Below are 164,502 nucleotides of genomic sequence, written 5' to 3' on the forward strand. Positions count from 1 at the left end.
GGCGTGTACTTCTGGTTCCCCAAGATGACGGGCCGGATGTACGACGAGCGGCTCGGCAAGATCCACTTCTGGTTGATCTTCATCGGTTTCCACACGACGTTCCTGGTACAGCACTGGCTGGGCAACCAGGGCATGCCGCGCCGGTACGCCGACTACCTGGATTCGGACAACTTCACGGTCCTCAACCAGATCTCCACGGTCGGTTCGTTCATCCTCGGCATCGCGATGCTGCCGTTCATCTGGAACATCATCAAGAGCTGGCGCTACGGGGAGATCGTCACGGTCGACGACCCGTGGGGCGCGGGCAACTCCCTCGAGTGGGCGACCTCGTGCCCGCCGCCGCGCCACAACTTCGTGACGCTGCCCCGGATCCGCTCCGAGCGCCCCGCGTTCGAGCTGCACTACCCGCACATGAGCGAGCGGATGCGGGCGGAGGCCCACGTCGGGGGCCGTCGCAAGGCCCGGGACCCGGACTCGGCCAAGGATGTGGCCGACCGGGGACCATCCCCGCAGAAGGGCTGATCGCCCGCCCGTACTCACCCACGGGCGTAGGTCCCGGGAACCCCGTCGGCGGCTCGTCCACCGGCGGGGTTTCCGCTTGTCAGGCCCCGCAACATCAGCACCGCCCTCCCCGATCACCTGTCAGGAGTACATGTGAGCACCACCGGCACCCCGGCTCTCCTCACCGTCACCGGGCCCGACCGCCCGGGCGTGACCGCGCGGGTGATGTCCGTCCTCGCGTCCCACCACGCCGATCTGGTCGACGTGGAGCAGGTCGTCGTCAACGGCCATCTGTCCCTGGGGCTCATGGTCCGGGTGGACGACGGCGCCGATGTGGTCACCGTCGTGCGGGAGCTCACCGAGCAGGTCCACGACCTCGGGATGCAACTCGAGGTCCAGTTCGACGACATCGCCCCCGCGGCCCCGCCCTCGACGCACGCGGTCGTGATTCTCGGCAGCCCCGTCCCGGCCTCCGCGTTCTCGGCCGTCGCCGGCTCGCTGGCCTCCATCGGCGCGAACATCGACACGATCCGCGGGATCGCCGACTACCCGGTCACCGGTATCGAGTTGCACGTGTCCACCGCCGGCCGGGACTCGGCCGACGATGCCCGCCTGCGCGAGACCCTCGCCCCCCTCTCGGACGCCCACGGCGTCGACATCTCGGTGGACCGGGCCGGGCTCGGCCGTCGGTCCAAGCGACTGGTGGTGTTCGATGTGGACTCCACCCTCGTCCAGGGCGAGGTGATCGAGATGCTCGCCGCGCACGCGGGCAAGGAGGACGAGGTCCGGGCCGTCACGGAGCGTGCCATGCGCGGAGAGCTCGACTTCGCCCAGTCCCTGCACGAGCGTGTCGCGACGCTGGCAGGTCTGCCCGCCACCGTGCTGGACGAGGTCGCCTCGAGCATCGTGCTCACGCCCGGGGCCCGCACCACCATCCGCACGCTCAAGCGGCTGGGGATCCGTTGCGGGGTGGTCTCCGGCGGCTTCATCCAGGTGATCTCCGGCCTCGCCGAGGAGCTGGGACTCGACTTCGCCCGCGCCAACACCCTCGAGATCGTGGACGGCACGCTCACCGGCCGGGTGGTCGGCGAGGTGGTGGACCGCGAGGCGAAGGCCGCCTACCTCCGCGAGTTCGCCGACGAGGTCGGTATCTCGCTGAGCCAGACCGTCGCGGTCGGTGACGGTGCCAACGACATCGACATGCTCACCACCGCCGGGCTGGGAATCGCGTTCTGCGCCAAGCCCGCCCTCCGCGAGGTGGCGGACGCGTCATTGTCCAAGCCGTTCCTCGACACCGTTCTGTTCGTGCTGGGGATCACCCGCGACGAGATCGAGGCCGCGGACACCGCCGCCGGCACGTACCGCCGCGTCCCCCTGACGTGACCGGCACGCCCGGGGCGGGGGAGGGCGGTCCCGAGACCGGTGGGCCCGTGATCGGCGGCCCGGCGACCGGCGCCGCACTCGACTGGTGCCACGCCCGGCTCCGGGCGGGCTCGGCCGGCGCGGAGGACCCCGAGGATCGTGCGACCGTTCGGTCGATGCCGATCGTGCTGCACCTGCCCAAGGCGGACCCTCCGGCCCGGACCCCGCTGCTCGAGTCGGTGGCCGGCGCGGTCGCGGCGCTGTGCCTCGACGAACGGGTCGCGCCGGGAGGGCCGTGGCACGAGGCCTACGCCGCGTGGTTGGACGCCCGGATGCGCAAGATCGCCCGACGTGCCCGCGGCGCCCAGTGGCGGGCCTCGCTCGAGGTCCCCGGGGTGACCCGGGAGATCGACGGCGCCGCCGCGAGGGCGTTCGTCCCCGGCCCGGTGGACGAGGTGGACCCGCGGCTGGCGAGACTGCAGATCGGCGGCACCGACCTCGAGCGTGACGAGCCCGGCGCGCCGCCCGAGGGGACGCCGGTGGTGTGGATCGACGGTGCGCTCGAGATGTCGACGGGAAAGGCGGCGGCGCAGGTCGGCCACGGGGTCATGCTGCTCATCGCCGCGATGGAACGCGATCGTCTCGATCGCTGGTTGGCCGACGGGCTCCCGGTCGCCGTCCGCGAAGCCGATCCCTCCCGGTGGCAGGACCTGGCCGAGGCGGTGGCCGCCGGGACACCGGGAGTCGCCGCGGTGGTGGACGCCGGCTACACCGAGGTGGCGCCGGGGTCGCTCACGGTCATCGCCGTCGACGCCTGAGCGGCGCCCCGGGGAGCGTTCAGGCGTCGCGCAAGCGCTCCAGGGCGCCGGTCACGACGTCCTTGTCGGTGGTCTGCCAGAACGGCGGCAGCGAAGCGCGTAGGTATCCGCCGTACCGCGCGGTGACCAGACGGGAGTCGAGCACCGCCACCACGCCGCGGTCCTCGGTGCGGCGGAGCAGCCGGCCCACGCCCTGTGCGAGCAGGAGGGCGGCGTGGTTACCGGCGACGGCGAGGAACCCGTTCCCCCCGCGGGCCGCCACCGCACGCTGACGCGCCGAGAGCAGCGGATCATCGGGACGGGGGAACGGGATGCGGTCGATCACGACCAGCGACAGGGTCCGTCCCGGGACGTCGACGCCCTGCCACAGCGACAGGGTGCCCACGAGGGTCGTCTCCTCGTCGTCGGCGAACGTCGCGACGAGGTTGGCCGTGGAGTCCTCGCCCTGGCAGAGGACGGGGGTGTCGAGTCGTTCGCGGAGCAGTTCGGCGGCGGCCTTCGCCGCGCGCATCGACGAGAACAGTCCGAGCGTGCGGCCCCCGGCGGCGGTGATGAGATCGACCAGTTCCTCCTCGGCCGCGGGCGACGGGCCCTCCCGGCCGGGCGCGGGGAGGTGAGCTGCCACGTAGAGGATGCCGTTGCGCCGGTAGTCGAACGGGGATCCCGCGTCGAGGCCAGTCCAGCGCAGTGCACTCGCGTCGTCGTCGGAGGGCGGTTCGAGCGACACCGCGCTCGCGGTGTCCGGGCGTGCCGACGAGGCGGGCGGCAGTCCCCAGGTGGCGGCGAGCCCGTCGAACTTCCCGCCCGTGGTGAGGGTCGCGGAGGTGAGGATCACCGTGGACTCGGCGAACAGGCGGGCACGCAGGAGCCCGGCGACGGACAGGGGAGCGACGCGCAGGATCCGTCCTCGTCGTTCCTCCACGCTCATCCATACGATCTCTAGGCGCTCGGTGACCGGCCGCTCGAACGAGGAGAGGATGCGGTCTGCGGCGTCGGCGATCTCGTCCAGCGCGGCGAGGGTCTTCTGACGGTCGGAGGCACCCTGTGGGTCACCGGCGGCCTCTCCGGGCTTGGGACCCGGGACCGCGCTGCGACAGTTCTCGGCGGTGTGGCGGACAGCGGCCAGCGCGAGGTCCGCGCCCTCGGGCATGAGGTCCCATCGCGCCTCGGGACAGATCTCCAGCAGCGTGGCGAGACCCTCCCCGGCGGCGACCATGCGGTCCGCGGTCTGCTGGTCGACGAGCTTCGCCGCCCGGCGCGCGGCCTGGATCACGGCCGCGCCGGTGAGTTCGGCGGTGGTCACGCCGGTCACCCGGTCGGACAGCTCGTGGGCCTCGTCGATCACCACCGCGTCGTGTTCGGGCAGCACGGAGACATCGGTCATGGCGTCGATCGCGAGCAGCGCGTGGTTGGTCACCACCACGTCGGCGCGGCCGGCCTCCTGGCGTGCCAGTTCGGCGAAGCATTCGGAGAACTCGGGGCAGACCTGCCCCAGACACTCGCGACTGGTCACCGACACCTGCCGCCACGCCGCGTCGGAGACACCGCGGGGCAGGTCGTCGCGGTCGCCGGTGTCGGTGTCCTGCGCCCAGTCGTGCAGGCGGGCGATCTCGCGGCCCAGCCACGAGCTCGGGCCGGTGTCCCGGGGGGTGGCCTCACGTGGGGTGCGCGCGGCCGTGGACTCGCCGCCGAGGGGCAGGTCGAACAGTTCCTCGGTCTCCACCTCCTCCGGGTCGGCCTCGTCGACCGGCCCCGAGCTCACCCGGTGCAGGCACAGGTAGTTGCCCCGGCCCTTGAGGATCGCGTGGGAGGGACTCACGCCGAGTTCCGGGCGGAGCGCCTTGGACAGCCGCGGCAGGTCGCGGTCGACCAGCTGGTTCTGCAGCGCGATGGTCGCGGTGGAGACCACCACGGTGTTCCCGGTGGCCACGGCGTGGCGCAGCGCCGGCACCAGGTAGGCCAGGGACTTACCGGTGCCCGTCCCGGCCTGGACTGCGAGGTGTTCCCCCGTCGCCAGGGCGTTGCCCACGGCCTCGGCCATCGTCACCTGGCCCGTGCGTTCGCTGCCGCCCAGGCCCGCGACCGCGGTGGCGAGCAGGTCGGAGACGGGGGGGAGCGAGTCGGTCACGCGGATACCCTAGCGGCCGCACCGGACAGTGGCCCGGGCCGCCGGGCGGCTCGGGGGCAGACCTGGCCGGCTCGGGGGCAGACCCGGTCGGCTCGAGGCCCACCCGGATGCGTCGGCGGACGACCGACAGCTCCGCTCAGCGGGTGGCCGGGGGGATGACCCTCACGGGGATGGCGGGGTCGCCCTGACTCAGCGCGAGCCCCTCCCACGGCAGGGACACCATCACGGCGGCGTGGTGGGCGCGTGACTGCTCGAGGGTCGGGAGCCCGGGGACGGTCTCGCCGCCCCGGATCAGCGGGACCATGAGATCGCGCGTCTCGAGACCGGGCTCCTCGGGGGCGTCCCCGGACCACGGCAGCAGCAACTCCTCGACGGCGGTGCCCGAGCGGCGGTGGTGGCGGACCGCGCGCTTGGCTCCGGGCAGGGACTCCTTCTGTGCGGAGCGTTTGGCCACGGGGATCCCGTCGACCTCGACGAGTTTGTAGACCATGCCGGCGGTCGGGGCGCCCGAGCCGGTCACGAGCCGGGTGCCGACGCCGTACACGTCGACCGGCTCAGCGCGCAGAGCGGCGATCGCGTACTCGTCGAGGTCCCCGGAGACCACGATCCGGGTGTTGCGGGCGCCGAGGGCATCCAGCTGGCTGCGGACCTGCCGGGCGAGCACCCCCAGGTCGCCGGAGTCGATACGGACGCCGCCGAGTCCGTGCCCGGCGACCTCGATCGCCGTCGCCACGCCCGTCGCGATGTCGTAGGTGTCCACCAGGAGGGTGGTGTCCACACCGAGGGTCTTCACCTGCGAGCGGAAGGCGGCCGCCTCGTCCGGACCCTGCGGGCCGGTGTGCAGCAGGGTGAACGAGTGGGCGGACGTCCCGGCGGAGGGCACGCCGTGCCGGCGCGTCGCCTCCACGTTGGAGGTGGAGTCGAACCCGGTGAGGTAGGCGGCCCGGGCCGCGGCGACCGCTGCTTCCTCGTGTGTGCGGCGGGACCCCATCTCGATGATGGGGCGGCCGTACGCCGCGGAGGTCATCCGCGCGGCGGCGGAGGCGATCGCGCTGTCGTGGTTGAGCACGGACAGGACCAGGGTCTCGAGTACGACGCACTCCGCGAACCCGCCCCGGATGCTCAGCACGGGCGAGCCGGGGAAGAACAGTTCGCCCTCCGCGTAGCCGTCGACGTCACCCGTGAAGCGGAAGTCGCGGAGCCAGTCGGTGGTCCGCTCGTCGAGCGAATCCGACAGTGCCTCGATCTCCTCGTCGTCGAACCGGAAGTCCGCCACGCGTTCGAGGAGCCGACCGGTGCCTCCGACCACCCCGTACCGACGGCCGGAGGGCAGGCGTCGGGCGAAGACCTCGAACACACACGGCCGGTCGGCGGTGCCGTCCGCCAGGGCCGCCCGGATCATAGTGAGCTCGTACTTGTCCGTGAGCAGGGCGGTGGACGGTCGCCCGGTGGGGGGCGTGACATGGGAGGGAGTCGGCGGGGTCACGGGGGCGACTCTACGGCGTGGCCTACCCGGCGGGAACCCGTATCCTGGGTTCCATGCACCCTGTGACGACACCGCTTGCGGCCGTCCGGAGCACCGCCCCGGTGATGGCGATGCCGTCGGCCGCGCCCGTGGAGTCCACGGACGCGGACCTCGACGGTGGGGTGGACAGCCCCTGGCTCACCGTGGTCTGGGACGACCCGGTGAACCTGATGAGTTACGTGACGTACGTGTTCCAGCGGGTGTTCGGCTACAGCAGGGAGAAGGCGCATGGCCTGATGCTCAAGGTCCACAACGACGGTCGGGCGGTGGTGTCGTCCGGCAGCCGCGACAAGGTCGAGAACGACGTCCGCAAGCTGCAGGAGGCCGGACTGTGGGCCACGATGCAGCGGGATGCGTGAGGCGGTGAAGGCGTGGCAGCGCAAGGCGTCCCTCGGTGGGGCGCGCATCAAGTCGGTCATGGAGAACCATGAGGTGCAGATCCTGCACGCCCTGGTCTCCAACGTGGTGGACATGCTCGAACAGCGCCGGGACTCCGCCCCGCGCGATGAGCTGGCCGAGATCACGGGGATGCGCAGTGGCCACTCGCAGGTGCCCGCCGAGGCGCCCCTGGCGCGGTTGTTGCCGGACTTCCACCGCCCTGAGGCGGCCGACCGTGCGGACGGGTCCGACACGGACGGTGCGGCCGTCGCGCGGGCCCACAACTCGGGCATGCGGATGATCCACGAGCCGGCGATCATCGACGCGAAACTCGGCTGCGCGGGCGTGGTGTTGCGTTCGTTGCCGTCGCGGGGCGGGACGGTGTCGCTGACCCTCGAGCAGGCGAGCTCGTGGATGCGGTGCCTCAATGATGTGCGACTGGGACTGGGCGCGGTCCTGCTGGAGGCGGGCTCATTCGACGGGGTCGCCGCCACCGACATCCCCGAGTACGTGCCCGACGATGACCCCCGGTCCGCCCAGTTGGACGTGTACCACTGGCTGACCTTCATGCAGGACTCCCTGTGCACGGCCCTCGACGGGCAGTGAGGAGAATATCGTGAACCGAGACCCCCGTTCGCCGTGGCCGGGGACCGGCGCCGGCCCGGTAGACCCGGGACCGCGGCGCTGGCCGGCCCTGGTCCTGCTGTGGTCGTTCGTCGCCCTGATGTGGGTGGTCGAGGCGGCGGACCAGGTGATCATCGCGGCGATCGGACCCCAGCAGACCCTCGACGGCTACGGGGTCCAGCCGCTGGCGACGGACGGGCTCCTCGGCATCGTGTTCCAGCCGTTGCTGCACGGGGACTGGGCGCACCTGATCGGTAACTCGATCGCACTGCTCGTGCTGGGGTCGATCATCGCCCTGTCCGGGATCCGACCGCTGGTCGGCGTCACCCTCGTGTCGTGGCTGATCTCGGGAGTGGTGTCCTGGTTGCTCGGCGGCACCGGGACCGTCCACATCGGGGCCTCCGGGATCGTGTTCGGCTACATCTTCTACGTCATCGTCCGGGGCTTCTTCTCCCGGCGCATCCTGCACCTGGTGATCGGACTGGTCATCGGCTTCTACTACGGGCTCGAGGCGCTGGCGGGCCTGTCGCCGATGCTGGACGGGGTGTCCTGGCAGGGTCATCTCGGGGGCGCGATCGGCGGCGTGGCGTCGGCGTACGGCCTCAAGCGCGACCGGAAACCGCAGCAGCGGCAGCTCGCCACGCAGCCGCGGTGGTCCGCCGGACCGCGGAGGTGACGCACCCCGACCCGCAGGCTCCCATCGGGGTGTTCGACTCCGGCGCCGGCGGTCTGACGGTGGCCCGGGCGATCGTGGACCAGCTCCCCGACGAGTCGGTGGTCTACGTCGGTGACACCGCCAACGGGCCGTACGGTCCGTTGCCGCTGGCCGAGGTCCGGGCGCACGCCCTCGCGGTGGCGGACCAACTCGTCGACCGCGGGGTCAAGGTGTTGGTGATCGCGTGCAACACGGCGTCGGCGGCGATGCTCCGCGACGCCCGCGAGCGCTACCCGGTACCGGTCGTGGAGGTCATCCAGCCGGCGGCCCGGCGCGCGGTGGCCACCACCCGCTCGGGCCGGATCGGGGTCATCGCCACCCGCGCGACAGTGGCGTCGCGGGCGTACGACGACGCGGTGGCCGCGGCCGCCGGGATCGAGCTGACGTCGGTGGCGTGTCCGAAGTTCGTCGAGTTCGTCGAGCGCGGCATCACCAGTGGCCGTCAGGTGCTCGGGTTGGCGGAGGGGTATCTCGCCCCGATCCGCGACGCCGACGTCGACACCCTGGTGCTGGGGTGCACCCATTACCCGTTGCTGTCCGGTGTGGTGCAGTTGGCGGCGGGGGACCACGTCACGCTGGTCTCGAGCGCGGAGGAGACCGCCAAGGACGTGCTGCGGGTACTCACCGCGCAGGACCTGTTGCGGCCACACGACGCGGCCGAGCCGGCGACTCACGAGTACCTCGTCACCGGTGATCCCGACGCCTTCCGCCGGGTGGCGTCACGGTTCCTCGGCCCCGGTCTGGTGACCGTCGGGCGGGCGGTGTCGGACTGATGGACGGTGACACGCATCGCGGGCACAGCCGCGAACACCACGACACGCGGTGCGGCGTGGCACGATGGTGCCCATGTTTCTGACTGTCCTCGGGTGCTCGGGAAGTATCGGTGGACCCACCTCGCCGGCGTCCGGGTATCTGGTGGAGGTCGACGGTCTCGCCCCCGTGGTGATCGACATGGGGCCCGGTGTCCTCGGCGCGCTGCAACGACACGTGGCCCCCGAGGACGCGACCGTCCTGCTGTCCCACCTCCACGCCGACCACTGCCTGGATGTCCCGAGTCTGTTGGTCCTGCGGCGCTTCGGCCCCGGTGCGAAGGGCGCGGGCCGCGTGCCGCTGGTCGGGCCGTCCGGGACGGCCTACCGGATCGGGGTGGCGTCGGCGGAGGAGCCGGGGACGGTCGACGACCTGTCGGACACGTTCGACGTGGCCACGTGGGACGTCGCGCCCGAGGTGGAGATGAGGGGCGACGACGACGAGGTGGCCCTGAGCGTGCGGGCCGACCGGGTGGAGCATCCTCCGGAATCGTACGGAATGCGCCTGACCTCCCGTAGCGGCCGGGTCCTGGCGTACAGCGGCGACACCGCCTACTGCGACGCCCTGGTCGAGCTGGCGGTCGGCGCGGACGTCCTGCTCTGTGAGGCGTCCTGGACGCACGAGGAGGGACGCCCGCCGGGCATCCACATGTCGGGGGCGGAGGCGGGCCTGACCGCTCACCGCGCCGGCGTGGGTCGTCTCGTGCTGACCCACATCCCGCCGTGGGTGGACCGCGAGGCGGTGCGCGCGGAGGCGGCCGTCGAGTTCGGCGGGGAGATCCTGCTGGCGGAGCCGGATCTGCGGATCACCGTCTAGCAGTCGGTCGACGGGGGCGCGGCGCGGCTAGGATCGGCGGTCGTGACCTCATCGAGCATCAGCAGAGCAGACGGACGCGGCGACGCCGACCTGCGTGACGTGACCATCACGCGGGGATTCACCTCGCACCCGGCTGGGTCGGTCCTCGTCACCTTCGGGCAGACCCGCGTCATGTGTACGGCCAGCGTCACCGAGGGCGTGCCGCGGTGGCGCAAGGGTTCGGGCCTGGGGTGGCTGACGGCGGAGTACGCGATGCTGCCGGCCGCGACCCACGAGCGCTCGGGCCGGGAGTCGGTCCGCGGCAAGGTGGGCGGACGCACCCACGAGATCAGCCGCCTGGTGGGCCGCTCCCTGCGGGCCTGCATCGACCTGTCCGCGCTGGGGGAGAACACCATCGCCCTGGATTGCGACGTCCTGCAGGCCGACGGCGGGACACGGACCGCGGCGATCACCGGCGCGTACGTGGCCCTGGCGGACGCGATCACGTGGCTGCAGGCCAAGGGCGCGGTCACCGGCAACCCGCTCACCGGGGCGGTCGCCGCGGTGAGCGTCGGCGTCGTCGACGGCCGCGTCCTGTGCGACCTGCCCTATGAGGAGGATTCGCGGGCCGAGGTGGACATGAACGTGGTGTGCACCGACGGAGGCAAGCTCATCGAGGTCCAGGGGACCGCCGAGGGCGCGGCGTTCGGCCGCGACCTGCTGGACGCGATGCTCGACTCGGCGCAGGCCGGCTGCGAGCGACTTTTCGAGATACAGCGCGAAGCCCTCGCGGCGCCGTACCCGGGCGAGTTGCCCTCGCCGCCGGCCGCACGGAACCGGGGGCGGTAGTCGTGACCGTTCGCCTGGTGGTCGCGAGCCGTAATGCCAAGAAGCTGGCCGAGCTGCGCCGGGTGCTGGAGTCGGCGGGGATCGTCGGCATCGAGCCGGTGGGGCTGGACGAGGTGCCGGAGTACCCGGAGGAGCCCGAGGACGGCGCCACCTTTGCGGACAACGCGCTGATCAAAGCCCGGTCCGGTGCGCTGGCGACCGGCCTGCCGTGCCTGGCGGACGACTCGGGACTGGCGGTGGACGCCCTGAACGGGATGCCCGGGGTGCTCTCGGCGCGCTGGTCCGGACGGCACGGCGACGACGCCGCCAACAACGAACTCCTGCTCGCGCAGTTGTCCGACGTCCCGGACGAACGCCGGGGGGCGGCGTTCGTCTCGGCGTGCGCGCTGGTCGGACCGGGCGTGCCCGGCGAGGTCGTCGAGGAGGGCCGCTGGCCGGGGCGCGTGCTGCGGGAGTCGCGCGGGGAGGGCGGGTTCGGGTACGACCCGCTGTTCCTGCCCGAGGGGTCGGACCGTGCGGCAGCCGAGCTCAGCTCGCAGGAGAAGGACGCGGACTCACACCGCGGCCGTGCCCTGCGCGCCCTCGTTCCGGCCCTGCGCGTGCTCGCCGAACGCGGCTGACAGCACTGCGGCCTGACAGCACCCCGGCCGGACATCACTTCGACGAGAAGGACGTTCCGCCCACGTCGCCCGCGACGGGAGGGTGCGGAACGTCCTTGTCGATGAGGGGGTGGGTCAGACCGCGTACTCGGTGCGCACGTCGCGGGTCCGCCTGTGCTCGAACCAGAACGACAGGAACGGGATCGTCCCCGCCAGCGCGGTGAGCAGGGTCCGAGACGCGGGCCAGCGGGCCTTGATCGCCAGGTCGAGCGTCATGAACAGGTACAGGATGTAGAACACTCCGTGGGCCTGACCGATGTAGGTGAACCAGTCCGGGGCGTCGGACGAGTTCTCCAGGATCAGGTACTTGTAGATCATCTCCACGGTGAGCACGAGCAACCACACGCCGGTGATCCAGGCCAGGACCCGATAGCGCTTGAGCGCGCCGGCGATCCTGCCCCCCGGATCAGGCTTGCGGTTGTCGGTCTGCTGGGTGGCTGCGGCGGTCATGAAGCAGGCTTCTCCTGGTGGGTGCCGTCGGCCCGGTCTTTCCGGGCGAGTTCGGCGAGATAAGAGTTGTAGGCGTCCAGACCTTCGTCCCGGACCGCCTCGTCCCGGGCGGGTCGACGCGTCGGCAGCAGGTCCGAGGGGATCTCCGTCATGACGCCGAAGCGGTCCCGGCCCGTTCGGTTCTTCCCGGCGGCCGGATGGTCGGGCGCGCGGTGGTCGGCCTCGTCGTCGTCCTCGTTGTCGGTACCCGGTCCGTCCGCGGCACCCGCCGAGGCGGAGGCCCAGTCGTCCTCACGGGCCTCCATGCGCACGTACTTCAGGTACGCGTAGACGAGGAACCCGGCGAGGAACGGCCACATGAACGTGTACCCGAGGTTCTGCGCGGTCCCGGTGGCCTCCTGGTAGCGGGCGAGCTGCCACAGTCCCATGCCCATGCAGAAGATCGCGCCCAGGACGACGAACGCGATCCACCCCGGGCGGTGCTTGACCCTGGTCCGCGCCGGGTCGCCGGAAGCCGTTGCACTTCCGGTCGCGTGGGAGCCAAGGGTGTCGGACACGCCTCCACGGTACCTCTGACCACACGGTAAGCTCATCTCGCCCGGTACCCCCGGGTGACGCGCCCGTGGCGGAATTGGCAGACGCGCTGGATTTAGGTTCCAGTGTCTACGGACGTGGGAGTTCAAGTCTCCCCGGGCGCACCGAGTTAGGGCAGTGAACTGCCTGCTAGACGACCTGCTTGGCCTCCGGTGGCGGTCTTCGTGCCCACATCTTGCCCACAATCCCGGTGCATCTGATTCAGGGCATCGGCGACTGAATCCAGGTCCGAGTCGAAGAGGTCGGAGTACACGTCCAGGGTCATGCTGGCCTTCGCGTGCCCGAGCATTCGCTGGAGCGCCTTGACATTGGCCCCAGCAGACACTGCCAGGGATGCGCAAGTGTGACGAAGGTCGTGGATGCGGACCCGGGGGAGCTCCGCCTGACGCTGCGCACGAGCGAACCAACCCCGTCTCACGTCAGGGGAGGGCAGATAGTCGCCATCGTGCCCAGGGAAGACGAGATCATCCTCCCCAATGCTCAGAAGGTGTTGCTCCAGGCGCTGAACGAGGAACTCGGGAATGGGTACCTGACGGACTCCGGTAGATGTCTTGGGTGTCCCCTCGACCAGCCTGGACCCAATCTGTGTCACGGAGCGGTCCACATGGATGCGCCGGGCCTCCAGGTCCACGTCCCTCCGACGTAGGGCAATAGCTTCACCCCATCTAAGTCCTGTGTAGGCCAGCGTCAGGACGAGCTCGGCACGCTCACCACTGTGCGAGGCAAGCAGCGCCACTTGGCGTGCGGTCAGATACGTCCTGCGCTTAGGTTGCCGGGCGGGTACCTCGGCACCGCGGGCCGGGTTGGAGTGCAGCAGCTTGTCCGCCACCGCCACGTCCAGGATGGACAGCAGAACGGTGTAGGCCCGCTCGATGGTGGCCGGGGCTGGCTTGCCCGCCCGGCCGTCCTTGCGCTCCATCGTGGCTAGCCACCTGTTGACTCCGGTCAGCGTCACGTCGCCGATAGCCGTGGAGCCCCATGTCGGCATGACGTGGACCCTCCAGGCGGTCTCGTATGAGCGCCACGAGGATGGGGCCTTGCTGGCCTCGGAGATGGTCATCCACTCCGACGCCACCTGGGAAATCGTCGTCCGGGAAGCACTGTGCGAGACGTATCGGCCTTCCAGCTTGGAGACCTCGACTGTGTTTAAGAACGCTTGAGCTTCGCGCTTCGTCGTGAATCCCCGCTTGTCCGTCTGGCGGCGGTCAGGGGTGCGGTACCTGACGCGGTAACGGGGGCCGGACTTCGTGGAGTACCGCTCAATCGTCGCCAAGGTTCAACGCCTCCCGAAGCTCTCGACGCAGATCCTTTCCGACGCGGGCCTTGCGCTGTCTGGTGGAACCCTTGCCAGCCCTGCGGGTGCGCTCCTCGGTGTAAGAGGCCCCCCACAGCTCTGCCATGGCCTCCTCCAGCTGATCGATACTCACCCCGAGGTCTCGGGCGACCTTGCGCTCGACGTCGGTTCTACTGAGCTTTACGAGCACGAGGGCACCGTTTACCGTCGGTGCGATCTTCTCCCCGGTATGAGCATCGGTCAGCGTGGTGCGGAGATCTGCCTTCACCCGCTGGCCCGTGAGGAGGCGTCGCCGTTCCTCTGCCGGGATGGTCAGCTGCTCGGTCACCTCCAGATCCTCATCGGTCTCCAGTAGATCGCTCAGTGAGACCCCTTCGGGGTCCAGCTCCGATAAGGCATGGGCAAGGGCCAAGAGGGTAGGCAACGTGGCCTGCACCTTGCCTCTCTCCAGGTCTCCGACGCGACCGAATGACCAGCGCAGTCCGTACTTCTGGCATTGCGTAGCGACCTCCTGGAGCGTGGCTCCGGCCTCAAGGCGGATGGCTCTTGCATTGGCCCCGATCGTGGCGGGGATCGACACTGACGTCACGAACTCAGCGTACACGATAGTCGGGAGCACTACCGGACTCTCAGTAATGCTGCTAGTATCTCGGTAACAGCGGGTAGGCCGCACGGGAACACGACGACGAAAGTAGGAGAGACATGGAGGCGACAAGGCAGCTCATCCCCGCGAGGGAGATGCCCAACTACGTACCCGGGACCAGTGCGTCCTTTTGGAACCAGCGCAGGTATATGGGCACCGGTCCGCAGTTCATAAAGCTCGGGCGCAAGGTCTTCTATCGCCCCGAGGATGTTGACTCCTGGATTGCGACGAATGCCCACACGCACACATAAGACGACGAAGCCCCCCAGGCGCTCACTCGGGGGGCCGTCCTACATCGTGAGAGAGAGTTCTCAGTGATTGAGTTTACCATCGCCTCCGAGCTGGTGGCGTCTCCTAAAGCGCTGTCGATGCGTGAGCACGCGCTCGGGTATGCCCAGCGAGGATGGTCCGTTCTGCGGCTGGTCCCGAGGGGCAAGAATCCCATGACTCCCAATGGGCTCCACAACGCGACGACGAACCTGGACACTATCGACCAGTGGTGGTCCGAGGTCCCCGATGCCAACATCGGAGTCCGGCCTCCCGAGGGGTACGTCGTGCTTGACGTGGACCCTCGCAGCGGGGGCGACTTGGACGAGTTGGAACCGATCCGTCGGACGTTGATGATGCTCTCAGGTGGCGGGGGAGCGCACTTGTGGTACCGCTTGCCCTGTGAGGGCAGGGTCCGAGGAGCTCTTACCGGTGCCAGGGGCATCGATGTGAAGAGCAACTCGGGCTACCTGGTGATGCCCCCGTCGCTCCATCCTGACGGTGGCCGGTACGAGGTCGTGGTCTCTAAGGAGATCGCCGTCCTTCCCGAGCACCTAGTGGGCCGGGTAGTGCGGCTCCCTGAGCCTCATGTGCCTACCCAGGTGTCTCCAGCGGCCGCGCCCTGGCTCCGCCCTAGGGGTAGCTTCAATTCGCTGATACGAGTCGTTCTGGCCGCTGAGGTGGGCCAGCGGAACAACGTCTTGTACTGGGCCACCTGCAGAGCTCTGGACGAGGACGCGGGCGAGTATGTTCTCGACCTTCTGGCCGATGCTGCCGCGCGCAACGGGTTGGACCCCTACGAGATCGAAGCGACGATGAACTCTGCCCGTCAGGCACCTGCCCGTGTGGAGGTGGCCCGATGAGCTCCTCGGTCTACCACTCACCCAGTGCCCCCGCCTCGGTCGCCAAACAATTGGTTCGCGAGCACTTCAGCTCTGACGGGACCATGACCCTGCGTTGGTGGCAGGGCGAGTTCTACCACTGGACCGGGACAAGGTGGAAGGAGTTGGACCGAGGGGGTTTGCGCAGTCAGCTCTACGAGATCCTTGATCCAGTGGTCTATACCGACGCCGGGGGCACTCACCAGCCGTGGTCGCCGAACAGACACAAGGTTGGCAACCTCATCGAAGCGCTGCAGGCCGTCTGCTACCTGGACACTGACACCGAGCCCCACAGTTGGATCGACGGTTCCAATCACCCGCCGTCAGGGGAGTTCGTCTCGTGCGAGAACGGCCTGGTCCACATCACGAACAGGGAGCTAAACAGCCACACCCCCGCGCTGTTCAACTTCGTCACCGTCCCGTTCGACTACGACCCCGAGGCGACCTGCCCTGTCTGGGACAGCTTCATGAGCTCGATTTGGCCCGAGGACGAGGAGGCTGTGCGGGCGCTCCAGGAGTGGATGGGATACGTCTTGAGCGGGCGCACCGACCTCCAGAAGATATTCATGCTCGTTGGTCCACCGCGTGCGGGTAAGGGGGTAATAGGTCGCATCCTCACCGCCCTGGTGGGCAGGAAGAACGTCTGCGGCCCTTCCCTGGCATCCCTGGCGACTGACTTCGGTCTGGCTCCCCTGGTAGGTTCCTCGCTCGCGCTGGTCTCCGATGCCCGTATGCGCAAGGACTCGCAGGTCCTCGTGGAGCGGCTGCTGACGATCTCGGGCGAAGACACCGTGGCGGCTAACCGGAAGTACAAGGAACCGTGGATCGGGAAGCTACCTGCCCGCCTGATGCTCATGACTAATGAGCTGCCACGCCTGGGGGACGCCTCACAGGCCCTCGCCAAGAGGTTCCTCATCGTCTCGATGACCCGATCCTTCGTCGGTAACGAGGACACAGGCATGGAGGGACGCCTGAGGGCAGAGCTCGCCGGAATCTTTAACTGGGCGCTGGACGGGCTGGATCGTCTCGACGAGCGTGGCGCTTTCGTCCCACCACTATCTTCACTAGAGGACCAGGAAGTGATGGATGACCTCTCCTCACCTGTTGCTGCCTTCTTAACCGAGGAGCTCGTGGAGGTCCCCGGGGAGCGCGTCAGCACGGATGCCGTCTTCGATAGGTGGCGCATGTGGCGGGATCGCAACGGACATTCTCCGACGTCCAAGTCGGGGATGACCAAGGACATTTGCGCCGCGCGGCCTCACCTCAAGTCAGTCTCCCAGTACGACCCCGACATGGGTCGGACCAGGCGGTTCTTTAACGGCGTCCGCCTGGCAAGCAGGGTCCGGGCTGCAGCAGGGGAGGTGTGACTGTGGCCCTCACACAGGTTTCAACCGAGGTCTGCGTGGAAGTGAGAGAGCAATTCCGCTGGTCGGAGGGGCTCACGCTTCTCACGCGATCTTTCGGAAACCGTTTCCTATTATGTATCCCTTCTCCCTGTATCTCCTTTTTTGGGGAAAGTGTGAGAAGTGTGTTGAAAGCGTCCTGAACTGGGTATATGCCCCCGGATGTAAGTGTGAATCTGACGTGAGACCCCGTGAGAACTGTGACAGGGTCGCTAACCCGCGGTTGTCGGCGCAGCTGCTAGAGACGCAGGTGTCGGATGCCACATCGTCTTCGCTTCCCGGCGGGGGTCACCGGCTCGATGGTGGAGGCCCTTTCGACGAGCCCGATGGCGGCGATCTGTGATGGGCCCGCGGTGCTAATAAGTCCCCGAGTCGCCCAGCTCAGGCCCCACTTTCCGGAGCCCCTGCGTCAGGGAGAGCCGGGACGCCGGGACGAGCCGCTCAAGTACGTGGAAGTCGCTACGGAGAACCTCACAAGCCCGCACAGGTTTGGTCGGGGAGGCAGACCGTGCCAACTTCCAGCTCATCGTGATGCAGGAGGTCTTCTCGACTACATCGGCGGCCACGACGCCCGCCTGGAGGTGCTGGAGCTGCTGGAGGATCCTGAAAACATGATCTCGGACATCGAGGTCGCAACCGGCTGGGAGGCCGTCTGATGAGCGCAGTAGTAGCTATCGTCACCAAAGATCAGTTTGACAGGGGCGACGTGGAGCGGGACTGGCAAAACCAGTATATGGCCGTTCGTGCTCTCCCTGAGAACGACGAAGTCATCGAGCACATGTTCGGTGACTTGGTCGTCAAGGGCGGGGACTCCGACGCCTACGAGTGGCGGATCCTGCCCCATCTCAATGCTGGCTGGTACCCCCCGGCCTTTCGGTACGGCGCTTACAAGGGAGCGGCTCAGCAGGACGTGCAGCGGGGTGACTGGATGATCCTCTCGGTGTTCGGTCTCATCTACGGCTCCCACCCCAGCAAGTTCGAGGCCGAGTGGGTCATTACCGACTCCGTCCCAAAGCCTCGGGTATCCGAGGCCATCAGCCCAGATCATCTGCCTCCGAAGTCCGAGTGGCAGAAGCCGAACATCGACAACCTTCCTCCGAAGTCTGAGTGGCCCAAGATCTACTGGAAGGAAAACCAGTAGGGGTGTGCACCATCGTGAGACCGACTTCTGGGACGTGTTCGTCCGGCGATTCATCTCTCCGAAGAACGGGGTCAGCTACGCCTTGTCCAAGCGGTGGGAGGTCACCAGCAAGCGGTTATGGGCCGAGCAAGAGCGGGGGGAGCAGGCCGAGAAGGAGCAGTCGTGACTTGCCCCCCAGACCATGATCGGCCATTTTGGACCCCTCCCACCACCACAAGAAGATCCCGCACGGCTACCCCGCTCCGGGGAGCGTCGGCTACCTACCGAATCCCAGGACTCCGCTAAGGATCGGTGGTGACCGAGTCTTTCGGTCTGAACCTCTCGGAGCTTGATCTACCGGGCATCGCGGAGGCTGGTGAGCAGACCCCGAGGAAGCTCCCGGCCACTTGGCTGGCGCGCGTGGGGTTCGTTTGGTGCGTGCTTCCGGGACCAAATTAGTGAGGTCTTGTCGTAGGCATAGTGCAGAATCCGCTGTCATCAGTGCTCCTAAGTACGAGGATGGGAACGAGTGACTACCTCGGAAGGCCCAATCATGATGAAGATCGTCTTGCTGGCAGCGACAACGATCTTGGTCTTCGCAGGCTGCGGTAGCGGCTCCGGCGAGTCGGAGGCTCCGGAGATCGCCGCTCCCGCTACGACCGAAGTGGACGTCGCCGAGCACGAGATCGTGGTGGGGGAGCCGTTCACGATCAACAGTCCCCACTACGTCGCGCATGTCACCGTCACCGACGTGTTCCGCCCCGAGACCTGCGGGCCGGTTCCATACTCGGACGGAGCGGAGTACCCCACCCACATCGGCATCGAGATGGAAGTCGAGGTCGAGTCGGGCAACGGCGAGGGGTTCGTCCCTAACGGCGTCAACGAGCGCACCGCAGATGGTTTCATCGAGAAGAACCGGAGCATCGCTGCCGTCAACTGTGAGGGCTACGAGGAGCTGTCCGCCACCCGCGTGAGGACCGGCGAGAAGCATCGCGGAGTCCTCTGGCTCCAGGAGGACGTCGACCCGAGCTCGGAGATCATCTTGGAGCCGCACGTCTCCGCTGAGGAACCGGTGCCGACGGAGATCTACGTTCTCGACCTCTCGCAGTTCGATCTGGCGGGCGAGCCGGAGGCGACTGAGTCGGCAGCTGAGCCCACATCCGAGGTTGCTTCGGCACCCGCTCCGGGTGCCGCTCCCGCTGCTCCGACATTCGTCCGCTGCTACCTTGCTGACGGGACCGCGCTCATGTCGGACGGCTCGACGACCTACATGGACTCGTGCAATGAATCGGCCGGCGGACCTCCCCGACTCGCTGACGGGCGGTCGATCTACGAGCTCGACGCTCCTCCTCCGGCCCCGGTGAAGCCCCCGGAGGTCGAGGCAGAGAAGCGGGCCGGCCACGATTGGTGGGCTGAATGCATCGCTGCCAACACAGCGGAATACTGCCGAGCGAACGACCCGTGGCAGAACTGACTGGAGCTAGTGAAAGGGCTAAGTTCGAATGAAGTTTTTCCGTCGCTTGAGCCGTCCGGCCGCGCCTGCTTCGTCACCGCCGACTGTGCCATCTGCCCCGCTGCAAGCATCCTCGGCAGGGCCGAATGGAAAGTCAACCGATTATGCTCCGTCGGCTTCCATGACTGTGAGGGGGAGCGTTCACCCAGGGGCGGGCTGGGACGACTCGGAAGTCGTGCCCGCCGAGGTACGGGCACGTGGAATGTCACCAGACTCGTTCGGGTTGTATCCGCACGAGTTGCTGATGTTGAGCTACGCGCCGACCTTCACCACTGACCACACCGACTTCCAACAGTTTTGGTGGTCGCAGTACGGCGTCCAAGACCCACGAGAGCTACTGACATCCTTGACTGAGCGTGGTTTCGTGGAAGTCGGCGGCCCTGAACAGGCAGTAGCGCGGCAAACAGCGGCCTCGCTAAAGGACCTATTGCGTGCGCATGGTCTCAGGCTCAGCGGCACTAAGGCTGAGATCGTCGAACGGGTGCTGAGCTTGCTGCCGCACGACACGATTAACGAAGCATTCCCTCAGCGCTGGTACGTCCTCACCCAAGCCGGTGAGGAGGCGCTGGCTGCTAACGACCACATCGATTACATCCATCGACACAGTAAGCTCGACAGCCTCGACATCTATTCGCTGTCGGCACTGCGTACCGAGCAACCGCAGCGAGCGTGGCGAGACCTTGTGTGGGGCCACTTGAACGAGATGAGCCTTCGGCACGCACAGGAGCATCAGTATGGTCTCTATCGCAACGCCCGGTTGAACATGGCGAGGTTCTGCGCCGAGGAACGACGCCACCGGGACGCACTTGGGTTGCTGACCGAGGTTATCTACTACGACTTGTCCGGGATGGACAACGGTTTTTCGCCTCAGAGACCAACGCCCGCTACGGAGTATCTGTTCCCTTACGAGCGGTCGTTAGCGACTATCCCACCAGGAATTACCGACCTGACCTTAAAGTGGGCCGCTGCCGGAGAGGTTGACGACGAGGAGCTGCGTCAGCTGATGGCCACTCGTCTGGACCGGCTGAGCACGCGGTTCCATCCATTCACTAAAGACGAGGTCTTGCAGATCGTCTATCTCGAACGTGCCAAGGACACCGCCGCATTGACCGCCCTGTACGACCAAGCGGAGCTTCGCTTCAGGCGGGCCTGAGAGCTCTGTCGGCAGCGGCGAAGAGCAGGGCAGCAAATTTGCTCTCGGCGCGGCTCAGGCCTCGGAGGGGGGGCGGCGGCCAGGCGTGTGCCTAGCGGGCTTGCGACTTTCTCGCGGCGTCGACAGCCTCAAGCAGGACCTTCCCCAGCCACTCAGCCTCATCGAGATTGAGACTGAGGCCGTGAGTGAGCCCTTGGACGTGAACCCACCCCTCAGAGTCGGCGGACACCTCGCCAGCGGCGTTGGTTTCCTCGGTATAGACCCTCATGCGTTGCGCCTCCTAGTTGCGGGGATCGTCGCGCGGCGGTCGAACAGGTCAAACCTTAACGGTCTTCTTCGCCTTCGAGCTGGTGAGTGTCTTGGCTTTGGGATTGAGAACCCGGATGACGGTGGACCGGGACACTCCAAAGGTCTCCGCGATTGCGTCGAGAGTTTCGCCTCCGTCGCGCATCCTACGTACCTGCTCAGTCTGTCGCGGGTTGAGCGAAGGCTTACGCCCTCCTTGCCGACCACGGGCCTTGGCCGCTGCGAGTCCGGCGCGGGTGCGCTCAATTGTCAGCGACCGCTCCATCTGTGCGACCGCCGCCATGATCGTGAACAACATCTCTCCCGCCGGGGTGGCGGTGTTAATTCCGTCGGTGATGGAGTGGAACCCGATCCCCTCGTTACGAAACTGCTCGACCAGGGTGACGAGGTGGGCAGTTGAGCGACCCAGCCTGTCGAGCTTCCACACAGTGAGCGTGTCGCCGTCCCGGAGGTGGCCGAGTGCCGCGTCCAGACCGGGGCGGGCCTTCGTCGAGCCGGAGATGCCATGGTCCCAGAACACACGGACACACCCCGCGGCCTCTAAGGCATCGAGCTGCAATGCGAGGTCCTGGTCTCCAGTGGACACGCGGGCGTATCCAACCTTGGTCGGGTCGCCGCCCTCGTAGCGGATCGGGTTCTCGGCGGGGAGTTTATTGGCGATCATGCTTCTACCGTGTCACATTCCATGTCCGAATTCAATAGATAACGGACACCAGTTTTGAATCGTTTCCGCCTGCGGGAACAGTCGCGGCCTGGATGGGTGTCACATTCGGTGGATAGCGGACAGCTCGATTTCGTATCCTGCATGGTCGGTCGCTGCTGCGGCCGGTCCACTAGCTCCTATTCCTCCTCGTCACTGTCCAGCAGGCCGAACTTCTTCGCCGCCTCAGCGACTTCGGCCAGTCCCGCCGCGAGTGCATCGAGTAGTTCGGGGTTGGCGAGCGCGGCGGTGCCCATTTCCTCGGTCGAGGTCATGTGCTCGAACAGAACTCGTTGCACCTTGCCCTTGAACTTGGCCGACTTGCTCATCTGTTCGCCGGTGTTCTCTGCCGCCATGTCGGAGATCTCGGTATCAACGGACAGGGCTCCCCACATGGCGGTGACGAAGCCCTGCTTCTCCCGGTCGTTCGCGGTAATTCCGGCGGCGGCGAACCGCGCGTTGACCTCCTCGATGACCCGCTCGAACGTCTCCTTCACCGGGGCGGGCATCGCCCCGGTCTGAGGCAGGAACTCAGGGCTCGTCAGCGGATCCTCGCTGCCCTCGGTCAGCGCCATGTCCGCCTCGATCCGGTCAGGTACAAGCCCCACACCGGACAAAGTCACACCGCTCACGTAGTCCTCCTCTTCGGGGCGGTCGGTGATCTTGAGGTTGCGTCCCAGGATCATCGCGAACGCGGCCCGCTTGGCGATCTCGATGTCGGCGTAGTCGACGATCTGGGTTAGGAACTCCCAGGCGTTCTTGTACTTGATGAGGTTGGTTCTAAAATCCAGGATCTCCTGTGCCCGTTCCTTGTCGCCAGCCAGCTTCGCCTGCCTGTATTCGCCGTTCCAGGCGTGGACTATCGGCGTGATGAGCTTTCGCAGCGTCTCACCGTTCTCGCCCGCCGCGTAGGCGTCGGCCACCTCAATCATCTTTTCGGTTGAGTAGAAGCCCGCCGTGTCCAGTACGTCGGCCAGGTCGTGAAGGGTGTTGGGGTCGACCTCGCCGTGGACCTGCGCGTCCGAGTAGTAGACCTTGAAGTCGGACTGGATGTCCTCGGGGGTATTGATGAAGTCCAGGATCATCGGGGTCGGCTTATTCGGGTAGACGCGGTTGAGCCGAGACAGGGTCTGGACGGTGGTGATGCCCGAGAGCTTCTTGTCCACGTACATCGCGCACAGTCGAGGCTCGTCGAAGCCGGTCTGAAACTTGTCCGCCACAATGAGGACTCGGTACTGGTCGTCGGTCTTGAAGGCGTTCTCGGTGTCGCCGCGTTGGTTCAGACCAGCCTCGGTCAGACCGGTGGCGGTCGGATCGTCATCGAGGTCCACCGAGCCGGAGAACGCCACAAGGGTGCGCATGTCCCCGTAGCCCTTCTTGGCGATGTACTCGTTCATCGACAGGGACCACTTCACCGCCGCCTGACGGGATTGGGTGACGACCATGGCCTTGGCGTGTCCGGCGAGGTGGTGCATCACGTTGCGCCGGAAGTGCTCGACGACGACCTCGACCTTCTGGGCAATCGAGGTGCGGTGCAGTCGGACGAACCGGACCAGATCCGAGACGGCCTCGCCGCGATTGACATGCTCCTCGCGGCCGAGTTCGTCGCGGACGCTGGCGAGCATGTCGTAGGTGGTGTAGTTGCCCAGTACGTCGAGGATGAAGCCCTCACCGATGGCCTGGGCCATCGTGTACGTGTCGAAGGCCAGGTAGGTGACATCGTCGCCGTCGCCGTGCTTGGACCCGAACAGGCGCAGTGTCTTCGCTTTCGGCGTGGCCGTGAGCGCCACGTACGTCAGGTTGATCGCCTGCGACACGGCGGACTCCTGTGCGGTGAGCAGATCGTCTCCGGTCAGCGGCTCACCGTCCTCGGACTCGGCCACCGCATCGGCCAGCAGTCGGCGCAGCGCGAGCGCTGCGGAGCCGGTCTGGGAGGAGTGCGCCTCGTCGGCGATCACGCACCACTTGCGGCCCTCCAGGTCGCTGCGGTCCCCGATGAGCTTGAGCACCTCGGGGAAGGTCTGGAGGGTGCAGGATATGATGTGCCCGCCCTCGGTCAGCGCCTGGAGGAGCTGCGGAGACTTCGCCCCACCGGCTTCACCGACGGGAACGATCAGTCCCTCGGATGCCTGGAGCAGTGCGATGTCATCGCGAATGTTCTGATCCAGCACCGTGCGGTCGGAAATCATGATCACCGAGTCGAACAGCTTGATACCGCCCGCGTCGTGCCTGCGGATGAGGTTGTGCGCCATCCACGCCATCGTCTTTGTCTTGCCCGACCCGGCGGAGTGCCAGATCAGGTACCGACCACCCACACCTTTATCGAGGATGTCGGAGACCACGGCCTCGGTGGCGCGAAGCTGGTGAAAGCGCGGGAAGATCAGACGACCGGCGGAGCCGATGGCCTTGCCCTTCTTGTCCCGCTTGGCAGGCTCCCACAGGGCGTAGTCGTTGAGGAGCCGCAGGAACAGGTCGCGGTCGAAGACCTGCCGCCACAGGTAGTCCGTATCGGACCCGGTCTCCGACGGCGGATTGCCGGGCTGACCGTCTTCGGTTCCCCGGTTGAATGGGAGGAAGGAGGTGTCCGCGCCTTTGAGTTCGGTGGTCATGTAGACCTCCGAGTTCGACACCGCGAAGTGGACCAGGCATCGGCCCGGTGCCAGTAGTGGCCTGGACTTTCCTCGTCCCGGCTTGCGGTCGCGGCGGTACTGCTTCTTGGCCTCGTCGACGGCTTGGGTGTTGTCGGTCTTGAGTTCCATCGTCACCACGGGAACGCCGTTGACGCACAGCACCAGGTCGATGGTCTCGTTCGTCTCGGCGTCGAACCGGACCTGGCGGATCACCCTGAGACGGTTGGTTTTCGCGGCCTCGACAGCGGAGGTGAGGATCGGGTTCGCGGGCGGGTATGCCGCCATCGCACCGAAGGAGGAGGTCATGTGCCCGGCGCGGGTGTACTTGAACCCCTCCCGCAGCGCGCCGAGGAGACCACCCCGGATCTTTCCGTGCGCAGCGTCGTACTTGACCGCACCGCCAAGCACACGCTCCGACAGGTGCGTGAGAAGCAGGTGCTCGGCCAGCGAGCGTTCCACAGCCGACCCGTTGTCCGGGACAGCCTTGGCGTACTCCCTCGGCTGGCGGTACTTGAGCCAGGCCAGTGCGTCAGGGCCGTGCAGGGCCAACTCGGGATCCCAGCCGGTGTCGGATGGGTCGTAGACCCACCCCCGCTCGGCGAGCGACTGACAGATGTTGTCCTCGAACTCGCGCTCCATCAACACAGCAGTGCTCATCTAGATCTCCTCGACCTTAGGAGTCGCAGAATCTGCTCCATTGAACGTCTCTGCAATCCTGTGTTTTGCCGCCGAATAAATAGACGGATCAAGTAAGAATGTCCCTACGTAATCTGCCTTTCGAGCTTCATCTGAATATGAGAATGTTACCTTTGTCTTTGGCGAGAGGCCGTCTATGGCGTAGACATATATATCTGGATCGACCCCGACCCAATATGTGTAGGTGGTAGAGAGCCCCGGAGGCCACTCTGCGATGACTTGGTCCTCCACGTGGCGCAACGCCTGACTTGGCAAATTGACCATTTTGTAGTCTCCGAATGGGTGCTTTAGGTCGCTTACTCTCACCTTCGGTAGGTCCGGACTGAAGGCGACACTAATGTCAATCGCCGAGGTGCTTCCTGCATTCATTATTTCTAGACCAATAATCTCTGGGTGCTCTATCGAAGGAGAAGTTAGTCTGGCGATCATTCGTGGCCGTGTAGTTGTTCTGAGTGCATCAATTTGTACTGCTAGTGTTTGTCGCATCTTAATGCTGCTATATATTGATGAGACGACGGCCACCAGTGCGATTGCTATTGAAGAAATCGAAACTACATCAGAGCTCACTAGAAAACACCGCCTTGCGGCCAGTGACGACCTCGGTGATGAGCGCAGAGCGGCGCTCGGCCAGCAAGGCTTTTAATTCTTTAGCATCGGCAATCATCGAATCGATTGCGGACGACGCCGACCTCCATTCGTCCAAGATCTTTGACTGGACCGCGAGGTCAGGAACCCTAAGTCTAAGGGACTTGGCGATCTCTGTGTTTAGTCGGGAGCGGGTGGATCCCCGAGATTGAAGGGAAGCTATTTCCCTAAGCGATGGGCTTGAAAGCGCCCAGGCGAGGTATCCACTACTGATCAGCTCCGTCCGAGGGCGCAGTCGGTAGCAATCGGCCTTGACAATAGCAGGGAGGGCCGTCTCAGGGATAACGCAGGCCCGTCCAAGCGGCATCTTATCGTCGCCGAGGCCCGCCATAACTACGTCCCCCGTGGTCACTGAGTGTCGGTCTAGCTGTTTCCCGTACATCTCAGGGATGTACGCCTTGTCAGCGTCTCTGTACTCGTTGATTCCCAGGTTTCCCAACCGAATGACGCGGTATCCGGAATCCGAGTAGTGGGATGAGGTAAGTGCTGATCCGAATGGACCATCTGCGATGGACTCAATTAGGTACTGCACTGCGATTTCGGGTCCGGAGACGCCCCTGTACAGGCTCTCCCACTCGGCATCTCGCCTACTGGATAGGGTGTCCTCAAGCCCATCCAGTTCCGCCGCCATGGCGTCAATCTCCGCCGTCTCCCGATCCAGGTAGTCCGCGATGGCGCGTTGGGTGGGGAGCGGCGGGAGCGGTACCGGTATCTGTCGCATGCTCGTGAAGCGAGTCGACCAGAGATCCCAGTGAATACCGGTGCCAAACCGAAAGAACTCCTCCTGGAAAGGAACTGACCGAAAGAGATGGTGGGCATACTCCTTGTCGAGTAGGTGGGGGTTTGGCGTCATTACCGAGTAGACAACCGATATCGTCCCATCTTGTCTGGCGAGCCCCGCCGCGCCCCGCCTATCAGACCTGGAATTGATGGCAATGTCGCCCGCGCGGACTACTTTTCTGCTGGAAGTGTTCGCAGACTTGGCTACACCCGCCAACTGTGCAGTTACACCCTGCTTTCCGACAGATAGCGGAGCGAGGTCTGCTGCGTCACCCGTCTCGGAGCGTTCCTCAACAAGTGTGCCGAGGGGCCAGAGTTCGTACCCGCTCCCCGCGAACGCTGAATTATCGGTGTAGCTCATTCCCGCACCGCCTTGAACTTCGCCTCTAGGCTCGCCATGACTCGGGCGATGTCGGCGTCGATTTCCTCCAGGGGTCGGACCGGTTCTGGCGTGTAGAACAGGCGGGTGAAGGGGATCTCGTATCCGACCTTGGACGCGGCCTCGTCCCACGTCACGTCGGGCGCGAACGGCAGCACCTCGCGGCGCATGTGCTCGTCCACGTCCTCGGACAGCGGGATGCGTTCGGTCATCGAGAACCCGTCCACGAGGACGGGCTTGCCGGTGCGGGACTTCGCCGGTGGAGCCTCGGGATCGTCGTGGGCGACTGCGTTCATGATCGCGTCGATCAGGCCGGTGGGCATCTTGGCGCCTGCGGCCTTGGCGCGGGTCTTGAGCAGGGTCGGCAGGCTGTTCCAGACCACCCCGTCCAGTTTTTCGATGATGGCGCGGTGGCCCTCGACCGCCGCCGCGTGTGCCATGGCCTCCTCGACGGCCTCGGGCGTGACCCTGGTGACGTAGTGCTTCTGCTTGACCACGGGCACGTCGCGGTAGCCGAGGTCGTCGGCGGTGACGATCTTCGAGTGCTCGCTGTCCTCGAACTCGGTGTAGATCTCCAGTACGGCGGCGCGGTCTGTCTCACTCATCTCGCGGGTCTTGTCGCCCATACCTTTGCGCATGGGGGACCAGAACGGCGCGGCGTTGATGAGCTGGATCTTGCCCCGGCGGTGCTCCTCCTTGTTGTTGTCCAAGATCCAGACGTAGGTCGAGATGCCCGTGCCGTAGAACATCTTCTCCGGCAGCGCGATGATGGCGTCCACAAGGTCGTTCGTGAGCAGCCAGGCGCGGATCTTGTCCGGCCCGGACCCGGCCTTGCCGGTGAACAGGGGTGAGCCGTTGGAGACGATGGCGGCACGTCCTCCGGCACCGTTCGGCCCCTTCGGGGCCATCTTCGAGGCCACGTGGCTCAGGAACAGCATTTGCCCGTCAGATACGGCAGGAAGTCCGTGGGAGAAGCGGGAACCGGGCACCTCCGACTGTCGCATGACCTCGGCCTTGGAGACCGACCAGTCAACACCGAATGGTGGGTTGGACAGCACGTAATCGAAGGTCTCGCCCTCGTAGCGATCAACGCGCAGCGTGTCGCCCTGTTTGATCGACTCAGGTCGCCCGCCCTGGATGAGGAGGTCAGCCTTGCCGATGGCGTAGGCCCAGTCCATCATCTCCTGCCCGTAGAGGGTCACGTCGATGTTGGGGTTCATCTCCTCCAGCGCACGCTGCGCGACCAGGAGCATGCCACCCGTGCCGGCGGTCGGATCGTATACAGATCGTGCCGGTGCCTTACCGGTCAGGCCGTCGTCGTCGGAGGCGAACAGTACGTCGACCATGAGCCGGATCGCATCACGCGGGGTGTAGAACGCACCTGCGCCCTTGCCCTTGGTCGTGAAGGCCCGGAACATGATGTCCTCGAACAGATCGCCCATGCTCACGTCGGGGATCGTCTCGGGGTGCAGGTCCATCGCCGCGAAGTGCCGGATGATCTGCCAGAGGCGGCTGTTCCGCTCCAGGGTGGCAATCTTCTCCCGGAACTTGAACGCATCCCAGATGTCGGCTACCTGCTCGGAGAACCCGTCCAGGTACTCCAGAAGCGACTCCTGCACATGGTCATCGGTCGTGCCGATGACCTCCAGATCAAAGCGCGAGGTGTTGTAGTAGCCGAGCCCGAACTTCGAGTGGACAGCCATGTTCAGCAGCTCGCCGGTGAACTTTCCGGACTCGGCCAGCTCCACGACCTCGTCCTTGGTGTCGGCGAGCAGACACTCAAGACGGCGCAGGATGAGGAACGGCAGGATGTACTCGCCGTAGTCCTCGGGGTCCACAACGTTGCGCAGGTACTTGTCAGCGGTGTCCCACACCGCTGACTGGCTGATCTTGGCAACTTGAGCGCTCATGGTCATCATTGTCGATGATGACCTAAGTTGCGTCTCATAGACCCCAGGGACGGGAAGGTGCGAGAAGGTCTGCAGGTAGTTGTCGTTGTCTCTGGGCTGCTTGTCGGTAGCCCTCGAGAATTGGCAACCCATGCCCACAAATTGCCCACATTCTGCCCACAAATTCGTAGAAACCAGCAGGATTGGCAGCGATCTCGAAAGGCTTAAACTGCAGCTAGGATCGATTTCAGCGCTATGGACCTGCAGCGTCTAGCGAGTTCAAGTCTCCCCGGGCGCACAGGTCTTCCCTCGGATCGGGTGATCAGGATGAGGAACCGGATGGCCGCGAGAGCATCGGCCGCGTCGCTGATCCTCGCGGCCTCGACGATGGTGGCCGGCTGCGCGCAGGTGGATGTCGCGGTGGACCGGGGCCTCTCGTCGAAGGCCCCCGGGGGTCAGTCTGCGGTCGAGCCCCCGGCGGAGCCGTCCCCGGTCGAAGGGGAGACGAACGTACAGCGGAGCGAGAACGGCCTTCCGCCTCTGGACGCCAGCGAGAGGCTCCGCGACAGTGCCTGCGCGAAAGCGGACGACATGATCGCGAGGGACTACTGGGGGCACACCGCGCCTGACGGCAGCGGCGGCCCGTCCACGTTCATCCGGGAGGCCGGTGTCGACTACTCCAGGGCTGCCGAGAACCTGTTCTATTCGTCCACGGGCGGTCCGGATCCGGTCGCCAACTGGATGCAGAGCCCGGGCCACAGGGAGAACATCCTCGACCCGGACCTCACCCGCGTGGGTGTCTGCCTGCGGACGGCCGCGTACCAGGGTCTCCCGGAGGCTCATCTCTACGTCCAGCACTTCGCCACCCCGATGTCGGAGAGGTAGAAGGAACCGTCGTGGTCAGTACGGTTCGGGCATGTGGTTCGACAACTGGTCCGACATACTCCGGATACTCCTCGTGGGCACCGCGGCGTACATCTTCCTCGTGGTGGCGATCCGGGCGTTCGGCAAGCGCACCCTCGCGCAGCTCAACGCCTTCGACTTCATCGTCACCGTCGCGCTGGGTTCGACGCTGGCGACCATCATCCTCAGCTCCGACGTGTCGTGGACCGAGGGCGCGGTCGCCCTGGCGCTGCTCGTCCTCCTGCAGTACGTCGTCTCCCAGTTGAGGCGACTGCCGGGCGGGCGCAAGGCCCTCACCGCACAGCCGACTCTGCTCGTCCGCGACGGGATCATCCTCGACGACCAGCTGGCGCGGCACCGGCTCACGCACGCCGACATCCGCCAGACCCTCCGCTCCTCGGGTATCGGGGACCTCGGCGAGGCCGCCGCCGTCATCCTGGAGAGCGACGGGAGCAGGAGCGTCATCACCGGTTCGCAGCTGGGCAACGGCTCCGTTCTCGACGACGTCCCGGGGTGGCCGCGACGCGACGCGGACTGACCCGCCGGCGGGGCGCGGAGTGACCCCCCGGCGAGGGGGCGCGTCAGAGGGCGGCGAGAACAGGGTCAGAGAGCGGCGAGGACCTCGTCCGCGATCTCGGACGCCGGCAGCGTGATCGGGCAGACGATCCCGGTCTCGTCGGCCTCGAGCGGCTCCACTGTGCTCAGCTGGGACTCGAGGATCCGCTGGGACGCGAAGTGCCCCCGGCGGGCGGCGAGTCGGGCCGCGATGAGCTCGGGGTCGGTGCCGAGTTCGACGAAGAACACCGGGCGCTCCACCTGCCGCAGTATGTCGCGGTAGGCACGTCGCAGCGCCGAACACGCGACGACGAGCCCCGGGCCGCTGCCCGTCGACCGGTCGCGTTCCCGCATGCCGTCCCGGACCGCGGCCAGCCAGGGCGCGCGGTCATCGTCGGTCAGGGGCTCACCGGCGCTCAGCTTCCGGCGGTTGGCGGGCGGATGCACGTCATCGGCGTCGAGGAACGGCGCACCGAGGCGGACGGCGATCACACGGGCGACCGTCGATTTCCCGGCACCCGAGACGCCCATGACGACGATGTGGGGTCCGGACACGGGCGACGGCGGCGTCAGATGGTGAAGGCCAGCGACCCGAGGATCGTCCGGCCCAGGTCCTCGTCGCCACTGATCTCCACGCCGCTGCCCGGTTCGGCGACGATCCGGCCGGTCGCCGCGCGGACGAAGGTCGGGGTGTCGAAGACCAGCTCCACGGTGGGCTGCGCGGTGTCGTCGACGTCGGCGAGGGCTGCGCGTCCGTCCACGATGACATCGGTGGCCAGCGGCAGATCGGTGCCCGCCTCACCCGTGACGCGGAACCGGACCCGGGAGCCGTCCGGCGCGGCGGCCTTCTTGCCGACGATGCGGGGCAGGGCGCCCACGATCTCCCCGACCGCGAACCGTCCGATGTCGCCGCCGAGGTGATGCTGCATCCCGATGGCCTGCCGGATGTCGTCCTCGTGGATCCAGCAGTCGAAGACCCGCACGCCCATGAAACGGCGGAACGGGACGCGGCCGACGGGGGAGTCGGTCTCGGCCTCGAGGTCTGCGGCGCTCATCTCGGAGAGCTGCTCCGTGCGCTCGGCGACGACGTCGCGGAAGTCCTCGAACGCGTCCTCGACAGCCAGCGGACGCGCCTCCTGGACGAACTTCTCGTTGAGCTCCGCGATCGGGTTGAGCACGTACTCCCGGGCGGAGGCGGGCACCTCGATGTCCGGGACCTCCTCACCGGCGAGCAGGTGCTCGGTGCCCGCCACGTGCGCCACCACATCGCGGACGGTCCACCCCGGAAGAGGGGTCGGTGCGATCCAGTCGTCCCTCTTGAGCCCGGCGAGCAGTTCGTCGAGACGCTTCCACTGTTGGATGAGGTGACGGATCTCCGCGGGGGCCTGCCCGGCGGGCTCGGCGGCGGGGGCGTCGGTCGTGACATCGGGGCTGTTGGTGTCCATGGTCACACGCTACTGCGGCGCCGCCCCGCGGGTAGCGTCTGCGGCATGTCGCCGACCACGACCGACCGTCCCACCCTCGCGATCCTGGGAGCCGGTGGCGACCTCACCGAGCGACTCCTGCTCCCCGGGTTGGGGACCCTGCTCGCCACGGATCCCGACCGCGACGTCACCGTCATCGGCTCCGGGCGGTCCGGGATGGACGACGGCGACTGGCGCGACCTCGTCCGCAGTGCATTGCGCGCCGGGGACCGCTCCCCGGAGCAGATCGACGGGATCGTGGACTCGACCCGGTTCGTCGAACTGGACGTGACGGACGCCGACGCCTTCTCCGACTTCGTCGACGGGCTGGACGGACCGGTGGTGCTGTACTTCGCCCTCCCTCCGGCCGTCACGGCCGCAGCGTGCGAGGGCCTGCGCGGACTCCCACTGCGCGACGACGTGCGGTTCGCGCTGGAGAAACCGTTCGGCGACGACCTCGCCTCGGCGCGCAGGGTGAACGCTCTGCTCGCGGACCTCGTGCCCGAGGACCGCGTGTACCGGGTCGACCATTTCCTCGGGGAGGCGACCGTGCTCAACATCCTCGGCATGCGGTTCGCCAATCGCATCCTGGAGCCGGTGTGGACCGCGGAACACGTGGAGCGCATCGACGTCGTCGCCGACGAGACGCTCGCCCTCGAGGGCCGCGCCGGGTACTACGACTCCGCGGGCGCGCTCGTCGACATGCTCCAGTCCCACCTGCTGCTGGTGATGGCGCTGGCGACGATGGACGCACCCGCGCGCCTCGACGCCACCGAGCTCCACGACCTCATCGTCACCACGCTGCGTGCGACGCACGTGTGGGATGACGATCCGCTCGCCTCCTCGCGCCGGGCCCGCTACACCGCCGGGCGGACGGGCGGCAGGGACGTGGCGTCCTACGCGGAAGAGGACGGCGTCGACCCGGCTCGGGGGACCGAGACGTTCGCCGAGGTCGTCCTCGAGATACGGAACCAGCGGTGGGCCGGGGTACCGGTGCGCCTGCGGTCGGGCAAGGCGCTGGGCGAGGACTCGATGCGGGTGACGGTGACGTTCCGGCCGCCGCGCCACGTGCCCGGGGCGTTCTCGGGGGATGTTCCGCCGACCCGCCTGACGATCGGGATCGCGCCCGACCGGGTGTCCCTCGACCTGGCGACGAACGCGGCCGACGACCGTTTCACGCTCGGAAGGACCCGCCTGGCCGCTGACCTGGGGGACAGCGAGCTGCTGCCGTACGGGGAGGTCCTCGGACGCATCCTCGACGGCGACCGACTGCTGACGGTCCGCGGTGACGTGGCCGAGGAGTGCTGGCGGATCCTCACTCCGGTGATCGAGGCGTGGGAGGCCGGCGGGGTCCCGCTCGAGGAGTACGAGGCGGGTTCCGACGGCCCGGCGGTGGGCGACCGCCGGGAATGACCCGGCCCCGGGTCCGTGGGCGGAACCGGGGCCGGGAGCTGCGGTCGGGCGGGGTCAGCCCCTGCCGCGTTCCGCCGCTTCTCGGACGGCACCCTCGTCGACCCCGTCGGGGTGGCCCACGTAGTGGACGATGCTGGCGACGAGTCCGCCCCAGATCACGAGCAGGAACAGGACCATCATGATGATCGCGGGAGCATCCATTGCTCAGGCCTCCTTGGTCTTGCGCGGGGACGCCGTCGCACCGGACGGGCGGTCGGCGGCGGGAGGGGTGAGGCCCTCCTCGTAGGCGAAGTCGCTCGGGTCGTCGTCGACCGTCGGGGGGCCGTCGAGCTGACGGGACCCGCGCCACGGCAGGAGGGACAGGACCACCGACAGCACGAGGATCGTGGCGATCATGCCCCAACCCCAGACGCCTAGGACGGACGCCTCGTACCCCTCGTACGGTTCGGCGATCAGGGTCATGATCTCGCGGATGAGGGAGTAGCCGAGCACGAGCGGCGTGATGACGGCCAGGCACACGATCCAGAACGTGCCCACCCTCCACGAGGACACCGAGTTGAGGTGATCGCGCAACCGCGGGGCGAGGCGCATGCCGAAGATCACCACGACCAACGCGATGAGCGAGATGCCGACGATGCCCAGACTGTTGACGAACTTGTCGAGGATGTCGAGATTCTGCAGGCCGGTCTCGGTGGGCATGAGAAGCAGGGAGATGGCGGCCATCGGGACACCCACCGCCAGCGTGGCCGCGGTGCGCGAGGACCCGATCTTGTCCTGGAAGGACGAGATGACCACCTCGGTGATGGAGATCAGGGAGGTGAGGCCCGCCAGGATGAGGCAGACGAAGAACACGACGCCCCAGATCGGCCCGCCCGGCATCTGAGAGATGAGGGCGGGGAAGGCGATGAACGCCAGGCCCGGGCCGCCCCCGACATCGTCCCAGCCGGCTCCCGCCGACGTGGTCACCAGGAAGCCGAGGGTGGCGAAGACGCCGATGCCCGCGAGGACCTCGAACGCCGAGTTGGAGAAGCCCACGACCAGGCCGGAGCTGGTGAGGTTGGTCTTGCGCTTGAGGTAGGACGAGTAGGTCAGCATGATGCCGAAGCCGACCGACAGGGAGAAGAAGATCTGACCGTAGGCGGCGATCCACACGGACGGCTCCGTGAGGACGCCCCAGTCGGGCGTGAAGAAGTTGTTGAGACCCTCGAGCGCGCCGTCGAGGAAGAGGGAGCGGACCACCAGGGCCGCGAACAGAGCGACCAGGAGCGGGACGAAGAACATCGCGGTTCGTCCGATGCCCTTCTGGACGCCGGCGAGGAGGACGCCGAGGGTGGCGATCCAGACCACCGCGAGGACGATGGCGATGCCCGGCACAAAATCGATGCCGAACCCGCTGCCCGCGCGGAGGAAGTCCTCGGCGAAGAAGGTCGCGGACTCCTCGTAGGTCGAGCCCCACCGCTCATCGAGGGAGAACCAGGCGTAACTGGCAGCCCAGGCGATGATGACCGCGTAGTAGACCGCGATGACGAAGGAGACCAGGACCTGGATCCACCCGATGGGCTCGGCGAACCGGTTCATCCGCCGGAAGCTCAACGGGGCGGATCCGCGGAAGCGGTGACCGATGGCGTAGTCGAAGAACAACAGGGGGAGACCCGCGGTGAGAAGTGCCACCAGATAGGGCAGCAGGAAGGCGCCGCCACCGTTGTCGTAGGCGACGAAGGGGAAGCGCCAGATGTTGCCCAGGCCGACGGCGGAGCCGATGGCGGCGAAGACGAAGACGGAGCGACGGGAGAACGTCTCCCGGGGCTTCACCCCGCTCCGGGTGGTTGGTCGTGTCATGGGACGACTCCTTGTCGACGGGCGGGCCCGCGGGCCCGCGCGGTCCTGTCATGGGACGGTGCGTGCGTCCCCGGCGTGTACCAACTTCTAGCCCGGCCGTTGCGTGTTGGTGACCGGATCGACGCAATCTCTGCATCGAGATGTGTGACTCGTGGGAATACGGTAAGCCCATGAGGACCGATATCGGCACACGAAGCGCGGAGAATCGCACGTCTGCATTCCGCGCGGTGGTGTCGGCGGTCGTCGCCGGTGTCCTCGCCGTGGGGGCGGTGAATCCCGCGATCGCCTCCGCTCCGAGCACAGCAGGCCCGGCAGGCCCGGTCGGCTCACCGGCCCCCGTGGTGGCGCCGGTCCCGGTGGCGACGCCGGTCCCGGGGCCTGCGGACCTCGTGGGGGAGACGGGGTCGTGGTTCGCGCACGGATACACCCTGGATCTCCGCTCGGACGGGACGGGAACCTTCGCGGTGTGGGTCGGCGCCTTCGACGGGACCCGGATCGACGTGAGCCTCATCCCCGCTCCGGGACCCGCGACCGTCGCAGAGGTGGTGGGTGTCGAGACGGTCGGCGCCGGCGCCCTGGGGCCGGACGGGACACCGGGCATCGGGGGACTGGTGACCATCGCCTTCGGCGCTCCGGTGCGGACGGCGCACGTCGAGTGGACGTCGGGGCCGCGACGACTCTCCGCCGATCTGTGTCCCGCTGAAGGCCTCGACGCGGTCGCCATGGCGATCCTGCGCTGCGGCGCCTGACGCAGACGGGCCCGGGCCCGGCCCGCGACACACTGCGGGCCCGGCCGCGGCACGCTGCGGGGGTGTCCGCGACACGCCGTGGGGGGTCGGAGAACCCCTGAGAACGAGATAACGATCGGATAACGGGGGCGTTGGGAAACCTGAGGGGCCCCTCACCTGTCGATATGAGGTTCGCGTCATGTCTTGATGTGGTGCGGATCACTCGGCGCGCGGCGAAAGAGCCCCCTGTTCCGGTCGCGCGTACCCCCTCAAGCTGAGGAACCCCTCAAGTTCGTGTGGCAATCTGTGTCCTGCGCCGAAACCGCTGGCCGGTCGACGCGATGTCCCTGACGCAGTGCCCAAGGAGTTCCCCACGTGACGATCGATGACCGCGACCTCACCCCCCGCCCGCTCGAGACCGGCTTCGCCGCCCGCCGCGGCGCCCCCGCGCTCGCGGACGAGCTCCGTGAGGGCACGGCCTATGCGCTCGCCTTCGGCGGACAGGGCATCGCCTGGCGCGACGCGCTGAGCGACCTCATCGACGGCACGGGCATCGGCCCGGAGCTCCAGGACCTGGTCGACGCCTCCGTCGCGTTGACCGAGCCCGTCCACGACGAGATCGCCGTCGTCCGCACGCACGGTTTCCGGCCCATCGAGTGGGCCAACACCACCACCGGTGAGGACGAGGACGGCGCGGACCTGCCCGACGACGCCTCCCTCTCCGCTGCCGCGGTCTCGCTGCCCGCGGTGCTGCTCACGCAGATGGGTGCCCTGCGCGCTCTCGCCGCCGAGGGCTTCGACGTCAATGACACGACCCCGGCGGCCGTGGTCGGCCACTCCCAGGGCATCCTCGCCGTCGAGTCGGTGGAGACCTTCGGGTCCATCGACGACCGGCTGCTGGCCGTCGCCGAGCTCATCGGCGCCGCCGCCACCCTGGTCGGACGGCGCGTCGGTCTGTTCCGCCGCGGAGAGGCGAGCCCCATGATGGGCGTGTCGGGGATCGACGGCGAGGACCTGCGCACGCTGGTCGACGAGCTGTTCGCCGGCGTCGACGCCACGATCCGCCCCACCGTCTCCATCCGCAACGCGCAGCGCCGCCACGTCGTGGTCGGTCGACCGGATGATCTCGAGGAGCTGCGTCGCCACTGCGCCGACCTCGAGGCCGAGTCGCGTCGTCGTCGCGAGGCCAAGCTCACCGGCGGCGAGATCTTCGCCCCCGTCTTCGATCCGCTCGACGTCGAGGTCGGGTTCCACCACCCGGCGATGGCCCCGGCAGTCGACGTCGTCTCCCGCTGGGCGGAGCGCTGTGGCCTGGACGCCGACCGCGCCGCCCACCTCGCCCGCCAGGTCTTCGCCGAGCCGGTCGACTGGGTGGAGGAGATGGCCGAGACCCTGCACGCCGGGGCCCAGTGGATCCTCGACATGGGTCCGGGCGAGGCGCTGACCCGACTCAACCGCTCCGTGATCCGCGGCCAGGGCGTCGGCGTGGTCGCCGCCGCCACCCGCGGCGGCCTGCGCAACCTCTTCACCCCGGGTGCGACCCCGCCGATCGAGCGGCCGTGGACCGCGTTCCAGCCGCAGCTGGTCACCCTGCCCGACGGCAGCGTCCACGTGGAGACCTCCTTCACCCGCCTCACCGGTTGCTCGCCGATCCTTCTCGCCGGAATGACGCCCACCACCGTGGATCCCGCGATTGTCGCGGCCGCGGCCAACGCCGGCCACTGGGCCGAGCTCGCCGGCGGCGGCCAGGTCACCGAGGCGATCTTCGCCGAGAACACCCAGCGCCTCACCGAGCTCCTCGAGCCCGGACGCAGCGCCCAGTTCAACTCCCTGTTCCTCGACCCCTACCTGTGGAAGCTGCAGGTCGGCGGAAAGCGCCTCGTCCAGCGTGCCCGCGCCGCGGGCGTGCCGTTCGACGGCGTGATCGTCACCGCCGGCATCCCCGAGCTCGACGAGTCGGTCGCCCTCATCGAGGAGCTCACCGAGGCCGGACTGCGGCACGTGAGCTTCAAGCCGGGCACCGTCGCCCAGATCCGCCAGGTCGTGCGCATCGCCGCCGAGGTCCCCCACATGCCGGTGATCGTGCAGGTCGAGGGCGGCCGCGCCGGCGGACACCACTCGTGGGAGGACCTCGACGCCCTCCTGCTGGCCACCTACGCCATGCTGCGCGAGCGGCCCAACGTCGTCCTCTGCGTCGGCGGCGGCATCGGCACCCCCGAGCGGGCGGCCGACTACCTGACGGGGTCCTGGGCCAACGCCCACGGCTACCCGGCCATGCCCGTCGACGGCATCCTCGTCGGCACCGCCGCCATGGCCACCCTCGAGGCCACCACCAGCCCCCAGGTCAAGCAGATGCTCGTCGACACCGTCGGCGTCGACGCCTGGGTCGGTGCCGGCCAGGCCGACGGCGGCATGGCCTCCGGCCGCAGCCAGCTCGGTGCGGACATCCACGAGATCGACAACACCGCCGCGCGCACCGGGCGCCTCCTCGACGAGGTCGCCGGTGACGCCGACGCCGTCGCCGCCCGCCGCGACGAGATCATCGCCGCGATCAACGGCACCGCCAAGCCCTACTTCGGCGACCTCGACTCCATGACCTACGAGCAGTGGCTGCGCCGCTTCGTCGAGCTCTCCCTCGCCCCCGGCGCCTCCGTCGACGGGTCGAGCACCCACACCACGGACGACTTCGACCTGGGCGCCGACTTCGGCGGCGACGTGGCCGACGACACCCGCTCGGTGTGGCTCGACCCGACCATTCGCGAGCGCTTCCACCGCATGGTGCAGCGCACCGAGGCCCGCCTCGACGCCGCCGACACCGGTCGCATCGTCTCGGCGTTCCCTCGCGAGGAGTCCATGGAGCGCCCGGCCGAGGTGATCGCCGCCCTCGCCGCCCGGTACCCCGGGCTCGCCGACGCCGTGCTGCACCCGGCCGACGCCGCCGAGTTCTTCGACATCTGCCGTATGCCCGGCAAGCCCGTGCCGTTCGTGCCCGTCATCGACGGTGACGTGCGCCGCTGGTGGCGCTCGGACTCGCTGTGGCAGGCCCACGATCCGCGCTACGACGCCGACGCCGTGTGCATCATCCCCGGCACGACCGCCGTCGCCGGCATCACCCGCGCCGACGAGCCGGTCGGTGACCTCCTCGACCGCTTCGAGGCCGCCACCGCCGAGCGCGTGTCCGGTTACATGCCCTCCACCGAGGCCGTGAACAGCCGCCGCCGCGGGATCGTCACCACCGCCTCCGGGCCCGTCGCCGACGTGCTCAACAGCCCCGACGTCACCTGGGCCGGCCGTCTCGTCATCAGCCCCGTCCACCGCCTCGGTGTGCTCCACGCCTGGGAGATCGACGCCGAGGGCGTCGGGCGCCATCCCGTCTCCGGCGCCGTGCTCACCCCGGCCGCCGACGGCCGGACCGTCGACCTGACGCTGCCCGTCGGCCCGACCGAGATGACCATCACCATCACCCTCGGCGACGACGTGGCCACCGGCGCCGCGCCGGTCGTCACCGACGCCGCCGCCGAGGCCGCCATGCGCACCCTGCTCGCGACCGCCTCCGGCGTCGGCCGCGGCGGTGCGGGTGGCTCCGTGATCGACGCGCTCCCCGAGGTCGACGGCAACACCGCCACCGCGCGCTTCACCTTCGAGCCCACCCTCGCCGTCGACCACACGGGCGTGACCGCAGGCAGCCTGCCCACCTCGCTCGTGCCGTCCGCCGGCGTCCCGGACGCCCTCGTGGGCGCCGCCTGGCCCGCCGTGTTCGCCGTGCTCGGCGAGACGCGCCGCCCGAGTGGCACCGGCACCGTCGTCGAGGGACTGCTCGATCTGGTCCATCTGGACCACGGTGTCCGCATGCACGCGGCGCTGCCGCAGCAGGAGACCGACCTCGTCGTCGTCGCCCGGTCCGGCGGTGTCCGCGACACCGACCTCGGCCGCGTGGTCGAGGTGTCGGTCGAGGTGGCCGCGGAGGACTCCGACGGCACCCGCACCCCGCTGTGCACCCTGTCCGAGCGGTTCGCGATCCGCGGCCGCACGGGCCGCGCCGAGGTGGGCGACCCCCGCCCCGCCGGCGGCGCCCTCGTCACCCCGTCCGGTGGGGCCGCGGAGCCCGCCGAGACCTCCCGCCAGGCGCGCGTGTCCACCACGATCACGGCGCCGCACGACATGACCGCGTTCGCTCTGGTCTCGGGCGACCACAACCCGATCCACGTCTCCGACACCGCGGCCGAACTGGCCGGACTGGGCGGCGTGATCGTCCACGGCATGTGGCTCTCGGCCGCCGCGCAGCACGCGGTGCAGGCCTCGGACGGGAAGACCCCCGCCCTGCGGATCGCCGGCTGGACCGCCCGCATGCTCGCCCCGGTCCGTCCGGGCGACCACATCAAGGTCCGTGCCGTGCAGACCGGCCGCCACGCCGGCGGCCAGGTCCTCGAGGTCACGTGCACGGTCGACGGCGCCACCGTCATGGCCGCCACCGCGCTGACCGAGGCCCCGCGCACCGTCTACGCCTTCCCCGGCCAGGGCATCCAGGCCAAGGGGATGGGCATGGAGGGCCGCACCCGCTGCCCCGCCGCCCGCGAGATCTGGGACCGCGCCGACAAGCACACCCGCTCCGCGCTCGGCTTCTCGATCCTGGCGCTCGTCCGCGAGAACCCCACCGAGGTCACCGTCCGCGGTGAGGTCCACCGGCATCCCGACGGCGTGCTCTACCTGACGCAGTTCACCCAGGTCGCCATGGCCTGCCTGGCGGTGGCGCAGCGCGCCGAGCTCGAGGCCGACGGCCTGCTCATCGAGGACGCGTACTTCGCGGGTCACTCGATCGGCGAGTACGACGCCCTGGCCGCCATCTCCGGTGTGCTGGCGTTGGAGCCGCTGCTGGAGATCGTCTTCCAGCGCGGGTCGACCATGCACCAGCTGGTGCCGCGGGACGCCCAGGGCCGCTCGGACTACCGCATGGCCGCGATCCGTCCGTCCCAGATGGGGATCTCGGACGACGAGGTCGCCGACTGGGTGGCCGGCGTGTCCCGCGAGTCCGGCGAGTTCATCGAGATCGTCAACTACAACCTGGCGGGCTCGCAGTACGCGCTCGCCGGGACCGTCGCCGGGTGCAATGCACTGGAGAAGGCCGTGGAGCGGGAGCTCGCGGTCTCGGGCGGCAAGAACGCCTTCATCCTGGTGCCCGGCATCGACGTGCCGTTCCACTCCACCGTCCTGCGCGGCGGCGTCCCGGACTTCCGGGCCACCCTCGACGAGCTGATCCCGCACGACATCGACATCTCGGTGCTCGTGGGCCGCTACGTGCCGAACCTCGTGCCGCGCCTGTTCAGCCTCGAGCGCGGCTTCGTGCAGGAGATCGCCGATCTCGTGCCGGCCGACTCGCTGGCCGAGGTCCTCGCGAACTGGGACGAGTGGGCCGCCACCCCCACGCGACTGGGCCGCCTGCTGCTCGTGGAGCTGCTGGCCTGGCAGTTCGCCAGCCCGGTCCGGTGGATCGAGACCCAGGAGCTGTTCTTCACGCCCGTAGAGCGTGGCGGACTCGGTATCGAGCAGTTCATCGAGGTCGGTGTCTCCAACGCCCCGACCGTCGCGAACCTCGCCTCCAAGACCCTCGACCTGCCCACGCACCGCGGCCCCCGGGCCCAGGTGATCAACATCGAGCGCGACTCGGCGACGTTGTACGGCACCCTGCCGCCCAGCGTGGAGGTCGACGACGACGAGCTGGACGCCGGCGACGGCTCCGCCTCCACCGGCTCCACCACCACTGGTTCGACCAACACCGCGGCTGCCGACCAGGCAGCCCCCACAGACCCCGCACCGGCCGTCAACACCCCCGGCACGGCCGGTGCGGACCGATCAGACGCGGCTCCGGCCGCGACCGCCGCCCCCGGTGCACCCCGCCCGGACGACCTCGAGTTCGGCGCGCCCGCCGCCACCCGCATGCTGGTGGCGCTGCGCACCAAGGTCCGTCCCGAGCAGATCGCGTCCGGCGACTCCATCGAGACGCTGTGCGACGGCGTGTCCTCGCGGCGCAACCAGCTGCTGCTGGACCTGGGTACCGAGCTGAGCCTGGGCGCCATCGACGGCGCCGCCGAGGCGGACTTCCCGACCCTCGCCGACCAGGTCTCACGACTGGCGCGCGGGTACGCCCCGTTCGGCCCCGTCCTGTCCGACGCGGTCGGCGAGGCGCTGCGCGCGGTCCTCGGCCGCACCGGCAAGCGGGCCGCCTACATCACCGAGCGCGTGACCGGCCCCTGGGAGCTCGGCTCCGGCTGGGCCCAGCACGTGATCGCCGAGATCGCGCTGGGCACCCGTGACGGCGCCTCCATCCGTGGCGGCGACCTGGCCACCCTCGACGCCTCGGGCGTCAAGGACGTGGCCGGCCTGGACTCGCTCATCGACGCCGCCGTGTCGGCCGTCGGTGCCGCGCACGGTGTGGCCGTCGCGATGCCGTCGTCCGGCGCCGGAGGCGGCGGAGTCGTCGACTCCGCCGCGCTGACCGAGTTCGCCGACGAGATCACCGGCGCCGACGGTGTCCTGGCCCGCGCCGCACGCGGAGTGCTCACCCGCCTCGGACACCTCGAGCCCGAGACCGTCGACCTGCTCGCCGAGGCCGACCCGGACTCCGAGCTGGCCGACCTCGTGGCCGCCGAACTCGGCGCCGACTGGCGCCGCGTGGTGGCCCCGGCCTTCGACGCCGGCCGCGCCGTCCTCATGGACGACCGCTGGGCCTCGGCCCGCGAGGATCTGGCCCGCCTGTGGACCCGGTCCGACGTGCCCGCCGACGCTGCGGACGCCTTCCGCGGTGCCGGCGAGATCGTCGCCGAGCAGGCCCGCTGGTGGGCGGCCCGGGCGACCGATGCCCGCCGCGACGCCCTGGCGAGCGCCTACCGGGAGATCTCGGAGGTCGCCTCCGAGGAGTTCGTCGGCGAGTACGCGAACGACGTCGCCGTCGTCACCGGCGCCGGCAAGGGTTCCATCGCCGCCGCCGTCACCGGACGCCTCCTGGCGGGCGGGGCCACCGTGGTGGCCACCACCTCCAACCTGGACCAGTCCAAGCTGGCCTTCTTCAAGGACCTGTACCGCAGCAACGCCCGTGGCGGCGCGGCGCTGTGGGTCCTGCCGGCCAACCTGACCTCCTACTCGGACGTCGACGCGCTGGTCGAGTGGGTCGGGTCCGAGCACGCCGAGTCGGCCGGTGGCCAGACCACCGTGCTCAAGCCGGCCCTCACCCCGACGCTGCTGTTCCCGTTCGCGGCTCCCCGCGTCCAGGGCTCGATGGCCGACGCCGGCCCGCGCGCCGAGACCGAGATGCGCGTCCTGCTGTGGGGCGTGGAGAAGCTCGTCGCCGGACTCGGTGCGATCGGCGCCGACACCGACGTCGACTCCCGACTGCACGTGGTCCTGCCGGGCTCGCCCAACCGGGGCATGTTCGGCGGCGACGGCGCCTACGGCGAGGCCAAGGCCGCGCTCGACGCCATGATCGCCAAGTGGGGCTCGGAGAAGGCATGGTCGGAGCGCGTGACGTTCGTCCACGCCATCATCGGCTGGGTCCGCGGCACCGGACTCATGGGTCACAACGACCCGCTCGTCGAGGCCGTCGAGGCCGCGGGCGTGTCCACCTGGTCGACGGCCGAGATGGCCGCCGAGCTGCTGCGCTGGTGCACCCCGGACTCCCGTTCCGCGGCCGGTGACGCCCCCGTCACCGTCGACCTCACCGGCGGACTCGGCACGGCCGACCTGGACATGTCGGCCCTCGCGGCGGACCGTCCGGCCGCCCCCACCGAGGCCTCGACCGAGGACGCCGCGGGCACGATCGCCGCGCTGCCCTCGCTGCCGACGATCACCGCCGACGAGCGTCCCGAGTGGGGCGAGGTCACCCAGCAGCTCGAGGACATGGTCGTGATGGTGGGCGCCGGCGAGGTCGGCCCCTACGGCAGTGCCCGCACCCGCTTCGAGGTGGAGACCACCGGCGACCTCACCGCCGCCGGCGTGGTCGAGCTGGCCTGGTCGACCGGGCTCATCACCTGGGAGGACTCGCCGCGCGCCGGCTGGACGGTCACCTCCTCCGGTGACCCGATCGACGAGGCCGACATCGCCGAGCGTTTCCATGACGAGGTCCTCGCCCGGGTGGGCGTGCGCACCTACGCCGACGATTCGCGGGCGGAGATGTTCGACAACACCTCGCCGCAGCTCACCTCGGTGTTCCTGCCGGAGGATCTGTCCTTCGTGGTGGACGACGAGGCCCAGGCCCGCGCCTACCAGTCCGACGACCCGGAGAACACCGTCGTCACCCGCAGCGAGGACGGCGAGTGGACGGTCACCCGCAAGGCCGGCACCGAGATCCGGGTGCCGCGCCGCGCCACCCTGACCCGGGTGGTCGGTGGGCAGATCCCCACCGGCTTCGACCCCACGGCGTGGGGCATCCCCGCCGACATGGTCTCCGGTATCGACCGGGTGGCGGCGTGGAACCTGGTCGCCACCGTGGACGCCTTCATCTCCTCGGGCTTCACCCCGGCGGAGCTGCTGGCCCACGTCCACCCGGCCGACGTCGCCAACACGCAGGGCACCGGCATGGGCGGCATGACCAGCATGCGCTCGCTGTACATCGACGGCATCCTCGGCCGCAGCCGCGCCAACGACACGCTGCAGGAGGCGCTGCCGAACGTGGTGGCCGCGCACGTCATGCAGTCCTACGTCGGCGGCTACGGTTCGATGGTCCACCCGGTGGCGGCCTGCGCCACCACCGCGGTGAGCGTCGAGGAAGGGTTCGACAAGATCCGCGCCGGCAAGGCCGAGTTCGTGGTGGCCGGCGGGTTCGACGACCTGTCCACCGAGGGCATCCAGGGCTTCGCCGACATGTCCGCGACCGCCGACTCCGCGGCCATGGCGGCCAAGGGGATCGACGAGCGGCACTACAGCCGGGCCAACGACCGGCGGCGCGGCGGGTTCGTCGAGTCGCAGGGCGGCGGCACGATCCTGCTGGCGCGCGGCGACGTCGCGGCCCGCATGGGCCTGCCGGTCACGGGCGTCGTGGCCTGGGCCGGGTCGTACGCGGACGGTGCGCACACCTCCATCCCGGCCCCCGGCCTGGGTGCGCTCGGTGCCGGTCGCGGTGGGCAGCGCTCGCCGCTGGCCCGCGGGCTCGCACAGCTCGGCCTGACCGCAGACGACGTGGCCGTGGTGAGCAAGCACGACACCTCGACCAAGGCCAACGACCCCAACGAGTCCGACCTGCACGAGCGGCTCGCCGCCGCGATCGGTCGGTCGGAGGGCAACCCGCTGTTCGTGGTGTCGCAGAAGTCGCTCACCGGGCACGCCAAGGGTGGCGCCGCGGCATTCCAGCTCATCGGGCTGACCCAGATGCTGCGGTCGGGCACGCTGCCGCCGAACCGCGCCCTGGACTGCGTCGACGACGTCCTGGACCGCCACCGCCACCTGGTGTGGCTGCGGGAGACCCTGCAGCTTGGCGGTGACCTGCCGCTCAAGGCCGGTCTGCTGACCTCGCTGGGCTTCGGCCACGTCTCGGGCCTCATCGCCGTCGCCCACCCGGAGGCCTTCCACCGGGCGGTCGCCGCGGAGTACGGGCAGGACGAGTCCGAGCGCATCCGCGAGGCCGGCCTGCGGCGCGAGCGTGAGGGCGCCCGTCGCCTGACCGATGCCATCTACGGCGGAGAGGCGCTCTACGCCCGTCCCGAGGCGCGTCGCCTGGGCGAGGGGTCGGCCGACGAGGTCAAGGAGCGCGAGGCCGCGGTCCTGCTCGACCCGGCCGCGCGGCTCGACGCCGACGGCATCCTCGCCGCTGCCGGGTCCGCGGACACCGGGGCCGCGGGCACCGGGGCCGCGGAGACCGCCGGCCGGTGACGGCCGGGCAGTGACGGCCGGGCAGTGACGACCGGGGTGAGAGGCGTCGGGGTCGACATCGTCGACCTCGGCGCCTTCGCCGCTTCTCTGGCCGAACCCGGCACGCGGCTCACCAGGGCGTTCTCGGCCACCGAACGCAGGCAGTGTCGCGAGCGCGCCGAATCCCGCGGGGCGAGATCGGGGGAGGACCCGCTGGCGCGTCACCTCGCTGCCCGCTGGGCGGCGAAGGAGGCCGTGGTCAAGGCGTGGTCGGCGGCGCTGTATGGCGCGCCCCCGCCCATTGCGCCGGACCTGCTGCGGTGGTCCGAGATCGAGACCGTGTGCGACAACTGGGGTCGGCCCTCGGTGCGGCTCGGGGGCGAGGTGGACCGTCAGGTGGCCGCGACCATCGGCGAGGGCGCTCGTTGGAACGTCTCACTCAGCCACGACGGTGGATCGGCGATCGCGTTCGTGGTGCTCGAGGGCCCGGGCGTGCAGTAGCGGCCTCCAGCCGCAGTGCGAGCCGGGCCACCGCCTGCGCCCGGCCACCGCCTGCGCCCAGCCACCGTCCGTCCTGCGGCTCGCCGTCGTGCGGCCCTGAGGCCCGATCCGCCCCTCGGAATTTCATTCGCCCGCGGGAAGCGCCGCTCAGCGGGGCCCGCGACCCGATCCGCCCCTCGGCATTTCCTACGCACGCGGGGCCCCGAGGGCGGATCGAACTCTGAGGAGTGCCTCGGTCCGGTGGTCGGGACGGACCGGATTCCTCTGCACGTCCGACCTGCCGGGTGCGAGAGGTTCTCACCGTGGCTCGGGGCCGCAGCCGGGCACATCTCGCTTCGCTCGTCGACCTCGCCGGCTCGAGCCGAGGTCGGTGGGAGGCGCGATGTTGTCCACAGGTCCCGGCGCGTCCACAGCGGGCCGGCTCCGCCTACGCGATCCGGCGGACCCGGCGATGTTGCGCGAGAGTATCGCCGCATGACCAGCATCGATGAACTACGTTCCCGAATCCTGACCGCCGAAGGGTTGATCGCCGCCGGGCACAGCACGCAATCGCTCGCCCGGGCGGTGACGACAGGAGAGCTCGTGCGACTGCGGCCGGGTTTCTACGTGGAGGGCAGCGCCCGCGAACTCGAGAGGGGAGCACGTCATCTGCTGTCGGTTCTCGCCACGGACGCTGCACTGCACGGCCCCGTATTCACTCACTGGTCGGCCGCCATGATCCACTCGCTTCCGGATTGGGGGCTCCCACTTCGCAGAGTCGCGGTCTCCCGGCACGGACATGCGCAGCGGTCCAGGACCACCAGACTCCTGAGGCATGACCTGTGCCCGATCGCCCCGGACGAAATCGTCAATGTTGAAGGCATGTCCGTCACGTCTGCTGACCGGACGATCATCGACATCGCCCGGGGCTGTGATCCGGTTCCCGGCGTCGCGGTGGCTGACGCCGGACTGCAGCGGGAACTCGTCACAGAGGTCTCTTTGCAGGAGGCGCTGGACCGCGCCTCGGGACGGGCCGGTGTGAGGAGGGCTCGTACTGTGATCGGGATGACTGATCGGAGAAGCGAGAGCATCGCGGAGACGCGGAGTCGCCTCTACTTCGGTGAGTACGGGCTGCCGGAACCCGAGACACAGGTCGAGATCTTCGACGACAACGGCCGCTTCATCGGCCGGGTGGACTTCCTGTGGCGGGAGCTCGGGGTCATAGGAGAATGTGACGGGTTCGGGAAGTACTTCGACGGCGCCGACGAGATGGAAACCCGCCGCAGGCTCGGCGTGGAGAAGGACCGCGATGCGATCCTGACTGCCCTCGGGTACCGGGTGATCCACTGGCGATGGGCCGACTTCGAGCGACCTTGGCTACTTGTTCAGAGGATCCGGGCCGTCCTGCTCGCGGCAGAAGCCGCCTGAACTGGTCGCCGTCCACACCCGGGGGCGGGTTTCGGGTCAGTCGGACTGGGCTTCCTTCTCGGCCAGCCACAGGTAGGCGGTCATCATCCGCTTGAGCTCGGTGACGGTGGCGTCGTGGATGTCCTCGCCACCGGCCGAACCGGTGCTCGCGCCGCCGGAGACCCCGCCGTCGTCCCCGGGGTCCGCGCTGGCGTGGCCCGGGGCCACGTGGCCCGCGCTGACCGAGAAGTTGAGCATCGAGTACGCCACGTGGACCAGCACCTCGGCCATGAACGCGCGGCGCTCACGCTCGGTGGCGGGCATGAGCGGGGCCAGCACGCTGGCGATCATCCGGGCGATCTCGCGCTCGTTCACCGCCGCCGTCGCGCGGGTGGCGGGAGTGGCCTGCGTCGCGAGCCAGACCGCCCGACGGGAGGGGTCGCGCAGCCACAGGTCTGCCAGGTGGTCGAGGAAGTCGTTGAGCAGTTCGGGCCAGTCCAGCGCCGGGATCTTCTGGGCGAATCGCTCGACCTCCTCGATCACCCCGTGGGCGTCCTGGCGGTCGAGCTCGCACACCAGCACGTACTTGTTGGCGAAGAACTGGTAGAGCGTGCCGATCGGAACGCCTGCACGTGAGGCGACCTCCTCGCACGTGAACGAGTCGAACCCCACCTCGACCAGCACTTCCCGGGCCGAGGACAGTAGCGCCTGGAACTTCTTGCGGCTGCGCTCCTGGATGGGCCGACGGCGGGGGACGAGGATGTTCGGTTCGTCCTGGACGGCCTCGTCGGTGGGATCCTGCGGCGGCTCCTGCGCGCGTTCGGACGGGTCGGTGGTCATGGGTGGGTCAGCCCTCCGCGGGATCGGATTCGGGCAACTCGATCTCGAGCAGCTTGGCGACCATCGCGACGTGACCCTTGGCACGGACGTTGTACCGGGCCATCGACACGGTGCCGTCGGAGTCGACGACAAAGGTTGAGCGGATCACGCCCATCACCGTCTTGCCGTAGTTCTTCTTCTCGCCGAAGGCTCCCCACTCGGTGAGCATCGTCTTGTCGGGATCCGACAGGAGGGGGAACGTGATGCCGTACTTGTCGCGGAAACGGGCCAGCTTCTCGGGGGCGTCGGGGGAGACGCCGACCACGCCGAGGCCGGCGTCGTTCAACTGTTGCAGCGCGTTCTCGAAGTCCACGGTCTCAGTGGTGCAGCCCGGTGTCATCGCGGCCGGGTAGGCGTACACGAGGACCTTCCCGTGCTCGTCGAGGAGCTCCCGGAGCGACGTGGGTGTGCCGTCGGCGTCGGGGAGGGTGAAGGCGGGGGCCGTCTGGCCCACCTCGAGCCGTGGTGCGGTCACCGGTGCTCCTGGGGGTCGGGTCGGGGCGGCGGACCATCCCAACCTATCCGATGCTTCGGCGCACGGGCGCGGATCCACGCCGGGTGCAGTAGCGTGGGCGGGGTCAAGAACCCGCGGGGCGCCCGCGGACGAGCGATCGACGGAGGTCTCGTGTCCAGGAGTTACGACAGCATCGAAGGCGACATCGCCAAGGCGCGTGACGATCTCGCGACGACCTTGGACGAGATCATCGACCGGGTGAATCCGAAGAACCTCGCGTCCGAGGGCAAGGAGCGCGCCACCGCGGCACTCAAGGACCCGCGCGTCCTGGCGGTGCTCGGGGGCATCGCGACGCTGGTCGTCGGCGGGATCACCGTGTCAATGGTCAACAAGCGCAAGGAGCGCCAGCGCATCGAGGCCTACCTGGCGGCCCGTCGGGCCCTCTGAGGCGACCGGCCTCACGCGGGCGTCCGGAGCCCCGCCCGGGGATCCTGCCCGGCAGGGTCATCCCCGCCCGACTCCCGAGAGCGTTCCGCCCACCCCTGTCACCGGGGGCGTGTGCGGGACGCTCTCGTCGTTTCTGTTCGGCTTCCCGGGTCGCCCCGTCCGTTCGGCCACCCGCATCGCCCCGTCCGACCGGGCACCAGTCGAGCCCCGCTCTGACGAGGCGATCCGGCGCGCCTCAGGCGGCCCGGCACACGAAAAAGCCCCGGGTCGTGGACCCGGGGCTTTCTCTCTTGTGCGCCATCAGGGACTCGAACCCCGAACCCGCTGATTAAGAGTCAGCTGCTCTGCCAATTGAGCTAATGGCGCTTGCTTGGTGCGACAGAAACAGTAACAGCAGCCGGGCTGGTTCACGAAATCGCCTGGTCAGAAGGGGTGAGACGGGGTTGAGGTCCCTGCGGCCCCAGGAGTTTCGATATGGAGTGCGGCCATGTGACCAGGCATACTGGAGGGGACATCTTCTCGGCCGCGGCTGCGTCCGGGGGGAAGCGCACGTCGGAAGGGGCATCAGTGAACGTGAGCACAACGGATCGGACGGGGCGGCGAGCGACCGGAATCTGGTCGAAGGCCCGCCTCGGACTGGCCGTGGCGTTCACGGGGACGCTCCTGCTCACCGGCTGCACCATCGGCGACGGCGGTGCGCAGGACACCCAGGTTGCCGAGGCACCGGCGGAGCCCTCCGCCGTGATCGACCTGTCGGTGGCGGAGGGTTCCACCGACGCCAACCCGGTCGAGCCCATCGTGCTCACCGCGACGGACGGCCGGTTCGATTCGGTGGTGATGCGCAATCCCGAGGGCCTCCAGGTCGAGGGCGAGTTCAACCCCGAGTTCACCGAGTGGCGCACCACCGAGGAGCTCGGCTACGGCCGCCAGTACACGCTGGAGTCGACCGCCACGGACGAGGCTGGCCTGGTCACCCGGAGGAACGCCAGCTTCACCACGCTGACGCCCACCATCATGACGGCGGCCTACCTGACCACGGGTGAGGGATCCGTGGTGGGCATCGGACAGCCGGTCGCGGTGATGTTCGACGAGCCGATCGCGGACCGTCGGGCGGCTCAGGACAACATCCACATCACGACCGAGCCCGCGGTCGAGGGCGCGTTCTACTGGGTCTCCGACCAGGAGGTCCGCTGGCGTCCGGCCGAGTACTGGGCGCCCGGCACCAAGATCGACGTCCACGTCGACATCTACGGCCAGGACCTCGGCGGCGGGATGTACGGCCAGCAGGACGCCCAGAGCAGCTTCGAGATCGGCGACGCCGTGATCTCCCGGGTGGACGACTCCACCAAGCAGATCGTCATCGAGCGCAACGGCGAGGTCGTCAAGACCATGCCCACCTCGATGGGCAAGGCCGCCACCCCGACCCCCAACGGGGTCTACGTGATCGGTGAGAAGCACGCCTCGATGATCATGGACTCGTCGACGTACGGCGTGGCCGTGGACTCGGCCGAGGGGTATCGCACCCCGGTGCAGTACGCGACCCGGATGTCCTACAGCGGCATCTTCGTCCACGCCGCGCCGTGGTCGGTCTGGGCGCAGGGAAGCCAGAACACGAGCCACGGCTGCCTCAACGTCACCACGGCGGACGCGAAGTGGTTCTACGACAACGCCAAGCGCGGCGACGTCTTCGAGGTCACCGGCACGGTGGGCGACACGCTGCCGGGATGGGACGGCCTGGGCGACTGGAACGTCCCGTGGGAGACCTGGAAGGCCGGCAACGCCGATCAGGGCGCGGCCTGAGCCGATGGATTCCTCCCGGCTGGGCCTGTGGATCGGCATCGGGATGGGGATCGGCGTGGCGTTCGGTGCCGCGCTGGACAACATCGGGCTGGGCGTGGCCCTGGGCCCGTCGGTCGGTGTCATGATCTGGGCGGTGGAGGCCGCTCATCGCGAGTCGCGCGGCCGCGGTGGTGACGAGCTCGACGCGGGGACCGGCGACGGCCGGGACCTCGAGTAGAACCCCCGGGCGACCGGCGGGCCCCGAGTGCAGTGGTGAGAACCCCGTGGCGGGGTTCAGGACGACTTCAGGACGACGACGACGAGGTGGGCGACCGCGGATCGCGCTCTGCGGCCGCCCGGAACAGCGCGCGTCCGGGTGCGGCGGTGAGGCCGTGCGCGACGGTACTGGCCACGACGATCAACGTGCCCGCGCCGAGCAGTACCGGGTCCGCACCCGCGCGGGAGGCCTCCTCCGTCAGGTAGAAGACCGCCGCGACGCCGACGGGCCCGAACCAGCCGAGGTAGGCGGCGCCCCGAGGTTTCAGCCCCAGCGGCTTCATCACGGCGAGGATCAGCGGCGGCCTGCGTAGCAGCAGCACCGCGGCCGTGAGCCACACCGCCCCCCATCCGAGGCGGCCCCACTCGGTCCACGGGATCATCGCGCCGAGAGCGACGAAGAAGGGGATCACGGCGAACTGGTTGACGGCCTCGTCGATCTCCACCTCGGTCCGGCGTTCGCCGCCGGAGCTGGTGACGTTGAACGCGAGTCCGGCGACGAACGCGCCGAAGATGCCGTTGACCCCGATGATGCCCGCCACTCCCAGGACGAGCAGCGCCAGGAGGAGTGTGTACAGCAGAATCGGCCCGGTCTCGGTGACGTGGTGTCGTTCCGAGAAGTGCAGCGCCTTGGCGGCCGCCACGCCCGCGATGATCCCCACGACGAGGGCGCCCGCGATCTGCCAGGCGGCCTCACCGGCCGCCTGCCCGGCGGTGAGCGGGGTGGCGACCGCCAGGGCGACCAGGACGAGTGGGAGGGCGAGCCCGTCGTTCGCGCCCGATTCGAGCGACAGAAGCTGGCGGTCGTGCTCCGGCAGGTCCTCCTCGGCCTCCTCTCCGGTGACGACGCTCGACGCGAGGACGGGGTCGGTGGGGCAGATGGCGGTTCCGAACAGCAGGGCGAGTGCGAAGGGGATGCCGAGCACCCACATCGCCAGCCCGGTGGAGACGAGCGCCATCCCGGGCAGGACGAGCACCAGCAGCAACGCGAGTCGACGCCAGTGCGTCCTGATCGCTGAGAAGGGGTACCGCAGGGCCACGCCCATCACCGAGATGGCCAGGAGGATCTCCGCGCCGTGGTGGAGGGTCGAGTGCTCGGCCACGATGTCGGGCACGTCGAACACCCCGAGGACTGCCGGCCCCAGGACGATCCCGGCGACGAGCGCGAGCAGTGGCTCCGTCACGGGCCACTGGCGTAGTCGCGCGGAGAAGGCCACGATCACCACCCCGAGCGCCCCGACGATCGCCAGCAACACATCGAGCGTGGACAACGGTTCCTCCCCGGGTCAGTCGGATCACCCCGCACCATAGGAGAGCCCGGGCGTTTCCGCATCCGTGCCCTCCGCCCGTCGCCGCCCTCCGCCCGCCGCGGCGCGGGCACCTGCAAGAGTGATCCCATGACCGAGCGCGAGATCACCCGGCCCGTCGACCTGGCCCGCGGCCGCCGGCTCAACCCGGAGGCGGTGGGCTGGTCCCGGTCGCCCGTGCACCGCACGCGGATCGCCGGCTGGGGCCGCACCAAGCGCTGGGAGTACTGGGGGATCGTCACCGACCGTTTCGTGGTGGGACTGACGGTGGCGGGCCTGGACTACCTGGCCAACTGCGCGGTCTACGTCCTGGACCGCCGGACGGGCCAGGAGGCGACCCGCAGTGGCATCCGACCCCTGCACCGGCCCCGCTTCGGCGACGACCCCGGTGACGGGACCCTCCACGCGTCGGCCGGCGTGGGTGCCGGGCGCGTGGGGATCGGGATCGACGACGACGAGGGCCGCACCTCCATCCGTGTGCAGGCGCGGGAACTGCAGGTGAGCCTGGAGGTTTCCCGGCCGGGACATGACGGCCTCGCGGTGGTGGTGCCGTGGAGTGAGCGCCGGTTCCAGTACACGCTCAAGGATCTCGCCAATCCCGTCACCGGCACGGTGACCCTGGACGGCACGACGCACGACCTCGGCACGGGGTGGGCGGTCCTGGACCGTGGGCGGGGCCGCTGGCGCTACGCGACCACCTGGAACTGGGGGGCCGGCAGCGGGGTCGTGGAAGGCTCGACGCGCGCGATTCAGGTCGGCGGGAAGTGGACCGACGGCACCGGTTCGACCGAGAACGGGATCCTGATCGACGGCCGGTTGCACAAACTCGGAGAGGACCTGCGGTGGACCTACCACCTGACCGAGCCGGGGGGACCGTGGCGGGTGCGGGGTGAGCGCCTCGACGCCACGCTCACGCCGTTCCATCTGCGCCGCGACGTCACCGAGCTCGGTGTGCTGGCGGTGAAGACGCACCAGGCGTTCGGCGTCTGGCACGGCACCGGGGTGCTGGACGACGGGTCGGAGGTCTCGCTCGACGGGCTGGTCGGCTGGGCGGAGCAGTCCCGCAACCGCTGGTAGCCGCCGGAGCGGCGATGCCCGCGAGAACTGGAGGCGAATCGGGAGAAAGGGGCAGGGCCCGGACCGTGAGGTCCGGGCCCTGCGCTCGGGGTGGCTGACGGGGCTCGAACCCGCGACATCCAGAATCACAATCTGGTGCTCTACCAGCTGAACTACAGCCACCACCGCCGTCCTTGCGGACAGCGCTGACGACTTTACCCCGTGGGCCCCGTCGCCGAGAAATCCGCAGGTGGGGTCAGTAGCCGCGACCCGGGCGGGGGTCAGTCCACCGGGGGCATATCGGCGGCGGCCTGCTTCACCTCGTCGCTGGTCGGGCCGGGCTGGGGCACGAACGCGGTGGCCCGGTAGTACGCGAGCTCGCGGATGGATTCCTTGATGTCCGCCAGGGCCCGGTGCGACATGCCCTTCTCCGGCTGGCCGAAGTAGATGCGCGGGTACCAGCGGCGGCACAGTTCCTTGATGGAGCTGACGTCGATCATCCGGTAGTGCAGGTACGAGTTGAGCTCGGGCATGTCCCGGGCGAGGAACCCGCGGTCGGTGCCGATCGAGTTGCCCGCCAGGGGAGCGGACCCCGCCACCGGGACCCACTCGCGGATGTAGGCGAGAACCCGCTCCTCGGCCTCGGCGACCGTCACCGTGGACTCGCGGATCTCCTCGGTGAGGCCGGAGGAGGCGTGCATGTCGCGCACGACCGGCACCATCGCGTCGAGCTTGGCGTCGGGGGCGTGGATGACGATGTCGATCCCGTCGCCGAGCACGTTGAGCTCGGAGTCGGTCACCAGCGCGGCGATCTCCACGAGCGCGTCGGACTTGATGTCGAGGCCGGTCATCTCGCAGTCGATCCAGACGATGCGGTCGTTCTTGGACTCCTGGTGGGGCGTCGGCGAGGACGTGGGGGCAGGGGTCTCGGCGGAGGTCGGCTCTGGCATCACTCGACTATATCGCCGCAGGATCGCGGCCCCCGCGCGGGACGATCAGGCCCCGCCCTGCTGCCCTTCGCCGAGCTTGGCGTAGAACTTTCCGACGATCGGCGCCATGATCCCGCGCGGGGTGTAGTTCCCGGCCACGGACATCGCCTGGCTCAGCGGGCCGGGGACGATGCGCATCTTGTTGCGGGCGAGCGCGTCCAGTGAGACGCGGGCGGTGTACTCGGTGTCCACCCAGAGCCGGTCGGGGACGAGGCGGTCGACGAAGGTCTTCTCCTCCTCGGCGATCTCCTCGGTGCGCACCGGGCCGGGCGCGAGCAGCGTGACGGTGACGCCGGAGCCCTTGAGCTCGCCCCGCAGCGACTCGGAGAAGGTGTTGAGGAACGCCTTGGATGCGGCGTAGGTGGCGTTGTTGGGGATCGGCATGTTGCCAGCCGCCGAGCCGACGTTGAGGATCGCCCCGGAGCGCCGCTCGACCATCCCGGGCAGCACCGCCAGCACCAGGTCGTGGCACGCCACGGCGTTGACCTGCACCTGGTGCTTCTCGTACTGCGGGTCCAGCGAGGCGACGGGGCCAAAGGTGGCGATGCCGGCGTTGTTGCACAGGACCGAGATCTCGCGCCCGGCCAGCTCGTCCAGCAGCGGCTGCCGTGCGGCGGGGTCGGCGAGGTCGCACGCGCGGACCTCCACGGTCACGCCGAACTCGCCCTCGAGCCGGGCGGCCAGCTCCTGCAACACGGCCTCGCGTCGGGCCACCACGATCAGAGAGTGCCCACGCCGGGCGAGTTCGGTAGCCAGGGCCATGCCGATCCCCGAGGAGGCGCCGGTGACGACTGCTCGGTTCGACGCGGTGGGCGTGGGCAGGGACATAGGGCTCCTCGGGTCTTCCACTCGGCTCGCCCGCGTACGGCGGGTGTGGCAGCGCTGACCTTACCCGCGTGCCGCCCTCCGGAGCGTGGTGGAGGTCCTAGCCTGATCGGCGTGAGCAGCATCGGAACACCGCCCCCGTCAGCGACCACCTCGTCGTCACCATCGCGCCGTGGCGTCGCCCGCGGGCAGGTCCTGGCGTGGGGGATGTGGGACTGGGGGGTCGGCGGCGTTCAACGCGGTGATCGTCACCTTCGTCTTCTCCGTCTACCTGACCGACTCGGTGGGCGCGGATCTCGACGGGCCGTTCTCGGCGGCCACGTGGCTGTCGATCTCCATCGCCGTGGCCGGGCTGGTCATCGCGCTCACCGCGCCGGTGATGGGGCAGCGCGCCGACCGCGGGGGCCGGCGTCGCCGCGCGCTGGGCCTCTGGACGTATGCGACGGTCCTGCTCACGGCGCTGATGTTCCTCGTCGACGCCGACTCGCCGTACCCGTGGTTCTTCGTCGGCCTGGTGCTGCTGGCGGTCGGGTCGATCACGTTCGAATTCGCCGAGGTCGCGTACTTCGCGATGCTGCGGCAGGTCTCCACCCCGTCCACCGTCGGCCGCGTGTCCGGGTTCGGCTGGGCGATGGGGTACTTCGGCGGGATCTTCCTGCTGCTCGCGGCGTTCGTCGGCTTCATCTACGGTGACGGCCCTGTGCGCGGCGTATTCGGCGTCACCACCGACGGCGGACTCAACGTGCGACTGGTCTGCCTCGTCGCCGCCGTGTGGTTCGCACTCTTCGCGCTACCGGTGCTGCGGTCGGTGCCCGAGCACCGCCCGGGGGCGGGGAGGAGCGACGACGACGCCCTCGACAGCGACGACGACGAGCCCGGCTTCCTCGAGTCGTATCGCATCCTCTGGCGCGACCTCAAGGCTCTCTGGCGGCGGGATCCGCGGACGGTGAGGTTCCTCCTCGCGAGCGCGATCTTCCGGGACGGGCTGGCGGGGGTGTTCACCTTCGGGGCGATCCTGGCCGTGACGGTCTACGGACTCGCCCCGGGGGACGTCCTGATCTTCGGCGTCGCGGCCAACGTCGTCGCGGCGCTGGGGGCGGCTGTCGCGGGACTGATCGACGACACGGTGGGCCCCAAGGCGGTGATCATCGGGTCGCTGGTGGCGATGATCGCGACCATGACCGTCCTGCTGGTCGTGGACGGCACGGGCATGTTCTGGATCTTCGGGCTGCTGATGTGCCTGTTCGTGGGGCCCGCGCAGTCCGCGTCCCGGTCGTTCCTGGCCAGGCTCGCCCCGCCCGGCGGCGACGGCCAGATGTTCGGGCTCTACGCCACCACCGGGCGCGCGGTCTCGTTCCTCGCACCCGCCCTGTTCGGGCTGTTCACGTGGGCTTTCTCGGCCGACCGCGCGGGCATCGCGGGGATCGGGCTGGTACTGCTGGTGGGGCTACTCCTGCTGCTGCCGGTGCGCACCCCGAGCCGCGCCGAGGCGGAGAGCACCTGGGAGGACGCGGAGCCCGCACGCTGAAAGGGCCGGGGAGTGCGGTCAGAGCCGGCCGGCATTCAGCAGGTCCAGCACCGCGGCGGCGTCGTCGGCGATCTCCGAGAACCCGGCGGCGCGGAACTCGGAGTCGCCGATGCCGCCCGTGCGCACCGCGACCGAACGTATGCCCAGCTTGGTCGCCGCGATCGCGTCCCAGGTCGCGTCGCCGACCATGACGGCATCCGCGGCGTCGACACCGGAGCGCTCCAGGGCGATCTCGACGATCGTGGGATCGGGCTTGGCCCGGTCGACGTCCTCACCGGTCGTCACGGCGTCCACGTAGTCGTCGATGTCGAGCAACTCGCGGGCCTCGGCGAACTCCGACGGCGGCGCGGACGTGGCCAGCACAGTGATCCACCCCTGCTCCTTGGCGCCGCGTACGAGGTCGCGGGCACCGGGGAGCACCCGCAGCGACTCGGCCTGTTCGGCGTAGTACTCACCGTGCAGGTCCTTGGCCCGGCCCGCGATGCTCTCGCGCTCCTCGTCGTCGTCGATCCCCGCGATATCGAGCAGCTCCTCCACGATCGTCGAACCGTCCTTGCCGATCCGACGGTGGACGTCCACGAACGGCACCGGCGCACCGGCCTCGGCGAGAGCGCGGACCCAGGTCCAGACATGCACGTAGGTCGAATCCACGAGAGTGCCGTCGACGTCGAGGAGAAGAGCGCGCTGGGTAGTCATGTGTTCGACGGTGCCGCGCCCCGGGCCGGGCGGCAACCGCTTGGGGGTGTGGGGAGCCAGGCACGTGCGGCGGCGTCGATCCGACGCGGGGACCGGTGGCATCGCGGGACGGCCGCGCGCACGATCGATAGGCATGACGCGATTCGGATACACCCTCATGACCGAACAGTCCGGCCCCAAGGAACTCGTGCGCTACGCGGCCAAGGCCGAGCAGGCGGGGTTCGACTTCGAGGTGGCCTCGGACCACTACTTCCCCTGGCTCAGCTCGCAGGGGCACGCGCCGTACGTGTGGAGCGTGCTCGGAGCGGTCGCGCACGTCACCGAACGGGTCGACCTGTGCACCTACGTGACCTGCCCGATCCTGCGCTACCACCCGGCCGTGGTGGCGCAGAAGGCCGCGACGATGCAGATCATGTCCGACGGCCGGTTCATGCTCGGCATCGGCGCGGGGGAGAACCTCAACGAGCACGTCGTGGGGCAGCGCTGGCCGTCGGTGGACGAGCGCCACGAGATGACCGTCGAGGCGCTGGAGATCATCCGCGAACTGTTCGACGGCGGGTTGGTCACCTACTCGGGCGAGCACTTCCGCGTGGACTCCGCCCGACTGTGGGACCTACCCGATAAGCGCGTGCCGATCGGCGTGGCCGCCGGCGGCGAGAAGGCCCTCGCGCACCTCGGACCGCTGGGCGACCACCTCATCGCCACCGAGCCCGAGAGCAGCTACATCGAGAAGTGGAACGGCCTCGAGGGCCAGACCCGGATCGGTGACGGCGCCCGCGCGATCGCACAGATCCCCATCAGCTGGGACCCCGACTCGGAGTCCGCCGCCGTCGAGCGCGCGCACGACCAGTTCCGGTGGTTCGCCGGCGGGTGGGCCATGAACTCCGACCTGCCCACCACCGCCGGGTTCGCCGCCGCCACCCAGTTCATCCGCCCCGAGGACGTGGGGGAGCAGCTGGCGTGCGGGCCCGACCTCGACGCGATCGTCGAGAAGGTGCGGCCCTACTGGGAGGCCGGGTACACCGACATCGCGCTGATCCAGATCGGCGACTCCACCCTCGACCGGTTCCTCGAGGAGGCGGCCGAGCCGCTGCTGGCGCGGCTGCGGGAGGCCGCGGGCTGATCGCGGGGCCACGCAGTGGCTGTCCGGCCGGTCGGGGCGAGTACCTCGGTCGGCCGGGCCCTTCGCGACGTCCCGCGGTCAGTGCTCGGCGCGGCCCTGCATGGCGGAACTGCCCAGATCGCTGCCGGTGAGCTCGGCCCCCGACGAGACGGACTCGACCCAGGCGTCGGTCGTGGCGACCGCGGCGAGATTCGAGTTGAGCACTGCCATCAGCGTCTCGTGGACCTGCTGTGCCGGGACCGACCCGGCGGAGTTGGAGATGTGGATCGCACCGGTGGCGTCGGAGAGGACCTCCACGGCGATGCCCAGCGGTTCCGCGGTCACGGCGGTGCCGAGAATGCAGTTGTTGGTCATGTAGCCGACGAGCGTCACCCGGTCGACGCCCTGCTCCCGAAGCCAGTCGACCAGCCCGGTGCCGTCGAAGACGCTGGCATAACTCTTGGTCACGCGCTTCCACTGCGGCTGGAGGCGGCTCTCGAGGTCCGCGTGCAGGGACCACCCGGCGCTGCCGTTCGCGAACACCGGAGCGCCCTCCGGCAGGTCGTGCTGGACGACCACCACGGGCATGCCGGCCTCGCTCGCCGCGTCGACCGCACGGACGATCTGGGCGAGCGACTCGTCACGGGGTGGGTACTGGATCTCGAGCGGACCGTCGAAGTACTCCTGCTGTACGTCGACGACGATCAACGCGCGATTCTGCGAACTCATGTGGATCCTCCGGATAGGCGGTACGGCCGGGAACTCGGCCGTCACCCCGATCCTCGCGGGCCGACTGCGCTACCGTGAGTGGCAAAAAGGAACACTTTCGATGGAAATGGGCCAACCTGTGCGTATCGCCGTCCACGTCTTCGACGGCATCACGATGTTCCACCTCGCGGCGCCCCTCCTCGTCTTCGGCGAGGTGACCCGGCTCGGACTCGCGGACGGGTGGCAGGTCGACACCTGGAGCACAGACGGCGGAGACGTCAACACCGCCGAGGGGATCGTGCTCGGCGACCTCGACGGGCCCGCGACGGCGGAGCAGGCCGACATACTGGTTTTCCCCTCATGGTCTCCGGAACTCCCCGACCGGGATCCGTGCCTGTTATCGATCGTGCGTGGCGCCCATTCCCGGGGCAGCCTGGTGGCGGGGTTGTGCCTCGGTGCCTATCCCGTGGTCGCGAGCGGAGTGCTGGACGGTCGTACCGTCGTCACCCACTGGGAGGGTGCGGCGGAGCTCGCCCTGCGGTACCCGGCGGTCGACGTCCGCTCGTCCGACCTGTACATCGACCACGGGGATGTGATCACCTCCGCGGGGACGGCCGCCTCGCTCGACGCGTGCGTCCACATCGTCCGATCCCGGCTCGGTGCCGCGAAGGCCGCCGTGCTGGCCCGCAGGATCGTGGTGGCGCCGCACCGCGAGGGTGACCAGGCGCAGTACGTGGAACTGCCGGTGCCCGACGGGGGAGACGACGGGGAGATCGGGGAGACGATCGACTGGGCGCTGGCCAATCTCGACCGGCCGCTCTCGGTGGACGACCTCGCCGGACACGCCTGCATGAGCAGACGCAGCTTCGCCCGGAAGTTCCGGGCGACCACCGGCGCGAGCCCCGGGCGATGGGTGCTGTCGCGCCGGCTCGACCACGCGCGGACGCTGCTCGAGACCACGACCCGCTCGATCGAGGACATCGCCCGCGACTGTGGGTTCGGCAGCGCGGTGACGTTCCGGCAGAACTTCGACAGGAAGTACTCGACGACACCGTCGTCCTACCGCGCCCGGTTCGGGGAGGCGCAGGAGTGAGTTCCACCAGGCCCGTCGCCCCGGACCATGCGGACGCGTCCCGACTGGTAGGAACGGCGCCTGCCCGGTGCGGAACGCGGCCGCAGACGTCATGGCCACGATCTGCGTGACCAGACCATCTAGCCGCCGGACAGGGGCAGGTAGTCGTTGGTCATGGCTGCGGCGCCGTCGACCTCGGTCTCCAGCAGTCCGTTGTCATGCATCCACGACGCGTAGGCCGCCCAGTCCCGGGCTGTCTGCCGCCCGAAATCCTCCTCGGGTAGAAGCGCCAGCGTGGCGTCGATCATCTTCTCCAGCATGTCGGGCTCGTAGGAGCCCTCGGTCACCGGGGTGAGGGACTCGAGGGCAATCCGGCGGTCCGCCAACGCGGCCTGCTGCCCGGCCTCGGTTCCGGTGAGGAAGTCGCCCACGCGCTCGGCATAGTCGGCGTCGCCGGCGAGCCGATTCGGGTTCGCGATGATCACCAATTCCGCGTAGTCGGGCACCCCGAGTTCGGTGACCGGCATGATCTCGAAATCGTCCCGGGCGCCGAGTTCCACGCCTTCGATGTTGCGGAACGCCCCGAAGATCGCGTCCGCCTGGTCGGTGAGCAGCGACTGGTTGAGACTCTGCTGCACATTGGGGGTGGATATCGAGTCAGGATCGATTCCGGCCTCACGGGCGATGAAGTCGAGGGTCGGTTCCTGGGACGCCAGCCCCGACAACCCGACGGTCTTGCCCTCCAGATCGGCTGCGGAGGTGATGCCGGACTCCGTCCTGGCGATCAGGGAGGTCAAGGACGTCGGGATCAGTGCCGCGACCGAGATCACGTCGAGTCCCTGTTCGACGGCGATGAGCGTGTCGGGCTCGTAGGAGATGGCCAGGTCGACCCGCCCCAGGGACACCTCCCGGGCGGCGTCGGCCGTGTTGGACGGCGTCGTGAACGTCACGTCCACGCCGGCGTCGGCGTAGGTGCCGGTGTGCTGCGCGGTGTACAGCGCCACATGGTCGGGATTGGGGCTCCAGTCGAGCAGAACACTGACCGGGGCGTTGTCGGTGGCTCCCGACTCGGCGGCTCCGGGCGCGGCGGTGTCCGGGGCCGCCTGACACCCGGTCAGAGCCACCGTGGCTGCGGCCGCGATCGCGAGCACGCTCACCCCGGGTCGCGAGAGAGTCCGGCGTCGGATCCTGCTGGGTCGTGTGTCCGTCATGATGGGTTCCTTTCCCCGGTGGGTGTGTTCCACGGGCAGATCAGGCGTTCGAGGATGGTCACGCTGGCGAGGAGGACGCTGGACATGATCGTCAGCACCGCCACCTGGGCAAAGACGAAATCGGTCTGGAGCCGGGGGATCGCCTGGAGCATGAGGTAGCCCAGGCCGTTGGTGGAGCCGGTGTACTCGGCGAAGACGGCGGCCACCGGCGCGAAGGTGACCGAGACGCGCAGCCCGGCGAAGCCGCGAGGCGCGGCGAAGGGCAGACGCACCCGCCAGAAGAGCGACCACCTGGTGGCGTGCAGGCTCCGCAGGGTGTCGATCATTCGGGCGTCGACCGAGCGGATTCCGGAGAGGAGATTGAGGGCGACCGGGAAGAAGCACAGCAGGGCCACCACGATGACCTTCGGCGCCATGCCGTAGCCGAGGGAGATCGTCAACAGTGGGCCTATCACGATGACCGGGATGGCCTGGGAGGCGACCAGCAGGGGGGTCATGGCCTGACCGACGGCGGGCACGAATCCGCTGATGACGACCACGGTCACCGCGACGACCACTCCGAGGACCACCCCGACGACGGTCTCCGTGGCGGTCAGCAATGTGGCCGAGCCCAGCCGGTCGGGCCAGGTGGTCACGAGCGAGTCGAGCACGGCGCGGGGTGCGGGAATGACGTACTCGGGCACGAGCTCGAGCGAGGTGACCGTGATCCACGCGGCGAGGACCAGCAGGAGCGTGACGCAGGCAGGGGCGGCGGACCGAAGGAGTCGCACGGTCATCGGTCGGTCCCTCCCTCGGTGAGGTGCGATTCCCGGGCCAGGGCCTGGAGCACTTCCCGGCGAGCTGTGGCGAAGTCCTCGTCGCCGAGGAGGACCTCGCGGGGGCGGTCGTCACCGAACCATCCCGGCCAGGTGGAGACCACACGCGCCGGGGCGTCGGGCTCGTGTCGTGCGAGCAGGACCACGCGTTCGGCGAGGAGCAGCGCCTCATCGACGTCGTGCGTGACCATGACGAGGGTGGCCGAGGTGTGGGTGATGGTGTCGCGGAGCCACTGCTGGACCTCCGCACGGGTGATCGCGTCGAGCGCGCCGAGCGGCTCGTCGGCCAGCAGCACGGGTTTGCGCGCCAGCAGAGCCCGCGTGAGAGCGGCGCGCTGGCGCATGCCCGCGCTGAGAGCTGAGGGACGGGCATCGGACCAGGCGCCCAGTCCCACGCGGTCCAGCATGCGCTGGGCCTCGGATCGGGCCACGCGCCGGCGCACTCGTTGGTTGCGGAGACTGATCGCGACGTTGTCGAGCAGGGACAGCCAGGGCAACAGGCTGTCGCCCTGGGGCATCAACGCGCAGGACTCCAGGCGTCGTGCGGGCCGGCGTTCATCGAGGACGGCGGCGGTCCCGGTGGTCGGTTCGACGAGGCCGGCGATCACCGACAGCAGCGTCGACTTACCGCATCCGCTGCGTCCGACAACGGCGATGTGCTCGCCTACCGGAACGGACAGGTTGAGGTCTGCGAGAACCGGGCGGAGCGCGCCCGGATAGGTGTGTCCCAATCCATCCAACGCCACTGCCGTGGTTCCTGGGCGGCTCACGAAAGCGCATGCCAGCGCATCTGACATCCCTCCGCTCGTGTGAACGAGTTCAGGTTCAGCGGGTGTGATCTCAGCCCCGTTCGGTAGGGGCACCCCGTGTCATCGAAGCTGATCTTGCGAATCAGCTCGAAGTCCGAACGTACCATCGGCACATCTCGGGATCTGATGTGCGTCCATGGCTGGAGCGAGGAGCGGGCGGGCCGCCGTCAGTGGCGTGCGGACCGCCGGTGAGGATGACCGATGGATCGCCAGTGTGACGAGTGTTCGGCGGGGTTTATGGCCCGGTCGCCGCGGCAGCGGTTCTGTTCGGATCGGTGTCGGTACCGGGACAAGGACCGCGGTCGGATGCTCGCGTGTTCGGTGTGTGGCGAGCCGATGCACCGGGGGCCGACGGTTCGCACGGACGGACGGCACCGACACAACCGGTGCGTACACGAAGAGGTCTAGGGGTACCCCCGCTAGGTTGCTCGGGTTAGTCTTGGAACGCCCAGCAACACCGGATAACGCCAGACAACATCGACCAACGATGTGCTATCCGCGACGGAAGTGGCGTATACAAGAGGCAAGCCCGGTTGGGCAGGTTCTGGAGGTGGACTATGACAACGACGTTTGACAGCCGTAACGATTACGTGGACCTCACCGAGCCGTGCGCCCTAGCCGATATGGCCGGGGACACAAAGCGCTACGTAGCGCACAAGGACGCAGACGGAGTCATCACGTTGATCCCCTCAGGGAACCTTGGTGAGCGGGAGCTCTTCCTGCTTGAGAACCCTCAGTTGCTCGCTGCGGTCAACCGTGGAATCCAGGACATCCAGGACGGGCGCTACTCCGTCATCGAGTTCTGACAGCCGGTTTGTGGCGCCCCCGTTCGTCCTAGCGTTCTCTGTTGAGGCCCAGCAGACGCTGGTTGACCTGAAGAGGCCCCAGCACGGCAAAAAGAAGAAGAAGGTCGACAAGGCCCTGAAACTTCTTCAGGATGCTGGCCCGGGGTACCCGGGGCTCAACTCCCACAAGCTGAACGGCCTCACTGGCCCGGGTGGTGCAGACCTGTGGGACTCCTACGTCGAGAACAACACCCCCTCGGCATGGCGCATCTACTGGGTGTACGGGGACAACGACTACATTTTCGTGGTTGAGATCGGCCCTCATAAGTGACCGGTTGGGCCTACATGCCGCGCAACCAATCGAACCCCTACGGGGTGCTGGTGCTGATCCCCTTCCCCAGAGTTTGCCCGGTCACCATGTCGGCATAGACCATCTGCCCACGACGAGTAGCCCGCCCTGTGAAGGTGCGAGCTTTGTCGTGACCCCCTGGCATGTCCGGCCGGACACCATCCAGGGAGCGCCCACGCCGGTTCGTGGGTGTGCACACCGGAGACGGTTGGTTAGGGGCGGAACCGTCCTGAGAACGCCCTAGATCGCACGCTGAGCGATCACCGCGCCAACCGTGGACAACGTAGGGCCACGGTTGGACGGAAACGGCTCAGGGGCGCTGCTGGGCTGTCTTCACGGCGTCGATGATCGCCAGCGCGAACCGTTCCGCCTCGTCGGGCGTGAGGTCGCACTCAGGATCGAACACCCGAATGAAGGTGGGGCCGGCGTCGAGGCCGTCGAGGGACAGGCGATCTTCCGCGAAGACGCCCACGTCCCAGGTGACGCCCTTGGGGGTGAAGTACCGCGCCCAAGTGACGATCTGCGCGCCGGTGGCCGTCTCGATCATGGGCTCTTCCGGTTCGGATGCTTGGCACCATGCGGGCCGCTGGCCGGGCGCCCTCATCGCAGGGACTCCCAGTGAGCCTTGAGCGCCACGGCGTAGGCAGCGCGGGCCGCGGTGAGCGCGTCGGCGATCTCGACGGCTTGGTCGGTGCTCATGTCGAGCTCGCCGTGGACCGACAGGATCGGCGGGGATGCCTCGCCGTTATCGACCAGGCTGACGACCTCGACGGTGATCTTCTGCCGGTCGTTGCCCGGTCCGCCGGCGATGATGCGCCGGAAGTGAGTGATGTCGTCGCCTGTGAGCGGTGGCGGTGTGGGATGCTGGCTGTTGGCCATGACGCTTACCTCGTCTTGGTCGCTGGCCCCGAGCGTTCCCGCGCTACGGGGCCATTTCTATTGACCAACACAAGGCAACTTGTACGCCAGTTGCACGACCTGCGGACCGCACAGCATAAATGCCGCTTGAACTGCGTAAACCTTGCGCCCCCGAGAGGATTCGAACCCCTGACCAGCCGGGTAGAAACCGGATGCTCTATCCACTGAGCTACGGAGGCCTGCGACGCGCGCGTGGGGCGTCGCCGGGAGAATGGTAGCCGATCCGGGGGGTGGGTCCGACAGTGGCGAATCGGCCCGGGGGCGCCGCGGTTCCTACGATGGTGGTCATGACGTCGTCGAAGACCGCCCCCGCCACCGCCGGGCGGTTCGGAACCCGCAACATCGTCGCCCTGGTACTGCTCCTGGCGGCGGTGGCGGCCGCGGTGGTGATCCCACTGTCGGCCATGTCCGCCGAGGTGGCGCTCGAGCTGGTGGGCGTGCCCGATCCGGGTCCGCTCACCACGGCCGGCCTCCCGGCGCTCCGGTCGATCGGCGAGCTCCTCGCCGCCGTCGCGGTGGGGGCTGCGCTGTTCGCGGCGTTCTTCACCCCGCCGCAGAAGGACAAGACCCTCGACGTCGACGGTTACCGCATGCAGCAGATCTCGTCGTGGGCGAACATCGCCTGGGCGATCGCCGCGGCGCTGCTCATCCCGCTGACCCTGTCGGACGTCTCCGGGCGCACCTTCCTCCAGTCGCTCCCGCCGGACCAGTGGTTGGTCGCGATCAACCAGATCGACATCGCGTCCTCGTGGCGCTGGGCGGCGATCATCGCGCTGGTCGCCGGGATCGGGCAGCGGCTCACGCTGAGCTGGCGGTGGTCGGTCATCTGGCTGGCCGTCTCCCTGCTGTCGCTGCTTCCGGTGGCGGCCACGGGCCACGCGTCCGGCAGCACCGCGCACGACCTGGCCACCAACTCGCTGATCATCCACCTGTTCGGCGCCGCCTTCTACATCGGCGGGCTCGTCGCGGTGATCGCCCACACGTGGCGCGGCGGCTCGCGCGTCGCCCTGGCCCTGCGCCGCTACTCGGTGGTGGCGACGGTCGCGATCGTCGCGCTCGGGTTCACGGGCGTGATCAACGCGCTCGTCCGCCTGCACCCGGGTGACCTTCTCACCTCCACCTACGGACTGTTGGTGGTGTCCAAGGCGTTGGCGCTGTGCCTGTTGGCGCTGTTCGGTCTGGCGATCCGCCGCCGGATCATCGCCAAGATCGAGTCGACGGGGGCCAACGCGCCGGTCGACCGGCCCACGCTGCTGCGGATCATCGTGGTGGAGGCCGTCGTCATGGCCGGCACCCTGGGTCTGTCGGTCTCTCTCGGCCGCACCCCGCCGCCGGCGCCGCTGTACGTGCCCACGAGGCAGGAGGCGCTACTGGGCTTCGAGTTGCCCGGGCCCTTCGCGTTCGGAACGGTCTTTGGCACCTGGCGCTTCGACCTGGTCCTGGGTCTGGCCGCGGTGGTCCTGCTCGGCCTGTACCTCTGGGGCCTGGTGCGGCTGCGCCGCCGCGGGGATGCCTGGCCGCTGAGCCGCACCGCGTTCTGGGTGGCGGGCTGTGTGATCCTGTTCCTCACCACCAGCTCCGGCATGGGGATGTACATGATGGCCGACTTCGCCAGCCACATGGTGGGCCACATGCTCATCTCGATGCTGGTGCCGGTCCTCCTGGCGCTCGGTGGCCCGTTCACGCTGGCCCTGCGCGCGCTCCCGGCCGCCGGTCGCGGCAACCCTCCCGGGCCCCGCGAGTGGCTGGTGGAGTTCATCAACAACCCGCTCTCGCACTTCCTCACCCACCCGATCGTGGCGTCGGTGCAGTTCGTGGCCGGTTTCTACCTCATCTACTTCGGCGGGTTCTATCAGACGTTGGCCTCGGAGCACCTGGGCCACATGTTCATGAACGTGCACTTCCTCATCAGCGGCTACCTGTTCTACTGGGTGATCATCGGCGTGGACGCCGCGCCGCGGCACTTCTCGCCGATGTACAAGCTCATGGTCCTGCTGAGTTCGCTGCCCTTCCACGCGTTCTTCGGCATCCTGCTCATGAACACCAAGACCGTGCTGGCCGAGCCCTGGTATTCGGGCATCGGCCTGCCGTGGATCCCGGATCTGCTGCAGAGCCAGCAGGTCGGCGGTGGCGTCGCGTGGGCGGCGGGGGAGATCCCGCTGGTGATCGTCATGCTGGCCCTGGCGTGGCAGTGGTACCAGAGCGACATGCGCGAGGCGCGGCGCGGCGAGCGGCAGGCCGACCGTGATGACGATGCCGAGCTCAAGGCCTACAACGAGATGCTCCGGGAGATGTCCCGCGCCGACCGCCGGCCCTGAGACCGAACACCTCGTCGTCGTCACAGGCGCCGGTTCTCCACACCCCCCGCCCCCCTCCACAGGGCGGCCACCGCGGGCGGTGGGAACGAGGGGTGACGACGACGAGGTGGGGCACGCTGCAAGTCACGAGGCCGACGCACGGTCGGCCGAACGTGACAGGAGTGACCCCATGAACGAGACCCACACGACCGTCCGCGGAACCGTGATCACCGACCCCACCACCCGGCGGGTGGGCGACGACCAGGTGTTCACCTTCCGGGTGGCCAGCAACAGCCGCTACCAGGACCGGCTCACCGGCGAATGGAAGACCGGCGGCACTCTGTACTTCTCGGCCAACTGCTGGGGACGCCTCGGGCAACGGGCGTCCGGCGCACTGTGCAAGGGCGACGGCGTGATCCTGCACGGTCGGCTGCTCACCAACGAGTACGAACGCGACGGTCGAATCATGCGCGACCTGGAGATGCGGGTTAGCGCCGTGGGGCCCGACCTGTCCCGCATGGACGTCACCGTGCGCCGCGCCAGGACGGACGCCCCGGTCGAGGGGGCCGGTGTCGACGGGGCGGGCGTCGACGAGGGCGGCCTGCGGGGAGCTGCCGAGGACTCCGACGCCATGGCGCTCGGGTCGCTGGACCCGGATGAGCCGGGGTCCGAGCAGAGCGAGGCGGGCGAGTTCGTGGGGGCGGCCGGCGCCTGATGCTCCCGGGGGTGGGGCCGGCGTCCGCCGCGGACGCCGGGGCCGCGGGCGGACACGTAACATGGGGGTCGTGCCCGCGGCCGACCCGCGGTGAAGTGAACTATATGCGCAGGTGAGAGGGTAGAATGGCCGAGTTTATCTACACGATGAAGAAGGTACGCAAGGCGCACGGGGACAAGGTGATCCTCGACGACGTCACGATGTCCTTCTACCCCGGTGCGAAGATCGGCGTCGTGGGCCCCAACGGCGCCGGCAAGTCCTCCATCCTCAAGATCATGGCCGGGATCGACCAGCCCTCCAACGGCGAGGCGTTCCTCGATCCCGAGGCGACCGTCGGCATCCTGCTGCAGGAGCCGGAGCTCGACCAGTCCAAGACCGTCAAGGAGAACGTCGAGGACGGCCTCGGCGAGACGATGGTGCAGCTGCGTCGGTACAACGAGGTCGCCGAGGAGATGGCGACCGACTACACCGACGAGCTCATGGAGGAGATGGGTCGGCTGCAGGAGCAGCTCGACGCCGTGGACGCCTGGGACGTGGACTCCCAGATCGAGCAGGCCATGGACGCCCTGCGCTGCCCGCCGGGCGACTCGCCGGTGACGAACCTGTCCGGTGGCGAGGCGCGTCGGGTGGCGCTGTGCAAGCTGCTGCTGAGCAAGCCCGACCTGCTGCTGCTCGACGAGCCCACCAACCACCTGGACGCCGAGTCCGTCCTGTGGTTGGAGCAGCACCTGGCCGCCTACCCCGGCGCCGTCCTGGCCGTCACACACGACCGGTACTTCCTCGACCACGTCGCGCAGTGGATCTGTGAGGTCGACCGCGGTCAGCTGCACCCCTACGAGGGCAACTACTCCACCTACCTGGAGAAGAAGGCCGAGCGCCTCGAGGTCCAGGGCAAGAAGGACCAGAAGCTGCAGAAGCGGCTCAAGGCCGAGCTCGAGTGGGTGCGCTCCGGTGCCAAGGCGCGCCAGTCCAAGTCCAAGGCCCGTCTGGCCAAGTACGAGGAGATGGCCGCGGAGGCGGAGAAGCACCGCAAGCTCGACTTCGAGGAGATCCAGATCCCCACGCCGCCGCGGCTCGGCAACGTGGTGGTGGACGTCGACAAGCTGACCAAGGGCTTCGACGACCGGGTCCTCATCAAGGACCTGTCGTTCACGCTGCCGCGCAACGGCATCGTCGGCGTGATCGGCCCCAACGGCGTCGGTAAGACGACGCTGTTCAAGACCATCGTGGGCCTGGAGGAGCCGGACTCCGGCACCGTCAAGGTGGGCGACACGGTGAAGCTGAGCTACGTCGACCAGAACCGCGCCAACATCGACCCGGAGAAGTCGGTGTGGGAGGTCGTCTCCGAGGGCAACGACTACATCGAGGTCGGCCAGAACGAGATGCCCTCGCGTGCCTACGTCAGCGCCTTCGGCTTCAAGGGCCCGGACCAGCAGAAGAAGTCCGGCGTCCTGTCCGGTGGTGAGCGCAACCGCCTCAACCTGGCGCTGACGCTCAAGGTCGGCGGCAACCTGATCCTCCTCGATGAGCCCACCAACGACCTCGACACCGAGACGCTGGGCAGCCTGGAGAACGCACTCGGGGACTTCCCGGGCTGCGCCGTGGTCATCTCGCACGACCGCTGGTTCCTGGACCGCACCTGTACCCACATCCTCGCCTGGGAGGGCAACGTGGACGAGGGGCAGTGGTACTGGTTCGAGGGCAACTTCGAGGGCTACGAGAAGAACAAGGTCGAGCGTCTCGGCCCCGACGCGGCGCGCCCGCACCGGGTCACGCACCGCAAGCTCACCAGGGACTGACCGCAGATGGCCACGCCGACCACCCAGGGCTCGGACGCCCCGACCACCGGAACCTCACCCGGGGCCGCCACCGTGGCGGGGGCCGTGCACCGGGTCCGGATCCCGTTGCGCATCTCCGACTTCGTGGGCATGCACGTCAACAACGTGCGGTTCCAGGAGTTCTCGCAGGACGCCCGCCTGATGTGGTTCCGCGAGAAGTTCGGGGTGCCGGGCTCCCGGGTGCCGAGCGCGCTGGCGCGGTGGATGGAGATCGACTTCCGTCGCACCATCGCCATGGGCGTGCCCGAGGTGTGGGTGGACGTGCAGGTGGTGCGGGTGGGCCGCACCTCGTTCACGATGCGGACCTCGATCGGCTCCGAGTCGACCGGTGCCGAGCCCTGCGCGGTGGTCGACACCGTGATGGTGGTGACCGCGGATGACGAGACCACGACACTGGAGATCACCCCCGTGGAGCGCGCGGCGCTGCTCGGGGACCGGGAGGAGGCGGGATGACCATGCGCGACGCCGTGGACGCCGGGACGTTCCGTTGCACCCTGCAGGTGCGGTGGGCGGACTTCGACCAGTACGGCCACGTCAACAACATCAAGTACCTCGAGTACGCGCAGGAGGCGCGGATCCTGTTCATCCGCAGCCGGTTCGGGCCGTTCGGCCTGGGCAACCTGCCACAGGTCGTGCGGCGCACCGAGATCGACCACCTGCGGCCCGTCCTGCGTGACTCGACCTCGGTGGACGTGGAGATCGACGTCGAACACGTAGGGACCACGTCGTACCAGATCCGCCAGACCATCCTGGACGCGGCGGGCGAGATCTGTTGCACGCTGCGGGTGGTCATGGTCGCCTACGACTCCTCCACCTCGACCGCGGTGGAGATTCCCTCCGGTGTCCGCAACGTGCTGGAGGCGGCCTCACAGCCGGCGGCGATCACCGACCAGGGGCCCGCCACGTGACCGACCAGCTCGTCTACGAGACCGGCGGCCCCCTGGGCGTGTCCGGAGAGCCGGGCCGCAGGGTGTTCACCTCGGCGATGCCGGTCCGGTGGTCGGACCAGGACCTCTACCACCACGTCAACCACGCCCGGATGATCACGCTCATCGAGGAGGCGCGGATCCCGTGGCTCTTCTCCGAGGGCATGCCCACCGCGACGCTCACCGCGGGTGCGGTGATGACCGACCTGGCGGTGAAGTACCGGGGCCAGGTCAAGCACGCAGACGGCCCCATCCGCGTGCGCATGTGGTGCGAGAAGGTCGGCGGGGCGATGTTCGTGGCCCGGCACGAGGTCCGCGGCCGCATGACGCCGGACTCGGCGCCGCCCGCGGTGGACTGCACGGCCACCATCGCCGCGTTCGACTTGGCAACCCAGCGCCCGCGCCGGTTCACCCGCGCCGAGCGCGACTACCTGCTGGAGTTCCGGCACGAGGACCCGGCGTGATGGCACCCGGACCGGACGCCGGGATGATCCGCGTGCCCGACCCCGCCGACCGCGACGACCTGCGCACCCTCCTCCGGCGCATCCTCCGCCTCGACGAGGCCGCCGTGGTGCGGCTGACCTCCGGGGCCGGGGGCCGGATGCGCGTGTGGGCCCGCACCCCCTTCGGGGCACTGGTCGTCCGCGGACTCGGCGGCGACTGCCCCGGCGGCGACGTCGTGGCAGGTGCGGACCACCTGCTCACCGAACTCGACGTCCTGCCGCGCGGAGACATCGACGGTCGGATCGACCCCGGCATGCCGCTCCTCTCGGCATGGCAGGGACTGCTGCCGCCCGCCGACGGGTTCCAGCCCGTCGAGGACGTGCCGGCCCAGGTGCTGCTCGACCTCACCCGGTCGGGCCGGGAGGCCGCGCGGGAGAACGCCGGGCCCGCCGGCTTGCCGCCGTCGCTGCTCGACCAGGTGGCCCTCACCGTCCGAGCGGACACCGCCCACCCCGTCGGCGTGGACATGCGGACGGTGTTCTCCATGGTGATGTGCGGGTTCGTGCCGGAGAAGGCCGGTTCCGCCCCGGAGGGCGAGCCGGTCCGCGTGAGCGAACGCGGCGCCTGGCTCCGCCTGGACGCCCGGTACGGCACGGTGTTCCGCCGGACCGACTCCCTCACCCTCGAACCACTGCGGTGACCGCTCCCGACTTCTCGATCTCCTGGCCCGGGCGGGGCCGCGCCGCGGCCTCGGGTGCCGACGGACCGGTCCCGCGGATCGAGGCCCTCGTCACCGGCGACGCGGATCGCGCTGACGGGGCCGGGGTCGTCACCGAGGGGGCCGTGCTGGTCGGCGACGGCGCGCGCATCGCCGAGGCCCACGACGCGCTGGACGCGCACGGCCTCGCGCCCTGCGGCGCCGCGCAGGTGGTCTACCTCGACCCGCCGTACAACCGCGGGGGCCGGTTCGACGCCTACCACGACAACATGCCGCGCCACGAGTGGCTCGACTACATCGAGACCCGGCTCGTGGTGGCCCGCGACCTGCTCGCCGAGACCGGAACCGTGTGGGTACACCTCGACGACGCCGAAGCCCACCGGGTGCGTTGCCTGCTCGACGAGATCTTCGGCGCCGACGCGTTCATCGCGGACCTCACGGTGGAGAGCAACCCCAAGGGACGGCAACTGGACCGCTTCTTCGCCGGTTCGCACGACCGTCTGATGGTGTACGCCCGTGACCCCGAGCACGTGCGGCTGGCGGGCGGGGTGGCCTCGGCGGTCGATCCGGCGGACTTCCCGCACCGGGGCGTCGACGGGGTCAGCTTCCGGCTCCTACCGCTGCGCAACACCAACAAGCGTTTCAACCCGCGGACCACGCCCACCATGACGTACCCGCTCTACGGCGACCCGGTCACCGGCGAGGTGTCGGTGGAACCGGGCGGGGGACTGGAGGAGATCCTCCCGGTCTTCGGCGATCTCACCCCTGCGGTGTGGCGGTGGTCGCGAGAGCGGGCGCGGGAACGCGTCGGCGACCTGGTGTGCCGGACGGTGAAGGGTCGCTCGGGACCCCGGGTCGACATCTACCAACGGGACCGGTTCGAGGCGGGTCGGATCAAGAAGCTCAAGACCATCTGGCTGTCCCAGGAGGTCGGCTCGACGGACACCGCGCGAGCCGAACTGAGGGCGGCCGGGGTCGACGGGTTCCGCACCCCCAAGCCGGAAGCGCTGATGCGGCGGGTCGTCGAACTGGCCACCGACCCCGGCGAACTGGTCGTGGACCTGTTCGCCGGGTCCGGGACCACGGCGGTCGCGGCCCGTGCACTGGGCCGGCGCTGGGTGGTGGTCGAACGCAACCCCGAGACGGTCCGCGACGTGCTGGTGCCGAGGTTGCGCGTCGGCTCCGACGACGGTTAGCGGAGCATGAGCCCGCCGCCGTCGACCATCATCGTCTGGCCGGTCATGTACGACGCGTCGTCGCTGGCCAGGAAGACCGCGACCCGGCCGATGTCGGACTCGGGATCCCCGAAACGGCGCATCGGGGTGCCGGACAGGAGCCGCTTCTCGATCCCCGGGTTCGCCTCGATGTAGGCTTCCACGCCCTCGGTGAGCGCGAGGGGGGAGATGACGTTGACGTTGATCCCGTCGCGCGCCCACTCGTTGGCGGCCACCCGGCTGATCGCGCGGATCGCCTCCTTCGCCGCGGCGTACGACGCCTGGGTGGGGCTGCCGTCGATGCCGGCGCCGGAGGCGAAGTTGATCACCGACCCGTCCCGCCTTGCCAGATGCGGGTGCGCGGCCTTCATCAGCCAGAACGTCGGGTAGAAGCCGGTGGAGAAGGACAGGTCCATCATGTCGCCGGTGGTCTCGAGCAGTGGTGCCTGTCGGGACGCGTGGGCGTTGTTGACCAGGACGTCGAGGTGCCCGAACGCCTCCACGGCGGCCGCGACGATCGATGCGGCGTTGGCCTCGACCGAGATGTCCGAGTGGAGGTAGCGCACCTGCTCACCGAGCTCGGCGGCGAGCGCGTCCCCGGCGTCGTCGTTGATGTCCACCACGAGGACGTTGGCGCCCTCCTTGACGAACGCACGGGTGATGCCGCGGCCGATCCCGCCGGCACCGCCGGTGACGATCGCGGTCTTGTCGGAAAGTCGCACGTCGAAGCCCTTCAGGAGTCCTGCAGCCACACGGCGGTGTCCGGTGGCAGATCCCTCCCGTCGAGTGGGCCGGAGGCGAGGATGATCTCGCCGTCGGGCAGGGGCACCGTCCGAGGGGATGTATTGATCATGCACAGGATTCCGCCGCCGTCGCGCCGAAACGCCTGACACCCGTCAAGTTCACTTTCCCAGTCGATCGCATCCGTGTCCGCCGTCGGCCAGGACTGCCTGATCCCGATCGCCGACCGGTACAGCGACAGCACGGAGTCGGGGTCCTCCCGCTGGGCGGCGACCGTGAGGTGCGACCATCCCTCAGGCATCGGCAACCAGGTGTCGTCGGCGGTCGAGAACCCGTACGGGGGCCGGTCGCCCTCCCACGGGATCGGCACGCGGCAGTGGTCACGGCCCATCTCGGCGTGACCGGTGCGCTCCCAGGTCGGGTCGGTGAGTCGGTCGTGGGGGATCGCAAAATCGCTGGGTAGACCGAGTTCGGCACCGTTGTAGACGAACGCGATCCCCGGCAGCGCGAGGGTCACCAGGAGCATGGCGCGGGCCCGGGCCGTACCGACGGCCCCGTTGCCGTAGCGGGTCACCTCGCGGACGACGTCGTGGTTCGACAGCGCCCACGTGGGTGCCGCCCGCGAGACCCGTGCGGCCTCGAGCGTGGAGTCGATCGCCTCGCGCAGGGCGCGCGCGTCGAACGGGGCGCCGGTGAGGGCGAAGTGGAACGCGAAGTGCAGCTCGTCGGGCCGGAGGTAGCGCGCGAACCGCTCGGTCGGTCCCACCCACACCTCGCCGAAGGCGGCGGCGCCCGGGTAGTCGTCGAGGACGCGGCGGATCCGTCGGTGGATGTCGTGGACGCCGGGTCGGTCCCAGCGCGCGTCGCGGGGGTCGACGACGAGCTGGGCGATCTCCACGTCGTCGGGTAGATCCGCCAGGTCGTCGGGTTTGGCCAGCCCGTGGGCCACGTCGATCCGGAAGCCGTCGACCCCCAGGTCCAGCCAGAACCGCAGGGTCCGCTCGAGATCGTCGGCGACCTCGGGATTCGTCCAGTCCAGGTCCGGCTGTTCGGGGGCGAAGAGGTGGAGGTACCACTGGCCGGGCGTGCCGTCGGGCTCGGTGACGCGGGTCCAGGCGGGTCCGCCGAACACCGACGGCCAGTTGTTCGGCGGTTCGGAGCCGTCCTCGCCGCGGCCGTCCCGGAAGAGATAGCGCGCGCGTTCCGGGCTGCCCGGTCCGGCGGCGACCGCGGCGGCGAACCAGGGGTGCTCGATGCTGGTGTGATTGGGCACCAGGTCCATGATGAGCACCTTGCGGGCGGCGTGGAGCCGCCCGAGGAGCTCACGCAGCGTGTCGACGCTGCCGAACAGCGGATCCACGTCCCGCGGGTCGGACACGTCGTATCCGTGGTCGGCGCCGGGGGAGCGCATGATCGGGGAGAACCACACCCCGTCGACGCCCAGATGGTCCAGGTGGTCGAGGCGGTCGATCACGCCCTGCAGGTCACCGACGCCGTCGCCGTCGGAGTCGGCGAACGACCGCGGGTAGATCTGGTAGAGGACCATGTCCTCCCACCGGCGCGTCGCGTGGGAGGGAGGCCTCACCCGATCTCCGCGGAGTTGACCATCATTGCCGCGGCGCGGGTGAGGTAGTCGACGAGCGCCGCCCGGTGTTCGTCGTCCAGCGTCTCGCGGTCGATCGTGTCCACGGCGGCGAGCATGTGGGTGAGCCAGGCGTCGTGGGCGGCGCGGTCGACGACGTACGGGTTGTGCCGCATCCGCAGCCTCGGGTGCCCGCGCTGCTCGGAGTAGGTGGTGGGCCCTCCCCAGTACTGCTCGAGGAACATCCGCAGGCGGTCCTCGGCCGGCCCCAGGTCCTCCTCGGGGTACATCGGGCGCAGCACGGGGTCGCCCGCCACCCGGCGGTAGAACTCGTGGACGATCTTCCGGAACGTCTCCGCTCCACCGATCTCGTCATAAAAGGTGCCGCTGCTCATGCCTCCCATCATGCCTGCCCAGGCGCTCGTGGGGCCCCTGGGCAGGTGGTGACGGGTGGGCGGTGGTGGCCGGACCCCCCCGGGGACGACGACGACGAGATCCCGCGACGGCGACCCGGATCCGCCCGCCCGCCGGGCCGAACCGGCGGGGTCGGCCACCTTCTGCTACGCGTTAGCCGCACGAAGTGTTCACCGAAGGTGCATCATCGTGGCAGGCGAGGTTCACGACGAGCCCGGACACGGCTGATGCACTGGGCTCGGGGCAGACGAGCGGAGACCGACCATGGGCACTGCAGTGCGCGAGAACACGGAGTACCGACAACGGGGTTCACGATCCCCCTCCCGGCTGGAACCGGTCCCGGACCGGCACGTCCCGCTGTCTTCCGCCCCGCGCGTCCTGCTGCTCAACGCCAGCTACGAGGCCCTGACGGCCCTGCCCGCCCGCCGCGCGGTGGTGATGTTGATCGGCGGTAAGGCCGACGTGGTCCATGACCACCCGGTCGAGCTCCTGGTCCGCTCGGTGGACACCGCGATCCGCGTGCCGTCGGTGATCCGACTGCGCGAATACGTCCGGATCCCGTACCGCTCGCAGGTCCCCATGACCCGCGCGGCGCTCATGCACCGCGACGGACACAGGTGCGGCTATTGCAGCGCCAAGGCCACCACCGTCGACCACGTCATCCCGCGCAGCCGCGGGGGAGCGCACGGGTGGGAGAACTGCGTGGCCTCCTGTGCGCCGTGCAACCACCGCAAGGCCGACAAGCTGCTCTCCGAGCTCGGCTGGGAGCTGCGGGTGCCCCTCGCCGCGCCGCGGGGCCGGACCTGGCGGTTGGTCTCCCAGTTGCGGGAGATCGGCCCGCACTGGGAGGACTACCTCTACCTCGACGCCGCCTGACCGACCGGTGTGGCCGCCCGGCCGACCGGCCGGTCAGCCGGCCTCGGCCGCGTCGACGGCCCGGGCGTCCAGAGCCCGGACCATGTCGGCGGTCTGCTCGGCGATGATCCGCCGGAGGGCCGACGGGTGGGTCTCGTCCGCGACGACCTGCTCGAAACGCTCGACGGTGTCGCGGTCCACCGCCCAGGACGGGAAGAGCCCCTCGGCGACGGTCTGGGCGAGATCGCCGGGTCGTGCCCTCCACAGCGCAGTGACGTCGTCCAGGTAGCGCTCGCAGAGGCCGGTGAGCAGGTGCTCCTGACCGGGCAGGTCGACACCCAGGAGCGTGGCGCGCACGATCGCGTTGGTGGGGGCGTCGGCACCGGTCTCCAGCAGCAGCTGCTCGGCCTCCTCCTTGGCTCCGACGGTGGGGCGGGCGGCACGCGCGGTGGCGGCCCGCCGGGCTCCGCCGGCGGTGTCGTCGGTGGCCAGTTCCGCCTCGATGCGGTCGGTGTCCGCGGCGCCGGCGGCGACCAGCGCGGTGAGCACGGTCCAGCGTAGGTCCGTGTCGACGACGAGGCCGGGCAGTCCCGCCTCGTCGGCTCCGGCGTCGAGGAGCGTGGCGAGCACGCGCCCCTGATCGACACCGATGGGGCAGGCGCACAGGGCGGTGAGGAACGCCAGCTGGTGATCGGACCCCGCCTCGGCGTCGCGGGCCGCGGTGAGCATGGCCGCGGAGAACGTCTTCCAGCCGGTGGCGGCGGCCCAGTCCGGGTCGGCGTACCGGGCCAGGGCTGTCTGGGCCTGGGTGAGCACCCTCTGCACCACGCCGATGTGGGACTCACGCGGCACGGCCCGGGCCACGACCTCGACGAACCGGCGGGCCGGCAGGCGCCCCTCCCGCGTCATCTCCCACAGTGCGGACCAGCACAGCGTCCGCGCCAGCGGGTCCGCGACGTCCTCGAGCGACTCCAGGACGGTGGCCAGGGACCGCTCGTCGAGCCGGACCGAGCAGTAGGTCAGGTCGTCGTCGTTGGGCAGGATCAGATCGGGCACGTGCTGCCCGGCGAGCGAGGCGACGGGCGTCCGCTCGCCGGAGATGTCCAGCTCGGCCCGTTCGGTGCGCACGATCGCACCGGACCCGTCGCGGCTGTACAGGCCCACGCCGAGCCGGTGGGTGCGCAGCTCGCCGGCGCCCGGGGACGCCGGGCCCTGGACCACGGTCAGGTCGTCGATCGTGCGGGAGTCGCCACCTGTCGTGACCTCGACGGAGATCGGGTTGATGCCGGTCGTGCGCAGCCACTGGTCGGCCCAGCCCGACAGGTCGCGCCCCGACGATGCCTCCAGTGCGGAGAGCAGGTCGTCGAACCGGGCGTTACCGAAGGCGTGGTCGGCGAAGTACGCGCGCAGACCGGCCAGGAACGGCTCGCGACCGACATAGGCCACCAGCTGCTTGAGTACCGAGGCGCCCTTGGCGTAGGTGATCCCGTCGAAGTTCGTCTCCACCGTCTCCAGGTCGGTCATGTCCGCGGCGACGGGATGCGTGGAGGGCAGCTGGTCCTGGCGGTACGCCCACGACTTCTCCACGATCGCGAAGGTCGTCCAGGCGTCCGTGTACTGCGTCGCGTCGACCTGGGCCAGCACCGAGGCGAACGTGGCGAACGACTCGTTGAGCCACAGGTCGTCCCACCAGAACATGGTCACCAGATCGCCGAACCACATGTGGGCCATCTCGTGCAGGATCGTCTCGTTGCGCCGCTCGTAGCGGTAGCCGGTGGCCCGGGAGCGGAAGACGTAGTCCTCGAGGAACGTCACGGCACCGGCGTTCTCCATGGCACCGGCGTTGAACTCTGGGACGAATATCTGGTCGTACTTGCCGAACGCGTACGGCAGGCCGAACTCACGGTGGTAGAAGCCGAAGCCCTCCTTGGTCTCGGCGAACAGGCGTTCCGAGTCGAGGAACTCTGCCAGCGACGCCCGGCACAGCAGGCGTAGAGGGATGGTGCCGTGCTCGTCGGTGTAGGCGTCCTCCACCACGTGGTACGGGCCCGCGATGAGGGCGACCAGGTACGTCGACATGATCTCGGTGGGCGCGAAGCGGTGCACCACGCCACCGCCGGGGGCCGGGGACTCCTCGGCCGGGGTGTTGGCCACCACCACCCACTGCTCGGGCCCGGTCACCGTCAGGGTGTAGCGGGCCTTGAGGTCGGGCTGGTCGAAGCAGGCGAACACGCGCTTGGCGTCCGCCGTCTCGAACTGCGAGTAGAGATAGACCTCCCCGTCGGCCGGGTCGGACATCCGGTGCAGGCCCTCACCGGTGGTGGTGTACGCCAGATCGGCGTCCACGATCAGCTCATTCTTCGCCTGCAGGTCGGGCAGGGTGATGCCGTCCTCGTCGTCGTATCGCTCGTCGTCGTACCGCTCGTCGCCGGGGGCCGGGAACAGTTCCCGGCCGTTCAGGGTCGCCGACCGGATCACGGCCGCGCGGAGGTCGATGAAGGTCTCCGCACCCGGACGCGAGCAGGAGAACCGCACCACGGTGCGCGAACGGAAGGTGTCGGTCCCGGGACTGCCGTGGCCGTCGGTGAGATCGATCTCCACGTCGTACGACTCGACGGCGAGCAGTTCCGACCGGGCGGCGGCGTCGGCGCGGGTGAGGTTGAGCGAGCGCATCGGTGAGGACCTCGGTTCGGTGGGGGGTTCGGCTACCGCACCAGTCCTACCACCCGGCGGGGAGCCGAGGCGGCCGCAGTGGCGGCGGCCGCCGGAGACGGGGAGGATGGGGTCATGACATCAACTACCCGGTCCGCCACCCGCTCCGTCGACTTCTGGTTCGACCCGCTGTGTCCGTTCGCGTGGGTCACCAGCCGCTGGATCCTCGAGGTGGAGAAGGTCCGCGACATCTCTCTGACGTGGAACGTCATGAGCCTGTCCGTGCTCAACGAGGGTCGCGACCTGCCCGAGGACTACACGGCACTGATGCAGCGCGGCTGGGGGCCGGTGCGCGTGGCCATCGCCGCGGCGAAGCTCCACGGTCCGGAGGTCCTCGGGACGCTGTACACCGAGTTGGGCACCCGCATCCACGATCAGGGCCGCGGCATCGAGGACCCCACCGTGATCACCGAGGCGCTCCAGGCTGCAGGCCTGGACGCCGACCTCGCCGCCGCCGCGGGGACCGACGAGTACGACGACGAGCTGCGCGCCTCCCACCACCGTGGCATGGACCCGGTGGGCGACGAGGTCGGGACCCCGGTCCTCCACGTCGACGGCACCGCGTTCTTCGGTCCCGTCCTCACCCGCATCCCGCGAGGCGAGGACGCCGGCAAGGTCTTCGACGGCGCCGCCATGCTCGCCGATTACCCGTACTTCTTCGAGCTCAAGCGAAGCCGTACCGAGGACCCGCAGTTCGACTGAGACCCGGGGGTGGGGTCGCGGTCGCGCGTGGCAGAATCTCCGTCATGCGCATCTACCTGGGGGCGGACCACGCCGGCTTCGAGACCAAGAACGCCATCGCCGAGCACCTGAAGGCCTCCGGGCACGAGGTGGTCGACTGCGGCGCCCACACCTACGACGCCGAGGACGACTACCCGGCCTTCTGCATCGACGCGGCAGCCAAGGTCGTCGCGGACCCGGGCAGCCTCGGGATCGTGCTCGGCGGCTCCGGCAACGGCGAGCAGATCGCGGCCAACAAGGTCCCCGGCGCCCGCTGCGCCCTGGCGTGGAGCGTCGAGACCGCGCGGCTGGCGCGTGAGCACAACAACGCCCAGCTCATCGGCATCGGGGGCCGCATGCACTCGGAGGAGGAGGCGCTCGCGATCGTCGACGCCTTCCTCGACCAGGAGTGGTCGGGGGTCGAGCGTCATCAGCGGCGCATCGACATCCTCGCCGAGTACGAGCGCACCCACGAGGCCCCGCCCGTCCCCGGCGCCTGAGTCCCCGTGCCTGAAGGGCACACCCTTCACCGGCTGGCCCGCCTGCACACCGAGTACTTCGCAGGCGGGCCCGTTCGTGTGTCCAGCCCGCAGGGGCGGTTCGCCGACCACGTCAGCGTCGACGGTCGGCACTTCGACCACGCCACGGCCGTCGGTAAGCACCTCTTCCACCACTACGAGGGCGGCCTGGCCGTCCACATCCACCTGGGCCTCTACGGATTCTTCAACACCCACCTGGTGCTCGACGGACACGAGCCGCCCGCGCCGGTCGGCCAGGTGCGGATGCGCGTGAGCGACGCGCGCGGCGACGGCCCCGCCCACGTCATCGACCTGCGCGGGCCCACCCGGTGCGAGGTCATCGACGAGAAGGGCGTGGCCGAGGTGCACGCGCGTCTGGGTCCGGACCCCCTGGACCCGGGCGCCGACCCCGATCGGGCGTGGGCGCGGATCTCCCGCAGTTCGCGCACCATCGGCGCGCTGCTGATGGACCAGAAGGTGCTGGCCGGGGTGGGCAACGTCTACCGCGCCGAGGTGCTGTTCCGGGCCGGCCTCGACCCGTTCCGGCCGGGTGTGGAGTTGGGACGCGCTGAGTTCCACGCCCTGTGGGACGACCTCGTGGCGCTGATGGCAGTCGGTGTGGACACCGGGGGGATCGTGACGATCCGGCCCGAACACGACCACGGCGACGTCCCCAGGCGGGGCGCGGACCGGCCGCGCAACTACGTCTACCAACGTGACGGGTGGGCGTGCCGGGTGTGCGGGGACGAGATCCGCCTGCAGACCATGGAAGCCAGGACGTTGTTCTGGTGTCCGACGTGTCAGGCAGCGGAGTGATAGCCACGGGGATCCGGGTCGTCGAGATTTGTCGCTGATTTCACCGAGAAGGCCCGGCGTTGTCAGCCGGCGGGGGACGACAGCTGGCAGGGTCTGGCGTGAATTCGGTTTCTAGAGGCCGACCGGGACGCCGTCGGCCAGAGGAGGATCGGTGTCGTCGGAGACCGCCACATCCAGGCTCAAGTGGCAGCTCGCCGCAGTGGCGGGGGGTGCCATCGCGACCTCGCTGATAGTGGACAAGCTGCGGGACACGATCGTTCACCGTCAGACGGTGGGCCACTGGGACTGCCTACAGTCCAAGCGGGAGTACTCCACCTTCTACGGGCTCGTCCTCGATGCGCTCCCGGAAAAACCGGTGGTGCATGAGATCGCCACCGAGTTCGGGACCGTGCGCGCGCTCGAGTGGCGGGTCGAGGGTGGGGGGACACCCGTGCTCCTTCTCCCCGGCATGCGGTCGGGTGCCGTCATGTGGCAGGAGAACCTCGAGGAGTGGATCGGCCAGAGGAGCTTCCTGGCGGTCGACCCGCTCGGCGATGCGGGATTCTCCGCGCAGACCGTCCCGCTCCTGCGCTTCGAGCAGCAGGGCGAGTGGATCGCCCAGGTCGTCTCCACCCTTGGACTGGACAAGGTGCACGTCGTCGGACACAGCTTTGGCGGGGCCAGTGCGTGCGCCCACGCGATGGCCAGTCCCGAGCAGCTCGCCTCGTTGACCGTGATCGAACCGGTCATGGTGATCGATCGTCTTCCCGTCGGCGCCTTTCTCTGGGCGACGATGGCGCAGATGCCGTTGCCCGCCGGATGGCAGGCGATCGCTCTCGCCCGACTGGGGGGCACCACCGTCGAGGAGACACGCCGGGGCTCCGCGCTCGCCGACCTGATCGCGACGGCCTCGAAGCACTTCAGTCCGGCTCTGCCCGTGCCTCGCACTCTCACGGACGACGAATGGCGTCAGCTGCCCATGCCGGTGCGCGCTGATATCGCCGGGACGTCGTCTCTCGCGGGTGGACAGAAGGCGGTGGACCGCCTCCGCCGTCTCCGGCCGGAAGCTGACGTCACGCTCTGGCCGGATGCGACCCACTCACTGCCCATGCAGGAAAAGGAGGCGATCGGTGCCCAGCTTCTCGAATACTGGCGACGGATCGACGGTAGCGGGGCGATTCCCGCGGGATCTGTGGAGCGGGTGACGGGAATCGAACCCGCGTAGCCTGCTTGGAAGGCAGGGGCTTTACCATTAAGCTACACCCGCGTCGGCAGCCTGACCTGGCGTTTCATCCACGGTCACGCTCACGCCCGGACAACACTACCGGACCCTGGCGGCGCTCCCAACTCCCGGCCCGACAAGTCGGAATCGGCGGGCGGATGGCCCTGTCGTACACTGGGCGAGTTGGTTTGCGGCCCGGCGGATGTCCTGTGCATGATCGCGGGATGGTCGGCCGCGCGACTCACCGGGATGTGGCGCAGCTTGGTAGCGCATCCGCTTTGGGAGCGGAGGGTCGCAGGTTCGAATCCTGTCATCCCGACCAGCGGAGCCGAAAGACACGAACCCCACATGACTTCCTAGGAGAACATCACCGTGAAGAGCACTGTCGAGCAGCTCAACCCGACCCGGGTCAAGATCACCGTGGAGGTGCCGTTCGCGGAGCTCGAGCCGGATTTCGCCAAGGCCTACAAGTCGCTCGCCGGCCAGGTCAACATCCCGGGCTTCCGCCCGGGTAAGGCCCCGGCCAAGCTCCTCGAGTCGCGGATCGGTCGCCCGGCGGTCCTCGAGCAGGTCATCAACGACATGATCCCGTCGCGCTACAGCCAGGCCGTCGACGAGCACGAGCTCGTCGTGCTGGCCCAGCCCGAGATCGAGGTGACCAAGCTGGAGGACAACGACGTCGTCGAGTTCACCGCCGAGGTCGACATCCGCCCGGAGATCACCCTGCCGACCTTCGAGGACCTCGAGGTCACCGTCGAGGCCCCCGAGACCGACGAGGCCGCCGTCGACGCGGAGCTGGACAACCTGCGAGCCCGCTTCGGCACCCTCAAGGGCGTCGATCGCGGCGCCACCACGGGCGACTTCCTCTCGGTGGACCTGGCCGCGACCGTCGACGGCGAGCCCGTCGACGAAGCCTCCACCGAGGGACTGTCCTACGAGCTCGGCTCGGGCACCCTCGTCGAGGGCCTGGACGACGCGGCGGCGGGTCTCAAGGCCGGCGAGTCCAAGGAGTTCACCTCCTCGCTCGTCGCCGGTGACCACGCCGGCAAGGAGGCGGTCATCACCGTCACCGTTCAGTCCGTCAAGGAGCGCGAGCTGCCCGAGGCCGACGACGAGTTCGCGCAGATGGCCAGCGAGTTCGACACCCTCGACGAGCTCAAGGCCGATCTGACCGAGAAGGTCGCGCAGCAGGCCAAGGCCGGCCTCGCGGGCGAGATCCGCGACAAGGTCCTCGACGCGCTGATGGAGGCCACCGACGTCCCCACCCCGGAGGCGGTCGTCGAGTCCGAGGCCCACGCCCAGATGCACCAGCTCATCGACCAGTTCGGTGGCGACGCGTCCATCCTGGACCAGGCGCTGGCCGCCGAGGGCACCGACCGCGAGACCTTCGAGGCCGAGACCCGTGAGGGTGCCGCCCGCGCCATCCGCAGCCAGCTGCTGCTGGATGCCGTCGCCGAGCAGAACTCGACCGATGTCTCGCAGGAAGAGCTCACCCAGCACATCCTGTTCCAGGCCCAGCGCTACGGCATGGACCCCAACCAGTTCGTGCAGCAGATCCAGCAGGCCGGTCAGCTCGGCTCGCTGTTCTCCGACGTCCGCCGGTCCAAGGCTCTGGCCGACGTGATCGGCAAGGTCACTGTCAAGGACACCGAGGGCAACGTCGTCGACACCAGCGAGTTCTTCGGCACCGTCGAGGCCGACTCCGCCGACGGCGCCGATGACGCCGAGGCGACCGCGTCCGACGCCGACGAGACGGCAGCGGACGAGAAGGACTCCGAGGCCTGATCGTCCCCTGATCGACCCCCGACAGGGCCGGGACCGCATCACGCGGCCCCGGCCCTGTCGTCGTGGCCCCCGCGGCGGTACTGGTGGCCCGACGCTGAGAGCGAACACCCGCCCCGTCGGGACGGTTCCGTCGTGGGCGTTGGTTACTGTTTGACGTAACGGATACCCGGCCGCCGGACGGCCGGGCACCGCGGGAGCGGTGAGACGATCAGCGAAGGTAGGTACCCCGTGGCCCAGAACGGTTCAGCGGCACAGTCCGGTTCGATGCAACCCGCCCTCAGCTCGCCCGGATCCCCCGGGTTGACCCTCGGCGACTCGGTGTACGAACGTCTTCTGCAGGAGCGGATCATCTTCCTGGGCTCCCAGGTGGACGACGACATCGCCAACCGCCTCTGCGCCCAGATCCTCCTGCTCGCGGCGGAGGACCCCACCCGCGATATCGCGATGTACATCAACTCGCCCGGCGGCTCGGTGTCCGCTGGCATGGCAATTTTTGACACCATGCAGTTCGTCGAGTGCGACGTGGCGACGTATGCGATGGGGCTTGCGGCCTCGATGGGCCAGTTCCTCCTGGCCGCTGGTGCAAAGGGCAAGCGCTACGCCCTGCCGCACGCCAAGATCATGATGCATCAGCCCTCCGGCGGAGTCGGCGGGTCGGCCATCGACATCGCCATCCAGGCCGAGCAGCTCGCTCTGACCAAGAAGCAGATGGCCGAGCTTATTGCCGACCACACAGGTCAGACTTTCGAGCAGGTCACTGAGGACTCCGACCGCGACCGGTGGTTCACCGCGCAGCAGGCCAAGGAGTACGGGTTCGTCGACCACGTGATCACGCGCGCGTCCCAGACCGGCGGCACCTCGCCGTCGTGATCGAGCCCGCCGCCCACGGGAGCGCTCCCGCCGCACACCCAGCCCCGCACACGACAACGGAGTCACCGATGACCTCACTGCCGACCTCGCGCTACATCCTCCCGTCCTTCGTCGAGCATTCGAGCTACGGCGTCAAGGAATCCAACCCGTACAACAAGCTCTTCGAGGAGCGCATCATCTTCCTGGGCACCCAGGTCGACGACGCCTCGGCGAACGACATCATGGCCCAGCTCCTGGTCCTCGAGGGCCAGGACCCGGACCGCGACATCACCATGTACATCAACTCGCCGGGTGGCTCGTTCACCTCGCTCATGGCGATCTACGACACTATGCAGTACGTGCGCCCCGACATCGTGACGGTGTGCCTGGGGCAGGCCGCTTCGGCCGCAGCCGTCCTGCTCGCGGCGGGCACCAATGGGAAGCGGGCCGCGCTGCCCAACGCCCGCATCCTCATCCACCAGCCGTCGACCGGCGGCATGCAGGGGCAGGCATCGGATCTGGAGATCCAGGCCGCGGAGATCGAGCGGATGCGTCGTCTCATGGAGACCACCCTCGCGCGCCACACCGGTCACGATGCGGACAAGATCCGCAAGGACACCGACCGCGACAAGATCCTCACCGCCGCCGAGGCCAAGGACTACGGGATCCTCGACACCGTGTTCGACTACCGCAAGCTGTCGGCGACCAACTGACGCCCGGGCGGCGCGCCGCGGTGGGTAGCGGTGCGCCGTCGGGTCCAATGAACTGATCGCGCAGGGGTCGGATTTTCCGGTCTCCTCCGCGTACCGTCGACTATGGGGTCGGAGCTCGGACCCTGGAATGCGAGGACGTAGAACTCATGGCACGTGTTGGTGAGAGCGGTGACCTGTTGAAGTGCTCCTTCTGTGGGAAGAGCCAGAAGCAGGTCAAGAAGCTGATCGCCGGTCCCGGGGTCTACATCTGCGACGAGTGCATCGAGCTGTGTAACGAGATCATCGAGTCCGAGGTCGACGATTCCCAGGAGACGGGTCTGGACGAGTTGCCCAAGCCGTCCGAGATCCATGCGTTCCTCGACGAGTACGTGGTGGGTCAGGACGCCGCCAAGCGGAATCTCGCGGTGGCGGTCTACAACCACTACAAGCGCATCCGCGTGGGTGCCTCGCTCGGCCGTGGCGACGGGGTGGAGTTGGCCAAGTCCAACATCCTCATGCTCGGCCCCACCGGTTGTGGCAAGACCTACCTCGCCCAGACCCTCGCCAAGATGCTCAACGTGCCGTTCGCGATCGCCGACGCCACCGCGTTGACCGAGGCCGGGTATGTGGGTGAGGACGTGGAGAACATCCTCCTCAAGCTCATCCAGGCCGCGGATTACGACACCAAGCGGGCCGAGATGGGCATCATCTACATCGACGAGGTCGACAAGATCGCCCGCAAGGCCGAGAACCCCTCGATCACCCGCGACGTCTCCGGAGAGGGTGTCCAGCAGGCGCTGCTGAAGATCCTCGAGGGAACGCAGGCCTCGGTGCCGCCGCAGGGCGGACGCAAGCACCCGCACCAGGAGTTCATCCAGATCGACACGTCCAACGTGTTGTTCATCGTGGCCGGTGCCTTCCAGGGCCTCGAGAAGATCGTCGGCGACCGCGTGGGTCGCAAGGGGATGGGTTTCGGGTCCGAGGTCGCCAGTACGAGCTCCCTCGACACCACCGAGAACTTCAGCGAGGTCATGCCGGAGGACCTGGTGAAGTACGGGCTCATCCCCGAGTTCATCGGCCGCCTGCCCGTCGTGGCGACCGTGACCAGCCTGGACCGCGAGGCCCTGGTCAACATCCTCAGCGAGCCCAAGAACGCACTGGTCAAGCAGTACGCCCGACTCTTCGAGATGGACGGGGTCGAGCTCGAGTTCACCCCGGACGCCCTCGAGGCCGTCGCCGACCAGGCGATCCTGCGCGGGACCGGCGCCCGCGGGTTGCGCGCCATCATGGAGGAGGTCCTCCTGCCGGTCATGTACGACATCCCGGGTCGCGATGACGTCGCCCGCGTGGTGGTCACCGGCGAGACCGTGCGGGACAACGTCCTGCCGACGATCGTCCCCTTCTCCGACGAGGAGCCGCGCGAGCGTTCCGCCTGACACCGGACCCGTGAGAAGGCCCCCGCCACTCGGCGGGGGCCTTCCGTCGTCTCCGGCCCGGGCGGGCGCCGGGTCAGGCCGCGGCCCGCCGCTCCAGCAGCCTGGACGGCCATCCCCAGCACGATGCCCCAGAACGGCGCCGAGATCCCGAGCAACGACACGTCCGCGACGGTGACGAGCAGGCACACGAGCGGTCCGAGTGCCCGGTCGGTCCGGAACGCGGTGACGAACGCCGACTGCAGCGGCGCGAGCATCGCCAACCCGCCCAGGGCCGCGATGAACGCCGCGGGCGTGCCGAGGATGAGCCCGACGAAGGCCGGGGAGAAGAAGCCGACCATCAGGGCCAGGCCGCCGTTGGCGATCGCGGCGGCGTAGTGGCGGTCGCGCTCACCGGAGGAGACGAGCAGGGCGTTCGTCGGTCCGGTCAGGCACGTCGAGACCGCGCCGACCGCCGAGACCAGCAGGGACCAGACGCCGCACGCCACCGCGCATGCCGAGACCGGGGGGGTGGCGGCCCTTCGCGTGCAGGACCGCGATTCCCACGACCATCGCGGCGAGGATGGGCGGCACCACCCTGGCCAGGCGGGGGACGGCGCCGACGACGAGAAACGCGATCGCCATCGGCAGGGCCACCGCGGCGGAGGCCCACACGGCGTCGACCAACCCCAGCCCGAACCTGGGGAACACCCCGGCGACCATGGCCATGGTGATCGGCATGGGGATCCAGTCCATGAGCCGGCGGGCCAGGCCGGACAGCCCGACCAGCAGGATCAACACCCCGGTCACGACGTAGGCACCCAGGACCTCCGACCACCGCAGGTGCCCGAGCGAGTTGCCCACGATGACGGTGCCCGGGATGGTCCAGAAGAACGCCAGCGGCGTGCGGTAGGCCCAGCTCATGAGGATGGTGAGCAGTCCGTTGGCGAAGAACACGCCGAAGATCCACGAGGAGAACTGTGCGGGGGACAGGTCGCCCTGCCCGCCGGCGGCGAGGATGACGGCGACGGGGCCGGTCGCCGAGAATATGAGCGCGATCAGCGCGTTGGCGAACTCGCGGGGGCCGAGGTCGGCGAGGACCCGGCGGGGCGAGGGGCGCGCCACCGGGGCGGAATCGCGTCGGCGGCCGCGCGCGGGCGGTTGGCCGGTCGCGGTCGGGTCGGCGGGGCGGACGGTGGTGTCGTCCGGGGTTCCGTTGCTCACAGGTCTCCCGTGGGGTCGGGGTCGGTACGCAGGGAATCGATACGCGGGGAATCGATACGCGCTGAATCGATACGGGGCGAGTCGGTACGGAAGGGCTCGCTGCTGCGGGAGACGTGTGCGGCCAGCTCGGTGCGACCGCTCACTCCGAGCTTCGAGTAGATGCGGGTCAGGTGGTACTGGACGGTCTTGACCGACAGGAACAACTCCTCGGCCGCCTGGGCGTTGGTCCGGCCCGCGGCGACGAGCGTCGCGACCGCACTCTCCTGAGGCGTCAGGGTGCTGTTGCCCCCCGTCCTGGCCACGTCCACACCGCCCGCGCGTCGTTCGCGATCGCACCGCTCCACGTAGGCGCGGGCGCCCAGTTGCTCGTAGATGTCGCGGGCGGTGCCCAGCGCGAGGTGCGCCTCCCGGCGTCGGCCGGCCCTGCGCAGGGTCTGCCCGTAGCCGAAGTGCATGCGCGCGGAGTAGTAGGGCATGGCCAGGCCGTCTAGGTGGTCGAGACTGCGGCGGCATATCCGGGATGTCGAGTCCGGGCGGCCTCGTCGCGCGGGAGGTGTGTCGGTCAGACGCGCTCGAACACCGCCGCGAGCCCCTGGCCGCCTCCGATGCACATGGTCTCCAGGCCCCACTGCGCGTCGCGGCGCACCATCTCGCGCGACAGGGTGGCGAGCATGCGCGCCCCGGTGGCGCCGACGGGGTGGCCCAGGGAGATGCCGGAGCCGTGCGGGTTGAGGTGCTCGGAGGTGGGGTCGAGGTCCCACTCGCGCATCACGGACAGGGCCTGCGCGGCGAACGCCTCGTTGAGCTCGATGACATCCATGTCGGCGAGCGTGAGGCCGAGTCGGTCGAGCGCCTTGGCGGTGGCGGGGACCGGCCCGATGCCCATCGTCTCCGGTGCCACGCCCGCGACGGCCCACGAGGCAAGGCGGACCAGGGGGGTCAGTCCGAGGGAGGCGGCCCTGTCCGCGGTAGTGACGATGCACATCGCGGCACCGTCGTTCTGGCCGGAGGCGTTCCCGGCGGTCACGGTGGCCTCCGGGTCGGTGCGGCCCATGATGGGCCGCAGGCGCGCCAGCGCCTCGACGGAACTGTCGGCACGGGGATGCTCGTCGGTGTCGACGACGAGGTCGTCACCCTTGCGCTGCGGAACGGTCACCGGGACGATCTCCTCGGCGAACGCCCCGGACTCCTGCGCGGCCACGGCCCGCTGGTGGGACTGCACGGCCAACCGGTCCTGCTCGTCCCGGCTGATGCCGTACTCACGACGGAGGTTCTCGGCGGTCTCGATCATCCCGCCGTCGATGATGTGCGAGCGTCCGCCGACGGTCGTGCGAGCCCGGCCGAGACGGTCGACCAGCGAGATCCCGTCCCCGCGGATGCCCCAGCGGGGGCTCGGGGAAGCGTAGAACTCCACCTGGCTCATCGACTCGACGCCGCCGGCGACCACGAGGTCCATGCCGCCGGAGGCGACCTGGAGTGCGCCGGTGATGATCGCCTGGAGTCCGGAGCCGCAGCGCCGGTCGAGTTGCATGCCCGGCACGTCGATCCCCAGGGGGGAGTCGAGTGCGGCGATGCGGCCGATGGCGGGCCCCTCGCCGTTCGGGGAGCCCTGTCCCAGCACCACGTCGTCGACGTCGGCTCCGGTCAGGCCGGTGCGCTCGACGAGGGCGGTGAGCAGGTCGGTGGCCAGGGTGTTCGCGTCCAGGTCGCGGAACACCCCGCCGAAGCGTCCCACGGGGGTGCGCAGGGGTTGGCAGATGACGACGTCACGCATGGATTTTCCTCAGTTCGGGTTCAGCGGTTGACGATGGCGAGGTCGGCCGACAGTGCGCGGGCGGTGGCCAGCAGTTCGGGGATGACCTCGCCTGTGAGCTGGTCGGGGGAGTAGCGGGCGGCGTGGGTGGAGACGTTGAGGGCCGCGCTGACCGCGCCGTGGCGGTCGTGGACCGGTGCGGCCACCGAGCGCAGGCCGGGCTCGAGTTCCTGGTCGACGACGCACCACCCGCGCTCGGCCACCCGCGCCAGCTCCGCGCGGAGCGCTGACTCGTCGGCGAGGCCGTGGGGGGTGAGCGCCCGCAGGTCCGTCGCGTCGAGGTAGGCGTCGAGGTCCTCGGCGGGGAGCGAGGCGAGCAGGACCCGCCCCATCGACGTGGCGTAGGCGGGGAACCGGGTTCCGATGGTGATGCCGATGGTCATGATGCGACGCACCTGGACGCGCCCCACGTAGACGATGTCGGGGCCGTCGAGTACCGCCACGGACGAGGATTCGCCGAGTCGCGAGCTGAGTTTCTCCAGGTGCGGTTGGGCGAGGTCCGTCAGCGGGAGCGCCGACAGGTAGCTGTACCCGAGGTCGAGGACCCGGGGGGTGAGCCAGAAGACCGAGCCGGCCGTGTCCACGTAGCCCAGTTCGACGAGGGTGTGGAGGAAGCGGCGGGCGGTCGCCCGGGTCAGTCCGGTGTTGCGCGCGACATCACTGAGGGTCTGGCGTGGCTGGCGGGCGTCGAATGCCCGGATGACCGCCAGGCCGCGCGCGAGCGACTGGACGAAGTCGGGGGAGGCCGGGCGGTCCCCGCCGTCGTCTCCGGACCCGGTCGGGGACGACACCACGTCGGGGCGGGTCACGCCGCGCCCGTGTTTCGTGCGGCGTCGAGGTGTCGGCGGAGCGCGTCGGTGATGCGGTCCGGGATCTCGACGGTGGGCACGTGGGCTGCCGGGGAGACGACGACGAAGTCCGCTCCGGGCACCCCGTCGGCGATCTCGCGCAGTGCCTCCGGGGGAGTGGAGGGGTCCTCGTCCCCCGCGAGCACGAGGGTGGGGCAGGAGATCCGACCCAGCTCGGCGCGGTTGTCCCAGCCGGCCAGCGCGTCGCAGCAGGAGGCGTATCCCTCGGCCGGGGTGCCCAGGACCATCTCGCGGAGCCCGGCGACCAGCTCGGGCTCGGCCTCGGCCCGCGCGGCGGTGATCCACCGTGCGACGACGGCGTCGGCGACCGCGGCCGTCCCGCCCTCGCGGACCGCGGTGGCGCGATCGGCCCAGCCGGACGGTTCACCGAACTTCGCGGCGGTGCACAGGAGGGCGGTGGAGAGCACGCGGGTGGGTTCGTGGACGGCGAGCCACTGGGCCACCGCGCCACCGAGCGAGAGTCCGGCCACGTGGAACCGGTCCACGTCGATCGAGTCGAGCAGGGCCAGAACGTCGGCGGCCAGGTCGGCGATCGTGCAGGGGCCGGGGACGACCTCGGACGTGCCGTGGCCCCGGTGGTCCACCGCGACCACGGTGTGGTCGCGGGACAGGTCCCGGGCCTGCGCGTCCCACATCGAACGGTCGGACCCGAGTGATCCGAGGAGGACGAGGACGGGGGTGTCGTCGGACCGGGGTCCGCTGACCTCGTGGGACAGGGTGGCGGGCATGGTGTCGGTCCTCTCGTGCGTCTGGTCGCGGGCGGTGCGTTGCGTGGTGTGTGGTGCGCTCGGGCGCAGGCGCTCCACGTCGGTACCTGACCCACGATACCCGCATATCGTACGATGAGCGAACACTTGTACAAGATGCGAACACCGGATAGGGTTCGTGACATGACCAACAAGATCTTCTCGTCGGCCGCGGACGCGGTCGCGGACATCCCCGACGGTGCCTCCCTGGCCGTGGGCGGGTTCGGTCTGGTCGGCATCCCCGCCGTCCTCATCGACGCGCTCCTCGAGCAGGGCGCCACCGACCTGAGCACGGTGAGCAACAACTGCGGGACCGACGGTTTCGGCCTGGGCAAACTTCTGGAATCGCACCGGATCACCCGGACCACGGCCTCGTATGTCGGCGCCAACAAGGAGTTCGCCCGCCAGTACCTCTCCGGCGAGCTCGAGGTGGAGCTCACGCCGCAGGGCACGCTCGCCGAGCGCATGCGGGCCGGAGGCGCCGGCATCCCCGCCTTCTACACCCCGGCCGGCGTCGGCACGATGGTCGCCGACGGGGGCCTGCCGCTGCGTTACGACGGCGAGGGGGGCGTCGCCAAGGCGTCCGAGCCCAAGGAGGTCCGGGTCTTCGACGGCGAACAGTACGTCCTCGAGCGCGGGATCGTCACCGACTTCGCCCTGGTCCACGCCCACAGGGCCGACACCATGGGCAACCTGCAGTTCCGTGGGACGGCCCGCAACTTCAACCCGGACGTGGCCATGGCCGGTCGGATCACGATCGTGCAGGCCGAGGAGGTCGTAGAGCCGGGCGGGATCGACCCGGCCAACGTCCACATCCCCGGCATCTTCGTCCAACGGATCGTCGAGGTCGGCCGCCAGGAGACCGGCGTCGAGATCCGCACCACCAGGGAGGCCTGAGCCATGAGCTGGACCCACGAGCAGATGGCGGCCCGCATCGCCGCGGATTTCACCGACGGCCAATACGTCAACCTCGGTATCGGTATGCCCACCCTCATCCCCGGTTGTCTTCCCGAGGGTGTGCAGGTGACCCTCCACTCGGAGAACGGCATCCTCGGCGTCGGGCCGTACCCGACGGACGACGAGCTCGACCCCGAGATGATCAACGCCGGCAAGGAGACCATCACCGCCGAGGAGGGGGCGGCGTTCTTCTCGTCGTCGGAGTCCTTCGCCATGATCCGCGGCGGTCACGTCGACGTCGCCGTCCTCGGCGCTATGCAGGTCTCGCAGTCCGGCGACCTGTCCAACTGGATGGTCCCCGGCGCCATGGTCAAGGGCATGGGCGGTGCGATGGACCTCGTCCACGGCGCCGACCGCGTGATCGTGATGATGGACCACGTCACCCGCAAGGGCGACCTCAAGCTCATGCAGGAGAACACGCTCCCGTACACGGGCAAGGGCTGCGTCCAGCGGGTCGTCACCGACCTGTGCGTCCTCGACATCGCGCCGGAGGGCTTCCGGCTCGTCGAACTGGCGCCGGACGTGACGATCGACGAGGTCCGCCGGAAGACGGGCGCCGAGATCCACGCCTGAGTCGATCCACCCCGAGCCGACGCGCGGGTGGACGTCAGGTGTACACCGCCCGCGGAGGCGGGAGGCGGGGTCGGATTCTCGCTACTGTGGGAACCGACCCCGTCGTCGTCTCCGGAAGGTCCGCCCCGCATGAGCACCTCCACCCCGGTCACCGCCACCCCGGCCACCGTGACCGTCACCGGCGCCGCCGGAAAGATCGCCTACTCGTTGCTGTTCCGTCTCGCCTCCGGGCTGGTGTTCGGGCCCGGGACCCCGGTCCGCCTGCGTCTGCTCGACATCCCGTCGGCCGTGGTCGCGGCGGAGGGCGTCGCGATGGAGATCGAGGACTGCGCGCTCCCGCTGGTCGAGTCGATCGAGATCACCGACGACGTGGACACCGCGTTCGACGGCGCCAACGCGGCATTCCTGGTGGGCGCCAGGCCGCGCGGCAAGGGGATGGAGCGCGCCGACCTGCTCACCGCCAACGGGGCGATCTTCCGGGAACAGGGCCGCGCCATCAACGCCCACGCCGCTGACGACGTGCGGGTGGTGGTGGTCGGCAACCCCGCCAACACCAACGCCTACATCGCCCACCGACACGCGCCCGACGTCCCCGCCGGTCGCTTCACCGCCCTGATGCGGCTCGACCACAACCGCGCGCTCAGCCAGCTCGCCACCCGGCTGGGAGCGCCGGTCGCCGACCTGGACGGGGTGGTGGTCTGGGGCAACCACTCGGCCACCCAGTTCCCCGACGTGTCGTACCTGACGCGACGGGGCGAGCCGGTCACCTCCGGGCTCGACGAGGAGTGGTTGGCCGACACGTTCATCCCGCGGGTCGCGAACCGGGGAGCCGAGATCATCTCGGTGCGCGGATCGTCGTCGGCCGCCTCGGCCGCCGGCGCGGCGGTCGACCAGATGCGCGACTGGGTGCACGGCACCAGTGGGGAGAGCTGGACCACGGTCGCACTGCCGTCGGAGGGGCAGTACGGGACCGTGCCGGGTGTGGTGACGGGGTTGCCCTGCCGCAGCCGCGGCGCGGAGTGGGAGGTCGTCGAAGGACTGGCGATCGGGGACTTCCAACGAGCCCGCATCGACGCGTCGGTGGCGGAACTGGTCTCGGAGCGTGACGCCGTTCACGGACTGGGACTGGCCGACTGACCTCGGGTGCACCGGGGCTGACGGCGTGTGCCGGGCCCCGGCGTCCACGGCCTAGGATGGTCGGGTGACGACTCCAGCTTCTGCCTCCCCGAACACCGACCGCGCGGACGCCCTGCCCGCCTCCTGGAACCCAGGTGAGGTGGAAGGCGGGCTGTACCAGCGCTGGGTGGAGGCCGGCTACTTCGAGGCCGACCCGTCCAGCGACAAGCCCGCCTACTCGGTGGTGTTGCCGCCGCCCAACGTCACGGGCAGCCTGCACATGGGCCACGCGCTCGACCACACCCTCATGGACGTGCTCACGCGGCGCAAGCGCATGCAGGGCTTCGAGGTCCTGTGGCTGCCCGGCATGGACCATGCCGGGATCGCCACGCAGACCCTCGTGGACCGCAAGCTCCGCGACGAGGGGATCGACCGCCACGAGATCGGCCGCGAGGCGTTCATCGAGAAGGTCTGGGAATGGAAGCGCGAGTCCGGTGGGACCATCGGGGAGCAGATGCGTCGCCTCGGCGACGGTGTCGACTGGTCGCGTGAGCGGTTCACCCTCGACGACGGACTGTCGCGCGCGGTGCAGACCATCTTCAAGGAGCTCTACGACAGCGGTCTGATCTACCGCGCCGAGCGACTGGTCAACTGGTCGCCCACCCTGCAGACCGCGATCTCGGACATCGAGGTCAAGTACGCGGACGTCGAGGGCGAGCTGGTGAGCTTCCGCTACGGCTCGATGGACGACTCCGAGCCGCACCTGGTCGTGGCCACGACCCGGCTCGAGACGATGCTCGGTGACACCGCGATCGCCGTCCATCCCTCCGACGAGCGCTACGCGCACCTGGTGGGCACCGAGATTCCGCACCCGTTCCGTGAGGGGTGGACCATGCGCGTGGTCGCGGACGACTACGTCGATCCCGAGTTCGGGACCGGCGCGGTGAAGGTCACGCCCGCGCACGACCCCAACGACTTCGCGATCGGCCAGCGTCACGGCCTCGAGATGCCCACGATCATGGACGCCACCGGCCACATCGCCGGGACCGGGACCCGCTACGACGGCATGGACCGTTTCGACGCCCGCAAGGCCGTCCGGGAGGACCTCGCCGAGCAGGGGCGCATCGTCAAGGAGGTGCGTCCGTATCTGCACTCGGTGGGCCACTCCGAACGGTCCGGCGAGCCGATCGAGCCGCGGCTGTCGCTCCAGTGGTGGGTGCGGGTCGAGGAGCTGGCGAGGATGGCCGGGGACGCCGTGCGCGACGGTGACACGGTGATCCACCCGACGAGCCAGGAACCGCGCTGGTTCGACTGGGTCGACGACATGCACGACTGGTGCATCTCCCGTCAGCTGTGGTGGGGTCACCGCATCCCGATCTGGTACGGACCCGACGGCGACGTGGTCTGCGTGGGACCCGGCGAGGAGCCGCCCGCCGGGTACACGCAGGACACCGACGTGCTCGACACGTGGTTCTCCTCCGGACTGTGGCCGTTCTCCACCATGGGCTGGCCCGGGCGCACCGCCGACCTCGAGCGGTTCTACCCGACGTCCGTCCTGGTCACCGGGTACGACATCCTCTTCTTCTGGGTGGCACGGATGATGATGTTCGGCACCTTCGTGGGCCGGACCCTCACCGGCGACAAGGCCGCTCCGGGGAAGGTTCCGTTCACCGACGTCTTCCTCCACGGCCTCGTGCGCGACGAGCACGGCCAGAAGATGTCCAAGTCCAAGGGCAACGGCATCGACCCGCTCGACTGGGTGGACCGCTTCGGCGCCGACGCCCTGCGCTTCACCCTGGCCCGCGGGGCCAACCCGGGCGGCGACCTGTCGGTCGGGGACGACGCCGCCCAGGCGTCCCGCAATTTCGCCACCAAGCTGTTCAACGCCACCCGCTTCGCGCTGATGAACGGGGCGAAGGTGGGCGAACTGCCCGCCGCATCCGCGCTCACCGATGCCGACCGGTGGATCCTGCACCGGCTCGGGGAGGTGCGGGTGGGCGTCGACGACGCGCTGGACCGCTATGAGTTCTCCAAGGCGTGCGAGGCCCTGTACCACTTCGCCTGGGACGAGGTGTGCGACTGGTACCTCGAGCTCGCGAAGGTCCAGTTCGGTTCGGACGACGACGCGCGCGCCTCCGAGCGAGCCGAGAACACGAGACTCGTCCTCGGACACGTGTTGGACGTCCTCATGCGGATGCTGCACCCGGTGATCCCGTTCGTCACGGAGACGCTGTGGACCGCACTGACCGAACGGGAGTCCGTGGTGGTCGCGGACTGGCCCACCGACGTGGCGCCGGCCGATGACGCCACGGGGCCGGTCCGCCGCGTGGCCGACGCCCAGACCCTCGTCACCGAGATCCGGCGGTTCCGCTCCGACCAGGGCCTCAAGCCCGGTCAGCGGGTGCCGGCACGGATCTCCGGCGTGGACGCCGCCGACCTGCCGGTGGACCTGCTCGCCCAGGTGTGCGCGCTCGCCCGGCTGACCCCGGCCGCCGAGGACTTCACCGCCACGGCCTCGCTCGAGGTCCGGCTCGGGTTGTCGACGGTAGACGTGGAGATCGACACCTCCGGGACGATCGACCTCGCCGCCGAGCGACGCAGGTTGGAGAAGGATCTCGCCGCCGCCCGCAAGGAACTCGAGACCACCGGTGCCAAACTCGGCAACGAGGCGTTCCTGGGCAAGGCGCCCGACCACGTCGTCGACAAGATCCGCGGTCGCCGCGACCTCGCCGAGGCCGAGGTCTCCCGGATCACCGCCCGGCTCGAGTCGATGCCGGCAGGAAGTGACCCCGCGTGAGCGATCGACAGTGGCTCCCACCGCACGACCCGAGCGAGGGGTGGGACACCCCGACCGAGGAGGACGTCGCCGAGATGCTCGGCGAGGACGGCCTCGTCTCGGGCGTCCCGCTCGGTGGTCCGATCCCGGGTGACGAGGACGGCGACGGCGACGATCACCTGCCGCCGCGCCCGGTCCCCGAGGTCGGCAGCCCCGAATGGCAGGCCGACGCGGCCGACCTGGCCGCGGTCGAGGAGGAACTGACGACCCGCTGGCCGGAGTCCCGCCTCGAGCCGAGCCTGGACCGGATCGCCGAGCTGATGTCCGTGCTCGGCGATCCGCAGCACGCGTACCCCGTGGTCCACGTGGCGGGCACCAACGGCAAGACATCGGTCACGCGGATGGTCGACGCGCTGCTGCGGGCCCTGCACCAGCGCACCGGACGCAACTCCAGCCCCCACCTGCAGAGCGTCACCGAGCGCATCGCGCTCGACGGGGAGCCGGTCACCGCCCGCACCTTCGTGGACACCTACCGCGAACTCCAGCCCTATCTCGAGCTCGTCGACCAGCGGTCCGAGGAGGCCGGCGGCCCACGGATGAGCTACTTCGAGGTGCTGACCGCGATGGCGTTCGCCGCGTTCGCCGACGCACCGGTCGAGGTGGCGGTCGTGGAGACGGGGATGGGCGGGACGTGGGACGCCACGAACGTGGTCCGGCCCGCCGTCGCCGTGATCACCCCCGTCGGCCTGGACCACACCGACTACCTGGGCGAGGACCTCGCGACGATCGCGGGGGAGAAGGCCGGGATCATCCAGCCGGGCCCGGAGGACGACCTGCTGCCGCGGGACCCGATCGCCGTGATCGGACGCCAGGAGCCCGAGGCCATGGACGTCCTGCTGCGTCGCGCCGTGGAGGTGGGCGCGGTCGTCGCCCGCCTCGGTTCGGAGTTCGACGTCGTCGAGCGACGGGTCGCCGTCGGTGGCCAGCAACTCACCCTGCGAGGCCTCGGGGGCGAGTACCCCGAGGTGTTCCTCCCGCTGTTCGGGGAGCACCAGGCCGAGAACGCCGCGACCGCGCTCGCGGCCGTCGAGGCGTTCTTCGGCGCGGGCCCGGACAGGGCCCTGGACCCGGAACTCATCCGTGCCGGCTTCGCGGCGGTCGACAATCCCGGGCGCCTCGAGCGGCTCAGCTCCAGCCCCACCGTCCTGGTGGACGCCGCCCACAACGGACACGGCGGACGCGCACTCGCCGAGGCTGTCACCTCGGAGTTCGACTTCAAGCGGCTGGTCGCCGTGGTCGCGATGCTCGACGGCAAAGATGCCGACGCGTTTCTCGCCGCACTCGAGCCGGTGGTGGAGGAGGTCGTCGTCACCCGGGCCGCCTCATCGCGCGCGATGGACCCGGGCGACCTCGCACGCATCGCCGAGGAACGGTTCACCGCCCAGCGCGTCCACGTGGTGGACACCCTGCCCGACGCGGTCAGCGCGGCCCTCGACCTGGTCGGGGTCCCGGATCCGACCGCGGACGACGACGTCTCGGGCGTCGGCGTGCTCATCGCGGGTTCCGTGGTGACCGCCGGGGCCGCCCGCAGCCTGTTCGGAAAGGACGCACAGTGACCGACCCGACCCCCGGCCCCCGGGGCGCCGCGCACGAGCCCTCGGTGGACCCGTGGAAGGGGCTGCGGGGCATCATGGCCGGCACTCTCGTGCTCGAGGCGATCGTGATCGGTCTGGTGCTGACGGTCATCGCCCGGCTCGACGGCGGCGCCCACTTCCAGCCGTGGAAGGTGTGGTTCGTCAGCCTCCTCGCGGTCGCGATGCTCGTGGCCAGTGGACTCCAGCGCAAGCCCTGGGCGATCCCGCTGAACCTCACGCTCGCGGGTCTGGCCGTCGCCGGCTGGGCCGTGCACTGGTCGATGGGGGTCTGCGGCCTGATGTTCGCCGCGGTCTGGGCGTACATCCTGTACCTGCGCCGGGACCTGACCCGCCGGATGGCCGGTGGCTATCTGCCCAGCCAGCACGACTGACGGCTCCGGACGGTCGGCGTGGACACCGGGCTTGTAGGATCGCCCTCGTGACCGAGAGAACTTTCTTCCTCATCAAGCCCGACGGTGTCGAGCGCGCGCTGACCGGGACCATCCTGGCCCGTATCGAGGCCAAGGGCCTCAAGATCGTCGCCATGGACATGCGTCAGGTGTCCCAGGAGACGGCGGCCGAGCACTACGCCGAGCACTCCGAGCGTCCGTTCTACGGGGACCTGCTCGAGTTCATCACCTCCGGTCCGGTCGTCGCCGGCGTGCTCGAGGGGCCCCGGGCGATCGCCGCGTGGCGTCAGCTCGCCGGGGGCACCGACCCGGTGGAGAAGGCCGCGCCCGGCTCCATCCGTGGCGACTTCGGTCTCGAGACCCAGTTCAACCTCGTCCACGGCTCGGACTCCGAGGAGTCCGCCGCCAGTGAGATCGCGCTCTGGTTCCCCGGTCTGTAGATCCCCGTCCTCCCGCAGTGATCGAGCTGCGCGCCCGTCGGCCCCGAGGCCCGGCGGGCGCGTTTGCGTTCGGTGGTGCCGGGCGACGACGTTTCGGCGGCGGGTGTGGGAGAATGGTCGAAGCCCATCCTGGCGAGTGGACCACCAGTCCGCCCCGGAACGGGCGCCCGCCACCCGTGGCCCGGTTCGTCCCGGTGCCGCGGACCACAAGACGTCGTCCCACCCAGGTGGGGCCCAGACAAGAAGACGCCCGACCCCGTGCGGCGGCGTGGGTCACCGGTATCCGGTGACGTGATCGCGCCCGGAGTCCGGCCGGAGGAGACACGTGTCGGATCCGAACCTGACAATCGACGACATCAACGCGCTTCCCGAGAGGATGCGCGCGCACGCGGCCGCCAGGGCCGTGGGCATGAGCAGCAGGGAATTCCTGACCGCCATGGCCGGGATCGGCGTGGAGATCAAGAGCGCCCAGTCCGGGGTGACCCGGGAGGTGCTGCTCGACTGGTTCACCAGCCGCGGGCAGGACACGGGGACGGCGCCCGGTGCCGCGCCGGCAGGGGACACCGGTGCCCAGGCGCCGGCGGCCGAGGCGTCCGCGACCGACGCCCCCGCCCGGAAGGCCCCGGCGGACAAGGCGCCTGTGGAAAAGGCCCCCGCGAAGAAGGCCGCCGCCAAGAGGGCGGCCAAGGCGCCCGCCAGGAAGACCGCGGAGAAGACCCCCACCGCAGAGGTGCCCGCCGACCCGGCGTCGGCTGAGGCGACCGCCGCTGGGACAACGCCGGCCGAGACGCCGGCCGAGGCGCCTGCTGCAGAGTCGGCGACGGGCGGGACGGCGGCGACGGAGACCGCTCCCGCGAAGAAGGCGTCCGGCAGGAAGAGCCCGGCGCGCAAGACCACAGCCGAGAAGACCGCCGAGAAGGCCACGGACGCCGAGAAGTCCGCCTCCAGGTCCGCGGAGAAGTCCGGCACGAGGACCGGGACGAAGTCCGTGCAGGGCTCTGCGGACGACTCCGCAGGGACCGGGGGAGCCGGGACGAGCGGCCGGAACCGCCCGGCGCTGCCCGAGATCGCGATCGTCACCGGCGAGGTGGGGTCGGAGGAGTCGGGCAACCGTCGGCGTCGGTCCACCGCGACCCCGTCGTTCTCTCCGCTGTTCCTCTCGCCCGACGAGGCTCCCGCGCAGACGCAGGCGGACACCCGCTCGGGCGACGAGCCCCGCGGCCGCCGGGGCCAGGGCCAGACCCAGGGCCGGGCCCGCACCGAGACCGCCCCCGACACCGCCCCCACCCCTCCCGCCGAGGACGCGCAGGTCGAGCAGGACGGGCAGGAGCAGGGATCCGACGACGGCCGCGCCACGGACCAGTCCGACTCCGGTGACGGCGGGGCCCGTCGTCGCCGTCGGGGCCGTCGTGGGCGTGGGCGCGGGCGCGGCGAGGCCGGCGACGACCAGAACGGCGAGAACACCGGGACCGAGTCGTCGGACGACGGAGACCAGCGCGGCAGCGACCAGCGCGGCAGCGACCAGCGCGACGACGCCCCGGACGAGACCTCCGGCAGCGATGACGGGAGCTCCGACGCCCGTCCCGATTCCGCCGCCGAGACCGACGACCGGTCCGCCGACGACTCCGACGGGCAGTCCGGTCCGGGTGACGCCGACGGTGACGATTCGGACGACTCGGGGAACGGTCCGTCGGGTTCGAGGCGCCGTCGCCGTCGTCGTCGTCGCAGTGGGAGCTCCGGCTCCGACGACACCCAGACGTCCAACGATGACCCGCCCCAGACCGAGGTCCACGAACGCGAGGCCCGCCGTCGCTCCGGACGCGGGGGACAGGGCTCGGGTACGTCGTCCGACGAGGTCCAGGGCATCACCGGCTCCACGCGGCTCGAGGCCAAGCGCCAGCGTCGCCGCGACGGCCGCGAGGCCGGTCGTCGTCGCCAGCCGATCCTCTCCGAGTCCGAGTTCCTCGCCCGCCGCGAGGCCGTGGACCGCGTCATGGTGGTCCGTGAGAAGCAGCGCGGCGACGGCAAGGGCGTCATGACCCAGGTGGGCGTGCTCGAGGACAAGGTTCTCGTGGAGCACTTCGTCACCACCGAATCGGCGCGTTCGATGGTCGGCAACGTCTACCTCGGCCGTGTGCAGAACGTGCTGCCCAGCATGGAGGCGGCGTTCGTCGACATCGGGCGCGGCCGCAACGGCGTCCTGTACGCCGGCGAGGTCAACTGGGAGGCCGCCGGGCTCGGTGGCAAGGCCCGGCGGATCGAGCAGGCGCTCAAGTCCGGCGACATGGTGCTGGTGCAGGTCACCAAGGACCCGATCGGGCAGAAGGGTGCCCGCCTGTCCACGCAGATCTCGCTGGCCGGGCGCTTCCTCGTGTACGTGCCCGACGGCAACTCCACCGGCATCTCGCGCAAGTTGCCCGACACCGAGCGTCGCCGCCTCAAGACGATCCTCAAGGAGGTCGTGCCGGAGGGCTCCGGCGTGATCATCCGCACCGCCGCCGAGGGCGTCAGCGCGGAGGAGATCGGCCGCGACGTCGAGCGCCTGGCCGCCCAGTGGACCGAGATCTCGGAGGCGGCCGCCAAGCGCACCGGCTCCGGGGCCGGCACGCCCGTGGCCCTGTATGAGGAGCCGGACCTGCTGGTCAAGGTCGTCCGCGACCTGTTCAACGAGGACTTCTCCAAGCTCGTCATCCAGGGCGAGACGTCCTGGGACACGGTGCACGACTACGTCTCGCGGGTCGCGCCCGAGATGACGGAGCGCGTGGAGCGGTACGACAACCCGGATGTGGACGTGTTCGCCACCTACCGTGTGGACGAGCAGCTGGCCAAGGCGCTCGACCGCAAGGTGTGGCTGCCCTCCGGCGGCTCCCTGGTGATCGACCGCACCGAGGCGATGACCGTCATCGACGTCAACACCGGCAAGTACACCGGGTCCGGCGGCAACCTCGAGGAGACCGTCACCAAGAACAACCTCGAGGCCGCCGAGGAGATCGTCCGCCAGCTGCGCCTGCGCGACGTCGGCGGGATGGTGATCATCGACTTCATCGACATGGTGCTCGAGTCCAACCGCGACCTCGTGCTGCGGCGCCTCACCGAGGCGCTGGGGCGCGATCGCACCCGCCACCAGGTCTCCGAGGTCACGTCACTGGGGCTGGTGCAGCTCACCCGCAAGAAGCTCGGTACCGGGCTGGTCGAGGCGTTCTCCACCCCGTGCGAGCACTGCCAGGGCCGCGGGCTGATCGTGCACGCGGACCCCCTGCACACCGAGTCGCACAACGCCGACGAGCCCGGTGGCCGCCGCGGCCGTCGCAAGGGTGGCAACGGCAAGGGCTCGGGGGAGTCCGAGGCGCCCGCGCCCAAGCAGGCCGCGCGCAAGGACGGCCCCGCGCCGGCCGCACACCCGGCCGCGCTCGCGATCTCACGGCAGAACGCCGAGGCAGACGCCGACAGCGGCACCGAACCGAACGGCCAGGGTGGCACCCGCACCGACGGGGGCCGTGACACCGACCGGGGCCGTGACGCGGCGCCCGAGACCCGGGCAGCCGGGACAGCGGACGCCGACGCCCGGGGGGCCACCGCCCCCGAGGTCGTGACCGCGCCCGCCGCGGAGGCACCGGCCGCGCCCGCCGCGGAGGCACCGGCCGCGCCGACGCCGGAAACCGCCGAGCCGGACTCGGCGGACGCCGCCGGAACCACGCGGCCGGCGCGTCGCCGCCGGGCAGCGAGGCGGGCCACGAGCAGTGCTCCGGCGCCGACGACCGCGGCCGAGGACGCAGCCGCGGCCGAGGTGACCGACTCCCCGCAGTCCGAGGCCGCCGTGGTGGCAGAGGCGGAGACCGTCGTGGAGCAGGTCTCCACCCCGGGTCCCGACACTGCGGCTCCGGACACGGCGGGTCCGGATACCGGGCCCACGGGTCAGGCCCCGGGCGGGCGCCGCCCCCGCCGGCGGTCCACCCGCCGCGAGGCTGGCGCCGCCGGGACCAACACCGCGCCGCAGGCCGCACCGGCCGATCCGGTCGCGAAGGTCGAGGCCGCGCCCCTGGCGGAAGCGCCCACCACGGTGGTCGCCGAGCCGCGCAGACGGCCCGCGAGGCGACGTGCCACCAGGACGACGACCGCCCCCGCGGGCGACTGACGCACCCGGCCGCGGGCCGGCGGCACGGTCGGTTTGACCTGCTGTGCCGCCGGACCGTAACCTTGACAGGTCGCTCGTCGCGGCGCTATGTCGTGGCGCGAGGAGTCGCGCGACGGGACCGGGAACGGTTCCGGGGCCCGCGACCCTCGACCGACGCGAGTCGGCGAGCAAGAGAGAACACCGCACACCAGGTGTGGTCGCCCCAGGCGGCCGCACACCCGAGAAGCAAGGGGAAGCCCTCGATGTACGCGATCGTCAAGACCGGCGGCAAGCAGTACAAGGTCGCCGAAGGGGACCACGTCAAGGTCGAGAAGATCGAGGGCGAGGCCGGAACCTCCGTGTCGCTGTCCCCGATCCTCGTGGTCGACGGTTCGGCCGTCACCTCCGACGCCGACGCCCTGGCCAAGGTCACCGTCTCCGGCGAGATCGTCGAGCAGACCAAGGGACCGAAGATCCGGATCCACAAGTTCAAGAACAAGACCGGGTACCACAAGCGTCAGGGCCACCGTCAGAAGCTGACGGTCGTCAAGATCACCGGTATCAAGTAATCCATCTCCGGCCGCTCAGGCCACCAGCTCAGCGCCCTCGGGCGTGCTCCCTGAAGGAGGGACTCGGACATGGCAAGTAAGAAGGGCGCATCCAGCACCCGTAACGGTCGTGACTCCAACGCACAGCGCCTCGGCGTCAAGCGGTTCGGCGGCCAGGAGGTCAACGCCGGTGAGATCCTGGTGCGCCAGCGCGGCACCAAGTTCCACCCGGGCGTCAACGTCGGCCGTGGTGGCGACGACACCCTGTTCGCCCTCTCCGCCGGTGCGGTGGAGTTCGGCACCAAGCGCGGTCGCAAGACCGTGAACATCGTGCCGGCCGGCGCCGAGGCCTGAGCCTCCCAGCCGACCACTTTCATGAACAGCCCTCGGGGGCCGGGCGGGGTCGTCAAGACCTCACACCCGGCCCCCGAGAGTATTTGCACCACCCCGCCCGTCACCACCCGTCACCCGGAGGAGTCCCCACCATGTCGAGATTCATCGACCGCGTAGTGCTCCACCTCGCAGCGGGGGACGGCGGCCGCGGCTGCACCTCGGTGCACCGCGAGAAGTTCAAGCCCCTCGGCGGCCCCGACGGCGGCAACGGCGGGCACGGCGGCGACGTCGTCCTCGTCGTGGACCCCCAGGTCCACACCCTGCTCGACTTCCACTTCCGGCCCCACGCCCGCGCGGGCCGGGGCCAGCCGGGTATGGGCGCCAACCGCAACGGTGCCCAGGGCGCCGACCTCGTGTTGTCGGTGCCGCCCGGCACCGTCGTGCTCGACGAGGACGGCGAGGTGCTGGCCGACCTCACCGGCGTCGGCACCCGCTTCGTCGCCGCCGAGGGTGGCAAGGGCGGGCTGGGCAACGCCGCCCTGGCATCCCGGGCCCGCAAGGCCCCCGGCTTCGCGCTGCTCGGCGAGCCCGGCGAGGTCCGCGATCTCACGCTCGAGCTCAAGTCCATGGCCGACGTCGGACTGGTGGGCTTCCCGTCCGCCGGGAAGTCCTCCCTGGTCTCGGTTCTCTCGGCGGCCAAGCCCAAGATCGCCGACTACCCCTTCACCACCCTGGCACCCAACCTCGGCGTGGTCTCGGTCGGCGACGACACCTTCACCATCGCCGACGTCCCCGGCCTCATCCCCGGGGCCAGCGAGGGCCGGGGCCTGGGTCTGGACTTCCTGCGTCACATCGAGCGCACCGCCGTGCTGGCCCACGTGGTGGACTGCGCGAACCTCGAGTCCGACCGGGACCCGATCTCCGACGTGGACGCCCTCGAGGCCGAGCTCGCCGCCTACCGGTCCGAACTCACCGACGCCGGGATCGGCGACCTGGCAGACCGCCCCCGCGTGGTCGTGCTCAACAAGATCGACGTGCCGGACGCCGCCGACATGGCGGAGATGGTGCGCGAGCACTTCGAGGCCAAGGGGTGGCCGGTCTATGCGATCTCCGCGGTGGCCCACAAGGGGTTGGACGAGCTGCGGTACGGCCTGTACGAGTTGATCAAGGCGCACCGTAAGGCCAACCCGCCCGCCGCGCCCGAGCGGATCGTCATCCGCCCCAAGGCGGTGGACGTCGAGGAGTTCCGCGTCCGCCCGGATCCCGCCGACCGCGGCGCGTTCATCGTCACCGGGGCCAAGCCCGAGCGGTGGATCCGTCAGACCGAGTTCGACAACGACGAGGCCGTGGGCTTCCTCGCCGACCGGCTGGCCCGGATCGGGGTCGAGGAGGCGCTCATCAAGGCCGGCGCCACGGAGGGCTGCACCGTCACCATCGGCGACGTCTCGTTCGAGTGGGAGCCGCAGACCCCGGCCGGCGTCGACCTCATGCGCACCGGGCGTGGCACCGACATCCGGCTCGAGTCCGACGAGCGGATCGGCGCCACCGAGCGCAAGTACCGCAAGCGGGTGCGCCGCGGCCTGATCGACCCGGACGAGGAGATCCTGGAGTGACCACGGAGCGGGAGTTGCGCCGTCGTATCGGCGCGGCCCGCCGCGTGGTGGTCAAGATCGGCTCGTCGGCCATCACCAGCTTCCACGGCGGGATCCGGCGGACCGAACTCGACGCACTCGCCGACGTCTGCCAGTCGCGCATGACCGCGGGGTCGGACGTCTTCGTCGTCTCCTCCGGTGCGATCGGCGCCGGCATGGCCCCACTGGGGATGACCACCCGCCCCGGCACCCTGTCCGCGAAGCAGGCCGCGGCCAGCGTCGGCCAGCTCGAGCTGGCGCGCGCGTGGGGCGACTCGTTCGCCCGCTTCGACCGCGTGGTGGGCCAGGTCCTGCTCACGGCCGCCGACATCGGCCGGCGGGACAGTGCCGCCAACGCCCAGCGGACCCTCGATCGCCTGCGCACCCTGCACGCGGTGCCGGTGATCAACGAGAACGACACCGTGGCCACCAACGAGATCCGGTTCGGTGACAACGACCGGCTCGCCGCGTTGGTCGCGCACCTCATCAGCGCCGACGCCCTCATCCTGCTCTCGGACGTCGACGCCCTGTACGACTCCGACCCGCGCAAGGGCGGGGCCAGCGCGGTGACCATGGTCGGCGGCGAGGGCGACCTCGACGGCGTGATCGCCGGTGCCGGCGGTGCCCTGGGGACCGGCGGCATGGCCTCCAAGCTTGCCGCCGCCCGTCTGGCCGCGGACGCGGGCATCCCGGTCCTGCTCACGGCCGCGGAGCTGGCGCCGCAGGCCCTCGCCGCCGACCCGACGGTAGGCACGGTCTTCGCGGCCCGGCCCGAGCGGATGACCGCCCGGCGCTTCTGGGTCCGGCACGCCGCGGACGCCCGCGGGGCGGTCCTGCTGGACGACGGAGCGGTCCGAGCGGTGACCGGCTCGCGACGCTCCCTGCTACTGGCCGGGGTGACCGGGGTGGACGGGCTGTTCCACTTCGGCGACGTCATCGAGATGCACGACGTCGACGGCCGGGTGGTCGCCCGCGGGATCGCCCAGTACGACTCGGTCGAGGTCCGCGCCCGATTGGCGGACCGGGCGGCGGGCGGCACCGGCTCCGGTCAGGGGCGCCCGTTGGTGCACGCCGACGACCTCGTCCCGGTCTGACCAGCGCTGGTCTGACCACCGACCCCGGTCGGCCCGCGCTCAGCCGTCCGTGACGGTCCCCTCGGTGTGGACCGGGGTGACGGTCCCCTCCTCGAGGTTGTAGATCGCGCCGACGATCGCGGTGCGGCCCTCGGTGATCGCGCGGTCGACGGCGGCCGACTTCTGCCGGATCGCGGTGACGGTGTGGCGGACGTTCTCCACCACCACGTCGTCGTACCCGGCGTCCGGGTCGCGCCGCGCCTCGAACACGGCCGGCGAGATCCGCTCGACCACGTCGCGCAGGTAGCCGGACGGGGTGGAGTGCGTGTCGATGGCGGTGATCGTGGCGCCCACCGCACCGCACGAGGTGTGTCCCAGGACCAGGGTCAGCGGGATGTTCAGGGCCTCGATCCCGAACTCGATCGACCCGAGCACCGACGAGTCCACGATGTGGCCGGCGTTGCGGATCACGAACAGGTCGCCGAGCCCCTGGTCGAAGACGACCTCGGCGGGGACGCGGGAGTCCGCGCAGCCGAACACCTGCGCGAACGGATTCTGCTGGCCGGCGAGCTCGGTGCGCCGAGAGGGGTCTTTGTGCTCGTTGAGGTTCTCCCCGGCCACGTAGCGGGCGTTGCCGCGGAGTAGCCGGGCCAGTGCGGTCTCCGGTGTCTTTGCGATCTGCATGGCCCTATTTTGCTCCTCGACGCTCACCCGTGGTGCGGCAGGGCCGCATCTGTCAGCTCGAGGACCTCCACGCAGTCGCCGTCGATCGTCAGGGTGGCCTCGTCGTGCGCGCGGGTGCGGCCGCGGTTGACCACCGCGACGGGCGTGCCGGTGGTCACCGCACGCCGTACGAACCGGTATCCGGAGCGGACGGTCAGGGAGGAGCCGACGACGACGAGGACGTCAGAGGAGTCCACGAGGTCGTTCGCCGCGTGGACACGGGAGGCGGGGACGTTCTCGCCGAAGTAGACGATGTCTGGTTTGAGAACTCCCGAGCAGGCCAGACAATCGACCATGCGGAAGTCCGAGGTCTCGGCCAGGACGGCGTCGGCATCCGGCGCCACCTCGATCGCCCCGCGGGAGGTCACGCGTTCGATGAAGCCGGGGTTGAGGCGTTCGAGCTGTTCGTGCAGCGCCCACCGGCTCTGTCGCAGGCCGCAGTCCAGGCAGATGACCACGGCGTAGGTCCCGTGCAGGTCCACGAGCCGGCGGTTGCCCGCCTTGAGGTGCAACAGGTCCACGTTCTGGGTGATCACCCCGGTGACCAGGCCGCGACGCTCCCAGTCGGCGAGCAGGAGGTGCGCGGCGTTGGGTCGCGCGGCCTCCATGTGCCGCCACCCGAGGTGGTTGCGCGCCCAGTAGTGCCGGCGGAACGTGGGGTCGCGCACGAACTGCTGGAACGTCATCGGGGTCCGACCGGGCGAATCGGGGCCGCGATAGTCGGGGATGCCCGACGGGGTCGAGATGCCGGCGCCGGTGAGCACCACCGCCCGTCGGCCCCGGAGGAGTTCGGCGAGTGCGGCCGCGCGGTCGGGCAGGTCCGGGTCCGCCTCCGTGCGCTCGGCCGGCGTCCAGGCGGTTTCGCGGATCCTGACCATCTAGAGGCCCCCGGGCCCCGAGGGGTCGTGCGCGCACACCACGTCGAGGGTGTCGCGGCGACGCCGGGCCAACCCGGCGAGCCTGGCGTGCGTCAGGGACACCGCGCCCGGTTCCAGGGCCAGGGCGCGTTCCAGGACGGGGATCGGCCTCGGCACGCGACCCGCCGGACCGATCTGCCCCCGGTGGTAGAAGGCGTCCCCGGCGTGGAGGAGGTCCTTGTCGTCGTCACCGCCACCGGGCACGACCACGCCGGCGTGACCCACCGCGTGGCCCGGCAGGTCCACCAGCATCATCCCCTCGGCGACATGGTCCAGGGGGTGCGCCCGGAAGCCCTCCCACCGGTCGGTCCCGTAGGAGTACTCGACGAACCGCGGCCCGTGCGACCACTGGGGGCGGCGGTACCGGCGGCGCTCGACGAACCGCGGCGTGCGCACCGCCCACGTCAGCGCCTGGGCGACGACGTGCACCTGCGCTTCCGGGAAGTCGGCGAGCCCCCCGATGTGGTCGACGTCCATGTGGGTCAGCACGATGTGCCGCACGTCCCGCGGATCCAGGCCCAGCGCCCCGATGCGGTGGACGGCGGTCTCGCCGGTGCGCAGCGCCGGGCGCAGCGCGTGGCGCATCGCCCCGAGGCGTCCGGCCGGGTCGGCGATGTCCTGCAACCCGATCCCGGAATCCACCAGCACGAGCCCGTCCGGGGCCTCCACGAGCAGCACGCGCGTCGGAACGAGGCCCCCCATCGTGCCGCAGTTGAGCTGGTGGATCCGCATGGGAGAAACGGTACCGATCGACGGTAGGGTGCGTGGCATGGCCGCAGGTGGAGTGCTCGATCCACGACCGGTGGTCCGCGTCGAGCGGCAGCGCGACGGGGGCGTGGCCGAGTGGGTCGATCCCGTGGCGGCCGGGGCGGGGCGGTGGCCGTACTCGATCCCGGCGGTGGCCCAGCTGTTGCGCGAGGGACTCGAACTCGACGACCTCACCGTGCTCGTGGGGGAGAACGGCGCCGGCAAGTCGACGATCGTCGAGGCCGTCGCCATGGCGTACGGGCTCGGCGCCGAGGGCGGGTCGGTCAACGGCCGTGACGTCACCTGGGAGTCGGAGTCCCCGCTGCACGACTCACTGCGGCTGGTCCGGGGCGGGGGCGCGCCGAAGTGGGGCTACTTCCTGCGCGCCGAGACCATGCACGGCATGTTCACCTACCTGCAGACCGCGCAGAAGGAGCAGACCTCCGGGCCCGTGGAGCACTTCCACACGCGCAGCCACGGTGAGGCGTTCTGGGACATCGTCACCACCTCGCGGTTCTCCGGCGGCGGGTTGTTCGTGCTGGACGAGCCCGAGGCCGGGCTGTCCTTCGACGCCCAACTCCGACTGGTCGCCCTGCTGCTCGAGCTGGCCGACCGGCGCGGGGCGCAGGTGCTCATGGCCACCCACTCGCCGATCCTCGCCTCGGTGCCCGGCGCCGCGGTGTACGAGCTCTCCGACGCCGGGATGCACCGCACCCGGTGGGAGGATCTGGCGATGGTCGACCACCACCGGCGCTATCTCGACGCGCCGGAACGGTATCTGCGCCACCTGCTGGAGTGACCGGGCACACTGGGGCGCATGAGCCGCTCTGAGTCCCGATCGCACCGCACCACCGGCGAGGCCCGGCCCGTCCACCCCGTCTACCCGGAGTGGCAGCCGCCGTCGGCGTCACGGGCGGCCAACACCGGACCGCTTCCCGCGCCCGAGCCGGGCTTCACCCCGGACGTGATCGTCGTGGGCCACGGGCTCTCCGGGCTCGTCGCCACCCACGAGGCGACCCGCGCGGGCAAGAAGGTGCTCGTGGTGGACCAGGAGAACGAGAAGAACCTCGGCGGTCAGGCGTTCTGGTCGCTGGGCGGCCTCTTCCTGGTCGACACACCCGAGCAGCGGCGGATCGGGATCTCCGACTCGCTCGAGTTGGCGTGGCGGGACTGGCTCGGCTCCGCCGGCTTCGACCGGCCGGAGGACCACTGGCCGCGGCAGTGGGCGCGGGCGTACGTCGAGTTCGCCGCGGGGGAGAAGCGGCGGTACCTCCACGACCTGGGCCTGCGGATCATCCCCACCGTCGGCTGGGCCGAACGCGGCGGCGGCGACGTGGCCGGGCACGGCAACTCCGTCCCGCGCTTCCACGTGACCTGGGGGACCGGGCCCGAGGTGGTGCGGGTGTTCGAGGAACCCGTCCTGGAGGCCGCCCGGGCCGGGCTCGTGCGCTTCGCCGTACGTCACCGGGTGGACGAGATCGTGGTCGAGGACGGTCGCGCCGTCGGAGTGCGAGGAGCGACCCTCGTACCCTGCGACCATGACAGGGGTGTGGTCTCCCCGCGCGAGGAGACCGGCGCGTTCGAGTTCCGGGCCGGGGCGGTGCTCCTCGCCTCCGGCGGTATCGGCGGCAACCCCGACCTCGTTCGTCGGTACTGGCCCACCGACCGGCTCGGCGACGCTCCCGAGCGCCTGATCCTGGGGGTGCCCGAGCACGTGGACGGCCGCATCCTGGAGATCTCCGCGGTGGCCGGGGCCAACCTCATCAACCGGGACAGGATGTGGCACTACACCGAGGGCGTCGAGCACTACGCGCCCGTGTGGCCCTCGCACGCGATCCGCATCATCCCCGGGCCGTCCACCCTGTGGCTGGACGCGAACGGCGACCGGATGCCGGTACCGCTGTTCCCGGGGTTCCACACCACGGCGTCCATCGAGGCCATCCGCCGCACCGGCCGGGACTACTCCTGGTTCATCCTCGACTCCGCCATCGCCGGCAAGGAGTTCATCCTCTCCGGCTCCGAGCAGAACCCCGAGCTGACGGACAAGAGCATCAGGAAGTTCGCCTCCAAGGCCGGCAGCGGACTGCCGCCGTCGATCGCCGAGTTCGCCGAGAAGGGCGTCGACTGGGTGGTCGCGGACACTCTCGAGGAGATGGTCGTCGGCATGAACTCACTGCTGCGCGACGGGGAGCCGGAGCTCGACGTGGAGCGGGTGCGCGAGTTCGTCCTGGCGATGGACGGGCAGATGGACAACCCGTTCGCCAAGGACGCCCAGGTGCAGGCCATCCACAACGCCCGGCGCGTCCTCACCGACAAGCTCACCCGGTTGGCCAAGCCGCACCGGCTGCTCAGGGACTCGGGGCAGGGCACGGGCTCGGCGGCCGGCTCCGGCGGCCCGCTCATCGCGGTCAAGGTGCACCTCATGACCCGCAAGACGCTCGGCGGCATCGAGACGACCCTCGACTCCCAGTGCCTGACCCCCGACGGCGAGCCCTTCCCGGGCCTGTACGCGGCGGGTGAGGTCGCCGGCTTCGGCGGCGGCGGCGTGCACGGGTACAACTCGCTGGAGGGGACGTTCCTCGGCGGGTGCATCTTCTCCGGGCTCAAGGCGGGCCGGGCGATGGCGCGGGAGGCCTGATCGGCGCAGGCGGCCGCGAGGAGCGCACGCTCTCCGCGGCGAGGATCGGTATCGCCGGCGCGGCGGTCGTCGGCGTCGCCTTCGGCATGGCGCGGTACGTCTACGGGCTCACCCTGCCCGACATCCGCCGGGACCTCGGTCTGCCGGAGCTGGTGCTCGGGCTCGTCGCCAGCGCCACGTTCGTCGGCTACCTGGCCGGCCTGCTGCTCGCGGGACCCCTGACGGCCCGGCGTGGACCGCGCGCACCGACCACCGTGGGCGGGGTCTGCGGCGCGCTCGGTGCCGCCATCGTGGTGACCGCCCAGTCGCCGTGGCTGCTCGCGGTGGGCGCGGTTCTGGCCGGCAGCGCGGGCGGCACCTGTCGTTCGGGCGCGGCATCCACTTCTGCCTGGGTGCGGCCCTGGCGCGCATGGAATCCCGCGCCGCACTCGACTTCCTCCTCGATCTCGGCGGGGACCTCGAGATCGACGTCTCGCGGACCGAATGGCACCAGAGTCTTCTGGTCCGTCGCCTCCGGAGCCTCCGACTCACAGTGTGAACCGGACGTCGGCGAACGGGCCCGGCGAGGGCGCTCAGTCGTCGCCGGTCACCACTTCTGTGGAGCCAACCTCGTCCGCCCCGTGCGCCCCGCGCGCCCCCGCCTCGACTCGCCGCTCCCGCGCCTGTCTGCGCCCCCGCAGTACGCCGAGTTCATAGGTGGCCAGGACGATCAGCCACAGGGCCGTGATGGGGATGACGAACCAGAGCATGGCGGCGCTGAACGGATCCAACGCGTCGTGGTCGGCAACCTGCAGCACCACGTAGACGACGTACGCGGCGTAGAAGCCGGTGAAGAGCAGTCCCTCCCACCGCTTGATCGCCATACCGGTGAAGGCGATCGGGAGCAGGGCCAGCGAGACGGCGAGCATGATCGGCAGGTCGAAGCGGACGGCCCCGGGGGCGACGTCGATGGGCGTGATGAGCGAGGTCATCCCGAGAACGGCACCGATGTTGAACATGTTGCTACCGACGATGTTGCCGATGGCCAGGTCCCGTTCGCCGCGGATCGCCGCCACCACGCTCGTGGCGAGCTCCGGCAGCGACGTCCCGACCGCCACCACCGTGAGACCGATGACCAGGTCACTCATTCCCCATGCCGACGCGAGATCACTCGCCGCCGCGACGAGTAGTCGCGCGCCGACCACCAGCAGGGCCACTCCGACGACCACGAAGGCGCTGCTGACCAGAACCGGGTGTGACGACGCGACGCCGGACGACCGCGTCTCGGCGGCACTGGCGCCACCTGCGGCGGCACCACCCGCGCCGTCGACGGCGGCGTCGCCACCACCGGCGCCGTCAGCGACCGGGTCCTCCGGTGCCGCGGCGGCCCGGCCTCCATCCTGCTTGCGCGAGATGACGATCGTCGCCACCACATACGCCACGAGGCCGGCGAACAACAGCAGACCGTCGAGGAAGCTGATCGTGCCGTCGAGTGCCACCAGCAGCGCGACCACCGAGAACAGAACCATGATGGGGATGTCGACGCGCACGATCCGGGACGTCGCCACCAGCGGGGCGACGATCGCTGTCAGGCCCAGGATGAGCAGGATGTTCGCGATGTTGCTGCCCACCACGTTGCCGACGGCCAACCCCGGGTATCCGCTCAGCGCGGCGTCGACGCTCACCGCGAACTCCGGCGCGGAAGTCGCGAAGGCGACGACGGTGAGTCCCACCACCAGCGGGGAGATCCCGAGGGTCGCGGCCAGACCGCCGGCGCCTCTCACCAGCACTTCGCCGCCGCCGATGAGCAGGACGAATCCCACCGCGAGGGCGAGCACCGTGAGGGCGCTCATGACGGGTCCGACCGGATCGTGGTGAACCCCGGCCCGGCCGACGGTGACGGTCTCGTTGCATTACCCATGGGTCGATGATCCCGTGCCGGACTCCAGTCTGTCGATGCGCGGGCGGCGAACCAGCCGGACATCACACCTAGCCGTACATCACACCCAGCCGCACATCACACCTAGCCGGCTGTGGCCACGGCCAGGGGCAGGACGGCGGGGACCCCGGAGGAGCGGAGATGCCGGGCCGCCTCGGTGATCGTCCACCCCGTCCCGAGCAGGTCGGTGACCAGGAGGACGGGGCCCTCGGACGGCGTCGACGGGCCGGAGAACGTGCCCCACAACTGAGCCACGCGGTACGCGGAGTTCTGGGCCGTCACCGCGGGCAGGGCCGGATCGCGGGAGATCTCCCCAAGATGTTCCATGCGACCCATCTGCGCCAGGGCATGGGCGAGAGTGGTGACCAGCTGCGGGTGCTCGCCGGTGAGGAGGGCGGCCACGCCGGTGGGCCGGTCGGCCCAGCCCCACTCGCGGAGGACGGGAATACACGCGCGTGCGAGCCATTCCGGAGCGTCCTGATCGGGCTCGGCGAGCAGGGCGCGCAGCTTCTGGCCCAGGCCGAGATCGGTCAGGCGGGCCAGAGCCCGGCCCTCGGCGGGGCCGTCGGCGATCTTGCCCTTGAGCGGGACATCGAGCTTGGCGAGGCCGGTGGGCCACTGGCGGCGGGGCGGCAGGACCACGCCGGGCCGTTCGAGGGCCTCGCGGGCGCGGGTCAGGGCCCCGGAGTCGACCTCCGTGGTGCGGCGCTGACCCGTGCAGTTGTCGCAGCGACCGCAGCCGTCGGAGGCCGGGTCGAGGGTGGGGTCGTCGAGCTGGCCGCGGAGGAACTCCATGCGGCAGGACCCGGTGCGCTGGTACTCCAGCATCGCCTGCTGCTCGGACTGCCGTGCCTCCGCCAGCCCCGCGTACCGCTCGGCGTCGTAGTGCCACGGCCGCCCGGTGGCCACCCAGCCACCCCGGACGCGCTGGACCGCGCCGTCGACGTCGAGGACCTTGAGCACCATCTCGAGCCGGTTGCGGCCGAGGTCGACGGCGGGTTCGAGCGCCTGCGTGCTCTGCGGTCGATCGGGCTCCAGCGCGTCGAGGACCCGCCGCACCACGTCCTCGGGCGGGAACGCCAGGGAGGCGAAGTGGTTCCAGATCGCGCGGTCCTCGGGCCCGGGAAGCAGGACCACCTCGGCGCGGTCGGCGGCACGTCCGGCGCGGCCGATCTGCTGGTAGTACGAGATGGGGGAGGGCGGGGCACCCAGGTGGACCACGAAGCCCAGGTCCGGCTTGTCGAAGCCCATGCCCAGCGCGGAGGTGGCGACCAGGGCCTTGACCTCGTTGTCGAGCAGCGCGCGCTCCAGCTCCTCGCGTTCACCGGCGTCGGTGCGGCCGGTGTAGGAGCTGACCCGGTGCCCGGCCGAGGTGAGCAGTTCGGCCATGTCCTCGGCCGCCGCGACCGTGAGGCTGTAGATGATGCCGCTGCCCGGCAGCGACTCGAGGTTCTCGACGAGCCAGGCGGCGCGCTTCTCCGAGTCGTCGATATCCACCACCGACAGCCGCAGCGACTCGCGGTCCAGTCCGCCTCGCAGGACGAGGGTGTCCTCCGAGGCGGACTCACCGACCCCGAGCTGCTGCGCGACATCGCGGACCACCCGGTCGTTGGCCGTGGCCGTGGTGGCCAGGACCGGCACGCCCTGGGGCAGATCGGCGAGGAGCGTGCGGATACGCCGGTAGTCCGGCCGGAAGTCGTGACCCCAGTCCGAGACGCAGTGGGCCTCGTCCACCACCACGAGGCCGGCGTCCGCTGCGAGCGCGGGCAGGACCGTGTCCCGGAAGTCGGGGTTGTTGAGACGCTCCGGGCTCACCAGCAGCACGTCGACCTCACCGGCCCGGACCGCCGAGCGGACCTCGTCCCACTCGGTCATGTTGGCCGAGTTGATGGTGGCCGCCCGCACCCCGGCCCGGGCGGCGGACTCGACCTGGTTCCGCATGAGCGCGAGCAACGGCGAGACGATCACGGTGGGGCCCGACCCCAGCTCGCGGAGCAACCGGGCGGCGATGAAGTACACCGCCGACTTGCCCCAGCCGGTGCGCTGGACCACCAGCGCGCGTCGCCGGTCCGCCACCAGGGCCTCGATGGCGACCCACTGGTCCTCGCGCAGGACGGCGCCCGGGCCGGCGAGGGCGCTGAGCAGTTCGTCGGCGCGGGCCCGGAGGGCGGCCCGGTCCCCGGTGGCCGGGTCGTCGGAAGTGGGACGGTCCGCTGTCGAGGTCATGGGCCCATCGTGCCCCACCGCTCCGACAGCTCACCTGCGGAGCGGAGCCCGGGAGCGTTTACTCGGTCCCGTGACCAGTGGTGGGCAGGGAATCGCGGGGCAGGTCGAGCGGGCGACGGACCGACTGTCGCGGCGGCGGGTCGGGGTCGTGATGGCTGCCGGGCCACCGGGCGGCGTCCACACCGCTGCACGCGGGGACACCGGTCGGGGCGCCACGCCGGACGCCCACACGCTCTTCGAGATCGGCTCCGTCACGAAGGTGTTCACCGCCCTGTTGCTGGCCGACGGTGTCATCCGGGGGCAGTGGCGCTTGGACACCCCGGTCCGGGACCTGCTCCCCACCGGCACGGACCTGCCGGGTGGCGACGACGACCCGATCACGTTGCAGCACCTCGCGACCCACACCTCCGGGCTCCCCAGGACGCCCGGCCGGCTGGGGCTCCGGGAGAACCTCGCCTACGTGCGCACGGGTGCGGATCCCTATGTGGACCTCACGGAATCGGACGTCCTCGCCGGACTCCGTGGCCTCCGCCGGCGTCGGCACCCGGGGCAGGACACGCCGAGGTACTCGAATCTCGGCTTCGGCCTTCTCGGCATCGCGATGACCAGCGCGACCGGGGCCGACTTCGGGGCGCTCGTCCGCGACCGGATCTGCGGACCACTGGGCATGCCCGACACCGTGACCGAGGATGAGATGACCGACGAGCAGCGGCGGCGAACGGCCCTCGGGCACCGCAGCCGCCGCCGCGGCGCCGAGCCGTGGCCACTGCGCGGCATGCCGGGCGCGGGAGCGCTGCGCTCCACGGCGGCCGACATGACGCGGTTCCTCGCCGCGCATCTCGATCCGTCGACCACCGACCTCGAGGACGCCGTCCGACTCACGCAGGCCACGCCGCCGTCCGGGCCCGAACGGATGGGGCTCGGGTGGCATCGCGCCGGCCCGGGCACCCTGTGGCACAACGGCGGCACCGGCGGGTTCCGGTCGATCACCGTCGTCGACACCGTCGGCCGGACCCTCGCGGTCACCCTCGTCAACCAGACCAGGGGAGCCGATCTGCCCACCTTCCGCCTCCTCTGCGCCATCGGCTCGTGACCGCCGCGTTCCGCCGGCGCGGCGGCGGCCGCCCTCGTCGTCGTCGTCCTCCGCGACGGATGTCGCTCCCTGCGGCCATACTGGGCCGCATGGCTCAGACATGGAAGCAGATCGTGGAGGCAGACCCCGAGCACTCCCGGCGGTACGCCCGACGGTGGGACGACATGGTGGCCGAGGGAGTGGACATCGACGGCGAGGCGCGGCTGATCGACGCGATGGTCCCGCGCGGTGCCCGGATCCTCGACGTGGGCTGTGGTCAGGGGCGCACCGGCGCCTACCTGCACTCGCGTGGTCACCGTGTCACCGGCGTCGACCTCGACCCCCACCTGATCGAGCGGGCGCGGGAGCTGTGCCCGGAGGCGTCGTGGGAGGTCGCGGACCTGGCGGACGAGGGCTGGCCCCGCGGGCCGTTCGACCTCGCCGTGTCGGCGGGCAACGTCCTGGCCTTCGTCGACCCCGCAGACCGCGGCACCGTGCTGACCAACCTCGCCGCGCGGCTCGCCACGGCGGACGAGGGCACCGAGGGGAGGGCCGGCCGCCTGGTCGTGGGCTTCGGGCTCGACCGGGGCTGGACCCGGGAGGAGTTCGACCGCGACGCCGAACGCGCCGGGCTGCGGGTGCAGCAGCGTTGGTCGACGTGGGACCTGCTGCCGTTCGACGACGACAGCGGCTTCATGGTCACCGTCCTCGTGCGCGGGGACGGGGCCGCCTCGTGAGCCCCGCGGCGTGGACCGTCGACGACCTGCCCGACCCGACCGGGAAGACCATCGTGGTCACGGGCGGCACCAGCGGCATCGGGAAGGAAGCCGCGCGTGAACTCGCGCGCCGGGGCGCCCACGTCGTGCTCCCGTCCATCACCCGCGCCGAGGGGGAGGCGGCGGCCGCGGAGATCGGCGGATCCACCGAGGTCCACGAGCTGGACCTGAGTGACCTGCACGCCGTGCGGGAGTTCGCGAGCTCGTACACGGACCCCGTCGACATCTTGTTGGACAACGCCGGACTGATGAGCAAGACCAGGCGGGAGACCGCCGACGGCTTCGAGCTGCACCTGGGGGTCAACGTCCTCGCGCCCTTCCTGCTCACCGAACTCCTGCTGCCCCGGATCCGGGAGCGGGTGGTGATCACGGCCTCCATGGCCCACGCCAAGGGGCGGATCGACTTCGACGACCCCCATTTCCGACAGCGCCCCTACTCGATGGCGGCGGCGTACGCCCAGTCGAAGCTGGCGTGCATGCTCTGGGGTCTCGACCTGCAGAACCGGCTCACCGCCGCGGGCGCCGCGGTGGACGTACAGCTCGCGCACCCCGGGTTCGCCGCCACCTCGATCCTCGACCCGACCCCGTTCCCGCCGGTCAATGCCGTGCTCAACCTGCTCGGCCGGCGGATCGTCCCCACGGCGGCCGACGGGGCTCGCCCGCTGCTGTACGCGGCGACGGAGGATCTGCCGCCGGCGTCGTACATCGGACCGACGGGTTTCCGACAGATCGCGGGCCCGCCCGGACCCGGTGAGCGATCGGGCCCGGCCGGGGATCCCGATCTGGCCCGCCGATTCCGGGAGTTCGCCGTGCGCGAGACCGGAGCCGTCCCGACTGTCTGACTCGTCCCGGTTCTGACTCGCCGGAAGTGACCCCGCCGGCCGCATCGGTAAGCTGGAACGCATGACAGCCAGCCACCTCGACGCTTCCGACCTCACTGGCCAGACGGACGCCGGGCCCGCCGCGGACCCGACCCGCGACGCCGTCCACGACGCCGCCCGCCGGGCCCGGTCCGCCTCGCGCGAGCTGGCCCTGCTCACCGCGGACCGCAAGAACGCACTGCTGCAGGCCGCCGCCGACGCCCTCGTGGTGGCGGAGTCGACGATCCTCGAGGCCAACGCCCGGGACCTCGCCGAGCAGTCCGAGGCCGGGATGGGCGAGGCCATGCTCGACCGGCTGCGGATCACCGCCGAGCGGATCGAGGGCATCGCCGGCGGCCTGCGTCAGGTGGCCGGTCTGGCGGACCCTGTCGGCACCGTCACGCGTGGCTCGACCCGCCCCAACGGGCTGCAGTTGCGACAGGTCCGGGTCCCGCTCGGGGTGGTCGGGATGATCTACGAGGGTCGCCCCAACGTCACCGTCGACGCGTTCGGGCTCGCCTTCAAGTCGGGCAACGCAGCACTGCTGCGGGGGTCGCGCTCGGCCCGCAACTCCAACGAGGCGCTGGTCGAGGTGCTCCGCGGTGTCCTCGCGGAGCACGGCCTGCCCGTGGACGCGGCCCAGCTCCTGCCGTCCGATGACCGGTCGTCGGTCACGCACCTCATCCAGGCGCGCGGTCTGGTGGACGTCGTCATCCCCCGCGGCGGCGCTGGTCTGATCCAGACCGTGGTGGAGAACGCCAAGGTCCCGGCCATCGAGACCGGCACCGGTAACTGCCACCTCTACATCCATGGAGACGCGGACCTGGACGAGGCCATCAGCCTGCTGCTCAACGGGAAGACGCGTCGCTGCAGCGTCTGCAACGCCACCGAGACGGTGTTGCTCGATTCCGCACTCGGCGACGCGGCCGTGGACCGCGTCGTGGGGGCGTTGAGGTCAGCCGGCGTCACCGTCCACGGTGACCGCGAGGGCCTCGTCCCCGCCGATGACGTCGACTGGGGCGAGGAGTACCTCAGCATGGACATCGCGCTCAAGGTGGTCGACGGGGTGGACGAGGCGATCGAGCACATCGACCGCTGGTCCTCCGGACACACCGAGGCCATCTCCACCCGCAGCATCGACGTGGCCGACCAGTTCTGCGCCCGCGTCGACGCGGCGGCGGTGATGGTCAACGCCTCCACCGCCTGGACCGACGGTGAGATGTTCGGCTTCGGCGCCGAGATCGGTATCTCCACCCAGAAACTCCACGCCCGCGGCCCGATGGGGCTCGAGGAACTGACCAGCACGAAGTGGATCGCCCACGGCAAGGGGCACGTGCGGCCGTAGAGGCACTCGCGCCCGGGCCACCCGCCGGCCCGCCACCGACGACCCCGAACCGAAAAGGACCCACCCGATGGACCGAGCCCGCACCGCCCAGCGACCCGCATTCGAGAGCATCGACCACGTCATCGAGGCCCTCGGTGGACAGGGGTACCTGGCCGACCGATCGACCGCGACGGTGGTCTACCTCGCCGACCGATTGGGCAAGCCGCTGCTCATCGAGGGCCCGGCCGGTGTCGGCAAGACGGAGCTGTCGAAGGCCGTCGCCGCCGCCACGGAGGCCGAACTCATCCGCCTGCAGTGCTACGAGGGCGTGGACGAGGCCCGTGCGCTCTACGAGTGGAACCACGCCAAGCAGATCCTGCGGATCCAGGCCGGTCAGGGCGAGGGGTGGGACTCCACGCGCGACGACGTGTTCGCCGAGGAGTTCCTGCTCTCCCGGCCGTTGCTCACCGCCATCCGGCGCAGCGAGCCCACCGTCCTGCTCGTCGACGAGGTGGACAAGGCCGACATCGAGATCGAGGGGCTGCTGCTGGAGGTCCTCAGCGACTTCGCGGTGACCATCCCCGAGCTCGGGACCATCGAGGCCTCCCGACGCCCGTTCGTGGTGCTGACCTCCAACGCGGCCCGCGAGCTGTCCGAGGCGCTCAAGCGGCGGTGCCTCTACCTGCACCTGGACTTCCCGACCCCCGAGCTGGAGCGCAAGATCCTCGCCTCCCGGGTGCCGGAGCTCGACGACCGGCTGGCCGAGCAGCTCGTGCGCGTGGTGGGCGTCCTGCGCGCGATGGCGCTGAAGAAGGTGCCGAGCGTGTCGGAGACGATCGACTGGGGTCGCACGCTCGTGGCGCTGGGCCTGGACACCATCGACGACGAGGTCGTCCTGCAGACGCTCGGCGTGGTGCTCAAGCACCAGTCCGACCAGCTGCGCGCGGCCGCCGAGCTCCGGCTCAACTAGGGCCGTGGGTGACAGGGAGGTGGGTGGAATGACCGACAGGGCCCCGGGCGGGATGTCCGGTCACCTCGTCGACTTCGTCGACGCATTGCGCCGCAAGGGCATCCCCGTCGGCCCGAGCGAGGCCGTGGACGCCGCCGCGGCGATGGTGCACGTCGACCTGCTCGACCGCGCCGCGCTGCGCGAGGCGCTGGCCTCGACGATCCTGCACAAGTCCACGCACCGTGGGGTGTTCGACCAGCTCTTCGACCTGTGGTTCCCGGCCGCCGTGGGGTCCCACACCGCGGGCGACGCGGTGACGCTCGAGGTGGAGATCCCGACCGACGACGACGGCAAGGTGGATCCGGACGCTCTGAACGAGCTCATCGCGTCGCTCCTGCTCGAGGACACCGAGGAGTCGCGGGCCAAGGCCCGGGCGTTGGCGGAACTCCTGGTCGAGCAGCTGGGCTCCTACGACTCGGTGAACGGACCGCGCTACTCCGCCTACCAGGCACTGAGCCCGCTCGACACCAACTCGATCATGCAGCGGATCCTGGACGGGCTGCTCGGCGCCGACCCCTTCGACCCGGACGGTTCCCAGCGGCACGCCGAGAAGACCGCGGCCGCCAATTCGGCCGCCGACCTGGTCCGTGGCTTCCTGCGGGAGGTCGCCGACGAGACCCGCCGCCGCACCGCCGAGACCGTGGGCCGCGACCGCGTCGCGCAGTACGCGGTGGGGCCCGCGGCCGAACAGGTCGACTTCCTGCGGGCCAACGACCAGGACCTGCAGGCACTGCGCCGCAGGGTGGGTCCGCTGGCCAGGCAACTGGGCAGCCGACTTGCGGCCCGCCGGCGTCGTCACCGGCACGGTGCGATCGACATGCGCAAGACCATGCGCCGGTCCATGTCCACCGGCGGCGTCCCCGTGGAACTGGTGCTGCGCAAGCCCCGCCCGGCCCGTCCGGAGCTGGTCGTGTTGTGCGACGTGTCCGGCTCGGTGGCCGGGTTCAGCCACTTCACCCTCCAGCTGGTGCACTCGCTCCGGGAGCAGTTCTCCCGGGTACGGGTGTTCGCGTTCGTCGACACCACCGACGAGGTGACCTCGTTCTTCGAGACCGGGTCGGACCTCGGATCCGCGATGAGCCGGATGGTCCGCGAGGCCGAGATCGTCACCTATGACGGTCACTCCGACTACGGCCACGCGCTGGCGGGCTTCGCGGACAGGTACGCCCACACCCTGACCAGGACGGGGTCGCTGCTCATCCTGGGAGACGGCCGCAACAACTACCGGGATCCGTCCGTCGAGGCACTCGAGTTCGTCAGCGAGAGGGTCGGACACACCCACTGGCTCAACCCGGAGCCCAAGCGGCAGTGGGGGACCGGCGATTCGGCCGCCAGGCTGTACTCCCAGTACGTCCCCATGCACGAGTGCCGCAACGTCGAACAGCTCACGACGGTCGTCGCGAGCCTGCTCCCCGTGTGAGCGATAGCGGCGACGGGGCGCGGCAGACGACTGGGCGGCACCCCCGACCGATAGACTCACCGACCATGACCACGACGGGGACCTCCGACGGCGCTCGACGCCGTATCGGAGTGATGGGCGGGACCTTCGACCCCATCCATCACGGTCACCTCGTCGCGGCCAGCGAGGTCGCCCACCGGTTCGGTCTCGACGACGTGGTGTTCGTCCCCACCGGCGAGCCGTGGCAGAAACGGGGCCGGGCGGTGTCACCGGCCGAGGACCGCTACCTGATGACGGTCATCGCCACGGCCTCCAACCCGCGCTTCTCGGTCAGCCGCGTCGATATCGACCGGGACGGACCGACCTACACGCTCGACACGCTCAAGGACCTGCTGCGCCAGCACCCGGACACCGATCTGTACTTCATCACGGGCGCCGACGCGCTGGAGAAGATCCTCACATGGCGCGGGTGGGAGGAGATGTTCGACTTCGCCACGTTCGTCGGGGTCTCCCGGCCCGGGTTCGAACTGTCCGACACACACCTCGCCGAGATCAGGGACGGGCGCGTCTACCTGCTCGAGATCCCCGCGCTGGCCATCTCGTCCACGGAGTGCCGCCGCCGGGCGGCCGAGGACGCGCCCGTGTGGTATCTCGTGCCGGACGGTGTCGTGCAGTACATCGCGAAACGCAATCTCTACCGGCCCGAGGGCTCGACCCGCCTGGACGGCACCCCCGCAGCGACGGCCCCGGTACACCGGGTGCCCGTCCCCACCGATCCCCACCCCGAGGAGAATTCCCAGTGACCGCAAGCCCCGAGGCCCTTGAGATGGCCGCCATCGCGGCCCGCGCCGCCGACGACAAACTGGCGACCGACATCGTCGTCATCGACGTCTCCGGCCAGCTCATCATCACCGACTGTTTCGTCCTGGCGTCCGCCGACACGGAGCGACAGGTCAACTCCGTCGTCGACGAGATCGAGGACAAGCTGCGCGAGGCCGGCCACAAGCCGCTGCGTCGAGAGGGCACCCGTGAGGGGCGGTGGGCACTGCTCGACTACAACGAGCTGGTCGTGCACGTCCAGCACGTCGACGAGCGTGACTACTACTCGCTCGACCGCCTGTGGAAGGACTGCCCGGTCGTCGAGATCGAGGGCGTCGAGACGTCGCGACGGTCCGCTGACGACGCCGGCAACGCCGACGACTCGCTCGCGCCGGAGGAACCACAGCGGGACCAGGAGCTCTGAACCACCCGGTGACCCGACGTCTCATCCTCCTGCGCCACGGCCAGACGCACTACAACGCCTCGTTGCGGATGCAGGGACAGCTGGACACCGAGCTCAGTGAGCTGGGTGAGCGGCAGGCCCACGCCGTCGGCCGCGTGCTGGCACCCCGTCGCCCGTGGACGATCCTGTCCTCGGACCTGCAGCGGGCGCACGAGACGGCGAAGGCGTTGGCCACCGAGGTGGGATTGGACGTCCGCACCGACCCGCGGCTGCGGGAGACGCACCTGGGCACCTGGCAGGGCATGAGCCACTCGGAGGTCGACGGGCAGTGGCCCGACGCCCGGGTCCGGTGGCGCAGCAGCCCGCGGTGGTCCCCGCCGGAGGGCGAGAGCCGTCTGGACGTGGCGCGGCGGACCCGAGAGGTCGTCGACGAGCTGGTCGAGTCGTCGCCGGATTGGAGCGAGCACCCCGCCGTGATCGTCGCCCACGGCGGCGCGATCGCGGCCCTGACCGCGTCGCTGCTCGAGCTGCCGGTGGAGCAGTACTCGGTGTTCAACGGACTGGGCAACACCTGCTGGGTGCAGCTGTCGGCGCACGTCCGCCCCGAGGGCACGGCCGCGCAGCCTCCCGAGTCCGAGGTCGGCCCCACCACCGAGGCCGCCCGAGGTGTTCTGTGGCGCCTGGACCAGTGGAACGCCGGCATCACGCCTCCGGTGGGCTCGTCATGACGATCCGCCTGGTCACCGACTCGAGTGCCGACCTGCCGGCCGAGTGGGTCCGCGGGTTCGGCATCACGGTGGTGGGTCTGCACGTCGTGGAGGAGAACGACCGCGCGGTGTCCACGGCCGCGGTCACGCCCGACGAACTGGCGGAGATCTACGGAGAACTGCTCGCGGATCCCGACTGCACCGGCGTGGTGTCGGTGCACCTGTCCCGCGAGCTCTCGCGAACGTGGCAGTCGGCGGCCGACGCCGCGACCAGGTTCGGGGGCCGGGTCCTGGTCTCGGACTCCCGCGGAGCGGGCATGGCGTTCGGGGCCGCCGTCGCGCAGTGCGCGTGGGCGGCGGGGAACGGGCTCGGCCTGTCCGCGACCTACGAACTGGCCGAGCGGCTCTGCCGGGGCGCCTCGACGTACGCCGCACTGGAGTCACTCGAGAACCTGCGCAGAGGCGGCCGGATCAGTGCGCTCGCCGCGCTCTTCGGTAGTGCCCTGGCCATGCGCCCGGTGATCGTGTTGCGCAATGGATCGGTGGACCTGGCGGCCAAGGCCCGCACCACCACCAAGGCGCATGCGCGGCTGCGGTCCCTGCTGCGCGACGACGTGGCGCGCGGTGACGTGCTGGTGGTGGTCCACCACCACCAGGCGCGCGAGCGGGCCGAGGAGATGGCCACCGAGATCCGCAAGGAGACCCAGTTTCCGGAGCGGGTCATGATCGTCGAATTCGACGAGGTCCTCGCCTGGCACCTGGGGCCGGGAACAGTGGGTGTCTCGGTGACGGACCTGGTCGACACCGAATTCCCCATCCTTCCCCCCTCTCCACAGCCGGCGGACTGACGGCCGCGATCGGGGCCACCGCGGAGGATGTGCCGGGCTAGCTTCGCGCCATGCGAACCGAGACCCCGGCACGATCCGGCGGCCCCGTCGACTCCCACCGGGACCCTGCGCGGGCGGCCGCCCTGCACCGACTCGCCAGCGCACTCTCGCCGCCGGACGCCGACCGTCCCGCCGCGGTCGATCATCGTCCGGCCCCGGGCGACGCCCCTCCGGCAACCGGTGGTGGGCCCGGCCGGCTGGCCGCGGTGCCGTGGGCCGACCTCGACCCCGCGGGTGACCGGCCGGAGCGGATCCCGCCGCAGTACCCGGATGCGACCGCCTGGGCCGACCCGCCGTGGTGGGGTCGCATCCGGTGGGCGCCCGACCGGCTCGCCGGGATCGCCCTGGTGATGCTCGTGCTGGGTCTCGGCGCGTTCTCCGTGCACCGTCTGATCTCGTCCGTCCCCGAGGGGCCTGCGGTCCCCGACCTCCCGTTGGCGCAGGTGGGGGAGCCTGTCGCCGATCCCGCCGATCCCGCCGATCCCGCCGACGCGGCCACTGACGAGGGCGGCGCCTCGACCCGGCCCGCCCCGCCGTCCCCGGGGTCGGGGGGCGGGGAAGCGGGTACCGCCGGGGAACCGCTCGTCGTCTCCGTCGTCGGGCTGGTCGGCCGCAGCGGACTGGTCACCCTCGCGCCCGGCGCGCGCGTCGCCGACGCGCTCGACAGCGCGGGGGGTGTCCTGGAGGGCGGGGACCGGGACGGGCTCAACCTGGCGCGCAAGGTCTCCGACGGCGAACAGATCCTCGTCGGGTCGGCCCCCGGCCCGGACGGGTCGGGAGGCCCGCGCAGCGACATCATCGGACCGGGCCCCGGCCCCGGCCCCGGCCCGGGGCCGGGTTCTGGTGCGGGGCCGGGAACGGCGGGGACCGGCGCGCCAGCGGGCGGCCCACCGGATCCGGGAGGAGGTGGGGGTCTGGTCGATCTCAACACCGCCGACGCGGCGGCACTCGAGTCGTTGCCCGGCGTGGGGCCGGTGACCGCGTCGTCGATCCTGGCGTGGCGGGCCGCGAACGGGTCGTTTACCAGCGTCGACCAGCTGGTGGAGGTCGACGGTATCGGGCCGGCGACCCTGGCACGGCTCCGGCCGCTGGTCACGGTGTGAGCGACCCGGTCGACACGTCACGGCGCCGGATCCCTGCGGCGCGGGATCTGCGGTTGGTCGTGCCGACGCTCGCGGTGTTCGCGGCCACGGCCGCGACGGGCGTGGTCCGCCCGGCTCTCGCCGCCGCCGTCGCGGTGGTGTTGGCGGCGGCCGCGGTGGTCGCCGCGCTGTGGTCCGTCGGCGGGTCGACCGGTTCCGGGCACGGGGTGCGTGAGCGACTCGACCGCGCCGCGCTGGGCGTCCTCGCGGTGGTGTGCGCGACGGGCGCGGTTGCGGCGGGGGTACAGGCCGCCCGGGTGCACGCCCTGTCCGCGCACCCGCTGAACGATCTGGTGGGCGCGCGGACAGGGGTACAGGCGGTGGTGACCGGGTTTGACCGGCCGATCCGCGGCGGCGGGGTGATGGTGCCGGTCCGGGTGGAGTCCACCGGGTCGGGGAGCTCGGCGCGCGAGGCCGAACTCGACGTGGTGCTGCTGGCCCGCAACGGCTGGCGGGGGCTCGCGCCGGGGACCCGGGTGGAGGCATCGGTGGCGGTGGTGGAGCCGCGATCCGCGGGAGAACCACCTGCACTCCGGGCGCTGTCCCCGCCCCGCGTGACGGCCCCACCCGGATGGTCCGGACAGATCCCGGCGGCGGTGCGGGAGCGGCTCCGGCAGGTCTCCGGCCGCGCACTCGAGGGAGAGGCCGCCGGGCTGCTCCCCTCCTTCGTCCTGGGCGACGAGGGAGGGGTCTCCGCCCGGACCCGGGACGAGTTCCGGGCGGCGGGGCTGGCGCATCTCGCGGCGGTCTCGGGCGCCAACACCACCTACGTCGTGGGGGCGGTCCTGCTCGCCGCGGCGGCTCTCGGGGTGGGGCGACGCGGGCGGATCGTGGCGGCAGGACTCGCCCTGGGCGGGTTCGTGGCCGTGGTCGGCCCGGAGCCGGCCGTTCTGCGGGCCGCCGGCACCGGGGCCATCGGTCTGGCGGCGCTGGGCGCCCACCGCACCGGCCGCCCGCTGGCCGCCCTGGCGGCGGTGGTCCTCGTCGTCGCCCTCCTCGATCCCGCCACCGCCACCGGGACGGGCTTCGTCCTGTCCGTCACCGCGACCGCCGCTCTCGTTCTGGCCGCGAGGCCGGTGGCGCAGCGGATCCGTCGACCGTGGATGCCCGGGCCGGTCGCCGACATCCTGGCGGTCTGCGTCGTCGCCCACCTGGCGACGCTTCCGGTGCTCGTGGCCTCGGGATTGGGCCAGGGGCCGTGGGCGCTGCCCGCGAACATCGCCGTCGCCCCGGCCGTCCCACTGGTCACGGTGCTCGGTACGGCGGCGGCCGCGCTCGGTCCGGTGTGGGAGGGCGGTGCGGTCCTGCTCGCCGCGGCCTGCGCCCCCGCACTGTGGTGGCTCGAGACCGTCGCCGACATCGCTGCCGGGCTGCCGGGCTCGCCACCCGTCATGCCCGGGTGAGAAGCTCCTGGTCGCGCACCAGGTCGAGCGACAGCGTTCGGTAGCCCTGTTCCTCGAAGAACACGGTGAGCCGGTCGTCGTCGACGCTCATGACGATCCCGGATCCCCACTCGCGGTGCACGACCGCGGACTGCAGGGGGAAGTCCGCCGCGTCGTGGGTGAGGTCGACGGCGGTGCCCGCGTCGCAGGTGTCGCAGTTCCCGCACGGGTCCGCGAGCTCCTCGCCGAAGTAGCCGAGCAGGAACTGGCGGCGGCACCCGTCGGTCTCGGCGTATCCGCGCATCATCCCGATCCGCGAGCGATCGATCCGCTCGAACATCTCCGAGGTCTCCTCGGCCCGGCGGACCGCCTCCTTCGGCCGCACGTCCTCGACGAGTTCCAGCCCCTTCCGGCCGGACTCGACGAGGGCCGCCGCCTCGAGCAGGTTGACCGCGCCCGTGACACGCCTCGGGCCGAAGTCGAGGGACTTCTTCAACCGGCTCAGCCGTACCGGGCCGTCGGCGCGACGCAGGTGCTTGATGACCGCGCGGATGACCTCCTCGTCGGCACTGTGCGACGAGAAGAAGCTGCGCAGACCGAGGTCCTCGCTGCGGTAGTGGAGTTCGATCGTCGCCGGCTCGCGGTCGCGTCCGGCCCGTCCCGCCTCCTGGTAGTACGTGTCGAGCGAGTCGGGGATGTCGGCGTGCAGGACGAACCGCACGTCCTCCTTGTCGATCCCCATCCCGAACGCGCTCGTCGCCACCACCACGTCGAGGTCACCGTCGAGGAAGGAGCCCAGCGTCTCCTCACGGTCGGCCGACTTCTGCCCGGCGTGGTAGGCACGGACCCTCAGTGAGCGATCCAAGTCGGCCGCTCGTGCAGCGATCCGCTCGGCGTACTCCTCGGTGGACCGGCGGGTGGCGGTGTAGACCAGGCCGGGGCCGGCGAGTTCGACGGCCCGCTCCACGACCGCGTCCTTTTTGCCGTCGTCCTCGACGTGTCGTCTCACCGCGAGGTGCAGCTCCGACCGGTCGAACCCGCCGGCCAGCACCAGGGCGTCGGTCATGGCGAGTCGGTCGACGATCTCCTCGCGGACCGGGGTCGAGGCGGTGGCGGTGAGCGCGATGACGGTGGGGGACCCCATCCGGTGGCGGGCGGCGTCCAGCCGCAGGTAGTCGGGCCGGAAGTCGTGGCCCCAGGCGGAGACGCAGTGCGCCTCGTCGACCACGAGGAAGCTCGGCCCGGCCGCACGGATCCGTTCGAGGACCTCGCGTTTGGCCAGCTGCTCGGGGGTGAGGAACACGAAGTGGACGCGCCCCGCGACGACCTCGTCCCAGGCCTCCGCCTGCTGTCGCACGCCCATCGAGGAATTGATCGCCAGCGACCGGGTGGGCGCGGAGTCCGCCACCGAGTTCAGCCCCTCGCACTGGTCGCTCTGCAACGCGATGAGCGGAGAGACCACCACACACGGCCCGTCCGCCATGATCCCGGCGAGCTGGTAGATGGCCGATTTGCCGTAGCCGGTGGGCAGCACCGCCAGCACGTCGCGACCACCCACCGCCGCCTCGATCGCCTCGGCCTGCAGCGGGCGCAGGTCGTCCCAGCCGAAGACGCGGTGCGCCACCTCGTGGGGATCGGTGGCCTCGGCCCGGGTCGTCGTCACGTGTGCGTCCTCTCGAGTCGCGGTCGGGCTGCCCGCGGTGGGATGGTCCCGGATCGTCGAGCGTAAGCGCACCAGGCGGGGTGGTCCCACCGGACGCGCCCCCGGCCGGTCGTGGTGGTTCTCGCCGGTCGCTCAGCAGCCACCGGGCGGGCCATCAGGGTCGTCGAGGTCGCCGGGGTGGTCGATGTCGCGCGGTGACCCGGTGTCGTCGCACGGCACCTCGGTCACGAGGTGGGGGTGTGCCCGCAGGTAGTGACGGGCGCCCGCGTCTCCGGCCGCCGTGGCGATGATCCCGGGGAGGTGTGGCGCACCGAGGAGGACCGGGTGCGCACGGGTCCCGGCGTAGGTGGCGACCGCCAGTGACGCCTCGGCGGCGAGGACCCGGCGGACCGACTCCGGTCCCAGCCACGGCATGTCGACGGGGACCACCACCACGTCCTCGTCCCCGACCGCGGTGAGCCCGACGCGCAGGGAGGAGCCCATGCCGGTGTCCCAGTCCGGGTTGTGCACCACCTCGGCGCCGGGCACCTCCAGCTCGACCGCGCCACTGACCACCAGCACCCGGTCGCATCCGCCCGCGCGGAGAAGGCCCACCGCGCGGTCCACCAGGCGGACACCGCGGAAGTCGACGAGGGCCTTGGGGCCGCCGAACCGTCTGCCGGCGCCCGCGGCCAGGACGAGGCCGGTCATCGGGGCACGGTCGCGTCGAGGCCGGAACCGGGCCCACCGTCCCGGGGCCGACGGCGCACGACCTCGAGCAGCGGACTCACGCCACCAGTATCCCCCGACGGCTAGGGCGTGGGCATGCCGCCGGTCACCGCGAGCGTCTCGCCGATCACGTAGCTCGACTCGGGCGAGGCCAGGAACACGTAGGCGGGTGCCAACTCGGTGGGCTGCCCGGCACGGCCGAGCGGGGTGGAGTGCCCGAACTCGGGCAGCTCGTCCTTGGGTTGCCCGTCCGACACCTGTAGAGGCGTCCAGATGGGGCCGGGCGCCACGGCGTTCACCCGGATGCCCTTGGGGGCGAGCTGCTGGGCCAGCCCCTTGGTGAAGTTGTTGATCGCGGCCTTGGTGGACGCGTAGTCCAGCAGGTTCGGCGGCGCCATGTAGGCGACCACGGAGGTCGTGTTGATGATCGTGGACCCGGGCTCCAGGTGGCGCAACGCGGCCCTGGTCACCCGGAACATCCCCACGATGTTGACCTCGAAGGTGTCGGTGAGCTGCTCGTCGGGCAGGTCCTCGAGCGCGGGTGCGACCACCTGCTTGCCCGCGTTGTTGACGAGGATGTCGAGGCCTCCGAGCCGCTCGACGGCGGTGTCGGCGAGGCTCTCGCAGAACGCGCGGTCGGTGAGGTCGCCGGGGATGAGCGCGGCGGTGCGGCCCTCGCGTTCGATGATCTCGGCGACGGCACGGGCGTCGGGTTCCTCGTCGGGCAGGTGGTGGATGGCCACGTCGGCGCCCTCGCGGGCGAAGGCGATCGCCACTGCGGCCCCGATGCCCGAGTCGCCGCCGGTGATGAGCGCCCGGCGGCCGGTGAGCCGACCGGTGCCGCGGTAGGAGTGCTCGCCGAGGTCCGCCTTGGGTTCGAGCCGCGCGTCGAGTCCCGGCTCGTCCTGGTGCTGGACCGGCGGTTCGATGGAGGGGTAGCGGGTCGCCGGGTTCTGGAACGTCAGCTGGTCGGTCGTCTCGGTGTCGGCGTCCTGGTTCTCGCTCATGTCGTTCCCTTCGATGCCCGGACACCGCGCATGGTGGCGCTCCGCGTCGGCGTCGCTCGGTCGGATTGGCTCGTGGCCCCGAAATTACGTGGGGGAGCGGGCGGGGTCGACCGGTCGGGCGCGGTGGTGGTGCGGGCCTGTCGGCGCGGCGTGGCACGATGACTGGGATAGACGGCAACGACGACGACAACGACGACACCAACAACGACGACGACGACGAGGAGCGCAGATGGCATCGGGGTCCGCACCGGCTGTGTTGCACCTGGTGTTGGGCGAGGACGAGTTCCTCACCGAACGCGCCACCACGGGCGTCGTGTCGACGGTGCGTGCCGCGACCCCGGCCGGGCAGGACCCGCCGGTGGTCTCGAGGCTCGGTGGGCCCGAGGTCACCGCCCCGCAGTTGTTCGAACTGCTCTCGCCTTCCTTGTTCGGCGAGGCCCGCATCGTGGTGATCACCGGCGCGGCGGAGCTGGGCAAGGACGCCCAGTCTGCGGTGCTCGGCGCGGCCCGTGATCTACCCCCCGAGACGGTTCTGGTCGTCCAGCACACCGGTGGCGGCCGCGCCAAGGCCCTGGTGGCGGACCTGCGCAAGGCGGGGGCCGAGGAACACGCGGCCGGCAAGCTCACCCGGCACATGGACGTGGTCGGCTTCGTCCGCTCCGAGTTCCGGACACTCGACGTGAGGGTCGCGCCCGAGGCCTGCGAGGCCCTGGTGGAGGCGGTGGGCACGGACCTGCGGCAGTTGGCGTCGGCGTGCGGTCAGCTCGTGGCCGACACCGGCGGCAAGGTCGACGTGGAGGCGGTGCGGCGCTACCACTCGGGGGTCGTGGGGGTCAGCGGGTTCACCGTGGCCGAACGCGCGGTCACGGGGGACGTGGCCGGCGCGATCGAGGCACTCGAGTGGGCCATGCACACCGGCGTCCCGCACGTCGTGCTCGCGGATGCCCTGGCCGACGCGGTGAACTCCATCGCCCTGGTCGGTACCCAGCGGGGAGTGCCGCCGGCCGACCTGGCCCGGCAGGGCCTGCCGCCGTGGAAGGTCAAGAAGGTCACCGCCCAGACCCGGTACTGGTCCATCGAAACCCTGGGCAGCGCGCTGCAGGTCGTCGCCACCCTCAACGGCGAGGTCAAGGGCGGGGCGGAGGACACGTCCTACGCCCTCGAGCGCGCCGTCCGCGCGGTCGGGACGCTTGCGTCCGCCGGCTGACCGGGCCCGCACAGCGGGGACGTGAGCGGACCCGCATCGGGGACACGTCGGCCACTCACACGCAGGCCCCACACACGACAGCCACCCATACGACGAGGGCCCACCTCACGCACGTGGTGCGGGGTGGGCCCTCGGAGCCTCGTCACGTCAGGCGAGCAGACGTGGGGCTGGGTGCCTCCCGGTCAGGGGAGGGACCGGGGTGCTCAGAGGCTGTTGACAGCCTTGGTGAGCGCCGACTTCTTGTTGGCGGCCTGGTTCGGGTGGATGACACCCTTGCTGGCGGCCTTGTCGAGCTGACGGGAGGTGGCGACGAGCAGGGCGCCGGCCTTCTCCTTGTCACCGGCCGCGGTGGCCTCACGCAGGCTGCGGATGGCGTTACGCAGGCCCGACTTGGTCGACTGGTTGCGGAGGCGGTTGCGCTCGTTGGTGAGGTTCCGCTTGATCTGGGACTTGATGTTGGCCACTCGTCACACCTTTTTGTCGTGTGTCGACGGCTCCACGAGGGGATCCCGCCGATCGGATGTCTTGTCGTCTCGTCCGCGCGGACACGTGCACAACGTGCTCCGGTGGACACCGACGACCCACTTTACCAGCGGGGGTGTCACCGGCCAAAACGTGCGGCGACGCCTCCGTTGATCCCCGGGCCCGGAGGGCCGCTCGTGCTCAGCGCCAGCCGTAATCGGCGCGGAGCCGATCGGCGACCGCCTCGAACTTCGGCCGCGGGCAGATCGCGCCCTCGCGGCGGATGCCTTGTTCGGGAACGTCCAGCACGCGGTCGAGGCGTACCCAGCTCGGTCGGCCCTCGGGGTCCCAGGGGCCCGATCCGAGCCCGAGCCACCCCTCGTTGTCGTCCCTGGAGTGCTGCGACGAGAGCTGGAGGCCGAGCAGGCGGTCCCCGTCGCGCCCCACCACCAGGACCGGGCGGTCCTTGCCGCGGCCGTCGTTCTCCTCGAACTCGACCCAGGTCCACACGATCTCGCCGGGGTCGGCGTGGCCGTCGAGGTCGGGCGCGTAGGCGATCCGGCGGGCCCGGCTCGAGGTGGGGGCGGTGCCGGTGGTGGCGGGCCGTCCCCCGCCACCGACCTCCGGGGACAGGGCGGGGGAGACCCCACGGTCGTCCAGCCGCCTACGTACCTCGCGCGCGACGGTCGGTCCGTACCTGCGGCCCACGCGGACCGCCGTTCGACCCACCCGGGCCCAGTCGATAGCCATGGGCGTCAGCGTAACCGCCCTATGATCTCGACATGGACATGCTGTTGGCAGTGGTGTGGGCGGACGACGACGTCCCGGTGGATCCTGCGGACGCCGCGGGCCTGCGGGCACGGATCGCGGACGCCGTCGAGGGGCCGCTGGCCGCCCTCGGGGTGGAGGAGTACCTGCTCAACGTGCGCGACGAGGCGGTCTCGGGCGCGATGATCGACGTCCGGGTCACGCCGCGGCCGGTGCTGGCGGCGCTGCGCGCCCGCGTGCCGGTCGCCTCGGCTTCCGCGTGCGCCGACCTGATGGAGGCACTGCGCGAGCTGGGGCCGGTGTCGGCCTGGTCGGTCACCGCCTCCGAGCCGCTGCCCGCGGCCGGACCGGGGCCGGACGGCCGGTGCGAGGGGATGGCCAACCTGGCGTTCCTGCGGCGGCCGGAGCGCATCGGCCGGGAGGAGTGGCTGCGCACCTGGCTCGAGGAGCACACGCAGGTCGCGATCGACACCCAGTCCACCACCGCCTACACCCAGCACGTGGTGGTCCGCGCGTTGACCGCCGACGCACCGGTGATCGACGGGATCGTGGAGGAGGTCTTCCCCATCGAGGCCGCGACGGACCTGGGGGTGTTCTTCGACGCCGGCGGTGACGACGCGCGCATGGCGGCCAACATCGAGGCCATGACCGCCTCGACCGGACGGTTCCTCGACGACGGCACGGTGGACGCCGTCCCCACAGGGCGGTACGTGATGGGAGTTCCCGGCGCGGGCGTGTGACAATGGGGTGATCGCCCGGTCGGACCGCACCCAGCCACGCCCGGGCCCGCCCGAGGAGTGATCGAGATTCCCAACTTCGCAGAGACGACGTTCACCGATCCCGCCAGGATCAGGAACTTCTGCATCATCGCCCACATCGACCACGGCAAGTCGACGCTCGCCGACCGCATGCTGCAACTCACCGGCGTGGTCGAGGAGCGGCTCATGCGCGCCCAGTACCTCGACCGGATGGACATCGAGCGCGAGCGCGGCATCACCATCAAGGCGCAGAATGTCCGCTTGCCGTGGGTGCCGCGGTCCGGCCCCCACCAGGGCGAGGAGATCGTCCTGCACATGATCGACACCCCGGGCCACGTGGACTTCACCTACGAGGTCTCCCGCGCGCTCGAGGCGTGCGAGGGTGCGATCCTGCTGGTCGACGCCGCGCAGGGCATCGAGGCCCAGACGCTGGCCAACCTCTACCTGGCCATGGAGAACGACCTCGAGATCATCCCGGTGCTCAACAAGATCGACCTGCCGGCGGCGGACCCGGACCGGTTCGCCGAGGAGATCTCCCACATCGTCGGGTGCGAGCCGGACGACGTGCTGCGGGTCTCCGGCAAGACGGGCATGGGCGTCGAGGCGCTGCTGGACAAGGTGTGCGAGAAGGTCCCCGCGCCCGTGGGCGATCCGGACGCCCCGGCCCGCGCGATGATCTTCGACTCGGTGTACGACACCTACCGCGGTGTGGTCACCTACGTCCGGGTGTTCGACGGCTCGCTCAACCCGCGCGAGAAGGTCAGGATGATGTCCACGGGCAGCACCCACGAGGCGCTCGAGGTCGGCATCATCTCGCCGGAGCCCAAAGCGACGAAGGGGCTCGGGCCCGGCGAGGTCGGTTATCTCATCACCGGCGTCAAGGACGTCCGCCAGTCCAAGGTCGGCGACACCATCACCACCGCCCGCGGCGGGGCGGAGGAGCCGCTCGCGGGGTACGCCGAGCCCAACCCGATGGTCTTCTCCGGGCTGTACCCGATCGACGGGTCGGACTACCCGGTCCTGCGCGACGCCCTGGACAAGCTCCAGCTCAACGACGCCTCGCTGGACTACGAGCCGGAGACCTCGGTCGCGCTCGGGTTCGGCTTCCGCTGCGGCTTCCTCGGACTGTTGCACATGGAGATCACCCGGGACCGGCTGGAGCGCGAGTTCAACCTGGACCTCATCTCCACCGCCCCGAACGTGGTGTACCGCGTGGTCGCGGAGGACGGCAGCGAGCACCAGGTCACCAACCCGTCGTACTGGCCCGAGGGCAAGCATCGCGAGATCTTCGAGCCGATCGTCAAGTGCACGATCATCGTGCCCAGCGAGTACGTGGGCACGGTCATGGAGCTGTGCCAGTCCAAGCGCGGCGAGATGAAGGGCATGGACTACCTGTCCGAGACCCGCGTCGAGCTCCGGTACGTCATGCCGATGGGCGAGATCATCTTCGACTTCTTCGACTCGCTCAAGTCCCGCACCAAGGGTTACGCGTCGATGGACTACGAGGAGGCCGGCGAGCAGGTCTCCGATCTGGTCAAGGTCGACATCCTGCTGCAGGGCGAGGCCGTGGACGCGTTCAGCGCGATCGTGCACCGCGACTACGCCCAGGCCTACGGCAACAAGATGACGGGCAAGCTCAAGGAGCTCATCCCGCGTCAGCAGTACGAGGTGCCGATCCAGGCGGCGATCGGCGCGAAGATCATCTCCCGCGAGAACATCCGCGCGATCCGCAAGGACGTGCTCTCCAAGTGCTACGGCGGCGACATCAGCCGTAAGCGCAAGCTGCTGGAGAAGCAGAAGGAGGGCAAGAAGCGGATGAAGTCCATCGGGCGGGTGGACGTGCCGCAGGAGGCCTTCGTCGCGGCGCTGTCGGCGGATTCGAGCGCGGACAAGAAGTAGGCCCCGACACCGTGCGCGTGACTCACGCCCGCGCGCGGTGTCGGCGGACGGCGCACCGGTTGGTGCACCGCGTCGAGCAGTAGGTCTTGCGTCCGTTGCGGGTGGTGTCGGCGAAGACGGCGTCGCAGTCGTCGGCGGCGCACCGCGCGAGCCGGTCGATGCCTCGCGAGGTCAGGTGGAGTGCGGTGCCCACTGCGAACATGGCGGTGAGCAGGCGGGCGAAGGAGACGTCGTCGGCGCGGTAGTGCACGTGCCAGTGGCCGTCGTGGTCGGTCAGGCGCGGCGGTGCCGAGTGCTCGGCCAGGAGGGCGTTGAGGGCGTCGGCGCGCCCGTGCGGCGCAGTGGTGTCGACGACGACGAGCCACGCGTCCAGGAAGGCGTCGACCTCGTCCAGGTCCGCGTCCGAGGCGCTCCGGTCGATGGTCACCCCCGCCTCGCGACAGCGGTCCACCAGTTCGCGGGTGGTGCGGGGGCGGCGATTGGCCAGGTCGGCGGCCAGAGTGACCGGATCGGCCCCGTAAGGGTTGATATACACAAACCGATTACAGCACAGTGATCGCCATGCCCTCATCGTTCGCGGCCGTCGCCGCGTCCCCCGCACTCGGTGTGTCCGTCTGGGTGCTCGCCGCGCTCGTCCTGGCGGCGTTCGTCGCCGGGTGGGTGGACTCGGTGGTCGGCGGGGGAGGGCTCATCCAGCTGCCGGCGCTCGTCATCGCGCTGCCGGCGGAGGCCTCGACGCCGGAGATCCTCGGCACCAACAAATTGTCCTCGGTCGCCGGCACCCTGGTCGCGACCCTGACCTATCTCCGGAAGATCCGTGTGCCGGTGGCGATGGTGCTCCCACTGGTGGTGGCGGCTTTCGCGGGATCCGCGGCCGGGTCCTCGGTGGCCCGGTTCATCCCCAAGGAGCTCCTCACGCCGATCGTCCTGGTGGCCGTCGTGGCGGTGGGCGCCTACACCTACTTCACGCCGACCATGGGGCGGGTCCACGAGGAACGGCACACCGGTTGGTCGCGGACGTGGCGCTCGGCGCTCATCGGTGGGGTGATCGGGTTCTACGACGGGGTGCTCGGCCCGGGGACGGGGTCGTTCTTCGTCATCGCGATCGTCGCGTTCCTGGGGTTCGGGTTCCTCCAGGGCACCGTGGCGGCCAAGCTCGCCAATCTCACCACGAACATCGCCTCGATCCTGGTGTTCGGCCTCCACGGTGAACTGCTGTGGATCATCGGCGGGTGCATGGCGGTGGCCAACCTGGCCGGCGGGTTCCTCGGGGCGCGGATGGCGATGCGGCACGGCAACGAGTTCATCCGCACCGTGTTCCTCGTGGTCATCAGCATCCTGGCGGTGAGACTGGCCTGGGAGACCGCCACGCAGTGGCTGTGACCCCTGGGCCCGCCGCGGCGGGCGCCGACGCGACCGCCGGCGGACGTAGACTCCCGCACATGACCCTTCCGAGCCCCGAGGCCTCCCGTCATCCGCTGCTCGACGAGTCGCCGTTGCCGTACGGCCTGCCGGACTTCGCTGCCATACGGGAGGAGGATCTGGAGCCGGCCATCCGGACCGCGATCGACGACCACGCGGCCGAGGTCGCCGCGATCGTCGCCAACCCGGAGCCGGCGACGGTGGACAACACCGTGGTCGCCCTCGAGCGCTCGGGCCTGGCCCTGAACCGGGTGCTGTCGGTGTTCTACGGCCTGCTCGGCCCGGACGCCACCAAGGCCCGCCTCGACGTGGACCGGGTCGTCTCGCCGCTGCTGGCCGCGCACCATTCCGCGGTGATGACCAATCCGGTTCTGTTCGGCCGGGTGGACGCGGTGCTCTCCGCTCTGGAGGCGGGGGAGTTGGAGGTCGACGACGAGACGGAGCGGCTCGTGCGCCGCCACCACCGCGACCTGCTGCGCGCGGGCGCCGCCCTCGACGACGCCGGCCGGGCCCGACTCACCGCCATCGACACCAGGCTGGCCGAGTTGACCACCGAGTTCGGCGAGAACCTGCTGGCCTCGACCACGGAAATGGCCGTCCCGGTCTCCGACGAGGCCGAACTCGCGGGCCTGTCGGAGTCCATGCGGTCCACGCTCGCCGCGGTCGCCGCCGAGTCGGGGCGAGAGGGGTGGCTGATCCCACTGGGGCTTCCCACCGTGCAGCCGATCAGCGCCCTGCTCGACGACGCCGGTCTGCGCCACCGCGTCATGGAGGCCTCACTCGGTCGGGGCGCGACGCCGGGCCACGACAACACCCCGGTCGTGCTGGAGATCGTCCGCCTACGCGCCGAGCGGGCGCGGCTGCTCGGGCTGGGATGCCACGCGGAGCACGTCCTTGCGGTAGAGACCGCCGGATCGCCCGAGGCGGCTCGCGGGCTGCTGCTCGACGTGGTCGACGCGGCCGTGACCAACGCCCGCAACGAGGCCAAGGACCTGCTCGGCGGCGACGACCGTGAACTGAACCCGGCCGACTGGGCCTGGGCGTCCGAGCGGCTGCGGGCCGAGCGGTTCCAGGTCGACGACGCGACCGTCCGTCCCTACTTCGAGCTCGAGCGGGTGCTGCGTGACGGGGTGATGCACGCGGCATCCGAGCTGTACGGGCTGCGCTTCGCCGAGCGGAACGACCTGCGCGGGTTCCTCCCCGACGTCCGGGTCATCGAGGTGTTCGACGACGAGCGGGCCGAGCCCGACGCCGGCGTGGGGCTCCTGCTGTTGGACTACTACGCCCGCCCGACCAAGCGCGGCGGGGCGTGGATGAGCTCGTTCCGCGACCAGTCCCGGCTCCTGGATTCGCGGCCCGTCGTCGTCAACGTCATGAACCTGGCCCGTCCCGCGGCGGGGCAGCCCACGCTGCTCACGATGGACGAGGTCACCACGATGTTCCACGAGTTCGGGCACGCCCTGCACGGGCTGCTGTCGGACGTGGAGTACCCGGTGTTCTCCGGCACCTCCGTGCCCCGGGACTTCGTCGAGTTCCCCTCCCAGGTCAACGAGATGTGGGCGCGTCGACCAGAGATGCTCGCGCACTATGCCCGGCACGTGGAGACGGGGGCGCCGATCGTCGAGGACCTCGTCGAGCGAATGCGGGAGGCCGAGCGCTTCGGTGAGGGGCAGGCGACCGTGGAGTACCTCGGGGCGGCACTGCTCGACCTGGCCTGGCACTCCCTGTCGCCGGAGGAGGCCGACGCCGTCACCGACGTCGACGAGTTCGAGGCCCGCGTCCTCGCCGAGGCAGGTCTCGACGTCCCCGGCATAGAGCCGCGTTACCGGTCCCGGTACTTCCAGCACATCTTCGCGGGCGGGTACTCCGCCGCGTACTACTCCTACTTCTGGGCCGAGGTGCTCGACGCCGACGCCACCGAGTGGTTCGTCGAGAGCGGGGGCCTGACGCGGTCCTCGGGCGAGCGGATGCGGCGCGAGGTGCTGTCCCGGGGCGGGGCCATCGACTTCCTCGACGCCTACCGCCGCATGCGGGGGTCGGAGCCGAGCACCGCCGCGCTGCTGCGTCGGCGTGGGCTCGACTCCTCGGTGGTGGGAGGCCACGGGGTCGCCACCGCCGGGCGGTCGTAGGATCGGGACGTGACGGCGTTCCTGCAGTTCTGGGACAGAGTCGAGCTCTGGCTCGCCACCCTGCCGTTCCCGTTGCAGGTGATGCTCCTGCTCGTGATGGGGCTCCCGCTGTTCTTCCTCGTCGCGGTGGCGGTCGAGAAGGGCGCGGATGTCCTCGTCCACCGGTTCCGGGCGCTCGTCGCCCCGAGGACCGTCGAGACCCGGAAGGAGGTCCGTTGATGCCCCGGTCGCGTGTGACACTCGCCCTGGTCCTGCTGATCGCGCTCGTCGTGATCGCATGGGTCCTCGTCGAGGTGCTCTGACCCCCGTTCCACGGCAGGAATTCCGCGATCGCCGCGGAATTCCAACCACCGCCACGCGGCGCCGTCCGGCCGTACACTCCTCGACATGCAGCGCTTGAGTGGGCTCGATGCCAGCTTCCTCTACTTCGAGACCAGGTCCCAGCTCCTGCACGTGTGCGGGCTGATCGTCCTGGACGTCTCCGGGATGGAGGACGGGTACTCCTTCGAGGCCCTGCGAGCCGAGCTCCGACGTCGGATCACCGCGATGCCGCCGTTCCGGCGCAAGTTGCACGACTCGCTGCTCAACGTGGACCATCCGGTGTGGGTCGAGGCCGAGGACTTCGATATCGACCACCACCTCCACCGCGTCGGTATACCGGAGCCCGGCGGGGACCACGAGCTCGCCGAACTGTGCGCCCACCTGGGCAGTCAGCCGATCGACCGGTCCATGCCGCTGTGGCAGATGTACGTCATCGAGGGACTGCCGGACGGCCGGGTCGCGGTCTTCGCCAAGATGCACCACTCGACCGTCGACGGCGTCACCGGCGCCAACATGCTCTCGCAGCTGTGCACCCTCTCCCCGGACGAGCCGGAGCTCGACGAGGAGCTGGTCGAGGAGACCGCCGGTGGATCCGGCGCCCTGGAGCTCGCCGTCGGTGGTGCCCTGTCGCGCCTGGCCACGCCGTGGCGACTCGCCTCCCTGTTGCCGGGGACGGTCGGGGTGCTCCCGTCCTGGATCAACCGCGCCCGCAAGGGACTGGCGATGCCCGCGCCGTTCACCGCCCCGCGCACCCCGTTCAACCGCACGATCACCGGACACCGGTCGATCTCCTACGCGAGTGTGGACCTGGCGGACATCAAGCGGGTCAAGAACGCGTTCGGCACCACGGTCAACGACGTGGTGCTCGCCGTCTGTTCGACCGCTCTGCGCAAGTACCTCGACGACCGCGACGCACTGCCGCGCAAGCCGCTCATCGCCATGGTCCCCATGTCGGTGCACGCCGCGGAGTCGCGCCCCGGCACCAATCGTGTCTCGGGCATGTTCATGTCCCTGGCCACCGACATCGACGACCCGGTCGGTCGGCTCGAGGCGATCCGCGACGCCAACACCGTCGCCAAGGACCACACCGACGCGCTGGACGCCAACCTGCTCACCGACTGGGCGCAGTTCGCGGCGCCCTCGGTGTTCGGTTCCGCGGTCCGCATGTACTCGCGACTCCGGCTGTCCGAGCGCCACCCCGTGGTGCACAACCTCGTCATCTCGAACGTGCCCGGCCCCAACTTCCCGCTGTACTTCCTCGGCGCGAAGATCGAGAAGATGCTGCCCCTGGGCCCGGTCTTCCACGGCGCGGGCCTCAACTGCACCGTGATGTCGCTGGACGGCAGTCTGCACTTCGGGTTCATCGGGTGTCGTGACCTCGTCCCGGATCCCTGGCCGTTGGCGAACGCGGTCGAGGACGCCCTGGCGGAGTTCGTGGTCGCGGCGGAGGAGCGGGAGAAGAGCGGCACCCCCACTGCCGCGCGCAAATCGGCGGGCGAGTTGGCGCAGGAGCGCAAGGAGCAGCGCAGTGCTGCCCGCCAGGCGTCCAAGGAGTCCGCGAAGTCGGGGTCCAAGGCCACGGCGGTGATCGGACGCGATCGTTCCTCGACCCGGGAGGCCACGCAGGACGAGTCCGGCGCGGGCGCGGCGTCTCGGCCCGCCGCCGGAGAGGCGGGTGCCACGACGGCGCCGGCGAAGAAGGCGCCCGCGAAGAAGGCGCCTGCGAAGAAGGCTCCGGCCAAGAAGGCGCCCGCGAAGCAAGCGCCCGCGGAGAAGGTCTCGGCGGAAAAGGCTCCCGCGAAGAAGGCGCCCGCGAAAAAGGCGCCCGCGAAAAAGGCACCGGCGACGAAGGCTCCGGCAAAAAAGACCTCGGCAAGAAAGGCCCCGGCCACGACGAGTTCGCAGCAGAAGCGCGCGGCGAAGCCGACCGGGTCCAAGCCCGCAGCCTCCACACCGGCCGCGACCACACCGGCCGCGACCACGCAGACCGCGCCCACGCAGACCGCGCCCACGCAGACCGCGGCCGGGCCCGACCGTCGGACCACCGCGCCGGAGGCTCCCGCGGGACCGGGTACCCCCGACGATGCCGCCCAGGCACCGACCTACAGCGCGCCCGCGGCTACAGTCCTTGGCGACGACGAGATCTCGGCGACGCCGACCCCGCCGATCGAGACCCTGCCCGCCCCGGACCCGACTGGAGATGAGACCTCATCGGACACCCAGACCGGTCAGGTGTGACCGCCGCGCCCCACGACCCCGCCACACTGGCGAGCGCGCCCCCGCCCCGCGATCCGCGGGCGCCATTCGGCATCTACCTCCACGTGCCGTTCTGCTCCACCCGGTGCGGATACTGCGATTTCAACACCTACACCGCCGGCGAACTCGGCTCGGCGACCTCCCCGGTCGACTGGGAACGGGCCGCGGCGATCGAGATCGACCGGGCCGCGCAGGCCCTGGCCGCGGCGGGCACGCCCCCTCAGGTCGACACGGTCTTCATCGGCGGCGGCACCCCGTCGCTGGTCGGCGCGGACGTCCTCGTGGGCCTGCTCGAGCGCATCGACTCGGCGTTCGGGCTGGCGCCCGGCGCGGAGATCACCACCGAGAGCAACCCGGAGTCCACCTCGCCGGAGTTCTTCGCCCGACTGCGCGAGGGCGGATTCACCCGCATCTCGCTGGGCATGCAGTCGACGGCCGCCCACGTCCTGCGCGTCCTCGACCGGACCCACACCCCCGGACGCCCGCAGGAGGCGGTGGCCGAGGCCCTGCGGGCCGGGTTCGAGCACGTCAACCTCGACGTCATCTACGGCACCCCGGGCGAGACGGACGACGACCTGGCGCGGACACTCGACGCGGTCGTCGACGCCGGGGTCGACCACGTCTCCGCCTACTCGCTGATCGTGGAGGACGGCACCGCGCTGGCCCGCCGCATCCGCCGCGGTGAGATGTCGGGCACGGTCGACGACGTCCTCGCCGACCGTTACGAGCAGGTGGCCGAGCGTCTCGCCCGTGCCGGGTTCCACTGGTACGAGGTCTCCAACTTCGCCACCGACTCCTCGGGATACTGCCGCCACAACATGGGCTACTGGCGCGGCGGCGACTGGTGGGGCATCGGGCCGGGCGCGCACTCGCACGTCGCCGGGGCCCGGTGGTGGAACGTCAAGCATCCCGCCCGCTACGCCGCCGAGTGCGACGCGGGCCGGCTGCCCGTGGACGGCGGGGAACTCCTCACCGACACCGACCGCCACATCGAGCGCATCATGACCGGGCTCCGCCTGGCCGAGGGGCTCGACGACGGCGCCTTCACCGCCGACGAGCGGATCCGCGCCGACACCCAGGTGGCGGCCGGACTGCTCCGGCGACGGTCGGCCGGCGATCCTGCGGGTCCCGGTTACGCGCTCACCGAGGCGGGCCGGTTGTTGGCAGACGGGGTCGTGCGCGACGTCCTCGTCTGAGCCGTCGGCCCGGGAAGTGGCATAGAATCGCCACGACGAGGACAGGGAGGAGCGAGTATGTCGAGTACGGCCGATCGTAGGACCGACGTCTTACGGGCGATCGTCTCCGACTACATCGCCTCCCACGAACCGGTCGGGTCCAAGGCCCTCGTCGACCGGCACTCGCTGGGCGTGTCCAGCGCCACCATCCGCAACGACATGGCCGTGCTCGAGGCCGAGGGGTTCATCGTCCAACCCCACACCAGTTCCGGTCGGGTCCCCACGGAGAAAGGCTACCGGCACTTCGTCGACTCCATTGAGGAGATCACCCCGCTGTCGCGCGCGGAACGCCGGGCGATCCAGGCCTTCCTCGAGGGCGCCGTCGACCTGGACGACGTCCTCCGGCGGGCCGCACGGCTGCTGTCCCAGCTCACCCGTCAGGTCGCCGTCGTCCAGTACCCGGTCCTCGGTCGCTCCACGGTGCGCCACCTCGAGGTGGTGAGCCTGAGCCCCACCCGCCTGCTGCTGGTCCTCATCACCGACACCGGCCGCGTCGATCAACGGACGGTGGAGCTGGCCTCGCCGTTGACCGACGAGCTCCTCGGGGAACTGCGGACCCTGCTGTCCGAGGCCGTCGCCGACAAACGCCTGCCCGACGCCTCCGAGGCCCTGACCTCCACGGGCGACCGGGCCCGTCCCGAGATCCGCGACGCGGTCGAGCGCTGCGTCGCGGTCTTGGTCGGCACGCTCGTCGAACACCCCGACGACCGGATCGTCCTGGGCGGCACGGCCAACCTCACCCGCAGCGCCGCCGACTTCGACGGCTCCCTGCGCTCGGTCCTCGAGGCGCTCGAGGAACAGGTCGTGATCCTTCGCCTGCTCACCGCGGCCCACTCGGTGGGCCGGGGAGGGCCGGGGGGTGTCACCGTCCAGATCGGGGCGGAGACCCAGGCCGCCGAGATCCGCGGCGCCTCCGTGGTGTCCTCCCAGTACGGGGCGGAGGGCCAGACATTCGGTGGGATGGGGGTGCTCGGGCCCACACGGATGGACTACCCGGGAACAATCGCCTCGGTCGCCGCTGTTGCCCACTACGTGGGCGAGCTCATCACCGGGCGCTGACGTCCGTACGCTCCTTCCCGGAGCCAGATCTTCCTCTCGACGAAAGGCCACACGTGTCACGCGACTACTACGGGACCCTCGGGGTCGATAGGGGCGCCTCGGAATCCGAGATCAAGCGCGCCTACCGCAAGCTCGCCCGGGAGCTCCACCCCGACGTCAACCCGTCGGACGAGGCGCGTGAGAAGTTCAGTGAGATCACCGCGATCTACGAGGTGCTCACCGACCCCGAGAAGCGCCGGGTCGTCGACATGGGCGGCGACCCGCTGGACTCCTCGCCCGGCGCCGGTTACGGCGGCGGCGGCTTCGGTGGTGGCTTCGGCAGCGGCGGCCTCGGTGACGTGTTCGAGGCCTTCTTCGGCGGCGGCGGGGGAGGCGGCGGCGGCCGCGGTCCGCGCAGCCGCGTGCAGCCCGGCTCGGACGCCCTCATCCGCGTGACCCTGGGCCTGGACGAGTGCGCCACCGGAGTCACCAAGGAGATCCAGGTCGACACCGCCGTGCTGTGCGAGAAGTGCCACGGCAAGGGGTCGGCCACGGACACGCCGCCGGCCACGTGTGGCATGTGTCAGGGCCAGGGCGAGATCCAGTCCGTCCAGCGGTCACTGCTCGGCAACATCATGACCAGCCGCCCGTGCCCCACCTGCGCGGGCACCGGCGAGATCATCACCGACCCGTGCGGTGAGTGCACCGGCCAGGGCCGCGTCCGCAAGCGCCGCACCGTCTCGGCCAAGATCCCCGCCGGCGTCGGCGGCGGCATGCGCATCCGCCTGTCCGGGCAGGGTGAGGTCGGTCCCGGTGGCGGTCCCGCCGGCGACCTGTACATCGAGGTCAACGAGCGCAACCACCCGGTGTTCGTCCGCGACGGCGAGGACTTGCACTGCACCGTCCGCGTGCCCGTCGTCGACGCCATGCTGGGCGGCGAGGTCGAACTCGAGACCGTCGTGGGCGAGCCCCTGACGATCGACATCCCGTCCGGTACCCAGCCCGGTCACACCGTCACGCTGACCGGCCGTGGGATGCCCCGCGTGCGCGGCGGCGGCGCCGGCGACCTCACGGTCCACATGGAGGTCGTGGTCCCGGAGAAGCTGGACCGCAAGCGCCGCGACCTGGTCGAGCAGCTGCGCCGCCTCGACGGCGACTCGGCCGAGGTCGTCAACGAGGACACCGCCCGCCGCGGTGGCCTGTTCTCCCGCCTGCGCGACGCCGTCGCGGGGCACTGAGGCGCCCGTGACCCCGTCGTTGTTCCGGGCCGGGACGGTCCCCGGTGTCGGCGAGACACTGGTGCTCGACGGGCCGGAGGGCCGGCACGCCGGATCCGCGCTCCGCGTCCGGGTGGGGGAGGCCGTCCGGGTCGGTGACGGTCGGGGAGTGGTGGCGGACTGTGTGGTGATGACGACGAGTTCCGGCAGGGTCGAGGCGGAGGTCGTCACCCGGGTCGACGTCCCACGCCCCACCCCGGAGGTCACCGTCGTGCAGGCCCTGCCCAAATCCGAGCGGTCCGAGCTGGCTGTCGAGCTGGCCACCGAGGCCGGAGCCGACCGGATCGTGCCGTGGCAGGCCGACCGCTGCGTGAGCCGCTGGACCGGCCCCAAGGTCGACAAGGGCCGCACCAAGTGGACCAACGCCGCCCGCGCCGCAGCCAAGCAGTCGCGGCGGGCGTGGGAGCCCGAGATCGGCGACCTCGTCTACTCGACCGCCCTCGCCGCCCTGGTCGCCTCCGAGGTCGACGCGGGCGCCCGCGCACTCGTCCTGCACGAGGACGGCGCCGCCGGTTTCGCCGACGCGGTCACCGCGGGCCCGCCGGCGACGCGGATCCTCGTCGTCGTCGGCCCCGAGGGCGGGGTCTCCGACGCCGAACTCGACGCACTGACCGCGGCAGGCGCCCGGCCCGTCGTCCTGGGCCCGGAGGTGCTCCGCACCTCCACCGCCGCCACCGTGGCGCTGGCCGCACTCGGCGTTCTCACACCGAGATGGTCGCCCGCGGGGTCTACACTCGATCCAACCTCACCATGACACGGGAAGTGATCCACGTAAGCACCGCAGGAAACGACAGAGCCACCGGGAACGACAGCGCCACCGGAAACGACAGCGCCACCGGGAACGACCGGGATCCCGCCACGGCCACCGACACCGGTGGCGTCCGACGCGACACCGGCGACTCCTCCGCCCGCACGGCCGTCCAACTGGACCCGGACCTGGCGATGGCGGTGCTCGGCACCGCCGACGCCAACCTCCGCGCCCTCGAGGACCTGCTCGACGCGGACCTGCACGTGCGGGGTGGCACCATGACCATCTCGGGCGATCCGCCCCACGTGGACCGTGCCTCCCGGGTCGTGTCCGACCTGCTGCGGCAGGCCCGCAGGGGAGTGGAGATCACCCCCGCCTCGGTGCGCCGCTCGGTGGAGATCCTCGCCGACTCGGGGCCGCTCACGCCCGAGGAGGTGCTCGGCACCGACGTCCTGTCGCGCCGCGGCGGCATGATCCGGCCCAAGACCCTCGGCCAGAAGCGATACGTCGACGCCATCGACGACCACACGATCGTGTTCGGACTGGGCCCGGCCGGCACCGGCAAGACCTACCTCGCCATGGCCAAGGCCGTCGCCGCGCTCCGCGCCAAGGAGGTCAGCCGCATCATCCTCACCCGGCCCGCGGTCGAGGCCGGTGAACGCCTGGGCTACCTGCCCGGCACCCTGCACGAGAAGATCGACCCGTACCTGCGGCCGCTGTACGACTCGCTGCACGACATGATGGACCCCGAGGCCATCCCGAAGCTCATGTCGGCCGGGGTGATCGAGGTGGCGCCGCTGGCGTACATGCGTGGGCGGACCCTCAACGACTCGTTCATCATCCTCGACGAGGCGCAGAACACCACGCCCGAGCAGATGAAGATGTTCCTGACGAGGCTCGGCTTCGGCTCGAAAATCGTCGTGACCGGGGACATCACGCAGATCGACCTCCCCGGCGGCCAGCGCTCGGGACTGAAGGTCGTCCGCGACATCCTCACCGGGGTCGACGACATCCACTTCTCCGAACTCACCTCCCGCGACGTCATCCGCCACGCGCTGGTCGGGCGGATCGTCGACGCCTACGCCAAGCACGAAGCGCGCCTCGAACGAGGCGAGCGACCCACCATCCACAAGAACAGGGAGCAGCGCCGCCGATGAGCATCGAGGTCGCCAACGAGTCGGGCGTGGAGGTCGACGAGGCAGAACTCATCGACGTGGCCGCGTTCGTGATCGCCCGGATGGACGTCCACCCGGCCGCCGAACTGTCGATCACCCTCGTCGACAAGGACACGATGGCCGATCTCCACGTGACGTGGATGAACCTGCCCGGCCCCACCGACGTCATGAGCTTCCCCATGGATGAGCTCACGCCCGGAGGCCGCCCCGACCTGCCCGAACCCGGACCGGCCATGCTCGGCGACATCGTCCTGTGCCCGGCGTTCGCCGCCGACCAGGCCGCCAGCTCCGGCCATCCCCTCGCGCACGAGCTCGCGTTGCTCACCGTCCACGGGTGCCTGCACCTGCTGGGGTACGACCACGCGGAGCCCGCCGAGGAGCGGGAGATGTTCGGCCTCCAGAACGAACTGCTGGGCGAGTGGTACGACCACCGAGACGAGTCCCCGAGAGTGGACGCCTGAGACGTGGACACCACCATCCTCACGGCTGTCGCGGCCGTGGTGCTCATTCCCGTCGCCGGACTGTTCGCCGCCCTCGACGCCGCCCTGAGCACGGTCTCGGTGGCCCGCGTCGAGGAGATGGCCAAGGAGAACCGTCACGGCGCGACGCGGTTGTCGAAGATGCTCGCCACCCGGCCGCGGTACATCAACGTCACCGTCCTGCTCCACATGCTGAGCCTCGTGGCCGCGGCGGTGTTGTTCACCGTCGTGTTCAACGATCTCATCGACTCCACGGGCTGGGCGCTGGCCGTCGCCGTCGTGGTGACCACCGTCGCCGCCTACATCGTGGCCGGGGTCGGACCCCGCACCCTCGGCCGACAACACGCCTACTCTCTCGCCCTGGGCGCCGCGACCCCGCTGACCGTGACCGGGTTCGTCCTGGGCCCCGTCGCCACCCTGCTCGTCGGCCTGGGCAACGCCGTCACCCCCGGCGGCGGTTTCCGCAACGGACCGTTCGCCTCCGAGATCGAGCTGCTCGAGATCGTCGACATGGCCCGCGAGCGCGGGGTCGTGGCCGACGACGAGTCCCGCATGATCCAGTCGGTGTTCGAACTCGGCGACACCACCGCGCGCGAGGTGATGACCCCGCGCACCGAGATGGTGTGGATCGAGTCGGACAAGACGGTCGGCCAGGCCGCGCGACTCACCGTAAAGTCCGGGTACTCGCGTATCCCGGTGGTCGACGGGGACAACTCCGACGACGTGGTGGGCGTCGTCTATCTGCGCGACATCGTCGCCCGGCTCGACGACCCGGACGGGCGCGCCGCCCCGGTGGCCGACGTGATGCGCCCCGCGGTGTTCGTGCCCGACGCCAAGCGGATCGACGACCTGCTGAGCGAGATGCAGCGGGACCACAACCACCTGGCGATCCTCGTCGACGAGTACGGCGGGACCGCCGGGCTGGTCTCCATCGAGGACATCCTCGAGGAGATCGTCGGGGAGATCGTCGACGAGTACGACACCACCGAGGTGCCGCCCGTCGAGGACCTCGGCGACGGACGCTACCGCCTGTCCGCCCGGCTCGGGCTGGACGAGGTGGCCGAGCTGTTCGACGTCGAGTTCGCCGACGAGGTGACCGAGGAGGTCGAGACCCTGGGCGGGCTCCTCGCCCTGGAGCTCGGGCGCGTCCCGCTGCCCGGCGCCCACGTCGTGTCCACCGGGCTCGACCTGCGCGCCGAGGGCGGCCACGACCGGCGCGGACGGGTCAAGGTGGTCACCGTGGTGGCCGAGCGGACCGAGAAGAACGACGACAACGACGACGACCCCCAGCGCGAGGACAACCGATGAGCACTCCCGAGAACTTCCGTAGCGGGTTCGTCAGCTTCGTGGGCCGACCCAACACGGGCAAGTCCACCCTGACCAACGCGCTCGTGGGGGAGAAGATCGCCATCACCTCCTCGCGGCCGCAGACCACACGGCACGCGATCCGCGGGATCGTGCACCGGCCGGACGCCCAGATCATCCTGGTCGACACCCCCGGACTGCACCGCCCCCGCACCCTGCTCGGCGAGCGGCTCAACGCGCTGGTCGAGGACACCTACTCCGATGTCGACCTCATCGGCCTGTGCATCCCCGCCGGGGAGCGCATCGGCCCCGGGGACCGCTGGATCCTCGAGCAGGTCCGCAAGCTGTGCCCCACCACGCCGGTGCTCGGGCTGGTGACCAAGATCGACACCGTCTCCAAGAAGAAGGTCATGGAGCAGCTCGTGGCCGTGTCGACGTTCCTCGGACCGGACTCGGAGGTCGTCCCGGTGTCGGCCGCGTCCGGCGAGCAGGTCGACGTGGTGGCCGACGTCATCGCGACCCTGCTGCCCGAGGGGCCCCAGTTCTACCCCGACGACATCATCACCGAGGAGTCCGACGAGAGCCGCATGGCCGAGCTCATCCGCGAGGCGGCCCTCGAGGGCGTCCGCGACGAGCTGCCCCACTCGATCGCCGTGTCGATCGAGGAGATCCTGCCGCACGAGGGCCGCGACGACATGGTGGACGTCCACGCCACCGTGTACGTGGAACGACAGAGCCAGAAGTCGATCGTCCTGGGCAAGGGCGGCTCGCGGATGCGCGAGGTCGGCACCACCGCCCGGGCCGGCATCGAGAAGTTGCTCGGCACCAAGGTCTACCTCGACCTGCACGTCAAGGTCCTCAAGGAGTGGCAGCGCGACCCCAAGATGCTGGGACGCCTGGGCTTCTAGCCTCTCCACGGCTCGTGGCCCGTGGGACACTGGACACCTGAGCGCGCACGCACCCGCGTGCGCGCCCGCCCGGACATCGCCCCGGAAGGAGGCCCGGATGCATCCCTTCACCGACACGGGCCTCGTCGTGCGCACCTACGACCTCGGGGAAGCCGACCGGATCGTCACCCTGCTGACCGAGCGGCACGGGCTCGTCCGCGCCGTCGCCCGGGCCGTGCGACGCACCCGGTCCCGGATGGGCGCGAGCCTCGAGCCGTTCGCGGTGGTGGAGGTGCAGATCGCCCCGGGCCGTGGTCGCAGTGGGCTCGGGACCGTCCGCCAGGCCAGCAGCCGTGAGTCCCTGGCTCGTCCGCTGGTGGCGGACTACCCGGCGTACACCTCCGGGTGCGTGGTCCTGGAGACCGCCGAGCGCCTCGCGGGCGAGGAGGGGGCGCCCACCCCGCGGCTGCTCGGCCTCGCCGTGAACGCCCTGCGCTCCCTGGCCGAGCACCGCCGCGAGCCCGGACTGGTCGCCGACGCGTTCCTCCTGCGTGCCATGTCCGCCTCCGGCTGGGAGCCCGTCCTGGACTGCTGCGTGCGCTGCGGCGTGGTGGGCCCGCACCGGGCCTTCCACGTCGCGTCCGGCGGGACCGTGTGCGTGCACTGCCGCCCGCAGGGATGCGCGATGCTCTCACCCGGTGTCGCCGAGCACCTGTCCGCGCTGCTGGCGGGGGAGTGGGACGCCGTCGGGGTGTCCTCGCCCGCCGTCGTGCGCCAGGCCTCCGGCATCGCCGCCGCACACCTGCAGTGGCATCTCGAACGAGACCTGCGCAGCCTGCCCCTGGTCGACCGCGGCACGGTCGGCCCCGTCGAGCCAGTAGAGGAGTCCCGTGCCCGGACTACCCAGATTTCGTAAGCGTCCCGTCCCTCAGGCGAGCGTGGTCCGGCCACCCACCCCGCACGCGTCGGGTGCCCGCCCGCCGGCCATCCCGGCCGAGTTCGTGCCGCGCCACGTCGCGCTGGTCATGGACGGCAACGGCCGCTGGGCGCAGGAGCGCGGTCTGCCCCGCACCGAGGGGCACAAGCGCGGCGAGGCCGTGCTCATGGACGTCGTGCAGGGCTGCATCGAGATGGGTATCCCGTACCTGTCCGCCTACGCCTTCTCGACCGAGAACTGGAAGCGCAGTCCCGAGGAGGTCCGATTCCTCATGGGCTTCAACCGGGACGTCCTGCGCCGCCGCCGGGACGAGATGCACTCGCTGGGCGTGCGGGTCCGGTGGGCGGGGCAGCGACCCCGGCTGTGGCGGTCGGTCATCTCGGAACTCGAGGAGGCCGAGGAGCTCACCCGCGACAACACGGTCATGACCCTGGCCATGTGCGTGAACTACGGGGGCCGCGCCGAGATCGTCGACGCCGCCCGCGACTTCGCCCGCCGCGTCGCCGCCGGCGAACTCTCGCCCGATGACCTCACGGAGGACAACTTCTCCCAGTTCCTCGACGAGCCGGACATGCCGGACGTCGACCTCTTCCTGCGCCCGTCCGGGGAGCTGCGCACGTCCAACTTCATGCTGTGGCAGGCCGCCTACGCCGAGTTCGTCTTCCAGGACACGCTGTTCCCGGACTTCGACCGCCGCGACCTGTGGGCGGCGTGCCTGGAGTACGCCGAGCGTGACCGGCGCTTCGGCGGCGTCACCAGCTCCTGACTCGCGGGCGCCCGGTCAGTCAGCCAGGCCAGCCCCGCCCGCCTGGCCCGCCGCGCACTCCGCGCACAGGCCGAACAGCTCGATGGTGTGGCTGACGTCGGTGAACCCGTGTGCCCGGCCCGCGCGATGGGCCCACACCTCGACTCCCGGCTCCTCCACCTCCACGGTGAACCCGCAGACGCGGCACACCAGGTGATGGTGGTGCGAGTCGGAGCACTTGCGGAAGATCAGTTCCCCGGAGTCGGTCCGCAGCACGTCGACGGCCTCCGCGTCGGCCATCGACTGCAGGGTCCGGTACACGGTGGTCAGTCCGATCGTGTCGCCGCGCTCGCGAAGTTCGGCGTGCAGGTCCTGGGCGGAACGGAAGCCCTTGGACTCGTCGAGCAGAGCGGAGATCGCGCTGCGTTGACGAGTCGACCGCACGCCGATCGGCTTGTCCGGTGTCGTCATGGATCTACTGCTCCCCGGCGTGCCCGACGGCCGCCTCGACGATGTCGAGCAGATGCTCGTCCAATAGTTCGTAGCGCATCTCCCGACCCTGCCGGTGGGAGGAGACCACGCCGGAGGACTTGAGGATGCGCAGGTGCTGACTGACCAGCGGCTGGGTGACGCCGAGTGCGTCGACCAACTCGTGCACGCACCGGGGACCGTCCCGTAGCTGCAGCACGATCGCGATACGCAGCGGGGCGGACAGGGCCCGGAGCAGTTCTCCGGCCGCGGACACCACCCGCTCGGGAGGCAGGGGGACCGGGGAGGCCCGGTGGTCGGCGTCGTGGACGTCCGTGACCGGGTCGGATCCGGTCGATCGGGGTCCGCTGTGCATCGTCTCCACCTTCCGGGCTCGCTCCCGGGCTCGGTCGCCGCCGGCGTCGTATCGGGTAGGGGACCCCAGTATCCCAGACCCGGGGGGCCGACCGGATACCCTGGTGAAAGTGCCCGGGCGCCGGCCCGCGCCGAGGTGGTCCACCCGACGCCTCCGCCAACCGACTCACCAAGGGAGAACCCCCGACGTGGCAGCCTCAGCTTCCGTCATCGACACCGTCGTCAACCTCTGCAAGCGCCGAGGACTGGTGTACCAATGTGGCGAGATCTACGGCGGTACGCGCTCGGCGTGGGACTACGGCCCCCTGGGTGTGGAGCTCAAGGACAACATCAAGAAGCAGTGGTGGCGCACCTTCGTCACCGGCCGGGACGACGTGGTGGGCCTGGACTCGTCGATCATCCTGCCCCGCCAGGTGTGGCAGGCCTCCGGCCACGTCGAGACGTTCACCGACCCCCTGGTCGAGTGCAGGTCCTGCCACACCCGGCTGCGTCAGGACCATCTCCAGGAGGCGTACGCCGCCAAGAAAAAGCTGGATCATCCGTCCGAGGCCCCGATGTCGGAGATCGCCTGCCCCAACTGCGGGAACAAGGGCCAGTGGACCGAGCCCCAGCTGTTCTCGGGCCTGATGAAGACCTTCCTCGGCCCCGTGGACAACGAGACCGGCCTGCACTACCTGCGTCCGGAGACCGCGCAGGGCATCTTCATCAACTACAAGAACGTCATGACCACCGCGCGTCGCAAGCCGCCGTTCGGTATCGGCCAGATCGGTAAGGCGTTCCGCAACGAGATCACCCCCGGCAACTTCATCTTCCGCACCCGCGAGTTCGAGCAGATGGAGATCGAGTACTTCGTCAAGCCCGAGGAGGCGGACGAGCACTTCACGACGTGGGTCGAGGACTGCTGGGACTGGTTCGTGGACCTGGGGATCGACCCGCAGAACCTGCGTCGCTTCGACGTCCCGGAGGACGAGCGCGCCCACTACTCGGCGGGCACGATCGACTTCGAGTACAAGTTCGGGTTCTCCGGCAACGAGTGGGGCGAACTCATGGGTGTCGCCAACCGCACGGACTACGACCTCACGCAGCACCAGACCCACTCCGGTGAGGACCTGCAGTACTTCGATCAGGCCTCGGGCGAGAAGTACATCCCCTACGTCATCGAGCCGAGCTTCGGCCTGACCCGCTCGCTCATGGCGTTCCTCGTGGACGCCTACACGGAGGACGAGGCGCCCAACGCCAAGGGCGGGGTGGACACCCGGACGGTGCTCAAGCTCGACCGCCGGCTCGCGCCGGTCAAGGCCGCGGTGCTGCCGCTGTCGCGCAACGCGGACCTGTCGCCCAAGGCCCGTGATCTGGCGGCCCAGCTGCGCAAGAACTGGAACGTCGACTTCGACGACGCCCAGGCCATCGGCCGCCGCTACCGCCGCCACGACGAGATCGGCACCCCGTTCTGCATCACGGTGGACTTCGACACCCTCGAGGACCAGGCCGTGACCATCCGTGAGCGAGACACCATGGCGCAGGAGCGCGTGGCGATCGACCAGGTCGAGGGGTACCTCGCGCAGCGCCTGATCGGGTGCTGACGGACTCCCCTGGCACACTGGTCGGGTGAGTAGAACAACCGGGTCCCCGCTCCGTGCGGTGTCCAGGGCCGTCGGCTGGCTCCTGGCCATCGCACTGCTGTTGTGCCTGGTCATACCCGGATTCATCTCGTTCCGGGTGTGGTCCGTGGCGCGTGTCGACGATCGATCTCCGGCCGACGCGATCGTGGTGCTGGGCGCGGCGCAGTACAACGGCATCCCCACCCCCGTGTTCCAGGCCCGGCTGGAGCACGCGGCCCTGCTCTTCGAGGAGGGGGTCGCGCCGCAGGTCATCACGGTCGGTGGTAGCCAGCCGGGTGACCTCTACACGGAGGCCGGGTCGGGGCGGGCCTATCTGACCCGCCTCGGCGTGCCCCCGGAGGTGATCCTGGCGGTGGAGACCGGGACCAACACCGAGGGCAGTCTGGACGCCGTGGCCCAGACCGTGCGCGACCAGGGTGGGCAGTCGGTGGTGCTGGTCAGCGACCCCACGCACTCGTATCGCTCGCGCATGATGGCGCGGGACGCGGGGCTGGACGCGTGGACCTCGCCGACCCGCCACGGGCCGGCGGTGTGGACCCGGGAGAACCAGATCATGGGGATCATCCGGGAGACGGGCGCGGTGCTCTGGTACCAGTACCACCGGTTCGCCGGGAGCAGTGTGGACTTCCCGGACTGAACCGCCGGGGCGGGTGGCGCGTGCGGATGCGGCCTGCCGCAGGGATGACGGGGCGGTGACGCCCGGAGGAGAAGTGGATGACGGGATACGCGTACGACGCCGCGGACGCCGAGCGCCGGGTCGACGAGGGTTCCGGCCGCGCCCGCGGGAAGGCGAGCGAACGCAGCCCGTTCGACCGGGACCGCGCCCGCGTCCTGCATTCGGCCGCATTGCGCCGACTCGCCGACAAGACCCAGGTGGTCGGCCCCGGGGACGGCGACACCCCGCGGACCCGCCTCACCCATTCGCTCGAGGTCGCCCAGATCTCCCGCAGTATCGCGGCCGGGCTGGGGAGCGACCCGGACCTGGCGGACCTGGCGGGACTGAGCCACGACATCGGGCACCCGCCCTACGGCCACAACGGCGAGCGGGCGCTGGACGAGGTCGCGCGTGGCTTCGGCGGTTACGAGGGCAACGCGCAGACCGTGCGGATCCTGTCGCGGCTCGAGCCCAAGGTCGTCGACGCCTCCGGCCGTGGGGTCGGGTTGAACCTCACCCGCGCCGCGCTGGACGCCGCCACCAAGTACCCGTGGCTGCCGAGGGAGGGGACGCGGAAGTTCGGCGCCTACGCCGATGACGCGGACACCCTCGCGTGGATCCGGCAGGGCGCTCCCGGGGACACCCGGTGCCTCGAGGCCCAGATCATGGACTTCTCCGACGACGTCGCCTATTCGGTCCACGATGTCGAGGACGCGATCGTCGCCGGCCGGCTGGACCTGCGCTCGCTGTCCGACCGGTCGGAGGTCGCCGCGCTCGCGGAACTGGGCGCGGAGGAGTTCCGCGGTCCGGACGCCGATCAGCTGGAGCAGGCCGCCGGGCGTCTCGGTGCGCTCGAGGTGGTCCGCGCCGTGCAGCCGTTCTCCGAGAGCTTCACCGGGTTCGTGGCGCTCAAGGCCCTGACCAGTGAGCTGGTGGGCCGGTTCGTCATGCCCGCCATCCACGCCACCCGCGAGGTGCACGGGGCCAGGCCGCACGGGCGCTACAGCGCGGATCTCGAGGTGCCGGTGGAGGTCGAGGCCGAGGTGGTGATGCTCAAGACGATGGCGGTGCGCTACGTCATGAGCGACCCCGGGCACCGCCTCAGGCAGGACCGCCAGCGGGACCGGATCCATCGGGTGGCGGAGTTCCTCGCCCAGTCCGCGCCCGCGGGCCTCGACCCGGTCCTCCGCCCGCTGTGGGATTCGGCCCCGGACGACGCCGCGCGGATGCGGGTGATCGTCGACCAGATCGCCCTGTACACCGAGAGCCGGCTCGAGCGGGTCGACCGGGCGAGCGCCGGCATCCAGGCCGCCTGGGGCTGAGCCGCCCGCCCCCACCCCCGCGACCGCCGGCCCCCGTCAGCCGACCGCGCGCACGACCTCGCCGACCAGCTGGTCCACGCCCACCGCGTCGAGGGTCGAGCCGGGGGAGAAGCCGGTGCGGACCACCACGAGATCGGCCGAGGGGACCACCACGACGTACTGCCCGTCGTGCCCGGAGGCCCAGAACGCGTCGGTCGGCAGGTCCGCGAACCGGAGCGGGGTCCCGTCACCGGCCGTGTTGAGCCACCACTGGGCGCCGTACGGTTCGGGCTCGCCGCCCGCCGGGACCCCGGTCGTCGCGTAGTCCATCCACCCCGCGGGCAGCAGCCGCTGTCCGTCCACCTCGCCGTCGTCGAGCACGAACTGACCGAACCGCGCCCAGTCGCGCGGGCTCGCCCACAGGTACGAACTACACACCGATCCGCCGGAGGCGTCGGCCTCGAGGACGGCGCTGCGCATCCCGAGCGGGCGGAAGAGCAGTTCCTCGGCCATCTCCGGCCCCAGCCCGGTGCGTTGGTGCAGCAGGTCGCAGACGATGTTGCTCGTGCCGGACGAGTACTGGCGGAACTCGCCGGGGGCGTGGGCGGCCGGCTGTGAGGCGGCGAAGGCGGCCATGTCGGGTTCGAGGAAGAGCATCCGGGTGATGGGCGTGCCCAAGTCGTACTCCTCGTCCCAGTCGAGGCCGGAGGTCATGCGCAGCAGGTGGTCCAGCGAGATCTGCGACCGTCCGTCGGTCCACTCGGGGCGCAGGCCGGTGGTGGCGGGGTCGAGGTCGGCGTCGGGGAACTCGACCTGCGCGCGCCCGACGAGCGTGGAGGCCACGCTCTTGGCCATGGACCAGCCGAGCTGGCGGGTGTCGGGACCGAAACCGTCGGCGTACCGCTCGCCGAGGATCTCGCCGCGTCGGACGACGACGAGGCCCCGCGTCCCCTCCTGCGCCGCGGCCTCATCCAGTGCCGACGAGACCTCGTCCGGTGCGTCGGACGCCTCTGCCAGGCGGATGCCCTGAGGGCCATCCCCGCGCAGCGGCGGGGGCGGCTCACTGCCCTGCGATCCCGCCGCGCGGTCACCGAGGGCACAGCCGTGCTCGGAGACGTGGGCGGTTTGCCGGAAGCCCACCCCCAGCACCGAGGCGGTCGCGGTCCCGGCCTCCTCGTCGACCGACGTCCGCATGACGGGGACCAGCGGATTGGGCGGGAGGTCGGTGTCGTAGTCCTCGCGGCCCACGAGGTAGTGTAGGGCGCAGGCGTTGTGGGCGGCGTACCCGGTGCCGGTGAGCAGCATCGGCCGGTACCAGACGCCCACCGCGACCACGGCTGCGACGAGGAGCGCGACCACCGCGACCACCGCGATGAGAACTTTCCGACGACGTGTCATGGGGTCAGAACCGCCCGCCCGCGCCGCCACCGCCGAAGCCGCCGCCACCGCCTCCGAAGCCACCGCCGAATCCGCCACCGAGGCCGCCGCCGCCGAAGCCGCGGGCGGATCCGAAACCGCCACCGCCGCCGCGGAGCATCCCCTGGATGAGCGCGCCGGCGACCATGCCGCCGACCATCGCGCCGGTGTTGGACCCGCGCCGTCCGCCGCGTCCGTACGGGCCGCCCCGGCCGCCGTACCCGCCGTAGCCGCCGGAGTACTGGGGCCGGGAGGCGTCGCTCTGCGCGAGACGGAGCGCCTCGCGGGCGAGGTTGAGCGCGCGCTCGGCGGCAGGGAACGCGGCCGGGCCGACCGTGCCCTCGGCGGTCGCCAGCGAGCTCTTCGCGGCCGCGAGGCGCGTGCGGGCGGCCTGGCCGATCACGTACGAGCGGCTGCCGATGAAGTCGTCGGCCTCGCGGACCGCCCCCGCGGCGCGGGTGATCGCGGCCCGGCGGGCGGCACGGGCGCGGTTGGCGGCCTCGGCCTCGTGCCCGGCGGCGGCCAGGGCCTCGTCGAGGTCGCGGTCCACGTCGATGAGGTGGGAGAAGGTCCCCAGCGGATCGGTCTGACCGTCGCGGCGGGCCGCGTCGACCGCCTCGCGCGCCGCGGCGGCCACCTGCGTGAGGGTCTGGCTGGAGGTGTCACTGACGTCGGTCGACGCCAGCAGCCGCGAGGCCATGGTCAGTTCCTCCTCGACCTCCTCGATCAGCGGGTCGAGGTCGCGGCGCGCGGTCGCGATGTCGTCGGCCGCGTGTTCGACGCCGTTGACCAGCTTCTCGGCCCGGGACAGCTCGCCTTCGGCGGAGGTGATGGCGTCCACGGCCTCGCCCTGCTCACCCACCGGCCGGGCCAGTGCCGCGCGGGCGCGGACGGTCTCGCCTTCCGCGGCGTCGAGCAGCTCCCCGGCCAGCGAGAGGTTGTCGGAGATGGAGGAGAGCACGGCCGACGGGAACCGCTCGCGCAGGTCCGCCATGGTCTTCTCGGCCTCGGGGAGCCGGGCGCGCAGGGAGACCGCGCGGCGGGTGAGCGTGTCGACGGAGGCGGCGCCGTTGATGAGCAGGTCGCGCATCTCAGCGAAGGCCGTGGCCTGTCCCTCGAGGCCGCGTTCGGCGCGTTCGGCGCGGGCGGCCACCTCGAGCAGCATGGCCTTGCGCTGGTCGGGCGTCTCGGGGATGTCGTCGTCGAGCCGCTGGACGAGTGCGTGCGCGGCGGCGACCTCGGCCCCTGCCGAGTCGAGCGCGGAGCGGAACGGCCGGGTACGCAGCTCGCCGAACTCGCCTGCGGCGGTCTCGAGGGCGTCCGTGGAGGCGTCCACCGACTGGTCGGCATCGGCCAACCCGGAGCGGGCGCGCGCGTCGAGCACCTCCACAGGCAGGGCCGACATCCGGGCGGTGTCGTCGCCGGGGATGTCGCGGGCGTCCTCGGCCTGCCTGGCCGTCCGCGTGGCGCGGCGCCGGCGGGCGAACAGGACCACGGCCGCGACGACGGCGATGATCACCACGATGATGGCCAGGATGGCGAACGGCGAGATCTCCGAGCCGGAGCCCTGGCGTTCGAGCCCGTCGGCCGCGCCGGTGACGGCGCCGGCCCAGTCGCCGGCGGCGAGGCGCGGTTCGATGTCGCGGTCGGCGATCTCTTGCGCGGTCAGCTGATCGGCAGTGGGCGAGGCCTCGGGGTCGTCGAACTCGAACCAGTACCTGCCCTCGTCCACGGCCACCACGAGCAGTGCGTCGGACGCGCCCAGGTCGGAAAGTTCCCGGGTCTGCTGCGTCCACTGCTCGACCGGGATGCCGTCGAGGGTGTCGACGAACGTCACCCACAGCTGGATCTGATCGGTCGAGCGCAGTTCGGCCAGTCTGCTCTCCACCTCGGGGGTGTCGCCGCCGAGGACCCCCGCGGAGTCGGTGAGCTGCTGCTGCAGGTTCGACGGGGGCTCGGCGGAGGCGCCGGGGGCGGCCCACACCAGCGCGCAGGCCAGGAACGCGACCACCGTCGCGAGCGCTGTCACCGGGGCCTGGCTGAACCGGGAACGGGGTCGCCGGGCGGCGGCGGGCGGGAGTTGGGCGGCGATCATGGCCCCAGCGTATCGGCCCCGAACAGGGGGCACGCCGGTCCTCGCCGGAGGCGGCTACTCTGGGCGTCATGGCAGGGCGGATTCCGGAGCAGGACATCGCCGCGATCCGCGAACGCACCCGTATCGAGGAGATCGTCGGCGAGTACGTCGCGCTCAAACCAGGTGGCGCGGACTCGCTCAAGGGGCTGTCCCCGTTCAAGGACGAGAAGACCCCCTCGTTCCACGTGCGTCCGCAGCACGGCTACTTCCACTGTTTCTCCACGGGTGAGGGCGGCGACGTCTTCGCGTTCCTCATGAAGATGGAGCACATCAGCTTCGTGGAGGCGGTGGAGCAGCTGGCCGACCGGCTGGGCTACCGCATCTCCTACGAGGGTGGCGGTCAGGTCATCCAGCGCGATCGCGGCACGCGGTCCCGGCTGGCGCAGGCGAACGCGGCCGCGCAGAAGTTCTACGCCGAGCGCCTGGCGCAGGATCCGGAGGCGGAGACGGCGCGCACCTTCCTCACCGACCGCGGGTTCGACATGGCCCAGGCCCAGCACTTCGGCTGTGGGTACGCGCCCGCCGGCTGGGACACCATGAGCAAGCACCTCATGCGCCAGGGGTTCGAGCCCAAGGAGCTGGAGGCGGCCGGGCTGTCCAAGACGAGCTCGCGCGGCACCCTCATCGACCGTTTCCACCGCCGGTTGTTGTGGCCCATCCGCAACCTCGGGGGCGAGGTGATCGGGTTCGGCGCGCGCAAGCTGTTCGAGGACGACACCCTGGGCAAGTACATGAACACCCCCGAGACGATGCTCTACAAGAAGTCCCAGGTGTTGTTCGGTCTGGACCTGTCCAAGCGGGAGATCGCCTCGCAGCGTCGCGCGGTCGTGGTCGAGGGGTACACCGACGTCATGGCCATGCACGCGGCCGGCGTCACGACGGCGGTGGCCGCGTGTGGCACCGCGTTCGGCGAGGACCACCTGTCCACGCTGCGGCGCCTGATGCTGGACGACAACTACTTCCGCGGCGAGATCATCTACACCTTCGACGGCGACGAAGCCGGCAAGAAGGCCGCGCTCCGGGCGTTCTCGGGGGATCAGCAGTTCTCCGGCCGGACGTTCGTGGCGGTGGCCCCGCCGGGGACGGATCCGTGCGACCTGCGTCAGAACAAGGGCGACGCCGCGGTGCGGGATCTCGTGTCCGCGCGGGTGCCGATGTTCGAGTTCGCGATCCGCTCGATGCTCGAGGACTACGACCTCGACCACGCCGAGGGGCGCGTGGAGGCCCTGCGTCGCACCGTGCCGGTGGTGGCCGACATCCGCGATTCGACGCTGCGTGACGAGTACGCCCGCCAGCTCGCCGGCTGGGTCGGCTGGGACGACCCGGCGACGGTGGTGCGTCGCGTCCGCGAGGAGGCGCGCAAGAAGGGCCACGCGCGGTCGGCAGGGTCGGGTTCCGGGTTGCGCAAGCGTGCCCCCGGTGGACCGGGTGGGGGAGCCCGACCGGGGTGGGACACCGCCGAGCGTGGGGGCGGCGCGGGTCGCGGCCGTGGGGGATACGACGACGACGAGGCCGGCGGCCGCGAAGCTCCGCAGACGCCGGAGGTGCCGTCAGGCGTGCCCATCCCCGCCGCGGCGGACCCGGTGCTGTGGCCGCAGCGGGAGGCCGTGAAGGCGGCCCTGCAGTACCCGGGCCTGGCGGGTCCACTCTTCGACTCGCTGCCGGAGGAGTGCTACACCCACCCGGCCTACGCCACGATCGCGCAGGCACTGTCGACGGCCGGGGGGTGCGCGGCCGGCAAGAGCGGCGCGAACTGGGTCTCGGAGGTCTCCGAGGGGCTGGGCGACGACGGGCTGCGCCGACTGTTCGGGAGCCTCGCGGTGGAGACGCTGCGCGTATCCGAAGAGGCCTTGCCCCGCTACATCTCCGGCGTGCTGGCGCGGCTGCAGGAGGTGTGGGTCTCGGGCCAGATCGCGGACCTCAAGTCCAAGGTGCAGAGGATGAGCCCCGCGGAGGATCCCGAGGGCTACTCGGCGTTGTTCGGTGATCTGGTGGCTCTGGAGGAGTACCGGCGCGGCCTGTTGAACCAGGCGGTCGGCGCTACTCCGGATATCGCCTGACCAGCCGATTTGGTTCGTCGGCCTGCGGCGCACTAAGGTGAGTTCTCGGTATCCGGCATCACCGCCGGGCGCCAGCAGTGATCCCCCATAGCTCAATTGGCAGAGCATTCGACTGTTAATCGAAGGGTTATTGGTTCGAGTCCAATTGGGGGAGCTCAGCAACCAGGTCAGTGGCTTCCGAGCCACTGACCTGGTCTGCATTTCAGGGTGGTCAGCCGGGTGGGGCGTGCAGGGTGGGCCGGTAGATCAGCTCCTGGATCCGGCCGTCGAGGGTACGGCTCTCGAGCAGTTCGAGGTCATACTCCGCTCACCCCACGGCCCGGGACACTCTCGCCCGGCTCTGCGCCGAGGTCGCGGTCGAGCACACCTTGCCGGCCGATTCCGGGCGCACGGTCCGCGTGTCCGCCGTCCACCGCGTGGGCGTGCTGCCGGTGGGCGAGGTCGCGGTGGTGGTGGTCGCTGTGGCTCCGCATCGGGCCGAGGCGTTCGCGGCGTGTTCGGAGCTCATCGAGCGGCTCAAGCACGGGGTGCCCATCTGGAAACGGCAGCGCTTCACCGACGGCGTCTCCGAATGGGTGGGCGTCGGCGACTGCTGAGTTGGTCAGGCCGGCCGTCTGCGGGGTCGGTACCTGTCCTGACCCGGCGGATTGATGAGTGTGCCGTCGTCGGCGACGATGCGGTCGGCGAAGGCGTTCCACTCGCGTTCCCAGATGGCGTCACGGGCACGGGCCAAGGGGCCCTTGGGTCTGGTGCGGTGTTCGTGTCCGGTGTCGGTGATGATGACGAGTTCACCCAACGGCCCGGACCGGTAGGCGTTGGTCCCGAACGTCTTCTCCCGGTGGTGTTTGCGGCACAGGCAGACGAGGTTCCACTCGGTGGTCGGCCCGCCGAGCTCGGGGTCCTTCGTGTTGAACGCGATCACATGGTCCACGTCACAGGCCTCGGCGGGAACCGAGCATCCCGGGTGGCGGCAGGTGCCGTCGCGCATGCGGATGCGCTCGGCCATCGCCGGGGTGATCACGTAGCGCAGGGCGTGCTCGGGGGAGTCGAGCACGCCGGGGGCGGGGTCGATGAGCTCGAACCGCACGCTCGCGTCGTCGCCCTCGAGCAGTTCCGTGCAGAGCCATTCGACGCTGCTGTAGGTGCCGTGGACGAACTCGACACGGTTGGGCAGGCCCCGGGCCGCGGAGGCGATCACGCTGATGCGGATCGGCTGACCGGCCCGCGCGGCGTTGCCCAGCGTGGGCCGGGGG

Annotated in this window: 148 protein-coding genes, 7 tRNA genes, 8 pseudogenes and 1 riboswitch; of the genes and pseudogenes, 103 read left to right on the forward strand and 60 right to left on the reverse strand. The window is 70.3% G+C overall.

The genetic code is table 11. The features are described from left to right. The 3 genes from G6R20_RS14370 to G6R20_RS14380 all read left to right on the forward strand — a co-directional run. The coding region (locus G6R20_RS14370; protein ID WP_205475903.1) for a cbb3-type cytochrome c oxidase subunit I at nt 1-522 on the forward strand (522 nt) is incomplete at its 5' end. A gap of 132 nt (nt 523-654) precedes the next feature. Beyond that, the gene (gene serB / locus G6R20_RS14375) at nt 655-1,884 is read left to right on the forward strand and encodes a phosphoserine phosphatase SerB (RefSeq protein ID WP_067719911.1); all 1,230 of its coding nucleotides are present in this window, start codon (nt 655-657) and stop codon (nt 1,882-1,884) included. A 47-nt stretch (nt 1,885-1,931) separates the two neighbouring features. Beyond that, the gene (locus G6R20_RS14380) at nt 1,932-2,681 is read left to right on the forward strand and encodes a peptidyl-tRNA hydrolase (protein WP_067719974.1); all 750 of its coding nucleotides are present in this window, start codon (nt 1,932-1,934) and stop codon (nt 2,679-2,681) included. Between the two features lie 19 nt (nt 2,682-2,700). Here the strand turns inward: G6R20_RS14380 and G6R20_RS14385 are convergent, their stop codons facing one another. Both G6R20_RS14385 and G6R20_RS14390 read right to left on the reverse strand, forming a co-directional pair. Beyond that, nucleotides 2,701-4,809, reverse strand: coding sequence for an ATP-dependent DNA helicase (locus tag G6R20_RS14385; protein WP_067719908.1), 2,109 nt, complete (start codon nt 4,807-4,809; stop codon nt 2,701-2,703). Nucleotides 4,810-4,945: 136 nt separating this feature from the next. Then, a complete protein-coding gene (locus tag G6R20_RS14390; RefSeq protein ID WP_067719906.1) occupies nt 4,946-6,295 on the reverse strand; it encodes a nicotinate phosphoribosyltransferase in 1,350 nt (449 codons plus the stop codon). Nucleotides 6,296-6,405: 110 nt separating this feature from the next. Between G6R20_RS14390 and clpS the strand changes: the two genes are divergently transcribed. The 7 genes from clpS to G6R20_RS14425 all read left to right on the forward strand — a co-directional run bounded on the left by clpS (nt 6,406) and on the right by G6R20_RS14425 (nt 11,125). Continuing rightward, entirely contained in the window at nt 6,406-6,693 is a 288-nt protein-coding gene (gene clpS, locus G6R20_RS14395) for an ATP-dependent Clp protease adapter ClpS (RefSeq protein ID WP_240341497.1), read from the forward strand. Between the two features lie 4 nt (nt 6,694-6,697). Beyond that, nucleotides 6,698-7,318, forward strand: coding sequence for a DUF2017 domain-containing protein (locus G6R20_RS14400; protein ID WP_119192406.1), 621 nt, complete (start codon nt 6,698-6,700; stop codon nt 7,316-7,318). 10 nt (nt 7,319-7,328) lie between these two features. Beyond that, on the forward strand, nt 7,329-8,012 hold the full coding sequence (locus tag G6R20_RS14405; RefSeq protein WP_119192374.1) for a rhomboid family intramembrane serine protease: 684 nt from the start codon (nt 7,329-7,331) through the stop codon (nt 8,010-8,012). Beyond that, the gene (murI, locus tag G6R20_RS14410) at nt 8,009-8,824 is read left to right on the forward strand and encodes a glutamate racemase (protein ID WP_067719965.1); all 816 of its coding nucleotides are present in this window, start codon (nt 8,009-8,011) and stop codon (nt 8,822-8,824) included. The genes G6R20_RS14405 and murI overlap by 4 nt, the downstream gene beginning before the upstream one ends. Before the next feature lie 73 nt (nt 8,825-8,897). Continuing rightward, nucleotides 8,898-9,677 carry an MBL fold metallo-hydrolase gene (locus G6R20_RS14415; RefSeq protein WP_119192407.1) on the forward strand — a complete coding sequence of 260 codons (780 nt, stop codon included), beginning with the start codon at nt 8,898-8,900 and terminating at the stop codon, nt 9,675-9,677. A gap of 42 nt (nt 9,678-9,719) precedes the next feature. Then, nucleotides 9,720-10,505, forward strand: coding sequence for a ribonuclease PH (gene rph, locus G6R20_RS14420; RefSeq protein WP_132062084.1), 786 nt, complete (start codon nt 9,720-9,722; stop codon nt 10,503-10,505). Nucleotides 10,506-10,507: 2 nt separating this feature from the next. Then, a complete protein-coding gene (locus G6R20_RS14425; RefSeq protein WP_163376794.1) occupies nt 10,508-11,125 on the forward strand; it encodes a non-canonical purine NTP pyrophosphatase in 618 nt (205 codons plus the stop codon). 114 nt (nt 11,126-11,239) lie between these two features. Here the strand turns inward: G6R20_RS14425 and G6R20_RS14430 are convergent, their stop codons facing one another. Both G6R20_RS14430 and G6R20_RS14435 read right to left on the reverse strand, forming a co-directional pair. Further along, a complete protein-coding gene (locus tag G6R20_RS14430; RefSeq protein ID WP_069389765.1) occupies nt 11,240-11,614 on the reverse strand; it encodes a DUF3817 domain-containing protein in 375 nt (124 codons plus the stop codon). Then, entirely contained in the window at nt 11,611-12,171 is a 561-nt protein-coding gene (locus tag G6R20_RS14435) for a hypothetical protein (RefSeq protein WP_096905842.1), read from the reverse strand. The genes G6R20_RS14430 and G6R20_RS14435 overlap by 4 nt, the downstream gene beginning before the upstream one ends. A gap of 59 nt (nt 12,172-12,230) precedes the next feature. On the opposite strand from G6R20_RS14435, the gene G6R20_RS14440 reads away from it, so the two are divergent. Then, nucleotides 12,231-12,312 (forward strand) — tRNA-Leu (locus G6R20_RS14440). A gap of 5 nt (nt 12,313-12,317) precedes the next feature. Here G6R20_RS14440 and G6R20_RS14445 read toward each other — a convergent pair. From G6R20_RS14445 to G6R20_RS14450, 3 genes and pseudogenes are all read right to left on the reverse strand, one after another. Further along, a complete protein-coding gene (locus G6R20_RS14445; RefSeq protein WP_240341498.1) occupies nt 12,318-13,127 on the reverse strand; it encodes a site-specific integrase in 810 nt (269 codons plus the stop codon). 259 nt (nt 13,128-13,386) lie between these two features. Beyond that, a pseudogene (locus tag G6R20_RS18835) lies at nt 13,387-13,481 on the reverse strand (hypothetical protein); the annotation flags it as partial. Further along, complete coding sequence (locus tag G6R20_RS14450) at nt 13,468-14,121, reverse strand: helix-turn-helix transcriptional regulator (protein WP_096905840.1); 654 nt, start codon at nt 14,119-14,121, stop codon at nt 13,468-13,470. The pseudogene G6R20_RS18835 and the gene G6R20_RS14450, both read right to left, overlap by 14 nt. 338 nt (nt 14,122-14,459) lie before the next feature. On the opposite strand from G6R20_RS14450, the gene G6R20_RS14455 reads away from it, so the two are divergent. The 7 genes from G6R20_RS14455 (at nt 14,460) to G6R20_RS14485 (ending at nt 20,482) form a co-directional block, all read left to right on the forward strand. Beyond that, nucleotides 14,460-15,275 carry a bifunctional DNA primase/polymerase gene (locus G6R20_RS14455; RefSeq protein ID WP_096905838.1) on the forward strand — a complete coding sequence of 272 codons (816 nt, stop codon included), beginning with the start codon at nt 14,460-14,462 and terminating at the stop codon, nt 15,273-15,275. Beyond that, entirely contained in the window at nt 15,272-16,660 is a 1,389-nt protein-coding gene (locus tag G6R20_RS14460; protein ID WP_163376796.1) for a DNA primase family protein, read from the forward strand. The genes G6R20_RS14455 and G6R20_RS14460 overlap by 4 nt, the downstream gene beginning before the upstream one ends. 293 nt (nt 16,661-16,953) lie before the next feature. Continuing rightward, on the forward strand, nt 16,954-17,352 hold the full coding sequence (locus G6R20_RS14465; protein WP_163376797.1) for a hypothetical protein: 399 nt from the start codon (nt 16,954-16,956) through the stop codon (nt 17,350-17,352). Next, the gene (locus G6R20_RS14470; RefSeq protein ID WP_163376798.1) at nt 17,352-17,837 is read left to right on the forward strand and encodes a hypothetical protein; all 486 of its coding nucleotides are present in this window, start codon (nt 17,352-17,354) and stop codon (nt 17,835-17,837) included. The genes G6R20_RS14465 and G6R20_RS14470 overlap by 1 nt, the downstream gene beginning before the upstream one ends. A gap of 4 nt (nt 17,838-17,841) precedes the next feature. Further along, entirely contained in the window at nt 17,842-18,003 is a 162-nt protein-coding gene (locus G6R20_RS14475; RefSeq protein ID WP_159981083.1) for a hypothetical protein, read from the forward strand. Nucleotides 18,004-18,369: 366 nt separating this feature from the next. Next, nucleotides 18,370-19,290 (forward strand): hypothetical protein, encoded by a 921-nt coding sequence (locus G6R20_RS14480; protein ID WP_163376799.1) that lies wholly within the window; start codon nt 18,370-18,372, stop codon nt 19,288-19,290. A 262-nt stretch (nt 19,291-19,552) separates the two neighbouring features. Next, the gene (locus tag G6R20_RS14485; RefSeq protein ID WP_163376800.1) at nt 19,553-20,482 is read left to right on the forward strand and encodes an SAP domain-containing protein; all 930 of its coding nucleotides are present in this window, start codon (nt 19,553-19,555) and stop codon (nt 20,480-20,482) included. Between the two features lie 91 nt (nt 20,483-20,573). Here the strand turns inward: G6R20_RS14485 and G6R20_RS14490 are convergent, their stop codons facing one another. From G6R20_RS14490 to G6R20_RS14515, 6 genes are all read right to left on the reverse strand, one after another. Beyond that, nucleotides 20,574-20,750 carry a hypothetical protein gene (locus tag G6R20_RS14490; RefSeq protein ID WP_163376801.1) on the reverse strand — a complete coding sequence of 59 codons (177 nt, stop codon included), beginning with the start codon at nt 20,748-20,750 and terminating at the stop codon, nt 20,574-20,576. A gap of 48 nt (nt 20,751-20,798) precedes the next feature. After that, nucleotides 20,799-21,452, reverse strand: coding sequence for a recombinase family protein (locus G6R20_RS14495; protein WP_163376802.1), 654 nt, complete (start codon nt 21,450-21,452; stop codon nt 20,799-20,801). A gap of 176 nt (nt 21,453-21,628) precedes the next feature. Further along, complete coding sequence (locus tag G6R20_RS14500) at nt 21,629-24,775, reverse strand: type I restriction endonuclease (protein ID WP_163376803.1); 3,147 nt, start codon at nt 24,773-24,775, stop codon at nt 21,629-21,631. After that, nucleotides 24,776-25,243 (reverse strand): hypothetical protein, encoded by a 468-nt coding sequence (locus G6R20_RS14505; protein WP_163376804.1) that lies wholly within the window; start codon nt 25,241-25,243, stop codon nt 24,776-24,778. Nucleotides 25,244-25,370: 127 nt separating this feature from the next. Continuing rightward, nucleotides 25,371-26,600, reverse strand: a complete 1,230-nt coding sequence (locus G6R20_RS14510; RefSeq protein WP_163376805.1) for a restriction endonuclease subunit S — start codon at nt 26,598-26,600, stop codon at nt 25,371-25,373. Further along, nucleotides 26,597-28,528: a class I SAM-dependent DNA methyltransferase gene (locus tag G6R20_RS14515; protein WP_163376806.1), complete on the reverse strand. Its 1,932-nt coding sequence runs from the start codon at nt 28,526-28,528 to the stop codon at nt 26,597-26,599. The genes G6R20_RS14510 and G6R20_RS14515 overlap by 4 nt, the downstream gene beginning before the upstream one ends. Before the next feature lie 318 nt (nt 28,529-28,846). Here G6R20_RS14515 and G6R20_RS14520 point away from each other — a divergent pair, with 318 nt between their 5' ends. Together G6R20_RS14520 and G6R20_RS14525 are read left to right on the forward strand one after the other, a co-directional pair. Further along, nucleotides 28,847-29,392: a CAP domain-containing protein gene (locus G6R20_RS14520; RefSeq protein ID WP_159981080.1), complete on the forward strand. Its 546-nt coding sequence runs from the start codon at nt 28,847-28,849 to the stop codon at nt 29,390-29,392. Nucleotides 29,393-29,423: 31 nt separating this feature from the next. Next, a complete protein-coding gene (locus G6R20_RS14525) occupies nt 29,424-29,948 on the forward strand; it encodes a YetF domain-containing protein (RefSeq protein WP_096905825.1) in 525 nt (174 codons plus the stop codon). Between the two features lie 65 nt (nt 29,949-30,013). On the opposite strand, the gene G6R20_RS14530 is transcribed toward G6R20_RS14525, so the two are convergent. Both G6R20_RS14530 and G6R20_RS14535 read right to left on the reverse strand, forming a co-directional pair. Further along, nucleotides 30,014-30,520 (reverse strand): gluconokinase, encoded by a 507-nt coding sequence (locus G6R20_RS14530; RefSeq protein WP_240341489.1) that lies wholly within the window; start codon nt 30,518-30,520, stop codon nt 30,014-30,016. 14 nt (nt 30,521-30,534) lie between these two features. Beyond that, on the reverse strand, nt 30,535-31,410 hold the full coding sequence (locus tag G6R20_RS14535; protein ID WP_119192377.1) for a maleylpyruvate isomerase family mycothiol-dependent enzyme: 876 nt from the start codon (nt 31,408-31,410) through the stop codon (nt 30,535-30,537). Nucleotides 31,411-31,455: 45 nt separating this feature from the next. On the opposite strand from G6R20_RS14535, the gene G6R20_RS14540 reads away from it, so the two are divergent. Then, entirely contained in the window at nt 31,456-32,841 is a 1,386-nt protein-coding gene (locus tag G6R20_RS14540; protein WP_119192378.1) for a glucose-6-phosphate dehydrogenase, read from the forward strand. Between the two features lie 54 nt (nt 32,842-32,895). Here G6R20_RS14540 and G6R20_RS14545 read toward each other — a convergent pair whose 3' ends face one another. Both G6R20_RS14545 and G6R20_RS14550 read right to left on the reverse strand, forming a co-directional pair. Beyond that, the gene (locus G6R20_RS14545) at nt 32,896-33,042 is read right to left on the reverse strand and encodes a methionine/alanine import family NSS transporter small subunit (RefSeq protein WP_096905822.1); all 147 of its coding nucleotides are present in this window, start codon (nt 33,040-33,042) and stop codon (nt 32,896-32,898) included. A 3-nt stretch (nt 33,043-33,045) separates the two neighbouring features. Next, nucleotides 33,046-34,680, reverse strand: coding sequence for a sodium-dependent transporter (locus G6R20_RS14550; RefSeq protein ID WP_119192379.1), 1,635 nt, complete (start codon nt 34,678-34,680; stop codon nt 33,046-33,048). 170 nt (nt 34,681-34,850) lie between these two features. Between G6R20_RS14550 and G6R20_RS14555 the strand changes: the two genes are divergently transcribed. From G6R20_RS14555 to G6R20_RS14570, 4 genes are all read left to right on the forward strand, one after another. Further along, nucleotides 34,851-35,429: a hypothetical protein gene (locus tag G6R20_RS14555; RefSeq protein ID WP_240341490.1), complete on the forward strand. Its 579-nt coding sequence runs from the start codon at nt 34,851-34,853 to the stop codon at nt 35,427-35,429. Between the two features lie 354 nt (nt 35,430-35,783). Beyond that, the gene (locus G6R20_RS14560; protein WP_163376807.1) at nt 35,784-45,266 is read left to right on the forward strand and encodes a type I polyketide synthase; all 9,483 of its coding nucleotides are present in this window, start codon (nt 35,784-35,786) and stop codon (nt 45,264-45,266) included. A 24-nt stretch (nt 45,267-45,290) separates the two neighbouring features. Next, on the forward strand, nt 45,291-45,746 hold the full coding sequence (locus tag G6R20_RS14565) for a holo-ACP synthase (protein WP_163376808.1): 456 nt from the start codon (nt 45,291-45,293) through the stop codon (nt 45,744-45,746). 474 nt (nt 45,747-46,220) lie between these two features. Then, nucleotides 46,221-47,153, forward strand: coding sequence for a type IV toxin-antitoxin system AbiEi family antitoxin domain-containing protein (locus G6R20_RS14570; protein ID WP_119192380.1), 933 nt, complete (start codon nt 46,221-46,223; stop codon nt 47,151-47,153). A 36-nt stretch (nt 47,154-47,189) separates the two neighbouring features. On the opposite strand, the gene G6R20_RS14575 is transcribed toward G6R20_RS14570, so the two are convergent. Both G6R20_RS14575 and G6R20_RS14580 read right to left on the reverse strand, forming a co-directional pair. Beyond that, nucleotides 47,190-47,972: a TetR/AcrR family transcriptional regulator gene (locus tag G6R20_RS14575; protein WP_119192381.1), complete on the reverse strand. Its 783-nt coding sequence runs from the start codon at nt 47,970-47,972 to the stop codon at nt 47,190-47,192. Nucleotides 47,973-47,979: 7 nt separating this feature from the next. Next, on the reverse strand, nt 47,980-48,486 hold the full coding sequence (locus tag G6R20_RS14580) for a peroxiredoxin (protein WP_083249479.1): 507 nt from the start codon (nt 48,484-48,486) through the stop codon (nt 47,980-47,982). Nucleotides 48,487-48,636: 150 nt separating this feature from the next. Between G6R20_RS14580 and G6R20_RS14585 the strand changes: the two genes are divergently transcribed. Next, nucleotides 48,637-48,912 (forward strand): DUF3618 domain-containing protein, encoded by a 276-nt coding sequence (locus tag G6R20_RS14585; protein ID WP_067719851.1) that lies wholly within the window; start codon nt 48,637-48,639, stop codon nt 48,910-48,912. A 293-nt stretch (nt 48,913-49,205) separates the two neighbouring features. On the opposite strand, the gene G6R20_RS14590 is transcribed toward G6R20_RS14585, so the two are convergent. Then, nucleotides 49,206-49,278: transfer RNA gene (locus G6R20_RS14590), tRNA-Lys, on the reverse strand. A 207-nt stretch (nt 49,279-49,485) separates the two neighbouring features. Here G6R20_RS14590 and G6R20_RS14595 point away from each other — a divergent pair. Continuing rightward, nucleotides 49,486-50,712, forward strand: coding sequence for an Ig-like domain-containing protein (locus tag G6R20_RS14595; RefSeq protein WP_240341491.1), 1,227 nt, complete (start codon nt 49,486-49,488; stop codon nt 50,710-50,712). Nucleotides 50,713-50,716: 4 nt separating this feature from the next. Continuing rightward, entirely contained in the window at nt 50,717-50,929 is a 213-nt protein-coding gene (locus tag G6R20_RS14600; RefSeq protein WP_163376793.1) for a hypothetical protein, read from the forward strand. Nucleotides 50,930-50,996: 67 nt separating this feature from the next. On the opposite strand, the gene G6R20_RS14605 is transcribed toward G6R20_RS14600, so the two are convergent. Further along, nucleotides 50,997-52,238, reverse strand: coding sequence for a cation:proton antiporter (locus G6R20_RS14605; protein WP_163376810.1), 1,242 nt, complete (start codon nt 52,236-52,238; stop codon nt 50,997-50,999). Between the two features lie 126 nt (nt 52,239-52,364). Here G6R20_RS14605 and G6R20_RS14610 point away from each other — a divergent pair, with 126 nt between their 5' ends. Then, complete coding sequence (locus G6R20_RS14610; RefSeq protein WP_119192382.1) at nt 52,365-53,351, forward strand: DUF2804 domain-containing protein; 987 nt, start codon at nt 52,365-52,367, stop codon at nt 53,349-53,351. An 89-nt stretch (nt 53,352-53,440) separates the two neighbouring features. Here the strand turns inward: G6R20_RS14610 and G6R20_RS14615 are convergent. The 3 genes from G6R20_RS14615 to cmrA form a co-directional block, all read right to left on the reverse strand. Beyond that, nucleotides 53,441-53,513 (reverse strand) — tRNA-His (locus tag G6R20_RS14615). 98 nt (nt 53,514-53,611) lie between these two features. Then, entirely contained in the window at nt 53,612-54,280 is a 669-nt protein-coding gene (gene orn / locus G6R20_RS14620) for an oligoribonuclease (protein ID WP_119192383.1), read from the reverse strand. 45 nt (nt 54,281-54,325) lie between these two features. Further along, complete coding sequence (cmrA, locus tag G6R20_RS14625) at nt 54,326-55,147, reverse strand: mycolate reductase (protein ID WP_163376811.1); 822 nt, start codon at nt 55,145-55,147, stop codon at nt 54,326-54,328. Nucleotides 55,148-55,351: 204 nt separating this feature from the next. Between cmrA and G6R20_RS14630 the strand changes: the two are divergent. Then, nucleotides 55,352-56,672: pseudogene (locus G6R20_RS14630) on the forward strand (MFS transporter). 18 nt (nt 56,673-56,690) lie between these two features. On the opposite strand, the gene G6R20_RS14635 reads toward G6R20_RS14630, so the two are convergent. After that, nucleotides 56,691-57,368 carry an HAD family hydrolase gene (locus tag G6R20_RS14635; RefSeq protein ID WP_163376812.1) on the reverse strand — a complete coding sequence of 226 codons (678 nt, stop codon included), beginning with the start codon at nt 57,366-57,368 and terminating at the stop codon, nt 56,691-56,693. A 133-nt stretch (nt 57,369-57,501) separates the two neighbouring features. Here G6R20_RS14635 and G6R20_RS14640 point away from each other — a divergent pair, with 133 nt between their 5' ends. Then, nucleotides 57,502-58,491 carry a TIGR03557 family F420-dependent LLM class oxidoreductase gene (locus G6R20_RS14640; protein ID WP_067719842.1) on the forward strand — a complete coding sequence of 330 codons (990 nt, stop codon included), beginning with the start codon at nt 57,502-57,504 and terminating at the stop codon, nt 58,489-58,491. Between the two features lie 78 nt (nt 58,492-58,569). Here the strand turns inward: G6R20_RS14640 and G6R20_RS14645 are convergent, their stop codons facing one another. Next, the gene (locus tag G6R20_RS14645) at nt 58,570-59,199 is read right to left on the reverse strand and encodes a cysteine hydrolase family protein (protein ID WP_119192386.1); all 630 of its coding nucleotides are present in this window, start codon (nt 59,197-59,199) and stop codon (nt 58,570-58,572) included. Nucleotides 59,200-59,305: 106 nt separating this feature from the next. Here G6R20_RS14645 and G6R20_RS14650 point away from each other — a divergent pair, with 106 nt between their 5' ends. Beyond that, a complete protein-coding gene (locus tag G6R20_RS14650) occupies nt 59,306-60,271 on the forward strand; it encodes a helix-turn-helix domain-containing protein (protein ID WP_240341492.1) in 966 nt (321 codons plus the stop codon). 119 nt (nt 60,272-60,390) lie between these two features. Here the strand turns inward: G6R20_RS14650 and G6R20_RS14655 are convergent, their stop codons facing one another. From G6R20_RS14655 to G6R20_RS14665, 3 genes are read right to left on the reverse strand one after another with little or no spacing between them, the layout of a single operon-like run. Further along, nucleotides 60,391-61,461 (reverse strand): ABC transporter substrate-binding protein, encoded by a 1,071-nt coding sequence (locus tag G6R20_RS14655; RefSeq protein ID WP_163376813.1) that lies wholly within the window; start codon nt 61,459-61,461, stop codon nt 60,391-60,393. Beyond that, nucleotides 61,458-62,237 (reverse strand): ABC transporter permease, encoded by a 780-nt coding sequence (locus G6R20_RS14660; RefSeq protein WP_119192389.1) that lies wholly within the window; start codon nt 62,235-62,237, stop codon nt 61,458-61,460. Before G6R20_RS14660 ends, G6R20_RS14655 begins: the two co-directional genes overlap by 4 nt. Continuing rightward, on the reverse strand, nt 62,234-63,046 hold the full coding sequence (locus tag G6R20_RS14665; protein ID WP_240341493.1) for an ATP-binding cassette domain-containing protein: 813 nt from the start codon (nt 63,044-63,046) through the stop codon (nt 62,234-62,236). Before G6R20_RS14665 ends, G6R20_RS14660 begins: the two co-directional genes overlap by 4 nt. A gap of 9 nt (nt 63,047-63,055) precedes the next feature. Beyond that, nucleotides 63,056-63,153, reverse strand: a riboswitch (TPP riboswitch). A 489-nt stretch (nt 63,154-63,642) separates the two neighbouring features. Between G6R20_RS14665 and G6R20_RS14670 the strand changes: the two genes are divergently transcribed. Both G6R20_RS14670 and G6R20_RS14675 read left to right on the forward strand, forming a co-directional pair. Beyond that, entirely contained in the window at nt 63,643-63,891 is a 249-nt protein-coding gene (locus G6R20_RS14670) for a hypothetical protein (protein ID WP_119192391.1), read from the forward strand. A 10-nt stretch (nt 63,892-63,901) separates the two neighbouring features. Then, a complete protein-coding gene (locus G6R20_RS14675) occupies nt 63,902-64,201 on the forward strand; it encodes a hypothetical protein (RefSeq protein ID WP_119192392.1) in 300 nt (99 codons plus the stop codon). A gap of 328 nt (nt 64,202-64,529) precedes the next feature. Here the strand turns inward: G6R20_RS14675 and G6R20_RS14680 are convergent, their stop codons facing one another. The 3 genes from G6R20_RS14680 to G6R20_RS14690 form a co-directional block, all read right to left on the reverse strand. Continuing rightward, nucleotides 64,530-64,766 (reverse strand): hypothetical protein, encoded by a 237-nt coding sequence (locus tag G6R20_RS14680; protein ID WP_119192393.1) that lies wholly within the window; start codon nt 64,764-64,766, stop codon nt 64,530-64,532. A 53-nt stretch (nt 64,767-64,819) separates the two neighbouring features. Next, nucleotides 64,820-65,098 carry a hypothetical protein gene (locus G6R20_RS14685; protein ID WP_119192394.1) on the reverse strand — a complete coding sequence of 93 codons (279 nt, stop codon included), beginning with the start codon at nt 65,096-65,098 and terminating at the stop codon, nt 64,820-64,822. 145 nt (nt 65,099-65,243) lie between these two features. Further along, nucleotides 65,244-65,316: transfer RNA gene (locus tag G6R20_RS14690), tRNA-Arg, on the reverse strand. A gap of 108 nt (nt 65,317-65,424) precedes the next feature. Here G6R20_RS14690 and G6R20_RS14695 point away from each other — a divergent pair. From G6R20_RS14695 to G6R20_RS14730, 8 genes are all read left to right on the forward strand, one after another. After that, complete coding sequence (locus tag G6R20_RS14695; RefSeq protein ID WP_163376815.1) at nt 65,425-67,455, forward strand: cytochrome c oxidase assembly protein; 2,031 nt, start codon at nt 65,425-65,427, stop codon at nt 67,453-67,455. 169 nt (nt 67,456-67,624) lie between these two features. Next, a complete protein-coding gene (locus G6R20_RS14700; protein ID WP_119192395.1) occupies nt 67,625-68,149 on the forward strand; it encodes a single-stranded DNA-binding protein in 525 nt (174 codons plus the stop codon). A gap of 125 nt (nt 68,150-68,274) precedes the next feature. Next, the gene (gene ettA / locus G6R20_RS14705; RefSeq protein ID WP_163376816.1) at nt 68,275-69,948 is read left to right on the forward strand and encodes an energy-dependent translational throttle protein EttA; all 1,674 of its coding nucleotides are present in this window, start codon (nt 68,275-68,277) and stop codon (nt 69,946-69,948) included. Nucleotides 69,949-69,954: 6 nt separating this feature from the next. Then, the gene (locus G6R20_RS14710; RefSeq protein WP_119192396.1) at nt 69,955-70,440 is read left to right on the forward strand and encodes a thioesterase family protein; all 486 of its coding nucleotides are present in this window, start codon (nt 69,955-69,957) and stop codon (nt 70,438-70,440) included. Next, nucleotides 70,437-70,895, forward strand: coding sequence for a thioesterase family protein (locus tag G6R20_RS14715; protein ID WP_069389358.1), 459 nt, complete (start codon nt 70,437-70,439; stop codon nt 70,893-70,895). The genes G6R20_RS14710 and G6R20_RS14715 overlap by 4 nt, the downstream gene beginning before the upstream one ends. Further along, on the forward strand, nt 70,892-71,377 hold the full coding sequence (locus tag G6R20_RS14720) for a thioesterase family protein (protein ID WP_082924106.1): 486 nt from the start codon (nt 70,892-70,894) through the stop codon (nt 71,375-71,377). Before G6R20_RS14715 ends, G6R20_RS14720 begins: the two co-directional genes overlap by 4 nt. Further along, nucleotides 71,377-72,057, forward strand: coding sequence for a hypothetical protein (locus G6R20_RS14725; protein ID WP_082924105.1), 681 nt, complete (start codon nt 71,377-71,379; stop codon nt 72,055-72,057). Before G6R20_RS14720 ends, G6R20_RS14725 begins: the two co-directional genes overlap by 1 nt. After that, entirely contained in the window at nt 72,054-73,271 is a 1,218-nt protein-coding gene (locus tag G6R20_RS14730) for a site-specific DNA-methyltransferase (RefSeq protein WP_067719799.1), read from the forward strand. Before G6R20_RS14725 ends, G6R20_RS14730 begins: the two co-directional genes overlap by 4 nt. On the opposite strand, the gene G6R20_RS14735 is transcribed toward G6R20_RS14730, so the two are convergent. Genes G6R20_RS14735 through G6R20_RS14745 form a run of 3 tightly spaced genes read right to left on the reverse strand, consistent with a single transcriptional unit; the run spans nt 73,268 to nt 76,007 of the window. Continuing rightward, entirely contained in the window at nt 73,268-74,011 is a 744-nt protein-coding gene (locus G6R20_RS14735) for an SDR family oxidoreductase (RefSeq protein ID WP_067719946.1), read from the reverse strand. The two genes, G6R20_RS14730 and G6R20_RS14735, sit on opposite strands and share 4 nt — an antisense overlap. 11 nt (nt 74,012-74,022) lie before the next feature. Further along, on the reverse strand, nt 74,023-75,576 hold the full coding sequence (locus tag G6R20_RS14740; protein WP_119192397.1) for a glycoside hydrolase family 13 protein: 1,554 nt from the start codon (nt 75,574-75,576) through the stop codon (nt 74,023-74,025). Nucleotides 75,577-75,611: 35 nt separating this feature from the next. Continuing rightward, nucleotides 75,612-76,007 (reverse strand): globin, encoded by a 396-nt coding sequence (locus G6R20_RS14745; RefSeq protein ID WP_119192409.1) that lies wholly within the window; start codon nt 76,005-76,007, stop codon nt 75,612-75,614. A 283-nt stretch (nt 76,008-76,290) separates the two neighbouring features. Between G6R20_RS14745 and G6R20_RS14750 the strand changes: the two genes are divergently transcribed. Next, nucleotides 76,291-76,902, forward strand: a complete 612-nt coding sequence (locus G6R20_RS14750) for an HNH endonuclease (RefSeq protein ID WP_119192398.1) — start codon at nt 76,291-76,293, stop codon at nt 76,900-76,902. A gap of 33 nt (nt 76,903-76,935) precedes the next feature. On the opposite strand, the gene pepN is transcribed toward G6R20_RS14750, so the two are convergent. Further along, nucleotides 76,936-79,554, reverse strand: coding sequence for an aminopeptidase N (gene pepN / locus G6R20_RS14755; RefSeq protein WP_163376817.1), 2,619 nt, complete (start codon nt 79,552-79,554; stop codon nt 76,936-76,938). A gap of 114 nt (nt 79,555-79,668) precedes the next feature. On the opposite strand from pepN, the gene G6R20_RS14760 reads away from it, so the two are divergent. The 4 genes from G6R20_RS14760 to G6R20_RS14775 all read left to right on the forward strand — a co-directional run bounded on the left by G6R20_RS14760 (nt 79,669) and on the right by G6R20_RS14775 (nt 82,851). Next, nucleotides 79,669-80,295, forward strand: a complete 627-nt coding sequence (locus G6R20_RS14760; RefSeq protein WP_067719785.1) for a DsbA family protein — start codon at nt 79,669-79,671, stop codon at nt 80,293-80,295. A 44-nt stretch (nt 80,296-80,339) separates the two neighbouring features. After that, on the forward strand, nt 80,340-80,813 hold the full coding sequence (locus G6R20_RS14765; RefSeq protein WP_067719781.1) for a ribose-5-phosphate isomerase: 474 nt from the start codon (nt 80,340-80,342) through the stop codon (nt 80,811-80,813). 6 nt (nt 80,814-80,819) lie between these two features. Then, complete coding sequence (locus G6R20_RS14770; RefSeq protein ID WP_067719779.1) at nt 80,820-81,647, forward strand: DNA-formamidopyrimidine glycosylase family protein; 828 nt, start codon at nt 80,820-80,822, stop codon at nt 81,645-81,647. A 151-nt stretch (nt 81,648-81,798) separates the two neighbouring features. Beyond that, a complete protein-coding gene (locus tag G6R20_RS14775) occupies nt 81,799-82,851 on the forward strand; it encodes an alpha/beta hydrolase (RefSeq protein WP_082924104.1) in 1,053 nt (350 codons plus the stop codon). Here G6R20_RS14775 and G6R20_RS14780 read toward each other — a convergent pair. Next, nucleotides 82,820-82,893 (reverse strand) — tRNA-Gly (locus G6R20_RS14780). The genes G6R20_RS14775 and G6R20_RS14780 overlap by 32 nt on opposite strands. Before the next feature lie 200 nt (nt 82,894-83,093). On the opposite strand from G6R20_RS14780, the gene G6R20_RS14785 reads away from it, so the two are divergent. The 5 genes from G6R20_RS14785 (at nt 83,094) to clpX (ending at nt 87,610) form a co-directional block, all read left to right on the forward strand. Then, a tRNA-Pro gene (locus G6R20_RS14785) sits at nt 83,094-83,170 on the forward strand. Between the two features lie 50 nt (nt 83,171-83,220). Further along, nucleotides 83,221-84,633 carry a trigger factor gene (tig, locus tag G6R20_RS14790; protein WP_067719775.1) on the forward strand — a complete coding sequence of 471 codons (1,413 nt, stop codon included), beginning with the start codon at nt 83,221-83,223 and terminating at the stop codon, nt 84,631-84,633. Nucleotides 84,634-84,897: 264 nt separating this feature from the next. After that, nucleotides 84,898-85,503: an ATP-dependent Clp protease proteolytic subunit gene (locus G6R20_RS14795; RefSeq protein WP_132062052.1), complete on the forward strand. Its 606-nt coding sequence runs from the start codon at nt 84,898-84,900 to the stop codon at nt 85,501-85,503. Nucleotides 85,504-85,571: 68 nt separating this feature from the next. Continuing rightward, on the forward strand, nt 85,572-86,195 hold the full coding sequence (locus G6R20_RS14800) for an ATP-dependent Clp protease proteolytic subunit (protein WP_067719768.1): 624 nt from the start codon (nt 85,572-85,574) through the stop codon (nt 86,193-86,195). A gap of 146 nt (nt 86,196-86,341) precedes the next feature. Beyond that, nucleotides 86,342-87,610: an ATP-dependent Clp protease ATP-binding subunit ClpX gene (clpX, locus tag G6R20_RS14805; protein ID WP_067719765.1), complete on the forward strand. Its 1,269-nt coding sequence runs from the start codon at nt 86,342-86,344 to the stop codon at nt 87,608-87,610. 161 nt (nt 87,611-87,771) lie between these two features. On the opposite strand, the pseudogene G6R20_RS18845 reads toward clpX, so the two are convergent. The 6 genes and pseudogenes from G6R20_RS18845 to pcaD form a co-directional block, all read right to left on the reverse strand. Further along, nucleotides 87,772-88,095: pseudogene (locus G6R20_RS18845) on the reverse strand (benzoate/H(+) symporter BenE family transporter); the annotation flags it as partial. After that, nucleotides 87,998-88,810 carry a benzoate/H(+) symporter BenE family transporter gene (locus G6R20_RS14810; RefSeq protein WP_240341494.1) on the reverse strand — a complete coding sequence of 271 codons (813 nt, stop codon included), beginning with the start codon at nt 88,808-88,810 and terminating at the stop codon, nt 87,998-88,000. The pseudogene G6R20_RS18845 and the gene G6R20_RS14810, both read right to left, overlap by 98 nt. A 116-nt stretch (nt 88,811-88,926) precedes the next feature. Beyond that, nucleotides 88,927-89,313 (reverse strand): annotated as a pseudogene (locus G6R20_RS14815) (helix-turn-helix transcriptional regulator); the annotation flags it as partial. Between the two features lie 59 nt (nt 89,314-89,372). Continuing rightward, nucleotides 89,373-90,584 carry an acetyl-CoA C-acetyltransferase gene (locus G6R20_RS14820; protein ID WP_119193193.1) on the reverse strand — a complete coding sequence of 404 codons (1,212 nt, stop codon included), beginning with the start codon at nt 90,582-90,584 and terminating at the stop codon, nt 89,373-89,375. Between the two features lie 20 nt (nt 90,585-90,604). Then, nucleotides 90,605-91,414 (reverse strand): IclR family transcriptional regulator, encoded by an 810-nt coding sequence (locus G6R20_RS14825; protein WP_132062132.1) that lies wholly within the window; start codon nt 91,412-91,414, stop codon nt 90,605-90,607. A gap of 14 nt (nt 91,415-91,428) precedes the next feature. Next, the gene (gene pcaD, locus G6R20_RS14830) at nt 91,429-92,220 is read right to left on the reverse strand and encodes a 3-oxoadipate enol-lactonase (protein WP_132062046.1); all 792 of its coding nucleotides are present in this window, start codon (nt 92,218-92,220) and stop codon (nt 91,429-91,431) included. Between the two features lie 162 nt (nt 92,221-92,382). Between pcaD and G6R20_RS14835 the strand changes: the two genes are divergently transcribed. The 12 genes from G6R20_RS14835 to proB all read left to right on the forward strand — a co-directional run bounded on the left by G6R20_RS14835 (nt 92,383) and on the right by proB (nt 107,864). After that, entirely contained in the window at nt 92,383-93,135 is a 753-nt protein-coding gene (locus tag G6R20_RS14835) for a CoA transferase subunit A (RefSeq protein WP_120286322.1), read from the forward strand. A gap of 3 nt (nt 93,136-93,138) precedes the next feature. After that, nucleotides 93,139-93,768: a 3-oxoacid CoA-transferase subunit B gene (locus G6R20_RS14840; RefSeq protein WP_132062044.1), complete on the forward strand. Its 630-nt coding sequence runs from the start codon at nt 93,139-93,141 to the stop codon at nt 93,766-93,768. A gap of 129 nt (nt 93,769-93,897) precedes the next feature. Further along, nucleotides 93,898-94,905 carry a malate dehydrogenase gene (locus G6R20_RS14845; protein WP_067719743.1) on the forward strand — a complete coding sequence of 336 codons (1,008 nt, stop codon included), beginning with the start codon at nt 93,898-93,900 and terminating at the stop codon, nt 94,903-94,905. Nucleotides 94,906-94,969: 64 nt separating this feature from the next. Then, entirely contained in the window at nt 94,970-97,681 is a 2,712-nt protein-coding gene (locus G6R20_RS14850; RefSeq protein WP_163376819.1) for a valine--tRNA ligase, read from the forward strand. Then, a complete protein-coding gene (locus G6R20_RS14855) occupies nt 97,678-99,276 on the forward strand; it encodes a folylpolyglutamate synthase/dihydrofolate synthase family protein (RefSeq protein ID WP_205475904.1) in 1,599 nt (532 codons plus the stop codon). Before G6R20_RS14850 ends, G6R20_RS14855 begins: the two co-directional genes overlap by 4 nt. Then, nucleotides 99,273-99,686, forward strand: coding sequence for a DUF4233 domain-containing protein (locus G6R20_RS14860; RefSeq protein WP_067719739.1), 414 nt, complete (start codon nt 99,273-99,275; stop codon nt 99,684-99,686). The genes G6R20_RS14855 and G6R20_RS14860 overlap by 4 nt, the downstream gene beginning before the upstream one ends. A 47-nt stretch (nt 99,687-99,733) precedes the next feature. After that, entirely contained in the window at nt 99,734-100,144 is a 411-nt protein-coding gene (gene ndk, locus G6R20_RS14865; RefSeq protein ID WP_120286318.1) for a nucleoside-diphosphate kinase, read from the forward strand. A 325-nt stretch (nt 100,145-100,469) separates the two neighbouring features. Next, nucleotides 100,470-104,279 carry a ribonuclease E/G gene (locus G6R20_RS14870; RefSeq protein WP_240341495.1) on the forward strand — a complete coding sequence of 1,270 codons (3,810 nt, stop codon included), beginning with the start codon at nt 100,470-100,472 and terminating at the stop codon, nt 104,277-104,279. 242 nt (nt 104,280-104,521) lie between these two features. Then, complete coding sequence (rplU, locus tag G6R20_RS14875; RefSeq protein ID WP_067719729.1) at nt 104,522-104,827, forward strand: 50S ribosomal protein L21; 306 nt, start codon at nt 104,522-104,524, stop codon at nt 104,825-104,827. 69 nt (nt 104,828-104,896) lie between these two features. Continuing rightward, entirely contained in the window at nt 104,897-105,160 is a 264-nt protein-coding gene (rpmA, locus tag G6R20_RS14880; protein WP_007626965.1) for a 50S ribosomal protein L27, read from the forward strand. Nucleotides 105,161-105,291: 131 nt separating this feature from the next. Further along, on the forward strand, nt 105,292-106,752 hold the full coding sequence (gene obgE, locus G6R20_RS14885; protein ID WP_067719726.1) for a GTPase ObgE: 1,461 nt from the start codon (nt 105,292-105,294) through the stop codon (nt 106,750-106,752). Then, nucleotides 106,749-107,864: a glutamate 5-kinase gene (gene proB / locus G6R20_RS14890; RefSeq protein WP_163376820.1), complete on the forward strand. Its 1,116-nt coding sequence runs from the start codon at nt 106,749-106,751 to the stop codon at nt 107,862-107,864. Before obgE ends, proB begins: the two co-directional genes overlap by 4 nt. A gap of 39 nt (nt 107,865-107,903) precedes the next feature. Here the strand turns inward: proB and G6R20_RS14895 are convergent, their stop codons facing one another. Genes G6R20_RS14895 through G6R20_RS14905 form a run of 3 tightly spaced genes read right to left on the reverse strand, consistent with a single transcriptional unit; the run spans nt 107,904 to nt 110,215 of the window. Then, nucleotides 107,904-108,527, reverse strand: coding sequence for a carbonic anhydrase (locus tag G6R20_RS14895; RefSeq protein ID WP_067719720.1), 624 nt, complete (start codon nt 108,525-108,527; stop codon nt 107,904-107,906). Between the two features lie 23 nt (nt 108,528-108,550). After that, the gene (locus tag G6R20_RS14900) at nt 108,551-109,444 is read right to left on the reverse strand and encodes a Sir2 family NAD-dependent protein deacetylase (protein WP_163376821.1); all 894 of its coding nucleotides are present in this window, start codon (nt 109,442-109,444) and stop codon (nt 108,551-108,553) included. Beyond that, the gene (locus G6R20_RS14905) at nt 109,445-110,215 is read right to left on the reverse strand and encodes an MBL fold metallo-hydrolase (RefSeq protein WP_163376822.1); all 771 of its coding nucleotides are present in this window, start codon (nt 110,213-110,215) and stop codon (nt 109,445-109,447) included. Nucleotides 110,216-110,252: 37 nt separating this feature from the next. Between G6R20_RS14905 and G6R20_RS14910 the strand changes: the two genes are divergently transcribed. From G6R20_RS14910 to G6R20_RS14925, 4 genes and pseudogenes are all read left to right on the forward strand, one after another. After that, nucleotides 110,253-111,029 carry an AAA family ATPase gene (locus G6R20_RS14910; RefSeq protein ID WP_163376823.1) on the forward strand — a complete coding sequence of 259 codons (777 nt, stop codon included), beginning with the start codon at nt 110,253-110,255 and terminating at the stop codon, nt 111,027-111,029. 18 nt (nt 111,030-111,047) lie between these two features. Next, nucleotides 111,048-112,868 carry an FAD-binding dehydrogenase gene (locus G6R20_RS14915; protein ID WP_205475905.1) on the forward strand — a complete coding sequence of 607 codons (1,821 nt, stop codon included), beginning with the start codon at nt 111,048-111,050 and terminating at the stop codon, nt 112,866-112,868. Nucleotides 112,869-112,954: 86 nt separating this feature from the next. Continuing rightward, nucleotides 112,955-113,209, forward strand: a pseudogene (locus G6R20_RS14920) (MFS transporter); the annotation flags it as partial. Continuing rightward, nucleotides 113,179-113,406, forward strand: a complete 228-nt coding sequence (locus G6R20_RS14925; RefSeq protein ID WP_163376824.1) for a hypothetical protein — start codon at nt 113,179-113,181, stop codon at nt 113,404-113,406. The pseudogene G6R20_RS14920 and the gene G6R20_RS14925, both read left to right, overlap by 31 nt. A 34-nt stretch (nt 113,407-113,440) precedes the next feature. Here G6R20_RS14925 and G6R20_RS14930 read toward each other — a convergent pair whose 3' ends face one another. Together G6R20_RS14930 and G6R20_RS14935 are read right to left on the reverse strand one after the other, a co-directional pair. Further along, on the reverse strand, nt 113,441-114,700 hold the full coding sequence (locus G6R20_RS14930) for a calcium/sodium antiporter (protein WP_163376825.1): 1,260 nt from the start codon (nt 114,698-114,700) through the stop codon (nt 113,441-113,443). Nucleotides 114,701-114,870: 170 nt separating this feature from the next. Beyond that, nucleotides 114,871-117,012: an ATP-dependent DNA helicase RecQ gene (locus tag G6R20_RS14935; protein WP_163376826.1), complete on the reverse strand. Its 2,142-nt coding sequence runs from the start codon at nt 117,010-117,012 to the stop codon at nt 114,871-114,873. Nucleotides 117,013-117,082: 70 nt separating this feature from the next. Here G6R20_RS14935 and G6R20_RS14940 point away from each other — a divergent pair, with 70 nt between their 5' ends. The 12 genes from G6R20_RS14940 (at nt 117,083) to G6R20_RS14995 (ending at nt 128,813) form a co-directional block, all read left to right on the forward strand. Further along, nucleotides 117,083-118,105, forward strand: a complete 1,023-nt coding sequence (locus tag G6R20_RS14940) for a serine hydrolase domain-containing protein (protein ID WP_163376827.1) — start codon at nt 117,083-117,085, stop codon at nt 118,103-118,105. An 89-nt stretch (nt 118,106-118,194) separates the two neighbouring features. After that, complete coding sequence (locus G6R20_RS14945; protein WP_163376828.1) at nt 118,195-118,821, forward strand: class I SAM-dependent methyltransferase; 627 nt, start codon at nt 118,195-118,197, stop codon at nt 118,819-118,821. Next, nucleotides 118,818-119,702 (forward strand): SDR family NAD(P)-dependent oxidoreductase, encoded by an 885-nt coding sequence (locus tag G6R20_RS14950; RefSeq protein ID WP_163376829.1) that lies wholly within the window; start codon nt 118,818-118,820, stop codon nt 119,700-119,702. Before G6R20_RS14945 ends, G6R20_RS14950 begins: the two co-directional genes overlap by 4 nt. A gap of 61 nt (nt 119,703-119,763) precedes the next feature. Beyond that, nucleotides 119,764-121,065 carry a glutamate-5-semialdehyde dehydrogenase gene (locus tag G6R20_RS14955; protein WP_163376830.1) on the forward strand — a complete coding sequence of 434 codons (1,302 nt, stop codon included), beginning with the start codon at nt 119,764-119,766 and terminating at the stop codon, nt 121,063-121,065. A gap of 67 nt (nt 121,066-121,132) precedes the next feature. Then, on the forward strand, nt 121,133-122,014 hold the full coding sequence (locus G6R20_RS14960; RefSeq protein ID WP_096905768.1) for a MoxR family ATPase: 882 nt from the start codon (nt 121,133-121,135) through the stop codon (nt 122,012-122,014). Between the two features lie 28 nt (nt 122,015-122,042). Next, nucleotides 122,043-123,473, forward strand: a complete 1,431-nt coding sequence (locus G6R20_RS14965) for a VWA domain-containing protein (protein ID WP_120286303.1) — start codon at nt 122,043-122,045, stop codon at nt 123,471-123,473. A gap of 65 nt (nt 123,474-123,538) precedes the next feature. Further along, nucleotides 123,539-124,255 (forward strand): nicotinate-nucleotide adenylyltransferase, encoded by a 717-nt coding sequence (gene nadD, locus G6R20_RS14970; RefSeq protein WP_096905766.1) that lies wholly within the window; start codon nt 123,539-123,541, stop codon nt 124,253-124,255. Then, a complete protein-coding gene (gene rsfS / locus G6R20_RS14975; RefSeq protein ID WP_120286302.1) occupies nt 124,252-124,695 on the forward strand; it encodes a ribosome silencing factor in 444 nt (147 codons plus the stop codon). The genes nadD and rsfS overlap by 4 nt, the downstream gene beginning before the upstream one ends. An 8-nt stretch (nt 124,696-124,703) precedes the next feature. Next, a complete protein-coding gene (locus G6R20_RS14980; protein WP_154830438.1) occupies nt 124,704-125,402 on the forward strand; it encodes a histidine phosphatase family protein in 699 nt (232 codons plus the stop codon). Further along, on the forward strand, nt 125,399-126,229 hold the full coding sequence (locus G6R20_RS14985) for a DegV family protein (protein WP_096907294.1): 831 nt from the start codon (nt 125,399-125,401) through the stop codon (nt 126,227-126,229). The genes G6R20_RS14980 and G6R20_RS14985 overlap by 4 nt, the downstream gene beginning before the upstream one ends. 50 nt (nt 126,230-126,279) lie before the next feature. Then, nucleotides 126,280-127,371 carry a ComEA family DNA-binding protein gene (locus G6R20_RS14990; RefSeq protein WP_163376831.1) on the forward strand — a complete coding sequence of 364 codons (1,092 nt, stop codon included), beginning with the start codon at nt 126,280-126,282 and terminating at the stop codon, nt 127,369-127,371. Next, on the forward strand, nt 127,368-128,813 hold the full coding sequence (locus tag G6R20_RS14995; RefSeq protein WP_163376832.1) for a ComEC/Rec2 family competence protein: 1,446 nt from the start codon (nt 127,368-127,370) through the stop codon (nt 128,811-128,813). The genes G6R20_RS14990 and G6R20_RS14995 overlap by 4 nt, the downstream gene beginning before the upstream one ends. Here G6R20_RS14995 and G6R20_RS15000 read toward each other — a convergent pair. From G6R20_RS15000 to G6R20_RS15010, 3 genes are all read right to left on the reverse strand, one after another. Continuing rightward, nucleotides 128,800-130,455 carry a RecQ family ATP-dependent DNA helicase gene (locus G6R20_RS15000; RefSeq protein ID WP_163376833.1) on the reverse strand — a complete coding sequence of 552 codons (1,656 nt, stop codon included), beginning with the start codon at nt 130,453-130,455 and terminating at the stop codon, nt 128,800-128,802. The genes G6R20_RS14995 and G6R20_RS15000 overlap by 14 nt on opposite strands. Nucleotides 130,456-130,587: 132 nt before the next feature. Continuing rightward, complete coding sequence (locus G6R20_RS15005) at nt 130,588-131,145, reverse strand: nucleotidyltransferase family protein (RefSeq protein ID WP_163376834.1); 558 nt, start codon at nt 131,143-131,145, stop codon at nt 130,588-130,590. A 101-nt stretch (nt 131,146-131,246) separates the two neighbouring features. After that, nucleotides 131,247-132,170: an SDR family oxidoreductase gene (locus G6R20_RS15010; protein ID WP_154830433.1), complete on the reverse strand. Its 924-nt coding sequence runs from the start codon at nt 132,168-132,170 to the stop codon at nt 131,247-131,249. 229 nt (nt 132,171-132,399) lie between these two features. On the opposite strand from G6R20_RS15010, the gene holA reads away from it, so the two are divergent. After that, on the forward strand, nt 132,400-133,377 hold the full coding sequence (gene holA / locus G6R20_RS15015; RefSeq protein ID WP_163376835.1) for a DNA polymerase III subunit delta: 978 nt from the start codon (nt 132,400-132,402) through the stop codon (nt 133,375-133,377). 203 nt (nt 133,378-133,580) lie between these two features. Here the strand turns inward: holA and rpsT are convergent, their stop codons facing one another. Further along, nucleotides 133,581-133,841, reverse strand: a complete 261-nt coding sequence (gene rpsT, locus G6R20_RS15020) for a 30S ribosomal protein S20 (protein ID WP_163376836.1) — start codon at nt 133,839-133,841, stop codon at nt 133,581-133,583. A gap of 199 nt (nt 133,842-134,040) precedes the next feature. Continuing rightward, complete coding sequence (locus G6R20_RS15025; RefSeq protein ID WP_163376837.1) at nt 134,041-134,589, reverse strand: type II toxin-antitoxin system PemK/MazF family toxin; 549 nt, start codon at nt 134,587-134,589, stop codon at nt 134,041-134,043. 32 nt (nt 134,590-134,621) lie between these two features. Here G6R20_RS15025 and G6R20_RS15030 point away from each other — a divergent pair, with 32 nt between their 5' ends. Both G6R20_RS15030 and lepA read left to right on the forward strand, forming a co-directional pair. Continuing rightward, the gene (locus tag G6R20_RS15030) at nt 134,622-135,347 is read left to right on the forward strand and encodes an EthD domain-containing protein (protein ID WP_163376838.1); all 726 of its coding nucleotides are present in this window, start codon (nt 134,622-134,624) and stop codon (nt 135,345-135,347) included. A 57-nt stretch (nt 135,348-135,404) separates the two neighbouring features. After that, nucleotides 135,405-137,264: a translation elongation factor 4 gene (gene lepA / locus G6R20_RS15035; protein WP_069389693.1), complete on the forward strand. Its 1,860-nt coding sequence runs from the start codon at nt 135,405-135,407 to the stop codon at nt 137,262-137,264. Nucleotides 137,265-137,286: 22 nt separating this feature from the next. Here lepA and G6R20_RS15040 read toward each other — a convergent pair whose 3' ends face one another. Further along, the gene (locus G6R20_RS15040) at nt 137,287-137,799 is read right to left on the reverse strand and encodes a CGNR zinc finger domain-containing protein (RefSeq protein ID WP_069389694.1); all 513 of its coding nucleotides are present in this window, start codon (nt 137,797-137,799) and stop codon (nt 137,287-137,289) included. Nucleotides 137,800-137,825: 26 nt separating this feature from the next. On the opposite strand from G6R20_RS15040, the gene G6R20_RS15045 reads away from it, so the two are divergent. The 14 genes and pseudogenes from G6R20_RS15045 to G6R20_RS15110 all read left to right on the forward strand — a co-directional run bounded on the left by G6R20_RS15045 (nt 137,826) and on the right by G6R20_RS15110 (nt 153,239). Beyond that, complete coding sequence (locus tag G6R20_RS15045; protein ID WP_120286382.1) at nt 137,826-138,647, forward strand: TSUP family transporter; 822 nt, start codon at nt 137,826-137,828, stop codon at nt 138,645-138,647. Between the two features lie 59 nt (nt 138,648-138,706). Further along, nucleotides 138,707-140,815 (forward strand): M3 family metallopeptidase, encoded by a 2,109-nt coding sequence (locus G6R20_RS15050; RefSeq protein ID WP_163376839.1) that lies wholly within the window; start codon nt 138,707-138,709, stop codon nt 140,813-140,815. Between the two features lie 9 nt (nt 140,816-140,824). Continuing rightward, nucleotides 140,825-141,034, forward strand: a complete 210-nt coding sequence (locus G6R20_RS15055; protein ID WP_069389696.1) for a hypothetical protein — start codon at nt 140,825-140,827, stop codon at nt 141,032-141,034. 168 nt (nt 141,035-141,202) lie between these two features. Then, nucleotides 141,203-142,582: pseudogene (locus G6R20_RS18850) on the forward strand (wax ester/triacylglycerol synthase family O-acyltransferase); the annotation flags it as partial. 818 nt (nt 142,583-143,400) lie between these two features. Beyond that, entirely contained in the window at nt 143,401-144,588 is a 1,188-nt protein-coding gene (gene hemW / locus G6R20_RS15065; RefSeq protein ID WP_240341501.1) for a radical SAM family heme chaperone HemW, read from the forward strand. A gap of 57 nt (nt 144,589-144,645) precedes the next feature. Continuing rightward, nucleotides 144,646-145,686: a heat-inducible transcriptional repressor HrcA gene (gene hrcA / locus G6R20_RS15070; RefSeq protein WP_163376842.1), complete on the forward strand. Its 1,041-nt coding sequence runs from the start codon at nt 144,646-144,648 to the stop codon at nt 145,684-145,686. A gap of 53 nt (nt 145,687-145,739) precedes the next feature. Beyond that, nucleotides 145,740-146,903: a molecular chaperone DnaJ gene (dnaJ, locus tag G6R20_RS15075; RefSeq protein ID WP_119192828.1), complete on the forward strand. Its 1,164-nt coding sequence runs from the start codon at nt 145,740-145,742 to the stop codon at nt 146,901-146,903. Between the two features lie 7 nt (nt 146,904-146,910). Further along, nucleotides 146,911-147,696, forward strand: coding sequence for a 16S rRNA (uracil(1498)-N(3))-methyltransferase (locus G6R20_RS15080; RefSeq protein ID WP_163376843.1), 786 nt, complete (start codon nt 146,911-146,913; stop codon nt 147,694-147,696). After that, entirely contained in the window at nt 147,693-148,847 is a 1,155-nt protein-coding gene (locus G6R20_RS15085; RefSeq protein WP_240341496.1) for a PhoH family protein, read from the forward strand. The genes G6R20_RS15080 and G6R20_RS15085 overlap by 4 nt, the downstream gene beginning before the upstream one ends. Next, nucleotides 148,844-149,326, forward strand: coding sequence for an rRNA maturation RNase YbeY (gene ybeY, locus G6R20_RS15090; protein ID WP_007626431.1), 483 nt, complete (start codon nt 148,844-148,846; stop codon nt 149,324-149,326). Before G6R20_RS15085 ends, ybeY begins: the two co-directional genes overlap by 4 nt. A 3-nt stretch (nt 149,327-149,329) precedes the next feature. Further along, nucleotides 149,330-150,652: a hemolysin family protein gene (locus G6R20_RS15095; protein ID WP_163376844.1), complete on the forward strand. Its 1,323-nt coding sequence runs from the start codon at nt 149,330-149,332 to the stop codon at nt 150,650-150,652. Next, nucleotides 150,649-151,557: a GTPase Era gene (gene era, locus G6R20_RS15100; protein WP_067719628.1), complete on the forward strand. Its 909-nt coding sequence runs from the start codon at nt 150,649-150,651 to the stop codon at nt 151,555-151,557. Before G6R20_RS15095 ends, era begins: the two co-directional genes overlap by 4 nt. Before the next feature lie 97 nt (nt 151,558-151,654). Next, nucleotides 151,655-152,452 (forward strand): DNA repair protein RecO, encoded by a 798-nt coding sequence (gene recO / locus G6R20_RS15105; RefSeq protein WP_096905746.1) that lies wholly within the window; start codon nt 151,655-151,657, stop codon nt 152,450-152,452. A gap of 22 nt (nt 152,453-152,474) precedes the next feature. Further along, on the forward strand, nt 152,475-153,239 hold the full coding sequence (locus tag G6R20_RS15110) for an isoprenyl transferase (RefSeq protein ID WP_163376853.1): 765 nt from the start codon (nt 152,475-152,477) through the stop codon (nt 153,237-153,239). Between the two features lie 15 nt (nt 153,240-153,254). Here G6R20_RS15110 and G6R20_RS15115 read toward each other — a convergent pair whose 3' ends face one another. Then, nucleotides 153,255-153,689, reverse strand: coding sequence for a Fur family transcriptional regulator (locus G6R20_RS15115; protein WP_132061966.1), 435 nt, complete (start codon nt 153,687-153,689; stop codon nt 153,255-153,257). Nucleotides 153,690-153,693: 4 nt separating this feature from the next. After that, a complete protein-coding gene (locus G6R20_RS15120; RefSeq protein WP_227022084.1) occupies nt 153,694-154,071 on the reverse strand; it encodes a metalloregulator ArsR/SmtB family transcription factor in 378 nt (125 codons plus the stop codon). A 178-nt stretch (nt 154,072-154,249) separates the two neighbouring features. Here G6R20_RS15120 and G6R20_RS15125 point away from each other — a divergent pair, with 178 nt between their 5' ends. From G6R20_RS15125 to G6R20_RS15135, 3 genes are all read left to right on the forward strand, one after another. Beyond that, a complete protein-coding gene (locus tag G6R20_RS15125; RefSeq protein WP_163376845.1) occupies nt 154,250-155,644 on the forward strand; it encodes a glycine--tRNA ligase in 1,395 nt (464 codons plus the stop codon). Between the two features lie 58 nt (nt 155,645-155,702). Beyond that, the gene (locus tag G6R20_RS15130) at nt 155,703-156,320 is read left to right on the forward strand and encodes a YdcF family protein (protein ID WP_163376854.1); all 618 of its coding nucleotides are present in this window, start codon (nt 155,703-155,705) and stop codon (nt 156,318-156,320) included. 77 nt (nt 156,321-156,397) lie between these two features. After that, nucleotides 156,398-157,660: a deoxyguanosinetriphosphate triphosphohydrolase gene (locus G6R20_RS15135; RefSeq protein WP_154830417.1), complete on the forward strand. Its 1,263-nt coding sequence runs from the start codon at nt 156,398-156,400 to the stop codon at nt 157,658-157,660. A gap of 36 nt (nt 157,661-157,696) precedes the next feature. Here the strand turns inward: G6R20_RS15135 and G6R20_RS15140 are convergent, their stop codons facing one another. Then, nucleotides 157,697-159,037: a serine hydrolase gene (locus G6R20_RS15140; protein ID WP_205475906.1), complete on the reverse strand. Its 1,341-nt coding sequence runs from the start codon at nt 159,035-159,037 to the stop codon at nt 157,697-157,699. Nucleotides 159,038-159,041: 4 nt separating this feature from the next. Further along, on the reverse strand, nt 159,042-161,150 hold the full coding sequence (locus G6R20_RS19045; protein ID WP_163376846.1) for a TPM domain-containing protein: 2,109 nt from the start codon (nt 161,148-161,150) through the stop codon (nt 159,042-159,044). A 68-nt stretch (nt 161,151-161,218) separates the two neighbouring features. On the opposite strand from G6R20_RS19045, the gene dnaG reads away from it, so the two are divergent. Next, the gene (gene dnaG / locus G6R20_RS15150; protein WP_163376847.1) at nt 161,219-163,249 is read left to right on the forward strand and encodes a DNA primase; all 2,031 of its coding nucleotides are present in this window, start codon (nt 161,219-161,221) and stop codon (nt 163,247-163,249) included. 81 nt (nt 163,250-163,330) lie between these two features. After that, nucleotides 163,331-163,403 (forward strand) — tRNA-Asn (locus G6R20_RS15155). Nucleotides 163,404-163,460: 57 nt separating this feature from the next. Here G6R20_RS15155 and G6R20_RS19140 read toward each other — a convergent pair. After that, nucleotides 163,461-163,562: pseudogene (locus tag G6R20_RS19140) on the reverse strand (deaminase); the annotation flags it as partial. 37 nt (nt 163,563-163,599) lie between these two features. Between G6R20_RS19140 and G6R20_RS15160 the strand changes: the two are divergent. Next, a pseudogene (locus G6R20_RS15160) lies at nt 163,600-163,845 on the forward strand (molybdenum cofactor biosynthesis protein MoaE); the annotation flags it as partial. Nucleotides 163,846-163,850: 5 nt separating this feature from the next. Here the strand turns inward: G6R20_RS15160 and G6R20_RS15165 are convergent. Further along, on the reverse strand, nt 163,851-164,502 hold a 652-nt coding region (locus G6R20_RS15165), incomplete at its 5' end, for an HNH endonuclease signature motif containing protein (RefSeq protein ID WP_163376848.1).

The sequence above is a fragment of the Dietzia sp. Alg238-R159 genome, from assembly GCF_900537145.1.
In the GTDB taxonomy this organism is placed as follows: domain Bacteria; phylum Actinomycetota; class Actinomycetes; order Mycobacteriales; family Mycobacteriaceae; genus Dietzia; species Dietzia kunjamensis.

Excerpts from the sequence above, each read along its gene's own strand:
- clpS (WP_240341497.1), top strand. The coding sequence starts at position 6,406 with ATGCCGTCGGCCGCGCCCGTGGAGTCCACGGACGCGGACCTCGACGGT.
- G6R20_RS14415 (WP_119192407.1), top strand. The coding sequence starts at position 8,898 with ATGTTTCTGACTGTCCTCGGGTGCTCGGGAAGTATCGGTGGACCCACC.
- G6R20_RS14430 (WP_069389765.1), bottom strand. The coding sequence starts at position 11,614 with ATGACCGCCGCAGCCACCCAGCAGACCGACAACCGCAAGCCTGATCCG.
- G6R20_RS14445 (WP_240341498.1), bottom strand. The coding sequence starts at position 13,127 with ATGGAGCGCAAGGACGGCCGGGCGGGCAAGCCAGCCCCGGCCACCATC.
- G6R20_RS14460 (WP_163376796.1), top strand. The coding sequence starts at position 15,272 with ATGAGCTCCTCGGTCTACCACTCACCCAGTGCCCCCGCCTCGGTCGCC.
- G6R20_RS14465 (WP_163376797.1), top strand. The coding sequence starts at position 16,954 with ATGCCACATCGTCTTCGCTTCCCGGCGGGGGTCACCGGCTCGATGGTG.
- G6R20_RS14470 (WP_163376798.1), top strand. The coding sequence starts at position 17,352 with ATGAGCGCAGTAGTAGCTATCGTCACCAAAGATCAGTTTGACAGGGGC.
- G6R20_RS14480 (WP_163376799.1), top strand. The coding sequence starts at position 18,370 with ATGATGAAGATCGTCTTGCTGGCAGCGACAACGATCTTGGTCTTCGCA.
- G6R20_RS14490 (WP_163376801.1), bottom strand. The coding sequence starts at position 20,750 with ATGAGGGTCTATACCGAGGAAACCAACGCCGCTGGCGAGGTGTCCGCC.
- G6R20_RS14495 (WP_163376802.1), bottom strand. The coding sequence starts at position 21,452 with ATGATCGCCAATAAACTCCCCGCCGAGAACCCGATCCGCTACGAGGGC.
- G6R20_RS14500 (WP_163376803.1), bottom strand. The coding sequence starts at position 24,775 with ATGAGCACTGCTGTGTTGATGGAGCGCGAGTTCGAGGACAACATCTGT.
- G6R20_RS14505 (WP_163376804.1), bottom strand. The coding sequence starts at position 25,243 with ATGATCGCCAGACTAACTTCTCCTTCGATAGAGCACCCAGAGATTATT.
- G6R20_RS14510 (WP_163376805.1), bottom strand. The coding sequence starts at position 26,600 with ATGAGCTACACCGATAATTCAGCGTTCGCGGGGAGCGGGTACGAACTC.
- G6R20_RS14515 (WP_163376806.1), bottom strand. The coding sequence starts at position 28,528 with ATGAGCGCTCAAGTTGCCAAGATCAGCCAGTCAGCGGTGTGGGACACC.
- G6R20_RS14520 (WP_159981080.1), top strand. The coding sequence starts at position 28,847 with ATGGCCGCGAGAGCATCGGCCGCGTCGCTGATCCTCGCGGCCTCGACG.
- G6R20_RS14525 (WP_096905825.1), top strand. The coding sequence starts at position 29,424 with ATGTGGTTCGACAACTGGTCCGACATACTCCGGATACTCCTCGTGGGC.
- G6R20_RS14535 (WP_119192377.1), bottom strand. The coding sequence starts at position 31,410 with ATGGACACCAACAGCCCCGATGTCACGACCGACGCCCCCGCCGCCGAG.
- G6R20_RS14540 (WP_119192378.1), top strand. The coding sequence starts at position 31,456 with ATGTCGCCGACCACGACCGACCGTCCCACCCTCGCGATCCTGGGAGCC.
- G6R20_RS14545 (WP_096905822.1), bottom strand. The coding sequence starts at position 33,042 with ATGGATGCTCCCGCGATCATCATGATGGTCCTGTTCCTGCTCGTGATC.
- G6R20_RS14550 (WP_119192379.1), bottom strand. The coding sequence starts at position 34,680 with ATGACACGACCAACCACCCGGAGCGGGGTGAAGCCCCGGGAGACGTTC.
- G6R20_RS14555 (WP_240341490.1), top strand. The coding sequence starts at position 34,851 with ATGAGGACCGATATCGGCACACGAAGCGCGGAGAATCGCACGTCTGCA.
- G6R20_RS14570 (WP_119192380.1), top strand. The coding sequence starts at position 46,221 with ATGACCAGCATCGATGAACTACGTTCCCGAATCCTGACCGCCGAAGGG.
- G6R20_RS14575 (WP_119192381.1), bottom strand. The coding sequence starts at position 47,972 with ATGACCACCGACCCGTCCGAACGCGCGCAGGAGCCGCCGCAGGATCCC.
- G6R20_RS14600 (WP_163376793.1), top strand. The coding sequence starts at position 50,717 with ATGGATTCCTCCCGGCTGGGCCTGTGGATCGGCATCGGGATGGGGATC.
- G6R20_RS14610 (WP_119192382.1), top strand. The coding sequence starts at position 52,365 with ATGACCGAGCGCGAGATCACCCGGCCCGTCGACCTGGCCCGCGGCCGC.
- orn (WP_119192383.1), bottom strand. The coding sequence starts at position 54,280 with ATGCCAGAGCCGACCTCCGCCGAGACCCCTGCCCCCACGTCCTCGCCG.
- cmrA (WP_163376811.1), bottom strand. The coding sequence starts at position 55,147 with ATGTCCCTGCCCACGCCCACCGCGTCGAACCGAGCAGTCGTCACCGGC.
- G6R20_RS14635 (WP_163376812.1), bottom strand. The coding sequence starts at position 57,368 with ATGACTACCCAGCGCGCTCTTCTCCTCGACGTCGACGGCACTCTCGTG.
- G6R20_RS14640 (WP_067719842.1), top strand. The coding sequence starts at position 57,502 with ATGACGCGATTCGGATACACCCTCATGACCGAACAGTCCGGCCCCAAG.
- G6R20_RS14645 (WP_119192386.1), bottom strand. The coding sequence starts at position 59,199 with ATGAGTTCGCAGAATCGCGCGTTGATCGTCGTCGACGTACAGCAGGAG.
- G6R20_RS14650 (WP_240341492.1), top strand. The coding sequence starts at position 59,306 with ATGGGCCAACCTGTGCGTATCGCCGTCCACGTCTTCGACGGCATCACG.
- G6R20_RS14655 (WP_163376813.1), bottom strand. The coding sequence starts at position 61,461 with ATGACGGACACACGACCCAGCAGGATCCGACGCCGGACTCTCTCGCGA.
- G6R20_RS14660 (WP_119192389.1), bottom strand. The coding sequence starts at position 62,237 with ATGACCGTGCGACTCCTTCGGTCCGCCGCCCCTGCCTGCGTCACGCTC.
- G6R20_RS14670 (WP_119192391.1), top strand. The coding sequence starts at position 63,643 with ATGACAACGACGTTTGACAGCCGTAACGATTACGTGGACCTCACCGAG.
- G6R20_RS14680 (WP_119192393.1), bottom strand. The coding sequence starts at position 64,766 with ATGATCGAGACGGCCACCGGCGCGCAGATCGTCACTTGGGCGCGGTAC.
- G6R20_RS14685 (WP_119192394.1), bottom strand. The coding sequence starts at position 65,098 with ATGGCCAACAGCCAGCATCCCACACCGCCACCGCTCACAGGCGACGAC.
- G6R20_RS14695 (WP_163376815.1), top strand. The coding sequence starts at position 65,425 with ATGACGTCGTCGAAGACCGCCCCCGCCACCGCCGGGCGGTTCGGAACC.
- G6R20_RS14700 (WP_119192395.1), top strand. The coding sequence starts at position 67,625 with ATGAACGAGACCCACACGACCGTCCGCGGAACCGTGATCACCGACCCC.
- ettA (WP_163376816.1), top strand. The coding sequence starts at position 68,275 with ATGGCCGAGTTTATCTACACGATGAAGAAGGTACGCAAGGCGCACGGG.
- G6R20_RS14710 (WP_119192396.1), top strand. The coding sequence starts at position 69,955 with ATGGCCACGCCGACCACCCAGGGCTCGGACGCCCCGACCACCGGAACC.
- G6R20_RS14715 (WP_069389358.1), top strand. The coding sequence starts at position 70,437 with ATGACCATGCGCGACGCCGTGGACGCCGGGACGTTCCGTTGCACCCTG.
- G6R20_RS14725 (WP_082924105.1), top strand. The coding sequence starts at position 71,377 with ATGGCACCCGGACCGGACGCCGGGATGATCCGCGTGCCCGACCCCGCC.
- G6R20_RS14740 (WP_119192397.1), bottom strand. The coding sequence starts at position 75,576 with ATGGTCCTCTACCAGATCTACCCGCGGTCGTTCGCCGACTCCGACGGC.
- G6R20_RS14745 (WP_119192409.1), bottom strand. The coding sequence starts at position 76,007 with ATGAGCAGCGGCACCTTTTATGACGAGATCGGTGGAGCGGAGACGTTC.
- G6R20_RS14750 (WP_119192398.1), top strand. The coding sequence starts at position 76,291 with ATGGGCACTGCAGTGCGCGAGAACACGGAGTACCGACAACGGGGTTCA.
- pepN (WP_163376817.1), bottom strand. The coding sequence starts at position 79,554 with ATGCGCTCGCTCAACCTCACCCGCGCCGACGCCGCCGCCCGGTCGGAA.
- G6R20_RS14760 (WP_067719785.1), top strand. The coding sequence starts at position 79,669 with ATGACATCAACTACCCGGTCCGCCACCCGCTCCGTCGACTTCTGGTTC.
- G6R20_RS14765 (WP_067719781.1), top strand. The coding sequence starts at position 80,340 with ATGCGCATCTACCTGGGGGCGGACCACGCCGGCTTCGAGACCAAGAAC.
- G6R20_RS14795 (WP_132062052.1), top strand. The coding sequence starts at position 84,898 with ATGCAACCCGCCCTCAGCTCGCCCGGATCCCCCGGGTTGACCCTCGGC.
- G6R20_RS14800 (WP_067719768.1), top strand. The coding sequence starts at position 85,572 with ATGACCTCACTGCCGACCTCGCGCTACATCCTCCCGTCCTTCGTCGAG.
- clpX (WP_067719765.1), top strand. The coding sequence starts at position 86,342 with ATGGCACGTGTTGGTGAGAGCGGTGACCTGTTGAAGTGCTCCTTCTGT.
- G6R20_RS14820 (WP_119193193.1), bottom strand. The coding sequence starts at position 90,584 with ATGCGTGACGTCGTCATCTGCCAACCCCTGCGCACCCCCGTGGGACGC.
- pcaD (WP_132062046.1), bottom strand. The coding sequence starts at position 92,220 with ATGCCCGCCACCCTGTCCCACGAGGTCAGCGGACCCCGGTCCGACGAC.
- G6R20_RS14835 (WP_120286322.1), top strand. The coding sequence starts at position 92,383 with ATGACCAACAAGATCTTCTCGTCGGCCGCGGACGCGGTCGCGGACATC.
- G6R20_RS14840 (WP_132062044.1), top strand. The coding sequence starts at position 93,139 with ATGAGCTGGACCCACGAGCAGATGGCGGCCCGCATCGCCGCGGATTTC.
- G6R20_RS14845 (WP_067719743.1), top strand. The coding sequence starts at position 93,898 with ATGAGCACCTCCACCCCGGTCACCGCCACCCCGGCCACCGTGACCGTC.
- rplU (WP_067719729.1), top strand. The coding sequence starts at position 104,522 with ATGTACGCGATCGTCAAGACCGGCGGCAAGCAGTACAAGGTCGCCGAA.
- rpmA (WP_007626965.1), top strand. The coding sequence starts at position 104,897 with ATGGCAAGTAAGAAGGGCGCATCCAGCACCCGTAACGGTCGTGACTCC.
- obgE (WP_067719726.1), top strand. The coding sequence starts at position 105,292 with ATGTCGAGATTCATCGACCGCGTAGTGCTCCACCTCGCAGCGGGGGAC.
- G6R20_RS14895 (WP_067719720.1), bottom strand. The coding sequence starts at position 108,527 with ATGCAGATCGCAAAGACACCGGAGACCGCACTGGCCCGGCTACTCCGC.
- G6R20_RS14900 (WP_163376821.1), bottom strand. The coding sequence starts at position 109,444 with ATGGTCAGGATCCGCGAAACCGCCTGGACGCCGGCCGAGCGCACGGAG.
- G6R20_RS14905 (WP_163376822.1), bottom strand. The coding sequence starts at position 110,215 with ATGCGGATCCACCAGCTCAACTGCGGCACGATGGGGGGCCTCGTTCCG.
- G6R20_RS14910 (WP_163376823.1), top strand. The coding sequence starts at position 110,253 with ATGGCCGCAGGTGGAGTGCTCGATCCACGACCGGTGGTCCGCGTCGAG.
- G6R20_RS14915 (WP_205475905.1), top strand. The coding sequence starts at position 111,048 with ATGAGCCGCTCTGAGTCCCGATCGCACCGCACCACCGGCGAGGCCCGG.
- G6R20_RS14930 (WP_163376825.1), bottom strand. The coding sequence starts at position 114,700 with ATGAGCGCCCTCACGGTGCTCGCCCTCGCGGTGGGATTCGTCCTGCTC.
- G6R20_RS14935 (WP_163376826.1), bottom strand. The coding sequence starts at position 117,012 with ATGACCTCGACAGCGGACCGTCCCACTTCCGACGACCCGGCCACCGGG.
- G6R20_RS14945 (WP_163376828.1), top strand. The coding sequence starts at position 118,195 with ATGGCTCAGACATGGAAGCAGATCGTGGAGGCAGACCCCGAGCACTCC.
- G6R20_RS14955 (WP_163376830.1), top strand. The coding sequence starts at position 119,764 with ATGACAGCCAGCCACCTCGACGCTTCCGACCTCACTGGCCAGACGGAC.
- G6R20_RS14960 (WP_096905768.1), top strand. The coding sequence starts at position 121,133 with ATGGACCGAGCCCGCACCGCCCAGCGACCCGCATTCGAGAGCATCGAC.
- G6R20_RS14965 (WP_120286303.1), top strand. The coding sequence starts at position 122,043 with ATGACCGACAGGGCCCCGGGCGGGATGTCCGGTCACCTCGTCGACTTC.
- nadD (WP_096905766.1), top strand. The coding sequence starts at position 123,539 with ATGACCACGACGGGGACCTCCGACGGCGCTCGACGCCGTATCGGAGTG.
- G6R20_RS14985 (WP_096907294.1), top strand. The coding sequence starts at position 125,399 with ATGACGATCCGCCTGGTCACCGACTCGAGTGCCGACCTGCCGGCCGAG.
- G6R20_RS14990 (WP_163376831.1), top strand. The coding sequence starts at position 126,280 with ATGCGAACCGAGACCCCGGCACGATCCGGCGGCCCCGTCGACTCCCAC.
- G6R20_RS15005 (WP_163376834.1), bottom strand. The coding sequence starts at position 131,145 with ATGACCGGCCTCGTCCTGGCCGCGGGCGCCGGCAGACGGTTCGGCGGC.
- G6R20_RS15010 (WP_154830433.1), bottom strand. The coding sequence starts at position 132,170 with ATGAGCGAGAACCAGGACGCCGACACCGAGACGACCGACCAGCTGACG.
- holA (WP_163376835.1), top strand. The coding sequence starts at position 132,400 with ATGGCATCGGGGTCCGCACCGGCTGTGTTGCACCTGGTGTTGGGCGAG.
- G6R20_RS15025 (WP_163376837.1), bottom strand. The coding sequence starts at position 134,589 with ATGGCTATCGACTGGGCCCGGGTGGGTCGAACGGCGGTCCGCGTGGGC.
- G6R20_RS15030 (WP_163376838.1), top strand. The coding sequence starts at position 134,622 with ATGGACATGCTGTTGGCAGTGGTGTGGGCGGACGACGACGTCCCGGTG.
- G6R20_RS15045 (WP_120286382.1), top strand. The coding sequence starts at position 137,826 with ATGCCCTCATCGTTCGCGGCCGTCGCCGCGTCCCCCGCACTCGGTGTG.
- G6R20_RS15050 (WP_163376839.1), top strand. The coding sequence starts at position 138,707 with ATGACCCTTCCGAGCCCCGAGGCCTCCCGTCATCCGCTGCTCGACGAG.
- hrcA (WP_163376842.1), top strand. The coding sequence starts at position 144,646 with ATGTCGAGTACGGCCGATCGTAGGACCGACGTCTTACGGGCGATCGTC.
- G6R20_RS15085 (WP_240341496.1), top strand. The coding sequence starts at position 147,693 with ATGACACGGGAAGTGATCCACGTAAGCACCGCAGGAAACGACAGAGCC.
- ybeY (WP_007626431.1), top strand. The coding sequence starts at position 148,844 with ATGAGCATCGAGGTCGCCAACGAGTCGGGCGTGGAGGTCGACGAGGCA.
- era (WP_067719628.1), top strand. The coding sequence starts at position 150,649 with ATGAGCACTCCCGAGAACTTCCGTAGCGGGTTCGTCAGCTTCGTGGGC.
- recO (WP_096905746.1), top strand. The coding sequence starts at position 151,655 with ATGCATCCCTTCACCGACACGGGCCTCGTCGTGCGCACCTACGACCTC.
- G6R20_RS15115 (WP_132061966.1), bottom strand. The coding sequence starts at position 153,689 with ATGACGACACCGGACAAGCCGATCGGCGTGCGGTCGACTCGTCAACGC.
- G6R20_RS15135 (WP_154830417.1), top strand. The coding sequence starts at position 156,398 with ATGACGGGATACGCGTACGACGCCGCGGACGCCGAGCGCCGGGTCGAC.
- G6R20_RS15140 (WP_205475906.1), bottom strand. The coding sequence starts at position 159,037 with ATGACACGTCGTCGGAAAGTTCTCATCGCGGTGGTCGCGGTGGTCGCG.
- G6R20_RS19045 (WP_163376846.1), bottom strand. The coding sequence starts at position 161,150 with ATGATCGCCGCCCAACTCCCGCCCGCCGCCGCCCGGCGACCCCGTTCC.
- dnaG (WP_163376847.1), top strand. The coding sequence starts at position 161,219 with ATGGCAGGGCGGATTCCGGAGCAGGACATCGCCGCGATCCGCGAACGC.